The organism is Candidatus Nitrosopumilus sp. (assembly GCF_965263415.1).
GTDB lineage: Archaea > Thermoproteota > Nitrososphaeria > Nitrososphaerales > Nitrosopumilaceae > Nitrosopumilus.
In genome coordinates, this window is record NZ_OZ253671.1 from 1,248,161 (window position 1) to 1,469,534 (window position 221,374).

299 protein-coding genes and 3 tRNA genes (2 of these 302 cut by a window edge) are annotated in these 221,374 nt (G+C 33.4%); 178 read left to right on the forward strand and 124 right to left on the reverse strand.

The annotated features are described in order from the left end of the window. Positions 1–305: the final stretch of a helicase C-terminal domain-containing protein gene (locus ACQY22_RS07940; RefSeq protein WP_428325540.1), read on the forward strand. It extends 1,378 nt beyond the left edge of the window; 305 of the gene's 1,683 nt are visible here — the last part of the coding sequence; the start codon falls outside the window, past its left edge; the stop codon is at positions 303–305. Between the two features lie 156 nt (positions 306–461). After that, positions 462–1,016, forward strand: coding sequence for a hypothetical protein (locus ACQY22_RS07945; protein WP_428324159.1), 555 nt, complete (start codon positions 462–464; stop codon positions 1,014–1,016). On the opposite strand, the gene ilvD is transcribed toward ACQY22_RS07945, so the two are convergent. After that, complete coding sequence (gene ilvD / locus ACQY22_RS07950) at positions 1,006–2,682, reverse strand: dihydroxy-acid dehydratase (protein WP_428324160.1); 1,677 nt, start codon at positions 2,680–2,682, stop codon at positions 1,006–1,008. The two genes, ACQY22_RS07945 and ilvD, sit on opposite strands and share 11 nt — an antisense overlap. A gap of 96 nt (positions 2,683–2,778) precedes the next feature. Between ilvD and ACQY22_RS07955 the strand changes: the two genes are divergently transcribed. Then, complete coding sequence (locus ACQY22_RS07955; RefSeq protein WP_428324161.1) at positions 2,779–2,973, forward strand: hypothetical protein; 195 nt, start codon at positions 2,779–2,781, stop codon at positions 2,971–2,973. 4 nt (positions 2,974–2,977) lie between these two features. Here ACQY22_RS07955 and ACQY22_RS07960 read toward each other — a convergent pair whose 3' ends face one another. Beyond that, positions 2,978–3,577 (reverse strand): protein-disulfide isomerase, encoded by a 600-nt coding sequence (locus ACQY22_RS07960; RefSeq protein ID WP_428324162.1) that lies wholly within the window; start codon positions 3,575–3,577, stop codon positions 2,978–2,980. Between the two features lie 107 nt (positions 3,578–3,684). On the opposite strand from ACQY22_RS07960, the gene ACQY22_RS07965 reads away from it, so the two are divergent. Further along, positions 3,685–4,089, forward strand: a complete 405-nt coding sequence (locus ACQY22_RS07965) for an HIT family protein (RefSeq protein WP_428324163.1) — start codon at positions 3,685–3,687, stop codon at positions 4,087–4,089. Here the strand turns inward: ACQY22_RS07965 and prf1 are convergent. The 3 genes from prf1 to ACQY22_RS07980 are packed head-to-tail and all read right to left on the reverse strand — an operon-like array spanning position 4,082 to position 6,728. Next, complete coding sequence (gene prf1, locus ACQY22_RS07970) at positions 4,082–5,362, reverse strand: peptide chain release factor aRF-1 (protein ID WP_428324164.1); 1,281 nt, start codon at positions 5,360–5,362, stop codon at positions 4,082–4,084. The genes ACQY22_RS07965 and prf1 overlap by 8 nt on opposite strands. A gap of 56 nt (positions 5,363–5,418) precedes the next feature. After that, positions 5,419–6,063 carry a DsbA family protein gene (locus ACQY22_RS07975; RefSeq protein WP_428324165.1) on the reverse strand — a complete coding sequence of 215 codons (645 nt, stop codon included), beginning with the start codon at positions 6,061–6,063 and terminating at the stop codon, positions 5,419–5,421. Positions 6,064–6,098: 35 nt separating this feature from the next. Beyond that, complete coding sequence (locus ACQY22_RS07980) at positions 6,099–6,728, reverse strand: DUF4443 domain-containing protein (protein ID WP_428324166.1); 630 nt, start codon at positions 6,726–6,728, stop codon at positions 6,099–6,101. Positions 6,729–6,813: 85 nt separating this feature from the next. Between ACQY22_RS07980 and ACQY22_RS07985 the strand changes: the two genes are divergently transcribed. From ACQY22_RS07985 to phnE, 7 genes are all read left to right on the forward strand, one after another. Next, on the forward strand, positions 6,814–7,029 hold the full coding sequence (locus tag ACQY22_RS07985; protein WP_012215262.1) for a CbtB domain-containing protein: 216 nt from the start codon (positions 6,814–6,816) through the stop codon (positions 7,027–7,029). Positions 7,030–7,041: 12 nt separating this feature from the next. Beyond that, positions 7,042–7,770: a CbtA family protein gene (locus ACQY22_RS07990; RefSeq protein WP_428324167.1), complete on the forward strand. Its 729-nt coding sequence runs from the start codon at positions 7,042–7,044 to the stop codon at positions 7,768–7,770. Positions 7,771–7,835: 65 nt separating this feature from the next. After that, entirely contained in the window at positions 7,836–8,168 is a 333-nt protein-coding gene (locus tag ACQY22_RS07995) for an ArsR/SmtB family transcription factor (RefSeq protein WP_012215260.1), read from the forward strand. 5 nt (positions 8,169–8,173) lie between these two features. Then, on the forward strand, positions 8,174–8,524 hold the full coding sequence (locus tag ACQY22_RS08000; RefSeq protein ID WP_048069303.1) for a helix-turn-helix domain-containing protein: 351 nt from the start codon (positions 8,174–8,176) through the stop codon (positions 8,522–8,524). Positions 8,525–8,610: 86 nt separating this feature from the next. Then, positions 8,611–9,699, forward strand: a complete 1,089-nt coding sequence (locus tag ACQY22_RS08005; RefSeq protein WP_428324168.1) for a phosphate/phosphite/phosphonate ABC transporter substrate-binding protein — start codon at positions 8,611–8,613, stop codon at positions 9,697–9,699. Between the two features lie 18 nt (positions 9,700–9,717). Beyond that, positions 9,718–10,548, forward strand: a complete 831-nt coding sequence (locus ACQY22_RS08010) for a phosphonate ABC transporter ATP-binding protein (protein WP_428324169.1) — start codon at positions 9,718–9,720, stop codon at positions 10,546–10,548. Next, complete coding sequence (gene phnE / locus ACQY22_RS08015) at positions 10,532–11,323, forward strand: phosphonate ABC transporter, permease protein PhnE (protein WP_428324170.1); 792 nt, start codon at positions 10,532–10,534, stop codon at positions 11,321–11,323. The genes ACQY22_RS08010 and phnE overlap by 17 nt, the downstream gene beginning before the upstream one ends. 2 nt (positions 11,324–11,325) lie before the next feature. On the opposite strand, the gene ACQY22_RS08020 is transcribed toward phnE, so the two are convergent. Genes ACQY22_RS08020 through ACQY22_RS08030 form a run of 3 tightly spaced genes read right to left on the reverse strand, consistent with a single transcriptional unit; the run spans position 11,326 to position 12,843 of the window. Then, positions 11,326–12,351, reverse strand: a complete 1,026-nt coding sequence (locus tag ACQY22_RS08020; protein WP_428324171.1) for a DUF1297 domain-containing protein — start codon at positions 12,349–12,351, stop codon at positions 11,326–11,328. 27 nt (positions 12,352–12,378) lie between these two features. Then, entirely contained in the window at positions 12,379–12,588 is a 210-nt protein-coding gene (locus ACQY22_RS08025) for a hypothetical protein (protein WP_428324172.1), read from the reverse strand. 48 nt (positions 12,589–12,636) lie between these two features. After that, complete coding sequence (locus tag ACQY22_RS08030; RefSeq protein WP_428324173.1) at positions 12,637–12,843, reverse strand: hypothetical protein; 207 nt, start codon at positions 12,841–12,843, stop codon at positions 12,637–12,639. Between the two features lie 90 nt (positions 12,844–12,933). Between ACQY22_RS08030 and aspS the strand changes: the two genes are divergently transcribed. From aspS to ACQY22_RS08065, 7 genes are all read left to right on the forward strand, one after another. Continuing rightward, positions 12,934–14,244 (forward strand): aspartate--tRNA(Asn) ligase, encoded by a 1,311-nt coding sequence (gene aspS / locus ACQY22_RS08035; RefSeq protein WP_428324174.1) that lies wholly within the window; start codon positions 12,934–12,936, stop codon positions 14,242–14,244. Positions 14,245–14,254: 10 nt separating this feature from the next. Beyond that, the gene (locus tag ACQY22_RS08040) at positions 14,255–14,521 is read left to right on the forward strand and encodes an Asp-tRNA(Asn)/Glu-tRNA(Gln) amidotransferase subunit GatC (protein WP_012215253.1); all 267 of its coding nucleotides are present in this window, start codon (positions 14,255–14,257) and stop codon (positions 14,519–14,521) included. After that, positions 14,521–15,966 (forward strand): Asp-tRNA(Asn)/Glu-tRNA(Gln) amidotransferase subunit GatA, encoded by a 1,446-nt coding sequence (gene gatA / locus ACQY22_RS08045; RefSeq protein WP_428324175.1) that lies wholly within the window; start codon positions 14,521–14,523, stop codon positions 15,964–15,966. The genes ACQY22_RS08040 and gatA overlap by 1 nt, the downstream gene beginning before the upstream one ends. Then, positions 15,963–17,366: an Asp-tRNA(Asn)/Glu-tRNA(Gln) amidotransferase subunit GatB gene (gene gatB, locus ACQY22_RS08050; protein WP_428324176.1), complete on the forward strand. Its 1,404-nt coding sequence runs from the start codon at positions 15,963–15,965 to the stop codon at positions 17,364–17,366. Before gatA ends, gatB begins: the two co-directional genes overlap by 4 nt. Before the next feature lie 3 nt (positions 17,367–17,369). Then, on the forward strand, positions 17,370–17,633 hold the full coding sequence (locus ACQY22_RS08055) for a hypothetical protein (protein ID WP_428324177.1): 264 nt from the start codon (positions 17,370–17,372) through the stop codon (positions 17,631–17,633). A 43-nt stretch (positions 17,634–17,676) separates the two neighbouring features. Continuing rightward, positions 17,677–19,602: an AMP-binding protein gene (locus ACQY22_RS08060; protein WP_428324178.1), complete on the forward strand. Its 1,926-nt coding sequence runs from the start codon at positions 17,677–17,679 to the stop codon at positions 19,600–19,602. A gap of 69 nt (positions 19,603–19,671) precedes the next feature. Further along, a complete protein-coding gene (locus tag ACQY22_RS08065) occupies positions 19,672–21,030 on the forward strand; it encodes a pyridoxal phosphate-dependent aminotransferase (RefSeq protein WP_428324179.1) in 1,359 nt (452 codons plus the stop codon). Here the strand turns inward: ACQY22_RS08065 and ACQY22_RS08070 are convergent. The 3 genes from ACQY22_RS08070 to ACQY22_RS08080 form a co-directional block, all read right to left on the reverse strand. Further along, a complete protein-coding gene (locus ACQY22_RS08070) occupies positions 21,027–21,596 on the reverse strand; it encodes a hypothetical protein (protein ID WP_428324180.1) in 570 nt (189 codons plus the stop codon). The two genes, ACQY22_RS08065 and ACQY22_RS08070, sit on opposite strands and share 4 nt — an antisense overlap. Positions 21,597–21,694: 98 nt before the next feature. After that, on the reverse strand, positions 21,695–22,918 hold the full coding sequence (locus ACQY22_RS08075) for a TIGR00300 family protein (RefSeq protein ID WP_428324181.1): 1,224 nt from the start codon (positions 22,916–22,918) through the stop codon (positions 21,695–21,697). 55 nt (positions 22,919–22,973) lie between these two features. Then, positions 22,974–23,321 carry a hypothetical protein gene (locus ACQY22_RS08080; RefSeq protein WP_428324182.1) on the reverse strand — a complete coding sequence of 116 codons (348 nt, stop codon included), beginning with the start codon at positions 23,319–23,321 and terminating at the stop codon, positions 22,974–22,976. A 77-nt stretch (positions 23,322–23,398) separates the two neighbouring features. On the opposite strand from ACQY22_RS08080, the gene ACQY22_RS08085 reads away from it, so the two are divergent. Further along, complete coding sequence (locus tag ACQY22_RS08085) at positions 23,399–23,698, forward strand: hypothetical protein (protein ID WP_428324183.1); 300 nt, start codon at positions 23,399–23,401, stop codon at positions 23,696–23,698. On the opposite strand, the gene ACQY22_RS08090 is transcribed toward ACQY22_RS08085, so the two are convergent. Beyond that, positions 23,695–23,919, reverse strand: coding sequence for a hydrolase (locus ACQY22_RS08090; RefSeq protein ID WP_428324184.1), 225 nt, complete (start codon positions 23,917–23,919; stop codon positions 23,695–23,697). The two genes, ACQY22_RS08085 and ACQY22_RS08090, sit on opposite strands and share 4 nt — an antisense overlap. Then, positions 23,919–24,452, reverse strand: a complete 534-nt coding sequence (locus tag ACQY22_RS08095; protein WP_428324185.1) for an HD domain-containing protein — start codon at positions 24,450–24,452, stop codon at positions 23,919–23,921. Before ACQY22_RS08095 ends, ACQY22_RS08090 begins: the two co-directional genes overlap by 1 nt. Positions 24,453–24,532: 80 nt before the next feature. Between ACQY22_RS08095 and ACQY22_RS08100 the strand changes: the two genes are divergently transcribed. After that, the gene (locus tag ACQY22_RS08100) at positions 24,533–25,069 is read left to right on the forward strand and encodes a cob(I)yrinic acid a,c-diamide adenosyltransferase (RefSeq protein ID WP_428324186.1); all 537 of its coding nucleotides are present in this window, start codon (positions 24,533–24,535) and stop codon (positions 25,067–25,069) included. Positions 25,070–25,112: 43 nt separating this feature from the next. Continuing rightward, positions 25,113–25,186: transfer RNA gene (locus ACQY22_RS08105), tRNA-Phe, on the forward strand. Positions 25,187–25,239: 53 nt separating this feature from the next. Here the strand turns inward: ACQY22_RS08105 and ACQY22_RS08110 are convergent. Beyond that, the gene (locus ACQY22_RS08110; RefSeq protein WP_428324187.1) at positions 25,240–25,527 is read right to left on the reverse strand and encodes a hypothetical protein; all 288 of its coding nucleotides are present in this window, start codon (positions 25,525–25,527) and stop codon (positions 25,240–25,242) included. Between the two features lie 241 nt (positions 25,528–25,768). Between ACQY22_RS08110 and ACQY22_RS08115 the strand changes: the two genes are divergently transcribed. The 4 genes from ACQY22_RS08115 to ACQY22_RS08130 are packed head-to-tail and all read left to right on the forward strand — an operon-like array spanning position 25,769 to position 27,026. Further along, positions 25,769–26,095, forward strand: a complete 327-nt coding sequence (locus ACQY22_RS08115; RefSeq protein ID WP_428324188.1) for a hypothetical protein — start codon at positions 25,769–25,771, stop codon at positions 26,093–26,095. Between the two features lie 34 nt (positions 26,096–26,129). Further along, positions 26,130–26,369 (forward strand): hypothetical protein, encoded by a 240-nt coding sequence (locus tag ACQY22_RS08120; protein ID WP_428324189.1) that lies wholly within the window; start codon positions 26,130–26,132, stop codon positions 26,367–26,369. After that, complete coding sequence (locus tag ACQY22_RS08125) at positions 26,363–26,581, forward strand: Lrp/AsnC ligand binding domain-containing protein (RefSeq protein ID WP_428324190.1); 219 nt, start codon at positions 26,363–26,365, stop codon at positions 26,579–26,581. The genes ACQY22_RS08120 and ACQY22_RS08125 overlap by 7 nt, the downstream gene beginning before the upstream one ends. Before the next feature lie 34 nt (positions 26,582–26,615). Further along, complete coding sequence (locus tag ACQY22_RS08130; protein WP_428324191.1) at positions 26,616–27,026, forward strand: VOC family protein; 411 nt, start codon at positions 26,616–26,618, stop codon at positions 27,024–27,026. Here the strand turns inward: ACQY22_RS08130 and ACQY22_RS08135 are convergent. Continuing rightward, positions 27,023–27,409: a hypothetical protein gene (locus tag ACQY22_RS08135; RefSeq protein WP_428324192.1), complete on the reverse strand. Its 387-nt coding sequence runs from the start codon at positions 27,407–27,409 to the stop codon at positions 27,023–27,025. The two genes, ACQY22_RS08130 and ACQY22_RS08135, sit on opposite strands and share 4 nt — an antisense overlap. Positions 27,410–27,462: 53 nt before the next feature. Next, entirely contained in the window at positions 27,463–27,834 is a 372-nt protein-coding gene (locus ACQY22_RS08140) for a hypothetical protein (RefSeq protein ID WP_428324193.1), read from the reverse strand. Positions 27,835–27,971: 137 nt separating this feature from the next. On the opposite strand from ACQY22_RS08140, the gene ACQY22_RS08145 reads away from it, so the two are divergent. Continuing rightward, a complete protein-coding gene (locus ACQY22_RS08145; RefSeq protein ID WP_428324194.1) occupies positions 27,972–28,118 on the forward strand; it encodes a hypothetical protein in 147 nt (48 codons plus the stop codon). 14 nt (positions 28,119–28,132) lie between these two features. Here ACQY22_RS08145 and ACQY22_RS08150 read toward each other — a convergent pair whose 3' ends face one another. Both ACQY22_RS08150 and ACQY22_RS08155 read right to left on the reverse strand, forming a co-directional pair. Further along, positions 28,133–28,924, reverse strand: a complete 792-nt coding sequence (locus ACQY22_RS08150; protein ID WP_428324195.1) for an adenylate/guanylate cyclase domain-containing protein — start codon at positions 28,922–28,924, stop codon at positions 28,133–28,135. A 9-nt stretch (positions 28,925–28,933) separates the two neighbouring features. Further along, on the reverse strand, positions 28,934–29,056 hold the full coding sequence (locus tag ACQY22_RS08155; protein WP_428324196.1) for a hypothetical protein: 123 nt from the start codon (positions 29,054–29,056) through the stop codon (positions 28,934–28,936). A 71-nt stretch (positions 29,057–29,127) separates the two neighbouring features. On the opposite strand from ACQY22_RS08155, the gene ACQY22_RS08160 reads away from it, so the two are divergent. Both ACQY22_RS08160 and ilvA read left to right on the forward strand, forming a co-directional pair. After that, positions 29,128–29,964, forward strand: a complete 837-nt coding sequence (locus ACQY22_RS08160; RefSeq protein WP_428324197.1) for a hypothetical protein — start codon at positions 29,128–29,130, stop codon at positions 29,962–29,964. 179 nt (positions 29,965–30,143) lie between these two features. Then, a complete protein-coding gene (gene ilvA / locus ACQY22_RS08165; protein ID WP_428324198.1) occupies positions 30,144–31,352 on the forward strand; it encodes a threonine ammonia-lyase in 1,209 nt (402 codons plus the stop codon). Here ilvA and purE read toward each other — a convergent pair whose 3' ends face one another. Beyond that, positions 31,353–31,928 (reverse strand): 5-(carboxyamino)imidazole ribonucleotide mutase, encoded by a 576-nt coding sequence (purE, locus tag ACQY22_RS08170; protein WP_428324199.1) that lies wholly within the window; start codon positions 31,926–31,928, stop codon positions 31,353–31,355. Between the two features lie 98 nt (positions 31,929–32,026). Here purE and ACQY22_RS08175 point away from each other — a divergent pair, with 98 nt between their 5' ends. The 5 genes from ACQY22_RS08175 to ACQY22_RS08195 are packed head-to-tail and all read left to right on the forward strand — an operon-like array spanning position 32,027 to position 34,703. Further along, positions 32,027–33,169 (forward strand): 5-(carboxyamino)imidazole ribonucleotide synthase, encoded by a 1,143-nt coding sequence (locus ACQY22_RS08175; RefSeq protein ID WP_428324200.1) that lies wholly within the window; start codon positions 32,027–32,029, stop codon positions 33,167–33,169. 34 nt (positions 33,170–33,203) lie between these two features. Next, a complete protein-coding gene (locus ACQY22_RS08180; RefSeq protein WP_428324201.1) occupies positions 33,204–33,593 on the forward strand; it encodes a hypothetical protein in 390 nt (129 codons plus the stop codon). A gap of 11 nt (positions 33,594–33,604) precedes the next feature. Next, complete coding sequence (locus tag ACQY22_RS08185) at positions 33,605–33,742, forward strand: hypothetical protein (protein ID WP_428324202.1); 138 nt, start codon at positions 33,605–33,607, stop codon at positions 33,740–33,742. Next, positions 33,732–33,998, forward strand: coding sequence for a hypothetical protein (locus ACQY22_RS08190; protein ID WP_428324203.1), 267 nt, complete (start codon positions 33,732–33,734; stop codon positions 33,996–33,998). Before ACQY22_RS08185 ends, ACQY22_RS08190 begins: the two co-directional genes overlap by 11 nt. 36 nt (positions 33,999–34,034) lie before the next feature. Then, positions 34,035–34,703, forward strand: a complete 669-nt coding sequence (locus ACQY22_RS08195; protein ID WP_428324204.1) for a nucleotidyltransferase family protein — start codon at positions 34,035–34,037, stop codon at positions 34,701–34,703. A gap of 9 nt (positions 34,704–34,712) precedes the next feature. Here ACQY22_RS08195 and ACQY22_RS08200 read toward each other — a convergent pair whose 3' ends face one another. Continuing rightward, positions 34,713–34,859 carry a hypothetical protein gene (locus ACQY22_RS08200; RefSeq protein WP_428324205.1) on the reverse strand — a complete coding sequence of 49 codons (147 nt, stop codon included), beginning with the start codon at positions 34,857–34,859 and terminating at the stop codon, positions 34,713–34,715. A gap of 102 nt (positions 34,860–34,961) precedes the next feature. On the opposite strand from ACQY22_RS08200, the gene ACQY22_RS08205 reads away from it, so the two are divergent. Genes ACQY22_RS08205 through ACQY22_RS08215 form a run of 3 tightly spaced genes read left to right on the forward strand, consistent with a single transcriptional unit; the run spans position 34,962 to position 37,344 of the window. Then, positions 34,962–35,927 carry an LLM class flavin-dependent oxidoreductase gene (locus ACQY22_RS08205; RefSeq protein WP_428324206.1) on the forward strand — a complete coding sequence of 322 codons (966 nt, stop codon included), beginning with the start codon at positions 34,962–34,964 and terminating at the stop codon, positions 35,925–35,927. 2 nt (positions 35,928–35,929) lie between these two features. Further along, positions 35,930–37,039, forward strand: coding sequence for a thiolase family protein (locus tag ACQY22_RS08210; protein WP_428324207.1), 1,110 nt, complete (start codon positions 35,930–35,932; stop codon positions 37,037–37,039). Beyond that, entirely contained in the window at positions 37,036–37,344 is a 309-nt protein-coding gene (locus ACQY22_RS08215) for a hypothetical protein (protein ID WP_428324208.1), read from the forward strand. Before ACQY22_RS08210 ends, ACQY22_RS08215 begins: the two co-directional genes overlap by 4 nt. On the opposite strand, the gene ACQY22_RS08220 is transcribed toward ACQY22_RS08215, so the two are convergent. Beyond that, positions 37,337–38,164, reverse strand: coding sequence for a hypothetical protein (locus tag ACQY22_RS08220; protein WP_428324209.1), 828 nt, complete (start codon positions 38,162–38,164; stop codon positions 37,337–37,339). The two genes, ACQY22_RS08215 and ACQY22_RS08220, sit on opposite strands and share 8 nt — an antisense overlap. A gap of 45 nt (positions 38,165–38,209) precedes the next feature. Further along, positions 38,210–38,404: a hypothetical protein gene (locus ACQY22_RS08225; RefSeq protein WP_428324210.1), complete on the reverse strand. Its 195-nt coding sequence runs from the start codon at positions 38,402–38,404 to the stop codon at positions 38,210–38,212. Between the two features lie 316 nt (positions 38,405–38,720). Here ACQY22_RS08225 and ACQY22_RS08230 point away from each other — a divergent pair, with 316 nt between their 5' ends. From ACQY22_RS08230 to ACQY22_RS08240, 3 genes are read left to right on the forward strand one after another with little or no spacing between them, the layout of a single operon-like run. Beyond that, a complete protein-coding gene (locus ACQY22_RS08230) occupies positions 38,721–39,269 on the forward strand; it encodes a resolvase (RefSeq protein WP_428324211.1) in 549 nt (182 codons plus the stop codon). A 58-nt stretch (positions 39,270–39,327) separates the two neighbouring features. Then, the gene (locus ACQY22_RS08235) at positions 39,328–39,918 is read left to right on the forward strand and encodes a hypothetical protein (protein ID WP_428324212.1); all 591 of its coding nucleotides are present in this window, start codon (positions 39,328–39,330) and stop codon (positions 39,916–39,918) included. Positions 39,919–39,973: 55 nt separating this feature from the next. Then, positions 39,974–40,291, forward strand: a complete 318-nt coding sequence (locus ACQY22_RS08240) for a hypothetical protein (RefSeq protein ID WP_428324213.1) — start codon at positions 39,974–39,976, stop codon at positions 40,289–40,291. 296 nt (positions 40,292–40,587) lie between these two features. Here the strand turns inward: ACQY22_RS08240 and ACQY22_RS08245 are convergent, their stop codons facing one another. Continuing rightward, positions 40,588–40,974, reverse strand: coding sequence for a hypothetical protein (locus ACQY22_RS08245; protein ID WP_428324214.1), 387 nt, complete (start codon positions 40,972–40,974; stop codon positions 40,588–40,590). A gap of 90 nt (positions 40,975–41,064) precedes the next feature. Between ACQY22_RS08245 and thrC the strand changes: the two genes are divergently transcribed. Together thrC and ACQY22_RS08255 are read left to right on the forward strand one after the other, a co-directional pair. Further along, positions 41,065–42,402, forward strand: a complete 1,338-nt coding sequence (thrC, locus tag ACQY22_RS08250) for a threonine synthase (protein WP_428324215.1) — start codon at positions 41,065–41,067, stop codon at positions 42,400–42,402. A 153-nt stretch (positions 42,403–42,555) separates the two neighbouring features. Then, positions 42,556–43,809, forward strand: a complete 1,254-nt coding sequence (locus tag ACQY22_RS08255; protein ID WP_428324216.1) for a hemolysin family protein — start codon at positions 42,556–42,558, stop codon at positions 43,807–43,809. Here ACQY22_RS08255 and ACQY22_RS08260 read toward each other — a convergent pair. Further along, the gene (locus ACQY22_RS08260; protein ID WP_428324217.1) at positions 43,806–44,858 is read right to left on the reverse strand and encodes a type II glyceraldehyde-3-phosphate dehydrogenase; all 1,053 of its coding nucleotides are present in this window, start codon (positions 44,856–44,858) and stop codon (positions 43,806–43,808) included. The two genes, ACQY22_RS08255 and ACQY22_RS08260, sit on opposite strands and share 4 nt — an antisense overlap. A 218-nt stretch (positions 44,859–45,076) precedes the next feature. Here ACQY22_RS08260 and ACQY22_RS08265 point away from each other — a divergent pair, with 218 nt between their 5' ends. The 3 genes from ACQY22_RS08265 to ACQY22_RS08275 all read left to right on the forward strand — a co-directional run bounded on the left by ACQY22_RS08265 (position 45,077) and on the right by ACQY22_RS08275 (position 48,036). Then, positions 45,077–45,781 carry a hypothetical protein gene (locus ACQY22_RS08265; protein WP_428324218.1) on the forward strand — a complete coding sequence of 235 codons (705 nt, stop codon included), beginning with the start codon at positions 45,077–45,079 and terminating at the stop codon, positions 45,779–45,781. Positions 45,782–45,825: 44 nt separating this feature from the next. Next, positions 45,826–46,536: a DsbA family protein gene (locus ACQY22_RS08270; protein ID WP_428324219.1), complete on the forward strand. Its 711-nt coding sequence runs from the start codon at positions 45,826–45,828 to the stop codon at positions 46,534–46,536. A gap of 105 nt (positions 46,537–46,641) precedes the next feature. Continuing rightward, a complete protein-coding gene (locus ACQY22_RS08275; protein WP_428324220.1) occupies positions 46,642–48,036 on the forward strand; it encodes a hydroxymethylglutaryl-CoA synthase family protein in 1,395 nt (464 codons plus the stop codon). Here the strand turns inward: ACQY22_RS08275 and ACQY22_RS08280 are convergent, their stop codons facing one another. After that, positions 48,037–48,339 (reverse strand): hypothetical protein, encoded by a 303-nt coding sequence (locus tag ACQY22_RS08280; protein WP_428324221.1) that lies wholly within the window; start codon positions 48,337–48,339, stop codon positions 48,037–48,039. Between the two features lie 89 nt (positions 48,340–48,428). On the opposite strand from ACQY22_RS08280, the gene ACQY22_RS08285 reads away from it, so the two are divergent. Together ACQY22_RS08285 and ACQY22_RS08290 are read left to right on the forward strand one after the other, a co-directional pair. Further along, positions 48,429–48,977 carry a hypothetical protein gene (locus ACQY22_RS08285; RefSeq protein WP_428324222.1) on the forward strand — a complete coding sequence of 183 codons (549 nt, stop codon included), beginning with the start codon at positions 48,429–48,431 and terminating at the stop codon, positions 48,975–48,977. 41 nt (positions 48,978–49,018) lie between these two features. Then, positions 49,019–49,306: a hypothetical protein gene (locus ACQY22_RS08290; RefSeq protein ID WP_428324223.1), complete on the forward strand. Its 288-nt coding sequence runs from the start codon at positions 49,019–49,021 to the stop codon at positions 49,304–49,306. 64 nt (positions 49,307–49,370) lie between these two features. Here the strand turns inward: ACQY22_RS08290 and ACQY22_RS08295 are convergent, their stop codons facing one another. Next, on the reverse strand, positions 49,371–50,234 hold the full coding sequence (locus ACQY22_RS08295) for a prohibitin family protein (protein ID WP_428324224.1): 864 nt from the start codon (positions 50,232–50,234) through the stop codon (positions 49,371–49,373). A 106-nt stretch (positions 50,235–50,340) separates the two neighbouring features. On the opposite strand from ACQY22_RS08295, the gene ACQY22_RS08300 reads away from it, so the two are divergent. After that, the gene (locus ACQY22_RS08300) at positions 50,341–50,745 is read left to right on the forward strand and encodes a hypothetical protein (protein ID WP_428324225.1); all 405 of its coding nucleotides are present in this window, start codon (positions 50,341–50,343) and stop codon (positions 50,743–50,745) included. On the opposite strand, the gene bioD is transcribed toward ACQY22_RS08300, so the two are convergent. Further along, positions 50,746–51,432, reverse strand: coding sequence for a dethiobiotin synthase (bioD, locus tag ACQY22_RS08305; protein WP_428324226.1), 687 nt, complete (start codon positions 51,430–51,432; stop codon positions 50,746–50,748). Between the two features lie 80 nt (positions 51,433–51,512). Between bioD and ACQY22_RS08310 the strand changes: the two genes are divergently transcribed. The 3 genes from ACQY22_RS08310 to bioB all read left to right on the forward strand — a co-directional run bounded on the left by ACQY22_RS08310 (position 51,513) and on the right by bioB (position 54,117). After that, positions 51,513–51,698 carry a hypothetical protein gene (locus ACQY22_RS08310; RefSeq protein ID WP_428324227.1) on the forward strand — a complete coding sequence of 62 codons (186 nt, stop codon included), beginning with the start codon at positions 51,513–51,515 and terminating at the stop codon, positions 51,696–51,698. 51 nt (positions 51,699–51,749) lie between these two features. Continuing rightward, entirely contained in the window at positions 51,750–53,063 is a 1,314-nt protein-coding gene (gene bioA, locus ACQY22_RS08315) for an adenosylmethionine--8-amino-7-oxononanoate transaminase (RefSeq protein WP_428324228.1), read from the forward strand. Between the two features lie 73 nt (positions 53,064–53,136). Next, a complete protein-coding gene (gene bioB / locus ACQY22_RS08320) occupies positions 53,137–54,117 on the forward strand; it encodes a biotin synthase BioB (RefSeq protein WP_428324229.1) in 981 nt (326 codons plus the stop codon). A 53-nt stretch (positions 54,118–54,170) separates the two neighbouring features. Here the strand turns inward: bioB and ACQY22_RS08325 are convergent, their stop codons facing one another. Beyond that, on the reverse strand, positions 54,171–54,905 hold the full coding sequence (locus ACQY22_RS08325; protein WP_428324230.1) for a matrixin family metalloprotease: 735 nt from the start codon (positions 54,903–54,905) through the stop codon (positions 54,171–54,173). Between the two features lie 169 nt (positions 54,906–55,074). On the opposite strand from ACQY22_RS08325, the gene ACQY22_RS08330 reads away from it, so the two are divergent. The 5 genes from ACQY22_RS08330 (at position 55,075) to ACQY22_RS08350 (ending at position 59,568) form a co-directional block, all read left to right on the forward strand. Further along, positions 55,075–56,199: an aminotransferase class I/II-fold pyridoxal phosphate-dependent enzyme gene (locus ACQY22_RS08330; protein WP_428324231.1), complete on the forward strand. Its 1,125-nt coding sequence runs from the start codon at positions 55,075–55,077 to the stop codon at positions 56,197–56,199. Between the two features lie 201 nt (positions 56,200–56,400). After that, positions 56,401–57,135, forward strand: coding sequence for a cytochrome c biogenesis CcdA family protein (locus ACQY22_RS08335; protein WP_428324232.1), 735 nt, complete (start codon positions 56,401–56,403; stop codon positions 57,133–57,135). Between the two features lie 4 nt (positions 57,136–57,139). Then, positions 57,140–58,240: a redoxin family protein gene (locus tag ACQY22_RS08340; RefSeq protein WP_428324233.1), complete on the forward strand. Its 1,101-nt coding sequence runs from the start codon at positions 57,140–57,142 to the stop codon at positions 58,238–58,240. Between the two features lie 90 nt (positions 58,241–58,330). After that, positions 58,331–58,981, forward strand: coding sequence for a Snf7 family protein (locus tag ACQY22_RS08345; protein ID WP_428324234.1), 651 nt, complete (start codon positions 58,331–58,333; stop codon positions 58,979–58,981). A gap of 287 nt (positions 58,982–59,268) precedes the next feature. Further along, a complete protein-coding gene (locus ACQY22_RS08350) occupies positions 59,269–59,568 on the forward strand; it encodes a hypothetical protein (RefSeq protein WP_428324235.1) in 300 nt (99 codons plus the stop codon). A gap of 183 nt (positions 59,569–59,751) precedes the next feature. Here ACQY22_RS08350 and ACQY22_RS08355 read toward each other — a convergent pair whose 3' ends face one another. Next, complete coding sequence (locus ACQY22_RS08355; protein WP_428324236.1) at positions 59,752–60,030, reverse strand: hypothetical protein; 279 nt, start codon at positions 60,028–60,030, stop codon at positions 59,752–59,754. 374 nt (positions 60,031–60,404) lie between these two features. Here ACQY22_RS08355 and ACQY22_RS08360 point away from each other — a divergent pair, with 374 nt between their 5' ends. Next, positions 60,405–62,711 carry a cupredoxin domain-containing protein gene (locus ACQY22_RS08360; RefSeq protein WP_428324237.1) on the forward strand — a complete coding sequence of 769 codons (2,307 nt, stop codon included), beginning with the start codon at positions 60,405–60,407 and terminating at the stop codon, positions 62,709–62,711. 82 nt (positions 62,712–62,793) lie between these two features. Continuing rightward, positions 62,794–63,156, forward strand: a complete 363-nt coding sequence (locus ACQY22_RS08365; protein WP_428324238.1) for a hypothetical protein — start codon at positions 62,794–62,796, stop codon at positions 63,154–63,156. Positions 63,157–63,312: 156 nt separating this feature from the next. On the opposite strand, the gene ACQY22_RS08370 is transcribed toward ACQY22_RS08365, so the two are convergent. Both ACQY22_RS08370 and ACQY22_RS08375 read right to left on the reverse strand, forming a co-directional pair. Beyond that, the gene (locus ACQY22_RS08370) at positions 63,313–63,651 is read right to left on the reverse strand and encodes a hypothetical protein (RefSeq protein ID WP_428324239.1); all 339 of its coding nucleotides are present in this window, start codon (positions 63,649–63,651) and stop codon (positions 63,313–63,315) included. Positions 63,652–63,882: 231 nt separating this feature from the next. Next, positions 63,883–64,299: a DUF371 domain-containing protein gene (locus tag ACQY22_RS08375; protein WP_428324240.1), complete on the reverse strand. Its 417-nt coding sequence runs from the start codon at positions 64,297–64,299 to the stop codon at positions 63,883–63,885. Between the two features lie 52 nt (positions 64,300–64,351). On the opposite strand from ACQY22_RS08375, the gene ACQY22_RS08380 reads away from it, so the two are divergent. The 24 genes from ACQY22_RS08380 to ACQY22_RS08495 all read left to right on the forward strand — a co-directional run bounded on the left by ACQY22_RS08380 (position 64,352) and on the right by ACQY22_RS08495 (position 75,831). Continuing rightward, a complete protein-coding gene (locus ACQY22_RS08380; protein WP_428324241.1) occupies positions 64,352–65,089 on the forward strand; it encodes an archaeal proteasome endopeptidase complex subunit alpha in 738 nt (245 codons plus the stop codon). Positions 65,090–65,120: 31 nt separating this feature from the next. Then, positions 65,121–65,933 (forward strand): putative RNA uridine N3 methyltransferase, encoded by an 813-nt coding sequence (locus ACQY22_RS08385; RefSeq protein WP_428324242.1) that lies wholly within the window; start codon positions 65,121–65,123, stop codon positions 65,931–65,933. A 205-nt stretch (positions 65,934–66,138) separates the two neighbouring features. After that, positions 66,139–67,134, forward strand: coding sequence for a 50S ribosomal protein L3 (locus ACQY22_RS08390; protein ID WP_428324243.1), 996 nt, complete (start codon positions 66,139–66,141; stop codon positions 67,132–67,134). Further along, positions 67,131–67,946, forward strand: a complete 816-nt coding sequence (gene rpl4p, locus ACQY22_RS08395) for a 50S ribosomal protein L4 (RefSeq protein ID WP_428324244.1) — start codon at positions 67,131–67,133, stop codon at positions 67,944–67,946. Before ACQY22_RS08390 ends, rpl4p begins: the two co-directional genes overlap by 4 nt. Then, positions 67,943–68,209 carry a 50S ribosomal protein L23 gene (locus ACQY22_RS08400; protein ID WP_428324245.1) on the forward strand — a complete coding sequence of 89 codons (267 nt, stop codon included), beginning with the start codon at positions 67,943–67,945 and terminating at the stop codon, positions 68,207–68,209. The genes rpl4p and ACQY22_RS08400 overlap by 4 nt, the downstream gene beginning before the upstream one ends. 27 nt (positions 68,210–68,236) lie before the next feature. Continuing rightward, positions 68,237–68,632 (forward strand): 30S ribosomal protein S19, encoded by a 396-nt coding sequence (locus ACQY22_RS08405; protein WP_428324246.1) that lies wholly within the window; start codon positions 68,237–68,239, stop codon positions 68,630–68,632. A gap of 5 nt (positions 68,633–68,637) precedes the next feature. Then, positions 68,638–69,096: a 50S ribosomal protein L22 gene (locus ACQY22_RS08410; protein WP_428324247.1), complete on the forward strand. Its 459-nt coding sequence runs from the start codon at positions 68,638–68,640 to the stop codon at positions 69,094–69,096. A gap of 2 nt (positions 69,097–69,098) precedes the next feature. Next, on the forward strand, positions 69,099–69,854 hold the full coding sequence (locus ACQY22_RS08415; RefSeq protein ID WP_428324248.1) for a 30S ribosomal protein S3: 756 nt from the start codon (positions 69,099–69,101) through the stop codon (positions 69,852–69,854). Then, complete coding sequence (gene rpmC, locus ACQY22_RS08420; protein ID WP_428324249.1) at positions 69,851–70,054, forward strand: 50S ribosomal protein L29; 204 nt, start codon at positions 69,851–69,853, stop codon at positions 70,052–70,054. The genes ACQY22_RS08415 and rpmC overlap by 4 nt, the downstream gene beginning before the upstream one ends. Next, positions 70,051–70,317, forward strand: coding sequence for a ribonuclease P protein component 1 (locus ACQY22_RS08425; RefSeq protein WP_428324250.1), 267 nt, complete (start codon positions 70,051–70,053; stop codon positions 70,315–70,317). The genes rpmC and ACQY22_RS08425 overlap by 4 nt, the downstream gene beginning before the upstream one ends. After that, positions 70,314–70,637 carry a 30S ribosomal protein S17 gene (locus ACQY22_RS08430; protein WP_428324251.1) on the forward strand — a complete coding sequence of 108 codons (324 nt, stop codon included), beginning with the start codon at positions 70,314–70,316 and terminating at the stop codon, positions 70,635–70,637. Before ACQY22_RS08425 ends, ACQY22_RS08430 begins: the two co-directional genes overlap by 4 nt. Beyond that, entirely contained in the window at positions 70,637–71,059 is a 423-nt protein-coding gene (locus ACQY22_RS08435) for a 50S ribosomal protein L14 (protein ID WP_428324252.1), read from the forward strand. Before ACQY22_RS08430 ends, ACQY22_RS08435 begins: the two co-directional genes overlap by 1 nt. Before the next feature lie 4 nt (positions 71,060–71,063). Next, positions 71,064–71,552 carry a 50S ribosomal protein L24 gene (rplX, locus tag ACQY22_RS08440; protein ID WP_428324253.1) on the forward strand — a complete coding sequence of 163 codons (489 nt, stop codon included), beginning with the start codon at positions 71,064–71,066 and terminating at the stop codon, positions 71,550–71,552. Further along, a complete protein-coding gene (locus ACQY22_RS08445) occupies positions 71,552–72,268 on the forward strand; it encodes a 30S ribosomal protein S4e (protein WP_428324254.1) in 717 nt (238 codons plus the stop codon). Before rplX ends, ACQY22_RS08445 begins: the two co-directional genes overlap by 1 nt. 4 nt (positions 72,269–72,272) lie before the next feature. Continuing rightward, on the forward strand, positions 72,273–72,794 hold the full coding sequence (locus tag ACQY22_RS08450) for a 50S ribosomal protein L5 (protein ID WP_428324255.1): 522 nt from the start codon (positions 72,273–72,275) through the stop codon (positions 72,792–72,794). Then, on the forward strand, positions 72,794–72,973 hold the full coding sequence (locus tag ACQY22_RS08455) for a 30S ribosomal protein S14 (protein WP_012215179.1): 180 nt from the start codon (positions 72,794–72,796) through the stop codon (positions 72,971–72,973). The genes ACQY22_RS08450 and ACQY22_RS08455 overlap by 1 nt, the downstream gene beginning before the upstream one ends. Before the next feature lie 4 nt (positions 72,974–72,977). Further along, positions 72,978–73,370, forward strand: a complete 393-nt coding sequence (locus ACQY22_RS08460; RefSeq protein WP_012215178.1) for a 30S ribosomal protein S8 — start codon at positions 72,978–72,980, stop codon at positions 73,368–73,370. Then, complete coding sequence (locus tag ACQY22_RS08465) at positions 73,360–73,917, forward strand: 50S ribosomal protein L6 (RefSeq protein ID WP_428324256.1); 558 nt, start codon at positions 73,360–73,362, stop codon at positions 73,915–73,917. The genes ACQY22_RS08460 and ACQY22_RS08465 overlap by 11 nt, the downstream gene beginning before the upstream one ends. Positions 73,918–73,932: 15 nt before the next feature. Continuing rightward, the gene (locus ACQY22_RS08470) at positions 73,933–74,220 is read left to right on the forward strand and encodes a hypothetical protein (RefSeq protein WP_428324257.1); all 288 of its coding nucleotides are present in this window, start codon (positions 73,933–73,935) and stop codon (positions 74,218–74,220) included. Between the two features lie 72 nt (positions 74,221–74,292). Continuing rightward, positions 74,293–74,369, forward strand: a tRNA-Asn gene (locus tag ACQY22_RS08475). 188 nt (positions 74,370–74,557) lie between these two features. Further along, positions 74,558–74,806 (forward strand): hypothetical protein, encoded by a 249-nt coding sequence (locus tag ACQY22_RS08480; protein WP_428324258.1) that lies wholly within the window; start codon positions 74,558–74,560, stop codon positions 74,804–74,806. 10 nt (positions 74,807–74,816) lie between these two features. Beyond that, positions 74,817–75,044, forward strand: a complete 228-nt coding sequence (locus ACQY22_RS08485; protein WP_428324259.1) for a hypothetical protein — start codon at positions 74,817–74,819, stop codon at positions 75,042–75,044. A 124-nt stretch (positions 75,045–75,168) separates the two neighbouring features. Next, a complete protein-coding gene (locus tag ACQY22_RS08490) occupies positions 75,169–75,618 on the forward strand; it encodes a DUF2299 family protein (RefSeq protein WP_428324260.1) in 450 nt (149 codons plus the stop codon). 60 nt (positions 75,619–75,678) lie between these two features. Next, entirely contained in the window at positions 75,679–75,831 is a 153-nt protein-coding gene (locus ACQY22_RS08495; protein ID WP_428324261.1) for a hypothetical protein, read from the forward strand. 518 nt (positions 75,832–76,349) lie between these two features. Here the strand turns inward: ACQY22_RS08495 and ACQY22_RS08500 are convergent. Continuing rightward, positions 76,350–76,943, reverse strand: a complete 594-nt coding sequence (locus tag ACQY22_RS08500) for a hypothetical protein (protein ID WP_428324262.1) — start codon at positions 76,941–76,943, stop codon at positions 76,350–76,352. A 151-nt stretch (positions 76,944–77,094) separates the two neighbouring features. Between ACQY22_RS08500 and ACQY22_RS08505 the strand changes: the two genes are divergently transcribed. Both ACQY22_RS08505 and ACQY22_RS08510 read left to right on the forward strand, forming a co-directional pair. After that, the gene (locus tag ACQY22_RS08505) at positions 77,095–77,583 is read left to right on the forward strand and encodes a DUF4352 domain-containing protein (RefSeq protein ID WP_428324263.1); all 489 of its coding nucleotides are present in this window, start codon (positions 77,095–77,097) and stop codon (positions 77,581–77,583) included. A 101-nt stretch (positions 77,584–77,684) separates the two neighbouring features. Then, positions 77,685–78,089: a hypothetical protein gene (locus tag ACQY22_RS08510; RefSeq protein ID WP_428324264.1), complete on the forward strand. Its 405-nt coding sequence runs from the start codon at positions 77,685–77,687 to the stop codon at positions 78,087–78,089. A gap of 82 nt (positions 78,090–78,171) precedes the next feature. Here ACQY22_RS08510 and ACQY22_RS08515 read toward each other — a convergent pair whose 3' ends face one another. The 11 genes from ACQY22_RS08515 to ACQY22_RS08565 all read right to left on the reverse strand — a co-directional run bounded on the left by ACQY22_RS08515 (position 78,172) and on the right by ACQY22_RS08565 (position 86,722). After that, on the reverse strand, positions 78,172–78,576 hold the full coding sequence (locus ACQY22_RS08515) for a PPOX class F420-dependent oxidoreductase (RefSeq protein ID WP_428324265.1): 405 nt from the start codon (positions 78,574–78,576) through the stop codon (positions 78,172–78,174). Continuing rightward, complete coding sequence (locus ACQY22_RS08520; protein WP_428324266.1) at positions 78,569–78,889, reverse strand: hypothetical protein; 321 nt, start codon at positions 78,887–78,889, stop codon at positions 78,569–78,571. The genes ACQY22_RS08515 and ACQY22_RS08520 overlap by 8 nt, the downstream gene beginning before the upstream one ends. A gap of 37 nt (positions 78,890–78,926) precedes the next feature. Then, the gene (locus ACQY22_RS08525; protein WP_428324267.1) at positions 78,927–79,430 is read right to left on the reverse strand and encodes a helix-turn-helix domain-containing protein; all 504 of its coding nucleotides are present in this window, start codon (positions 79,428–79,430) and stop codon (positions 78,927–78,929) included. A gap of 348 nt (positions 79,431–79,778) precedes the next feature. Next, complete coding sequence (purC, locus tag ACQY22_RS08530; RefSeq protein WP_428324268.1) at positions 79,779–80,603, reverse strand: phosphoribosylaminoimidazolesuccinocarboxamide synthase; 825 nt, start codon at positions 80,601–80,603, stop codon at positions 79,779–79,781. A gap of 33 nt (positions 80,604–80,636) precedes the next feature. Next, the gene (locus ACQY22_RS08535) at positions 80,637–81,023 is read right to left on the reverse strand and encodes a hypothetical protein (RefSeq protein WP_428324269.1); all 387 of its coding nucleotides are present in this window, start codon (positions 81,021–81,023) and stop codon (positions 80,637–80,639) included. A 34-nt stretch (positions 81,024–81,057) separates the two neighbouring features. Further along, positions 81,058–81,336, reverse strand: coding sequence for a DUF427 domain-containing protein (locus ACQY22_RS08540; protein ID WP_428324270.1), 279 nt, complete (start codon positions 81,334–81,336; stop codon positions 81,058–81,060). A gap of 2 nt (positions 81,337–81,338) precedes the next feature. Further along, positions 81,339–82,808, reverse strand: a complete 1,470-nt coding sequence (locus tag ACQY22_RS08545) for an amidophosphoribosyltransferase (RefSeq protein ID WP_428324271.1) — start codon at positions 82,806–82,808, stop codon at positions 81,339–81,341. Then, entirely contained in the window at positions 82,801–84,966 is a 2,166-nt protein-coding gene (gene purL, locus ACQY22_RS08550) for a phosphoribosylformylglycinamidine synthase subunit PurL (protein WP_428324272.1), read from the reverse strand. The genes ACQY22_RS08545 and purL overlap by 8 nt, the downstream gene beginning before the upstream one ends. After that, positions 84,963–85,643, reverse strand: a complete 681-nt coding sequence (gene purQ, locus ACQY22_RS08555; RefSeq protein WP_428325541.1) for a phosphoribosylformylglycinamidine synthase subunit PurQ — start codon at positions 85,641–85,643, stop codon at positions 84,963–84,965. The genes purL and purQ overlap by 4 nt, the downstream gene beginning before the upstream one ends. 296 nt (positions 85,644–85,939) lie before the next feature. Continuing rightward, complete coding sequence (gene purS, locus ACQY22_RS08560; RefSeq protein ID WP_012215160.1) at positions 85,940–86,200, reverse strand: phosphoribosylformylglycinamidine synthase subunit PurS; 261 nt, start codon at positions 86,198–86,200, stop codon at positions 85,940–85,942. Between the two features lie 147 nt (positions 86,201–86,347). Next, the gene (locus tag ACQY22_RS08565; RefSeq protein WP_428324273.1) at positions 86,348–86,722 is read right to left on the reverse strand and encodes a hypothetical protein; all 375 of its coding nucleotides are present in this window, start codon (positions 86,720–86,722) and stop codon (positions 86,348–86,350) included. Positions 86,723–87,039: 317 nt separating this feature from the next. On the opposite strand from ACQY22_RS08565, the gene ACQY22_RS08570 reads away from it, so the two are divergent. From ACQY22_RS08570 to ACQY22_RS08580, 3 genes are read left to right on the forward strand one after another with little or no spacing between them, the layout of a single operon-like run. After that, on the forward strand, positions 87,040–87,504 hold the full coding sequence (locus ACQY22_RS08570) for a hypothetical protein (protein WP_428324274.1): 465 nt from the start codon (positions 87,040–87,042) through the stop codon (positions 87,502–87,504). Positions 87,505–87,531: 27 nt separating this feature from the next. Beyond that, complete coding sequence (gene tatC, locus ACQY22_RS08575; RefSeq protein ID WP_428324275.1) at positions 87,532–88,323, forward strand: twin-arginine translocase subunit TatC; 792 nt, start codon at positions 87,532–87,534, stop codon at positions 88,321–88,323. 28 nt (positions 88,324–88,351) lie between these two features. Next, positions 88,352–88,558, forward strand: a complete 207-nt coding sequence (locus tag ACQY22_RS08580) for a Sec-independent protein translocase subunit TatA/TatB (protein WP_012215156.1) — start codon at positions 88,352–88,354, stop codon at positions 88,556–88,558. Here the strand turns inward: ACQY22_RS08580 and ACQY22_RS08585 are convergent. The 3 genes from ACQY22_RS08585 to ACQY22_RS08595 are packed head-to-tail and all read right to left on the reverse strand — an operon-like array spanning position 88,555 to position 89,749. After that, entirely contained in the window at positions 88,555–88,983 is a 429-nt protein-coding gene (locus ACQY22_RS08585; protein WP_428324276.1) for an SRPBCC family protein, read from the reverse strand. The two genes, ACQY22_RS08580 and ACQY22_RS08585, sit on opposite strands and share 4 nt — an antisense overlap. A gap of 7 nt (positions 88,984–88,990) precedes the next feature. After that, entirely contained in the window at positions 88,991–89,548 is a 558-nt protein-coding gene (locus ACQY22_RS08590; RefSeq protein ID WP_428324277.1) for a UbiX family flavin prenyltransferase, read from the reverse strand. A gap of 57 nt (positions 89,549–89,605) precedes the next feature. Further along, positions 89,606–89,749 (reverse strand): hypothetical protein, encoded by a 144-nt coding sequence (locus tag ACQY22_RS08595; RefSeq protein WP_428325560.1) that lies wholly within the window; start codon positions 89,747–89,749, stop codon positions 89,606–89,608. A gap of 97 nt (positions 89,750–89,846) precedes the next feature. On the opposite strand from ACQY22_RS08595, the gene ACQY22_RS08600 reads away from it, so the two are divergent. Together ACQY22_RS08600 and ACQY22_RS08605 are read left to right on the forward strand one after the other, a co-directional pair. Then, a complete protein-coding gene (locus ACQY22_RS08600; protein WP_428324278.1) occupies positions 89,847–90,938 on the forward strand; it encodes a formate--phosphoribosylaminoimidazolecarboxamide ligase family protein in 1,092 nt (363 codons plus the stop codon). Positions 90,939–91,378: 440 nt separating this feature from the next. Further along, on the forward strand, positions 91,379–91,639 hold the full coding sequence (locus ACQY22_RS08605) for a hypothetical protein (RefSeq protein ID WP_428324279.1): 261 nt from the start codon (positions 91,379–91,381) through the stop codon (positions 91,637–91,639). On the opposite strand, the gene ACQY22_RS08610 is transcribed toward ACQY22_RS08605, so the two are convergent. Further along, a complete protein-coding gene (locus ACQY22_RS08610; RefSeq protein WP_428324280.1) occupies positions 91,636–91,884 on the reverse strand; it encodes a hypothetical protein in 249 nt (82 codons plus the stop codon). The genes ACQY22_RS08605 and ACQY22_RS08610 overlap by 4 nt on opposite strands. A gap of 152 nt (positions 91,885–92,036) precedes the next feature. Then, positions 92,037–92,429 (reverse strand): hypothetical protein, encoded by a 393-nt coding sequence (locus ACQY22_RS08615; RefSeq protein WP_428324281.1) that lies wholly within the window; start codon positions 92,427–92,429, stop codon positions 92,037–92,039. 35 nt (positions 92,430–92,464) lie between these two features. Here ACQY22_RS08615 and ACQY22_RS08620 point away from each other — a divergent pair, with 35 nt between their 5' ends. Then, entirely contained in the window at positions 92,465–92,650 is a 186-nt protein-coding gene (locus tag ACQY22_RS08620; protein WP_428324282.1) for a hypothetical protein, read from the forward strand. 7 nt (positions 92,651–92,657) lie between these two features. Here the strand turns inward: ACQY22_RS08620 and ACQY22_RS08625 are convergent, their stop codons facing one another. Then, a complete protein-coding gene (locus ACQY22_RS08625) occupies positions 92,658–92,876 on the reverse strand; it encodes a hypothetical protein (protein ID WP_428324283.1) in 219 nt (72 codons plus the stop codon). A 40-nt stretch (positions 92,877–92,916) separates the two neighbouring features. Continuing rightward, positions 92,917–93,351, reverse strand: a complete 435-nt coding sequence (locus tag ACQY22_RS08630; RefSeq protein ID WP_428325542.1) for a bifunctional nuclease family protein — start codon at positions 93,349–93,351, stop codon at positions 92,917–92,919. A 149-nt stretch (positions 93,352–93,500) separates the two neighbouring features. On the opposite strand from ACQY22_RS08630, the gene ACQY22_RS08635 reads away from it, so the two are divergent. Continuing rightward, positions 93,501–95,318, forward strand: a complete 1,818-nt coding sequence (locus ACQY22_RS08635; RefSeq protein ID WP_428324284.1) for a potassium transporter TrkG — start codon at positions 93,501–93,503, stop codon at positions 95,316–95,318. A gap of 36 nt (positions 95,319–95,354) precedes the next feature. Then, a complete protein-coding gene (locus ACQY22_RS08640; protein ID WP_428324285.1) occupies positions 95,355–96,167 on the forward strand; it encodes a hypothetical protein in 813 nt (270 codons plus the stop codon). A gap of 10 nt (positions 96,168–96,177) precedes the next feature. Here the strand turns inward: ACQY22_RS08640 and ACQY22_RS08645 are convergent, their stop codons facing one another. Continuing rightward, complete coding sequence (locus ACQY22_RS08645; protein ID WP_428324286.1) at positions 96,178–96,441, reverse strand: hypothetical protein; 264 nt, start codon at positions 96,439–96,441, stop codon at positions 96,178–96,180. Between the two features lie 74 nt (positions 96,442–96,515). Here ACQY22_RS08645 and ACQY22_RS08650 point away from each other — a divergent pair, with 74 nt between their 5' ends. Both ACQY22_RS08650 and ACQY22_RS08655 read left to right on the forward strand, forming a co-directional pair. Continuing rightward, entirely contained in the window at positions 96,516–96,749 is a 234-nt protein-coding gene (locus tag ACQY22_RS08650) for a hypothetical protein (RefSeq protein WP_428324287.1), read from the forward strand. Positions 96,750–96,758: 9 nt separating this feature from the next. Then, entirely contained in the window at positions 96,759–97,325 is a 567-nt protein-coding gene (locus ACQY22_RS08655; RefSeq protein ID WP_428324288.1) for a hypothetical protein, read from the forward strand. On the opposite strand, the gene ACQY22_RS08660 is transcribed toward ACQY22_RS08655, so the two are convergent. Then, positions 97,318–97,593, reverse strand: a complete 276-nt coding sequence (locus tag ACQY22_RS08660; protein ID WP_428324289.1) for a DUF5615 family PIN-like protein — start codon at positions 97,591–97,593, stop codon at positions 97,318–97,320. The genes ACQY22_RS08655 and ACQY22_RS08660 overlap by 8 nt on opposite strands. Positions 97,594–97,787: 194 nt before the next feature. Further along, positions 97,788–97,964 carry a DUF1059 domain-containing protein gene (locus ACQY22_RS08665; protein ID WP_428324290.1) on the reverse strand — a complete coding sequence of 59 codons (177 nt, stop codon included), beginning with the start codon at positions 97,962–97,964 and terminating at the stop codon, positions 97,788–97,790. Positions 97,965–98,047: 83 nt separating this feature from the next. Between ACQY22_RS08665 and ACQY22_RS08670 the strand changes: the two genes are divergently transcribed. Together ACQY22_RS08670 and ACQY22_RS08675 are read left to right on the forward strand one after the other, a co-directional pair. Further along, positions 98,048–98,320: a hypothetical protein gene (locus ACQY22_RS08670; protein WP_428324291.1), complete on the forward strand. Its 273-nt coding sequence runs from the start codon at positions 98,048–98,050 to the stop codon at positions 98,318–98,320. Between the two features lie 2 nt (positions 98,321–98,322). Further along, positions 98,323–98,529: a hypothetical protein gene (locus ACQY22_RS08675; protein ID WP_428324292.1), complete on the forward strand. Its 207-nt coding sequence runs from the start codon at positions 98,323–98,325 to the stop codon at positions 98,527–98,529. Here ACQY22_RS08675 and ACQY22_RS08680 read toward each other — a convergent pair. Further along, positions 98,515–98,871 (reverse strand): hypothetical protein, encoded by a 357-nt coding sequence (locus ACQY22_RS08680; RefSeq protein WP_428324293.1) that lies wholly within the window; start codon positions 98,869–98,871, stop codon positions 98,515–98,517. The genes ACQY22_RS08675 and ACQY22_RS08680 overlap by 15 nt on opposite strands. A 29-nt stretch (positions 98,872–98,900) precedes the next feature. Continuing rightward, positions 98,901–99,278, reverse strand: a complete 378-nt coding sequence (locus ACQY22_RS08685; RefSeq protein WP_428324294.1) for a DUF6659 family protein — start codon at positions 99,276–99,278, stop codon at positions 98,901–98,903. A 94-nt stretch (positions 99,279–99,372) separates the two neighbouring features. On the opposite strand from ACQY22_RS08685, the gene ACQY22_RS08690 reads away from it, so the two are divergent. After that, positions 99,373–99,990: an O-methyltransferase gene (locus tag ACQY22_RS08690; RefSeq protein ID WP_428324295.1), complete on the forward strand. Its 618-nt coding sequence runs from the start codon at positions 99,373–99,375 to the stop codon at positions 99,988–99,990. Here ACQY22_RS08690 and ACQY22_RS08695 read toward each other — a convergent pair. Next, positions 99,982–101,469, reverse strand: a complete 1,488-nt coding sequence (locus ACQY22_RS08695) for a hypothetical protein (protein WP_428324296.1) — start codon at positions 101,467–101,469, stop codon at positions 99,982–99,984. The two genes, ACQY22_RS08690 and ACQY22_RS08695, sit on opposite strands and share 9 nt — an antisense overlap. Positions 101,470–101,581: 112 nt before the next feature. Between ACQY22_RS08695 and ACQY22_RS08700 the strand changes: the two genes are divergently transcribed. Together ACQY22_RS08700 and ACQY22_RS08705 are read left to right on the forward strand one after the other, a co-directional pair. Next, complete coding sequence (locus ACQY22_RS08700; protein WP_428324297.1) at positions 101,582–101,812, forward strand: hypothetical protein; 231 nt, start codon at positions 101,582–101,584, stop codon at positions 101,810–101,812. A 76-nt stretch (positions 101,813–101,888) separates the two neighbouring features. Beyond that, on the forward strand, positions 101,889–102,314 hold the full coding sequence (locus tag ACQY22_RS08705; protein ID WP_428324298.1) for a hypothetical protein: 426 nt from the start codon (positions 101,889–101,891) through the stop codon (positions 102,312–102,314). A gap of 3 nt (positions 102,315–102,317) precedes the next feature. Here ACQY22_RS08705 and ACQY22_RS08710 read toward each other — a convergent pair whose 3' ends face one another. The 3 genes from ACQY22_RS08710 to ACQY22_RS08720 are packed head-to-tail and all read right to left on the reverse strand — an operon-like array spanning position 102,318 to position 103,435. Next, a complete protein-coding gene (locus ACQY22_RS08710; protein WP_428324299.1) occupies positions 102,318–102,548 on the reverse strand; it encodes a hypothetical protein in 231 nt (76 codons plus the stop codon). Between the two features lie 34 nt (positions 102,549–102,582). Next, positions 102,583–102,813 carry a hypothetical protein gene (locus ACQY22_RS08715; RefSeq protein WP_428324300.1) on the reverse strand — a complete coding sequence of 77 codons (231 nt, stop codon included), beginning with the start codon at positions 102,811–102,813 and terminating at the stop codon, positions 102,583–102,585. A 43-nt stretch (positions 102,814–102,856) separates the two neighbouring features. Continuing rightward, positions 102,857–103,435, reverse strand: a complete 579-nt coding sequence (locus tag ACQY22_RS08720; RefSeq protein WP_428324301.1) for a hypothetical protein — start codon at positions 103,433–103,435, stop codon at positions 102,857–102,859. 162 nt (positions 103,436–103,597) lie between these two features. On the opposite strand from ACQY22_RS08720, the gene ACQY22_RS08725 reads away from it, so the two are divergent. Next, the gene (locus ACQY22_RS08725; RefSeq protein WP_428324302.1) at positions 103,598–104,110 is read left to right on the forward strand and encodes a hypothetical protein; all 513 of its coding nucleotides are present in this window, start codon (positions 103,598–103,600) and stop codon (positions 104,108–104,110) included. Positions 104,111–104,186: 76 nt separating this feature from the next. Here the strand turns inward: ACQY22_RS08725 and ACQY22_RS08730 are convergent, their stop codons facing one another. Continuing rightward, complete coding sequence (locus ACQY22_RS08730; protein ID WP_428324303.1) at positions 104,187–106,379, reverse strand: elongation factor EF-2; 2,193 nt, start codon at positions 106,377–106,379, stop codon at positions 104,187–104,189. A gap of 49 nt (positions 106,380–106,428) precedes the next feature. Beyond that, positions 106,429–107,334, reverse strand: a complete 906-nt coding sequence (locus tag ACQY22_RS08735) for a sugar isomerase (protein ID WP_428324304.1) — start codon at positions 107,332–107,334, stop codon at positions 106,429–106,431. An 85-nt stretch (positions 107,335–107,419) separates the two neighbouring features. Between ACQY22_RS08735 and ACQY22_RS08740 the strand changes: the two genes are divergently transcribed. The 4 genes from ACQY22_RS08740 (at position 107,420) to ACQY22_RS08755 (ending at position 109,291) form a co-directional block, all read left to right on the forward strand. After that, entirely contained in the window at positions 107,420–108,247 is an 828-nt protein-coding gene (locus tag ACQY22_RS08740) for an MqnA/MqnD/SBP family protein (RefSeq protein WP_428324305.1), read from the forward strand. Between the two features lie 26 nt (positions 108,248–108,273). Continuing rightward, entirely contained in the window at positions 108,274–108,564 is a 291-nt protein-coding gene (locus ACQY22_RS08745) for a hypothetical protein (protein ID WP_428324306.1), read from the forward strand. 111 nt (positions 108,565–108,675) lie between these two features. After that, complete coding sequence (locus tag ACQY22_RS08750) at positions 108,676–108,948, forward strand: hypothetical protein (RefSeq protein ID WP_428325543.1); 273 nt, start codon at positions 108,676–108,678, stop codon at positions 108,946–108,948. 37 nt (positions 108,949–108,985) lie between these two features. After that, positions 108,986–109,291 carry an MTH1187 family thiamine-binding protein gene (locus ACQY22_RS08755; protein ID WP_428324307.1) on the forward strand — a complete coding sequence of 102 codons (306 nt, stop codon included), beginning with the start codon at positions 108,986–108,988 and terminating at the stop codon, positions 109,289–109,291. Here the strand turns inward: ACQY22_RS08755 and ACQY22_RS08760 are convergent. Then, the gene (locus ACQY22_RS08760; protein ID WP_428324308.1) at positions 109,288–110,385 is read right to left on the reverse strand and encodes a radical SAM protein; all 1,098 of its coding nucleotides are present in this window, start codon (positions 110,383–110,385) and stop codon (positions 109,288–109,290) included. The two genes, ACQY22_RS08755 and ACQY22_RS08760, sit on opposite strands and share 4 nt — an antisense overlap. A gap of 77 nt (positions 110,386–110,462) precedes the next feature. Between ACQY22_RS08760 and ACQY22_RS08765 the strand changes: the two genes are divergently transcribed. Then, a complete protein-coding gene (locus tag ACQY22_RS08765) occupies positions 110,463–110,636 on the forward strand; it encodes a hypothetical protein (protein WP_428324309.1) in 174 nt (57 codons plus the stop codon). On the opposite strand, the gene ACQY22_RS08770 is transcribed toward ACQY22_RS08765, so the two are convergent. Beyond that, positions 110,623–111,117, reverse strand: coding sequence for a tetratricopeptide repeat protein (locus ACQY22_RS08770; RefSeq protein ID WP_428324310.1), 495 nt, complete (start codon positions 111,115–111,117; stop codon positions 110,623–110,625). The two genes, ACQY22_RS08765 and ACQY22_RS08770, sit on opposite strands and share 14 nt — an antisense overlap. Positions 111,118–111,171: 54 nt before the next feature. Then, on the reverse strand, positions 111,172–111,399 hold the full coding sequence (locus tag ACQY22_RS08775) for a tetratricopeptide repeat protein (protein WP_428324311.1): 228 nt from the start codon (positions 111,397–111,399) through the stop codon (positions 111,172–111,174). Between the two features lie 123 nt (positions 111,400–111,522). Here ACQY22_RS08775 and ACQY22_RS08780 point away from each other — a divergent pair, with 123 nt between their 5' ends. After that, positions 111,523–111,966 carry an Lrp/AsnC family transcriptional regulator gene (locus ACQY22_RS08780; RefSeq protein WP_428324312.1) on the forward strand — a complete coding sequence of 148 codons (444 nt, stop codon included), beginning with the start codon at positions 111,523–111,525 and terminating at the stop codon, positions 111,964–111,966. Between the two features lie 9 nt (positions 111,967–111,975). Beyond that, entirely contained in the window at positions 111,976–112,524 is a 549-nt protein-coding gene (locus ACQY22_RS08785; RefSeq protein ID WP_428324313.1) for a DnaJ domain-containing protein, read from the forward strand. Here the strand turns inward: ACQY22_RS08785 and ACQY22_RS08790 are convergent. Beyond that, the gene (locus tag ACQY22_RS08790; RefSeq protein WP_428324314.1) at positions 112,521–112,925 is read right to left on the reverse strand and encodes a hypothetical protein; all 405 of its coding nucleotides are present in this window, start codon (positions 112,923–112,925) and stop codon (positions 112,521–112,523) included. The genes ACQY22_RS08785 and ACQY22_RS08790 overlap by 4 nt on opposite strands. A gap of 102 nt (positions 112,926–113,027) precedes the next feature. Between ACQY22_RS08790 and ACQY22_RS08795 the strand changes: the two genes are divergently transcribed. The 3 genes from ACQY22_RS08795 (at position 113,028) to ACQY22_RS08805 (ending at position 116,259) form a co-directional block, all read left to right on the forward strand. Then, on the forward strand, positions 113,028–114,341 hold the full coding sequence (locus ACQY22_RS08795; RefSeq protein WP_428324315.1) for an HD domain-containing protein: 1,314 nt from the start codon (positions 113,028–113,030) through the stop codon (positions 114,339–114,341). A gap of 9 nt (positions 114,342–114,350) precedes the next feature. Continuing rightward, positions 114,351–115,796: an FAD-binding oxidoreductase gene (locus ACQY22_RS08800; protein ID WP_428324316.1), complete on the forward strand. Its 1,446-nt coding sequence runs from the start codon at positions 114,351–114,353 to the stop codon at positions 115,794–115,796. 319 nt (positions 115,797–116,115) lie between these two features. Next, positions 116,116–116,259, forward strand: a complete 144-nt coding sequence (locus ACQY22_RS08805) for a DUF5679 domain-containing protein (RefSeq protein WP_012215116.1) — start codon at positions 116,116–116,118, stop codon at positions 116,257–116,259. Between the two features lie 17 nt (positions 116,260–116,276). Here ACQY22_RS08805 and ACQY22_RS08810 read toward each other — a convergent pair whose 3' ends face one another. The 4 genes from ACQY22_RS08810 to ACQY22_RS08825 form a co-directional block, all read right to left on the reverse strand. Further along, positions 116,277–116,528 carry a hypothetical protein gene (locus ACQY22_RS08810; protein ID WP_428324317.1) on the reverse strand — a complete coding sequence of 84 codons (252 nt, stop codon included), beginning with the start codon at positions 116,526–116,528 and terminating at the stop codon, positions 116,277–116,279. A 54-nt stretch (positions 116,529–116,582) separates the two neighbouring features. Further along, positions 116,583–116,957, reverse strand: a complete 375-nt coding sequence (locus ACQY22_RS08815) for a hypothetical protein (protein ID WP_428324318.1) — start codon at positions 116,955–116,957, stop codon at positions 116,583–116,585. Between the two features lie 108 nt (positions 116,958–117,065). Next, positions 117,066–118,364, reverse strand: a complete 1,299-nt coding sequence (locus ACQY22_RS08820) for a DUF7482 domain-containing protein (RefSeq protein ID WP_428324319.1) — start codon at positions 118,362–118,364, stop codon at positions 117,066–117,068. 49 nt (positions 118,365–118,413) lie between these two features. After that, on the reverse strand, positions 118,414–119,037 hold the full coding sequence (locus ACQY22_RS08825) for a superoxide dismutase (RefSeq protein WP_428324320.1): 624 nt from the start codon (positions 119,035–119,037) through the stop codon (positions 118,414–118,416). 76 nt (positions 119,038–119,113) lie between these two features. Between ACQY22_RS08825 and ACQY22_RS08830 the strand changes: the two genes are divergently transcribed. Then, entirely contained in the window at positions 119,114–119,677 is a 564-nt protein-coding gene (locus ACQY22_RS08830; RefSeq protein WP_428324321.1) for a hypothetical protein, read from the forward strand. A gap of 34 nt (positions 119,678–119,711) precedes the next feature. Further along, entirely contained in the window at positions 119,712–120,326 is a 615-nt protein-coding gene (locus ACQY22_RS08835; RefSeq protein ID WP_428324322.1) for a hypothetical protein, read from the forward strand. On the opposite strand, the gene ACQY22_RS08840 is transcribed toward ACQY22_RS08835, so the two are convergent. Further along, a complete protein-coding gene (locus ACQY22_RS08840) occupies positions 120,327–122,051 on the reverse strand; it encodes a DEAD/DEAH box helicase (protein ID WP_428324323.1) in 1,725 nt (574 codons plus the stop codon). Between the two features lie 254 nt (positions 122,052–122,305). Here ACQY22_RS08840 and ACQY22_RS08845 point away from each other — a divergent pair, with 254 nt between their 5' ends. After that, positions 122,306–122,986: a PAC2 family protein gene (locus tag ACQY22_RS08845; RefSeq protein WP_428324324.1), complete on the forward strand. Its 681-nt coding sequence runs from the start codon at positions 122,306–122,308 to the stop codon at positions 122,984–122,986. A 190-nt stretch (positions 122,987–123,176) separates the two neighbouring features. On the opposite strand, the gene ACQY22_RS08850 is transcribed toward ACQY22_RS08845, so the two are convergent. Next, positions 123,177–123,836, reverse strand: coding sequence for a hypothetical protein (locus tag ACQY22_RS08850; RefSeq protein WP_428324325.1), 660 nt, complete (start codon positions 123,834–123,836; stop codon positions 123,177–123,179). A gap of 155 nt (positions 123,837–123,991) precedes the next feature. On the opposite strand from ACQY22_RS08850, the gene ACQY22_RS08855 reads away from it, so the two are divergent. Next, positions 123,992–124,906: a carboxypeptidase regulatory-like domain-containing protein gene (locus ACQY22_RS08855; RefSeq protein WP_428324326.1), complete on the forward strand. Its 915-nt coding sequence runs from the start codon at positions 123,992–123,994 to the stop codon at positions 124,904–124,906. Between the two features lie 265 nt (positions 124,907–125,171). Continuing rightward, complete coding sequence (locus tag ACQY22_RS08860; RefSeq protein ID WP_428324327.1) at positions 125,172–125,507, forward strand: arsenate reductase family protein; 336 nt, start codon at positions 125,172–125,174, stop codon at positions 125,505–125,507. Positions 125,508–125,509: 2 nt separating this feature from the next. Here the strand turns inward: ACQY22_RS08860 and ACQY22_RS08865 are convergent, their stop codons facing one another. Then, the gene (locus ACQY22_RS08865) at positions 125,510–125,752 is read right to left on the reverse strand and encodes a hypothetical protein (RefSeq protein ID WP_428324328.1); all 243 of its coding nucleotides are present in this window, start codon (positions 125,750–125,752) and stop codon (positions 125,510–125,512) included. A gap of 18 nt (positions 125,753–125,770) precedes the next feature. Then, positions 125,771–126,079, reverse strand: a complete 309-nt coding sequence (locus ACQY22_RS08870) for a hypothetical protein (RefSeq protein ID WP_428324329.1) — start codon at positions 126,077–126,079, stop codon at positions 125,771–125,773. A 203-nt stretch (positions 126,080–126,282) separates the two neighbouring features. On the opposite strand from ACQY22_RS08870, the gene ACQY22_RS08875 reads away from it, so the two are divergent. Together ACQY22_RS08875 and ACQY22_RS08880 are read left to right on the forward strand one after the other, a co-directional pair. Beyond that, on the forward strand, positions 126,283–127,332 hold the full coding sequence (locus ACQY22_RS08875; RefSeq protein WP_428324330.1) for an ABC transporter permease: 1,050 nt from the start codon (positions 126,283–126,285) through the stop codon (positions 127,330–127,332). Continuing rightward, complete coding sequence (locus tag ACQY22_RS08880; RefSeq protein ID WP_428324331.1) at positions 127,329–128,696, forward strand: ABC transporter permease; 1,368 nt, start codon at positions 127,329–127,331, stop codon at positions 128,694–128,696. Before ACQY22_RS08875 ends, ACQY22_RS08880 begins: the two co-directional genes overlap by 4 nt. Here the strand turns inward: ACQY22_RS08880 and ACQY22_RS08885 are convergent, their stop codons facing one another. The 4 genes from ACQY22_RS08885 to ACQY22_RS08900 form a co-directional block, all read right to left on the reverse strand. After that, on the reverse strand, positions 128,697–129,008 hold the full coding sequence (locus ACQY22_RS08885) for a hypothetical protein (RefSeq protein WP_428324332.1): 312 nt from the start codon (positions 129,006–129,008) through the stop codon (positions 128,697–128,699). A gap of 2 nt (positions 129,009–129,010) precedes the next feature. Next, complete coding sequence (locus ACQY22_RS08890) at positions 129,011–129,340, reverse strand: hypothetical protein (protein WP_428324333.1); 330 nt, start codon at positions 129,338–129,340, stop codon at positions 129,011–129,013. Positions 129,341–129,414: 74 nt separating this feature from the next. Beyond that, a complete protein-coding gene (locus ACQY22_RS08895; protein ID WP_428324334.1) occupies positions 129,415–129,813 on the reverse strand; it encodes a Mov34/MPN/PAD-1 family protein in 399 nt (132 codons plus the stop codon). 31 nt (positions 129,814–129,844) lie between these two features. Then, positions 129,845–131,125 (reverse strand): exonuclease SbcC, encoded by a 1,281-nt coding sequence (locus ACQY22_RS08900; RefSeq protein WP_428324335.1) that lies wholly within the window; start codon positions 131,123–131,125, stop codon positions 129,845–129,847. A gap of 72 nt (positions 131,126–131,197) precedes the next feature. On the opposite strand from ACQY22_RS08900, the gene ACQY22_RS08905 reads away from it, so the two are divergent. Beyond that, complete coding sequence (locus ACQY22_RS08905; RefSeq protein WP_428324336.1) at positions 131,198–131,659, forward strand: SRPBCC family protein; 462 nt, start codon at positions 131,198–131,200, stop codon at positions 131,657–131,659. Positions 131,660–131,723: 64 nt separating this feature from the next. After that, a complete protein-coding gene (locus tag ACQY22_RS08910) occupies positions 131,724–132,050 on the forward strand; it encodes a hypothetical protein (protein WP_428325544.1) in 327 nt (108 codons plus the stop codon). A 158-nt stretch (positions 132,051–132,208) separates the two neighbouring features. On the opposite strand, the gene ACQY22_RS08915 is transcribed toward ACQY22_RS08910, so the two are convergent. The 9 genes from ACQY22_RS08915 to ACQY22_RS08955 all read right to left on the reverse strand — a co-directional run bounded on the left by ACQY22_RS08915 (position 132,209) and on the right by ACQY22_RS08955 (position 136,099). Next, positions 132,209–132,586 (reverse strand): hypothetical protein, encoded by a 378-nt coding sequence (locus ACQY22_RS08915; protein WP_428324337.1) that lies wholly within the window; start codon positions 132,584–132,586, stop codon positions 132,209–132,211. Positions 132,587–132,649: 63 nt separating this feature from the next. Next, complete coding sequence (locus ACQY22_RS08920) at positions 132,650–132,826, reverse strand: hypothetical protein (RefSeq protein ID WP_428324338.1); 177 nt, start codon at positions 132,824–132,826, stop codon at positions 132,650–132,652. A 21-nt stretch (positions 132,827–132,847) separates the two neighbouring features. Next, the gene (locus tag ACQY22_RS08925; RefSeq protein WP_428324339.1) at positions 132,848–133,081 is read right to left on the reverse strand and encodes an Lrp/AsnC ligand binding domain-containing protein; all 234 of its coding nucleotides are present in this window, start codon (positions 133,079–133,081) and stop codon (positions 132,848–132,850) included. A gap of 52 nt (positions 133,082–133,133) precedes the next feature. Beyond that, a complete protein-coding gene (locus ACQY22_RS08930; RefSeq protein ID WP_428324340.1) occupies positions 133,134–133,781 on the reverse strand; it encodes a nitroreductase family protein in 648 nt (215 codons plus the stop codon). A 38-nt stretch (positions 133,782–133,819) separates the two neighbouring features. Next, a complete protein-coding gene (locus ACQY22_RS08935) occupies positions 133,820–134,005 on the reverse strand; it encodes a hypothetical protein (RefSeq protein WP_428324341.1) in 186 nt (61 codons plus the stop codon). A 38-nt stretch (positions 134,006–134,043) separates the two neighbouring features. Then, positions 134,044–134,125 (reverse strand) — tRNA-Ser (locus ACQY22_RS08940). 40 nt (positions 134,126–134,165) lie between these two features. Then, the gene (locus tag ACQY22_RS08945; RefSeq protein WP_428324342.1) at positions 134,166–134,429 is read right to left on the reverse strand and encodes a hypothetical protein; all 264 of its coding nucleotides are present in this window, start codon (positions 134,427–134,429) and stop codon (positions 134,166–134,168) included. A gap of 12 nt (positions 134,430–134,441) precedes the next feature. Next, complete coding sequence (locus ACQY22_RS08950) at positions 134,442–135,092, reverse strand: response regulator transcription factor (RefSeq protein WP_428324343.1); 651 nt, start codon at positions 135,090–135,092, stop codon at positions 134,442–134,444. Continuing rightward, complete coding sequence (locus ACQY22_RS08955; RefSeq protein WP_428324344.1) at positions 135,089–136,099, reverse strand: matrixin family metalloprotease; 1,011 nt, start codon at positions 136,097–136,099, stop codon at positions 135,089–135,091. Before ACQY22_RS08955 ends, ACQY22_RS08950 begins: the two co-directional genes overlap by 4 nt. A 137-nt stretch (positions 136,100–136,236) precedes the next feature. Between ACQY22_RS08955 and ACQY22_RS08960 the strand changes: the two genes are divergently transcribed. Genes ACQY22_RS08960 through ACQY22_RS08975 form a run of 4 tightly spaced genes read left to right on the forward strand, consistent with a single transcriptional unit; the run spans position 136,237 to position 140,555 of the window. After that, complete coding sequence (locus ACQY22_RS08960; RefSeq protein WP_428324345.1) at positions 136,237–137,136, forward strand: TrmB family transcriptional regulator; 900 nt, start codon at positions 136,237–136,239, stop codon at positions 137,134–137,136. Beyond that, positions 137,106–137,936: a hypothetical protein gene (locus ACQY22_RS08965; protein WP_428324346.1), complete on the forward strand. Its 831-nt coding sequence runs from the start codon at positions 137,106–137,108 to the stop codon at positions 137,934–137,936. The genes ACQY22_RS08960 and ACQY22_RS08965 overlap by 31 nt, the downstream gene beginning before the upstream one ends. Before the next feature lie 39 nt (positions 137,937–137,975). Next, positions 137,976–138,998 carry a flap endonuclease-1 gene (gene fen / locus ACQY22_RS08970; RefSeq protein ID WP_428324347.1) on the forward strand — a complete coding sequence of 341 codons (1,023 nt, stop codon included), beginning with the start codon at positions 137,976–137,978 and terminating at the stop codon, positions 138,996–138,998. Between the two features lie 42 nt (positions 138,999–139,040). Then, on the forward strand, positions 139,041–140,555 hold the full coding sequence (locus ACQY22_RS08975; RefSeq protein WP_428324348.1) for a tyrosine-type recombinase/integrase: 1,515 nt from the start codon (positions 139,041–139,043) through the stop codon (positions 140,553–140,555). Between the two features lie 6 nt (positions 140,556–140,561). Here ACQY22_RS08975 and ACQY22_RS08980 read toward each other — a convergent pair whose 3' ends face one another. After that, entirely contained in the window at positions 140,562–141,824 is a 1,263-nt protein-coding gene (locus tag ACQY22_RS08980) for a hypothetical protein (RefSeq protein ID WP_428324349.1), read from the reverse strand. A 58-nt stretch (positions 141,825–141,882) separates the two neighbouring features. Here ACQY22_RS08980 and ACQY22_RS08985 point away from each other — a divergent pair, with 58 nt between their 5' ends. The 4 genes from ACQY22_RS08985 (at position 141,883) to ACQY22_RS09000 (ending at position 145,157) form a co-directional block, all read left to right on the forward strand. Then, positions 141,883–142,056 carry a hypothetical protein gene (locus ACQY22_RS08985; RefSeq protein ID WP_428324350.1) on the forward strand — a complete coding sequence of 58 codons (174 nt, stop codon included), beginning with the start codon at positions 141,883–141,885 and terminating at the stop codon, positions 142,054–142,056. Then, positions 142,053–143,030, forward strand: coding sequence for a hypothetical protein (locus ACQY22_RS08990; protein ID WP_428324351.1), 978 nt, complete (start codon positions 142,053–142,055; stop codon positions 143,028–143,030). Before ACQY22_RS08985 ends, ACQY22_RS08990 begins: the two co-directional genes overlap by 4 nt. A gap of 8 nt (positions 143,031–143,038) precedes the next feature. Then, on the forward strand, positions 143,039–143,320 hold the full coding sequence (locus ACQY22_RS08995) for a hypothetical protein (protein WP_428324352.1): 282 nt from the start codon (positions 143,039–143,041) through the stop codon (positions 143,318–143,320). 538 nt (positions 143,321–143,858) lie between these two features. Continuing rightward, positions 143,859–145,157, forward strand: a complete 1,299-nt coding sequence (locus ACQY22_RS09000; RefSeq protein ID WP_428324353.1) for a CFI-box-CTERM domain-containing protein — start codon at positions 143,859–143,861, stop codon at positions 145,155–145,157. Between the two features lie 83 nt (positions 145,158–145,240). On the opposite strand, the gene ACQY22_RS09005 is transcribed toward ACQY22_RS09000, so the two are convergent. Beyond that, positions 145,241–146,068, reverse strand: coding sequence for a hypothetical protein (locus ACQY22_RS09005; RefSeq protein ID WP_428324354.1), 828 nt, complete (start codon positions 146,066–146,068; stop codon positions 145,241–145,243). A gap of 6 nt (positions 146,069–146,074) precedes the next feature. Between ACQY22_RS09005 and ACQY22_RS09010 the strand changes: the two genes are divergently transcribed. Both ACQY22_RS09010 and ACQY22_RS09015 read left to right on the forward strand, forming a co-directional pair. Further along, positions 146,075–146,272 carry a hypothetical protein gene (locus ACQY22_RS09010; RefSeq protein ID WP_428324355.1) on the forward strand — a complete coding sequence of 66 codons (198 nt, stop codon included), beginning with the start codon at positions 146,075–146,077 and terminating at the stop codon, positions 146,270–146,272. A gap of 113 nt (positions 146,273–146,385) precedes the next feature. Continuing rightward, positions 146,386–146,574, forward strand: a complete 189-nt coding sequence (locus tag ACQY22_RS09015) for a hypothetical protein (RefSeq protein ID WP_428324356.1) — start codon at positions 146,386–146,388, stop codon at positions 146,572–146,574. A 27-nt stretch (positions 146,575–146,601) separates the two neighbouring features. On the opposite strand, the gene ACQY22_RS09020 is transcribed toward ACQY22_RS09015, so the two are convergent. Continuing rightward, positions 146,602–148,584: a DUF2254 family protein gene (locus ACQY22_RS09020; protein WP_428324357.1), complete on the reverse strand. Its 1,983-nt coding sequence runs from the start codon at positions 148,582–148,584 to the stop codon at positions 146,602–146,604. Positions 148,585–148,767: 183 nt separating this feature from the next. Here ACQY22_RS09020 and ACQY22_RS09025 point away from each other — a divergent pair, with 183 nt between their 5' ends. Both ACQY22_RS09025 and ACQY22_RS09030 read left to right on the forward strand, forming a co-directional pair. Beyond that, positions 148,768–149,022: a hypothetical protein gene (locus tag ACQY22_RS09025; RefSeq protein ID WP_428324358.1), complete on the forward strand. Its 255-nt coding sequence runs from the start codon at positions 148,768–148,770 to the stop codon at positions 149,020–149,022. A gap of 189 nt (positions 149,023–149,211) precedes the next feature. Then, complete coding sequence (locus ACQY22_RS09030) at positions 149,212–150,498, forward strand: hypothetical protein (protein ID WP_428324359.1); 1,287 nt, start codon at positions 149,212–149,214, stop codon at positions 150,496–150,498. A gap of 8 nt (positions 150,499–150,506) precedes the next feature. On the opposite strand, the gene ACQY22_RS09035 is transcribed toward ACQY22_RS09030, so the two are convergent. After that, complete coding sequence (locus tag ACQY22_RS09035) at positions 150,507–151,154, reverse strand: hypothetical protein (RefSeq protein WP_428324360.1); 648 nt, start codon at positions 151,152–151,154, stop codon at positions 150,507–150,509. 257 nt (positions 151,155–151,411) lie between these two features. On the opposite strand from ACQY22_RS09035, the gene ACQY22_RS09040 reads away from it, so the two are divergent. After that, entirely contained in the window at positions 151,412–152,110 is a 699-nt protein-coding gene (locus ACQY22_RS09040; RefSeq protein WP_428324361.1) for a hypothetical protein, read from the forward strand. Between the two features lie 44 nt (positions 152,111–152,154). Here the strand turns inward: ACQY22_RS09040 and ACQY22_RS09045 are convergent, their stop codons facing one another. After that, positions 152,155–152,559: a hypothetical protein gene (locus tag ACQY22_RS09045; protein WP_428324362.1), complete on the reverse strand. Its 405-nt coding sequence runs from the start codon at positions 152,557–152,559 to the stop codon at positions 152,155–152,157. Between the two features lie 139 nt (positions 152,560–152,698). Here ACQY22_RS09045 and ACQY22_RS09050 point away from each other — a divergent pair, with 139 nt between their 5' ends. The 9 genes from ACQY22_RS09050 (at position 152,699) to ACQY22_RS09090 (ending at position 160,694) form a co-directional block, all read left to right on the forward strand. After that, the gene (locus ACQY22_RS09050; RefSeq protein WP_428324363.1) at positions 152,699–153,625 is read left to right on the forward strand and encodes a hypothetical protein; all 927 of its coding nucleotides are present in this window, start codon (positions 152,699–152,701) and stop codon (positions 153,623–153,625) included. A gap of 126 nt (positions 153,626–153,751) precedes the next feature. Next, entirely contained in the window at positions 153,752–155,056 is a 1,305-nt protein-coding gene (locus tag ACQY22_RS09055; RefSeq protein WP_428324364.1) for a hypothetical protein, read from the forward strand. Position 155,057: 1 nt separating this feature from the next. After that, the gene (locus ACQY22_RS09060) at positions 155,058–156,653 is read left to right on the forward strand and encodes a cupredoxin domain-containing protein (RefSeq protein WP_428324365.1); all 1,596 of its coding nucleotides are present in this window, start codon (positions 155,058–155,060) and stop codon (positions 156,651–156,653) included. A 3-nt stretch (positions 156,654–156,656) separates the two neighbouring features. Further along, positions 156,657–157,397: a hypothetical protein gene (locus ACQY22_RS09065; RefSeq protein ID WP_428324366.1), complete on the forward strand. Its 741-nt coding sequence runs from the start codon at positions 156,657–156,659 to the stop codon at positions 157,395–157,397. Then, complete coding sequence (locus tag ACQY22_RS09070) at positions 157,387–158,679, forward strand: hypothetical protein (protein WP_428324367.1); 1,293 nt, start codon at positions 157,387–157,389, stop codon at positions 158,677–158,679. Before ACQY22_RS09065 ends, ACQY22_RS09070 begins: the two co-directional genes overlap by 11 nt. Before the next feature lie 3 nt (positions 158,680–158,682). Further along, positions 158,683–159,093, forward strand: a complete 411-nt coding sequence (locus ACQY22_RS09075) for a hypothetical protein (RefSeq protein WP_428324368.1) — start codon at positions 158,683–158,685, stop codon at positions 159,091–159,093. 2 nt (positions 159,094–159,095) lie between these two features. Then, positions 159,096–159,365, forward strand: coding sequence for a hypothetical protein (locus ACQY22_RS09080; protein WP_428324369.1), 270 nt, complete (start codon positions 159,096–159,098; stop codon positions 159,363–159,365). A 665-nt stretch (positions 159,366–160,030) separates the two neighbouring features. Then, entirely contained in the window at positions 160,031–160,249 is a 219-nt protein-coding gene (locus tag ACQY22_RS09085) for a hypothetical protein (RefSeq protein WP_428324370.1), read from the forward strand. A gap of 70 nt (positions 160,250–160,319) precedes the next feature. After that, positions 160,320–160,694, forward strand: coding sequence for a hypothetical protein (locus ACQY22_RS09090; RefSeq protein ID WP_428324371.1), 375 nt, complete (start codon positions 160,320–160,322; stop codon positions 160,692–160,694). 16 nt (positions 160,695–160,710) lie between these two features. Here the strand turns inward: ACQY22_RS09090 and ACQY22_RS09095 are convergent, their stop codons facing one another. After that, positions 160,711–161,073 carry a putative quinol monooxygenase gene (locus ACQY22_RS09095; RefSeq protein WP_428324372.1) on the reverse strand — a complete coding sequence of 121 codons (363 nt, stop codon included), beginning with the start codon at positions 161,071–161,073 and terminating at the stop codon, positions 160,711–160,713. An 85-nt stretch (positions 161,074–161,158) separates the two neighbouring features. Here ACQY22_RS09095 and hisI point away from each other — a divergent pair, with 85 nt between their 5' ends. Next, complete coding sequence (hisI, locus tag ACQY22_RS09100) at positions 161,159–161,482, forward strand: phosphoribosyl-AMP cyclohydrolase (RefSeq protein WP_428324373.1); 324 nt, start codon at positions 161,159–161,161, stop codon at positions 161,480–161,482. Positions 161,483–161,665: 183 nt separating this feature from the next. Beyond that, the gene (locus ACQY22_RS09105; RefSeq protein ID WP_428324374.1) at positions 161,666–162,190 is read left to right on the forward strand and encodes a PAS domain S-box protein; all 525 of its coding nucleotides are present in this window, start codon (positions 161,666–161,668) and stop codon (positions 162,188–162,190) included. Here the strand turns inward: ACQY22_RS09105 and acs are convergent. Together acs and ACQY22_RS09115 are read right to left on the reverse strand one after the other, a co-directional pair. Further along, entirely contained in the window at positions 162,187–164,103 is a 1,917-nt protein-coding gene (acs, locus tag ACQY22_RS09110) for an acetate--CoA ligase (RefSeq protein WP_428324375.1), read from the reverse strand. The genes ACQY22_RS09105 and acs overlap by 4 nt on opposite strands. A 55-nt stretch (positions 164,104–164,158) precedes the next feature. Continuing rightward, positions 164,159–165,037: a CdvA-like protein gene (locus tag ACQY22_RS09115; RefSeq protein WP_428324376.1), complete on the reverse strand. Its 879-nt coding sequence runs from the start codon at positions 165,035–165,037 to the stop codon at positions 164,159–164,161. Positions 165,038–165,170: 133 nt separating this feature from the next. On the opposite strand from ACQY22_RS09115, the gene ACQY22_RS09120 reads away from it, so the two are divergent. The 5 genes from ACQY22_RS09120 (at position 165,171) to ACQY22_RS09140 (ending at position 169,132) form a co-directional block, all read left to right on the forward strand. Beyond that, positions 165,171–165,464: a hypothetical protein gene (locus ACQY22_RS09120; RefSeq protein WP_428324377.1), complete on the forward strand. Its 294-nt coding sequence runs from the start codon at positions 165,171–165,173 to the stop codon at positions 165,462–165,464. Positions 165,465–165,496: 32 nt separating this feature from the next. After that, entirely contained in the window at positions 165,497–167,113 is a 1,617-nt protein-coding gene (locus ACQY22_RS09125) for an FAD-dependent thymidylate synthase (protein WP_428324378.1), read from the forward strand. 35 nt (positions 167,114–167,148) lie between these two features. Further along, positions 167,149–167,556, forward strand: coding sequence for a peptide-methionine (R)-S-oxide reductase MsrB (gene msrB / locus ACQY22_RS09130; protein ID WP_428324379.1), 408 nt, complete (start codon positions 167,149–167,151; stop codon positions 167,554–167,556). 92 nt (positions 167,557–167,648) lie between these two features. Beyond that, a complete protein-coding gene (locus ACQY22_RS09135) occupies positions 167,649–168,659 on the forward strand; it encodes a homoserine dehydrogenase (protein WP_428324380.1) in 1,011 nt (336 codons plus the stop codon). After that, positions 168,656–169,132: a PUA domain-containing protein gene (locus ACQY22_RS09140; RefSeq protein ID WP_428324381.1), complete on the forward strand. Its 477-nt coding sequence runs from the start codon at positions 168,656–168,658 to the stop codon at positions 169,130–169,132. The genes ACQY22_RS09135 and ACQY22_RS09140 overlap by 4 nt, the downstream gene beginning before the upstream one ends. A gap of 4 nt (positions 169,133–169,136) precedes the next feature. On the opposite strand, the gene ACQY22_RS09145 is transcribed toward ACQY22_RS09140, so the two are convergent. Next, positions 169,137–169,733 (reverse strand): proteasome subunit beta, encoded by a 597-nt coding sequence (locus ACQY22_RS09145; protein ID WP_237087638.1) that lies wholly within the window; start codon positions 169,731–169,733, stop codon positions 169,137–169,139. A gap of 94 nt (positions 169,734–169,827) precedes the next feature. Here ACQY22_RS09145 and ACQY22_RS09150 point away from each other — a divergent pair, with 94 nt between their 5' ends. Beyond that, on the forward strand, positions 169,828–170,244 hold the full coding sequence (locus ACQY22_RS09150; protein ID WP_428324382.1) for a DoxX family protein: 417 nt from the start codon (positions 169,828–169,830) through the stop codon (positions 170,242–170,244). On the opposite strand, the gene ACQY22_RS09155 is transcribed toward ACQY22_RS09150, so the two are convergent. The 3 genes from ACQY22_RS09155 to ACQY22_RS09165 are packed head-to-tail and all read right to left on the reverse strand — an operon-like array spanning position 170,241 to position 173,387. Next, positions 170,241–171,593: a M20/M25/M40 family metallo-hydrolase gene (locus tag ACQY22_RS09155; protein WP_428324383.1), complete on the reverse strand. Its 1,353-nt coding sequence runs from the start codon at positions 171,591–171,593 to the stop codon at positions 170,241–170,243. The two genes, ACQY22_RS09150 and ACQY22_RS09155, sit on opposite strands and share 4 nt — an antisense overlap. A gap of 4 nt (positions 171,594–171,597) precedes the next feature. Next, positions 171,598–172,461, reverse strand: coding sequence for an NAD(P)H-hydrate dehydratase (locus tag ACQY22_RS09160; protein ID WP_428324384.1), 864 nt, complete (start codon positions 172,459–172,461; stop codon positions 171,598–171,600). 44 nt (positions 172,462–172,505) lie between these two features. Then, positions 172,506–173,387, reverse strand: coding sequence for a tRNA (adenine-N1)-methyltransferase (locus tag ACQY22_RS09165; RefSeq protein WP_428324385.1), 882 nt, complete (start codon positions 173,385–173,387; stop codon positions 172,506–172,508). 202 nt (positions 173,388–173,589) lie between these two features. On the opposite strand from ACQY22_RS09165, the gene ACQY22_RS09170 reads away from it, so the two are divergent. The 4 genes from ACQY22_RS09170 (at position 173,590) to ACQY22_RS09185 (ending at position 175,102) form a co-directional block, all read left to right on the forward strand. Further along, the gene (locus tag ACQY22_RS09170; RefSeq protein WP_428324386.1) at positions 173,590–173,781 is read left to right on the forward strand and encodes a hypothetical protein; all 192 of its coding nucleotides are present in this window, start codon (positions 173,590–173,592) and stop codon (positions 173,779–173,781) included. A 226-nt stretch (positions 173,782–174,007) separates the two neighbouring features. Then, the gene (locus ACQY22_RS09175; RefSeq protein WP_428324387.1) at positions 174,008–174,349 is read left to right on the forward strand and encodes a hypothetical protein; all 342 of its coding nucleotides are present in this window, start codon (positions 174,008–174,010) and stop codon (positions 174,347–174,349) included. 57 nt (positions 174,350–174,406) lie between these two features. After that, positions 174,407–174,544 (forward strand): hypothetical protein, encoded by a 138-nt coding sequence (locus ACQY22_RS09180; protein ID WP_182126749.1) that lies wholly within the window; start codon positions 174,407–174,409, stop codon positions 174,542–174,544. Between the two features lie 48 nt (positions 174,545–174,592). Then, on the forward strand, positions 174,593–175,102 hold the full coding sequence (locus ACQY22_RS09185; protein ID WP_428324388.1) for a hypothetical protein: 510 nt from the start codon (positions 174,593–174,595) through the stop codon (positions 175,100–175,102). A gap of 111 nt (positions 175,103–175,213) precedes the next feature. Here ACQY22_RS09185 and ACQY22_RS09190 read toward each other — a convergent pair whose 3' ends face one another. Next, positions 175,214–177,100 carry an arginine--tRNA ligase gene (locus ACQY22_RS09190; RefSeq protein ID WP_428324389.1) on the reverse strand — a complete coding sequence of 629 codons (1,887 nt, stop codon included), beginning with the start codon at positions 177,098–177,100 and terminating at the stop codon, positions 175,214–175,216. A 1-nt stretch (position 177,101) separates the two neighbouring features. Continuing rightward, complete coding sequence (locus ACQY22_RS09195) at positions 177,102–177,797, reverse strand: phosphoglycolate phosphatase (protein WP_428324390.1); 696 nt, start codon at positions 177,795–177,797, stop codon at positions 177,102–177,104. A 92-nt stretch (positions 177,798–177,889) separates the two neighbouring features. Here ACQY22_RS09195 and ACQY22_RS09200 point away from each other — a divergent pair, with 92 nt between their 5' ends. The 4 genes from ACQY22_RS09200 to ACQY22_RS09215 all read left to right on the forward strand — a co-directional run bounded on the left by ACQY22_RS09200 (position 177,890) and on the right by ACQY22_RS09215 (position 179,882). Beyond that, the gene (locus tag ACQY22_RS09200) at positions 177,890–178,117 is read left to right on the forward strand and encodes a DUF504 domain-containing protein (protein ID WP_428324391.1); all 228 of its coding nucleotides are present in this window, start codon (positions 177,890–177,892) and stop codon (positions 178,115–178,117) included. Positions 178,118–178,119: 2 nt separating this feature from the next. After that, a complete protein-coding gene (locus ACQY22_RS09205) occupies positions 178,120–179,229 on the forward strand; it encodes an OBG GTPase family GTP-binding protein (RefSeq protein WP_428324392.1) in 1,110 nt (369 codons plus the stop codon). A gap of 55 nt (positions 179,230–179,284) precedes the next feature. Continuing rightward, entirely contained in the window at positions 179,285–179,422 is a 138-nt protein-coding gene (locus ACQY22_RS09210) for a hypothetical protein (protein WP_182126834.1), read from the forward strand. Positions 179,423–179,537: 115 nt separating this feature from the next. Then, positions 179,538–179,882: a hypothetical protein gene (locus ACQY22_RS09215; RefSeq protein ID WP_428324393.1), complete on the forward strand. Its 345-nt coding sequence runs from the start codon at positions 179,538–179,540 to the stop codon at positions 179,880–179,882. Between the two features lie 125 nt (positions 179,883–180,007). Here ACQY22_RS09215 and ACQY22_RS09220 read toward each other — a convergent pair whose 3' ends face one another. Next, positions 180,008–181,642 (reverse strand): collagen-like protein, encoded by a 1,635-nt coding sequence (locus ACQY22_RS09220; RefSeq protein WP_428325545.1) that lies wholly within the window; start codon positions 181,640–181,642, stop codon positions 180,008–180,010. 121 nt (positions 181,643–181,763) lie between these two features. Between ACQY22_RS09220 and ACQY22_RS09225 the strand changes: the two genes are divergently transcribed. Further along, positions 181,764–182,885: a tetratricopeptide repeat protein gene (locus ACQY22_RS09225; RefSeq protein ID WP_428324394.1), complete on the forward strand. Its 1,122-nt coding sequence runs from the start codon at positions 181,764–181,766 to the stop codon at positions 182,883–182,885. Here ACQY22_RS09225 and ACQY22_RS09230 read toward each other — a convergent pair whose 3' ends face one another. Beyond that, complete coding sequence (locus tag ACQY22_RS09230) at positions 182,886–183,683, reverse strand: sulfurtransferase (RefSeq protein ID WP_428324395.1); 798 nt, start codon at positions 183,681–183,683, stop codon at positions 182,886–182,888. Next, entirely contained in the window at positions 183,680–185,488 is a 1,809-nt protein-coding gene (locus ACQY22_RS09235) for a nitrite/sulfite reductase (protein ID WP_428324396.1), read from the reverse strand. The genes ACQY22_RS09230 and ACQY22_RS09235 overlap by 4 nt, the downstream gene beginning before the upstream one ends. Before the next feature lie 189 nt (positions 185,489–185,677). Between ACQY22_RS09235 and ACQY22_RS09240 the strand changes: the two genes are divergently transcribed. Beyond that, a complete protein-coding gene (locus ACQY22_RS09240) occupies positions 185,678–186,496 on the forward strand; it encodes a sulfide-dependent adenosine diphosphate thiazole synthase (RefSeq protein WP_428324397.1) in 819 nt (272 codons plus the stop codon). 23 nt (positions 186,497–186,519) lie between these two features. Beyond that, the gene (locus ACQY22_RS09245) at positions 186,520–187,290 is read left to right on the forward strand and encodes a DUF6775 family putative metallopeptidase (protein WP_428324398.1); all 771 of its coding nucleotides are present in this window, start codon (positions 186,520–186,522) and stop codon (positions 187,288–187,290) included. Here the strand turns inward: ACQY22_RS09245 and ACQY22_RS09250 are convergent. Together ACQY22_RS09250 and ACQY22_RS09255 are read right to left on the reverse strand one after the other, a co-directional pair. Next, positions 187,281–188,183, reverse strand: coding sequence for a malate dehydrogenase (locus tag ACQY22_RS09250; RefSeq protein ID WP_428324399.1), 903 nt, complete (start codon positions 188,181–188,183; stop codon positions 187,281–187,283). The genes ACQY22_RS09245 and ACQY22_RS09250 overlap by 10 nt on opposite strands. A 15-nt stretch (positions 188,184–188,198) precedes the next feature. Continuing rightward, positions 188,199–188,630 carry a universal stress protein gene (locus ACQY22_RS09255; protein WP_428324400.1) on the reverse strand — a complete coding sequence of 144 codons (432 nt, stop codon included), beginning with the start codon at positions 188,628–188,630 and terminating at the stop codon, positions 188,199–188,201. Positions 188,631–188,754: 124 nt separating this feature from the next. Between ACQY22_RS09255 and ACQY22_RS09260 the strand changes: the two genes are divergently transcribed. The 4 genes from ACQY22_RS09260 to ACQY22_RS09275 are packed head-to-tail and all read left to right on the forward strand — an operon-like array spanning position 188,755 to position 190,936. After that, complete coding sequence (locus ACQY22_RS09260) at positions 188,755–189,165, forward strand: CBS domain-containing protein (RefSeq protein ID WP_428324401.1); 411 nt, start codon at positions 188,755–188,757, stop codon at positions 189,163–189,165. 48 nt (positions 189,166–189,213) lie between these two features. Continuing rightward, positions 189,214–190,218, forward strand: a complete 1,005-nt coding sequence (trxB, locus tag ACQY22_RS09265; RefSeq protein ID WP_428324402.1) for a thioredoxin-disulfide reductase — start codon at positions 189,214–189,216, stop codon at positions 190,216–190,218. Next, complete coding sequence (locus ACQY22_RS09270; RefSeq protein ID WP_428324403.1) at positions 190,215–190,430, forward strand: hypothetical protein; 216 nt, start codon at positions 190,215–190,217, stop codon at positions 190,428–190,430. Before trxB ends, ACQY22_RS09270 begins: the two co-directional genes overlap by 4 nt. A 32-nt stretch (positions 190,431–190,462) precedes the next feature. Further along, a complete protein-coding gene (locus ACQY22_RS09275; RefSeq protein ID WP_428324404.1) occupies positions 190,463–190,936 on the forward strand; it encodes a hypothetical protein in 474 nt (157 codons plus the stop codon). On the opposite strand, the gene ACQY22_RS09280 is transcribed toward ACQY22_RS09275, so the two are convergent. The 5 genes from ACQY22_RS09280 to serB all read right to left on the reverse strand — a co-directional run bounded on the left by ACQY22_RS09280 (position 190,937) and on the right by serB (position 194,621). Continuing rightward, a complete protein-coding gene (locus ACQY22_RS09280) occupies positions 190,937–191,929 on the reverse strand; it encodes a cysteine synthase family protein (RefSeq protein WP_428324405.1) in 993 nt (330 codons plus the stop codon). Between the two features lie 8 nt (positions 191,930–191,937). Further along, complete coding sequence (locus ACQY22_RS09285) at positions 191,938–192,174, reverse strand: sulfurtransferase TusA family protein (RefSeq protein ID WP_048068830.1); 237 nt, start codon at positions 192,172–192,174, stop codon at positions 191,938–191,940. Between the two features lie 66 nt (positions 192,175–192,240). After that, complete coding sequence (locus ACQY22_RS09290) at positions 192,241–193,155, reverse strand: PHP-associated domain-containing protein (protein WP_428324406.1); 915 nt, start codon at positions 193,153–193,155, stop codon at positions 192,241–192,243. A 55-nt stretch (positions 193,156–193,210) separates the two neighbouring features. Then, positions 193,211–193,936: a coenzyme F420-0:L-glutamate ligase gene (gene cofE, locus ACQY22_RS09295; protein WP_428324407.1), complete on the reverse strand. Its 726-nt coding sequence runs from the start codon at positions 193,934–193,936 to the stop codon at positions 193,211–193,213. Positions 193,937–193,970: 34 nt separating this feature from the next. Further along, entirely contained in the window at positions 193,971–194,621 is a 651-nt protein-coding gene (gene serB, locus ACQY22_RS09300) for a phosphoserine phosphatase SerB (protein WP_428325546.1), read from the reverse strand. 102 nt (positions 194,622–194,723) lie between these two features. On the opposite strand from serB, the gene ACQY22_RS09305 reads away from it, so the two are divergent. The 3 genes from ACQY22_RS09305 to egtB are packed head-to-tail and all read left to right on the forward strand — an operon-like array spanning position 194,724 to position 197,856. Beyond that, positions 194,724–195,008, forward strand: coding sequence for a hypothetical protein (locus tag ACQY22_RS09305; RefSeq protein ID WP_428324408.1), 285 nt, complete (start codon positions 194,724–194,726; stop codon positions 195,006–195,008). A 53-nt stretch (positions 195,009–195,061) separates the two neighbouring features. Continuing rightward, positions 195,062–196,504 carry a proline--tRNA ligase gene (proS, locus tag ACQY22_RS09310; protein WP_428324409.1) on the forward strand — a complete coding sequence of 481 codons (1,443 nt, stop codon included), beginning with the start codon at positions 195,062–195,064 and terminating at the stop codon, positions 196,502–196,504. A 41-nt stretch (positions 196,505–196,545) separates the two neighbouring features. Then, positions 196,546–197,856 carry an ergothioneine biosynthesis protein EgtB gene (gene egtB, locus ACQY22_RS09315; protein WP_428324410.1) on the forward strand — a complete coding sequence of 437 codons (1,311 nt, stop codon included), beginning with the start codon at positions 196,546–196,548 and terminating at the stop codon, positions 197,854–197,856. Positions 197,857–197,863: 7 nt separating this feature from the next. Here egtB and ACQY22_RS09320 read toward each other — a convergent pair whose 3' ends face one another. Further along, positions 197,864–199,117, reverse strand: coding sequence for a two-component system sensor histidine kinase NtrB (locus ACQY22_RS09320; protein ID WP_428324411.1), 1,254 nt, complete (start codon positions 199,115–199,117; stop codon positions 197,864–197,866). Positions 199,118–199,180: 63 nt separating this feature from the next. Here ACQY22_RS09320 and ACQY22_RS09325 point away from each other — a divergent pair, with 63 nt between their 5' ends. After that, positions 199,181–199,840 carry a DsbA family protein gene (locus ACQY22_RS09325; protein WP_428325547.1) on the forward strand — a complete coding sequence of 220 codons (660 nt, stop codon included), beginning with the start codon at positions 199,181–199,183 and terminating at the stop codon, positions 199,838–199,840. A gap of 48 nt (positions 199,841–199,888) precedes the next feature. On the opposite strand, the gene ACQY22_RS09330 is transcribed toward ACQY22_RS09325, so the two are convergent. Continuing rightward, positions 199,889–202,585: a fibronectin type III domain-containing protein gene (locus tag ACQY22_RS09330; protein WP_428324412.1), complete on the reverse strand. Its 2,697-nt coding sequence runs from the start codon at positions 202,583–202,585 to the stop codon at positions 199,889–199,891. Positions 202,586–202,747: 162 nt separating this feature from the next. On the opposite strand from ACQY22_RS09330, the gene ACQY22_RS09335 reads away from it, so the two are divergent. Beyond that, positions 202,748–203,341: an NADPH-dependent FMN reductase gene (locus ACQY22_RS09335; protein WP_428324413.1), complete on the forward strand. Its 594-nt coding sequence runs from the start codon at positions 202,748–202,750 to the stop codon at positions 203,339–203,341. A 48-nt stretch (positions 203,342–203,389) separates the two neighbouring features. Here ACQY22_RS09335 and egtD read toward each other — a convergent pair whose 3' ends face one another. Further along, positions 203,390–204,412 (reverse strand): L-histidine N(alpha)-methyltransferase, encoded by a 1,023-nt coding sequence (egtD, locus tag ACQY22_RS09340; protein ID WP_428324414.1) that lies wholly within the window; start codon positions 204,410–204,412, stop codon positions 203,390–203,392. Positions 204,413–204,508: 96 nt separating this feature from the next. Between egtD and ACQY22_RS09345 the strand changes: the two genes are divergently transcribed. After that, on the forward strand, positions 204,509–205,474 hold the full coding sequence (locus tag ACQY22_RS09345) for an ABC transporter ATP-binding protein (protein ID WP_428324415.1): 966 nt from the start codon (positions 204,509–204,511) through the stop codon (positions 205,472–205,474). Here ACQY22_RS09345 and ACQY22_RS09350 read toward each other — a convergent pair. Further along, on the reverse strand, positions 205,471–208,995 hold the full coding sequence (locus ACQY22_RS09350) for an AAA family ATPase (protein ID WP_428324416.1): 3,525 nt from the start codon (positions 208,993–208,995) through the stop codon (positions 205,471–205,473). The two genes, ACQY22_RS09345 and ACQY22_RS09350, sit on opposite strands and share 4 nt — an antisense overlap. A gap of 170 nt (positions 208,996–209,165) precedes the next feature. On the opposite strand from ACQY22_RS09350, the gene ACQY22_RS09355 reads away from it, so the two are divergent. Continuing rightward, positions 209,166–209,903 (forward strand): carbon-nitrogen hydrolase family protein, encoded by a 738-nt coding sequence (locus tag ACQY22_RS09355; RefSeq protein ID WP_428324417.1) that lies wholly within the window; start codon positions 209,166–209,168, stop codon positions 209,901–209,903. On the opposite strand, the gene ACQY22_RS09360 is transcribed toward ACQY22_RS09355, so the two are convergent. After that, positions 209,904–210,998 (reverse strand): inositol-3-phosphate synthase, encoded by a 1,095-nt coding sequence (locus tag ACQY22_RS09360; protein ID WP_428324418.1) that lies wholly within the window; start codon positions 210,996–210,998, stop codon positions 209,904–209,906. A 102-nt stretch (positions 210,999–211,100) separates the two neighbouring features. Here ACQY22_RS09360 and ACQY22_RS09365 point away from each other — a divergent pair, with 102 nt between their 5' ends. The 3 genes from ACQY22_RS09365 to ACQY22_RS09375 are packed head-to-tail and all read left to right on the forward strand — an operon-like array spanning position 211,101 to position 213,465. Then, on the forward strand, positions 211,101–212,042 hold the full coding sequence (locus ACQY22_RS09365; RefSeq protein ID WP_428324419.1) for a deoxyhypusine synthase: 942 nt from the start codon (positions 211,101–211,103) through the stop codon (positions 212,040–212,042). 37 nt (positions 212,043–212,079) lie between these two features. Further along, on the forward strand, positions 212,080–212,793 hold the full coding sequence (locus tag ACQY22_RS09370) for a proteasome assembly chaperone family protein (RefSeq protein WP_428324420.1): 714 nt from the start codon (positions 212,080–212,082) through the stop codon (positions 212,791–212,793). A 51-nt stretch (positions 212,794–212,844) separates the two neighbouring features. Further along, entirely contained in the window at positions 212,845–213,465 is a 621-nt protein-coding gene (locus tag ACQY22_RS09375) for a LysE family transporter (RefSeq protein ID WP_428324421.1), read from the forward strand. Here ACQY22_RS09375 and ACQY22_RS09380 read toward each other — a convergent pair. The 3 genes from ACQY22_RS09380 to ACQY22_RS09390 all read right to left on the reverse strand — a co-directional run bounded on the left by ACQY22_RS09380 (position 213,462) and on the right by ACQY22_RS09390 (position 214,727). Further along, complete coding sequence (locus ACQY22_RS09380; RefSeq protein ID WP_428324422.1) at positions 213,462–213,593, reverse strand: hypothetical protein; 132 nt, start codon at positions 213,591–213,593, stop codon at positions 213,462–213,464. The genes ACQY22_RS09375 and ACQY22_RS09380 overlap by 4 nt on opposite strands. A gap of 88 nt (positions 213,594–213,681) precedes the next feature. Continuing rightward, complete coding sequence (locus ACQY22_RS09385) at positions 213,682–214,434, reverse strand: DNA-binding protein (RefSeq protein ID WP_428324423.1); 753 nt, start codon at positions 214,432–214,434, stop codon at positions 213,682–213,684. Positions 214,435–214,475: 41 nt separating this feature from the next. Next, positions 214,476–214,727 carry a hypothetical protein gene (locus ACQY22_RS09390; RefSeq protein ID WP_428324424.1) on the reverse strand — a complete coding sequence of 84 codons (252 nt, stop codon included), beginning with the start codon at positions 214,725–214,727 and terminating at the stop codon, positions 214,476–214,478. A gap of 72 nt (positions 214,728–214,799) precedes the next feature. On the opposite strand from ACQY22_RS09390, the gene dinB reads away from it, so the two are divergent. After that, a complete protein-coding gene (gene dinB / locus ACQY22_RS09395) occupies positions 214,800–215,894 on the forward strand; it encodes a DNA polymerase IV (RefSeq protein ID WP_428324425.1) in 1,095 nt (364 codons plus the stop codon). Here dinB and artG read toward each other — a convergent pair. From artG to ACQY22_RS09415, 4 genes are all read right to left on the reverse strand, one after another. Then, a complete protein-coding gene (gene artG / locus ACQY22_RS09400) occupies positions 215,878–216,822 on the reverse strand; it encodes a thaumarchaeosortase (protein ID WP_428324426.1) in 945 nt (314 codons plus the stop codon). The two genes, dinB and artG, sit on opposite strands and share 17 nt — an antisense overlap. A 244-nt stretch (positions 216,823–217,066) precedes the next feature. Continuing rightward, a complete protein-coding gene (locus tag ACQY22_RS09405; protein WP_428324427.1) occupies positions 217,067–217,546 on the reverse strand; it encodes a hypothetical protein in 480 nt (159 codons plus the stop codon). Then, on the reverse strand, positions 217,547–218,209 hold the full coding sequence (locus ACQY22_RS09410; RefSeq protein ID WP_428324428.1) for a DsbA family protein: 663 nt from the start codon (positions 218,207–218,209) through the stop codon (positions 217,547–217,549). 31 nt (positions 218,210–218,240) lie between these two features. Beyond that, a complete protein-coding gene (locus ACQY22_RS09415) occupies positions 218,241–218,438 on the reverse strand; it encodes a hypothetical protein (RefSeq protein WP_428324429.1) in 198 nt (65 codons plus the stop codon). Positions 218,439–218,488: 50 nt separating this feature from the next. Between ACQY22_RS09415 and ACQY22_RS09420 the strand changes: the two genes are divergently transcribed. Next, positions 218,489–218,791 (forward strand): hypothetical protein, encoded by a 303-nt coding sequence (locus tag ACQY22_RS09420; protein ID WP_428324430.1) that lies wholly within the window; start codon positions 218,489–218,491, stop codon positions 218,789–218,791. On the opposite strand, the gene ACQY22_RS09425 is transcribed toward ACQY22_RS09420, so the two are convergent. After that, entirely contained in the window at positions 218,782–219,150 is a 369-nt protein-coding gene (locus ACQY22_RS09425) for a C2H2-type zinc finger protein (RefSeq protein WP_428324431.1), read from the reverse strand. The two genes, ACQY22_RS09420 and ACQY22_RS09425, sit on opposite strands and share 10 nt — an antisense overlap. An 81-nt stretch (positions 219,151–219,231) precedes the next feature. Here ACQY22_RS09425 and ACQY22_RS09430 point away from each other — a divergent pair, with 81 nt between their 5' ends. From ACQY22_RS09430 to ACQY22_RS09440, 3 genes are read left to right on the forward strand one after another with little or no spacing between them, the layout of a single operon-like run. Next, a complete protein-coding gene (locus ACQY22_RS09430) occupies positions 219,232–219,618 on the forward strand; it encodes a hypothetical protein (RefSeq protein WP_428324432.1) in 387 nt (128 codons plus the stop codon). A gap of 3 nt (positions 219,619–219,621) precedes the next feature. Then, positions 219,622–220,500 carry an NAD(P)-dependent oxidoreductase gene (locus tag ACQY22_RS09435; RefSeq protein ID WP_428324433.1) on the forward strand — a complete coding sequence of 293 codons (879 nt, stop codon included), beginning with the start codon at positions 219,622–219,624 and terminating at the stop codon, positions 220,498–220,500. Between the two features lie 53 nt (positions 220,501–220,553). Beyond that, positions 220,554–221,315 carry an SDR family NAD(P)-dependent oxidoreductase gene (locus ACQY22_RS09440; protein WP_428324434.1) on the forward strand — a complete coding sequence of 254 codons (762 nt, stop codon included), beginning with the start codon at positions 220,554–220,556 and terminating at the stop codon, positions 221,313–221,315. Here the strand turns inward: ACQY22_RS09440 and ACQY22_RS09445 are convergent. Then, on the reverse strand, positions 221,304–221,374 hold the end of the coding sequence (locus tag ACQY22_RS09445; RefSeq protein WP_428324435.1) for a DUF99 family protein. It continues 511 nt past the right edge of the window; only the last 71 of its 582 coding nucleotides appear in the window; its start codon lies off the right edge, out of view; its stop codon occupies positions 221,304–221,306. The two genes, ACQY22_RS09440 and ACQY22_RS09445, sit on opposite strands and share 12 nt — an antisense overlap.

Here is a 221,374-nt window from a genome sequence, read left to right on the forward strand (position 1 = left end):
TCTCATCTTCTCTTTGGGAGGGTGTTGATCTAAAAGATGACCTTTCTCGTTTTCAGATTATTGCCAAAGTTCCCTATCCAAACTATAAGGAAAAACGAATCAAGGCCAAGATGGATAAATTCCCTCTTTGGTATACCTCTCAAACTTTGACAAAGTTACTTCAAGGATTTGGTCGTTCTATTCGAAGTGAAGATGATTGGGCTAGGACATATGTTCTTGATGCTGCTGCAAACAATGTCTTTTTCAAGGCACAACAAATGATTCCAAAGTCATACTATGATGTTTTAGGAATAGAAAACCTGTAGTAGATAACAGTAATTTGATAAGAATAATCTAATTTTCGTGCCTGTTATCTCTGACCTAACTTCTGATCGCTGATCTATAAAGATTGTGGACAAATTGATCATCTTCTCTTGAAAATCTGCCAAATCCTTAATTGATTGATGAGATTTTGTTGCCACATGAGTGTTTCAAAATTTCTGGCAAACATCAAAAAAAGTAAAAATATTTCTCCCAAAATTCGATTATATCTAATTGACAAAGACAAACATTACTTTATCAATGAAGGTTTAATCAAGAACGGATTCAACTCTAAACTAACTATCTCTAAAAACCGAGACAGTGTATTATCTGCATTCTCAAAAATGGCATTCTTGTTTGATGAAATTATTCGATTACGAATTGTAGAGTATTCAAATGAACGTGATAGTGCTGAACTACTTTATCTTCTTAATCTTGTTCCAATTAATAGAAAAATTCGAACATTTCTTGATTGGAAAGTTTTTGGTCCTGAATTCACCAGAGACATGTCAAGACTATTTGAAGTAAGAAATGATGCTGTTCACTGTATTTCAATAAGCGAAGTATCTTACAATCCAAAATCAAAAATTTCTTTATCCACTGTATCGGGATTTAAAAAATTTACAAATGATTTTCAAAAAGCATGGAAAGAATTACTAAAAATCTATGTTGCAGAACAAGAAAAACTAGATTTGAAAAAACTTTCTATAGATTAGGTTTTGTAATAGCACCTTCAGCTGCAGAGCCTACAAGTGTTGCAAATTTTGCCAAAGCACCTGATGTGTAATTTGGTTTTGGAGGGCTCCATTGTTTCCTTCTATCTTCTAACTCTTCAGATGATACATGAAGATCAATTATGTTAGTTTCAGTATCTATTGTAATTTCATCATCATCTTTTACCAGTGCTATTGGGCCTCCAACATATGCTTCTGGTGCAACATGTCCTACCATGAATCCCCTTGTTCCTCCTGAGAACCTTCCATCAGTAACCATGGCTACTTTTTTGCCTAATCCTTGACCCACAAGTGCGGCTGTGGTGGCAAGCATCTCTCTCATTCCTGGACCTCCTTTTGGTCCTTCATATCTAATTACTACAACATGTCCTTCATCGATATCTCCTCTTTTTACTGCCTCAAATGCTAGTTCTTCTCTATCAAAGACACGAGCCTTTCCTGTGAATTTTGTCATTTCTACTCCTGCAGTCTTTATCACAGCACCATCTGGTGCAAGTGAACCTTTGAGAATTACTGCTGTTCCAACGTTATGGATAGGGTTTTCAATAGGTCTGATTATTTGTTGTTCTGCTTGAGGCAAAACCATGGAATTCAAATTTTCTTTGATTGATTTACCAGTAATTGTAATACAATTTTCATTTAACAATCCCTTGTCAAGTAATTTCTTTAGTACATATGGAATTCCTCCTATCTTATCAAGTGAATTCATAACATAATTTCCACCTGGCTTCATGTCTGCTATGTGTGGTGTCTTTTTTCTTACTCTTTCAAAATCATCATATGTTAATTTGATATCTACCTCATTTGCAAGTGCTAACAAATGTAAAATTCCATTTGTTGAACCTCCAACAGAGTTTAGCATTGTAATTGCATTCTCAAATGCTTCAAAAGTGAGAACTTCTCGTGGTCTGATATCCATTTGTAGTGCTTTTGCACATGCTACTCCAGTATCATACACCATTTTTTCTCTTCTATCATCTTCTGCAGGTGGACTGGCACTACCTGGTAATGCAAGACCAATTGCTTCTGAAATTGATGCCATGGTATTTGCAGTAAACATTCCACCACAAGATCCTTCATTTGGGCATGCAGTGTTTTCGATATTTTTCAGGCCTTCTAATGATAACTGTCCTGCATCATATGCCCCTACTGCTTCATAAACATCTACAACTGTTAATTCGTCTCCGTCTAGCATTCCTGGCATAATGGTTCCTCCGTAAACAAATACTGATGGAACATTCAATCTTGCCATTGCCATCATTGTACCTGGAAGACTCTTGTCACATCCTGCAATTCCTACTAGTGCATCGTATTGATGTGCTCTTACCATTAATTCAATAGAATCTGCAATTACTTCACGAGAAATCAAGGATGATTTCATTCCTTCATGTCCCATTGCAATTCCATCACTTACTGCAATTGTTGAAAACTCTCTAGGTGTTGCACCCGTATCTGAAACTCCCTCTTTTGCTTTAAGAGCTAGTCTTGGAAGATGGATGTTACATGGAGTTGCTTCGTTTCCTGTATGACATACACCAATCATTTGTTTTGATAAATCAGTATCATCTAATCCCATAGCTTTGTACATTGCTCTTTGTGGAGCACGAGAAGTGCCTTCTACAACATTTCTACTAGAGATATCTTCCATGAAGAGAATTCTTGATTGCTATAATTTAGACTTTATTGAAAATATCGATTCCAAAACTTTCATTGAGTTTAAATTCTAACTATCTGTTTGAAAATCATGGAACAAAAAGCACTAGAATGTCCTGTTTGTAAAAGCAACAAAGCAGAAATTGCAGGGGAGAATGTCAAACTTAGTGGCAGGTTTGAAGACAAAGAATTTCTTACAACGGATTTGACTGTTCTAAGATGTGTTAAGTGTGGATATTACATGTTCTTTGATAAAATGGCACAATTTACAACAAAAGAATCTTGAAATTCTATTTGACTATTACTTGATTCTCTAATTCTATTAGTTGACCTTCAATCTCTTCAGGTGTTTCTCCACCATAGGATATCAGAATTCTATCATCTTCCATGATTTCAATATCTCTGATATCCTGTACTTGGTTTCCATTATAGAAGAACTTTAGAGCATAGTCTTCATTAGTACAAAACTCTCTACCATCTTGGAATACGAAACATTTGTCGTCAAGACCTAATGATAATGTCTCAAATAGGTATCCTAACGTAACACCTGTTGCGTGTTTGTGTATGGTGGAACCATCTCTTCCTTCAAAATGAATCCAAGCTGATTTGATTTGGTAAGCTGGTGCTGAAAAGTCAAAGTAATCACCAAATATTCTTACTGCAACTGCAGCGTGTGCGTGATCACTACCTAACGCTCCTGCATTTTCAGGGCCTCCAGGAGCAGTGCTTTGATCCATATTGACAAAGAGCCATGCAGCATATCCTACAATTACTGCAATCACTGCTAATACTCCAACAGCAATTAGTGTCTGTTTTCTTTGTGCAGCTGAATGTTTTGTAGCATAGTTTTCACGTTTTTGTTCACGTGCTCTTCTCTCTTTTCGGCCCATAGATTGCTCAAACTCTGAAATTTGCCCTAATTAACCATTCGATAAACTGATATCCTGTAGAATAATTTTCTAAAAAATAATAAATAAAATCACAAATTGTTGAATTTATGACTTGTATCTTTTGTGATATTTTGGAGGGTAAAAGAGAAGGTCATATTTTGTATGAAGATGATTCTCATGTTGCATTTTTAGATAAATATCCAATTGACGTGGGGCATAGTTTACTGATCCCACGTGAACATCATGAACGAATTACTGAGATGACTCCTGAAAACGTTGGGAAATTATTTTCACTAGTTCCAAAAATTGCCAAAGCTATCTTGATTGGTGCAAAAGCTGACGCATTTAGTATTGCTCAAAATAATGGTCGTGCTGCAAAACAGATAATCCCACATGTACATATTCACATAATCCCAAGATACAACAGTAAAGGAACTATTTGGACAAAACGAGAAATCTCAACTGATTCTGATCTTGAAGAATTGGCAAAAAAGATTCGTAGTGCTATTTAGTGTGACCTGGATTATATCTTAAAATCGCACCAATCTTTCCAAGACTTGCTAACATGTTTCCATGCTCTGCACTACCTGATACTACTTCTAACTTTGATCCTGTCTTTGATGATATTAATTCCAAGTAATCTACAATGTCTTGTTCGTTTGCTTCAACTTCCATAGCATTACATCCTGGACATGGCTTGGTGGTATATTCTCTTTTTTTAGGAATTACATCTGGTCTTTCGACAATATCTTCTTGAAGATGTTTGCATCTTTTACACATGCCTTCAACTCTGTTCAGATTTGTATTGTCTGTAATGATCAAAGTTTCTACTACATTGTTTTTTAGAAACTCAATCACTTCTTGTAATCCGTATGATCCTTTTCCTGTGTTTCCGTTAATTTCTCTAAATAATGCTTCAACAAGTTTCTTTTCTTCTACAAGTCTAAAGTTACCTAAAATATCTGAAGATTTTGCAAATGCTTCTCTGATTCCTTCTGAACCCGAATACGAAGAGTCAATTGTTGCAATAATGTTATTTTGTAATCTGTATTCAAGATAATTTCCGTTGATGAAATCTTCTTTTGTTGGTCCTGGACCTGAAATAACTAATCCCTTTACAGGATAAATGTCAATAAAATATTCCCTTGTTGTTTGAGCAACTCTGTTAAAATAATATGTCAACTCCATCTCTCTGAGTTTTTGGAATCTTTTTGCAGACTGTCCTCCTTGTCTGTGTTTTCCTGCAACACCTGAACCTGTTTGAGATAAAACCTCAATTTTATCTCCGTGCAATAATCCCCATCCTGCATCCTTTGAATCAATTGCCAAGAATCCAATCAAGTTGTCATCTTTGAGCATATCTTTTAGAATGTCTACATGAAAATGATCATCACATCTGTACAGATACTGATTCAAATCTTTTGGAGGATCAATCTCCCAAACCTTTACAACTTCACTTCCCAAAGGACCTCCTTCTTCTGGAGGCAATGCTCCACAAAACATGACCAATCCTCTTTCAGGAGTTTTTTTGTAGAGCTTTAATCTTTGAACAACTTTTCCTAATGAATCTACAACATGTGTTCTAGTTAGATCTGATTTGATGTTATCTGCAGTACCTTGTTCTTGTTGAAGTGTACCAATAATTTCGTGAAGTTGCTTTCCTTTTGGAATGTATACTGTGATTAACTCTGTACCTCGTCCAGATTTTTTTGATAACTCTTCTAGTGTTTTTCTAATTTTATAGACTTTAACAGAATCTTGTTTTTCTATGTCAATTTTACCCATTTGTGATTTCTCCAGACTGTGCAGTTATTAATTTTGATTGATTATTTTGCATGTGATCACAACTCTTCAATTGTTTTGAGAAATACTTCTAATGGCTGATTCCCTCTTATTTTGATAATTTCCTCATCGTTGAATATCAGAAATGATGGAGTGGCATCAATTCCAATCTCTCTTCCAAACTCATATAGTGCATTTACTTTGTTTTGATATTTGTGCTCATCAAGACATTCATTGAATGTCTGTAAGTCCAGTCCTACAGTTGATGCAAATTTGTCTAATGATTCTCGGGTAACCCAACCTGTTCTTTCTCCTCCCCAGTTTTTGTAAAGTTCATCATGGTATTCCCAATATTTTCCTTGGTCTCTAGCACAAAATGATGCTTCACCTGCTAATACTGAATCAGGACCATTGAGTGGAAAATCTTTGAAGACAAGTTTTACTTTGCCTGTTTTAATGAAATCTTCATTTATCACATTTAGTGTATTTTGATGAAATTTGTAACAAAATGTACATTGGTAATCTCCCCATTCTAAAATTGTAATTGGTGCATTACTGTCCCCCAGTATTGGTGAACCGTTTTCAATTAGTGTTGATGGTGTTAACTTTGTAGGGTTTTTTTCAGGTTCTGGATAAAATGCTAAAAACCCTCCTGCAATAATTCCTATTGTAATTGGAATGACTAGAAGATAATATTTTGTCATGTTGGATTTTTCCTCAATACTCCTAATAATCTTCTTTAATTTGTAGCAATAGTCCAAAGTGCAGAATTCTTTGCTGAAATTTCTGCTACAAATGAATCGTCTGATGATGAGATGATGATGATGTCTTCTTCAGAAGGTTCTAGTTTTTCTAAAAGAGTCTGTTTGGTTTTTTTGTCTTTGTTTAAACAATCTTTGTCTTCCCCTGGAAAAACAAATTTGTTATTTTTGAACGCTAATGTGGTGCATCCTGACGAACCATACATTATTGCATAATCTCTTTGCTCTAATCCTGTCTTTATTGCAGATGAATATTTTTTCAAGATTACTGCATGATTGTTTTTGTTTGGTGTTAGACTATTTTTCCCAATTTTACATTCTTTAGGAATAATTTTTTGTAGTTGAGATGTGAACTTTTTTCCTTTATCTGTTAAGAAATTCCCTGATCTTGTTGATTCTATCATTTTTGCTTCTTTTAGGTGTGAAATCAAGGTCTTTACTGCCCCTTCACCTAAATGAACTTCTTTTCCTAAAGTTGCTCTGCTTACAAATTTTTCATCAGATAATAACTGAAGAGCTTTGAACACATGTGGAATACTAAATGTCAGGATCTTACTAGATCCTTTTCTTGAAACTATGTTTTGCAAAGTTTGAATATTATTTTTCAACTTCTAATTTCTCCGATCTTTTCCTAACTTTATAAATTGGATAAATCATCCAAGAGCTTAAATACATTCAGCTGGTGCTAACCTCATGTCTGAAACAAGACAAATGAATGTGTCTAAATCACAAGTACCAAAATTAGCAATTATTGCATTAGGTATTATCTTTGCAGCCGGATTGTTTGTTGTAGGATTTGATCAAGGACATATTTTCAGTCTAGTTTATGGTGAACAAGCATTTACTGATTTGTACATCCATGAGCTTACTCATGATATGAGACATGCAGCTGGCTTTCCATGCCATTAGAGGTCCCTTATCATGAAAACGTCTCTTTTTATCATAATTGTATTAATTTCAGGTGCGTTTGCTGGATTAATTCATGGTACAGTTAATTTTGCAATTGTAGAACCTTATCTTGATCAAGCAATAGGAATTGAAAACCAAAACCTGTTTGCATCTGGTGAAGAAGAAGACACTCCTGAATTTTGGGTAGAGTATGAAGGATACAGAACTTGGCAGAAAGGTGGACAGATTCTTGCAGGGGTGATACTGGGAACTTCAGTTGGTGCATTGTTTGGTATTGTATTTGCCTTATCTAGAAATGCTTTACCTGGAAATAATGATGTCAAAAAATCATTGATGCTAGCTGGTATCATGTGGTTTACTCTTTACATTATTCCATTTTTGAAATACCCTGCAAATCCTCCAACTGTAGGAGATGGTGAAACTGTCGTGCTAAGGGCAATATTGTATTTGTCCTTTATTGCAATTTCAGGATTTGGCGCAGTTGGATTTTACCAATTATCAAAGAAACTAAAAAACAACAAAAAACTTGTTGCACTCATTGGATATGGTGTTTTCATTTCTGCAGTATTTTTTGCAATGCCCGAAAATCCTGATGAAGTAACTGCACCTATGGGTTTAGTTAATGAGTTTAGATTTATGTCTGTACTTGGCGTGACCTCATTTTGGGCATCTATTGGAATTATCCTTGGATTGTTTTGGAAAAAACTTTCACCAGAACAAGAAACTACTCACTATACCTAATTCTAAATCTATAGAATGAGAACAAGCTATCTAGTTTTAAATACATCAAATAATTCTCAAACAATGTGTCTCGAAAACTCACATTACCTCAATTAAAAAAATATGATATTACTCAAAAAGTAATAGAAGCACTAGCTGATTCTGAATCTAGAGCAATACTGTTTTCGATAATACGAAAAGGAAATACTGCTGCAGAACTTTCTGATAAACTCAAAATTCCTCTCAGTTCTGTATACAAAAAATTAGCAGACCTTGAAGAACTTACATTAATTGAAGTTGAGAAATGGATGTTATCTGACAAAGGTAGAAAATACAAGGTCTATAGAAGTAGAATTAGCAAAGCAGATATCTCTATCAAAAAACCTGAACCTGTACTTACGCTACTGCCAAACAAGTGATCTCTATGTCAAAACCAAACATTATTCAATTATCTGAATTTGATATAACTCAAAAAATTATCGAGTCATTAAGCAATGTTTGTACAAGAGCTGTCTTGTTTTCAGTGAAAAACGAATCAAAGGATGCAACACAAATTGCCGAAGAACTCAAAATCTCTCTTTCAACAGTTTACAAGACATTATCGAATCTTGAAGATCTTGCTTTAGCTGAAGTAGACAAGTATATCATTTCTCCAGAAGGAAAAAAAATCAAACAATATCGTAGTAGAATAGGTAAAGTTGAGATAACAGTAGACAATCTTGAGCCTAGTTTGAATTTGTATCCGAACACTGACAATCCCAAATCAAGCCTGTAGTTATTCTCGTTCTATAGATTTAGAATGATTCTTTGGAATGAATATTCAGTTTAAATAATTTAGCTCATCCTAATTTTTTAGAAATCATGAAACAACGAACTACCATGGCGATAATTGTTGCATTTGTAGCTATTGGCATAGCAACAATTCCTTTGGGCCAAACTGCACAAGCACAAAGTTCTATCCCTGAATGGATAAAGAACAATGCAGGTTGGTGGGCAGAAGGCGCTGTAGATGACGAAACTTTCCTAAATGGAATTAAGTTCCTCTTAGAAAGCGGAGTCATTGATGTTTCATCTGATTCAAAATCTGTTGATGTTGACACCCTAACTATCGGATTTATTCCAGTGGAAAAAGCTGAAGAGTTAACTCCAAAAGCTGAAGCACTAGAACAATTCCTTGAAAGTGAATTAGGTGTTGATGTTGAATTAGTTATTCCAACAAACTATGAGACCATTATTGAAGGAATGAGATTTGGTCACATTGATGCTGCCTTTATGGATACTGGACCTGCATGGATTACCCATGAAAGAACTGGTGCAGAAGCTGTATTGGCAGAACTTGTTAAAGGTAAAGTGAATTACCAAGCAACAGTTTGGACACTAGCAGAAAATGATTCTCTTCAATCAATTGAAGATACTGTTGGCAAAAAAGTTGCATTTACCAGCATGACTGGTTCTTCTGGTTTTGTTAGACCAATGGGAACTCTAGTCACTGAAGGACATGTAACAATCGAAGGTGATGATATCATTGCCTTGGAATCTGCATTGGCTGATAACTTTGAAAGTTATACATTTGCAGGTGGTTACAAAGCAGCATTAACCTTACTTCTAGAAGAAAAAGTTGATGTTGCATTTGGTTCTGATATTGCACCTGCAAAGTATCTTGAAATAGAGGATCAAAAGAAATTGCGTCCAATTACAACTATTGGACCAGTACCATCTCATGTGTTTATGGTAAGTGCTGACATGTCAGATTCTACCAAGAACGCTCTAGTTGATAGTCTTATCAAACTAAATTATGATGAGAATAATGCAATCTTAACAGACTTGTATGGTGCTGAAGCACTAGTTCCAACAACAACTACTATGCATATAGGCGAATTTGGTGAATTCATCAATGCATTGACAGGACTTGATCAGAAGATACTCGACAAATACGACAAGAGCAAATAAAAACAGGAATTCTGAAAAATGAAACAAATTCAGATGACTGCAAACCTTTCTTTTTCTTCAATCGCAACAAAGAAAATTATCCAAATGAATGACGTGTGGACATCATATGATTCCAAAAGTTTTGCACTAGATGGAATCAACCTCTCTATTGATAGAGGAACTAATTATGCTATAGTTGGCCAATCTGGCTCCGGAAAATCTACTTTACTAAAATTGATGAATGGGATGATGATTCCTAGTAAAGGAGCAATCAAAATTGATTATGTAACTCCAAACATGAATAATAAAAAATTCAAAAAAATGATGCATACTATTGGTTATATTCCTCAAAATCTTGGATTAGTAAAAAACAGCACTGTTCTTGAAAATATTCTCATTGGAGCTTTACCGAGGTTAGGCAAAATTCAATCTCTTTTCAAAAAATTTCCTGAAAATGAAATTACTGAAGCTAAAAAAATTATTTCCCAAGTTGGTCTGTCTGGAAAAGAAGACAGAAAGGCCTACATGTTAAGTGGTGGTGAAAAGCGAAGAGTTGCAATTGCTCGAGCATTGATGCAACATCCGACAATTTTGCTTGCAGATGAAATTGTTTCTGAACTAGATCATGTTACTGCTCGTGAGATTATGGATTTGATTGCAGATGCTCAAAAAAGAATGAATCTCACTGCAATTATGGTTCATCATGACATGCAACTTGCTTTAGAATATGCAAACCGTGTTGCAGTAATCAAAGAAGGACAAAAAATTCTTGAGATTGGGGTAGAAGGTGATACTATAGTTGACTTTCAAACTGGAGATATGACTACTGAAGAAATTATGGAGATGTATGCTGATGACGCCAAAAAATAACATCCTGATTGGAATTATTATTGCATTATTGGTTGTCGCATCATATAACGTGGAGGCAAACCCCATTGACTTTATTCAAGGATTACCAAATCTTGGAATTGTAGCTGAAGAGATGCTTTTAGTTGAACCAAAGTATATTCCAACTGCTCTATGGGCAATGTTAGAAACGATTCAGATGGCATTTATCGGAACAATAGTGGGGGTTGCAATTGCATTACCGCTTAGTATGTTTGCTGCAAGAAATCTCAACAGCAAGTATGTTTATGCCCCAATACGTGCATTATTAGCTGCAATTCGTACATTTCCCTCAATCCTTTGGGCAATCTTATTTGTGATCATGGTTGGATTAGGACCATTTGCAGGAGTTCTTGCAATTATCATGTATACCATAGGATTTGTTGCAAAATTACAATACGAGTCCATAGAGACAATTGATTCTGATCCTATGGATGCAGTTAGCTCAATTGGTGTGTCAAAATGGCAGTTAATCCGATATGTTGTAATTCCTGAATCCGCTTCTCATTTGTTAAGCCAGATGCTTTACATGTTTGATTACAATGTACGTCAAACAAGTATACTTGGATTAGTTGGTGCAGGTGGAATTGGATTTTACATTATCAATTACATCAAATTCTTTGAGTATGGAAAGGCTGCTGTCTTTATGTTGGTAGTATTGGCAGTAGTTTTGGTAATTGATTGGGTTAGCGTCAAAATTAGAGACAAATACATCATAAAGTCTCAACACGGAATGGAAGTTACTGCTAAAAACAATTGATTTTATGTTGTGACTTTATCTAATTGATTAGATTCTGTAGCCATTTTTACTTCTCTTGCAATTCTTTTACCCATACTCATGGTTTCATTGAATAATAGAGAATAATATGGAGAGCCATCCATGTAGATGTTAGAGCCTGCAACAATTCTTGCTGAAAATTCAAATGATGTGAATTTTGCATTCTCATCATAAACTCCTTCTATGCAAAATGGACCATTCATTCCAGGTGCTACTACTCTTTTAGCAGCTTCAACAAAATTCTCACCCATTGTGTATACTTCATCTAACAATGATTCTCGTAATACTAGTGGACTATTACCAATAACATTGAATGATGGAACTTTGTCTGATTTTAGTTGTTGTTCAGCTGGGATTCTTCCCAACCCCTCAATATCTGATTCGTGTCTTTGATCAACTCCATAGAATTCTAACTCTTCTTTTAGTGGAGAATAGAAAAATGTCAGATATGCTAAAACACCTGCTGCATACTCTTGAATGTACAATGTTTCATCTTTAGAAATTACTCCTTCAGCAATCAATTGATTTCTTTTTGTATTGTAATCTTCTTCATTTGCTGCCATAAAGTAACCTTTGCCTCCGGCTGCTCCTTGTCTTTTTACAATTGATAATTTTTCAATTTCACTTGGATTTGTGACAGGTTTTGGCATTGGAAGGGTTGCTTCTCTCATGAGTTTTTCTTTCATCTCTCTATCTGACTCCCATCTTAGAATCCATTTGTTACCAAAGATTGGAGTCTTGATTGACTCAATCTCTTCAGAACTCATTTGTGCAATCAGAGTTCCATGAGGAATCAACACTGCATCATTTTCTGCTAATTTGGATTGGCATTTCTCATCAAGAACTTCTTTGAATTTGTCTACTATGATTAATTCATCAATAAATGGAAACCTACGGTATAATTTTTCACGTTTTTTTTCACAAACTAGAATTGTTTTCAAACCCTCATCTTTGGCCCCTTTTAGAACTTGTAATGAACAGTGAGAACCTAATGTTGCAATAGAGGTCATGCTATGCTTATCCTAGAATTTTGTACTTTATGAACTATGTGCGGATGTGACATATTGGAATACCTCATCTATCAATTCAACACTGAGCTCTGATTTGAGATCTTCTGGAATTACCTTTAAAACAAAATCATACATTGTTGTATTTTTTGGAAGTTCTTCTCTTTCTTGTAATAAAGAAAATACTGCTATCCCATTTGAGATGATTGCCACAATCTTTTCTTTTTCTGAAAGAACCATGGAAATTGTCAAAATTACGGGTAAATTAATGTAAATTTTATCTTGATCTCAAGATATTGACTTTGTCATTACTTGATTAAATGATTGAGTGGTCTTGGTATCTGTATTGAGTATGTCTAATTCTAGTGAAATATCATGTCCACCAGCATCTGGTTCTTGTTGAGATGCATGAAATCCAACATATCCTGCTACTACGATGATAAATCCAATAACAATTGCCATCAATACGTCCATCTTGTTTTGGAATGAAATCACTACTGGCTATAAGCATTATGAAAATTGAGGGATTTTCAATTTTTGAATATAAAAATTAATTACACCATGAAATATGGAGTACAGTAAATTATGATAGAAACTGAATTAGGAACTTTACGTAGATCTCATTATTCTGATGAACTCAACTCTTCGATGGATGGCACACAAGTCACTGTTATGGGATGGGTTCTAACAATCAGAGGACATGGAAACATCAGTTTTGCTACAATCCGAGACAAAAATGGTGATATCTCTATTGTTGCAAAGAAAGGAGATTGTCCAGATGATGTTCGTGAAAAGATCTCTTCTCTCAAAGCACATTCTTCCATCGCAATTACAGGAAATGTGAAATCCTCTGAAAAAGCCCCTAGCGGATACGAAATAGTTCCTACTGAACTTAGAGTGTTTTCTGAAGTTGAAAAAATCCCTCCCTTTGAACCAATAGCTAAAACTGTCAAAAATATTGATACAAGATTAGAGGTAAGGCCTATTGATCTTAGACGAAAGGTACTACAACATATCTTTAACACAAGAAGTTTAGTTTTAAAATCAATTCGTAGTTACTTTAATGATCAAAATTTTGTTGAAATCAATACCCCAAAGATGATTGCTACTGCAACTGAAGGTGGTGCTGCATTGTTTCCAATATTTTACTATAACAAAGAAGCATTCTTAGCTCAGAGTCCTCAGTTGTACAAAGAACAACTGACAATGAGTTTTGAGAAAGTTTTTGAGATTGCTCCAATCTTTAGAGCAGAACCATCTAGAACAAATCGTCATCTTGCTGAAGCAATATCAATTGATTTGGAAGAAGCATTTGTTGATTACAATGATGTAATGAGTAGAATTGAAGAGATTATCAAAATTTCAATTAAAACTGTAAATGAGTATGCAAAAGATAATCCTGACACAGAATTTACAATTCCTGAAATACCTGATTCTATCCCCCAATACTCTTATGATGATTTAGTTGATAAAATGCAAAAGGCCGGTGCAAAAACTGAATGGGGCGATGATTTGTATCCATCAAATCTTAAAAAAATTGGTCTTGAAGGATTTTATTTCATCAAAGATTGGCCATTAGCACCAAAACCATTCTATGTTAAAGACAGCAAATCTAATCCAAAAATCTCTGAATCATTTGATTTGATGTTTGGTGATTTGGAGCTATCTTCTGGCAGTACAAGAATTGAAAAACGTGGAGAATTAGCAGAACGAATGAAAAACAAAGGCATGAACACGGATGCATTTGAGTACCATCTTGGTGCATTTGATTATGGAGTTCCTCCTCATGCTGGATGCGGTATTGGTCTTGAGAGGTTGATTATGGCCTTGACAGGCACCGAAAACATTCGTGATGTAACATTTTATCCAAGAGATGTTGATAGACTAACACCATAGGTGTGGTAAAATGGTTACAGAAGAAGAGATTGAGAAAGTAGCAAAATTAATGAAAATCGAAGTTGATGATCATAAAGAGTATGTAGATAAAGTACATGCCATGATTGATTATTTTGATATTTTAGACTCTGCTGGAGTAGAAGATGAAGAAATCTCTATGCAAGAAATTCCCATTACTGCTTTACGTGAAGACAAACACATCCCATTTGATGAAAAATTAATTGAAAAACTAAATCACTACAAAGGAACCTATGTTAGAGCACCAAAGATGTCATAATGAATCTAAAAATTTCTGCCCTAGACTATGTACAAGAAGTACAAAATGGAAATATCTCTGCTGAAGATTTCACTGCAGCAACTTTGGAACAAATTCACAGTGTAGATGAAAAACTACATGCATTATTGTCTGTAAATGATGACGCCGTTGATCAAGCAAGGGAAATTGATAAGAAGATAAAATTCGGTCAAAAAGTAGGTGCTTGTTTTGGAATGCCAATATCAATTAAAGACAACATGTGTATCAAGAACAGCAAGACTACCTGTGCTTCAAAGATGCTTGAGAATTTTATTGCTCCATATGATGCAACAGTAATTTCAAAACTCAAAGAACAAGATGCAATTTTCATTGGAAAAGCAAACATGGATGAATTTGCAATGGGGTTAACAACTGAATTTAGTGCATTTGGCCCAAGCAAAAATCCTTGGAATGTAGATTATATTCCTGGAGGTTCATCTGGTGGTAGTGCTGTTTCTGTAAGTGCATTTGAATGTGTAGCATCACTTGGTTCTGATACTGGGGGTTCTGTTAGAAATCCTGCCAGTTTTTGTTCTGCAGTAGGTTACAAACCAACATATGGTTTGATTAGTAGATATGGGTTAATCTCTTATGCAAACAGTATAGAGCAGATTGGCCCTGTAACTAGAACCGTAAAGGACACGGCATTTTTACTAAACATGATAACAGGACTGGATCCTAATGACAACACTACAGTTGATAACAAAAATGAAGACTATCTTTCAGGCATAGATTCAGGCGTGGAAGGCAAGAAAATCGGCATAATCAAAGAGATGATGGCCGAAGGTACAGATCTTGCAGTATTATCGGCTACAAAAGATGCCATATCAAAACTTGAAAGTCTTGGTGCAATATGTGAAGAAGTATCCCTGGATATGGTGAAATATTCTGTTGCTACATACTACACAATTACTGCAACAGAAGCTGGAAGTAATCTAGCAAGATATGATAATTTACGATATGGTTATGATTTTCCTGTTGAAGGATACGAGTTTAATTCTTACATCCAAAAAGCAAGAAAAAACTTTGGACCTGAAGTAACAAGAAGAATGATCATCGGAGGATTTGTTCCATCTGCAGGACATGCTGGAAAGTATTTCCTAAAAGCACTAAAAGTAAAAAATAAACTTACAAAAGAAATCAACGAAGCATTTCAAAAATATGATTTATTGATTGCTCCAACTGTACCAATATTGCCGTTTAAACTTGGAGAAAAAATTAATGATCCTGTTGCATTATTCTTAGTTGATATTAACACTGTTACTGCAAATCTTACAGGAAAACCTTCTATCTCAGTTCCATTTGCTGTATCCAATGGGTTACCAATTGGAATTCAATTATTGGCAAATTCTATGAATGATAAAATGTTACTTCAAGCAGCACATGCACTTGAACAAACTGTAAAATTACCGGAGATTCCATTATGACAAAAATTGGTTTAGAGATTCACTGTCAATTGACAAATCTTGAAAGTAAATTATTTTGTTCATGTAAAGCAAATTATCGTCAATTTGAAATTAATGAAAATATTTGTCCTGTGTGCATGGGATTACCTGGAAGTTTACCTAGATTAAACCAAGATGCTGTGAAAAAAGCAACCATGATTGCAATGGCATTAAACTGTTCAACTCCTGATAAAATTGCATTTTTTAGAAAAAATTATTTTTATCCAGATTTACCAAAAAACTTCCAAATTACTCAACTAAACATTTATGGTGATACTAGTGTTGGCGGTCCTGGTTCTATCGTGGTGGGGGATAAAAAAATTAGAATTACTAGAATCCAACTTGAAGAAGACCCAGGAAGGCTGATTTATGAGGGAAGTTCTTCTAAAAACCAAATCACTCTTGTTGACTATAACCGTGCAGGCACACCTCTAGTTGAGATTGTTACAGAGCCTGACTTTGAAAACCCCAAACAAGTAAGGGAATTTCTTAACATATTGTCTGATTTGTTAGAGAATCTAGGTGTGTCTGATCCTAGTCTGGAAGGTGCGATGAGAGCTGATGCAAACGTTTCCATTGAAGGTGGCAAAAAAGTTGAGATAAAAAACATTGGTTCATTCCATGATTTAGAAAAAGCAGTTCATTTTGAAATCACAAGACAAGAAAGTTTGCATTCTCGTGAAATTGAAATTGCACAAGAAACTCGTCACTGGGATGATAAAAGAAAGATAACAATTTCATCACGTTCTAAAGAAGAAGCACTAGACTATCGTTATTTCTTGGAAGGGGATATTCCTTGGGTTACAATTGATCCTGGGATTCAAGAGAAATTAAAATCTGAAATGCCTGAAAGTATTAGTTCCAAAAAAGAAAGATATGTTTCAAAATACAATATTCCTAATCAAGTTGCAGATGTTTTATCATCTGATAAATTTTATTCAGACTTGTTTGAAGATTCACATACTGAATCTAATGCAAAAGAGATTGCAAATATCATTACAACTGATTTAATGGGATTAGTTGACACTAGAGAAAAACGTGAAGAATCAAAAATCACTGCAACCCATTTACGGGATTTAGTTGATGCAATTCAAACTGGAAAGATTTCAAGAAACTCTGCAAAAAATGCATTATATGAAATTGTAAAAACTGGCAAAGTTCTATCTCAAGTGATGGATGATCTGGATTTAGGAAATGTTTCTGATGAATCAGAATTACTTACAGTTATCAAAGATGTGATTTCCGAGGAACCTCAAGCAGTAGAACAAGCAAAATCAAATCCTCAAACAATAAACTATCTTGTCGGCAAAGTTATGCAAAAAACAAAAGGTAAGGCAGATCCTAAACTGACATTGAATTTGTTAAAAAAACAGATTGAATAAGACATGTCTGAACTTTCCCTTGAGGATATAGAATTTATCAAAATCTTGGCAACATCTGATGCCACTGTACTTCAAGCAGGCATGAATGATGCCACTCGTAAGAGATTAGATGAACAAATAGGTGCGATATTGAGGGAATATTATCATGAAAATACAACATTTTCTGGAACTAAACGAATCAAAGAGTTTGAGAATGCAGGGATTACAGAAGATCATGGAAAAGCAGCAATTGCTTGTGCCAGACGTCTTGGAATCGATATATCATAATCTAAAATCTTTTTACCGTCTATCTGATTTTAAAAATTGAATATTGTCTAATTTTGAATTTGTTCCCGAACAAAACCAAGTTGAAGAATCCAATATTTTTCGTTTTATGCAAAAACATGGAATATCATCTCTATCTGAATTGTCCCTAAAGGCAAAAGATGAATTGGAATGGTTTTGGCAAGAAGTTGACAAGGATATTGGAGTGATTTGGGATTTTCCATATTCTAAGACATTAGATTCCTCAAATGGAATTGCACATTCTAAATGGTTTGTTAACGGTAAAACAAACATCTACAAATCCACTGTTGAAAAATTTGTAAAAATAATTCCAAATAAAACTGCATATCATTTTGTTTCTGAAGATGGAATAACATCAAATCTCTCTTATTTGGAATTAGACAATAAGGTCTCAAAACTTGCAAATGGTTTGAAATCATTGGGTGTAAAAAAAGGAGATGTTGTAGCGATTTATCTTCCAATGATTCAAGAAGCAATTTTGGCAATTTTAGCATCTGCAAAAATTGGGGCAATACAAACTGTAATTTTTTCAGGATATAGTACTGAATCACTTCACATCCGATTGCAAGATTGTAATGCAAAAGTTCTTTTTGTTTCAGATGGATTTTTTAGAAAAGGAAAAGCAATCTCTCAAAAAGAAACTATGCAAAAAGCAATTCAAGATACTCATGTAGAAAAAACAATTGTTGTAAAATACAAAGGAGTTGATCAATATGAAAAATCTCAAAATATTGTTTTTTATGATGAATTAACAGAATCTCTGGATCTTAACTGTTCCACTGAAATAATGGATTCAGAAGATCCACTCTTTATCTTGTATACCTCGGGCACCACGGGAAAACCAAAGGGAGTAGTGCATGTTCATGGGGGTTTTTCTGTATTTGCAGGGCATCAGGCAGCATATCTGATTGATTTACAGGCACAAGATGTTCTATTTTGGCCTGCAGATATTGGATGGATTACAGGTCTTGTTTGGAATGTATATGGGTTGTTGATAATGGGTGCCAGTTCTGTGATTTATGATGGAGCATTAGATTTTCCTCATTCGGATAGAGTTTGGAGGATTCTTTCTGATTATGATGCAACAATTTTTGGAATTTCTCCTACTGCTACAAGATTATTTAAGAAAAACAACGAAGAACCACTGAAAAAATTCTCACTTGATAAAATCAAAAACATCCCAACAACTGGTGAACCACTTGATGAAGACTCTTGGTGGTGGTTATTTGAAAAAGTTGGAAACAAAAAAATTCCAATTATGAACTTGTCTGGAGGTACTGAAATTGGTGGTGCAATGCTTTCGGTTTTTCCTGGTATGAAATTAAAGCCATCAACTGTAGGAATCCCAGTTCCTGGAATGAATCTTGATGTAGTTGATGATAACTGTAATTCTGTTCAAAACAAAAATGGATATCTAATAATAAAATCTCCTTGGCCCGGAATGACACGTGGATTATTAAATGACAATGAACGATTTATTGAAACTTATTGGTCTCATTTTGAAGATATTTGGTTTCATGGTGATTATGTCTTTGTAGATGAAGATGATCTTTGGTATATGAGAGGAAGAACTGATGATGTCATAAACGTTTCAGGACACCGAATGAGTACTGCTGAAATTGAACATATTGTAATTTCACATGAAAAAATTTCTGATGCTGCATCTATTGCAATTCCTGATGATTTGACCGGAGAGGCAATTGTAGTTTTCTTTGTTGCAGATAACAAAGAGGATTCTAATTTAGAAAATATTGTTACTAATTTTATCAGTGAAAAGATTGGTAAAGTTGCAAAACCAAAGCATGTATTTCAGTTGACAGATTTGCCAAAAACTAGAACAGGTAAAATTATGAGAAGATTACTAAAATCAAAACTATTGGGAAAAGAGTTGGGTGATTTGTCCTCTCTGGAGAACCCTCAAATTCTAGAAGAAGTTCCAAAAATTGGTTAACATTTACTAACTTTTTGATACTTTCTATTTCACGTTTTATGTAATAATCAAAATGCCTGATACTGAGTATTGAAATTTGTAGTTGATCAGCAAGTTGAAGATATTGAGATGCCTGAAAATCTCAAATTAAACACATTTTTGCAAGAATTTCACTCTGATTGCACTCATCCTGAATGTGGTTTTGGTTTCTATGGTTTTGCTTTTGGGCAATCCCCTTTTCCTGTACCTAGACTAATTCAAGAGGCTCTAATCAAAAATGTAAACAAGGGAGAATATGCAGCAGTACCAGGTATCCCTGAACTAAGGAATGCAATCTCCAAATACAATAAACATTATTTTGGAATGGATGTATCTCCTGATAGAATCTATGTTGGTCCTGGAACTAAAGAACTAATCTTTAATCTTTTAGAAATTTTACATGGAACAGTAATTTTACCTACTCCTGCATGGTTAGGTTACCTTCCTCAAATAAGATTCCTCAAGAAAAATTATCACATGTTGCCAACTCGCGCAAATAAGAAAATTGCACCAAATGATCTTAGACGATTAGCCTTAAGATTACAAGACCGACAGAAAATTTTGATACTAAACAATCCTCACAACCCTACAGGATTACTTTACAATCGTTCAGAACTTGAAGAGATTGCGGATATTTGTAGAGAACTAAACATAACTGTGATCTCAGATGAAATTTATGCTCAAACCACATATGATTTTTCAAAATTTGTTAGTATGGGTAAAATCTATCCTGAAGGAACATTTGTTACAAATGGTTTATCAAAATCTCATGCTGCAGGTGGATATAGACTAGGTTATGTTATCTTACCACAACATGCAACTGATCTTAGAGCCCAATTTAAAAAAATTCTTGCAACTGAATACACTGCAGTATCTACTCCAATTCAATATGCCGCAGTACCGGGATTTGAAATTAGTCATGAGATGGATGAATATTTTGAGATTACAAGAAACATTCACAAGATAATGGGTGAATACACATATCATAGATTAACATCCATTGACGGAATCAAAGCAACAAAACCTGAAGCAACATTCTATTTGTTGGCAGATTTTAATGCATATGCACCTGAATTACAAAAAGCAAAAATTAGAACTTCACAAAAATTATCTGAATCATTAATTGTACATCCATATCACACAGCAATAGTTGGCGGAGATAGTTTGGTACTTGAAAGAACTGATTTTAGCGCAAGAATCGCATATGTTGATTATGATGGTGTTGCAGTTTATCAGAATTATCAAGAAAATAGACCAAAAACCCACTCTGAGAGAACTGAATTTGTGACTAAAAATGCTCCAAAGATAGTTGCAGGGTTAGGTATGATTGAAAAATTCTTTGGTGCATTGAAAAAAGATGCAGTGAACGAATTAATGTTGATGAAAAATAACCTGAAAATTCCAAATTAAGATTGGAGTTTCTTTTCTAACGCCTCAAACTCTTCAAGTGATATTTCACCTTTTGCCAATCTTATTTGAAGAATATTCAATGGGTTTGTTCTTGTTATTGGTTTGATAATTTTGTTTTTGATTGTATCTTTGTTAATTGAAATTTGTCTTGTATTGTCATTGACGTTTCTTTTTATTCCATATACTGCACCAAATAATATTCCTAATCCTCCAATTGCTAAAATCATGTTTACTGTTTCAGAATTATTTGTTTGAACTGGTTCTTGATGAACTAGTGTTGCATCAGCTTCCTGAATCAATTCTTTTTTAAGAATTGAATCTATCACTGAACTCTCTCCATTACTACTCCCCACAGCTTCTTCAATGGTAATGTCTGGATAGTTTCTATCAAACCATGACTTGTATGTTATTTCATTGTAATATCTATCCAAATAGTATTGAGGATCTTTATTTGGATCTACAAAATCTGCTAGTTTTACAGTTTCTGCAAATACATCATTTTGTATTGGGATTAAAATCATTGAAAAAATCACAAACATGAATCCGATTTGTATTGTCTTTTTCAATAATGGTTATTTGTCATTTTTTCATTTAAAATGTGCGTACTATTCTTTCATATGAAAAAATAGCAAGTTTTATTAGAATTAGAAATTTTGTACGTAGATTATCTCTTTTTTCTAATCTGTTGTGCAATCATTGGCAAAAATGCCCCGACATCAGATACAATTCCTAATGCTTGCCATGTACCTCTATCCATCAGTTTTGTTACTGTTGGTTGATTGATATCTACAACAATTACTTTGACATTTGCAGGAAGCATGTTTCCTGTTGCAATTGAATGAAGCATGGTTGAAATCATGATAACCATTTTTGCATCTTTTAGAACTTTTTTGTATTCTCTTTGAGCTTGTGCTACATCCGTGATTACATCTGGTAGTGGGCCATCATCTCTGATAGAGCCTGCCAGTACAAATGGCACCTTGTTCTTTACACATTCATACATGATTCCTTTGGTAAGCTTCTTTGTTTTTACCATGTTTACAATAGAACCTGCCTTGAATACAGAATTGATTGCATCCATGTGATTTCTGTGACCATGATATGCCAAAGTGGCATCATGAACATTCATTCCTAATGATGTTCCTATGGTTGCATATTCTATATCGTGAACTGCTAATGCATTTCCTGCCAAGACCCCGTCAATGTAACCTGATCTTATTAGTTCAGATACTGCATCTGATGCTCCTGTATGTACAATAGCTGGACCTCCTACAATCACAATCTTTCCACCTTTCTTTTTTGTATTGTAAATATCATCAGCTACTTTTTTTGCAATGTGTTGAGTTGGTCTTTCACTAGAGCTAGAACTTCCCATAAATTCAAAGACATTGGAGCCTTCTCTTGGCCTTTCAGGAGGATTGATTTTAACGCCTCCTTCTCCTACAATAATCTGATCACCTTTTTTGACATCTCTAACAGGAACACAAAATGCTCTGTTTCCTTTTACCACGATACACTTGTCCATCATCATGTTTTCTACTTGAATCCATTTTCCTTTATGGAAAACTTGTGTATGGTTGTTAGTTGTACTGTAAAAATTATCTGGCATAACAAAGTTTTTTGGAGATTTTTTTAGAGCAATCTCCTTTTGAACTTTTGATACTGCACCTTCTCTGTAAATTGTTTGTAAAATCTCATCAAGATGTTTTTGGTTTTTACCATTAACTAATAGTCGTGCATACGATTGATCTTTTTTTCTTTTACCAATATTGATTTCTTGTACTTGAAATTCTCCTTGCAAATCCATTATTTTATCAAAGATTTTGGTTAGGATCAATGAATCGATTAAATGTCCACTAACTTCGATCTCTTGGGAAAATTTACTCATTTTACTATACTCCATACAATCATAACAAAAGCTTTACGTTTTATTTGAGGCTAAATCACACTGGGAGGATTACCTTGCCTTCAAATTTTGGTATATTGTCTGATTCAAATGCTTTTTCTAATTTTTCTTTTTGTTCTTTGGTTACGCCTTGAACAATTGTTTTAGATGCACCACTATTGTCTACTAAAGCTAGAATGTATCCGCTATTATCTGTCAAAACAAAACCAGCAGATTCATCAACAAATGCATAAAGATTTTCTTCTCCAACAGGTTTCCATACATTTGATTTTGTATCTGTTAATGCTAATGCAGGCATTGCTTTTCCATCCGTTAGTTTATTGAGATATTCTCTTGCATCTGCTACTCTTTTTTGACCTAGTTTTAGTGCTTGAAAATATTGCATAATTGACAAAATATCTGATTGTTATAAAAACAATATTGCCACAAAAGATAGTTATAGAATACCACGCAAAAAATTTCATGCCTCTTACAAACAACGTGATAATCAAATTAAATGAAATTACTACAATGGTAGAAGACAAATCAAAACTGTCTGAATCTGAAATAGATGAAATAAAATCAATTTTCAAGGAACTAGTAAAAAATGGAGAGAGATATGATGTGGATGAAATTGAATTTTGGTTTGAAAATGAAGGTAGTTGGAAAACGAGAGAACCTAGAGTAAGAATTGCAAATCTTTCAAATTATATCCAAGATAAACATCAACAAACAGCTCATTTGCGTATAATGTCTGATGATGATTGTAGTTGTGGTAACTAAACTTCTAACTGTTCTAGTAATCTAGCTACGATTTTTGCATTTTCTGTTCTTTCGTTAAGAATTTCATTTAATCTAGTTTCATTATTTTCTTTTTTTGTGATGATTTCAAAATATTCTTCATCCAAATCACTATTGGCTTGTAATCTTTTAATAACTTCAAACAATATTCCTATAACTTGTTTTTGTGCATCAATTAACTCATCTTTTTCTGTTTCAGACATTATCTCTCATTGACTATCTTTGTAAATAATTCTTTTAATTTTGGATGAGTTATACTTGATTTTGCAGATTCAAAAAAAGTTTCTAATTTTTCTTTAGAATAGCCTTTAGATTGGTAAATTTTTGCTTGAAGTGCCATCTCTAGTTTATCAATCTGGTGAACAATCTTACTTTCATCAGAATTATTTTCCTGAAATTCTTTCCAAATTGCTGCATAATTTTGCATTATTGATTCAGGTAATGTGTTAAGAATTTCGTTGAATGCAGAATTTTCTAATTTTTGTTTTTCTTCTATTGACATCTTATCTGGAACAATATCTCCTACCTTTGATTCTGCTAAATCGTGCAATAGAATCATTTTGAGAATTTTTTCTGAATTCAAATTTTCCAAATCTGAAATTACCATTCCAATAACTGCCATAGAAAAGGTATGATCTGCAACAGATTCAGGGTTGTCTATGGATAGTTTTTCAATCCATCCTTGCCGTGAAATATCTTTTAGATTTGCCGCAGTTTGAATGAAATCTTCAATCATTGTAAAAGAAAATAACTAGTCTCCTAAAGAGTTTTGAGATTTTAGAATAACATAATAGTTGAAACAAGCCATGTAATTTTATGAAAATATACACAAAAACAGGAGATGATGGAAATACTGGACTGCAAGGAAATTTACGTATATCAAAATCTCATCCAAGAATATTTGCATATGGTGCTGTAGATGAAGCAAACGCTGCTTTAGGTATTGTTTTAACAAATACTTTAGATGATGACATATTCAATGTACTTAGAAAAATTCAAAATGATTTGTTTGTTGTAGGTTCTGATTTATCCAACCCTAATCTTAATGATGTAAAAAACAGAGTATCTTTAGAAATGATTCAAGAACTAGAGCAAAATATAGATAAATTCGAATCAGAACTTCCACCATTAACCAATTTCATACTGCCTGGAGGCTCTATCTCTGCATCTCAATTGCATTTTGCCCGAACTATTGTACGTAGAGCTGAAACCCTAACTGTCCAACTTACAGAAAAAGATGAAATTAATTCAAACTGTATAATTTACCTAAATCGATTATCTGATCTATTTTTTATTATAGGTCGATTAATCAATAAAAGAAATGGCACAGAAGACATTCTTTGGAAGATCTAAAAAGACACACTTTAATTCCTCGATAAAATCATTTTTTTCAAGTGCCGTGGTAGCTCAGCCTGGGAGAGCACTCGGCTGAAGACCGGGCTGTCGCGCGTTCAAATCCCGCCCGCGGCACTTTATAATTTTAAAAAAAATAATGGGTGATTTTGAGTTTAATTTCTAACTCATCATGCATCTACTAAATTAAAGAAACTTTTTCCAGAGGCTGATTTTTCAGAGACACACTTTACTGGTCCTAATGAATTACCATTATTGACATCTGAACGTAATTTTTCATTACTGAATTTCTTTACAATTGCCACTCTTGTTGTGTGGAATTTATTCACAAAATTTCCTTCGATCTCAAAAGTTTCTTTAGTTGTAATTTTTACTCCTTTTGTAATTTGATCTCCTTGTGCGTAATCCGAATCTTCAATGAAGGTAATTGTAAATGCTTTATCGCCAATTTTTGCCAAGCTGACTGAATCGCCTATAGTTGCATAATCTGCTAATGTTGCTATCTTCTTTCACCTCCCAATAAATTACCAAAAACTTGTTTTTTGATAAATTCAACTTTGAGTAAATTCTTGACTCAGATGGCTACTTTGATCTATTGTCAAAAAAGAATTGTTTGATCGGATAATATGTAGTAAATTTGCGAAAAACAAATTCTACAAAATCTTTAAAAATAACGCAAACTCTTGATTTTCGACATTCATGGCTGAAAAAAAATCTACAAAGAAAGCAACCAAATCAAAAGACACTAAGGCTAAAACAACCAAATCCAAGGCCAAAACAACTAAAGAAGCAAAGACAAAAGCCACAAAATCCACGGCAAAAACCACAAAATCAAAGACAACCTCAAAGGCTAAAACAACCAAATCCAAGGCCAAAACTAGCAAATCCAAGAATAAGAAAGAAGAACCTGTTGGAGATATGGGAATAGTCATAGTAGATGATGATATTGAGATTGATCAAGAAAAAGTTAACGAAGAAAGACGTGCTTATCTTGAAGAAGCAAGGTCTCAGGAAGCATTTGACTAGGAATCTTTATCCGATTCAATAACGTAGTACTTGTATGCGTGCACTATGTCTAATTACTGTAAAACCTGGTAAAGTGGATTCAGTAGTTCAAATTTTAAAGAAAAAACGCAAGGTTGTAAAACAAATCATGGTAGTTACTGGTAGAGCAGACATTAGTGTTCTTTTGCAAGGAGGAATTGATGAAATCAATAACATGGTAATTGATTTTAAGAAAATTAAAGATATTGTAACTACTGAAACATTGATTGAAGTGGAGGTAAATCTAGGTTGGTAAGAGCCATTATTTTAGTAAAATCTCCAAAAAAACTGATTGCAGCAAGACTAAGAAAAGTTAATTCTGTATCTGACTCTTTTCCTACTAGTGGTCAGTTCGATGCTGTTGCCATCATTGATGTTGAGCAACTTGTTGAAATCAAAGAGGTGGCCAATCAAATTCAAAAAATCAACGGTGTTGAACGAACTGAAACCATGGTTGAAGTTCAATGACAATTAATTTAAACAACTACGAGGTAGATCTCCTGTGAATATCAAAAAAGTCGGAAATGTGATTTTGGCTGTAAAAGACCTAGACAAATCAATTCAGTTCTACAATGAAATTATTGGCTTACCAATAAAAAACCAAAGAAGAACATGGGTTGATTTGGGTACATCTGGAGCTTTATTGAGTCTCCACCCAGCTTCTCTAACAGAGCAACATGGAAATGCTCTAGAAAGTGGAATCACAGTCGGTTTTCTAGTCGGAGATGTAAAATCTGCAATCGAGGAATTAAAAGAAAAAGGAGTCAATATTCATCGAGACGTTGTTGAGAAAGATGCAGGCAAAAATGCTGTGATTTCAGATCCTGATGGTTATTTGATTTCTTTGTTCGAACCAAGTTTCTCAGATAAAGCTGAACAAACTGGTGGATACCACGGTTTTACACCTGCTTAGACAATCTTCTTTATTGAAGAAATAATTTTTTCTAAGCCTTTTTCTTTTCTATTGATAGAAACATAATATGTAATTTCATTTTTTTGTACAAGTACAATTGTTACTTTTTGATGTTGTAGTATGACATGTTCTAATTTTCCAACAGTGCTTGCAGTGTTTTTTCTTAAAGATATCAATGTGGAAATTATAAAAAATTCATTTTTTACCTGTTCAGATTTTAACAATGGTTTAAGATTTGGTTGAACAATTCCTGCTAAAGTTCTTCCATAAACATTAATCACACCTGCATATCTTACACTCTTTGAAGTATCAAGAATTTTCTGACATTGTTTTCTGTATTTTACAACAGTTTCTTTCCACTTGTCTGCAGGAGTTTTAACCATACTGAAAATTGGATTTGCAACTAATAAGGATTATTCTAAAGTTTGAATAATTTTTAATCTTGTTTTTTTGATTCTTTTTCTAATTTTTTCTTTAATTCTGTATTTTCTTTTAACAGTTTATCATTTTCAGCTTTAAGTGTTTGAACAGAATTTTGTCTAGTGTATAATGGATGACCTGGGGGAACTATTTGATTTCCAGTTAACAGTCCTGATGCATATTGCTGATACATGTGTTGAAATCCTTGAAGTTTTTGATTGAGTGTTTCAGCATTTTTTGAGAATTGTTCTTTTACAGGATTTTGATGAATGCCAAACATTGGATGTGTTAATCCTGGTGGCAATCTAGGAAATTGAAGTGCCATGTGCGGAGTATTTGGATTCAATCCATAGAGGTCTTGTAGGTGTTTTTGTACGTGTTCTTCCACAAATCTAGTCTAATTTTGCTATATTTCTGCCTTGCTTTACGCATTTGATATACCGTTTAGTAAAATCTGAGTCATTTTTGCTCAATTTGAGCTGATCGGAGATCCTTATAGATTCCCAGTTTAGATCGCTGGTACGCATGGCAGAAACAAAAAAGACATGTCTTAGATGTAAAAAAGACATTGCAGAACAGGATCTACACAAGATAGTAATCTATGTCGTTCAGGAAAAATTCACAGAACATCATTATGAACATGTAGAATGTCCTGACAAATTTACTGTGTAAACAAAACTTTTGATTTATCCTTTAAACTCGTAAACTTTGTAAATCTCACCAGTGACTCTGGAGCGATATTTCCATTCATCTTGTTTCCATAGAACTTCAACAAAATCTCTTTGAAAATTGGGGTGTAATCTTTGATAGACATCTTGTCCAATTAAAATTTGATTAGGTTTTGCCATGTTTTGGATTTTAGCTGCAATATTCATTGCAGGCCCCATCACATCTACATGAGATTGTTGCTCATCTGCTCCATATCTTACTACAATGTTTTTCCCAAAATCTACTCCAATTTTTACCATCAAATCCGGATAATCATATTGATTCAAAATTGGGTTAATCCCTTTTTGAATTACAGTAATCATGGATTTAGCACAGTTAACTGCATTATCTGATGCAAGTAATCCGTTACTTTGTGCATCAAAATATCCAATTACAGCATCTCCTACAAATTTGAGAACATATCCTTCGTATTGTCTAATAACAGCTGCCATTTCTTGTGCAAAAGAGCTGATGATAATTGCAATTTTTTCTTCAGGCATTTCCAAGGTCATGGTAGTTGAACCAACCAAATCAACATAAAGTACAACTAAATCTAATTTTGAAAATACATTTTTTCTCAAAAATGCATCAGATTCATCAGCAACTCCTGAATACTGATATCCTTTCTTTAATGCACCCCATACTCGTTTTTGAGTTTCTAAAATCATTGATTCAGAATCTAATGTCTTCTCAGATGCAGAACTAAGTAGCATATCTACTACTTTATCTTCACTAGAATCCGATTCTTTTTCTACACTGTTTTCAGCCATTTCTCTCTCCTATTCTAAAGGAAATTCCTGTCCACATTGGGCACATTTTCCTCTTTTACCCTTATATCCTTCATGATAGTATTCTTCAATTTCACCATCACATTCATCACAGGAAAAACGGGAACCTTCCATGCCTAAAATCCCTCAATTACATATTTAGACATTGATGAAGGTTTAATGCGAGCAATAATTTGGTTAATTTTGTGCGTTTAGGTACAAGATCCCCCAATGAATTCATTCAACTTTTGAACCAAAAAAATGATCTTATTCAAAAATCATTCCTTTCAAAAATTTTAGACATGACAAAAATGATCGATACCAAAGTTATGTTGGGCGATGCAACTGTTTCTGAACAAAAAACTTTTGATCCAAAACTAGTGATGGATTATTTTCAAAATATTGGTAGAAATCTCAAAGACTGGTCCATACAAGATGTAACCATATCAAACAACGAAGATCTTCGAAGAATTTTCATGAAGTTTGAAATCATGGAAGGAAATTATTTGATTTCAGGACATATCTCAATACAATTTCATGTTTTGTTGTATTACAAACCAGTTCAAAGAGTAATTGATTGTCAAAAAGAACTAGCTGAAATTATAGATATGACCAAAAACAAAGAAGAAGAATTATCAAATAATAGTGATCAGTATGTGTTAGACAAATTAAAAGAAATGGGATACAAGGATTTTGATCACCAGAAACTCTTTGAAGTTTTTTATGAAAACGACGAGTTTCGAGAAAAAGTATTTTCAGAAATTGAAGAACAATCAGGAGTTGATTTTCAAAAACTATCTGAAAAGAAAACTACATTGTTTAATGAATTGGATTCCCTTTTGGTTGAAACATATCAAACAACTCCCACATTAATTGATGATTCAAAACTTGTAACAGGTGAAGAGGGATGTTTATGTACATTTGATTTAGAGTTTGTAAAAAATAATACTAGAGAAGGGTTGTTTGATCCTAGAAAAATGTCTGAATCGGCAAAAGAAGGTATTGTAAAACGATTAGACGAGTTTGCTACCATAATTAACTAAAAGACCAAGGAATCAGATATGAGAAAACTTCTCACAGGGGAGTCTGATTCCCTGATATGCTTTTAACGCAATTTGTTTACTATTTAGGCATTCCTAGAAATTTACGCATAAAATTTGACTAAAAAAATAATTTTTGTATAGAAGAAGTCAAATACATCGTTTTCTTAGCAACATTTCCAATGAACCCAACATTTGATGAGATAAAAAAAGCAGATTCTATGCGAGGAGATGAAATAAAGAAAACTCCTTTAATTCATTCACCTACTTTTAGTGATCTTACAAAATCCGAAGTTTATCTTAAAGCAGAGTTTAGACAAAAAACTGGTTCATTTAAAATTCGAGGAGCTTATTACAAAATCAAATCATTATCTGATGAAGAAAAGAAACAAGGAGTGGTTGCAGCATCTGCGGGAAACCATGCACAAGGTGTTGCATTAGCTTCTGCTCTTGAAGAAATTCCATGTACCATAGTTATGCCAAAAAATGCATCCCCTGCAAAAGTGTCTGCAACAAAAGGATATGGTGCAAATGTTGTCTTAGAAGGAGTAAATTATGACGAATCTTCTACAAAAGCAAAGGACATTGCAAAAGAAACTGGTGCAACTATGATACATGCATTTGATGATCCGCAAATTATTGCTGCACAAGGAGTTATCGGTTTAGAAATACTAGATGATTTGCCTGATGTTGATGAAGTTTATCTTCCAATAGGAGGTGGCGGATTAGCAGCAGGTACATTAATTGCAATTAAAGAAAAAAACCCTAACGTTCAGGTTATTGGTGTACAATCAAAATCTTTTCCATCAATGTATGAATCCGTAAAACAAGGCGCAATTACTGCAAGTGGTGGCGCAAGAACAATCGCTGATGGTATATCCGTAAAAGTTCCAGGACAGTTAACGTTTAGTATAATTAATGAACTCATAGATGAAGTTGTTCTAGTAGATGATACTGAAATTACAAAAGCAATGTTTCTTTTAATGGAGCGAATGAAGTTTGTAGTAGAACCAGCTGGTGCTGCTAGTTTAGCTTATTTGATTTCAAAGAAGCCTGCTCCAGGCAAAAAAGTAGTTGCTGTATTGGCAGGTGGAAATGTAGACATGTATCTATTGGGTCAAATAGTAGACAAAGGTCTTGCTGCCATGGGCAGATTATTGAAATTATCTGTATTACTGCCTGATAGACCCGGTGCTTTCAAAGAAATTGTAGATGTAATTACTCTTGCAAATGCCAACATTGTGGAAGTTGTTCACGACAGATTGAGTTCAAATGTTAATGCAGGTTCTGCATCAGTTACTATGAATTTAGAAACTCAGGGGAAAGAGCAAGCAGATGCATTGATTGACACATTAAGAAAGAAAGATGTTCAATTCACATTATTAACATAACTATTTGAATTTCTTTTTAGCAAAAGAAGATAATCCTTGTTTCTTCATCATTTCTGATTCTTTAACAACCGATTCATGTTGATTAGATTTGTGTTGTTTTAGTTTATTTTTGAGTTCAGGGAATTTGTTTGCTAAAACTTTCATTGCATAAATTCCTGCATTACCTGCCTTGTTTACCCCTACTGCAACTACAGGAGATCCTGATGGCATTTCAGTAATAGACAACAATGAATCCAATCCCCCAAACGCCGAAAATTTTTCAGTGTCTGTTTTTTTGTGGTGTTTGTCATTGTAAACTAGTATGGGTACGCCAATTACTGGAATAACTGTGTGTGATGCAATCATACCTGGAAGATGTGCTGCACCTCCAGCACCTGCAATAATTATATCAAAACCCATTTTTTCTGCATGTTGAGCATATTCTGCTAATCTAGCTGGAGTTCTGTGTGCTGAAATGATTTGATCTTCATGTTTTACTTTAAACTCATCAAGAATTTCAGCGGCTCCTTTCATTATTCTAGAGTCGGAACTAGAACCCATTATGATTCCAACAAGAGGCTTTTTTGAATATGTCACAATATTAGAAAAAACTAGTTAGTAATTAATGATAACGATTTAGGTTTTTGATGAATCTATAGCATTAGCTATTTTTATTCCATAATATTTGATGTAGTATGGCAAAAATTCTAGGGATCATAGGCGGAGGACAGCTTGGAATGATGATAGCAGAAGCTGCCAAAAAGATGCCTGAAAATGTTTCAAAAATCATAGTATTGGATCCTACGGAAAATTGTCCTGCAGTACAAGTAGGTGCAGAACAAATTGTTGCAGATTTCAAAGATAAAAATGCCATAATTGAACTCTCAGAAAAATCAGACATCATAACATACGAAATTGAGTCTGGAGATAGTGATGTGTTAAAATCTGTTGAAAAAAATGCAGAAATTAACCCCTCTCCTGAAACACTACATACAATTCAAGACAAATTTTTACAAAAAACATTTCTAAAAGAACATGAAATTCCTGTTCCTGAATTTATAGCGATTTCAAACATCGAAGATGTAAAAGAAGGTCTGAAAAAATTTGGATATCCTGTTCTACTCAAAGCAAGACGTGATGCTTATGATGGAAGAGGTAATTTTAAGGTGGATTCAGAAGATATGATTCAAACTGCATATGATTATTTCAAAGGTCAAAAATTGATGTTAGAGAAATTCGTCCCATTTAAAATGGAGGTATCTGTAATTGCTGCAAGAAACACCAAAGGTCAAATCAAAACATTCCCCCTAGTAGAAAACATTCATGAAGAAAATATTTTGCGTGAAACAATTGCACCTGCTAGAGTTTCTTTAGAAGTAACTGAGAAAGCTGAAAAAATTGCCAGTCAAACTATGGATGTACTAAAAGGTGCAGGAGTGTTTGGGATTGAAATGTTTGTAACGCAAGATGATCAAATTGTAATTAATGAAATTGCACCTAGGGTTCACAATTCAGGACACCATACTTTGGAATCAAGTGAAACTTCTCAATTTGAACAACATTTACGTGCAATTCTAGGATTAGAACTTGGCAGTACCAAACTTTTACGTCCTACAATAATGTACAACATCTTGGGGACAAAAACTTTTGAAGGTGAATACAAACCTTTGGAGATTCCTGATGAAAACCTATTTCTCAAAATGTATGGAAAGAAGGTTTCCAAACCTATGCGAAAATTAGGTCATTTTAATCTCATATCAACAAACGATGAATCTATTGATGATTTGTTGAAAAAATTAGAATCGATAAAACCTAGGGCAGTAGTTCAATCTATCTGATTAAGTTTATTAATTGTGATAGAAAAAAATCATCATGGCACTAACTGCAGGATTGATCATTACTGGAATCGCAATAGGGTTGCTTTTGATTTATGCTGCAGATGTTGGTGTTGCAATGTCTTCAGACAGTGACTATGGCTTTTTGCCCCTTGATCATATGCAAAGAGGTATGGGATTAGGCGCACCTGCATTAATTTTGCCAATTATTGCATTCTTCATATCTCTAAAAGAACCATCCAAAGGGTTGGGAGTCATGATAATCATTACAGGTATTTTGATCATACTTGGAGGAATTGTAGTAATGGTAAATCCAGCACCAGCAGCTGAAACTTCTGATAGAGATCCTATGGCTTCAATGGCCATGATGTTAATTCCAGCCATAATCCAATTGGCATTGGGCGGAATAAAGATCGCAAAATCATAATTGAGAAGATCATGCCAATTTGTGCAAAATGTAGTAATGATGTAAAAAAAGTCTATGATTGTGATCATACTGATTTTGAAGAATATTGTGTAGAATGTTATACTGAACTCCACTACTACATGACAGAAAGTGAGAATAATGCTAACTGAACGTGAGATAGCCATCTATGCATTAGGAAAAACAGAAGGGGTTCATTCCATAGCTGAAACTCTAGGAAAAGGTCTTGATGATGAAAAATACATTGAGTCTTGGAATAAAACTATGAAATTGTTAGGTATTGAATTACAATTAAAAGAACTAGAGAAAATTTACAAGGAATTTGCTGAGAAGATGGAGCAAATAGTTGATGAATCGGAATCAAAAGATAATGATAGTATGGGTAAGAAAACACAAAAATCAAAATAGAAAATTTTGATATACTCTAAAAATTAGACAAATTCATTGAAAGCAATTATTTTGGCTGGAGGTCGTGGAAAGCGACTAAAACCTGTAACTGATTATGTGCCAAAGCCCCTTGTTCCAATAAAGAACATACCAATAATAGAATGGCAGATTAGATATCTCAAAAAATTTGGAATTAAGGAGGTCATTATTTGTACAGGTTACAAAACAGAGATGATTGAAAACCATTTGAACATGAAAGATATTGGAATCAAAATAAAATTCTCTATTGAAAAAACACCATTAGGTACTGGAGGAGCGATAAAAAAAGCAGGGAAACTGATCAATGAAAAATCATTTTTTGTGTTAAATGGAGACACAATCACAAATATTGATTTGAAAAAATTGCAAAAAAAGAAAAATGCAATTGCTGCAATTGAATTAAGAACAAAATATGGTATTTTAGAAACTAATAATGACCAGATTTTAAATTTTAGAGAGAAAAAAGAAATCTCAGATACATGGATGAATGCAGGGATTTATCATTTAGAAAAAACAGTTCTAAGAGAACTTCCAGATAAAGGAGATATTGAAAAAACAGTTTTCCCAAAATATGCAAAAAAAGGTACTCTAAATACTGTTAAATTTAAAAATACAAAATGGTATTCTGTAGATTCATTCAAAGATATGGAAGAATGTGCAATAGAAATAGAGAAAATAATAAAATAGATTTTTGATTTATGCACCGGTTCTGTGCAAGGTTACCATCATGTATGCTACTTCTTCTACAAAGGATTCATCTTTGCTGGTTGAAGCATATTTTGTGGCGTCATTCCAAAAAGTTGATTCTTGGGACGATGTTTGTGCAAATATTTGTTCGCTCAACTATGTTCAGTGTACAGATTTTCGAATAATACGGCACCTCAATCAAAATTAACCCAATGCTAAAACAGAACACTAGAATATCCAATCAGTCATAGGTATTTCATGCGTATTGCATGTAGTTTAGGCTCGATGTTGTCCGTAAATGAGGTTCTAAATTGCACTGAAATCATATCTAAAACCCACACAGATGCAATTTGGGTGCCTGAAACATGGGGTATGGAGAATTTTTCAATGCTAAGTGCAGTGTCAAGCAGGACTTCTGATCAAAAAATAGGCTCATCAATTATCAATATCTATTCTCGCAGTCCTGCAGCAATTGCAATGGGAGCAGTCACAGTAGATACAATATCAAAAGGAAGAATGGTTTTAGGTCTGGGGACAAGTAGTTTGCCTATTGTAGAAACCTTTCATGGATATAATTTTGAAAAGCCTTTACAGAGAATGAAAGAATATGTAGAAATAATCAAATTAATAACATCTGGAAAACCAATTAATTATTCAGGAAAAATTTTCAATTTGAAAAATTTTACATTATTGATCAAACCACAAAGAGAATCAATCCCAATATACATTGCAGCAGTTAATGAAAAAATGGTAAATCTAACATGGGATATTGGAGATGGTGTGATTTTTTATCTTAGACCTAAAAATGAAATGAAAGAAACGATTCAAAAAATGCAATCAAAAAAGAAAATAGATGTTACATGTCAAATAATTACATGTGTATCAAATAATGCTGAAGAAGCAATAGAACGTGCAAAAAAAACATTGGCATTTTACATATCAGTTGGTAAAATCTATAGAGAATTTTTAGCAAAAAATGGATTTGAAAAAGAAACATCAAATATATTTGAAGAGTTTAAAAAATCAGGATTTTCATCAAATCATGAATTAGTTCCAGATTCAATGCTAAAAGAACTTACAATATCTGGCACTTCTGAAGAGTGTAAGAAACAACTAGATGCATTTAGACAAACAGGTATTGATTTGCCAATAATACAATTCAATCCAGTAGGCAATACAATGGAATCATTTGGTTTATTACAAAAAACATTTTTGGATGAATAAACATGAACAAAGTAGGTATTGCAGCATATGGAATTACACCATTTACCAAAGATGATAAAAAAATAGAATCTGCACTTTTTGAATCTACTAAAAATCTTATTGAAAAAAATCCTAAAATAGAAAAAAAAGAAATTGATGCAGTCTTGATTTCAACAAACAATAACTCAAAATATCTTGCCCCAATATTGTCTGAAAGCATTGGAATTCAACCAAAAACATCCCATTCCATAGAAAATTTGTGTAACTCAGGCACAAATTCTATTGTTTCAGCCTATTCATACATTGCATCAGGTCTTGCAGATATGGTTCTAGTTAGTGGGGCTGAAAGATATGATAGTCCAGGTCAAATTTTAGAGTGGGATAATTCCCGAGGAGAGTTCAAACATCCAATATTTTGGGCATCAATTTTTACGAGTTCTTACAAACGAAAATTCTCAATAACAGAGGAACAATTGGCAATGGTTTCTGTGAAAAATCACAGTCAAGCTCAAAATAATCCAAATGCATTTTCTAAAAAAACATACTCTGTTCAAGATGTAATGAATTCTAAAAAAATCACAGAAGATCTTAGATTGCTTGATTGTTCAAGATCTTGTACAGGAAGCGCATCAATTATTTTAGCATCAGAAAAGATGATGAAAAAAATTACTGATCAACCAGTATGGATTACTGGTGTAGGTCAAAAAACAATTTCAGCAGGATTTACAAAAAATGAATCATTTAATTCAATGGAATCAACAAAACATGCAGTTAAAACAGCATTAAACATGGCAGATAAAAAAATTAAAGACATTGATGTAGCAGAAGTTCATGATGCATTTTCAGTATGTGAACCAATGGCATTAGAAGCAATCGGTATGACAAATCCTGGAGAAGGAACCACGTTTGTAAAAGAACTCTATGAAACAAAAAATCTCAAAATTAACCCAAGAGGAGGACTGATTGGTTGTGGACATCCATTAGGTGCAACAGGTATTGCACAAACAATAGAGATTGTACAGCAACTACAAAATAATGCAGAAAAAAGACAAGTTGAAAACACAGATGTAGGTCTAGTTCACAACATGTCGGCAGCAGCAACATCTTCAACTATTTTGGTGTTAGAAAAATGAGTTTTGAAGAAGAGATTTCTAAAGGGAATTTTCTAATTCCAGAATGTACCGTTTGCAAAAAACTAGTATGGCCTCCAGCAGAGTTTTGCAATACATGTATGGGTAAAACTACCCTCAAAAAAGGGGATTTTCAAGGTAAAATTATTGAATTTTCAAAACAAAATGAAGATTACTTTTGTATTGTAGATGTGGAAAACTCTTTTAAAATTATGGCAAAAATGTCTAAAGAGCCAGACATTGAACAAATTGTTAAAATTTCAAAATGCGGAATTAATGAAGGGAATTATTTTTTTGAAGTTAGTTAAATTTTGTATAGATATAAGGTGTTTCAGCAGTTTGATCAAATGTCCAAACAGTAGGAAGTGAAACTGTTTCAATCACTTGTAAATTATGATTTTGAATTAAGGAACTCCACCCCCCATTTCCTAAATTTCCAGATAGTTGTCGTTTAGAGTGTGTTCCAGCAAAAACTATTCCTGTAGAATTTTTGAGTTGATCAATAGAATTTATTTTATCAATGATACTTGTTGCCAACATATCTCCACCCATTTGTGGTAGTCCCCCAATGAAAAATATAGGGTTTGTTAGTTGAAATTTAGAATAATCAAATTCTAGTGCATCATCACAGATTGGATCAAAGTTTTGTTTTGTATCATCACAGATCAATTTTTGTAACTCCACTAATCCATCATCAATTTCAATACTGTGTGTTGTAAAACCTAAAACTTTTCCACAAAATGCAATGCGTCCATCACCTGAACCGATGTCAATTAGTTCATGGTATCCCAAATTTTTTGCAATTAATGTCATCAAATATGCGGAAATCATCCATGTTGGATAAAATGGCTGACAACTTGTACCATGTTTGATACTATTTAGCCAATAATCATTAATGTCTCCTTCATAAATTACACAATCAATACCAAGAATTTTTTCTTCAAAAGAATTATGATAAATTGGATTTTTTTCTGCAAAGTTATGAATGGATTGTAAATGTTCTTCATCAAATGGGAATTTTTCAGAGTTTGAGGCAGGAAGAACCTCTTGAATGTGGGCATTGCCTGAATAATTTTTGGCAAAATCTTGTTTTATTGAAACTAAATTTTGAACTATTTCATCAAACATGAATTTTGTAAAAATAAGGGTTTGATAAACTCATTGTAGTTTGTGTCATTTTTTAGAAGTAAAGTAAGCAATTTCTTGTTCTACTTTTTTTAATTGGTCAACAGTAGTTGTTTGTAATTTTTCAATCTCTTTTAATTCATTTTCTGAAGGATCCATTACTCGTTGAAATTCTAATTGTTTGAGGGTATTTAGATAAAAATCTCGTTGTTCAAGTAATTTTTCAATTATAATTTCAGACACAGATTGTTTGAAACACAGTCATATTTAGACAAAGTGTTAATTGACTTCAAAAGTAAAACTATCGAATTTAGTAAGATTCACCATTATTTCTACAATCGTCACAAGGGCAATGCCAATGACATTGAAGATTTTGGTGTTGTTTTAGTTCCTTTTTCTTTTTAGCCACAAATTATATTTTTTCTCAAGAGTATTATTGTTTTACCAATTTACTCAAGGTTTTATTTCTATCACAAATAAGAAACGAACAACTCAATGAAATTTAACGGGTATTATGTAATTACCTACCTTACTATATCTAAAAAAGATGAAAAAAAGTATGCGTTCAAGAACAATAACAATATCAAAATTATCTAAAAAAACTAAAACAAATAATCAAAAAGCTGCAAAAACTCGCAGACAACGTGGATATCAATGGGAAGATACACTGGTTAAAAGATTCAATGCCACACCAGAGTGGAAGGCATTTAGACTAGGTTCTCCCAGCATCGCACTACCTGATGTTCTGGCAGTAAATACTGGGGACAGTGCCATTTTTACTATTGAGGCAAAATCTGGAACGAGTACTTCCCTCCCAGTACCATATGATCAAATTGAAAGATGTTTAGAATGGGTAAAGACGTTTGATATTTACAAAAAAAGAAAGGTGTTATTGGCATTCAAATTTTTGTCAAAGAAAAGATTAGGAATAGGAAAATACGAAAGTAGAGAATTAAGAGAATTTTACAAGATTTGGGATGAAAAATTAGACATTACTGATTGTGTCTGCACATATGATGGAAAAATATATGCAAAAGTAGATGGATCCCGAAAAGAGATCCCTCTTAAAGAATGCAAAATGCCATTTAAAACAAAACAACCCAAATAGTGCCCAACTTTACAGAATCTTCAAATCGTTTTTAAAGAATAAACAAGAATCAAAGGTATTGTCTGAAGTAAACAGGGATGAAGAAGCCCAATCACAATGGGAAATGGAAGAAAAAAGAATTCAACAAATTAAAAATCCTACTGAACCAGTTGTAGAACCAACTCCAGAACCTGAAGAATCACAATTACCTGAGATTAATATTAAAACAAGTTATGATGAGGCCCCTTCAACCGAATTTAATTCTGCTGCATTATTAGAAACAGCATCGGATGCAGAAGTAAATTCCCGTATTAGATTTGAAGAATTTACAGATGAAAAAACTCTGATCAGCCATGACGCATTTGGAAATAAACAGATGAAAATCAAAGTGTTAGAAGTATCTGATGAAAATCCGCCACAAAGATGGAAATTTGGAGATAGAGTAAAAGTAACTAAAATCCTTGTAACCATAAAACATCTAGCAACACAAGAGGTAGAAGAAGGAGAATTTGATGTAGAGGAAATTGAAAGAGAATTGCAAGAAAAAAGACACTATACATCCACAAATAGATGGATCCCTGCAGAAGATATCAAAAATGGGTATGTGGTAGGTTCAAAACATACCAGACTAATCAGTGATGCTTCGGCATTAGATTACATAGTATTCTAATAGTTCATCATTTTCCTCTGAAAAACATTATAAAGATAAGATTTCGAAAAATGTTATGAGTTCAAAAGAATTTGACGTTAATGGAACTGATTACAAAATTGTCATAACAGATCAAATAGTAGGTCATGTGAATAATCTCAAAAATCTCTACAATTCAACATATGAAGATCCTGAAAGTTTTGAAGACGTTAGTGCCGAAATTTCAAACACGATAAATGAAATTGCCGCCACTGTGGAGCCAGAAGTAGAAGATAGTGATCTAGATGGATTGATTCAAGAAGTAATCAAAGCAGTAGACACTAAAGCTGAGGAAATTGAGAAGGAATTAGAAGGAAAAGAACCTTCTAAAAAAAAATCAAAATCTAAGAAATAATCTCATTTGACCTTAAACTCATAAAAATTTGGAGGATAAATTATATTCCAATTAATTCAACATATGACATGGCTAGAAGTTGCGAATGTGGCATATGTGGCCACCATTCTGAATCAGAATGTCTTGAAAAAGAATGCAAATGTTGCATAAATTTTCATGAAAGATCTGGGCCTAAACAAAAATAATTTCTAAAAATTAATTTTCTTCTTTAAAACAACTACACTTTTTTGACATGTGTCTATTACATCCAAATAATTTATGATCCTTACAACCACATAATACGCACTTTTTATCAGTCAAATCTTATCCATAAACTCCTTGATTTCAGTCATAATTTTGTTCTCATCAAAAGATTCTAAAATTTTCAATCTCATATTCTTTATTCTGTGTCCATCATCTTGATAGAGTGGAGTCATCGTCTCAATTTCTTGTTCAAAGGAATAATTTTCCAAATAATTTTTGAATTTTGATTTTAGTGGTTTAAAATCTGAATGAGGTATTTTGTTATCCTCAACTTTATTTGAGATAACCTTCAAAAATCCATTTATTTTGAGCGATTCTTTTTTTATTGCATCTAGATCCCCGGGTTTATCTTGAATCTCTTTTAGATTCTCATAAGATTCAAGAATTTGCAATAGTATACTTTTTAGATATTCAATGTATGTAACCACAACCAATTTCAAAATACATCCAATCTAAAGTTTAGGAAAAATAGCTTGAACTGTGTAAAATTGCACCTTTGCTTTAAATTATCATAATTTTTTGTAAGGATTATGCAGGGAGACGCATATCTCAAATGTATTGATCCCCAATGTGGTATGGAGTACCCTATAGAGAGTACAAATGTTCAATGTGAAAAAGGACATTTGCTTGATGTTAAATACAAACAGACTCCTTCAGAAAATCTAAAAGAAGTATTTTACAAAAGAAGAAACTCCCAAGGTAACATCTTCAATGAAAGTGGAGTTTGGAGGTTTAGAGAATTACTAAACTTTTGTCAGATAGATACCGAAAACATTGAAGAGTGTTCAAAATATTTGGTCTCACTTGACGGGGCAGAAGGAAGACTATCAAAGCCTTACCACATGGCAAAAGCTTCAGAACTAGTAGGAATTTCAAATGATAATTTATGGCTACAGCCTGAAGGATACAACCCAAGTGGTTCTTTCAAAGATAACGGTATGGCAACTGCGGTAACTCATGCAAAGATGGTGGATGCAAAAAAGATTGTTTGTGCATCTACTGGAAACACTTCAGCTTCTGCAGGTATGTTTGCAGCTAATGAAGGGATTAATTGTGACGTGTACATTCCTGCAGGACAAATTGCTCCAGGAAAATTAAGTCAAGCATATCAATTTGGAGCTCAGATTTTAGAAATTGACGGAAACTTTGATGATGCTCTAAAACAATCATTAGATGATGCACAGAATCATGACGGATATACTGTAAATTCAGTTAATCCATTTAGAATCGAAGGACAGAAAACAATTCCATTTAGAGCATTAGAATATTTGAATTGGGAAGTTCCAGATTGGATTGTTTATCCTGGTGGTGCATTAGGTAACACATCTAGTTGTGGAAAAGCATTGATGGAACTCTATGAATGGGGTTGGATTAAAAAAATTCCAAGAATTGCAGTAATCAATTCTGAAGGTGCAAGTACATTATCTGATTTGTATAATGGTAAATTTGAGGGAGAAGAATTAAGATGGAATAAAGGGAAACCAAACACTGAATTAATTACAAGATATTACGATGATTTAGATTCCAAAGGAATAAGACCAAAAACCAAAGCTACTGCAATACAAATTGGAAGACCTGCAAATATTTTGAAAGGTTTACGTGCACTTGAATTTACAAATGGTGTTGCAACAACTGTTTCAGATGCGGAAATGCTTGATGGAATGTCCGTAGTGGGTCTCAATGGTTTTGATTGTGAGATGGCATCAGGTGCATCAGTAGTTGGAGTTAAGAAATTGATAAATGAAGGAATCATACAAAAAGACGACACAGTAGTTGGAATCCTTACAGGTAGGCAAAAAGATGCAATGCTTCCAGTAGACTATCACAATAATCCTCAAAACAAATTTGCAAAACCTCCAAGAAATTAGCCTCGATTTATAGGCTCAGAAAAGTTTTGAGTAATTTTGTCATCTTAAAAGTTAAATCCCTGTTTTGTGAATTGAGTATACCAAAGAGATGGTGCAAAAATACTAAATGAAAAAACAACGTAGTTGTTCTGAGAAAATTTTCTGGAGGATATCATGGTAGATTTATGGGTTGAAATTGGAGCGTTAGCTGTACTTATTGGATTATCTGGATTCTTCAGCGGATTAGAGGTTGCACTAGTAGGAGTAAGAAAATCCAAAGTTGTTCAGTTATTTAATGAAGGTAAGAAAGGTTCCAAGGCACTTTACAAATTAAAAACAAATCCTGGTTGGATGATGTCTAGTGTCAATCTGGGCAATAATTTAGTAAATGTTGGCGCATCTGCATTAGCAACAAGTGTTGCAATCAGAATGTTTGGTGATGAAGGATTAGGAATTGCTGTAGGTATTATGACATTTTTGATTTTAATTTTTGGGGAGATTACTCCAAAAACATATTGTAATGCAAACTCTACCAAAATTGCATTAAGATATGCTCCAGTATTATTAGGATTTAGTTATGCATTATATCCAGTTGTAAAATTCTTTGAAACCATCACAAAAGGTGTAGTAAAGATGACTGGTAGTAGTTATGCTCCGCCACCGATTACTGAAGAGGAAATTAAAGGAGTTATTGATCAAGGCTTGGAAGAAAAAGCACTTGAGAAAGATGAGATGGAGTTAGTTCATGGGGCTTTGAAATTTGATGATACTGTAATTCGTTCAGTAATGACCCCGAGAACAAAGATGTTTACACTAAATTCAAAAATGTTACTATTTGAAGCATTACCACAAATTAATCAAAGCGGTCATTCTAGAATTCCAATTTATGGTGACACTCAGGATGATATTGTAGGTTTTATTCACGCTAGAGATGTGTTAAAAGAATTAGAAAAAGACAATGAAGTTGTTAGTTTAGAGCAAATTGCAAGAAAACCAGTATTTGCATCTCAAGAAAAGATGGTCAGTTCATTACTAAAAGAAATGAAAGGAAGGAAGACTCACATGGCAATTGTAGTTGATGAACATGGAGGAGTTGAAGGATTAGTTACACTAGAAGATTTGTTAGAAGAGATTGTAGGGGAAATCGAAGATGAAACAGATCTTACTAGAAGTAGAGGTTATGAAAGAATTGATCAAGACACAATTGTTACAAATGGAGACATTGAAATTGATGTTGTAAATGAGATTTTCAAAACAAATGTACCTGAAGGAGATGATTATGCATCATTGAGTGGTTTGCTACATGAAAGACTGCAGGACATTCCACAGGAAGGCGACAAAGTGGAGGTAGAGGATCTTCGAATAGTTGTAGAAAAAGTATCAAAAAATATCCCTCAAAAAATTAGAATAGAAAAAATAAGAACCTAGTCAGTCTTTGCAAAGTGTTCTTGTAGTTTTTGTTTCTTTTCAACCATGTGGAAGATAGATTCAGTATGGGCAAATGCATCCGCATATGATTTTTCAAACAACATGGCTTGCATCAACATATGGTTTTCAGGGATAACAATTCCTGTTTGATCATCAGAGTACATTATTTGTACAGTATCACCAATAGATGTAGTCATATTTGCATGAATGTGAATCATGTTGGTATCTGTAAAATTAAATCCCATATTTTGGGCATAATCCCGTACATCTTTTGTTCCCTTTGCAGTCCAGAGTGTTGCAACACCAAATTCATTTGCAAATAATTCATGAATCTCTGATGGTTTTGGAGCAGCATTTTTGAACCGAATATCCATGATGTGCAAGTGCATCTGTCTTGTTGGAACTTTAATTGCTCTAACGTAAAGTGGTGCGTCTTTTCCAAAGTATAACTTTACATCATCTCCATGATGAGGTTTTTCAGTCATTTCAATTGTATCTGAAAGTTTTTTGTCAGTTTGTTCAATGTCTGCCCATCTCCTAACAAGTGTAACATCAAATCGAATCAAACTATCTCCAAACTTGTCCCTTAATGGTTCAAGGATTCTGCCCATTCCAGTAACATTGCAACTGCCTTGCATGACATGATGTTTTCCTATTGCAAGATCAAAATTTGCTCTAGAGTTAAACAACAAATCTGAAACTGCATCATCGCCCATTGTTGATTCACCACCTTGATAAATAGCAGGAAGGTTACGTGGTTCATACAAATTTTTCTTATTTTTGTATCCATGACCTCCAGGAGCTGCATCAATTACAAGATCAGATTGGTCTAATGCAGATTCAATAGAGCCAGATATTTTGAAATCTTTGAAATCTTCAAGTTTCTTTTCAGGAACATAAACATTCAGTCCTCTAGAGAGTGCAACATTTACATCGTCATCTGGAGAGTATTTTCCAATTCCTATAACTGAAATTTCAGGATCATCTTTGAGAAAGGCAGTGATTCTACTACCTATTGAGCCATAACCATTAACAAAAACTTTCTTCATACCAGTTTACAAAATATCCTATTTTTTTAGTTATTGATGTTGCACATTTGCCAAAATAACTTCTAGTCATAAATTTTGAAACTTTTTGAGAAACAATCGTAAACAAACCAATATGAAGAAGAAGTGAGGCTAATTTTTGTTCTAGAAAATAAAAACAAGAATAATCATAGAATCATTTGATAAGAATTCTTTAAAGCAAGATTTTGAATAGAAACATTATGAAAAATGAGATAGCGGTAGGGATTTTTGTTTTAGTTTTTGGATTGTTTTTTAGCATACCTACACATGCAGAAGTAGACTCATTTTCAGAGATTTCATTTTTACAAACAGGTGTGATAAATACAAGTGAAAATCAATTTCAAATAAGTAATGAAATTCAGACAAGGGAATTTTCTAATGGAAATATAATCAGAGTGTCTGGGCAAACAATTGAAGGATTTCCCTATATCACATATTCAAAAATTTTAGAAGATAGTATACACACACATGGGATAATCTATGTAGGGGGCAAATTCATCACATTATCATTTGAAGAAAAACCAACACAAAAAACAATAATAGAAAAAAAAGATGATTTACAAATTCTAGTGCAATATACACAAAGAGTTTACTCAAAACAAACTGCAATATTGGATATTAAAGTATATGATCCAGAGCAAAACAAATTGAATGATTATAATCTAAATTATGGATTTCTTGCCAATACTAACATAGAGGTAATTGTGTTAAACGAAAACAATGAAGAATTTTATTCTACAACAGGAATTACAAATGATGAGGGGTTGTTTGGAGTAAATTTTTCAATTCCTGAAAAATATCCTCAAGAAACAATGATTATAACTATTAAAGCTGATGATGAAGATTCAGAATCATCAAGAATTTTACAAATGTTTACTTTAGGCGATACATCTCCTAAAGGATAATTTTCATCATAAAGACTAAATGAGATAAAAAAATTTCAAAACCATTGATACATGGTCCATCATTAGCAATAGGTGCAGTAATTTCTGCAGCAGTTTTAGTTATTGTTTTTTGGAGTTTTGATGGAATTTCTAATGAATCAGAACTAGTAATGCAACCAACTCCAACAATTCAACCAGAAGGGCCTGCAAAAGTAACAATGGAGACATTTTTGGCCAATGGGTCTCCCATATTAGGAGATTCTAATGCTCCAATCACATTAGTTGAATTTGGAGATTATCAATGTCATTTTTGTAATGTTTTTTTCCATTCAACTGAGGACGATATTTTGAAAAATTATGTGGATACAGGTAAAGTAAGAATGATCTTCAAAGATTACAACATTATTGGTCCAGATTCCATTAATGCATCACATGGGGCACATTGTGCAAATGATCAGGGAATGTTTTGGGAGTATCATGATATTTTGTATAATAATTGGACAGGAGAGAATAACGGATGGGCCTCATCAGAAAACTTACTACGATTTGCACAAGAAATTGGATTAGATGTAGATGTATGGTCTGAATGTATGATTAATGGTGTTCATTCAAAGACTATTGTTGCAAGTAATGATGATGCAAAAGCACTAGAACTTACGGGAACCCCTGCATTTTTTGTGATAGGGCCTGACGGTAAAGTTACAAGATTGTTTGGAGCACAGCCATATGAGACATTTGAGAATACTTTTGAGACAGAATTAGAAAAACAAAGTTAAGCGATCAGATTACGCATGACAAGTCAAAATAATTACCAAAATTTCCTTCCTAGTTATCTAGAATTTACCCGCTAACCTTATTAGTGAATTCCCGGAGCCAAGCTTATGGCAGCTGGAATTGATGACATTTCGATATACATCCCTAGATTATACATTGATGCAGCAGATTTCGCTGAAGCTAGGGGATTAGACCCAGTAAAATTGCAAAAAGGTCTAGGAGTTTCTCAAATGGCAATAGTCGATGCCAATCAAGACCCAGCAATACTAGCTGCTAATGCTTGTTTGAAAATTATGCAAAAAAACAAGTTATCACCAGAAGATATTGGCAGATTATACGTTTCAACAGAATCATCATTTGATGAATCTAAAGCAATGAACTCTTACGTTATTGGAATGCTGGAACAGGTTTACGGTCAAGGTGCATTTGAGCACTGTGGAGGTGTTGAAACTAAATTTGCATGTGTTAGTGGCTCTTATGCCCTATATGACAACACAAATTGGATTAGAGCAGGTGAAGCTGAAGGAAAGCATGCCCTTGTAGTAGTATCAGACATTGCAAAATACGATATGGGTTCTAGTGGTGAGATGACACAAGGTGCAGGAGCAGTAGTGATGCTTCTCAATGATGAACCAAGATTATTGGCATTTGACCCAAAAGTAACATCTACATCAATTAAAGACGAATATGACTTTTACAGACCATTTGGAAAAGAGACCCCAATTGTTCATGGTCAATATTCTAACATGTTATACATGATTCAAGTAAGAAAAGCACTTGAAGCATACAAGAAAAAAGTAATTTCCTCAAAACTAATCAACATAGAACCAGGGGAGACAATTCTTGATCATATGGATTACATCAACATGCACTTACCATACAGCAACATGGGAAAAAAGGCACTAGCATATTTGGTAAGACATGAGTGGCGTCAACTTCCAAGATGGAAAAAAGTCTTACAAGAAATTGGATTGGATGAACCAATTCCAAAAGATCCTCGTGGAACTATAGAATCGGTATTAGGAGATGAAGAGTTTATGGCAAAAGATCACGAGTTTACTAAACTATTTACAAAAACTCCGGAATATCAAGAAGTGTACGAATCAAAACTTGCAAGCTCATTAATTGCATCTAGCATGATTGGTAATTTGTATACTGCATCATTGTATCTTGGTTTTAGAAGTAGTTTAGAATTTGAATATCAAAAAGGAATTCATCTAGAAGGAAAAAGAATTGGGTTTGGTTCCTATGGTAGTGGCAGTAGTGCAATGGTGTTTAGCGGTGTTGTTCAACCAGAGTTTGAAGAGATTGTGAAGAACATGAATTTAGAATCTGAGATTGGTGAAAGACGAAGACTAACTTGGGAAGAATATGAAGAATTACACGAGAATAAACTATCTCCTGAAGAACCAATGCTTCACTCAAAGAAAGAATTTAGTTTGGTAAATGTAAAAACCGAAACTGAATCTAGAGGCGAAAGACGTTACGTCTATAACGAATAATCATCTAGATTTACGTTTGTATCCTTGTTCTATTTTGCAATGCGACAATGATGCATTTTGAGCTTTACTTGATGCCTTTTTCTTTTTTGACGTACCAATATTGTCTTTAATTTTAAAAATTTTCTGAGTCTCAGATTGAGTCTTTGTGTCTTTAGTTGGGATGATGTTTGTTGGAGAAATTTGTTTTTTCTTTTTCTTTTTTGGTTTGTTAGGATCTGAAGTATTCTTTTTTGTCCATTTGATATTTTTGATATCGGCAGATGAAGACCGTTCAATGTTGTAATCCATCAAAGATTTGCCCATGCCAATCATACAGAACAGAGAGTTTAAGCGTATTGAATGAAAAACACCATGAATTATTCATATAAGGTATGGTAAAAGTTTGAACAAGAATGGATGAAGAAGCAAATCCAATTAAGGATTACTTGTTTGAATATATCAAAAATTCACAAACAATATCAGAGTTAATTTCTCAGAAAAAATTTGATGTAGTAATTGATGAGATTATTACAAATTGTTATGATAAAGTAATTTTAATGGATCAAAAAGATGTGGCATTAGGAATATTTGCTACAGGTATACTGCATTATTTACTAACTAATGCATTATTGAACAGTCAGAGAAAAATAGAACATAATGGGATGGAGGTAGATATTGTAGTACCTGACATAAAGACTTTGGAAAACGATTCCAAGATGAGCCTAGTAATTTGTATTCCAAAATCTTCAGACAAACAAGTTATAGAAGAGAAAATTGCACAACTCGAAAAAATTCAACCAACAAAAGAGAACATATGGGTAATTTTATCTGAAAATATATCATTAGACAAAAAGACGTTTGTATTATCAAAAGAAAACTCATCTTTTTCAAAAATTATCTTTGAGATAGCACAGTTTAGCAATGTTGGAGGAGCAAACAAGTTCAAAATTTTGCGAATATGACACAAAAAGAGAATAAATATCAAAAAAATCATACCTAAACCATGGCATCAATTATTGTAATTCCAATAGTCATAGTAGCGATAGTGGGATTAACAGGGTATTTGGTTTACAAATATGGTATGTATGACTATATGTGTAAAAGATCAGTGAATCAAACACTGCAAAAATACAACATACAAAAGACTCCTTCTCAAATAATCAAAGAATATTTTGAAGATAGAGGTGAGAAGAAATCTCCCAAAGAAATTCAAAATTTAGAGAAACACTATAGACAAAAAGAACCTGATCAATTCCTAGCAATGTATGATGCAATTAGAGAGAGAGAATAACAGAGTTTACAAACTTAATTGTATTTTGATATCAATTATTTTTAGAGAAAACTTTGTGAATTAATTATGGAGATACAGGAATTTGAATAAATGGAGTTCCTCCCTCACCAACTACCAAAGGTAATTTTCCATCCCATGCTTGAGTCTTTAACCATTCCAAATAGTTTGGATTCTCCGCAAGGGCTTTGTTGATAATTGCAATTGCTTCAGCTTCACCTTTTGCCTCTGCAATGTTTGCATTAGCAAGACCAATTGCATTTGCTTCACGCTGTCGTGCTTCAACTTCAATTCTTCTCAAATCGTTTTCTGCTTTGAGTGCCTTTTGTTCTGCTTCTACTTTGGATTCAATTGCTTGAGCAAATAATGGTGAAAACTCAAAGTCAGTAATGGAAATTACTTCAGTAACTACATCAAACTGATTTAATCTATCTCTAATTGATGATTCAATGTCTGCTTTAACTAGTGGTCTTTTTGTGATTAGTTCCTCAGCATTGTAATTTGCAGTTACTTGTTTTACTGTTTCCTCAATTGCTGGTTGAATGACTCTGTTCTCATAGTCTAATCCCAAATTCTTGTACAGTCTATGTACTCCTTCTTTGTCAGGATGATAGTTTACAGTAACAGTAGTCTCTACTGTTTGCAAGTCTTTAGATGCACTTCGGGCATCATTTGCATATTTTAGCGTACGAACTTCAATATTAACAACTTCATCTTGAAAAGGAACTACAAAATGCAGGCCTTCTTCAAGTGGAGGTTGTGTTAAATCAACTGCATTCCAGTGGAGTAATACGCCTCTGTGACCAGAATCTACAATTTTTACTGAAGCAGTTGCTACAACTCCAACTATAATTAAAATTACAATTGCCACTGCAACTCCTTTTGCGGCACTCATATTCACATTCATGCTAGGAGATTGGTATTTTGACATCTATTCCAGTATGCATTTACTACTATTATACCATCTGTAAAATCCAATTCCATGTACAGATCACATCTAAAATGAACAAATTTATCCCAGAATACCAAGTAATTACATGGCAGACCCAAACTTTTCTTGGATTTATCTAATAATTTTCTTGGCCATTCCATTATCGCGAATCATCCCAAGAATTATTGCAAAAAGAAGACAAGCAAATGGCAGTTATTCAACTTTTGAAAAACCAAATCAAGAAAACATAGATGTAGTTAGACTAGAACAAAAACAGTCACCATCAAGCCCTCAAACAAAAGATATGCAAGTTTTAGGAATAATGCATCAAGGGGCAAATACATTTGAAAAAATCAAAAGAGCAACAAAAATGGAAAATAAAGAACTTGATTCAATTTTGCAAGATTTAGAAAAAAGAAACCTCATCAAAGTAGTACAAAAACAAGGAATGTTTGGACCAAAAGTCGAACTTTATTCTACAGATAAAGGATTCAAAGAATATTATTCATAATCATTTAAGCAGTGTTTTCAAATCAATGTTCTTTTTGAAGATTCTATTTAGGGATGCATCACTCATATCTTTGATAAATGGGATAGAGCCTAGAACCTTGACTCCTGTGAGATTCTGCAAATCTCGTTTCAAGTTTTTGATTGGGTAACCACAATCATCAAAATCATTAATGATTATTCCTTTGACTGGGATTTTGTATTTTTCACACATCTTAATTGTCATTATTGTGTGATTTACAGTTCCAACCTTACTTCGAGTTACAATTACGGTGGGAATTTTCATTTCTTTAATCAGGTTTGTAATGTAATAGTCTTTGAGAATAGGAGTCATTATTCCACCCATTCCTTCTACAAGAATCATTTCATGAAGTTTAGATAATTTTTTGAAACTAGATAGAATGGTAGAAATTTTTGGTTTTGTTTTTAGATTCTTCCAAGCAGTGTAAGGTGATGCAGGAATTGGAAAGAACTGGGGGTTTATCAAATTTTCAGGATCAGATGTTTGTGCAGCTCTTGCTAAAATTTCAATATCTTCAGATTTGTAACCTTTTTTCTGTGCAGCACCTGCTGCAAAAGGTTTCATTACACCAACATCTACATTCATTTTTCGTAATGCAACTGCCAATCCTGATGTGATGTATGTTTTACCAACATCAGTATCAGTTCCAGCAACAAAAATGGATTTCATCAGAGATATTTTTAGAATATTCCATTGATTAACTCATCGGTTGGACTATATTGTTAAAAATATCCATGAGAAAGTGAATCATGACAGAAAATTTTCAAGATTCTAAAAAATACGAGACAGTAACAATAGAATCCAAAGTCAGAGAAGGTGTTTTTCATAAAGTCATTAAAGACTTGGAAAGTGGAAAAGCAGTATCTTGTTCATGTAAGTGTTGGAGTAAAGGTAGAAAAGCCTGTGCTGCTATGAGAAGTATAGGGGTTGAATAATTTTCAACAATAATCGGATAATTATTAAGATCTGATATCCGAGTAAATCAGTTGAAAAGTTCTGTTTGGCATCCAAATACCCAAATGAAGGAATGGGATTCATTTGATAAAATTACCAAGGCCAAAGGTGTGTGGCTTGTAGACTCTAAAGGTCACAAAATGATTGATGCTGTTGCCTCTATGTGGTGTAATGTTTGGGGACATTCTAATCCTCAATTGGTGAGATCAATTACAAATCAAAGTAAAAAACTGCAACATTCTTCCATGTTCAACATTACAAACGAGCCTGCAGAACAACTTGCAGATAATCTTGTGAAAATATCTCCAGGAATGCATAAGGTGTTCTATTCAGATAATGGTTCATCGGCAATGGAGATTGCAATCAAGATTGCATTACAATATTGGAAAAACATTGGAGATAGAAAAACAGAGATTGCAACTGTAGAAAATGGATATCATGGAGACACATTTGGGGCCATGTCAGTAGGGTACGTTCCGGAATTTTTTGGCAAGTTCAAAAAACAATTATTCAAAACAATACAATTTCCAGTTCCAAACAAATACAGATTACCAAAAGGATACGCAATATTGGATTATCAAAATCAATGCCTTGAAAAAATAGAGAATGAGTTTTCAAAAAATGACAGTATTGCCGCGTTTGTGATGGAAAGCGGTGCACAGATGGCAGGCGGTGTTATTATTTATCCAAAAGGATTTCAAAAAAAGATTAGTCAATTATGTAAAAAGTATAACGTATTGTTTGTACTAGATGAGATTGCAACAGGATTTGGAAGATTAGGATCAATGATACAATATCAAGAACAAAAATCCATTCCAGATATTGTAGCATATGGAAAAATGTTGACTGGAGGATATCTTACAATGGCAGCTACTCTTGTAAATAAAAAAATCTATGATTCATTTTTAGGAGAATTTAATGATTGGAGGCATCTTTTCCATGGACATACATACACTGGAAACCCTCTTGCAGCATCAGTTGCAAATGAGAACATCAAAATGTACAAGAAAAACAATCTAATTAAAAAAATTCAAAAAACATCCAAAGTGTTTGAAGAATATTACAATGAAATCTCGGAAATTGACATCGTAGGAGATATCAGACACAAAGGAATGTTAATGGGAATTGAACTAGTCACAGACAGAAAGAAAAAGACCCCAATTCACCCTAAAAAATCAATCAACAAAATATTCTATGAGACAGGAAAGAAAAACGGAATTTATCTTAGAACTTTAGGAAACATAATCATGCTAGTGCCCCCTTTGGTAATATCAGAAAAGGAGTTAAATTTACTCCTAAAGAACACCATCAAGACCATTCAAGATGCAAAATCACAAGTAATCTAACTGTTAACCCCCTATAGGCTCAAAGGTTAACCTTTCCATTATTGTTATAAATGGAAAATATCTGTGTTAGATTGTGAGCACACTAGAGTTCATCAAAGAATGTCAAGAAAAAGTATTTTCAGGAAATCATATTACTGCAGAAGATGCTGAAAAACTGTTAAACATTCCTGAAGAAAATCTCAAAGATTTAGCAAGATGTGCAAATGAAATAACTCGAGATTTTAATGGAGAAAAGGTAGATGTTGAACAACTAAACAATATTAAGAAAAATGCATGTAGTGAAGACTGTACATTTTGTGGTCAGTCTGCATTCTTTGACACAGGTATAGATACATATCAATTACCATCACCAGAAGAAGTTGTATCAAAAGCTCAAAAAGCAAAAGAAGAAGGTGCAGAATCATATTGTCTTGTTGCAGCATGGAGAGAGCCATCAAAAACGGATTTTGAAAAAGTTTGCAAGATTATAACTGAAATTAATGACAAAGTAGGAATCAGTGTTGAATGTAGTTTAGGATTTCTCACACAAGAACAAGCAAACAAACTCAAAGATCTCAAAGTAAAAAGATACAATCATAATTTAGAGACAGCAAAATCAAAATTCCCAGAAATATGTACCACCCACACATATGAAGACAGATTAAAGACATTAGGAATTGCAAGAGATGCCGGTTTAGAATTATGTACAGGTGGAATTATCGGGTTGGGAGAAACTAGAGAGCAAAGACTAGAATTAACATTGGAATTAGCAAGATTATACCCTGAAGAAGTAACAATCAATATTTTGGTACCCGTTCCAGGTACTCCTTTGGAATTACAAACAGACTTGGCAAATTCTGAAATTGTCAGAATGTTTTCAGTGATTAGATTTTTACTTCCAGAGTCAGTGATTAAAATCTCCGGCGGAAGAGAAACCAACCTGGATGATTCAGGCGAGGAATTACTTCAAAGTGGGGCAAATGGAATCATTACCTCAGGATACCTTACCATGGGAGGTAATGAAGCTCAAAAAGACCTGCAAATGATTGAAAAAATAGGTCTTAAATCACAATAAAAAATCAACAGTAACAGTTGTTGAAATAGACATTCAAAAAATTTTATTTTAAACTAATTACACACGGTAAAGTTATCGTCATTATCATCATACAGATGTTGAATAGCATCTATATGACATTCAGATATGTATGGAATTTCAGTAAGAATCATACTTGACATCAAATCATCTGAATCAATAGAATGGCCTAGACCAAGAGCATGTCCAAATTCATGTCTTATGATAGTTGTTAAATCATCAGCAGATAATTTTTCTACATCATAAATTACAATATGAGATTGTAAAATTTCACGATCATGAGTCATGATTCTAGCATATCCAGAATATCCATCAGACTCTTTATAATTTGAAAATTGAATTACAATGTTATTTTCATTACTTAATGTAGAAACAATGTTGAATTTTGCAGGAATATTGTTTTTAGTATCAATATTTTTAGCAGCAGTTAATGCACCTTCCCAACCCAAATAATAGGTGGATTTTGAATTTACCAAGTTATCATTGGATGGATTATCTAATTCAATTGTGTCATGAGATGTTAACGCATAAACAACTGCATCAAGTTGTTCATCAGTTAACAGATGACTACCTAAAAAGACAACATCTAGTTCTTCATGGGGTAAAACATTCCAAAATGCAGAAGTGATGATTCCGTTTTTTTCAAGAGAAAGGAATTTGGATGTTAATGGTGCAACTGCATCAGTATCTTGGATAAAACCAGATAATGAGATCATCAAAAATCCTGCCAACATACAAGAGAAGACTTTGGAATTTAGTCTGATTTTCATATTTTTGACCTATTTCCCAAAGTTGGGAATAAGGTATAAAGTTACCTATTTCCCAAAGTTGGGAACTACATTTAGGCGTAAAACAGCGTGCCTGAAATGGATGTAAACAGAAAATAGAAGAGATCGCCTTCCTATAGGCATATAAGATTTCAGCAATCAAAATTAGACCTTGAAGAAAAAATTGAAATTTGTGGATGCAGAATTGCTTGAAATTAAACAAAACAACCTGTATAGAAAATTAAAGTTTGGGAAAATACAAAAGGAATCCATTACAATTAACGGTAAAAAATTATTAAATTTGTGTTCAAATGATTATCTTGGATTACCAGTAACTAAACTACAAACAAACCAACTTCAATCAAGTTCAAGATTAGTTTCAGGAAATGATGAATCATACTTAAAACTAGAAAAAGAGCTTGCAAAACACAAATCCCAACAAAACAGTTTGATTTATCCTACAGGATACATGGCAAATCTTGGTTCAATTTCTGCAATTGCAAAAAAAGGAGATTTAATTCTAAGTGACGAATTAAATCATGCAAGTATTATAGAGTCATGCAAATTAACAGATGCCAAAGTTTCAGTGTACAGACATAATGATATGCAAGATTTACAATCTAAATCAAAACAAAAAGCACAAAACAAGTTTATCATAACTGAAGGAATATTTAGCATGGATGGAGATGTATCACACTTAAAACAAATTACAGAGATTGCAGAGAAAACCAATGCGATAACAATTGTAGATGATGCACATGGCGATTTCGTAGTAGGAAAAGACGGAAAAGGAACACCAAATTATTTTAACGTTGGGAAAAAAATTGATTTGTATGTTAGTAGCTTAAGTAAGGGATTAGGATCATTTGGAGGATACATTGCAGCACAAAATAATGTGGTTGATTTGTGTATAAACAAATCAAAGTCATTCATTTACACATCAGCACTGCCATCACTTTTAGTAAAACATTCTCTAAAGCGATTCAAATCAAATAGAGAAAAACAAAGAAAAAAACTAGAAAAAAATACAAAATCATTAGCAAAAGGCCTCAGAGAGATAGGTTTTGAGATAAACTCAGAATCTCAGATAATTCCAATAATTATAGGAAAAGAAAAGTTAGCCATGGACTTTGGTAAATTCTTATTTGAAAATGGAGTATTTGCACAGCCCATAAGATATCCTACAGTACCAAAGAATCAAGCCAGATTGAGGATTTCAGTCACAGCATGGCTAAATGACAAGGATGTTGAGAGAGCCTTTGAGATATTTGAAAAAGCATACGTAAAATTCTGCTAATTATCTCATAGCGTCAAAGCCACCAAACATTGGAGATCCAATCAAAACAGCAGCCACAACTACGATACCCAAAACAATACCGACTATCACAAATCGCTTATTCATACCAAAATTAGTCAAACCCCAGTTAAAAACGGATTGTATGGATATTTGGTAAAAATCTGGAAGAATGCTTTAAAGTAAAAATTACAACTTTAGTACATGGCAGAGATAAGTCTAGCAGTTGCAGCATTGGCAGGACTAGGTTCATTTGTTGCACCATGTATCTTGCCCATGATTCCTGCATTTCTTGCATATCTTTCAGGAACTACACTTTCAGAATTAAACCAAAAAGATGGAACAAAGACAGTTTCAATTAACAGAGCAAACATTATCCTAAACTCTGTATTCTTTGTACTTGGATTTTCTGTAGTTTTTTCAACATTAGGAGTAATAATCAACAGTACACTTTCATCAACGTCAGGAGAGATAGTAGATGGATTTAACCAGATAGGGGGAATAATCATTATCGGATTTGGGATATTCTTACTTCTTTCAATGAAGATAAACAAATTAAATTTAGAAAAGAAATTTTTCCCAAAAAGATCAAAGGCAAGTTATCCAATGTCATTTGTTTTTGGTTTGGCATTTGCAGCAGGTTGGACTCCATGTGTTGGACCAATATTAGGAACAATACTTACGCTTGCAGCAACAACACCATCAGTTGCATTCAATTTACTTTTAGTATATTCATTGGGATTAGGAATTCCATTTATCTTAATTGGAGTGTTTTATTCTAGAGCAAGTAAAATAATTCGTTCAATGAATAAACATCTAAAATATTACAACATAGTTCTTGGCGGATTCATTATAGCATTAGGAGTTCTAGTATACACGAATCAACTAGCATATATTGCAAACTTTCCACTTCTCAATGAACTGTTACTACTAGGGTGATGAAATGAAATCAGAAATTAAAACAGCAATTATTCTTGCAGCAGTAATAGGAATAGGAATCACGGCCCTAAGTTTGTCATTTTCAACACTTGATCAGCCTAGTGTTTCACACATGTCAAATGATGACTCAAGTACTATAGACAAGTCTGGATTCAAAAAAGCACCTGACTTGGTAGGAATTGCTCACTATCTGAATACAACTCCTGAAGAATTAACACAAGAAATTGAAGGCAAAGTAGTGCTGTATGACATTTGGACATATAGCTGCATTAATTGTATCAGAACTCTACCATACATCACAGCTTGGGATGACAAATATGCTGATCAGGGATTGTTAATTGTTGGAGTACATTCTCCAGAATTTGAATTTGAAAAAGTTCCTGAAAATGTACAAATGTCAATTGAAAAACACGGAATCAATTATCCAGTTGTCATGGATAATGACATGGAGACTTGGAAAGCATTTGAAAACAGATACTGGCCAAGAAAGTACATTGCAGATCATGAAGGGTACATCAGATATGATCATATTGGAGAGGGAGGATATCAAGAAACTGAAAAAATCATTCAACAATTAATCAAAGAAAGATCTGATGCATTAGGAATTCAAATGGCATCTGCCTCATCACTAGTAGATATTGAAGAGTTTGAGCATTCGTTGTTTAGAACGCCAGAATTGTATTTCGGGTATTACTTTGCACAAAACAGAAATCAGTTAGGAAGTGAAGAGGGATTCCAACCAGAAAAAACAGTTGTGTATGAAGAGTCAGATAAAATAGAATTGCACAAGTTCTATCCAATTGGAACGTGGCAAAACCACGAAGACAGTATGGAGTTAATTTCTGAAGAAGGAGAGATAAAGTTACTGTACAATGCAAAAGAAGTAAACATTGTTACTGCAAACAATGCTGAACTTGAGATTTATCTTGATGAGGAATCATTACCAGCACAATACTCTGGTAATGACATTACATCTGGAAATATTCTAAGTGTGTCTGAACCAGGATTATACAACATCATTACCAGTGAAGAGAGTGCGTCTCATGTATTGGAGATAAAAGTCAAGGGTAAAGGATTTCAAATATTCACATTTACCTTTGGATAGTGTAACTACAACTATCTGTCACTCCAGTTACACTAGGCAGAGTGACAAATCTCTTTAAAACAAAATTTTTGACCAATATCGATAATCATCATGCTAAGTAACTCTTGGAACAACACAGGGGGAGAAAGTATTTCCCAAAAAGTCATGGGAAAAGTAAAGCCTGATGAGCCACTAAAGAACAAAATCGACTTTGCGCAAAAAAAATTACAGTTTCAAATTACAAAATTAGATGGAATTAATGAAAAATTACGAGTAAAACATGATCAGATTTTTGAAAAAATAGTTTCTGCTCATAAAAGTAACAAAGGTGCTTATGCTCAAGCATATGCAAACGAACTAGCTCAAGTAAGAAAGATGAAAAACATGGTAAGTGGTGCCAAACTTTCAATGGAGCAAGTCAAACTTAGACTAGATACAGTATCAGAATTAGGAGATGTAGTAGTCACACTCAGTCCATGCATGTCAATAATTAAGGGATTAGCCCCATCACTTAACGGAATTATGCCAGAGGCAAACGCATCAATGCAAGACTTGTCATCAGTACTTGGTGATGTAATGTCAGGCTCATCAGTAGAGTTAGGAGATTCTATGAGTGTCGGTCCAGAAACCAACGCAGATACATTGGCAATCTTAGAAGAAGCACAAGGTGTCATTGCCGGTCAAACAAAAGCATCAATTCCAGATGTTCCAGATTCTCTCAAACAACAAATTGTTGAGAAGAAAACAGACATCTTTATCTAAAAAATTATTTGAAAAAAAAATAAACCATTGGAAAATTGGATGTGGACGCTATGCCAATAGTAATACATCCATAGACGTCAAGTCAGGGCTAATGTAATATCCAATTTTTCCAATGATTGATCTTGAATGACCTGTAAAGGAACGTCAGACATTGATTTCAAGATCATAGGTATTTACGAAATCAGATTATTAAGAAGGAGGGAAGTTTTATTTTGATAGTTTACAGATATAGAACAAAAATGCATATTCGTCAAATGATTTAATTAAAAAAATCATCAAGACATAACATGAGTGATGAGAAAAGTCCTTGGGTGCTTGTAAGTAATGTTTCAAAAGATACCAATCCACAAGATCTAGAAAGAATTGCTCCACAAATCTCAACACTTGTTGATGAATGGCAATCTCAAGGAAGAATTATGTGGTCAGGTGCGTTTGATAACCAAGTATCATCAATGGCCGTGTTTGAAGCAACAGAAGAAGAAGCAAAAGAGTTTTTCAAAAAATATGAAAGTATTTGTTCTGGTGTTTTGGGTTATTATCTCTATAAATGGGATGCAATGCCAATTCTTTCAGTTCTAGCAAAGTAACTGAAAGAAATTTTTTATTTTTTTGATTTAAAATGAAAGATGAATTATGTAGATTTTGTGGTTGTGAGATAAAAGAAAACACAAAATGTGATAAATGCAGGTTAGTGATTTCGACAATTTGTAAATGTTGTAAGAAGATTACAGAAATTCAAACACATATTCATTGAAAATATCTCTAAAACATCATGTTTGTAATTTTTCTAGATAGTCTTTTCCATGTAAAAATAAGATTCCTTGAATTTCTCGTTTATCCTCCAAAGTAGGATTTTTGTGAAATAATCTAAAGAATTGATTAATACAAAAATCTTCTACTTTTGCCATATGCCATCCATACAAAAAATCAACTTCACTCTTACAATTCCAAATTGATGAAATGTTTGAGTTTTTTTCATTATGAATTTCGTTTAAGGTTTTTTCTAATTCTACTTCCAATAATTTTCTAAATTCAATGTCTAATGCCATAATTAGATCAAAAACTTTGGGTTAATGACAATAATCATGATTCTATGATTTTAGAATATAGAATATCATTATAGTATAATTTGAAAAAATTTACGATGTGGGGTGCAGAGGTATTTGTGAAAGGTATAGATCAGAAAGAAAAAGATACCAAATAGGTGTAAAACGATGTACATCATGTGATGCATACATACAAACAGACAATGCACAATGTCCATGCTGTGGCACAGCATTAAGAACAAAACGTAAATCAAAATTAAAAAAATAAAAAAATTTTTTCGAGAACCGATAATTGAGATAATTCTCATTACATAGAGTTAGAATAATTTCGAAGAATGTACCGATCGTTTAAATGAAAAATTTCAAGTCAAGTTACAATGACAAAAACTAGCCTAGTAATATTTATGGCAGCAATCATGGTTGTCGGTACAGTTGGAATGAATCTAATTCCAAATGCTGAAGCACTAAAATCTCAAGGTACTGTTTCATCAAGTACAGATATCTGTGGATTAATGCTATGTTCTGAATACCCAGGCGGAAAAACAGCATACGAAGATGAATGGGCAAAAATGTTCATACCATCAATTTATGGAGTTACAGCAGAAACTAAAACTGTTGAAATAAAACAAGTTTATGTTTCAGATCACAATGCTGATAAAGAATTCCCAGCCAAGCTAGATGTTTTTATCCACAAATTTGAGTTGGACAAAATATCATCTGATGAAGCATTAGATGGTATAATGGAGACGCATCAACAATACAAATCTGCTAGAATATCTAATGATATTATTGATGGCGTAGGTGAAAAACTTAATCACTACAATAGAGGAACATTGAATGTCGAAGAAGCTATCGAATCAATCCATTTGACAGCTGAACCACAAAATGTCAATCCTGAGTATCAGGGTGCATTAGATGAAGTGATTCACATGTTCGAGAAAGATGCAATATCAGCTGATGAAGCTATTGATGGAATCAAAGAGACACATGCAGGCTTTGTTGATTTGTACATCACATCTGATCTTATTGAAGCAGTAGATGTAATCATTGGTCACATCGATTCAGGTAAACTATCTGGAGCAGATGCAGTTGAAGCAGTTCACTTGACAGCTGAACCACAAAATGTCAATCCTGAGTATCAGGGTGCATTAGATGAAGTGATTCACATGTTCGAGAAAGATGCAATATCAGCTGATGAAGCTATTGATGGAATCAAAGAGACACATGCAGGCTTTGTTGATTTGTACATCACATCTGATCTTATTGAAGCAGTAGATGTAATCATTGGTCACATCGATTCAGGTAAACTATCTGGAGCAGATGCAGTTGAAGCAGTTCACTTGACAGCTGAACCACAAAATGTCAATCCTGAGTATCAGGGTGCATTAGATGAAGTGATTCACATGTTCGAGAAAGATGCAATATCAGCTGATGAAGCTATTGATGGAATCAAAGAGACACATGCAGGCTTTGTTGATTTGTACATCACATCTGATCTTATTGAAGCAGTAGATGTAATCATTGGTCACATCGATTCAGGTAAACTATCTGGAGCAGATGCAGTTGAAGCAGTTCACTTGACAGCTGAACCACAAAATGTCAATCCTGAGTATCAGGGTGCATTAGATGAAGTGATTCACATGTTCGAGAAAGATGCAATATCAGCTGATGAAGCTATTGATGGAATCAAAGAGACACATGCAGGCTTTGTTGATTTGTACATCACATCTGATCTTATTGAAGCAGTAGATGTAATCATTGGTCACATCGATTCAGGTAAACTATCTGGAGCAGATGCAGTTGAAGCAGTTCACTTGACAGCTGAACCACAAAATGTCAATCCTGAGTATCAGGGTGCATTAGATGAAGTGATTCACATGTTCGAGAAAGATGCAATATCAGCTGATGAAGCTATTGATGGAATCAAAGAGACACATGCAGGCTTTGTTGATTTGTACATCACATCTGATCTTATTGAAGCAGTAGATGTAATCATTGGTCACATCGATTCAGGTAAACTATCTGGAGCAGATGCAGTTGAAGCAGTTCACTTGACAGCTGAACCACAAAATGTCAATCCTGAATACATGGGAGCTTTAGACGAAGTTCTACACGAGTATGAGTTAGATGGCACATCAGCAGATGATGCATTAGCAGAAATCATCGAAATTCATGAGGGATTTACAGGATTATACATTACCTCTGAAGTCATTGAAGATGCAGGTATACAACTTAACATCTACGATACTGGTAATGTTTCTGTAGAACATGTAATTCATGAAATTCATGAAGTGATTGAAGATGCAGAACTTGCTGCAGCAGCTGCAATGTCTGATACGGGTATTCCAGTAATGAAAGAATTGCCACCAAATCATGTCGATATACCAGTAGGTTCTGGTGTACCAGGATGTGAGGTAGATGATTGGTGTTACATGCCAGCTGATCTACATGTTCATGTTGGAGACACAGTAACATGGGTTAATTCTGATTCACTGCCACATACAGTAACTTCAGTTAGTTCTACAGGAGCAGAAAAACCTACACCTGAGGATGAAGATGGATTGTTTGATAGTGGTTTCATGTCTGGCGGCGATGAATGGTCTTATACATTCGACGTTGAAGGAGAATACTACTACTATTGCCAATTGCATCCATGGATGGAAGGCGAAGTAACCGTTCAGTAGAAATTATTTCCACTCTTTTTCTTTTTATTTTTACAAACAATTCTTTCGTAAAGCTAATTAACAATCATAATTTCATAAATTCATGCCAGCCAAAGGCCCTGTTAGTATGACATGGCAAACAATTTTCTGTTTTATTCCAATAGCAGACATTGTTGCATCATACAGAGTCAAAAGATTTCGATGGTACATGGCAATAATGCTTGCATGGGCAGCAGTCTCAACAGGAATACAAATGGTAGTGTATCCATTTGAAGAAAATTCTATTTATTCAGCAAAAGTATTCTCAGAAGAAACAGGATTCAGTTGGGGATATGCACTTTTAGGACAAAATCCAGAATTAGGAATTGTTATGATAATAGTGCATAGTGTAGTCACATATGCAATTGCAGTCTATCTAATTAGAAGATACTCAAAGAAATGGAATCTTCAATTCAATAACCAATAGGGACAAAAATGGGAATATTTGATCAGTTAAGAAATATGAAAACGCGTACATATTTTCTAATTTTTACGCCTCCTGCAATTATTGGATTTGTGTTGTTGTTTACTTATTGTCTTAATGTGTATGGAGATATTTGTTTTAGAACACCAATGATTTGAATTACTTTTTCTTTTTACTTTTTTGAATTAAAATTTTTTTTATTCTAGAAATTGTAGGGTAACTGTATCCTCTCCTTCTATAGTTTGCAATCATCATCTTCCAGTTTTTTAATCTCCATTGAGCTTGTTCAGTAGTTACAGAATGAACTTCTTTTTGGATAATGCTCTTTCTTCCAACCTTTAGAGTTCCTGCATCTTTGGCAGACCACCTATTTTTAGCAAATTTGAGTCCAGTAAGTATTTCATCAACAGGCATCTCTTTGAAATAATCTTTGAGTTTTTTTAGTTCAGCATCTGTTGGTTTTTTAGAAATAGGTAACTCAATAGTAGGTTTTACCATGAATAACCTAGTTTGTTATGTCTTAAGAAAATCATGATAAATCAGAATTAACTAAAGATGGAAATTATTGAGTCAACATGGAAGTGGAACAAGAGCATTTTTGCACAATGTCATATACATTCCTGAACCAAGAATTATTGCGGCAAATGCTGCTAACGGCATTAAAATAAACAGATTAGTTTTCTTGCCCATGATCAAAATACAATTAATCACTATAAAATTGTCACAGTTTTAATCAACTGTAATAGTAAAGGTTCCTTTAGTTTTAGGATCTTGTAACAAAGAAACCATTTCTCGTGGCAACAAATCAGAGGCCTTGTCGCATTTTACAGCCAAAGTTCTAGGACATACAAAATCACTTTTTCGAATTACAATATCCTCATCATGGGTAAGAATTAGATCAGGGTGGCCTTTTCCTTCCACAGTGAAATTGTGCTTGCCCACATCAATTGAGAATGTAATTTTTGAATCAGAATTTTTTAATTTCTCTTTTAGATCTTGTGGTAAATCAGCACATGCGTAATTTGCGTTTATACCAACGATACAATCACCTTGAGGTGTCAAAGTAGACTCTTTTGTAATCTCGATAGTTTTTTGGTGATTTGATCTAATATTTTCATGTCCTGAAAATTCAATTTCGAATCTCACGGCAAATTAGATAGGCTAGACTTAAATTAAACTTTCAGAGCATTGGAATCAAATGCTTCCTGCACAACAAGGTTATGATAGAGCAATCACAGTATTCTCACCAGATGGCAGATTGTACCAAGTCGAATATGCAATCGAGACTGTAAGAAGAGGAACAATTGCAGTGGGTGTAAAATGTAAAGATGGTATCGTAATTGCAGTTGAAGAAAAACCAAGAAAATTACAAATTTCCAAAACAGCACAAAAGATTTTCCAAATTGATGATCATGTTGGAGTGGCTGCAGCAGGATATATTCCAGATGCTAGAAGTCAAGTTGACAATGCAAGATTCTTTTCTCAAAGTAACAAAATGATTTATGATGAACCAGTAGAAGTTGAAACAATTGCTAAACACTTAGCTGATCAATCTCAACAATATACCCAATATGCAGGTGTAAGACCATTTGGTGTTGCATTAATTCTTGGCGGAGTTGTCGGAGGTAAGCCACAATTGTATTTGACTGACCCAAGTGGAACATACATCTCATATGATGCAATTGCAATTGGTTCAGGTTCTGATGAAGTAACTGACTTTTTAGAAAAAACATACAAGAATGATCTTTCATTAGATGATGCATCTGCATTAGCAGCTGCAGGAATTTATCTATCAAGTGAAGACAAAGATGGGACAGGCCACATCAGAATGGCACATATCAAAACAGATACTGGTTTATACGAAATAGTTTCAGATGAGCAAATTGCAAATTATGCAAATGCTGCAAAACAAAACTATCCACACGACAAGAACTAATTATTTTATCTGTTTGTGAGACTCGATTATATTGAAATTATCCGTTGCAATTCCTGAATCTTCTCTATCAGATGAATCCCTAAAGATAGACAAGACTAGAAAAATTTCAGTTCTAGCAAGAGCATGTGCAATTTTTAAAATTGAGACAATCTATGTCTATCAAGAAGGTAACAATAAACAAGATGGAAATTTAATGGTAATGATTCTAAAATATTTAGAAACACCACAGTTTTTGAGACGAAGGCTGTTTTCAAAAGTAAATGATTTAAAATTTGCAGGAGTTTTACAACCACTAAGAATACCAAGTCATGTTACACTAGCAAATCCAAAGAAAGTAAGTAAAGGAGATGTTAGAGAAGGAATAGTAGTAAGTGTCAAAGGAAAAAGGTTTGTAGATGTAGGAATTAACCAATTGATTCCATTTTTTGGTAAAACATCAATGGGAAAAAGAGTAACAGTGCAATTCAAAGAAGGGTATCCAAATTTTTCAATTAAAGAAATCAATAGAAATGAAACGCCAGATTATTGGGGATATACAGTCAAAGAACGAGCAAATCTGTTTTCGTTATTATCAGAATGGAAAGGGAACATAATTCTTACATCAAGAAAAGGTAAAACAGCAACAAAAGAACAAATTGCAAAATATACAAAGTCAGATCAACCAACACTCGTAGTGTTTGGTTCACCTGAGAAAGGAATTCATGAAATTCTGGGAGGGAAGATGAAAAATGTGCAAAATGCAAAGTCGCTAAACTTTTTCCCAAACCAAGCCACACAGACAGTACGCTTAGAAGAAGCATTACTTGGAACATTATCAATAATTAATGCACAAAATGTATCATGATCATGGCAGAAAGAAAAAATTTTTTGTTGTTGGCAATTGGTGTTGGAGCAGCAGGAATTGTTATTGGTACAATTACAATTTGGAACATGTTAAATGAAATTCTAAATATTTGATTTTTAGGCACAGTTGGTTAACTAGTATTTTTTTAGTGGTTAACCATGTCTCACAGGGTTTAATAGAGGGCAATCGATGATGCGTTTTAGTCATGGGTGCTAGAAAAAGACATTCACCACGTAGAGGAAGCCTTGCGTATTCACCTAGAGTACGTGCTAAAAGCATGGAGGCAAGAATCCGAGCATGGCCAAAATTAGATTCAGAAGAGCCAAAAATTTTAGCTCATTGTGGTTTCAAAGCAGGGTGTGTTCAGATTGTCAGTATTGATGATCGTGAGAAAGTACCTAATGCAGGAAAACAACTAGTAAGTCTTGGAACAGTTTTAGTTACACCACCAGTATTGATTTTAGGAATTAGAGGTTACTCAAAAGATCATGACGGCCGACATGCAGAGTTTGATGTTTATGCAGAAGATATTCCAAAAAGCATTGCTAAAGAAATTTCATTAAAGAACAAACAAGAAAATGCATTAGAGAATGCAGAAAAAAGTTTGAAAAAGATTAAAGAGATTTTTGCAATTGTTGCAATATCTCCTAGTGCTGCAGGACTTGAGCAAAAGAAACCATACATCTTTGAAGCTTCAGTAAGTGGAGGAGACATTCCAAAACAATTTTCACATGTCAAAGAATTACTTGGAAAAGAAATTAAGATTGATCAGATTTTTGAAACAGGAGCAAGTGTTGACGTTGCAGCTATTACAAAAGGTAAAGGATGGCAAGGTGTTTTGAAAAGATGGAACGTAAAAAAGAAACAACACAAATCAAGAAAGACAGTTAGAGAAGTTGGGTCACTAGGTCCAATCTCACCACAAAGTGTCATGTACACAGTTCCAAGAGCAGGACAATTCGGATTCCATCAAAGAGTAGAATACGACAAAAGAATTATGATTATGGGTAACACTGATGATGATAAATTAAAAATTAATCCAGATGGAGGTTTCAAACATTTTGGTTTAGTTAAAGGAGACTTTATTATTCTAAAAGGTTCAGTTCCTGGAGCATATAGAAGATTAATCAAACTAAGAAGTCAAATCAGAAATGTTCCAGACAAAGTCAACAAACCAAATATCTTGGAGGTAGTAGTATGACCAAGACAGCAGTATACACAACAACTGGAACAAAAGATGGAGAAGTAGAATTACCACCAGTATTTTCTACACCATTTAGAAGAGAATTGATTCACAAAGCTTTCACTAATCTTACATCACACAAATTCCAACCACAAGGAAGGCATCCAACTGCAGGACAAGATGTAGTAGCAGATTCCAATGATCCACCAACAGGTCAAGGTGTTTCTCGTGTTGCCAGAGCACAAGGCGGAGGTGGTGGAAGACAAGGCCAAGGTGCGGAAGTTGCATCAACTAGAGGAGGAAGACAAGCACATCCACCTATTGTTGAAAAAGTAATTTACAAAAAATTAAACAAAAAAGAAAAGAAACTAGCATTGTGTTCTGCAATTGCTGCAACTGCATCAAAAGACAGAGTTGAATCAAGAGGACATAAAGTAGAAGGAATAGAGTCATTCCCAATTGTAGTTTCAGATGATATCGAATCAGTATCTAAAACAAGTGAAGTATCCAAAATACTTGATTCATTAAAACTAACACAAGATGTACAAAGATTAGAAACAAGAAAAGTACGTTCTGGACAATCAAGACTTAGAGGAAGAAGTAAGAAAGTTGGAAAGAGTGTATTATTTGTAACTAAAGATGCATCAAACATTTCAAAAGCAATTGGTGCACTACCAGGTGTAGAAGCAACAAGTGTTAAAGATTTGAGTGTATTAGATTTAGCACCAGGTTCTGATCCAATTAGATTAACCGTTTATTCCAAATCTGCAATTGAAGAAATTGGAAAAATAAAATCAACACATCTAGAGGTAATGGCGAAAGTACAATGAATGTAGATCAAGCAAGTAAAATCATACTCAAACCATACATTACTGAAAAGACATTTGCAATGGTAGAAAATGAAAGTAAAATTTGTTTCATAGTAGAGAGATCAGCAAGCAAACCAGAGATTGTTGATGCAGTTAACACACTATACAAAGAAAAAGTCACTAACGTCAACACAGCAAGAACCATTTACGGTAAGAAAGCATTTGTTCAATTCGAAAATACAGAAAAAGCAAGAGACCTCGCAACAAGGATAGGAATGCTATAATAGGGAGCTAGAAGGTGAAGAACAAAAATGGTTAAAGAATTTTCATACAGAGGCATTCCAAAAGAAGAACTTGATAACATGTCATTAGAAAAATTATTCCAGTTATTCAATGCAAGACAAAGAAGATCTCTTACCAGAGGAATTAATGATGGTAAAAGAAAATTAATTGAAGAGATCAAAGCAGCAAAAGCAGGAAAATTAAAGAATCCAATCAAGACTCATGTTAGAGATTTGATTATCCTACCATACATGGTAGATGTTACAGTAAATGTTTTCTCAGGAAAAGAATTCCGACCAGTTACAATCAAAACTGAAATGATTGGTCACTACTTGGGAGAATATGTCATAACAAACAAGAAGGTTTCACACGGTGCACCAGGTGTTGGTGCATCAAGATCCAGCCTTTATGTGCCATTGAAGTGATTATTATGGGTAGATTCGGTTACGCTTTCCAAAATTATGATGCAACAAGACATGTACGCTCTTCAGTTAGAGAAAAAGACATGTCACACAAACATGCAAGAGAAGTTGCAGTTGCAATCAAAGGACTATCAATTGAGAAAGCAAGAGATTACTTGCAAGCAGTAATACACAAAGAAAGAGCAGTTGCATTTAGAAGATACAAAAACCAAGTAGGACACAAAGGAGATCCTGGTATGATGGCAGGACGTTATCCACAAAAAACAGCAAAAGAATTCATCAAAGTTTTAGATAATTTAGAATCAAATGCAGAATACAAAGGAATGGATTTAGATAGATTAAAGATTGTAAACGCAACTGTTCACAAAGGAGTTATTGTAAAGAGATTCATCCCAAGAGCAATGGGAAGAGCAACTCCAAAGAACAACGTATTGACACATGTAGAGTTGGTGGCTCAGGAGATTTAGAAATGTCATCTGTGAAAAACGTAATCAAAGACAACTACAACATGATGCTACTCAAAGATTATCTTAGAGCTGCAATCAAAGAAGCAGGGTTTTCACATGCAGAAATCTCAAAGACACCAACAGGAACTAGAGTTGCATTACATGTTACAAGACCAGGAATAGTTATTGGAAGAAAAGGTTCAGGAATCAGAGACCTTACTGACAAACTAGCAACAGATTTTGGATTAAAGAACCCACAAATTTCAGTAGTAGAAATCGAGAAACCAGAACTATCACCAAGTGTAATGTGTAACAGAATGGCTTCACATCTTGAAAGAGGAACTGCATTTAGAAGAGCAACTATGTGGACCTTAAAACAAATCATGGAAAATGGTGCCATGGGTGTACAAATTACAATTTCAGGTAAACTAAGGGGTGATCGTTCCGCATTTGAGAAACACACAGCAGGAATTTTACCAAGAGCAGGTCATCATGCAGAAGTAATTGTTGCAGAAGACATTGCACATGTAGGAACTGCAATGGGATTAATTGGAATTAGAATTAGAATTGCAAGAAAAGAAAAATTTGTTCCAGAGTTTGAAATGAAAGTAGAGAAGCCAAAGAAAGCAAAACAAGTCAAAGACGCAGAAACAGGTAAGATGAGAGATGAAACTGCAGCAGAAAAGAAAGCAAGAACTGAATCTGAACAAATTGCAATAGAAGAAGAAAAAATGAAAGAACTTGAAACATTAGAAGAAGAGGAGGCCAAACTCAAATGACCAGAATCAGTATGAAGACAATTAAACAATTAAACGAAAAGGATCTAAAAAGCAAGATTCAAGAATCACGAAGTGAGCTTTCAAAACTTAGAGTAGATGCAGCTAAAGGTACACTAAGAAAAGAAAGTGGAAAACTCAGACCATTGAGACATGATATTGCAAGAATGCTAACTAGACTAAACGAGATGAAAGAGAAATGATCACAGTAGATAACATAACATCACATGAATTTATCGGATTGAACACCGAAATTGTACAATCAACTAATCCACAAGTAATAGGATTAAATGGAAGAATCGAAAATGAAACAAAATCAATGTTTACAATTAACACAGAAAATGGTAAAAGATCAATTGCAAAATCAACAAGTAATTGGAAATTTTCAATTGACAGTAATGATGTTGTTGTCGAAGGTTCCAAAATTGCAAAAAGACCATTTGATAGAATTGGAGGAAAGGCATGACTAGAAATATTGGATTAAAAGTCAAAGAGCCAAAAAGAGAGTGTACAGACAAACATTGTCCATTCCATGGAGAATTAGCAATTAGAGGAAAACTCTTTGATGGCAAAGTTACAGGAAGTAAAGCCAGACAAACAATTACTTTACAAAAAGATGCACCAGTTTACTTTAACAAATTCAAAAGATATGCAAGAGGAAAAAGCAGTATTCATGCTCATGTGCCTGGATGTATCGATGTTGAATCAGGAGACAGTGTATTGACTGCAGAATGCAGACCAATATCAAAATCAGTCTCATATGTTGTTGTGGAGGTTAGATCATAATGGCAAAACAAGCAGGTAAAGGGGTAGAAGAATTCCGTCCATATGTAACTAAAGTAATTCCGGTTGGTGCAAACATTGTTTGTGCAGATAATTCGGGTGCAAAAATTTTAGAAGTAATTAATGTTCCAAGACATAAAACAAGAGCATCAAGACTTCCATCAGCATCAGTTGGAGACTTTTGTAATGTTGTTGTAAAGAAAGGACCAGCTGAATTAAGAAAACAAGTGTATGGCGCAGTTATAATTAGACAAAAGTATGCAGTTAGAAGATTAAACGGTGTAAGAGTTTGTTTTGAAGACAACGCAGCAGTGTTGATTACTCCAGAGGGAGAAACAAAAGGAACAGACATCAAAGGACCAGTTGCAGCAGAAGCTTCAGAGAAATGGCCAAGAGTAGCTAACTTGGCATCAATGGTGGTATAAGAAGATGAAACCAACTAAAATGCGTAACAAGATGATTTATCGTGCATCTTACCAAACAAAAAGTAAACAACTTGGAAGTGCACTATCAAAAGACCTTCATAAAAAATACGGAAAGAGAAGTGTCAGAGTAGTTGAAGGTGACAGTGTAACTATTGTAAGAGGAGAATTCAAAGGAGTTGATGGTAAAGTTTCAGAAGTATCTACAGAAAAAAGCAGTGTTGCAATTGAAGGGATTAAAAAAGAGAAAACAAAAGGCGATAAATTCGATGTTTTCATTCATACTTCAAATCTATTAGTCACATCACTTAACACAGAAGACAAATGGAGAATTGCAAAACTAGAAGGTAAAGATCCAAGAAAACAGCCTAAAGTAGCACCAAAAGCAGAAGAAAAACCAGCTAAAGAAGCACCAAAGAAGGAAAAAACTCCAGAAGAAGAGCCTAAAGAAACAAAAGTGGAGAAAAAATCCGAAAAAAAGGAAGATGAGAATTAATGGTAAGTATTTCAGGTAGTAAAAAACTCAAACGTCAAATGGCACCTCAATTCTGGGGAATTACCAGAAAAGACAAGAGGTTTGTAATCACAACAAGACCAGGACCACACAAGAAACATCATGCCGTTCCAACAGCAGTATTTCTTAGAGACATGTTAAAGATTGTTACAAGTCTCAGAGAAGCAAAGACTTCAATCTATTCTGGAAAAGTAAAGATTGACGGAGTAGTTAGAAAATCACTTCATCATGCAATTGGATTAATGGACGTAGTTGAACTAGAAAATGTTTCAGATGTTTATCGCCTTGTTCCAACAGATGGCAAATTACTAAAACCAATTAAAATTAATGAATCAGAAAAAACAAAAAAGCTTGTAAGAGTTACAAGTAAAACTACAATTAACAAAGGAAAAACACAAATCGGATTTCATGATGGTCGTTCGAAACTTTCAGATACCAAAGTAAATGTTGGCGATGTATGTTTAATTCAAGTTCCAGATCAAAAAATTCTTGAAGTAATTAAATTAGAAGCAGGTAATAACGGACTAGTAACACGTGGAATTAACGCAGGACAAATTGGAAAGATTGAAAGTATTGAAGAAGGTACATTCATTCTTCCAAAAAGAGTTATTCTATCTTTAGGGGATAGAAAAATCGAAATTCCAGCAGACATCATTATGCCAATCGGAAAAGAGGAACCAGTAATTCAATTAAAGTGATAATATGTCTCAAACAACAGAATCTCCAATGAAAAAAATCTCCTTAGAGAAAGTAGTACTCAACATGGGATTGGGCAAATCAGGAGATGTAATTGAGATTGCAAGTAGAGCATTAGAACAAATTTCAGGTAAAAAACCATCAGCACGTAATGCAAAAGAAACTCAAAGAGATTGGGGAATACGAAAAGGCGAACCAATAGGTGTGGCAGTAACAATTCGCGGTGATGACGCAAAAGCACTATTGAAAAGATTGTTTGAAGCAAAAGGAAATACTCTAAACGGTAGATCCTTTGATAATTTTGGAAACTATTCGTTTGGAATTAACGAACACATAGACATTCCAGGTGTAAAGTATGAACCATCAATTGGAATTTTAGGTCTGGGAATTTCAGTTACACTAACTAGACCAGGTTATGGAATTAGAAGACGAAGCAAACACAAAGCAAGTGTTGGTAAATCTCACATTATTACAAATCAAGAAGCAAAGGATTATCTAACAAAAGAATTCGGAGTGACAGTAGCATAATGGCAAAAGATAGATCATACGAATTTACTGGAAGAAAAAAACACGACTTTGGCAGAGGTTCAAGATGGTGTAAAAGATGTGGGGATTACACAGCAGTTATTCAAAAATATGATTTAATGATATGCAGACGATGCTTCAGAGAAGTAGCAACATCTTTAGGATTCAGGAAAAATCGGTGATATCATGCCAGCAACGAACATTTTAGCAAATCTATTTGTCACATTATACAATAATGAAACAAGAAGAAAGGGTGAATGTACAATTCTTCCAACTTCAAAATTAGGAATTGAAGTTCTCAAAACACTTCAAAAAGATGGATACATTGGAGAGTTTGAACACATTGATGATAAAAGAGGTGGAAAATTCAAAATCAAATTATTGGCAAAAATTACAAAGTGTGGAGCAATATCACCAAGATTCAAAGTAAAGACAGATGAGTTTAACAACTGGGAACAACAGTATTTGCCAGCATATGATAGAGGAATGCTTCTAGTTACTACTAACCAAGGAGTAATGTCTCATCATGAAGCAACACAAAAAGGAATTGGAGGATTTTTGATAGGATATGTCTACTAGTCAACTCGAAAAAATGCAAGACCAGGTGACAATTCCTGAAGGAGTAACAGTTACACAAAACAAAAACATGTTACTGTTTGAAGGCCCATTAGGTAAAACACATAAAAATTTCAGAAAAATTCCAGTAAAAATTGAAATCGCAGATGGTAAAATAAATCTCAAAACAATTGGTGAGAGAAAAAGAGATTATGCAATCTTACATACTGCAAGATCAATTATTAGAAATATTTGTGAAGGTCTTATTGAAGGATATACAATAAAAATGAAAGTAGTCTTTGCACACTTTCCAATTACAGTAAAAGTGGAAGGTAAGAAAGTTCTAATTGAAAACTATCAAGGTGAAAGAGCACCAAGAAGTACACACATCATGGGAAACACAAAAGTTATTCCAAAAGGAGAAGACGTACTTCTTACTGGAGAAGTTTGGACAGATATTACACAAACTGCAGCAAATATTGAACTAAAAACTAAAGTAAAGAACAAAGATCACAGAGTTTTCCTAGACGGCATCTACGTCTATGAAAAGAAAAAAGGCATAGAAAAATAGATTCTAGTTTTTCTAATGACCCTAGACCCAGAGTTTGCTAAACAAACAACAGATTTGATCCTACAGACTTTGGAATTATACAAAAAATCAGGAGCTTCTCCAAGAGTGGGAGAGATTTGGAATTGTGAAAAAATTGGAGATTTCTTGTGTGGTTTTTTTGTTGGGGAAATGGTAGGTTCAGCACTTAGTGCATTTCAAGTTGTACATCAAAGAGAACCTACGGCAGATGAACACTTGGAGATAATCGAATTAGTAGAAAGTCATTCAAAAGAAATCAAAGAATTTTTTGCCAAATTTAACTAAACTACCAACAACTTTGGTCTAAATTGCATAGTCGCAAGGATTAAATCACTTTTGCCAAGGTACAAACATGTTGCCGCCCTAGCTCAGCGTGGTAGAGCATCCGACTGTTAATCGGACGGTCGTCAGTTCAAGTCTGATGGGCGGCGCCACTTATTTCTAAACTCGAGTTTTGAAATATTTTATTTTGATACTAGTAACATAATTACTGGTGTAGAAAAATAATATTTCTAAATTCGAATTTAGAAATATTGATCGGTTGACAGCAATTGGTTTACACTATTAGACAATATAGATCTAATAGATGATCGCATATTTAGAATAATGCAGGAGGTTTACATTGGTCAGAACTAGAAGGGCCAACAGATATTGTGTTGATTGTGGCGCAAGACTGGTGTATTACCCAAGATTATCAAATCCAAAAGCACCAAACGAACACAGAGTGTTAGTTTATGCATGTCCAGATTGTACAGATGATTTTGAAAAACCAAAAATGTTCTCAATTAAACGAAATCAAGTAGAAGATCCACTAGAAACTGTAGAAATTGAGATTACACAGTTACAGAAAAAAGCAGCTACTACAAAATAATTTTAAGAAAATGACATATCCAGAAAGACCAAGAAGTAATCTTTGGTTTTTGTTACCAATATTTTTTGGAATAATAGGAGGGATTATTGCGTATTTCATTTTACGGAAGGATGATCCAAAAAAAGCAAAAAATTGTTTATGGGTAGGAATTGCATTGATGGTTGCAGGGTTAGTTTTCAATGCAATTATTGCATCACTCATACCCGAGTTTGGTCCTGGTTTTAGAGTAAACGTTTAGAAAAATTCGGTGTTTTACAGGTAAAGATTTGTAATATTTCTAAATTCGAATTTAGAAATATTATAAATTTAGTACTGTAATCATTGGATTTAGAATCATATAGAAGCACTTTCAATGATTTGTGATGAGTGCATCAAGAATGAGAGATAATGTAGAAAGATGGTTAATTCATGAGGGGTTAAAGTTTGAAGATGTTAAAAATCCAGAAAATACGTTTCAAATTCTTGTAAAACATGCAGGTCCTGCAGGAGTTCCAGTAGAAGTTTTTGAACCAAAAGCGCAACAAGGGATCTTAGTAGTTGGTTCCAAAGTAAATATGAAAAACAATCAGATTGCAAGATATCTAGGGTTTAGTGAAGAGGAGAAAGAGAAATTTGAGAAAAAAGTAGCAGATTATTGTTATACGCTACAAGCAATTAATAAAAATACTACAGAAGATGGAAAACGAAAGATTGGCGTATATGTGGTGTTAGACAAGGAAGAAAATATCAATCAACAAGGATTGTTTGATGCCATGGATAGAGTCTCAGAAATGCATGAAAAAACTGCCAGATTCCTTTTGAAGACATTCTAAGAAATAGACGATTTATCAATTATACGCGGGCCTTATATCAAAAATTACCTTATTCTAATCATGAAAAGAAAAACAACAAAATCAAAACCAAGAGAACTTACAATTTCTACAACAGAATTGTCAAGATTTGGCATGGGGGTTATGAATAAAGCCCTCAAAGTAGTTAATACTGCAAAAAAAGGCAAGATTACAATCAGAGTAGAACAACAATAAACTCAAGTTTTGTAATTTCAGCAAGGGGCATATGCCCCTTTTTTGTACATTTTCAAGATGAGTTTTTCCAAGATGTAACATGTTGATGCAATAATCGACAGTATTTTCATCCAAAAACCCCCCCTATTTTGACAGAAAATATGACCAATCATAAGAAATAATCATTCAAGTTTTAGAGTAGGTTATGTAAAGTCTCAAAAGTTCTAAAATGAGTAATTTTTCATAATTATGCCTAGGCGTTAAACCCCCCTCTATTTTTACCCTAATTAGGCACAATACCATTTTTTCAAAATTAGGCGTTTTGATGGGGGGTTGAACACTTGTGCCTAGATATGAAATGCAACCCTCAAACCACCAAGATGTCCCAGCTAAACATGTATGATCTTTTTTTGTTAGGCGTAAAAGCTAAACCCCTTGTTTTTTGGTAAAAAATAGAGAAAAAGAACCCAAATTATTGTCGATTTTATGTCACAAAATATCACAACGATGAATTAAGACTTTGATAAAATATCAAATGATTATTGTATTGGATATAATCCATTAACGTCTACACAGACGTTTGTAAGTTCACCATCATTAAAGACAGGAGTAAGGTCAAATGATATTATTGCAACAATGTTTTCACCGCCATGGAAAGTATTGCTTTCTCCAGTCATAGGATTAACACTGTCTAGTGTTTTTACTCCATCAAATACAATATTTTCACCGTAAATTTTTACATCGCCAGGAGCATCATATGAAATATCTGCAATTTCTAAACCAGTACATACGTTATCCACATCACCGTCATCTGTAAGAGTCAGATAATGACTATGCCATTTTGGATCCTCAGGTCCATGTTGTACTGCACTTTCTAAAAATCCACCATGGGTAGCAGTCACCAGAATTGTATCAAAGAAGTATTCTTCAGTAACAACACCATAACCATAAGAGACACCAGTGCCATCTTGTGGAATTTCAGCGGTTGCAGTAATTCTGACTTTGAATTCATCACTAAAAGACAATGCGATTGCAGTAAATTCATGGACAGATGCAGCTACTGCAGGAGACATCATCAAACTAGACACAACAAATACTGCTAGTATTGATCCTAATACTACAGTCTTATCCATGATGTAATTGCCACTTTTGGGAATTTAACCTTTGCTAATTCCCAATTTTGGGCATTACATTGGAATTACATATTTTGACGCAATATAGGCACAAAATACACACGACTTTGAGAAACTATGCAACTATATATCAAAAAAACCACTGGCTTTTGTGGCAGGATTAGGCGTAGTAATAGTAATTGGAGCAATACTTGTCTCAATGGGAGCTGCAATGTACACGTACACACAATATCAGACTAATTTTATTGAGACTTATGCAGGGGAAATAGTCACAGTAGGTCCAGTTGAGTATGTAATAACATTTGAAGGAACACATGAAGGCGATAAAGAAAAACAACCAGAAAATACATTTGTGATGATCGGAATTACTGCAAAAAACATAGGAAGTGAAGAAAGAACATTACTGTCAGGCGGACAATTTTACATAGTTGATGAGAAAGAACAAAAACATGAAGCAGTTTATGGGGAATTTTCTTCAAAAGATCTTCTTTTAGAGTGGTTAGAACCTAACAAACCAGTAGAAAAGACAACACAATTTGATATTCCATTTGATGAAGATAAAACGTACAAGATAATCATCAGACCACAAAAAGAACAATCAACAGTGGACACTGCATTAATTTGCATAACAAATTGTTGATCGGAAAAATAAAAATCAAAAATAATTGTCAAGTTTTTCTATAGTTTACGTAATATTGTGTGACTTTTACCATATAACACACATCATTTTTGAAAAAAATCATGGCAATATCTAAAGCCAAAAGAGCTGAAGCAGCAAAGAAAGCAGCAAGAACTCGTAAGAGAAATGCCGCAAAGAAAGCAGCTGAAGCAGCAAAGAAAGCAGCAGCTCGTAAGAGAAAGGCAGCACGTGCAAGAAATGCAGCTAAGAAAGCAGCACCAAAGAGACGTACTGCAGCTAAACGTAAAGCAGCTCCAAAAAGGAAAACTGCAGCTAAACGTAAAGCAGCTCCAAAGAGAAAAACTGCAGCTAAAAGAAAAGCAGCTCCAAAGAGAAAGGCAGCTACTAAACGTAGAGCCGCTCCAAAGAGAAAAACTGCAGCTAAAAGAAAAGCAGCTCCAAAGAGAAAGGCAGCTACTAAACGTAGAGCCGCTCCAAAGAGAAAGGCAGCTAAACGTCGACGTTAAGCTGTCTATGCTAACTTTTTTATGATTAACATTTCTTGAGTAATTATATTTCTAAATTCGAATTTAGAAACAATCTAAATTGTCACTCTGACATTTTTAATTCTGGCAAAACAAAAATTTTGTTTGGTTTTATTTTTAGAATAATTCTTTTCTCATCATCACGTTTGAAAGGATAATGTTCACGGTCCATGTATTGTTGTGTTAATTTGTCTGCATGTTTATAGTCATAATCAGGAATTAATTCTTCAACCACCCCACGAATTGTTGTCATGTCAAGTGGGTTATCTTTTGAAACTACAGAAACTGCAACTCTAGGATCACGTAAAACATTTTTGTGTTTTATTCGTCCTTCAGCAGTGTTTACCAAAACAAACCCATCTTCAAAGTTTGCCCAAACAGGTGAAACTTGTGGAGAACCATCTTTCATGATAGTTGCAATATATACAAGATTTTTTTCAGAAAATAATTTTACAGCTTTTTCATCCATGAATTTCATTTCTCCATATTGTTGAAAGTTGTTCAATTTTTGTAATAATTTCAAGTGCTTTTTGATTATCTTTTTCTTGCATTGCAACTGAAAACTCATATCCAAGTCGGATCGCTTCAGGAGAAAGATCTTTTATTGATTCAAGATCTTTACCTTCAATCTTTATCCTCTCACCAATTGCACACATTTTCCAGTTATCAGACATATCTTGATGTTCTTGATCAAGTTCATCTTGAACATGATGACGCCAATTTGTAAGCGTCATCTTTTCTACGAGGTCTTCAGTTTTCTGGCTGTAAAACACACGTACCATACAAGAATTTCTTGCAAGAAATACTTAGGTGTAACGATTATTTTTTACCAGAATTTTCAAGCACATTTGTCATGGCACGATTCATGATCTCCATAACCAAATACTGAGAATATTCTTCAGATTTTTTGCCTTTTGATTTTCCGGTTTTTGGAGTTAGTCCTTTAAGGACTTTTTCAATTTTTGCAGATGTGTTATCTATGATTTTTGAATATTTTGATTCAAAATCTTCAGGAGTTTCAAAATCAAGTAGTTTTGTAGATGTACTGTAAAATTTTGTTATGGCTCCACGAGATTCTTCAATCTTTACAATTTCAATCAGTCCAGATTCTTTTAGAATTTCTAAATGATGACGAATTGTGGTTAATGCTTTTTTGACTCCAGATTTTTTCAAGGCAGTTGTAATCTGATCAGCTGAGAGAGCTTGACGATATAATATCTCAACAATTTTTGCACGGGCAGGGTCTTCAATTGCTCGAGCGTGTTCAATACTTGTCGTAACAATACGATTAACTTTGATTTGCTTTTCTAATAACGTAGACATACTGAGTTTACGTTTGTTTCTGATCTAAAAGATCCTTGTATCATATTTTTTTGTCTAATCGCATCAATTTTTTTTTACTTTTAAAAAAATCATAGTGGTACTAAATTCATCAGTATTACTATGATAATTATTGTAATGCAATCAACAAAAGTTAAACCACTATAATGTATATTGTATCGGATAAAGAATTATTGTAACGGTCTTAAATTTTTTGTAAAATACCAAAAAACAGGGGATCAGGGAAGATATGTTGGAAAATACGTTTTTGGGACGTAATTTTAGATATTTGCAAAAATAGAATTCGAGTTGAAAGTTAACTAATAGTCAACATTGAATACAAAGATGCACTTACAGTGATTTACCAGAGATTTTTTCATATGCAGTGACATAACGTTCGGTCATTTTAGAAATAATCTCAGTTGGTATTTCAGGAGGCATTGGCTCTTGCCCATTATCTCTAGCATCATCAAACTGCTTTTGATATCCATTTGCAGTCAACCAATCACGCAAAAGTTGTTTATCATATGCTTCTTGGATTTTACCAACCTCAAAGGAATCTTTTGGCCATAAACGATACTCATCAGGGCCAATAGAGTCACCCAAAGTAATCTTACCATCTAAAACTCCAAATTCTAATTTCAAATCAGCCAAAATAAAATCAACATCATCAGCAGTTTTGGCCATCTTTTTGTAAATTTCAATTGAAGTTTTTTCTAACCAATTGTATTGTTCTTCAGAAACTAGTTTCATTTCAATTGCCTTTGTTTTGTCAATAGGGATATCGTGTTCAGATTTTGTTGTAGGATCAAATATAGGCTCAGGAAGTTTTGCAGCTAGTGCAGTATCAGTTCCCTCAGGAATTTTGACTTCACCTTTTTTCCATCTACTTACCAAACTACCATAAAAATAGCCACGAACTACACATTCTATTGGAAGCATATTCATTTTCTTTACAAGAATTTCAGTTTCAGATTCACGTTTTATGAAATGATTTGGAACATCTAGTTCATTGAACCAAAATTCAGCAAATTTACACAAGACCTCTCCTTTTCTAGGTATGTCTTGTTTGAATTTTACATCATATGCTGAAACTCTATCAGAGAATTTGAAGAGAAGTGTAGTGTCATCAACGTCATAAAGATCCTTTACTTTTCCACTAGTAAGAAATTCCAAGCAAAAATACTGAAATTTTAGAGAATTTAACTGCTAAGACCCCATCATACCTACCATTTTTGGCATTTCTCGATAGGCCTTGTTTACAAATATGTCATTATCCGCACTAATCATCACAAATTCCATGGAATTTTCAGGAGGAGGGGAGACGATAATCTTTTGCCCCACAGAAAGAGTTTGGATATCCAAGATATCACCATCTCCAAAATTGATGTGAAGATTTGTTATTGGTTTTGCACCAAGATTTTGTATGGTGACTCTTCCCATGGTAAACATTCCTTGTTCATCTAAAAGTGGATCTACAAAAATTTCATAATCTTGAGTGGTTACAGAAAACTTGAAAAAATCTGCACCAAAAACCATGCCAATTGTTACAATCACCCCAACACCAATACAAAGTAATGCTGTGTACTGTTTCACAAAATCTCTATAGGAATTCTAATAATTAAATTGGTTACTTTACTTCAACGCCATTCCAAAATGCAACCATGCCTTTGATTTTCATAGCAGCGTCATTTGGTTCTGCATAATACCATGCACAATCTTTGTTGGTTTTACCATTGACTGTTACAGAATAATAGTTTGCCATTCCCTTCCAACCACAAAAACTAGTCATGTCAGTTTTCTCAAAGTATTCTTTTTTGATTGAATTAATTGGAAAATAATGATTACCTTCAACAACAACAGTGGCATCACTTTCAGCAATTACAATATCATTCCAAATTGCTTGCATAATTAACTTGCTTCTCCTTTGATTTCTTCTCTACTCTTAAACTCTGGAGTAATGCCAAGAGAATCGTAATTTCCAGATGCACAAGTAAAACACATAGAATCAGCAGGAATGCCTACTGCTGCTGCAAGATTTTCAGCATCATTGTATCCTAAAAAGTCAGCACCAATATCCTTTCTTACCATGTCAATGGTTTCTTCATCATTCAGGTCTTTTCCATTAGAAAATGTTGCAAGTTCTTCTTGAGATGGGAAATCAATTCCAGCATAACATGGAAATTTGATTGGAGGATATGTAATTACCATACTAATTTTTCTTGCACCAGCTCGTCGTAGTGCTTTAATGATAGCTTTGGAGCTTGTACCTCTAACTAGGCTGTCATCAATTACAACAACATGTTGTCCATCAATGATTTCTTTAATTGGAATAATCCAACGATTAATCTCTACTCTGTCTGTCTGATGAGGTTCAATGAAGCTTCGTAGTGGTCCTTTCTTACTATATCGGTCTTTGAGTAATCCTTCATCAAAAGATACACCAAGTTCTTGTGCATATCCTAATGCAGCAGGTCTTGCCGAATCAGGTACAGGAATAACCAAATCAGCATCTTTGATTGGGAATTTTTTTGCAAGGTATCGACCAATATTTTTTCTTGCAACATAGATGTTAGTTCCTTCCATGTTGCTAGTTGGATGAGCAAAGTAAGTAAATTCAAAAGAACAATGTGCACGTTTAGGCTCATCAGAAAACATTTCAGTGGCAATGCCATCTTTGCTCATTCGGATGAGTTCGCCAGGAGTTACATTTCGTTGCATCTTAGCTCCAACTGCAGAAACTGCAGAAGATTCTGAAGCAACAATGTAGGTATCATCAGATTCTTTGTGACCCAAAACCATTGGACGAAATCCTTTAGGATCACGTGCAGCAAAGACAGAATTATCATCAGAGATAAAAGTAAAACAATACGAGCCAACCATCTCATTTTTGAGAACTGACAGTGCTTTTCCCATTTGGCCATTTTCAGAAATTAATGAAACAAGTCTTTGAGCAGCAACCAAAGTATCACTGGCATTTTGAGGAGTAAATGAACATCCACCCACCAAGTTTGATAATTCTTGGACATTAGCAATTGTTCCGTTATGAGCAACACAAAGATCCTTTACTTTGAGAGGCTGTGCATTTTCTAAGGAACTTCTACCCATAGTAGAATATCTTACGTGCCCAATCACACATGGCGAAGAGTATTCTTCTGCAATTGATTTGAATTCAGATGATGCAGCAGACACAAGACCTAATCTTTTGAGAGGAGGTTTGTTTGGAATCGCAAGACCCCATGCTTCTTGACCTCGATGTTGTAAAGCACGTAATGCATCAATTGCCATCGGGATTACATTCGCACCACTTAGACTATAGATACCAATAACACCACAATTTTCTTTTGGCTTGTCATCAAGAATATGCTGAGGTTTATCCATGTAGTACCAAATCCTTTAACGAATTTAACCAAGTTTTTTGCGCTTTATCAACTCTTAGATCAATGATTGATTTTTTGCCCTTTGTAAATTGAATTTTTTCTCCTCCAAATTTACCTATAATGCTAAATGTTGTCTTGTTCTTTTTGAGGATTTTTTCAACTTGTGAGAGATTTTTCTTATCAAATGTCAAAAGATAACGAGAGTGACTTTCTGAAAACAAGATTCTGTCTGCATCTAATTTTTTGGCAGGAACATTATTCAAATCAACTTTACATCCAATCTGATTATTCATAGATAATTCAGATACTGCAACTGCCAATCCTCCTTTAGAGCAATCATGTACAGATTTCAAAAGTTTCTTTGGAATTATTTCTAAAACAGATTTCATATTCTTTTTTGATTCTATAAAATCAACTGCAGGGCATCTTCCTCCAATGAATTTGAGAACATATTCAAAGTATTCTGAACCTCCAAGTTCATCTTTAGTTTCTCCAACAATTATCAGGTAATCGTCATTATTGATTCTTTGAGGAATTTGTGGAGTTTTGTCAATTAGACCAATGACACCAATTAAGGGAGTAGGCTTGATAGGACCATTTGGAGTTTCATTATATAGGCTCACTTTTCCTCCAACACATGGAATTTTGAAGTCTTTTGCAAAGTCAGTTAATCCTTTTAGAGATTCTAAAAATGTCCAAAATATTTCGGGGTCTTTTGGATTACCAAATTGAAGATGGTCTAACATTCCAATTGGTTTTGCACCAGTACAGACAACATTTCTGCATGCTTCCTCAAAACATCCAATTGCACCTTCTCTTGGATTAATGTAACATTGTTTTGGATTACCATCTATTTTGATTGAAAGGAATTTTCCATTATCTAATCTCAGCACCGATGCATCTCTACCAGGTTTTACTACAGTTCTAATTCCAACCTCATGATCATATTGTCCATATACCCAAATCTTGCTTGCAATGTTTGGTGATGAAAGTAGTTTCATCATAGTTTTAGAATAGTCTGAAATTGGTTTGAGTTTCTTTTCTTTTTCAAGATTCTTTAGATATGCAGGCTCTTTTGAAGGCAAATCAAGCAATGTTGCATTTGCAACAACATCAGTTGGAAGATGTGCAAATGTTTTTTTGCCTTTTTTGACATGCATTTGATTATCAGATTTAACAGTACCAATAACAGAACAGCCAATTCTGAATTTCTTGCAGATTTCTTGTAGTTTTTTAAATTTAATTTTACTAGTTACAATTAACATTCTTTCTTGAGATTCTGAAACCATAATCTCATCAGGATGCATGTCAGACTCTCTTGTGTGTACCTTGTCTACATCCATCTCAATTCCTATCTCCAATGCATCAGCAGTTTCAGAAATTGCACAGGACAATCCACCACCACCCAAGTCTTTCATTGCATGGATGAGTTTTTCATTTCTTGCCTCCAAGATTGCTTCAATAATTAATTTTTCAATAAATGGATCAGGAATTTGAACAGCAGAGCGGTCTTCAGATTCTAGTGAATCAGATGCAAATTGAGAACCTCCAATTCCATCTCTGCCTGTAGAGCCACCCATCAATACAACAATGTCACCTTTTTTGGCATGGTTTTTGATCAAATTCTCTTTTTTACCAAAGCCAACAGCAGCAACATCGACTAGTGCATAATTTTCATAACATTCATCAAATTCAACCTCACCACCAATTGTTGGAATTCCCAAACAGTTTCCATAATCAGCAATTCCAGTAACAGCATTTTTGAACAACCATCTTGCTTGTTGGTCCTTTTCAATATCTCCAAATCTCAACCCATCAAAGATTGCAATGGGTCTTGTTCCAGCAGATAAGATGTCACGAATTACACCACCAACACCAGTTGCAGCTCCACCATATGGTTCTACAGCTGAAGGATGATTGTGACTTTCAATGTGAGCAGTAACAACATAGCCACCGCCAACATCCAAAACACCAGAATCATATCCTTTCTCAGTAATAACAAGAGGGCCTTTCATTGGCAGCATTTTGAGGTGTCTTTTTGATGATTTGTAAGAACAGTGTTCAGACCATTCTGCTGCAATAATTTGTAATTCAGTAGAAGTGGGTTCTCTTCCAATTTTAGATTTTAATTCAGTTAGTTCTTGAGGTTCCAAACTCAATTGCTTACACCCATTTTAGATAATAGAGATTCGAAAATTAAAGAAGATGGTTTGTTATCAATTGGATTAATTTCTGATTCAACTGCTCGTTCAGGATGAGGCATCATGCCAACAACATTTCCATCTTCATTGCAAACGCCTGCTATTCTGTTTGAAGACCCATTTACCACTTCATCATATCTAAACACAATTTGATTTTTCTTCTTTAGTTCTTTTAGAGTGTCATCATCAACATAGTATCTTCCTTCACCATTTGCGATAGGAATTGGAATTTTTTGTCGTAGTTTGAACTGATTTGTAAACGGAGTCTTGTTGTTCTCTACAACGAGATTTGTCCATTCACACATAAAGTTAAGAGATTCATTTTTGAGCAAAACACCTGGCAAGAGACCAGATTCAACTAGAATTTGAAATCCATTACAAACGCCTAAAACAGGGATTCCTTTTTTTGCCATTTTTTGAACATCTTTGATAATAGGACTATGGGCAGCAATTACTCCAGCGCGAAGTCTATCACCATAAGAAAATCCACCTGGAAGAATTACAGCATCTATGTTTTTTGGTAGAGACTTTTCATGCCAATAGTATTGAGCATCAAGATTAAAGACGTCAGTTAAAACATGGTACATGTCACGATCACAATTACTACCAGGAAAAACTACAACTCCAACTTTCACAATTACAATTAGATCTCGCAATATTTAATTTGAGTCTAGTCAGAAAAAATTATTAGTAGAAATACAATCGTGATCGCATGACTCATGTACGAGACATTATGCAAAAAATGTCATTACTATCAACCACAACAAAATCGCGTACGATGCAGTAATAATTCTAAAATAAAAAGAGATCAGTTTTTTGGCAATGGTTGAAAATGAAAAATTAGGAGCCATCAATTAAACAAACTTGGCAGAATTTTTCGCAGTAAATTTTTGATTAATGGAATGTCAGATAACATAGATTCTGAAAAATCCTAGGCATCAAAAACATCAATTGTGACTTTACTTACCATTGGATTATAGATACGCAAGTCATCACAAATTTCTTGAACTTTAGATTGAGCAGTTTTTTTGTCCTTTTCCTTGATTGTGAATTTTAGCATTTTGGCAGTTTTGATTTTTGATACAGTTTTGTGAGTTCCTTTTAGAACTAGATCATTTAGTATAGTATCACCTTCAGGATCACTAATTCCAGGCTTGTTTTCAATGGTTACATGAACATTGTATGTTGCCATAATAATTTGCAGAATTGAGTGGAGGTTAATCTATCTTCCGAATAATTTTGTGCTTTTATACTTATTTTGAAATAATCAGTAAAGTTTCCGATTCTGAGGACTTGTGTTGTGCAGATATTACCCAGCCCAGAATCGGTTACTTTGAATTCAATTGTTTTTTACAAATTCAGTATATTTTCGATATAATCCAGATACATAATGAGGATTTTCAATGATGAGTTGTTGTTTTTTCAAATCTTCTTTTGATTGAAACATCTCCTTTTCAATTATTCCTTGGTTGTCTAGAGTAATGCATAGATCTTGCCATGCAAAAACTTCAGATATGTTTCGATTAGCAGTTGCATGATAGACGTACAACAAACGAAGTTTGTTGCATTCATCTTGAGTCATGGTTTTTCCCAAAACACAATCTCTTTTCAAAGACTGAAAGTATACCAATCCATTAGCAGTCAAAACATAATCAAAGAGTTTTGGATAATCATCAATAACTATTGGATAAAGAGGATTTTTTTGTTCTGCCATACTTAATCAAGATTAGGAATAGTAAATGAACAATTACATTGTTGCAACTATGCCTTGTATTTTTTTAATCCTTCACTTAGAACCAAATTCAAAACATGTGAAAAACTGACTGAGTTTGATGATGTTCTGATCATCTTTGCTTGAATATTGCGTAGTTTTTCAGAATACTCAGTTTTCAGTACAACAGTGATTCGATCTCCCAACGTACACTATGCTTGTTTTTCATATAAAAGAGGGGCGATGAATTGCCATAATTAGAAATTAGTCATAGTCAGGCAATATTGGAATTTATATCAGATGAATTTTGATAAATCAATATGCCAAGATCAAGATATTGGAAAATTACAGCAGATGAAATGGAAGGTTTTAGCTATAATGAAAAGAATTTGTTAAATTGGGAGATAAAATGTATCAGAGAACCAGAAGATGAAGCACATTTTATCGGAGTTTTCATGTATAGAAATGGAACAGCATTTGACTATGAGTCAGTTAAAGGAGTTTGTTATTTTCACAATAATATAGATAGAAAAGAACTTCCTGAAATTACCAGTTTCCTTCAAGGAAAGTTTGGAGGTAAAGAGATGGAGAAAGGAGAAAGGATTTTCTTAAAGGATTCACAGGAAATCTATTCAAGTAAAGATCTTACAAATCTAGCAAAAGAGATGGAATCTAAATTCAACACAAAGGCCATAATTTCATTAGAATTTGAGGGGGTCTCCATAGAACAACTCAAAGAAGAGGGATTGCCTGAAGCAAAACTATTGCCAATTCCCGGCAAATAGATATAGCTTAATGCGCAATGAGAACCGATGTCAGAGTTGGATGGTATCAACCAACATTTTGAAGAATTAAGAAAAAGACTACTTAGAATTGTCTTAGTAATTGGTATCATTACAGGATTCATTCTGACATTTCATGCTGAACCAATTCAAGTTGGCCAAACCACATTATACTATCCAACACCTGAGCCGTTAAACAACATTGCAGCACAAATTACCAACCACATGAAAGAGAATCTCGTACCAGAGGATGTTCAATTAATTCAAACAGCTCCAGGTCAAGCATTCTTTGCACAAGTCTACATTGCAGCACTTGTTGGAATTGTAGTTGGCATGCCAGTAATTGTCAAGGAATTAGTAGGATTCATCAAACCAGCTCTTAAAGAAAATGAAATTAATGTTAGTCGAAGCATTACAATTCCTTCATTAGGATTGTTTATTGCAGGATGTGCATTTTCGTATAATCTAGTAATTCCATACATCTTAGAATTTTTGTACAGATATGGTGAATCTGCAGGATTGGTCACATTTCTTAATGTAATAGAATTTGTTACATTTGTGCTACAATTTTTGTTAGCATTTGGGTTTTCATTTCAACTTCCTCTTGTAATGTATGCAATATCTGCATCAGGCATGGTTGATGCGGATTTTTGGCGAAAAAATATCAGATATGCAATTGTCATAATTGTGATCTTTGGTGCAGTTATTACTCCTGATGGCAGTGGTGTTACTATGTGGTTTATTGCAGGACCAATGATTGCATTGTACGTTACAGGCATGACGCTCATTGAGCGTAAAGAACGTAAAAAGTTGAACACTTAAATCCGAATTTAGTTAAAGACACACAGAAATGTTTGGAATGAATTTAGCCAATTTCATTGCAGGTCAAGAATGGATTTTCATTATTGTTATTGCAGTAGTGTTGATTTTTGGCGCGAAAAAAATTCCAGAACTTGCAAAGACCTTTGGTAAAGCAAAAGGCGAATTTGAGAAAGGCAAAATTGAAGGCGAAAAAGAACTAAAAGACTTCAAAGATAAAGAAGCAAAATCAGATTAATTTTCAGTGATTTTAATAAAATTATCTAGTATTTCTTCGTAATTTTCTTGGTATCGATTTTTAGAAAACATACCACCAAATTTCATCTTTCCTTTTAGTTTCAAATCCACATCAACTAGGATTTTCGTGCCTTGAGGAGTTTCAATGAATTGTTCTTGAATGTGAGAGCCCTTTGCATCACCTCCAATGATAAAGACATCATGAAGTACAGGTTCATCAGTAACATGTTTTGCCATTACCACCAATTCGTCATCTCCCAAAATCAAATGCTCTTCAACTACTGCAATATTATCTCGGATAGAACGTATTCGTATTGATGGAAAAAATTTAGGAGATATTTTTTGATAGTTTTCAAAATCTGAAAAAACTTTGTAAACAGTATCTCTATTAGCAGTACTAATTTTTTCAAAAGAGAATTGTGGCAATTGTAATTTAAGAAGAACCCCATCTAGGGTATAAATTATGTTCAATGTCGAATTGGTCCAAGCATTTTCCAACACCGTGATTCACAATATCATCAATGGATTGAGGTTTGGTGTAAAATTCAGTTACAGGAGGTAAAATGACAATACCCAATCTTGAAAGTTTCAACATGTTTTCCAAATGAATTGCAGACAATGGAGTTTCTCTTACCATTAGAATTAATTTTCTAGATTCTTTGATTGTAACTCCAGCTGCACGTGCAACCAAAGTATCATCATATCCATTTGCAATTGCAGCCAATGTTTTCATACTACAGGGTGCAACAATCATTCCGTCAATTCTATGAGTACCACTAGAAACACTTGCAGCCATGTTCTGTTCATCAGAGATTTCAGTTGCAAGAGATTTTACATAATCAACAGTAAATTCAGTCTCCATTGGAATGCATTTTGCACCCCATTCAGACATTATCAAATGAGTCTCAATGTTTAATTTTTTTAGAGTCTCAAGCATTCGGATTCCATAAATTACTCCAGTACTGCCTGTAATTCCAATAATTAGTTTCAATAAAGATCATTACAATACAGAGTATTTTATGTATTAGATGAAATGGTATCCTTAGCACTAGATAGAAGACTCGTCATTTTTGAAAGATGCCTCAAACTCTTTTCTCTCTCGTCTTCGTTTTATCCAAAGACTGATTCCTCCAACAGCCATAGCAGTTAGTAGTATTACCCCTGCCATCTGTAATTCAAAATGATACAGCACAACCATGTTCAAACGACAATTCAGAAAAATCTTGTGATTCTAGTCGATCCTAAAAAATGAAAATTAGCTATATTAGATCCTAGTTTCAAGGAATCATGTGATTAAGAGTTCTGAGATCAAGAAAATTGTTAATGAGTACTCAGATGTAAAAATAGGCGTTCTTGGAAGTCATTCTGCACTTGAGATTATGGATGGTGCAAAAGATGAGGATTTTCAAACCAGAGTATTTTGTCAAAAAGGCAGAGAAGGTCCATATCAGAGATTCAACAGAATAGCCGATGAGATTACAGTATTAGATAAATTCAAAGAGATGGCTTCAGCCAAAATCCAAAAGGAGTTAAGAGATTCAAATACGATTATTGTCCCACACCGTTCCCTTACAGTTTATCTAGGATACAAGACAATTGAGAATTCTTTCAAAGTGCCTATTTTTGGAAATAGGAAATTATTCCAAGCTGAAGAGAGAACTGCAAAGAAAGGACAATATTATTTGTTAGAAAAAGCCAGAATCAAATATCCAAAATTATTCAAAGATCCTAAAAGAATCAACAAACCTTGTATTGTTAAAGTACAAGAAAAGAACAGACCACTAGAGAGAGCATTTTTTACAGTATCATCTTACAAAGATTATGTTGTAAAATCTGAAGAGAAAATCAAACAAGGAGTAATTGCAAGAAAAGACCTAGAAAAAGCAAGTATTGAAGAGTTGGCAATTGGCACATACATGAATTTTAATTTCTTCCACACCCCAATTTCAGACCAAGTTGACTTTATTGGAATTGAGAGGAGACTACAAACAAACCTCATGGACTTTAATGCTCTACCTGCAAAACAACAACTCGACATTGATGTAGATTTACAAAATATTGAAGTTGGTCACACCCCTGCAAGCATCAGAGAATCATTATTAGAAAAGGTCCTCAAAATGGGAGACAAATTTGTAAAAGCAGTCAAGAAAGAATATGCTCCAGGAATTATCGGACCATTTTCACTTCAAAGTGTTATTACAAAAGATTTGGAGCTGATTGTGTATGACGTATCATTACGTGTTCCAGGAAATCCAATTGTTGCAACAACTAGTCCTTATACAAAATACCAGTACGGACAAACATTTGGTGTTGGTAGAAGAATTGCAATGGAGATTAAACGTGCACAAGAAGAAGATAGACTAGATGAAATAGTCACATAGAAAAATTTTCGAGCAACAAACAATTTTTAGAAATTAAAAAGGCGCACCCCCTAATTGCAGAACTATGAGAGATTCCCTCTCGTGGTCAAACATCATAATGTTTGAGTGCCTTTATCGTTCTGCGGGGCTACGCAGTTTATTCGTTAGATTTTGTAACTAACGACATCAATTCATATAGGAATTTTTAGTATTTAACATTTAGTATGAAAAATTATAAGAATGATCTAAAAATATTGTAAAATTTTAGAAACATAGATCAATAAACAAAAACATATTTTCAAAACATTCCATTTGATTTTGTTAATTGGTTAGATTGGAAATACATTGAATACCATTCATTCTAACTTTGGGTGATTAAAACGGTTTGACACTCAAAATGGAATTGCTGATGCCAATTAACAATACAAACTCTTTATTCATCAAATCAAAATCATCACAATATGGGAAAAACAATCTTTGTCAAAGAGATAATCACGATTCTAAAAGAGCCTAAACTGTGCCCCACATGTGAGAAAGAAGACAGGTTAGAAAAAGACATCATCAGAGAAGAAAGATCAGATGGGAAAACAATTCTCTGTACTCGTTGTGAGGCACTAGTTGTTGTAACAAATTTGAATCTCAGAAATGTTGAACTATCCTCAAGAAAAGATGATACCATTATGCTCAAAGAGCCTCATTTGATTAGAAAAGTAGCATACTAGTCATCAGGTTTTGATAGTAGTTCTTCAATTATATATCTTCGAACATTTGCAATCTCCCAATCTCTAAGATTAGCAAGTTTGCATTCTTCTTTAATTACCAATCCTACCAATCCATCACTCCACATGTGGCGTTTTGGATCATAAACTTGAATAATTCTTCCATGTTTTTTTATCCGTATTCCACCATGACATCTCTCAATTACTTGTAATGCAACTTTTTTGTAGAGTTTTTCAAAATTGGCCATGTTTTCAAAAAGATTGCTTGTATCAAAAAGGTTCTGATGCATGAATGATAATATACTATTAGAAATCATTACAATTTGCTGATGATTAACCGACAACTAAGCTAATCACTGAATGATGATGAGTTTGCCGAATTATGAAGCAGAAACTATAATCATGTACTTCTATTTTCAACATTTACAATCATAGAAAGTGGAGGAGACAAAGCTTCAGGGTTGTCAATGCTTTCCCAAACAAAAACTTGGATATGGAAAGTTCCAGTCTCAGTTGGAATCCATGACTGGGCAGGAGAAAATGACTGACGAGGAGACAAAGAACCAGTCAACCAAGATAATGAAATTACAACTTCTTGATCATTTCTGACTTGGGTCAAATATGCAAAGTTTTGAGAGACGTCTTGATTATTGGAAATATCGGCCATAATCATTATTTGTTCATCAACATAGTGGATTTTTTCTCCAGATGGAATTGTAGTAGAGATGGGTTCAGCAAAAGCAAACCCGCTAGTCATAGTAAGTAAAAGTGCAAAAAATACTGCAATCTTCATAACGAGTATTAGTAGGCACAATATTTAATCTAGCTATGGGAGAACTTCCTGAAAAATTTCCAGAGTATTCTATAATGTATAAAACAATTTCAAATCAAATCAACGTTTTACAAAAACAAAAAGAAAAGTCACAAGACAATACAGAATTAGATTCAAAAATTAAAAAATATCAAGAAGAGTTAGAAAAGATAAAGAAAATGTTTCCAGATAATTTTTTTTAAAAATTAGTTATTCATGATGATGATCATGACCACAATCACATTGATGTTCTCCACCATTTGCAGCCATTAATTTTTGAACCATCTCATCTCGGATTTTTAACAAATCACCAACTTGTTGTTTGTGAGAGTCAGATTCCCAATTTCCTTGTTGTAATTCTCTTACAACATCAATAATTTCAAGATCTACATTTAGCAGATTATCCATTAATTGCTCCTGTTCATTCATGATAAACCACAATCATACTAGGAGAAAAACTGTTCTAATTTCAGGTTTCAGCTTCCATACTTTCCTTTAACAAGGACTTTCGTACAAGAATTGGAATATTATAGTATGCAGCAAGTGCCATGGCATCAGACGCACGATAGTTTCTCAAAACAAGGTCTTTTTTACCTGTAAAGTACAAATTTGCTCGCAAAACCTCGCCACTTTCATAGATTTTGACTTTGACAAGAACTAATTCATTTTCTTCACAAATGTCTTCAATCATTTTGTAAATAGAAGGAGCAGATTCACCGCTGGGATCATCACCAAAACTTGAGATGTGTTTTGCAACTTCGCCAGAAAAGGCTCTCATGTGAAACTCTTTCCCATTATCAGACTTTAGAATGACCATGCCTTCAACAGCATAAGGATCGACAAATCCAACATAATCAATTTTTACCGATTCATAATCAGGCTCTTGTGCTTGATTGATATCCATTGTACGCATAAACTTCATGCCCAGTGCTTATAAAGATAGCAAAATTTTGAGATCAATACGGATTATTTCATCAAGGTTAATTTTTTTTAGACGATCAATGCTACAGCGTAACCCCAAATTATTTAAAATCCTTAACTAAGGGTAGCTTAATGTCAACAAACCCAGAACGTGCGGTATCATATGTGTTAAACAAATCCGTAACAGAATACATGGACAAAGATGTTTTGATTCTAAGTCAGAACACACTAACAAGAGAGGCAACTAGAATGCTACAACATTATGAAACAGACGACATCATAGTTACAAATGAAGACAGGGTACCAGTAGGGATTGTTACGGATGAAGATATTCTAAGTAAAGTAAGTGATGTTACAGTGTATGCTGAAGCTACAAAACTAAAAGACATCATGTCTACACCACTTGTTACAATTAATGAAAAATCGACATTACAAGATGCATTGCACAAAATGAGAGACAACAGTATTAGAAAATTACCAGTTTTATCAAAAAAGAATCAAGTTATTGGAATGATTTTCCAAACAACTATTGCAAATGTAATCAGAGATGCAACTGCTTCTGAACCCCGATTATTAAGTCCGCCAGTAAAAGCAGTACTTGGTAATCTAGGATTTGTTTTACAATTTGCAGGAGTCTTGTTGCTTGTTCCAGCAATCGTATCTACAATTTTAGAAGATACACTTACTGCTACAGGAATTTACCTTACAACAGTTCTGTTACTAGTCACAGGATTCTTTTTGAATTCTTATGGTGAAAAGTCTAGTCTGAATCTGCAGCAGGCGTCGATATTGGTGTTTTCTAGCCTGTTTTTGCTGTCGCTGTTTGGAACTGTGCCGTATCTGTATGTCTTCCCAAGTGAGGAAACCAATGTAGATGTGTTTGGAAATGCATTCTTTTCAAGTGCAGCAGGATTTACCACAGGAGGAATCTCTCTATTTGATACACCTGAAGAAGAATTAACTCAAAGTTTCACATTCTACCGTAGTTATACACAACTGGTAGGGGGAATGAGTTTCATTTACCTGGTAATTACTGCATTTTATCCAGAATCAAAACTACAATCAATGCGTGGTTTTATTTCTGGAAGAACATTACACATGAAAGAACTCTTTTCAACAATCACTGTAATTTTTGCAGTGTATATTGTCATTGTTGCAATGTTGTTGTATTTCTTTGGACAAGAAAATCTGCTTGATGATTTTTCATTGGCAATGAGTACACTTGCAACAGGAGGATTTGTCCCGTCATCAACTATTATCGATAACTTGGGATGGCAAGAAGAAGTAATTTTGATGGGAGCGATGATACTGGGGGCATTACCGTTTACATTCCACTATGCATTTGTAAGAAAAAAATTCCTTGCACCAAAATTAGGAAAAGAAGTTCTCACATACTTTGCAATTTTAGGTGGCGCCACAGTATTGTTTATTTCAATTAGTGGATTAGAACCATTAGAAAGTGCATTTTATTCAGTTTCTGCAAGTACTACTGCAGGACTACAACTGCAAAGTTTAGCAGGACTAGGGGGATTTGCACACGCAATTTTGATAGCACTGATGTTTATTGGCGGATGTGGATTCTCAACTGCAGGAGGACTAAAGATTTTCAGATTATTCCATCTTAAAAATTGCAGATCATTTTTTAGCAGTGTTAAAAGAAAAGAACTCTCAACTCAGACAAAAAAAGAGATCACATCAACACTAATCATCATAGCATTATTCCCAGTAATTTCAGCAATAACTGGATTACATCTTGCTGAAACTGAAGATGTATCATACCAAGACGCATTCTTTGAAGCTGCAGGCGTGATTACCACAGGGGGGTTATCAGCAGGAGTAATTGATTCAGACACGGATCCTGCAACAAAGATTGTCTTGGGATTTTTGATGATATTTGGCAGACTAGAGATAATTGCAATCATCTACATCTTTGTGCCCAGATTAAGTTAAGATAGAATTTAATCACATGGCAAAAAAAGAATCATCATGGAGCAATCAAATTCAGTTAGCAAAGGCAAGAAACTGATTGTTTTAGGATTTGTTGCAATAGCATTACTATTCATCATTTATGCAAGATACCAGGATTCAGAATTACTCACACCAAGTGCAATTGAAGCAATTCAAAGAATTGCATACATCTTTTACATTGCATTGATTGCATCATTTGGAGCAATTGCTCTTGGAATGTACAGATACCATAAAGGAAAAATAGAAAAAAACGAAAAAGATCTTTCAACAATAATTGCATTAATCACTTGGAACCAAAAATCAAGAAAAATTTTTGTTGCAACTTTTGTAGGGTATGGAATATTCTTTGCACTAGTATCAGGAACACTGGTGTATCAACCGGAAGTAACTTTCTCAATACACTATGGTGCAGAGATTCCTTCAGGATTTGTTGCACCATGTTGTGGAGAGTTGGGATATATGCCAAAAGTAATCATTTACCTTACAGAACATATTGGATTACAAGTAATTCCAATAAATCTAGTACTACAAATCATTGTATCATATCTAGTTGCATTAAACACATCAATTGCAATTAGCGCATACACATTTTCTAAACAAGGGAGTGGAATGAGTGGAGTTGGTGCAATTGTTGGTGCATTTATTGCATGTCCAACTTGTGCAGGCACATTTTTTTCATTGTTTATCGGGACTGCAAGCGGAATCGCCCTATCTCTTGCACTAGCACAATTACAGACATTACTAATTGCAGTATCAATACCAATACTACTAGCAACACCATACATTATGGCGAAAAAATTACGTAATCCAGATGGAAGTTGTAAAATCTAATTCAAAATTTTCAAGTAAACCAGTGATTGAATTTTCGTACATGGGGACGTTTATGGTTACCGATATCGTATCCGTCTCTTCTCAAAAATTTAAGAGTGAATTTGTAAAGTAATTCGTCATGATCAACTTGCTCTAAAATTTGAGACCATAGAATTCGTCCATTTTGTTCAATTTGATCTTTAAAATTTGGATTCAAAGACTCAGCAATTTCTTTACATTGTTCAAGAGTTTTGCCGTTTTTGTATGCACGAACACGTCGATCACATGAATCCATGAGATATAGTAATCTTGAAATTATTTTAATCTAATTCAGAATGCAAACAAATACCAGATAAAGAATCATCTAGCATGGGCATTGGAAGTGCTGAAGAATATGTGGATTTTTTCGTCAATCTAAACATGGGGGAAAATGTTCCTTTGATCAGTTTTGTAAATAATGAAAAAATGGTCCTAAAACAAAAATTAGAAAACAAAAACATTCCAAAAGAACCACTCAAGAAAGGAATAGAAATTCTAGAACAACTGACAAAAGAGATTAGTGAGATGGGTCAAGACAAAGTCATAGAAAAATATCAAAAATAGGAGAAAATATTGGACAAAAACTCAGAGATTATCAGAATAGAAATTATTAGAATTCTAAATGAAAATGGGAAAATCAGAGGCACCGAATTAGCAAAAAGAGTGATGGAGAAAGTTGGAAATGAAAAAACAGTGTACAGAGAAATTAGTGCCCTTGTAGAATCAGGAGATATTGAAAAAAGAGTCCACAGTAGAGCCCACATCGAATATGAATTAGTTAATTTGTATGAATCAGTAAATAATCAATTAAAGAATCTGCATAGTGAAGTCAAAACAATTTTTGAAGAAATAGAAAATTTTGACAATATCAGTAAAGCAGAAAAATTTTCATTTCATGAAAGATTGAGATCAATTATTCATTTAATTCAAATTGTTCAATCAACGGATGGCATTATGAAGTTGTTATCATTTTATCCAACATTTAGAAAAGACAAAATGTTTTCACAAATTAATAGAAAAATTGATGATTGTTGGCAAGCAATCATGACAAACATTTCACATCAGCCGGAAGACGTGTTTCTTAATGAGATTTTAGCAAATTTGAGAATATCTCATATGGATACAAAAAATGTCAACTAAAATTTTTTAGTTTTTCAATAATTACTTTGAGTATCTCTTCATCATCTAAAAGAACCAAAGGGAAGTCATTTTCTTCACTTGCTTTTCGGAATTCTTTGTCTTTTGTAACGATGATCAAATTATTTTTTTGAGCGTATTGAATTATTGAAAAATCTGAACCAAGTTTTTCTCCAGCCATGTTGAGTTTTCTTACACTTAATGCATCAAAACCATGTTCTTTAAGACGTTCATCCATACCATCCAGATTTTCATCTACAAGAATTTTCATAATATGACTAAATTTGATTTCAATATTAGTGTAAAACTATCAAGGCAAATCATGACCACATGCAGGACAAACTTTGAGTTTACAATATTCACAACCGCATTTGGGGCAGGACTTTACAGAATCCAGTGGAAATGTCATAATATTCATTACAAAATTTATTTTTAAGCTTGATTATGCTTTTCAGGCCAATTTTTCTAAGAAGGGATTACTGGAATTTTCTTTTTGACATACCTGCCCAATGTCTCAGGAGAGTATTCTATTCCATGTTCTTTTGCCATATGATTCCAATATGCAAAAACAACCTGCTCCATTTCACCCTCTACAAAATAATCACAGTCAAAACCACATTCGTCGCATCTAACATGGACCATAAAAAATTATCAAAATTGGGAAATAAAAGCAAGGGCAGTAAAAATCTGTAAATTTGTTTAAAATTTAGAAGGTTTTTGGATAATTGTTAGTAAGAAAAAATCTAGAACATCAAATACATATTTTACAAAAATCTAACCACTTTGTGGATGTAAAAGAAGAAGACAAATCAGAAGAATCAAAAAGAAATCATATCAAATACTATAGATCACTAACAAAAACAATTTCTAATATCAAAGAGGAAGAAAAACAAGAACAAGATCCGGTTATCAAGAACCATCTTGAAAAAAGAATAGATGCTATGGAAAAAGACAAGATACGAATTAAAGAAATGTTTCCAGATATAGAAGATGAGTAAAAATGCCAACGCCTACAGAAGAAAACCACAACAAACATTTGGATTTGTTACATGATTACAAAATTCACCTCGTAAAATACATTCAAGAATTAGAGAAATTAGACCAGAAATCAGAATTTGCAAAAAAATGGAATGAAACAACAATTAAAGAAAGAAAGAAAGAACTCAAAGTCATAGACAAGATATTAAAAAATTTAATCAGATTCTGAATTCTGAGTCAAATCATAAAGTAAATTACAAAAAGAATCAAGATTTTTTGGAGATACTCCGTCAAACCACGCAAGTTCAGAAGTAATACTAAATCCTTGTAATTCATGCTTTGAATTTGATTTTAGAAAGTCATTTTCATTGTGAACCATTTTTTCTAATTGTTTTTCATCATGTTTTGAGAATTTGTAATTACAAGGCATCAAATCTATTTGTACAAAATAATTTCCATGATGAGGATTAATTTTTGCCTTAATGAATGGTTTATCAAACTGTTGACAATTTCTATAATGTTTGTCATATTCAAACATCTTTGAGTCACCAAGATATTTTTGAAAAGTCATTAGGATAAAAAATCCAAGTTTGAATCGATTTAAAGACCTATAGTGAGTTTTTTAATTTTTGTAATTAATCTAATTTTGGTGTTAATTGGCATCTCAGGTTCCATTGTAAAGTAGATAATGTTTCTTTTTGCATAAACTACCATTTGAGATACTTTTTCTCTTTCAACATGGACATATCTGACTTTACCTAATGATCTATCAAATTCCTTTCTCATAGAACGTCTTTGAGCAACTTGTTTGCAGAAATGCTCTTCTTCTTTTTGAGATTTAAGATTTGTTTTTCCTGTTTTCATAATTGCTTCTCGGATGTTTCCTTTAGAGTCAATTATGGCTGCAAATCTCATTTTAGAATCTAAATTAATGATTTTTTGAACAATTTCAAGCAGATCGACTTTCTTTGCTGCCATATATACAAGAAAAATTAGGGGCAAATATAATCTAATAAAAACAATGTAAGATCTTAGAATACTAATACATGAATGGGTATCATGAATACATAAAATGTTTAAAGAAATTTTTGAGATTCTAGAAAAATTAGAAAAACAATCATCATTAGAAAAATCAAGACAGATCACTGTTCCATCTGATGAAAGAATGTTGGCAATAACAAAAGAAACAGGCGAATTACTCAATATGATAATACGCCTAAAAAATGCAAAAAATATGCTTGAAGTTGGAATGTCAGTTGGATATTCCACAATATGGTGTGCTGAAGCAATTAGCGAGAATGGGGGCAAAATAATCACCATAGAACAAAATCAAAAAAAGATCAAAAGAGCAAAAGAGAATTTTCAGGATGCAAACGTTTCAGAACACATAACAATTCAAGAAGGATTAGCAATGCAAATTTTACGAGATTTTAGTTTGAAAGAAGAATACAAAGAGTATTTTGATTTTGTGTTAATTGATGCAGATAAAGAAAATGTTATTGAATATTTTGATATGATACTACCCATGGTATCATTAGGAGGAGTAATTATTACCGACAACATGTTGTATCCCGAAAAATATAGAGAAGATATGAAAAAATACTCATCACACATACAAGCAAATCAAAAAGTTAGAACTATAACTTCACCAATAGGAAATGGGGAAGAAATTACAATAAAATTAAGATGATTTTTTCTTTGCAGGGGTTTTTGCAGTCTTAGTTGCTGCTGCTTTTTTTATAGTTTTTTTAATAGATTTTTTGGCAGAAGTCTTTTTTGTACTCAAAGACTTGAGTTTTTTGTCTTTTTCAGAGATCTGTTTTTTTAGTTTCTGTTGTTTTTCTTTTAATTTTTGATTCTTTAGTTTGATTTGTTGTTCTGTTTTTTCACGTTTCTTTTTGAGTGATTCATAAACTTTTTCTTCTTTTTTGAGTTGTTTTGCTAAGTTTCCTTGAGATTTTAATCGTTCTTTTTCTTCTTTTGTCTTTTTGGTGATTGCTTCTTTTTCTTTAGAGATTGTGTTTATCAAAGTAAGGCGTTCTTCTTTTGCTTTTATCAAATCTACTTCTTGTGATTTTATCAGATTCTTGAGTTTTTCAGATTCTGCAAATTTTGCCTTTTCTTCATTTACTTGTGAAACGATAAACTCATAGTCTTTCTTAGTTTTTTCCAAGTCACTTTGTTTTGATTTAATTTCATTTGCAATAGAGGCTTGTTCAAGTAAGCGTGATTTTTGTTCTTCAATCATCTTTGTAAGTAAGGTTTGCTCAGTTTCAACTTGTTTTTCTATTTTCTCTTGTTCCAATTGTGCTTGAATTAGTTGACGTTTTTGTTGTGCAAGTTCTTTTGAAATTTTTGTTTTTTCTGAATCAATATTTTTAATAATGTTAGATCGTTCTTTTTTTACTTTGGCCAATTCTTCTTTCTGAGTAATAATTTCTTCAGAAAGTTTTGTTTGAAATTTAATTTTTAGACGCTCTTCTTGAATTTGTGCTTCAAGTGTTGCTTTTTCTTGAGTCACTTTTTGCTCATATTCTTTTCGATGAGATACTAGTTGTGTTAATTTTGAACGATGTGAATCAATTTCACTTGAAATCAATTTTTGTTTTTGAATCTCTTCTTCTTCTTTTTGAATATCTTTAGAAATTTTTTCAATCTCTGCAGAATCAAGGGATGTATTCCAGCCTTTTGGCATGCTTCCTCTAGATATCGGTTTTGGTTCAGGGGCAGGTTTTATTTCTGGTTGAGGTTCTGGAGGAGGCGTATTTTCTAAAGATTTTGGTTCAGAAATTGTTGCATACTCTATAGATTTTGGAGTAATGGATTCGTTTAGTTTTGATTCCAAATATGCAGCATCAGAATGATACAGAGTTTTGTTATTTGAAATCATATCAAAGATATGTTGCAGTCTTCCTGGATCACCATTTCCAGAATTGATTAGTTCTTGTATTTTTGGCAAAACATCACTGCCAGTAACAGGTTCTGACTCATCTTCAAGACTAAAAGAAGATTCTAGTTTTTGCTCAAGATAATTTTGGTCTGAATGATACAGTGGGCGATTATTTTTTAAACATTCTAAGATATGATACAGTCTTCCTGGATCACCATTTCCAGAATCAATTAGAGATTGTACATTTTCGATTGTTTGTGAAAGAGTCAATTGCGACATATCCCAGACCTTGGTTAATTTTCTCATAGTCTAGTAAAAATAACTTTTTAAAAAAAATTCACCCACGCATAAATTTTAGGTGATTTATTAATTAGAAATTCTACGCTAAATTATGAAAGCTGGAATCCTGATGTTCATCATAGGAGGAACGATGTTTTTAGTAGGATTAGTTATGTTTTATTCAATAGAGTTAGATCCAACTGAGCCCATATGGAATCATATCAAAAATATGGGCACATTTGTAGGTCTTAGTGGGATTGGAGTGACAGTAGCAGGAATCTTACTATATCTTATTAGTAGAAATCAACCACCGATTCAAGAAAATTTCGAGTATAAAGAATAATTTTCAAATATGAAAAATAATTCAAAAACAATCTGTAAGATAACTAAATTATACTACGTCAATTATGATTTTGTAAATGACTGAAAAAATATGGTTAGGAGCAATTTTTCTAAAAGATGAAGGCGGGTATGAAATTGTATTAAAATCACTAGAGCATTATCGAAAAAGATTGAGAACAATTGCACAAAGTCCAGAATTAAAAGATTCAGCTGCAATGTTTGCATCAGTTTTGAATCAACAAGCAATGAAAACAGTTCCAAAAATTGATGAAGTAGTTGAAAAAATCAAAAACAGTATTAACGATATACAAGCAGTGCGAAGTCTTAGTGATGAAATTCCGTTCTTTGAAAAAGCACTAATGTGTTATGAATCAGATATTGACAAAGCACAAAACACAGGACACGAATATTTTGTAAATCTGGTGGGAGATTTGGCAGTGGCAAAAAATGATGTCGAAATCATAAAAACGGCATTAAAGAAAATAAAAGAATTCTCAGAATAAACTCTATAATCCTTGCAAATACCAATCCAGGTATGGAGTTAATGCTTTGCATTGTTTCTTTTTTTCAGATTCATCTCCAATATCTACAATTTTCTGAATTTTTCCAGCAAGATATTCAGATGTCAAATTACTCTGAAACTGAGGCTGAATTTGCTTTAAAACATCAATGATTTCATTTGAAGATGCGTTATCAAAGTTTTCTAAGATTTTAGAAACTTGTTCGTTCAAAGACATAGACATAATTTAAACAAAGCCCATTATAATTTTTCTAGTCTAAAATATCTTCATCATCCCAAGTTAATCGGAATCTTCCAGTAACCCGGAGCATGTGAATTTTTCCACCTTTTTTGAAATGAAGTTTGTAAAATTTATGAGATGCGTCATCGATTTCTAAAGTAATATTTTCTTTTTTAGTCTGAAATATTATAGGATCATTTGAGATTTGATTCCAATCATCATCATCAAAATCCATATAGAATTTTGTGTATAGCAATCCCATGAAATAGTCTAAAATGAACCTGAATAAATAACTAAAGAATATACTATTTATCTGATGAATTTTTTGGCACAATAATTCCCAGAAAACTAATGATTGTAGGAATCAATAATTCAGAATATTTGTCATTTTGAATTATTTCATAAACTTGAAAAATTAATTGTTGAATTGTCAAATGTTCATCTCGATACAGTGTTTTCTTTGGGTTTTTGATAGAATCTAAAATTGTAAAGCCATTATCAGTTTGCAATAATCGTCTCAAAAGAGAATTTGAAGTGTTTATCTTTTCATCAACATCCTTATGAGGAAAATCTGTCTCTAATCGTTTGATTTGAATTTTTAGATCATGAAAAGAGTTGTTTGTAGTTTGTTCAATATGTTGCGCTGCTTTGTGAGTATAATTTTCAGTGATATGATAAAATTTCATATTACTTTTAGAATGAACAAAAATGATCTCTTTTTCAATAAGAGAATCACGGGTTTTCTCAAAAGTTGTTTTTGCCATAAATTTTGGAACGACTAATTTTAGTAGAGCGTTATGATGTAATTCTGGGTTTTTCTGAATATGTTCTAAAATTATTCTTTCACGCTCATGCATCATTAAGACAGGCTCAGATTGACTCATTTTATCTAGGTCAACCTATTATTAGCAGGTCAGCTATTAAAAAATTGTGATGAAAAAAATTAATTTAAATCAAGAAAGTTTGAAAAGAGAATTAAAGTTAATTTTTACTCTGAAACTGAAAAAGTTACCTCACTTTTAATATCAAAATAAACATTAATTCATATGCAAAAGATATTTTCAATTTTTCTGTTTATTGGTATTTTTTTTATTCAAATGGTTCCAGAGGCAGTATCTGAATCCGATGAATATTTAGAGCTACAAAAAATCTATAACGAACAAAGATGGAATCTTGAAAAAGAATTCAAGGTAAAATTTACAGATTCCAGTGACAAATTCCAAAAAGATAAACAAGCAGTGTATGACAAACAAAAATCAGATCCTACATTAACTACACAACAAATTAATCAAATGTTACAAAATGTATTTACAGGTTTTGTAGAACGTCAAGATGATATCAAGACAGAATATGAAACAGAAGTAAATGCATTGAATCAAATGTTTGAGATAAAATTTGAACAGTTTGGAAACTCGATGCCTTTATGGGTTGAAAAGGTAATGGAACTCTGGAGTAATGGACAAATCTCTGACTCGGAATTTGTCAATTTTTTGTCCTATGTAATTAACAATGACATTATCAAACTGGAGCAATGGGTGTTTTCAAAATATAACGATTAGTTATACCAAATAATCTATTCTGAAAAACTTTCTAGTGTACCGTCTAAAATCATTCCCAAAAGGGGGCATTCTATTTTTACTCTTTATCGATGAATTCGTTTGCACCTGGAGGATCTGGTGCAAGTCCTTTTCTCTTTCTAATATCAGCAACAGCTGTTGCCAACATTGACTTTGGAACTTCGGTCCATTCTTTGAATGAAGTATTCCATGTTGCACGTCCTGCTGTTTGACCTCTCATCTCTTCAGACAAGGTAAAGGTTTCAGAAGCTGGAATTTCACCAGTAACAATGCTTGATGCGCCTTTTTGAGACATGTCCAAAACTTTACCACGTTTTCCAGAAAGAACTGTTGCAACATTTCCAACTAGATCAGTTGGAACACGTACTTCAATAGCTAAAGTTGGTTCCAAGACAGCTGTTCCTGCAGTTAGTAATGCACCCATGCATGCTCTACGAGATGCAGGACCTAATTGAGACAAACCTCTGTGTGCAGTATCCTCGTGAGGAACAAAGTGAGTAAATATGAACTTACAATCCCTCATCTGTTCTTTACAAAGAGGGCCTTCTTTCATTACTTCATCAAATCCAGAATTAATAGAATCAGTTGATTCTTGTACAAATTGAACACCTTTTGTTCCGTTAATCAAAACATTACCACGAGAATCAAATTTCATAACTCTCTTAATTGTATCAGTATCCCATCCTGCACCTTTGAGTAAATCAGAAACTACTTTCTTGTCTTTCATATCACTGATTTCACCAGTTCTAAGCATATGTGCAATTTCTGGCTCTAAAGGTTCAACTTTCATGAAAATTTTGTTGTGTCTGTTTGGGGATTTTGCCATGATTGGCTCACATCCAGCTTTTACAGTTTCTCTATAGTTAATCAAAGGTTCTGAGGTGACAATTTCACATTTTGCATCCTGAATTCTATGTGTTGCAACATCCAAGTGTAAAACACCCATTCCTGCAACAATAGTTTCACCACTTTCCTCATCTATTTTTACAATAAGGTTTGGGTCTTCAATTGTAAGTTGTCTTAAAATTTCAACGAGTTTAGGTAAATCTTTAGGATGTTTTGGTTCAATTGCAACTTGAACTACGGGTTCTGAAACATATTTGACACCTTCAAACATTGGAATGTCTTTAACAGTAGATAATGTGTTACCTGCTCTAGCTTCAGTTAATCCTAATAGTGCAGGAATGTTTCCAGCTCCAAGTTCTCCAACTTGTTCTCTTTGGTTTCCCATGAAAAAGTTTACAGATTGAACTCTTCCTTCACGTTTTTCATCTATGATTTGAATGGATTGGCCATCTTTGATAGTTCCAGAGAACAGCCTTCCAATTGCAACAGGGCCTGCTGCAGGATCTAATACCATGTTTACAATCATCATAATTGTTGGGCCACTGTCATCACAAGCAAGTAATGCCTTTCCAACATCTGAATCCAAATCACCTTTCCAAATTTGTGGAATTCTGTATTTTACGGCTTCAGCAGGTGCAGGATGATGTTTTACAACCATTCCAAGTACTGCATCAGCTAGTGGTGCTTTCTCAACAAGGTCAGCGACCTTTTCATTTTCATATGCGTCAATAACATCTTTGAATGTAATTCCTCTCTCTTTCATCAAATCAACATTGATTGCCCACCTGTCTTTTGCAGAGCCAAATGTTACACTAGCATCTTGAATTGAAACTTTCCATTTTTCTTTGTATTCAGGTTCAGCATAAGTGTCAATTAATTGGTTAAAGTTTGAAACAACTTCTGCAAGTTGTGCTTGCATTTTTTCAGGGGTTAAACGTAATTCTTTGATGAGTCTATCTACTTTATTGATAAACAATACAGGTTTTACTCTCTCTTCAAGTGCCATTCTAGTTACAGTTTCAGTCTGAGTCATGATACCTTCAACTGCATCACATACAACTACTGCACCATCAATTGCTCTAAGACTACGAATTACCCTTCCACTAAAGTCAACGTGTCCAGGGGTATCAATCATGTTAATGACATATTCTTTGTCTTTTTGTTGGAAAAGTAAAGTAACATTTGCTTGATAAATTGTGATTCCTCTTTGTTGTTCTTCTTTATCAAAGTCCATGGCAAGTGCTTTACCAGCGGCTGATGGAGCAATGATTCCAGAATAAGCTAAAAGGCTGTCACTCATGGTAGTTTTTCCATGGTCAACATGTGCAATTACACCAAAGTTTCGGATCTGATCCTTATTTTTGATAATTTTCATAACATCGCTTGTTGACTTGAATTTTACCATATTCGCAAACCCTAGGATTCAGCTATTAAATCTTAGCCTTACAAAAAGATCAATAGATCATTTGATTACTTACATCACGAATCTTTTTTGAAGTAACAAAATGGCAGTCTTTCTTGTGTTTCTTTTTTGCCTCATTTAGTGCAAGAAATTCGGAGAAAAATGTACAATACAATATCTGAGAAATCTTTCCAGATGGCATATTAGGATGAATTACATTAATGCCAACTTTGGCAAGGTTTTTGGCAAGTTGCCTGTTGTGAGTGTTTTTTTCTTCAAATATTATCACAGTATCATCTCTATTTGCAGAAAATAACTCCATGTGAGAGAATTGTTCTATTCTACAATAATGAACATCATAGCCCAGCACCTCATAGAATTTTGCTGCACAAAACATGGCAAGAGGAAATGTCAAGAGGTTGCCTAGAACATAGATCTTTTTTGAGATTTTGGCTTTTTTAGCATCAAGCTTTGCTTTTTTGAATATTCCATCAGGTTTTGGAATAGAAAGGAGTTTGACAAGCGAGATGCAAGTAAGGGCACTTTCCAAAAATGTGATGCTTCCTGCGGTAAATACATGGTTGGTTGGAGCATCTAGTAAAATTACATCATCAGATGCTTTTGCCAGTCTGCTATCTAATTTTGAAGTAATCGCGATGGATTTTTTTGCTGTTTTTGCAACTTTGATGTTTGTAATGGTATTTCCTGAGATTGAAACAAAGTAGACTCGTTTTGATTTTACCAAATGTTTGGTTTTGTACAAATCTAAAGGATCCATTGCACGTATTGCCCCTTCTGAAAAAGATTCAGCAAGCATTGAGGAGATCAGTGAATCACCACTGCCAGTAAAAAGAGTATTTTTTTGAAGAGGTTTTGTAATTGGTTTTTGTTTTTTAAAGGATTTTAAAAAATCAACTTGCAGATGAATGTCTTTCTCAAATGCATTAATGGTATTCATGAGTTTGAATGTATTTTTGGCATATATTAGAAAATCTGTTCAAAACATGTTTTGATTTTTATTACGATTGTCTTAGGAGAAAAACATGGAAATTTCAGTAGGCCATACTCCTGATTCAGATGATGCATTCATGTTTTATGGAATGTTTACAGGAAAAGTTCCATCACCAGATTTCAAAGTAAACCACATTATTGAAGATATTGAGAAATTAAATCGTAAAGCTACTGATCCAGAATTAGACGTAACAGCAGTTTCAGTTCATGCATGTGCATACATTCCAGGATATACAATATTGCGTAGTGGGGGAAGTTTTGGAATCGGATATGGTCCAATTGTTACTGCAAAAGAGCAGATGAGTATCGATGAGATAAAAAAATCTAAAATTGCAATTCCAGGAAAAATGACTTCAGCATTTTTGTTGCTTCAATTAATGATTGGAAAGTTTGATTATGTTGAAATGAATTTTAGTGATATTCCAGAGGCAGTAAAATCAGGCAAAGTTGATGCAGGACTAGTTATTCACGAGACACAGTTATCCTATGAACAAGAAGGAAATGTCAAAATCCTAGATGTTGGAGAATGGTGGGATAAAACAACAAACGGATTACCAGTCCCACTTGGAATTAATGTTATGAAAACTGATTTGGGGATGGAGACAATCCACAAATTTGACAAATATCTTCAAACATCAATAGAATACGGACTAGACAATCTAGAAGATGCAATAGAGTATGCAATGCAATACTCAAGAGGAAAGCCAAGAGACTTGATTGAAAAATTTGTCAAAATGTATGTGAATAAAGTAACTGTCAACATGGGAGACCCTGGAGAAGAATCAATTAGAAAATTATTTGAGATGGCAAAAGAAAAAGAACTTGTACCAGACTTTGAGTTAAGTATAGCCATCAAGTAATTATAGAACAAAAATAGAAAATAATCATGGGAGATGGTATTGGTGGTGCAGTGATCAATATTCTTACAAACAATGCATTTGAATTATTGATTAGTCATACTAGAAAAGACAATCAAGAAGAGTATGGGAAAGTTGAAAAAATCATTATGAGTAAGATTGACGATCCTGATCAACCACAATATGAAGAAAAAACAAAAGAAGACTTGGAAAGAGCTCTAAAAGGAAAATTTGTTTCGTGTAACGTACAATACAGAGATAAAAAAACAGATGCACTCATTTGTAATGTATTTGTGCAAAAGCCACCAGAAGGATTTTAGAAATTTTCAGATAACAATACAATATATCGTTAAAACATGCCTACAAGAATAAAATTAAGAGTTCAGTATCCAATTCCTAAATATATGATAGATTCAAAATAATATTAGTTGGTGCTAATAGATAAGAAAATTTTTGCAGGAGGCATTGCCATGATTGTGGTAGGCGTGATAATTGGCGTCACAACAGGTGAAGGACCGACAGGCCATGCAAATATGACTGAAGAGGAGATTATCGATTTAATGGTGGCTGAAGATGAAAATCAAGCATTACAATTATTGTATGGATTGTTAATTGGTGTAGGGTTTTTACTAGTTTTGATAAGCTTTGGAGCAAGACGTAGAAAAGGCAGCACTAAAAAAACACAAAAAAAACCTGCGGAATAGTTCAAGATTTTTTTAGATCAAAAAATAAAGAAAAGAAATGATTCATGCAGAAATTAGCATTTATCCAATGGCAACAAAAACTACCAGTGCAAGTTTTTACATTGCAAAAACAATAGAGTCAATTCAAAAAATTGAGAATCTAAAATATGAAATTAATCCAATGGGGACCATTCTAGAATCAAATGACATGGATGTAATCAATAAGGCTACAAAGCGAATGACTGAAACTGTGCATAATCTAGGAATTGACAGAGTGGAAGTAATAATAAAAATTGATTCAAGAAAAGACAAACAACAAAGTGGAAAAGAAAAACTAGAGTCTATTAAAAAACATCTAAATTAAAAATTCTTTAAAATTCCAAAATGAGTATTTCGTTGTGCAGGTGCACGTCCTATTTCTTTTACCATAGTTGCAAGTTCATCTACTGAAGAACTAGTTGCTTTTCCTGCAGCACGGTAAATTTCTTCAGAAAAGGCAGTACCAACCAAGTCACTACCTCCATTAGATAATGCAACTTGAGCTAGTTTCTTGCCATATGCAACCCAATAAACAGAGATGTTGTTCAAATAATTTGCAAGCATTAAACGAGACAATGCAATAACTCTCAAGTCATACACAGAAGAACATTCATTGTTTACCAAATGTTCTTGTTCTAGTTCAGTATTATCAAGGCTGAATTTAAGAGGAATAAGTGTGATGAAGCCATTTGTTTTCTTTTGTAAATCGCGAATTTTGATAAGATGATCAACAATGTGTTCAGGTTTTTCTATATGGCCATAAAGCATAGTTACATTGCTTTTAATATCCATGTTGTGTGCCTCTTCAATTACATCTAACCATTCTTGTCCAGTACATTTTCCTCGAACAATTTGTTTTCTAATTTCTGGATGAAACAATTCCGCGCCACCACCAGGCATAGAATCAAGTCCTGCATCTTTGAGACGAGATAAAATTTCCTTTGTAGAATTTTTTGTAAGTTTTGACAAATAGAAAATTTCTGCAGCTGTTAATGCTTTGATGTTTAATTGAGGGTGATTCTTTTTGATTGTTCTCATCATGTCTTCATAATATTCTAGAGGTAGTTTTGGATGAAACCCTCCAACAATATGGACTTCAGTGGCACCCATTTGTTTTGCAATTCCAACTCTTTGCTCAATTTCTTGAGGAGTTAGTGTGTAAGCATCATCGGCACCATCTTTTCTGTAAAATGCACACATTTGACAACTTGCAGCACAGACATTAGTGTAATTCATGTAATAAGATGCTGCAAAAGTAACAGTATCTCCAACTAACTCTTTTCTTCGAGCATCAGCTACTGCACCAAGTAAATGCAAATTATCATAATTCATTAACTCTAAACCATCTTTGTAAGACAAATCTTCGCCTGCAATTGCCCGATCTAATGCCTGAGAATCACCTGCTAATTGCTCTAACATGCAATAAAACAACATCATCATGATATATTCCTTAGTTAGGCTCAAGAAATAAGTAGGCAAATAAAAATATCAGAATAATGGTACTTCCTCTAGTAGACGAACACAAGCCAAAATGTTATCTGTGTCACGAAGGATTTGAAAATTTGGATGATCTTAGAGAACATCAAAATTCAAAACACAAGGAGTTTTTTGAATCACATGAAAAGGAGACAAACAGAGACCCTGCACCAGGCGATGTTACTGTGTTTTAATTTTAGTTTCATTAATTGATTTTAGTAAATCTTGAGCAATGTCTTTTGAAATACTTGCCAGATCAAATTCTTTGTCAATAGATAATGCTTTTTTAAAATGTTTTAATGCATCTTGAAGTTTTCCAGTTTCGCCCAAAGATAATCCCTTGTAGGCCAATGCCATTGCACATTTTTTATCAACTTTTAAAACTGCATCATAACAGTCCATTGCTTCATCATATTTTTGAGCAGAATGTAATGCAGTTCCTTTGTTTAGTAATGCATCAATGTTTTGAGGGGAAATCAGTAATGCTTTGTTGTATGTTTTGATTGCAAGTTTTATTCTACCCATGTTTTGGAGAGTTACGCCCTTGTCAATGAGCGCCCCAATGTTTGAGGGTTCATGTTTTAACACAAGATCATAAAGACTAAGAGCATCATGAAAGTCACCTTCTTCAATACATTCATAGGCTTCTGCCAACATACGATCTACATCATTCAATATACCAGATAATATTTTGTTAATAATATAGATTCACTATTTGTCAACACTAGATCAAGAAGAATATCTATCTCGAGGATCAATTTTCAGAGATTTGTTAAAGCAATCCATTGCTTCTTCATATCGACCAAGACTTCGTAATGTGATACCCTTGTAATTCCACAAATCAGGATCATCTTGATTCAAAAGAAGGGCTTGCTCAAAAAATCCAAGTGCGTCATCAAATTTTCCATCCTCTAAGAGAATTTTACCTTGAGATACAAGTTCTTGAATTTTTTCCATAAATGATGTGATTTTGTATTTGTATTAAATTTGAAAAATCAGAGAATTGGGTGAGCCTGACAAATTAAACAAATTTACAGTAAATTAATGAAAATTTAAATAAATTTTTCCAGTACAAAGTATGTGAATTTAGATAAAACAGATGAAAAAATTCTCAGAAACTTGATGGTAGATGCACGACTATCAGCAAGGCAACTTGCACTAAAACTAGGAATGTCCACAGTTACAGTTCTATCAAGAATCAAAAAAATGGAAAAAGAGAAGATCATTAACGGTTATTCTGCAATAATTGATCATGAAAAGTTGGGATACTCACTTACTGCAATAATTGAAATCATTGCAAAGAACGATAAAGTTGTAGATGTTGAAGAAGAAATATCAAAATTTGAAAATGTTTGTGGAGTGTACGATATTACGGGTTCGACAGATACAATAATCATTGCAAAATTTAAAGAAAGAAACGAGTTAAGCAAATTTGTCAAAGAATTAGCATCCATCCCCAATGTTGAAAACACCATTACACATGTAGTATTAAATACTGCAAAAGAAGATTTCAGATTATCATAGTGAAAAACATTGAAGATTACTAGTATTTTTCTAATTTCATTAGTTTTACTTTTGGTTCAAACATCATATGGACAAGAAAAAGAATTAGATATGGAATTAGAAGTATCAGATGAAGAAAAAATTATCATATTTGGAGGATTCTCCATAGCAGTAATTGGATTGTTTCTATTTTTGGCAAGAGACATCATTCTTAGAAGAAAAACAGCATATGATAAAGAAGAATTAGAATCAAAAAAAGACAAAACAAACGAAAAATATCACTCAGATTGGGGGGATGATTACGAAGAAATTGGAACCCGAAAAAACACTGCCAAAGATAAAGAATTCAGAGAAGCTGCACGAAATGATGAACTACCAAATTATTATGAGATTTTAAAAGTTCCAAGAGATGCGACACAAGAAGAAATAAAGAAAAGTTTCAGGGAACTTGCAAAAAAGACACATCCAGATAAAACAAAGAAAGATTCAGAAGAAGAGATGTCAAAATTAAACAAAGCATATGAGATTCTGTCTGAGGAAGAGAGTAGAGAAAGATACGACAAGTATTTTGTGGATTAGACAGATTCCAGCCTTACAATAATCATACTAAGTTCTATAGAATCAGGAGTTTGTACACTGTTTGTAAGATTTGTATGGATTTCTAGATTTTTTACACCATTTTCAAGAGTAATAGAAGAGGTTATCTTCAGTTCGCCAAATTCAGTATTTGGCCCAAGCATTTTCTTTGTAAGCAGAGGAACAATTGAAAGATCGTCAACAGTTCCTTTCATTTTGTATGCAAATTTATCTGAAAAATATACTCCTCCACGAGTTGTGGGCTCATTTACAGGAATAGAAGAATGTGAAATTTGAACATGGGTCAAAGTATACAAATTATCTTTTAGATGGAGTGCAAATTCTAATGAGTCTGATTCAGAAAAATCAATTAATGATTTTAAGAGATTATTATCTACAGTCATTTAAAAACAAAAAAATTACAATTCTATTGAATCTTTCTACATAAGGAAACAACTGTTTGAATTTCAGATCAACTTTAAAAAGAAGAAAAAGATCGTTTGGATATGCAGTTATTTGCAAATACCCAAGTTATGAGAAACAATATTTTGGATTTGCTAATAGAAAATCAATTAGAAGATGATTGCTATGTTGAAATGTTAGATTACACTATTGATTTGTTTGAGAGTAGAGGATTAGGGAGAGATTATTATGGATATCATAACATCAATCATGAATTAGAAGTAACATATTTTTCATTGTTAGCTTCAAAACAAGAAAAAATAAAATTCACACATGAAGATGTCAAATATCTATATGTTGCAGCGTTGTTTCATGATTTTGATCCAGAAAAAAGTGTAGACAAACCACATGAAGAAAGTGTTTTAAAATTTATTGCAACTGATAGAAAGCTTAGTCAATTAATTAAAACAGCAAATATAGATTTAGAAATTATCAAAGTATTGATTTTAAGAACAACATATCCATGGATGGGAGAATTAAAAAAAAATGCAGAAGAGCAAATTAAACAATGTTTTCACAATTCAGAGTTAACAAGAAACAATGTAGAGTATCAAAAACACATCATGGATATTGGATGGTATCTTACTGTAGTAGACAGAGTTAGCGGATATGCATTAGGGGATTTTGCAAAAGCCATGGAAATGGCCAAGATGAACGCACATGCTCTTGCATGGAGACCATCATTAATTGTTAGAAGCGCAGTAGCATATTTTGAAGAATTATTAAACAAGGAAACAGAAATGGTCAAACCAGTTCTCAAAGTACTCTCAAATGAAATGAGAAAAAACTTTTTTGATACAGTTTTGTCATTTATGAGAATCAGACAACAGGAAATAACAATTCAAGCAGATTGTGCATATAAAAATCTGAAATTAGTTCCAACTATAGAATGCATGTCAACTAGAAACGAACCAGAATTCATCAACACATTACACGATATTTTGTTAGAATTACCAAGACCTCTGCAATTCTTAGACAATTTTGAGGAGTCAGTTAAAGATTCAGACACAATCATTACGACATTAAGACTAAATGATAAAAATGGAGAAATTGTAGGATACGCAAAAGGCGGATTACTAGAAAATTATAACTTGAGAGAAGAAATTAGAGATGAAAATTATGGTTTGGGCAATACGGTATTTTTGGAACCAATTGCAGTAAAAATGGGGTATTGGGGATTAAAAGGAGGAAGTGAAATGCGACACATGTTTGTAATGCAAGCACATTCTAAAAAATTCAAGTATCTTACAAGTTTTGCATTAAGAGATGTGATCAATGCAAGAATTGAAAAAGAACAAGCAGAATTTGTGGCAAAATTTGACCCAGAGCGATGGGATTATTATCGAATTAGAATTTAGATTTATTAAATGAATCCAGTTCAAACACAATTGAAAAAAATCATCAAAGGAGAAGTTCATTCAGAAAATGAATTTAGAGAGTTTTATTCAGTTGATGCAAGTTCATATCAAATTTTTCCAAAAACAATAGTTATTCCAAAAAATGAAAAGGACGTAATAAACACAATAAAAATTGCAAAAAAATGTAAAACAAGTGTAACTGTACGTGGAGCAGGCACAGGTTTAGTTGGTGGGGCATTAAATGACGGAATTATTTTAGATATGAAGAATTTTGATTCAATAAAAATAAGAAAAAATTATGCAGTAGTTGGAACAGGGGTAGTAAAAGGAAAATTAGATAGAAAATTAGCAAGTAGCAAAAAATTTTTTCCACCAAATCCTTCAGTCGGATCATTTTGTTCAATTGGAGGAATGCTTGGAAACAATTCGAGTGGAAGTAGGAGTTTAAAATATGGAAGTGTAATTGATAATGTATTAGAAATAACGTTCATTGACGGTAATGGTAATAAAATTATTCTTCCAAAAGACAAAAAAATATCAAACAAAATTGAAAAGAAAATAAAAATTAATGAAAAAAAGATTCCAAATGTTTCTAAAAATTCTTCAGGATATAGAATAGACAAAATTAATTCAAAAAAAGATAGTCATAAAATTATTGTTGGTTCTGAAGGGACATTAGGAATTATTACATCAGCAAAATTAAAAATAAAAAACATACCAAAAAAAAGAATTCTTTTTGTAATAGAATATGATGCAATTAAAAATGCAATTGATGATTGTATGTTAATCAACAAAACAAATCCTTCTGCAATGGAGTTTGTTGATAAAGTAGTATTACAGCAAATTAATCATAAATTTCAAAAAAATACAAAATGTTTACTTTTTGTGGAATATGATGAAAAAATTGTTCAAAACGAGAAAAAATTCAAAACAATAATTTCAGGAAATATAGTCAAAAAATTAACAAAAAAACGATATATCTTCCAATGGTGGAAATATAGAGATTCATCGCTCTATTACAGCCTCAAAAACATAAAAAAAGAGAGCAGAATCCCCCATGTGATTGAAGATGCAGCAGTGCCAATAGAAAAGTTACCAGAATTATTCAACATATTAAAAAAGATCAATAAAAAATTCAAAACAAAATCAGTAATGTATGGCCATATTGGAAATGGAAATCTTCATGTAAGATTAATTGGAGAAAGAAAAAAAACTACATTGATCAAAAATATTGCAAAACAATATTTTGATGAAATCATCAAGATTGGAGGAACAATAACTGCTGAACATGGTGATGGGTTAGCACGTTCAGAGTTTATCAAAAAACAATATGGAAAAATAAACTATGAAACATTTCAAAAAATAAAAAAACAGTTTGATCCCTACAATACACTAAACCCGGGAAAAATAACAAGTGAGAAAAGTACGATAATCAAAAATTTTGAAAAACTATGATTCAAGTATACAATATAGACAACATTACAAAATTAATGAATAATTCAAACTAAATTTTGTGTAGACAAAACATTTTTGTTAAAAACAAAACATCACGAACTGATCAAATTTAGAAATACTGATCAAAAATGAAAAGAAAAGATGGAACAAAAATAATAATTATTTAAGAAATACGTATAATTTGTTCCTAAATTGATCAAAATAACACCCAATACGAAAAAAATAGTTCTAAAACACAATAGTTAAGATCGGAGGTTTGCCTATTTGTGAAAAAAGTTCAACAAGTTCTTGCTAATAGAACCTTGAGCCTAGTGAACGTATGACAATAGGATATTGCGTAAAGTGTCGAGACAAACGAGAAATCGGCGGCGCTAAACCATACACAATGAAAAATGGCAAACCTGCAATCAAAGGCACATGCCCAACATGTAGTACAGCCATTTTCAGAATCGGTAGAGGATAAATTTCTAATTTAGGAATTTAGTACTGCCATTCGTCAGTTAAGCCATTCCATAGCGAACGCATAGGGGATGGATCTTTTTCTATTTCTTCAGTAATTCTATTTTTCAATACAAAAAAGAAATTTTCCAATGCATCAACACCACCATCATCATACAATTCGCGGCCAATTTCAGAAATTCGTTTATGCTTTTCAGAAATTTCAGTTGAGTCGGGATTTTGCAGACAAAAGGTCATCAAATCGATCAGTTCTTCTTCGAGCATGAAATCCATATAGAATTATGAAAAAATTGTTCAAATTAAGGTTTATGAAAAAAAGAAAAGGGGTTATTTGAGACGCTTGTAAATCTCTTTGAATTCTAAAGACATGCTGTACGACAGATTAAGTAAATGAACAAGTTGATTCATGGATGTTTTATCATGTCCAAGCTGTCTCAGAATGGTTAATGCTTTTTGGGGAGAACTAGACAGTAATTGATTTTGTCCAGACCAAGTCTTGAATGCCTCTTCAACATCTAAACTAAAGTTCAAAACAAATTCTTTCCAGTTAGGCATGGCTTTGAGAGCTTTTTCAGTTAACAAAACTTGAGACAGTTCTCTAAATTCATTTTTTCTATCAATGTATAACATGTCTAAAGCTTGTTGGATTTTTTCTTCTTGATATTCAGGTACATTTAACATGTACATTCCTGCGATACTCATACAATACTATTCACATAATTCAAAATAAACAGTATAGTTAATTCTCTAAAAATTTGTTAGAATTTTCTAAATAAATTAAACAGATGTAAGAAAATAAAAAAGAAGATCTTATTGGAATGGGTCAATGAATGGACAGTTGACAATATGATCACTATCCATTGGACGTGCAATACCAATATCGATCAAGCCAGCTTCTCTGTATGCATTCAAATCATCAATGGTTTCTAACAGTTGTGCATTTTCTGGACTAGTCCAACTTGTCATGAAAATTCTCCACATAGGAGAGTAATTTTCATCACCAGGAGCTCCGGCAGCAATTCCGGGTTGGAATCCTAATGGGCCAGTACCAGTTAAACCATTTTTGAATTGAAATAGATCAACGGCTGCTGAATTTGCAATCAAACTTGCAGATGTTGGAGAACTAACAACACCCATCATTCCGGCAGGGCCGCTAGGGGTAGCATCTGTTACAATGTAATAGATTGTTCTACCATCAGGACCCCATCCACGATGGGCAATGAAAGTTACATTCATCTCTTCTGTATCGATATCAAGAATCTGTCCACCACCATAAGGTGTAGTGTCGGTTAGTGTTTTGTCCTCTTTTACCATCATCTGACCATCAGGCCAAATGATTTGAGGCATATTCAAAACCACATCAATTTCAGTTAATGTAAGTTCATCATTCTCAGCTGCTTTCATGATCATTGCTTCTGAATCAAGCACTCTTGGTGAAACACCGTCATTCCACATTACATGAATGTGAGAAGTTAATGCACTGTATACATCTGCTTGTGCAGGAGTACTAGTGAATACTTGTCCTTGATATCCATGTATACCATCGCCTTCAATGCCGTTGGTAAACAAGTATACTTTGGAGAGTACTTCTTCAGGAGTGTTTTTCAATAAAGGGGCAAGTTCGACTTGCCATCCTTGTTGTTCAGTAATTATGTCTGCATGTGTTGGGTCACTAGAATCGGTGATGATGTAGTATACATCTCCACCATCATAGTAACCCTGATGCAGAGGAATTGTTGCTGGAACGTTTGCTCTTGATAATCTAAGTACAGAACCCAAGTCTGCTTCAGTTAAATCTTCAGAATCTTCCATCATGGTTTCTTCCATGTGTTCTTTTTCATGAGATTCTTCCATGACATCCATCTTTTCTTTTTCAACTGGAGCTACAGGTGTGGTAGTACTACCTTGATCTGCTTCCCAGCCAGCTCTGCCACCAGGATAGTTAGAGCATAGGTCTAGTCCACAAATACCAGTACTAGAACCATATTGAGAGGTTGCAGTACCTTGGCTTTTTTTAGCATCGGCATCTGAGAAATAGTCAGTTCCCAAACCTGTTGTTAACAAGGGTAGAATTGCAAGTAATGCAATATATTTTAGACTCTTGTTCATTGTATGGAAAATTGAATTTTTGTTTAAAAGAATTTGTCCAAATCAAGCATTACCCGGAAAGTTCTGAAAAACGATTTTCAACATAATCCCAATTTACAACATTCCACCATTCTTTAACATAATCAGGTCTGCGGTTTTGGTGTTTTAGATAGTAAGCATGTTCCCAGATATCTAATCCCAATAGGGGTATTTTCTGCAAGGTCCAAGGACTAGTTTGATTTTCAGTAGAAATGATTTCAATTTTGTTGTATGTTGAATTAAAAACTAACCAACACCAACCACTTCCCTGAATTCCAATCGCAGTGTTAGAAAAAATTTGTTTGAAATTATCAAAATTATCAAAATAAACATCAATTGCATCTTCAATTTTTCCTCCAGGAGAACCATCACCATCAGGAGTCATAATCTCCCAAAATAACCTATGATTTTCAAAACCTCCACCAAAAAAATTGATTTTATTTCGGCCAGAATCAGGAATTGATTTTAGATCAGACAGTATGGATGTGATGTATTGAGGATGAGATGCACCTCCTATTTCTTCAAGAGATTTGTTTAATCCATCAACATAAGACTGATGATGTTTTTGATGATGAATTTTCATTGTTTCAGTGTCAATGTAAGGTTCCAATTCATCATATCCATAAGGTAATCTTGGAAGTTCGTATTGAACCATGAAACAGATCATTATAATCCACATATAATCTTCAAGAAAGAATCAGTTTTTATTCAAAATTATATTGCTTAAAGTATTGGTTCACCCAGTCATTACAAAGGTTTTTTCAAATGAAGAACAAGTAATTTTGTTTTTTGAATGGGCATTAAATCATATAAAACAAAAAGAAAAACTACAACAATTTTTCAAGTGGCATTTAGAAGTTATTTCAGAAGTAATTGAAGAGATAGACAAAACTTCAAAAATTAATTTTTCAGAAAAAAAAGAAATAGAATATTGGGCAAGGGAATTTTTGAGAAATTATGATGAAAAAATAAGAAAAATGAGAAAAAATAGTAATCAAGTATTTGAAAGATTTCATGAATTGAAAACAGAATTTGGAAAAGTTATTCCAAAGGGACACGAATATGAAAAAGAATCAGATGAGATAATGCAAGTATTTCTCAACAAACAAGAATTACTTGTTGGAAAAGTTATTTTTGCATATAGAGAATTATGGTTTGTGGCCAAAAAGATTAATGATTCTAATTTTAAAATAGGTTCGATTAACGATTATCAAAAATGGGTTAAAATTAATTATTCAAATCTTAAAAGTGTGAAAAGTATGCTACAACAAATTCAAAATAAAATTTCAGAGTAGAAAAGATGATAAGAGTTGAAAAAAACAAAAAAACATGAGAAAATTAGGAACAATTGATTTAGAAATTTTGCATTTAGCAGTGAAAGAAAATGGAATATTTGATGAAACAAATCTTGAAAATTCGGAATTAAAAAGATTAGGAGTAGGAAAAATTTTAGATTCTTTAGGTTCATTAAAAGACAGAAAATTTATTTCACTAAACAGCAATGGTTCGTTTTCAATTACTCCAATTGCAAGAGAAATTCTATGGGGGAAAAGTATTCCAGTTTGGGCCAAAGTGTTACGATTACTTCAGATAAAATCATGCAACATGGAACAGATTGTAGACATACTAAGAATATCAGAAACAGAAATTAGAGAAGAATTGGAAAAATTGAGACAAAATCAATTTGTTCTTATGTCGCCACAAAGACAAGATGAAAAAATTATCAAAGTGTATGAAATATTGCCTGAAGGAACAGAAGAGATTGATAAAACAGAGACTGAAGGATTTGATAAAATAAAATTTGGGGAAATAAAACCAGAGATCGAAATTCTTAGTTTAATTGATGAAATAGTAAAAAATGTGCAAGATTCTCAAATTGAACTAGAAAAAAAGACAAACATCATTGAAAAATTATCAAAACTCAAAACAAAATTGAATGTCTAGTTATTTTGAACGTATTTTGTCTTGAATTTGTGCAAGAATAAGTTGCGCTTTATCTTTATTTTCAAAGTTTTCAACACTTTCGTCCATGATTTCATCAATTTCATAACTTTTGTCTACCAAGACGTTTGCAACATGATCATCAAGAGTGCCATTGCCAATCAAATAGTATGCAAATACAGTATTCTTTTGTCCAATTCTGTGCAGTCTATCTTCAGCTTGTCTATGAATTGCAGGACTCCAGTCAAGTTCTGCAAAAATAACATATTTTGCTCTAGTCAAATTGATTCCGACATTTCCTGCACGAATTCCCGCAATCATTAATTTTGATTCACCTTTTTGGAATTTGTCAATCTGATCTTGTCTTATTGTATCAGATTGGCCTCCAATTATTGATACGGGTGAAAATTCTTGAAGACTTTCATGTAGTAATTTGTGAATTACTTTATGATGACAAAAGACTACAACACTTTCTTCAATTTCCATGATGTTTTTTACAAAATTGATAGTATGTGGAAGTTTTGCCAAACCTGCAATTTGTCTTTCGCTTTGTATGGCTCTATGATATGAAGCAGATTTTGAAAATTCAGATTCAGCATCTTTTTGTTCTTCTTCCAAGCGTTTCCAAATTTTATCCAGTTCTTCAACATAGTAGTCAGTGTCTGCTGCAATAACTTCCTTGTAACGTACCTTATCTTTGAGTTCTTTTAGCACATCAGATTTTTTCCGTCTAAGCATAACGTGTTTTTGTAATTCATTCCTAAGTGAAGCACGTTTATTTTCCAATACAATTGCTTTACCCTTTTCATTAACATAACAAAAGTATTCACAAAATTCTTTGAAACTACCAAGAAGCCCAGGTTTTAAGATATCAATAATTGGCCATATTTCAGAACCACGGTTGTAAATAGGAGTTCCGGAAAGACCTATTCTGTAAGATACTGAAGGTAATGCAGCTAATTTTTTTATTGATTTGTATTTTTGAGTTGTTTTAGATCTCAAATTATGTACTTCATCACATACAACAGTTTTGATTCCAACTTTTGCTAAATCGTCATATCTCTTAAAGAGTAATTCATAATTTATTACATAAATGTCAGTTTTAGGAAGTTCTTTTTTCTTTCCAGTTCTAATTAGAGTGACACTAGGGGATTCAGATTCAAGTAATCTTCCATTACGGCTTTTTTTCTTAAGAAACTTTGCAATTTCTCTTTCCCAGTTGTTTAACGTAACCAAAGGAGCAACAACTAGAACTGGAAATGTTTGTTTTTCAGTTGCAACATAAGACAGTGTTTGTACTGTTTTTCCAAGACCCATTTCATCAGCTAATAATGCATTACCAGAAGATTTCATTAAGAAATCTAATCCTTCTTTTTGGAAGTTTAGTAATTTTCCTCTAAATTGGTCTCCTGATTTTGCTCGCTTTAGTTTATGTTTAACCGGTGGCAAAGTAGGTTTAGGAGCATATGTCTTGATGATTTTTCTTTGCCAAGTAGTTTTGGATAAAATGTCAAGGGGATATCTATCAAGGATCAATTTGATTTGTTTTACACTCTCAGTACTATCAGGAATGATTACTTCGTTAACATTTTCACCATACCACGCCTCAGGCACCAGCCTAGAGATCATGCTTACGGCACGCTCACCAGTTATCTTCCAGCACCAGATTTTGGAGTATTTGTCAAGAACATACTCTAATGTTCCGATATTTTCCATGGATGTTTCCATAATTTGTCGATAGAATGTTTTTTTGCCTTATGAATCTTCATGTTTTTCTCGATCACTAAAAAAAGAAACAAAAATCTCCAAGAGTTAAAATATGATAATGTTTTTACCTATTAGAAAAAATACATTTTCTAATTTAGGCTCAAAATAAAAAATTAGAAATTTGAGAGTAACCATTAATTGTGATACGTCAAATTGAAAACATTTCCAAAATGAAATCAGCATATGTTTAAAGTTGATAAAATTTGTAACAAAACATGGACTTTAAACAAGAGTTAGAACCAGATGTTCAAAAACCCATCATTATTGCGGCGATGCAAGATATGGGAAATGTTGGAAGTATTGTAATTAATTTCATCAACGAATCATTAAGAACTAAAACATTTAGAGTTTCGAAAACTCCATTTCCAACATATGTAGTAGATAGAGGAGGGCATATTGATCTTCCAGATGAAAGTTGGGAGTATAGATACACTGAGGATTTAATTATTTTTGGAGGAGGAAAAGGACAGCCACAAAGTACTAGCGAATTAAACGCATTATGTCAGGATGTTATTGATGTTGCAAAAAAATATTCTGCAAAATTTATCTACACACTTGGAGGTTTTCATACAAATAGATCATACAAAAACAATCCAAAAACATACATCACTACAACATCTAAAGAATTAACTAAACAAATGGAAGAATTAGGAGTTGACATGACTCCACAAAAATCAATCATTACAGGTTTTAATGGATTAATTTTAGGATTTGCAAAGAAGAATGAAATTCATGGAATTGGAATGTATGGAGAATTAAATGAGCCTGAAATACCTCAATATCGTGCAGCAATCAGCATAATTAAGACTCTTGAAAAACTCACATATAGAAAACTTGGAAACACAGACAAGTTAGAAGTTATGGCTCAAGAAATTGAAAGAAAATTCAAAAAATAATTTTTAATGAGATTTTCCTATAGGATGAGGTTCAGTATTTTCATCATGACAATCACATGAACAGAGATAGGTTTTATGATTATTCATACAATCAATGCATTCAAAATGCTTCCTAGTTTCACAAGCAGCACAGATCATCTTATTATAGTTATTTCAGTAGATGAATTTGAATTTTTTCTTAATTTTGCACCTAATACTCTATTTCACTTCTGTTAAGTAGATCATTTGTTAAATCAACATATCCTTGTGGATCTAATTCAGTTACAAATCCACCATCAATGTTAATCAAATAAACAGAGTGTAGATGTGCATTCAAAATATCATCATATTCTATTGGAGGATTTTTGTAATATCTATCACATAGATTTTTGACTTTTTGAATATCTTCTTTTTTGCGAGCATTAGGAGGAAGTAAGAAAATTTTAGGGATAGGTAGAATTCCAGTTGCAGGAGTAGCCAATGAAAATTTGGAACAATGTTGACTATATCTTGCAATTTTACTCATTATTCTTGCAGTAAAATAATCTACAGTATCCATTGCATGTTCAGGAGGAGTAAAACCTGTTTCAATTTCAAGAATGGTATTACCATCACCTTTTTTAGCAAAAATATCACAAACTAAAATTTCAGAAATATCTTTTTCAACATCTACAGCATAGCCTCTAGAAATTAAATTACTTGCACAAATTAACTCCAAAACAGAATGATTGATTTTTACCAAGTTTTTTTGGTACATTTCGATTAATTGTTGTCCTACATAGTTTAATTTTGACATGTCTTTTTCTTGTAGATTCACAGATAATTTCTCAGTCATATTATACACGTCATTTCGAAATTTCTCTAAATCCATAATTCAAGATTAAATAAATTTGGGGGTTTAAGAACAATCTGAAATCAAACTATTTGCTCAAGCATAGAAATTGTCAAAATTAATCAAATAAAATTGAAAATTAGCGAATTTTTCTTCATACTTTGTCTTAACAACAAAAATCAATACAACTTCAGGTGTACAAAAAAGCAGGAATAGTAGGGCTATTTTCAATTTTAATGATATTTTCCACCATTCAAACATCTGAAGCCGAATTATCAGAGTTAGTTATAGATCTTCAGGTAGAGAAAGGAGCAATAGTTTCAGGTGAAACATTATCAGTCACAGGAAAAGTTGTAGACCATGCATACAAACCCATTCGAGGCGCAGAAGTACTAGTTAGAACAGGCTCTGAGACAACAAAAACGTTTACTGACCCATGGGGCGTGTTCAAAGCAGATTTTGAAAACTTTGAAAGAGTTCCAGGAATGTATACAATTAATGTAATTGCAACTTGGTATGAAATGACAGGATTAGAAACTAGTCAAATTCAAGTAAAAGGTGATGCATCCCCTGTTTCATTATTACAACAAAAATTAGATACAAATGAAGCAAAAAAATATCTTAGTGCAAATGAAAGCGATTTTGAAAAAGATCCAATAGGACAAATGCTTTTTAAATATTATCACGGATTACTGCAAGAATTAATTTTAGAAAATAGAGAAGCATTGCAGCCAAATGAAGAAGAATTGTATGTTGAAGAGCAAAGAAGTGTTGCAGAAGGACTTACAGAACAAGCAATTGAAGAATATAATCCAAGGTATGGAATTTTTGAAGGGTTAAGATATGAAAGTTATATTAGTAATTTAGATTCTGAAATACAAGACATAATAGTCATGCAACTAAATTTTACAAAAAACATTTTTGAAAATGCCCAAATAGTCAAAGCACAAATTATTGCAAATGGAGGAACGTATGATGAAGCTCAACAAGCATATCTTGAAATGCTTTCAGTACCAAAAGAAAAATTAGAAGAGTTTAACGATCAAAAATTAAAAGAGTTAGAAGGTTCTGAAGAAACAGAAGAAAGTTCTGAAGAAAAGAACGATTGATAAATTCTACGTGTATCTTATATTCAAAATTCACCTAAATTACTTATGAAAATAGATATTCCAATACCTTGTCCAAATTGTAGCGGAAAAATGTATTCAGTTTGTTATGAATCATCATTTTCTCTTTTGAAGAAAAGAAGCTGGCAAGTATGTAAAGAATGCAACTTTGAAAGAAATTCAGAAGACTTTAAAAAATCAATTTGCTGTGCCTGACAGCACATTTTTTCTAAACAATTTTTAACCATATCAAGGTACAAATCATAAATTGAAAGTATTTCACAAGCCTACTTGCATCACTTGTAAAAAAACAATATCTGAAATTGAAAGAATGCGTGCAGATATTGAAAAACGGGATTTCTTTAAAGAACCATTTTCAGAATCGGAGTTAAAAAAAATCATAAAAATGACTGGAAAAAAACCACCAGAGTTATTGAGAAAAAGAGACAAGATGTACAAAGAACTTGATTTAGAAAATAACAAAAAAACAGATGCTCAAATAATTAAACTGATGATAAAATATCCAGGATTAATTTTAAGACCAATAATTATATCAAAAAATAAAGTATATGTTGGGAAAATTGACACATCTAAAATAAAATAATTTCAAGAATTTTCTTTTTTAAATATTTTAATCGCTTCTAAATGAGAACAATTTGCTTTGATACCTTTTCCATGATGGAATTTGTAGAAATTTTTGAATCCAGGACATTCACAGGTATCAGATGTTACAATGTACGATTGGTCTGGAGTAGATGAAGACTTTACTTGAAAAAGATCATCTTCTAATTTAACAACACCTCCCGCTTCAACTAATTTTTTTGCTTTACGAATAGTATTTGCACTCATAATAATACAAAGTATAGGTTATTTTTTATTCTTTAATTTTTTTAACATATTTGCCCATTCTTCATCTTGTGCCATTGCATTCTCATAAAGAAGTTCAAAGGTCCATGCAATAATTTCACGCCATATTGCTTTTAGAGATTCATCATCAGTCCACATAACACTAGTTTTAACAGCATTCATCGCAAGAATATTTTTTGTGTTTTTTGAAGGATTTTTATTCCATTTTTTTATTACTCGGTCACAAAATTCCAAGATCTCAGTTTTTGTTAACATTAATTCATCAGGATCAAACAAATTTTTAGTATTGGTTTTACCATTTTTTACCATATTATACCAATATAAAATGGAATTATAATTTTTTGGAAGAATATTTTCATAAATTCTTAAATAATTTTCATACTATAATATATTGACGAGAGGCCTGCTTTTCTGCCCAGATTATGCCTAGAGTTCGTTTCACTCTCGTCAAATTCTTTTGAACCTATTTTCAAATGATTATAAACTGATTTTCATATTTGTGATTAGTGAGTATGAAAAAATATGTTGCAACAAGGGCTGCAACAATGTTTGGAGTTTTGATGATTACACTGCTAATCACAATTTCATTGGTAGGTTCAAACATGGATACCATACTAAAACAAGGAATGATGTTTCAAGTTCGTTCAGAAATCACAGAAAATCCTGCAATTGCAGAAAGTTTTTCATCAGTCGAAGAATTTGAAAAATTCATTCAAAGTCAGATTGATCAAAGGATGGAAATAATGGGCCTAGATGAACCATGGTATTCGCCTCAAAGAATAGGGCTTACAATGTACAAAATTTTATTATTAGATTTTGGCCATGCGACTTTTCTTACTAGTGATTCAGGATCATCAGATGTAAAAGACATCATATTTGAAAAACTTCCAAGAACAATTCTTCTATTTACAACAGCTACAGTGATTATTTCAATTATTGGTATTTTCTTAGGGGCATTATCAGCAAGTAAAGTTGGTTCTATTGTAGATAGAATCACATCAAGTTTTGCAATCATCAGTTCAAGTTTTCCAGTTTGGTGGATAGGCATGTTAATGATATTTTTATTTGCATTCACATATCAGATATTTCCTGCAAGAGCAACACCAGACATTCCTTCATCAGATCCAGGGTATATTGGTTCATTATTGTATCACATGGCATTACCACTAATCACAATTGTAATGATTGGGTTTGGATCATGGGCATATTTGGTAAGAAATTTCATGGTAGGGATTATGCAAGAAGATTTCATCATGGCAAAAAAGACAATAGGGATTAAACAAAAAAAAATAATCTACACTCACGCATTAAAAAATGCAGCACCCCCAATTGTCACCATTTTAGCATTGAGTTTATCGGGATCTCTTGGCGGAGCAATCATCACAGAGGCGGTATTTGATTGGCCAGGAATGGGAAGACTGTATTTTGAGGCAATCACAGTCATGGATTTACCAGTAATAATTGGAGCCACATACATCTTGACGGTGTTTTTCCTAGTCAGCATATTCATTGCAGATTTGCTTTATGGGTATTTTGACCCAAGGGTGAGAACAGGTCAATGAGCAGTATAACACCTCAGGAAATTAAACAAGAATTTCTCAAAAGTAAAATAGGAATTGCAGGAATTACAATTCTAGGTATCCTTATCACAACATCAATCATTGCAATTATTGCAATTCCAGTAGAAACATTTCAGGAATGGAATAATCCCGGAAATTGGATTTCATATCCCAAAGTAGCTGTTCCAATTTGGGTAAATATTTTCATGAGTGAAAAAATACCAGAACATAAAATTCTAGAAAACCCCAATATTCAAACAAATTCAGAAGGAGAGATTATGTTATCATCTCACAAATTTGGCGTAAATTTTGATTATGAATTTTTTCCAAATGATTTTATTTATGTTTTTTCATCAGAATATTCTGAATCAGCATTATTGCAAATGTCTGTGACAAGACCAGATGGAATAAAATTAAAGTTGTTATCCACATCATTGCCATATTCAAACACCAAAACAATTCATAGTGAAAGAATTTTTTCAACTGATGAAACAATTAAAAAGAATTTGTTGTTACAATCAGAAGAATTTGATTTCAATTTAGCAAGACTATCAGCAGAAGACATTGTATTTTCAAATACAAAAACAAATGAGCCATTAAAAGGAAACTATGTTTTCTCAATTGACACATATACTATTGATTCAGAAATCAAAAGTCATGAATCAAAATTGATCATAGGAGGAAAAGCATTTGGGATGATGGGAACAGATGAGTTAAGACGAGATCTTGCAATAGGATTGTTATGGGGAACGCCACTTGCTTTGTTTATAGGATTAGTAGTTTCCATTGCATCCGTGATAATGGGGTTATTGTACGGAGTGTATGCAGGATTCAAAGGCAAAAAAACAGATGAAATGATGATGAGATTCAATGATGTAATCTATGCATTACCAGCACTTCCATTTTTAATTATTTTATCAGTTACAATTAGTAACAGTATATTCGTTCTAGTAGGATTTTTGATGGTTTTTGGATGGGTAGGTATTGCAAAGGTTGCAAGAAGTATGTCCTTACAAATCAAGACTAAGGGATATGTTGACGCAGCAAACATGATGGGGCAAAAAAATTCTAAAATTGTCCTCAAGCACATCTTACCACAATTGCTCCCATATGCATTTGCAAGCATTGCAATATCAGTTCCAGCAGCAATTACTACAGAAGCAGGTTTGAGTTTTCTAGGGTTAGGTGACCCCTCATTTCCAACTTGGGGCCATATACTTCATGATGCAAATACATTTGGGGCAGCTGCAAGAGGACTGTGGTGGTGGATTATGCCACCAGGAATAATGATTGCCATTGCAGGACTTGCATTTGTGTTTATAGGAAACGCACTTGATGCAATTGTTAATCCAAAGTTGAAACGATGATTAAAAATAACTTCGAATTGTGTTTATTGCAGAATCGTTTAGTTTGATGGTATAAGTTTGAGAGTTTGGATCAGTTTCTTTTGTTTGAGCTAAAACTTCAGTAAATTTTGTTTTTTCTTCTTCAGTAGCTCCTGCCTCATGAGTGCAAAGATTGAATGCTTTAAGATTAAGATTATTCTTTAACAAATGCGCTATGAATTGTTTATAATCTTCAGGATTTGTCCAATCTTTATTTTTTTCACCACATGCAGAAATCCATACATCGACGGAGTTATGAAAAATTACTTTTTGGCGAATTTCATCAAGAGACATTTTTAGAAGTCAGCACGTTGCATTTTGGAACCACATCGAGGACAAGAGCCACCTTTGTGTTTGTTGTTACATACAAGACATACGTAACGTACACCACCAGAACCACTTTGTGAACCCATTCCAAAGAATCCACCACCCCCAGAGCCAGAGTCACTACCACCATAACCGCCCCTCATACGATTCATGTATCGTCTTCTCAGAATTAATGGAAATGCGATAAAGATTGCAAGTGCAGCCCCCAACCCATACGGAAATGGCAACACCATTTGTAATCCTATGCTGATAGCTAGTGAAGCAAATAAGAAAATCAAATAGGTTTTGTAATTAAACAATTCATAGAAAGTACCTCCAAAAAGGTTATAAAGTTTTGTTAGATTTTTTAAAATTTCACTAGAATTTTGAAGTGTTATTTTATTGAAAGAGGAATAGCATTTCCACCACTATCCCAAGCAAAAACGGATTCATCGGAATAAGGAGATTTTACAATCAAAGAAACCAATCCAAAAAAATTATTCAAATCAGTAACAGAGGGTTCAGCAGACCCACTAGGATGAGAATGTACAATTCCAACATAACTCATATCAAAAGGTAAGAAAGAGTGAGGAAATCCTGCAAATGTAGGTCCAGTATAATTAAACGGTGGAATCACCAGTCCATCGATGTTAATTTCACCATTTTTTGATTTTCCTTTAAGAATTAAGATTCCTTCATTAGGATGTTTCATTTGACAATAAGATAGAATGCTGTCAAGAACTTCTTTTTGAAGTATAACTTTGCGTTCAAATTTTTTCTTTTTGAACAACATGAAAATCATCAAATTTTGAACTAATTTAATTTTAAGACATTAAAACAGTGTATTTTGTATTAGAAAATGACCTTAGTTTTTTCTCTATTTCAGACACAAGTTGAGGGATACTAGTATCAATTTCATCAATTTCACCTTGGAATGTTTCAGATTTTAATTCTAAATCATCCTTAGCATCAGAAGTTTTGGTAAATTCAGATTCCAGTGAGACCAATTTTTCAGAACGAAGGGAATCCAAATCATTAGACATTTTTTGATATGTGTCAAAATATTCTAAAACCTGAGAAATGAATCCATCCAGTGTTTCTTCAGTTTCAGTAATTTGTGATTGAGTCTTATCAACATCTTTTACAGATATAGAACCAGAAGTGATACCTTTTCGAACATTTTCCAAGATCACAATTATGGGATCTTTGTTTTGAGGAGTCAACACGTCAAAAGGGTTTTCTACTAATTTGCCAAGGATACTTTTTTGTTCTTTATCTAAAGATGATGCATACTCATATCGTCCAAGAGGTCTAGAAATTTTTGTAAATTGAGAGTTAATTTCATTTTTGATTTTTGTTTTTTCATTTTCAAAGGATTCTAGAGATTTTTTTGATTCAAGATATTTTTTGTAATCGTCAGAGGATTTGATTTCATCAATGTTTTTTTCTAAAGATAAAAGATGTTGTTTTGTTGATTCTAATTCATTATTGGTGTTAACAATTTTTTGAGTTTTTTCTATTTTTTTAGATTTGAGGATTTCAATTTTTTTTAATGCTTTAAGAATGTCATCAGAATTAGATTTTGTGTTTTCAAAATTTTGAAGAATACCATGAATGTCAGAATGGTTTTGATTCATAACTTCCAAATTATCTTTTAATTGATTAGCGTATTTTTTTGCAAAAATATGAATGACTCTAGTTTGACGTCCTAACACATCTCCTACTTTTTTTAGAATTTGATTCAAAGAAGTATCTAGTTTTTTTGCATTATCAATTGAAGATACTTCAGGAAGAGAAACAACTCCTTTCTTAATTACATCAATTACTTGTTTTTTTCCTCTAACAACAATGACTGCAAGATGTTTATCAATATCATCTACATTGAGTGTGTCTTTTTCAAGCATATCTCCGATTTTGATCAAATCTTCAATAAGGGGAGCAGTACTATTTCGAAGATGTTTTACTTCAGAAACGGTTTGTGATTCACGTAATTTTTTAAGATCGTCCACAATTTTCTCTACATCGTTTAAAGAGACGTCTTTTGTTTGAGGAACCTGTTCTACAGATTTTTCTTCTTGTTTCTTTTTTCCCCATCCAAAGACCATTTGATAGTATTTACTAAAGGGGATTAAAAATGGTTGTACAAAATTTAAAACTCACAAGATTTGAAGTCTTATATGGTAAAATCTGTGAAAAAATCATTCCATACAGGCACAGTCAAAAAAACAATAAAGATCAAGACATCAAAAGATAAAGTTTGGAGAAAAGTTAGCAATATTGTAGGACTTCCAACATGGTTAGTCGATGTAAAAAAGACGGTTTATCTTTCTCAAAAGAAAAAAGATGTTGGTGCAGTAAGACTAATCACATTTGCAGATGGTAACCAAATAGAAGAGCATGTAGTAGCATGGAAGACTGGAGAATATTTCACATATGTTGCAACTGAAGGACTACCATTAAGAGCATATGTGGCAACAATATCTATCAAACCAAAATCAAGAAATCTTGTAGAACTAACATGGCAATCATATATCAACAGCAAAAAAATGTCCGAAAAACAATTTACCGATTTTCTTGTGTTCATGGGCTCATTTTATGAAGCATCGCTTGAAAATCTAAAAACATTGTTAGAAAAATAACACTAGAGTGTTTTTTGGGTTAAAATGTAAATACTGTGAATCGACAAAATACGTTATGAGTGATATGAGATTTATCCTAATTGGGATAGGTCTAACTTTTGTAGGATTTATTGTGTTAGGAGTTATGGGAAGCCAATATCAAGCTGCTACATTTGAGGAAAATGAATTTGGAACATGTTACGAATATTTTGAAGATAAACCTCCACAGCAGGTTAATTGTTCATTTAAGATAATGGATCAGACAGTATTTTTTGCACTCGTGATAGGATTGCTAGGAGCAGGAGTAATTGCATTAGTTAAAGGTGCAAGAGGAGATTGGGACAGTAAAGTAAAACCAGAAGATGTTGTAGGTCCTGGAAATTCACAAAATGAAGATTCTGAAGGAAAATAAGACTAGCAAGTTTTTTTAGATTTTATTTTTGCATATACTTCAGGTTCATCTTCTTCCAATCTTTGAAAATATACTTCTTCATAGGGCATTTTTATCAATACATAATCACCAAATTTGCTTTTAAGCTTAAAGAACAATTTCTACGTAACTAGGCTCAGTTAGGAGGATTCAATAATTTGTTTCATGTTGTTGACCAGTTCTCCAATCTCTTCTACTCGTTTATTGAATTGTTCATCAGTTAATTCATCTGGTTTGTTTAGAGTAAGCAAAATTTCAGAATATTCCCCATTAGAAACAACCCTCATAGGAACATCCCATATAGATTCTTCATCAATATATTGATGGTCTAAAATTCCAAGGGATTTATTTTCGTTGAATTTTAGTTTTGACTTACCATGAGGTCCAGTAAAAGACCACCATCCATCATCATGGAATTTAGCATCAGGCATCATTTTAGGGGGTAATTGTAAAATTGCATCAAAAGCATCACCTGTTTTTTTCTTTACAGTAATAGTGATTGTTCTAGATCTTGGCACGGTTTTAAAATCAATTAATGATTAAAAAGGATATAGTAGTAATGACACGAGTCTATTTGAAATCTATTTGTTAAGAAACTCTTTGATTTTTTTTAAATTTTCAACATTTGATTCATGAAACATGACCATGGATTCAGCAAGAGAATTAGGTAATACTGTTTTGAGATTATCGACTAATTCATCCCCACTAGTTATCATATTATCAATGAGTTTATCTATCTCATTTTTCTCGTCAGCCATCTAAATTAGATTAACGTTAATCTAATTATCTTTTTTTATGAGAGTTGCAGTAGAGCGAACTTTGGGCAATTTTTGAATATTCCATGAAACGATTTCTCGGATCTTCTCAAAATTCTCGGCTTGTAATTTGACTAGCATATCATGAGTTCCAATAGTTTCAAAGACATCTACAACTTGTTCAAGTTCTTTGAGTTTTTCAATAATTTCAGCCTCTGCGCCTAATTCACAATTTAGCATAACGTATGCATCAGTCATGAATCTAACAAATAGTATTCGTTATTTAAAGATGGATGATTTTAGGTATAGCTTACCATGTTACATGAACCAAGTCTTTGAGATTTCGTCTTGGTTTTGGGAATTTTGTTTGTTTAGGATATCCAATACACAATACAGAAGAAGGTACCAAATCAGTTCCAATGACATCCATTACTTTTTGTTCATCAAACATTCCAATCCAAATTGAACTCAATCCCAAAGCCTGTGCAGCCAATTGAGAGTATCCAGCAGCCAAAGTAGCATCTTGAATAGCAAATTTCTTTAAAACGTATTCAGGAAAATCAAATTTCACTCTAGAAGGATTTTTGCAGAAAACCAATACAACTGGAGCATTAACATACGGTTGGTTGTTACATGCTTCAATTAGTTGTTTTTTCTTTTCAGGGCTTTTTATGTAAAAAATTTCAAACCCCTGATAGTTTCCAGCAGTAGGAGCAGTATCAGCTGCTGCAATAATTTTATCAATTTTTGCAGTTTCAACAGGTTTGTCTAAAAATTTTCTTGTAGAACGTCTCTTTGCCATAACTGCAAACAAATCGGTATCAACAACTTCAGTTGGTCCAGATTTCAAAATGAAGTCAATTAGTTGGTTTCTTACATTTGGATCAGTTGATTCAGGAGTTGTTTCAGGCTGATAACCTAATGGATAAATTTTTTCTTCTTTTATGTCAGGACCCATGAAAGAATTAGAGAAAATAAGTATTAAAGAATTTGAAATTATTCTGCTTCAAATTTATCGCAGCCAGAAGTACAAGGTTTATTCATTACACCTTCACACTTTCCCGTTGCATCATGCATGATTCTGTGATGACCACAAATTTTGCATTTTTCTCTAAAATGTAAAATCAGTTCGTCAGTTGAAACGTCTGATTGTTGGATCTGTGATTCAGTTTCTTTAGTCATATGAATTCTCTTTGAATCGACTTTAAAAATTATAAATACGCCGGAAGAGAGATTTGAACTCCCGCACGCTTGCGCGTAGCCGTTTTCGAGACGGCCGCCTTACCGCTTGGCTATTCCGGCAATTAATCTAAAATTTTCTCCATAATAAAGCAAATCAGAACTAAGACTTTTTATCAATATCAAATAATTCATCATTAAATCTTTTTTTGATTTGATCTTTAGTTTGATTCCATTCCTCATCAGAAACAGTATCAGTGAAAATAGAATAAAATCCAGAAAAATCCACGTTTAGAATTGATTTTATCTCTTGCTTTTCAGATTCTGAAAAAGGAAAATAAGAGACTATTTTAGAAACAATATCAGAATCGTACTTTATTTCAAATATTTTATCTTGTAGATGTATAGGGAAACTAATTTTTGACATTTTTTCAAAGGATCATTCATGTAAATTTGAAATAAAGTTTTTAGTTGAATTATGCGAGGATATTTCTTTCATGTTAGATCGAAGTGAGTGTAGAATATTATCGTATGATTCACCAAACAAATCTTGTAAAACATGTTTGAGATCTTCAGGATTGTCATAACAATCATCTAATGTTAGGTTATAGTCTTTTTGAAGAATAGAAATTACTTTGTCCAGTTCATCATGGCCCAATTCAAGTAGAGTATTTTTTAATGCCAAAGTAGTCATAGTTTTTTGCATGTTTTCTAATTCATCTTTAGGAGGCAAACAAAAGCGATGTGTGTTTTGAATTATTTCATCAACATCAAGAGGTTCGCGAAATACAAAAGAAGGATTCAATCGATTCATCTTCATCTCAGATTTCAAGGACATTTTTTCAACAATTAAAAAAACTATCGCATTAGGGTTAATTTCTCTAATTTTTTCTAATGCATACAATCCATCATAAACTGGCATTGAGACATCAAGGTATACAACGTCAGGTTTTAATTTTTGAAATAGAAATAATGCTTCTTGGCCATTATGGCCCTTACCTACAATTTGGATATTATGAGTGGTCAAAAGTTCACAAAATAGGTCAAGTGTCTCTTTTTCATCATCTACAACTAATGCACGTATGCTCATTTCTTACATACCGCCAATCCTGATTCGTGCCCATTATACAATACACGCATAGCATCCACATTGCATTCTGAAATATAAGGAAATTCAGTCGATATTGTAGGGGCCATCAGATCTTCTGGATCGGTAGAATGTCCTAGTCCTAAAGCATGTCCAAATTCATGTCTTACGATTGTTGCCAATTCAGAAGCATCCAAGTTATCAACATCATAAATTGTGATATATGATTTTAATATTTCACCATCCTGTATGACAGATCGAGTATATCCAGTAAAGCCATCAGTATCAATCAGATTTGAAAAATTGATTATGATGTGACCTTCACCGTTTACGGATTGGAAAATATTAAAGATTGTAGGAACCGTGTAAGCTGTGTCAGTTTTTGCAGCTTCTTTCATTGCACCAGCCCAACCTAGAAAATATACAGATTCAGAGCCAGGAGGCCCTCGATTAATAATATGATCATCTAACAATATAGAATCTGTAGAGTTAATGACTTTAAGTACCGCATTATGTTGTTGAGGTGTTAAAACATCACCATTAATTAAATTAACATTTAATGCATCATCATCTAATATTCTCCAGGACTTTACAGTATCTATTGTATCACCACGTAAATTTTCAATTAAAAATTTTGTTTTCATAGGAGAATCAACTACAACAGCGTCAGCTAAAACATTATCGACTAGAAAATAATTATCAATCAAAAAAGGAATCATCATTGAGAAAAATATCAATGAGGAAAAGAGCATCAAATGTTTAATTGAAAGTATTTTACTATCAAAACTAAATTTTAAAGAATTTTGATTATGTTTTTTATTATTTTCAAAGTGAGATTCATGGGTTGAATCATTTAATGAATTAATTTCAAAGTCATCAATTTGTGAACTAGTTTTTGTTAATTCATGTTGTAAAAATTTAGCCTTTCTTCGAAGTAACAGAAATTGTTGATTTTCAATTTCATCTAAGGCACGAATATAGTCCTTTTTAGCAAGGCTTTTCTCAACCATGTAGTTTGAAGAACAATATCAATTAAGAGCAGTTGTATGTAATTTTTCGAACAGACAAAAATGGGCAAAAGAGCATAATCGAATCAAATATCAAAGTATGAGCCTAAGGGTTTAGTAAATTATCAAAGTAATGCCAAATGCGATCAAAATTATCAACAATTCTTCACATGCAGATGATAAATCAAAGTAATGCCCAGAAATGGGAAATGGTCACAGGCACGAAGAGTGTAATACTAGATGAAAGTCAGGATTTATCACTAGAGAATATTGAAAAATCCTTTGAAAAAATCCAAGTAGAATTAGAGAAATTTGGGCTTTCTACAAATCAATCCAAAGTATACATGTTCTTAGGAAAATATGGAACTAAAACAGCATCAGAGATCAATCAGGCATTAAAAATTCCTAGAACAGAGACATATCATATTTTGTCAACTTTACAAAGTAAAGGAATTGTATCTGCAATGTTTGGGCATCCCGTAAAGTTTACAGCGATAGAAATTACAAACGCAATGACGCAAATAATTAATTCTGAAAAACAAAAAATTAGAAAATTAGAGAATCAAAAAACATCATTGATCAAACTATGGAAAACAGTTCCAGTTGGAAACAATGAAGAAAATATTGAAGAGAAGTTCCAAATGCTTCAAGGAGAAAATCAAATTAATTCAAAAATTAATGAAATGACAAATACGCAAAAAGAGATACTAATAATCGGAAATGAAAAAGACTTTGCTGATTTTTATCATACAAATATCTTAGACAATATAGAAAAGTTAAAAAAATTCAGAATACTAACAACATCTACAAAAATAAATTATGTGTATGAAAATATAAACAAGGAGAATGTCAAAGTTCTACCAGAACAAATCACAGACAATTTATGTTATATCATAAAAGATAATGAGGTGTTATTTTATTTAAAAAATAATTCAAAAAAAGAATCAACTGCAATGTGGACAAATTCTAGCGCCATGAATTATTCAAAGAAACTACTTTTTGAAGAATTATGGGAAAAATCAAAGGAGATGAAAAAATGACACATAATTTGAAAAAACAAGATACAGTGGGAATCATAGCTGCAATTGCAATCACAATAGTTTCAGTTGGATTTGCAATGGTCGGAAACACACCAGTAGATATGCCTCAAAAACAAGCAGAAAATATAGAGATAATAGGATTTGGAGGCATTACAGATGCTAAAGAAAGTATCAAAATTTTACTTGAAAGCAAATCAATTGATCTAGATACATCAAACGGATTCATTAGAGGAAATGTAGTGTATGAAGGATTTCAACCACAGATGGGATTAGTCATTCTACAAGTATTTTCACCTACAGGCGATAAAGTCAATGAATCAGAGTTACAACTTAGACAAAGAGGAAATGATGTGTATGAAGCAGACTTTACTCAGTATTTTGACAAAAGTGACTTTTTAAACAATAATGAAAAAACAGGCCAGTACATGATGCGAATTAGCACAGAACATGGAATGTTAGCAAAACAAACACCATTTAGTGTAATCATGTCAAGTCAGGAACAGCCAAAAATAAACAAAGTCTTGATGGAATCAAGTGAAGAAATAGGATTAGGAGGCATTTTGCCTGAGAAAAATGCCAGGACAGGATTCGATGTAGGAATTATGGAAAAGGATCTAGAAAATACAATACTAAAAAAATACCTTACCAAAGTTCTCAAAGGATATCATAGTGGAGAAATTTCAAAAGATGATGTAGAAAAATTAGCAGAATTTAAGAGCATTGATTGTAATTTTACTGATCAGACATCTCAAAATAAAGATGTCTTACAGTTATCATGTGAAATAATACCTGAAAACTAATCTTAACATCAAAATACCATTAAAGAATAACAATAACTCATGGGATTAAATCTAAAAGATTTAGTTGTCAGAGAGAAAACAACATTAGAAGCATTTTCAAACAAAATAATTGCAATTGATGCATACAATGCCATCTATCAATTTTTAGCAAGTATAAGAGGACCTGATGGATTACAATTATCCGACTCAGAAGGCAGAATTACTAGTCATCTTAGTGGGCTACTATACAGAAATGTGAATTTTCTATCTCTAGGGATAAAACCAGTTTACGTATTTGATGGAAAACCACCATCTCTAAAAACAGCGGAAATTGAGCGTAGAAAACAAATCAAAATGGATGCCACAATAAAATACGAAAAAGCAATTGCAGATGGAAACATGGAAGATGCCAGAAAATATGCTCAACAAACCACAAGTATGAAAGACGGGATGGTAAAAGAATCAAAACAACTTTTAACATATTTTGGAATACCATACATCGAAGCTCCCTCAGAAGGAGAGGCAACTGCAGCTCATCTTACAAACACAGGTCAAGCATATGCTTCAGCAAGTCAAGACTTTGACTCTATTTTATGTGGAGCAAAAAGATTGATAAGAAATTTCACAAACAGTGGTAGAAGAAAAATTCCAAACAAAAATACATACATTGACATTGTTCCAGAAATTATTGAGACACAAAAAACATTAGATTCATTAGAATTAACCCGTGAGGAATTAATTGATGTTGGAATTTTAATTGGTACAGACTTTAATCCAAATGGATTTGAAAGGGTCGGTCCAAAAACTGCACTAAAAATGATCAAACAACATTCAAAGTTAGAAGATATTCCACAAATTCAAGAACAGTTAGGAGAGATTGATTATCAAGAAATCAGAAAAATATTTTTGAATCCTGAAGTTGCAGATGTTAAAGAAATTATTTTTGAGAATGTAGACTATGAAGGAATGACCAATTACCTTGTAAAAGAAAGAAGTTTTTCTGAGGACAGAGTAAATTCAACATTAAACAGATTAAAAAAAGCACTAGAAAAGAAAAGTCAAAACTTGGATCAATGGTTTTAGTTAACAAATTCATCTTTTATACTTTGCAATTTGACTATTTTCATGGTCAAGCAATACTACAAGGTTCTCAAAAAATTCAAGAAAGAAAATGACTATGGTATCAAAATCAGACCGCAGTATGCCAGTTGCCTATCAATGCTAAAGGTAGGTCAAAGGATTAACCAAAAGGACTTTGCAACAGAGTTTGGGCATAAATTTACAAAGAAAAATACGCAAAAGGCGCGAGAAGAGGCAGTCTATCACGCATTTGCAGTGGGCAAAAAGATAGGAGTTTTGCGAGTAATGTCAGTTACGGAGTTGGGCTATTCCATGCCATATGACGAGTTTGTCAAGCTAGAGACAGTAGCCTATTTTATGAAACAGCATAGAGGTAGCAGGCTCAAAAATATTGATTCAAAGAGCCATCAGGGAACAAGAGGAACATATGCATACAGACTATGGAAGTTCAACAACTGGATAGATGGAAGAGAGGCAGAGTTTACAAAGATATTTCCATCAGGCAAGGATACATTCAAACAAAAAATTCAAAAAGTAAAACTAAAGGGAGTCGAAGACTTGTTGCACCACTATACGCAACCCCTAAGCCAAGAACGAGAGTTTGTAAAAATAATCAAAGAGTATCTGCTTGATTCAGAGAATGCAGACCAAAGCGACAAATCAATGAAGGTAATTGCAAATGCAATCAAATCATACTTTGAAAAAAATGACATGTCAATTAACTTCAAGTACAATGCAAAAGCAGGACATACAACACCAGAAGACAGGGAGGATTCAGCAAGTCTAAACCTTGATGAGTTGATGCAGTTGTTTACGGTAGGAAATCCAACACTAGTTCAAAAGACGGCATTGCTTTGCAAATTTCACAGAGGACTAGACACATCAACCCTAATTGACAGGTTTAACTTTGAAGCTTGGTCGCAACTAGCAGAATGCTTTGGAACAGAGAACTACAAAAAGTGGGATACAAAGTTGTGTCCAGTTCCAGTAAAGCTAACAAGAATAAAGACAACATATCCGCATACAGGATTTTTGGACAAGGACGCAATTGATTCGCTTGTAAAGTATCTAGATTACAGAAAAAAGCAGACAGGAAAAGAGATGAGCGAGGATCAAGCATTGTTCCTTACAGAAAAAAAGAAACCAATTACAAAAGAATGGGTAATTACCACGCTAAAGAAACTGCGAAAGAACGCGGGATTAGATGAAAAGTTATCCGGTTACATGTCTACAAGATACAGGATTAATTCTCACGAGTTTCGAGATTTGCTCAAATCCATATTAATGGATAGCGAGGTTCGTCCAGATGTATGTGAGCACCTGATTGGTCACAAACCTAGGGACTCCTATGAAAAACAGGCAGAGTTGTTCTCAAGAACGCTTAGAAAAGAATACTCCAAAGCCAGCCGACGAATCAACATATTCTCAAACTTTTCAAGCATGGCAAAAGGTGAAAGCAACGCAGATGTCATGAATGAGAAGGTTAGAAAACTAGAAGAGAACATGGCAAAGATGCAAAAAAGGATAGAAAGAACAAACAGCCTCAGGCGTAAAAAATAGTATTTTCTAGTCGTATTTTGATGACTCGTTTGGAAATAATAGATCTAATGATTCCCTTCCTTCTTTTGGATCAATCCATTCTTTTGATTTGAAAATTTCTTCATCATGTTTCAAATCATATTCTATGATCTGTTGTTCTCTCTTGGTGAAAATACCTAATGACAAAAATAATTTTGTATAGTAAATTTTAATGTGTAATGCATCATCCACATCTTCTTCATCATTTGAAAATGTTTTGACAAGGTTTATTGCAAGAGAGTTGTCAAAGCCATATTCATTTTTAATCTCATTTTCTTTATCTCGGGTTGTAACAAAATTATCGTTTAATCGAAGTATTCTTTCAATATCTTGTGTATCCAATACATCCTCGTAATCATCTTCATCATCATCACAATAAAAATCTCTTATGACTTGGGAGATTATTTTTTGCTCTCTACATGAGTCTAATTCCATGTTTTTTGTAAATCGTTTGCTTATGGTATAGTAATACCTACCAAGAATTTTCAAAAATTCTACTTCAACTTGGGGCATTGTTGGTGCCCTCACCAAACCAATGAATACTGCTGAATCTATAGGAGCTGTTGTCTGAATTGTTTTTTTAAGTTCTTTTGAAACAGTAGTTGTATTTACATATCCCTCACTTAAAATGTTCAATGCTTGCAAAAAAGTGGGCGTTAAAATTTTAATGCACTTTTCTTTAATTTGTTTTGAGTGTTTCCTTTTTGGCGAATTTAGATAGTGAGTCAAAAATATCCCAAGTTCTTTTAGAAGATCATGTCTTGCCATGTGTGATCTTAATATGATGTACGAATTAGATTCCCCAAAAGATGTCTTTTCTGAATGAATTATATCTGAATACAAAGAAGTGTTTTGTCCATATCCTGTCATGGGGGGAATTTTTTCGCTATTGTGGATTTTTTTTAAATTTGGAAGCGGAATAAAACAATCTCCCAGCTCAGGGTATTTTTTGATCAAATTCAATAGATTTCTAATTGATTTGAATTTCTCCTTTAATCTTACAAGTGATTGATTTTCAGGAGTTGGAAAACAAATAGGGTTAATTTTGCCTTTGGGTGTTATCATTTGTATGATATTTGCTTTCTTTGGGTCTGCCATCTCATCAAAATACTCGTAAAAAGTTACTCGTGAGGCAATTCCCGCTTCTTGCAGTATTCTAACTAGTTCGTTTTTTGTGATTCCCGTCAACTCGTATTCCGATAAGACATCGCTTATCTTTTCAAATATGGCTTGTTTTTTTGATGCCGTCATTATGTATAGGTGTATATATACTTCATGCATTATAAATGATTTTTCTTAAAAATCCAACATGAGAAAAAATGTCTCAAACACAATGGAATACGAATGCGAATGTGCTAAAGAAAAAAAGTACAAAGTGGTATTTGATGGAGGAGATACAGGAAAGTACATTGTAGAGTATTGTCAAAAATGCTATGATTCTGATGATATGAAATTCATGGTTATAACTGAGGTGATTCTATGAAAGTAACAGATCAATGTAACAACCATAGTATTAACAGCCTTTCACCAACACTAAAAGAATTTGCAAAGAAGATACAAAGAAAGAACAGACTGGGGCATGACGTTTGTGTTAGAGATTTTCCAGAATTAAAAGCAGGTACGTTTAGACAGAGAATTGGAAGGTTAAAAGAAAAAGGATTGATCATAAATACCTCTAAAGGAACGTTTTGTTATTACAAAATTAGAGGAGAATACACAGGTAAAACAAAAAGAAGTGTAACAAAGGAGGGTATGGTGGTCGGAACCAACATGCAAGAGATCATTAATGAAGCAAGCAAACAAATTCCTACAATTCATGATATCAAAATAAAATTCCCTTCAAAACAACTTTACAAAAATTTGCTAGAGAAAGGAATGCATCCAAATCCTTCAAACAAGGGCATATTTCTTGAAAAACAAACTCTTGTAAAAGATATCTATGCAAAGATTGCAGTTTATCCCGAAATTGTTGCTATTGACTTGTCTTGCACATGGAATCCAATCATCTATGACATCCGTGGCGCACAAGAATTTCTAGGGCACATGGAAATTCTTCGAGCTTTTCTATTTCACAACTACAAAACTTACGACATGCCAAACAGTCTTGATTGGATTGTAACTTATTATCATCTTAACCAAGACGGACAAACAGAATTTTCAGGTGAATCATTTCATAGAACTATCTCTGATATGGTTGGCGGATTTATCAGAATTTATGCCAAGAAATTCCCAGATGGGACAACTAGGATGCGTTTGGAGCGCATAATCACGCCTGAATGTAGTGTAAAAACCCAAGTAAATGACATGCAAAATGTGGGAAAGTATCTTGAGTCAGACAAGAGAGATATTTCAAATATTATGTCTTCAGAAATTCTCAGTTTTAATCAATTTGCCAAAACCGTTGAAAGACTGTCTTTAATGTACAATCCATCCCAAGGAGGATTTTTCTCACTTTAGGTGGCAATATGGTGTACAGGCGTTTTCATCATGAAAAATATGACCAATGTGAAGATGAAGAGTGTACTGCACTAACTGCACATGTGAGAATTGATGGAAAGTGGACTAGAATAGGGTATTACGGTTCAGAGTGCAAACAATTTTCCACATTAAATTTAGAACAAGAAAGAGAAGATAGGAGAATAAAACGACAAGCAAGAATGTTGACAGATTTAGTGAAAAAATCAAAGAAAATGTCCCTTGATGAAGTCAAAGACTCCATAAAACGTTTGAATGAACATGATGAATAATGGAATTTTTGTTATAATCCCTACATATTTTTAGATAAAATATTTTTTCCATACAAGATGTAACATCTTGTAATATCTTATTTTCTATGCTGATCTAAAAAAATACGTATATGTAATTAGTGATTAACTAATGTGTGATTCCCGTACACCAAATCTTTGGTTGCAATAATTGCGGAAATATTTTCCATGTTCGTAATAACCGATTACAACGTTGCCCTCAATGTGGCTCTGGTCTTAATCGTGCACAAAAACTTGAATGGGTAATATGATGACAATAGGACTAATCTAGATAAATTTTCAAGTAATCTTTCTATCTTTAACTAATCGAGCGCATTGTTCAAAACCATGACTTCTGTTTCTGAATCTCCCCGTCTTGGATTCTGAATCAATCCAATTTACTATGTCTGATTCTACTGTCAGAGTTATCTTGTGCTTCATAAGATAAAATAAGATTTTATATGATTTAATAAAGACAAGATAACATCAGATATTATAAGATGTTTTTAGGCATAATACAGACGAGGTTTGTTTAAAGTCCATGACTTTGGTTTTATCATTATGGGTAATCACAGTAGTTGCTTTGCTAATTCCAAATACGGTTTTTGGACAATATTCCTCAGAGGGTTTAATTGAAATAATTGGTCTTTCAAACCATTATTCTGTTTCTGAACCAGTAGAAATTCAAGTCAAAGTAACAGATGTTTCCTTTGATTGTGGGGATCTTTATGTAACAATTTACTCATCAGACAAAATGGATGTTATTAATCAAGATGGGTTTTTTGATCAATGTTTTGAACAAGATAGAATATTACCAATCAAAGAGCATTTCTCCAAAATCATTGATACATCTGGTTCCTATGTAATAAATGCAGAAATGATTTCAAAAGAATTAAAGCGAATATCAATAGAAGAAACTTTCACTGTTGGAACAACATATGAAACAATAACGCCAGAACCAACGTGTGGAGAGGGAACAATAAAAGTTGACGGAATATGTCAAGTATATTCAAAGTCTAAACAAGAAATAAAGTCTTCAAAATTCATTGATCTAAAAACTCTTCTACCTGACGACTATCAACATAAAGAAGTAAGTCATCATGAGGATGATGATTACAAATACATCAAAATGTATTCTGGTAAAGATGAAAAATGGTACACGGTATATCTATGGCAATCATCAAATCCCAAAGATCTGCCAGATCGTATGAACTATCAAATTAGTCAATTCTATGGAAATACATTTACTGAAAAATATCCTGGAATATCGGGAAACTGTTGGATAGTTCATACAGGAAGTTATCCTAGTCCCGAAAGTTTGAGATTAGCTGGAACAAAATCTATTGGTTGTATTTCAAATGATTTTGCCTTTCTAGTATTTGGAGAACAAGGACAGCATGCATGGGAAGAACCCATTGAAATTTCAAAATCAATTCTGAATAAAATGAACAGTTTTATGCTATCTTCCTCAGGTGGAGGTTGTCTAATTGCCACCGCCACATATGGTACGGAACTTGCACCCCAAGTACAACAACTACGAGAAATCAGGGATACCAAATTACTCAAATCAGAATCAGGAATACTATTTATGAAAAGTTTCAATGAATTTTACTACTCGTTCTCTCCGTTCATTGCAGATATTGAAAGAGAAAACTCTGTTTTCAAAGAGATAATAAGAATTGGAATAACTCCCATGCTGTATTCACTATCTATAATATCCCTCGCAGATTCTGATGAGGAGATCTTAGGTTTTGGAATAAGTGTTATTTTATTAAATATCGGAATGTATTTTGGATTTCCCATAACCCTTGTGATGATTTTAAGATATAGGTTGTATTGATTCTGTTTGTGTTATGTTTCCAACAAAATTATCTATATTATTTTTTTAAAACACACTCTAAAAAATCAGCGACATGCAGATTATCATGATTCGCAACCAATCCCATCATTGTCCCTGTCAAACCCGTGAGGATCAGAGCCAATGACTCTAAAGTTAGTGTATCGGATATCTCCACAGTTCAAGTCTGGAGGATAAGGTGCAATACATACATCAGGATATGATGGATCACAGTTTAGAGTACTTGTACTTCTACTGGATAATTCAATTTTTACACTTGCACTGTTTTCATCGCTACCATAACTTGCTGTAATCGTATAAGTGCCATCATATTTCCACATTGAACCTGATGTGTTTATGTTAGTTTCAAAACTACCATCACGTGCTACTGTTAATTGGTCTTGAGTTGCTCTGGAATTTAATGGGTTGATAACTGTAATTGTAATTGGAAATCCAGATACTTTTTCAACTTTTCCCGTAATGACAATCCTTTCATCATGACCATAGTCTGTTCTATCTGTCCAGATAGATACACGGTTAGAGTTGGCTTGATTTGCTACTTCTCTTGCTTCTTCCATGCTACATCCCACACATGCTGGATCTTGTTCTCCTCGGTCTGGTTCATGTGTTGGTTCTACTGAATTTAATTTAGAACGTAATTCTGAATTTTCTGCTTTTAATTTAACGATTTCATTTTCTAATTCTTGGATTTTGGGAACTTTGATTATTTCATTATTGACCAGAAATGAAATACTTTCTCCAAACTCATCATCATCAATATTTCCCTCTGCCCAAAAGTTTGCAACTCCTTTAAACCAAGAGGGGATTTCATAGTTTGATTGTGCAGAAATGGATGTAACTGAAATTCCAACAAAAATAATGAGAATTAACGGTAAAGCGTTATTCTTTTTCATAATAGAATGATTTTCTTCTTTGTTCTAAAGTCTTACGACAAACCGTCATATTTTCACGTACCAATTGGAAATATCACAACTGATGCCGATTGTGATCTAGATGTAATTCCCATTGGCAACGTAGAAGATACTGTAACAATGGAACCAGATAATTTGGAAAAAACAGAGTCAGTTACAGTCACTATTGAAACATGTGGACCATGAACAGTGTTTAATCCAGAATACAATGCATGTGTTCTAGAATAATTTTTTCTAATTTGTATAATTTACAATACATATGTCAAAACACCTTTAAACAATTAACATGTAATCCGCTTATGGAACTAACTCTAACTCAATTGGAAATGATTCGAGCATATGAAGAAATAAGTAAAGCACAAGAGGATTTTTTAACAATTTTACCCCATGATTCCATAGATGCTGAAATTCGTAGAAAATTAAAAATTAGATGTGAAAAACAAATTCAAAATTTTATGAAATATCCGGGATTGACAGTTCCTTTCTAAACAATTTCTCATTTGTATTGCCTAAGTCTACTCAATCTTTCTTTTAGCATCTTTTCTAATTTTTCTTATTTTGGATATGATGTCCTCAAACTCTTTTCCGTTCTCTGGATTTACTATTTGAGACAAATCATCATATGTTTTGTATTTTGATCTGAATTGATCATATTCCCCAATCTCATACCTTCCATAATCTGATGATGGATCAGTCATTTCTCTCCCAAATTTCTCTCCCAATAATTCTTCAAAATCCAGATACTTGTCTGCAATTTGAATTGAAATTTCGTCATGTTTAGAAGCAATTCCATAACATCCTACAGTATCTAATGATCTCAATATTCTTAATGCTGAATATTTACTATCATCATCTTTCAGAATGTTTTGTGACATGATTGACATCAAATCTATACCATTTTCTGCCACTTCATCATATCCATTATCGTAACAATTCACAATCACTTCTGAAATTCTGTGTTTCACACTACTCAACACTGTCCTATTTTCTTTATCTTGTAATGAGGCTAGTATCGAAATGATTCCTCTTAATTCTTCTGTATGTTTTTGTTCAATTGTTTTGTATTCTTGTGGAGCTATAAATCCTGCTATGACGGTTAGACAATCTGCACAGGTACTTGCCATAACCACTTGACCGCTTTCTTTTGCAGCTCTACCTAATCTTCCTACTAATCCGATTAAATTTGAAATTGTTTTTTTTGTAAATTCTTCCCTATACCGTGTCTCGAATCTCTCGTAATCTCCATTCTTGACTTGCAAACATTCGATTACACATGGAATTACACCATTATCTGTAATATCTGTAAATCCTCCCATCAAACTCATATCATTAATTCTATGTTTCTCAAATTCTTCTAACATTTTTGCAAGCAATTCAATACTTTCTTTTATTGTATATTTTTCTCCAAGATTTTTAATTAAAGTTCTAATAATTTTGAATGATTCATGCATTACGATATTAGGAATAAAAAAATCTCTTCTTTGAATAGACACCATTGCAAGTTTAGTTATACTGTCTATTACCAGATGTTCATGGCGAAAATTTTTAGCTGATAAATTACCTAATTCTCCCATTGCTCTAATTGCGTTAGCACTTAAATCATATTCTTCTTTAATGAGCAGTTTTTTAGCAAATTCGTTTAAGTGATAAATGCATAAATGTAATGGCTGATTTGTGGCAAATTGAGTTTCAAATGCACGTATGTTATTTGTAAAAATTTCTCCTGATTTTTTGTATGTTGTAAACAAATCTTCTAGTAATATTTTCTCGTTTTTTTGCAAACCTTCATTTGAATATGATTTTAAATCCTCGAGTATTTTTTCTATAAATTTATCACTTGGCCATTCATAATCAGGAATAATTTTTAAATAATTTTCAAAGATTGTAGGATATACATACAAACTAGCTCTACTAGTATCAAAATCTCCTTTTCTCTCTGATTGTAAAATTATTTGTCTAAGGGTTAATTCATACATGTGGATTTTTGAAACTAAGTTTGGATCATTTGCCAAGATTGAATGTAAAGCAACTGTGGGTACAGCTTTTGCAGCAAATTCATATCTTCCAGAAGTTTCTAACTTTGAATTTTCTTCCATTTTTTCTTTTAATTTTTTTGGAATTTTTCTACATTCACTAATTATATCATTTTCAATGTCTTTGACAATTGAAATTGGATTTATTTTTTCGAATGTATACAAAAAGAATATTGCAAGTAGTCCTAACGTATTTCCAAAATAAAATAAATTCAGCAATGATGTTTTCCAACTGAATACTAAACTTATGCTTAGAAAAAATATTATGAAAATACTATATGTCAAAGTAAACCAAAATTTTTTATCATTTTTGAAATTGCTAAGAACTGTTGGAGTATAACTTGATGCAGCATGTTGCACAACTAGAATAGATATTGCAAAAACAATTGCCACTATTGCAGCAGTTGCTTCTATTGATGATGACAGAAATGTATTTTGTTGTTCTAAATCACTTTGTTGATCCAAAAACCATACTATTGGAGTAAAAATAAGATTGAATGTTATGAAACTGACATAAAATTTAGGAAAACTAAGTATTTTCATATTCATATTATATGAAATTAGAACTAAAAATATACTTTGAATATCACCTAAACTAACATTTTAGATCTAAAATCCTCTTAAATAACACAATTATTTACTAGTATTGTGAATTATGATGAATTAATTACCGCCATTGATTCTGTTGTGAAAAATGTGAATACTGCTTATCACCAATGGACTATTGGAATAACCGATAGGCCAACTGAACGTAAATCTGAACATGATGATCCTAGAACTTGGCAAATCTGGGAAACTGATTCTGAAAAAATTGGAAGAGATGTTGAAGAATACTTCAAATCATTAGGAATGAATGGTGATGTGGGCGGTTCAGGTAATGCGGGTTTTATCTATATTTTTTAATAATTATAATTCAGTAAATTGGGATCTAAAATTACAACAAAACATGAAACTTGTGTCTAGTTAGAAGATAATGATAACTTCTTTTATTACTTTAACACAGTATTAAAATCCATTACTAATCTAATTATTTTATTCTGATATACAATACTTTGTCGCAATGCTTAAGAAAACATAACTTGATGAGGGATTGTGGTTGATACTGTACCTAAATGGTTAATTCAGGCAGCTGTTGTATCTATCAGCGCATTGACATTTATTTTTATCATATCTGTGGAATCATTATCTCCCAAATCTGATTTAGAACTTACAATTTTAGAATGGAAAAATTATGATAATGATAGATCAAAAATAGATTTAATAATAAAAAATGTAGGAACGTTATCTGCAAATAACATAATTGTCGTACTTGAACCTGACTCTAATTATATCTTAAAAAATTTCAATTCTACAGAATCAATTCCTCTAGAAAATAAAACCCCAAAAAATTTTAGAATTGAAATTGATAGATTATCTCCTTCATCTTTTTCAATAATTAATTTAGAGGGAGATTATAATGTAAATCCAAAAAAAATTTCTCTTTTTTCAGATGGTGATCCAAAATTCTTAAACATCTTAGATTCTGAGAGAAGTTTTGGTGCAACTACTATAGATATTGTTGAAAATATAAGTGGTGTAGTACAAGTGTTAATTGTAATAGGTATTTTCTCAATAGTATCGACACATTATTTTTTAACATATTACAAAGAATCATTTAGAAAACATTATCTTGATTCGTATGATATAGAACATGTATCCTACGATGTTTATCGAGTTATTTGGGGGTTAATTGTTTTAAGTGCATTTGTAGGACTTTCAGTTGGACTTGGGTATTATACATCAACTACATATTACATGAATTATGGAATTGACAAACTTAATCATTTTGTTTTAAATGAACAAATAAAACCGGATGTATTTTTTGTTGTACCTCCATCTTCCACGGTTATTGTTCTGATGATGTTTGTTGGAATAATCATTTCTATTGTGGTGTCTTCGCCGAGAATGTATCTACCACGTTTTTATTGGTTCTTAAAACCCAAAACTGTAGATCATGTAACTTTATTACAAATCCACAATTCGTGGTTAAAACCAAATGAGTATAATTTATTTGCAAATGTAAAATATGATGGGAAGAAGAAAGAAATCTTTACAGTAACTAATGGTACAAAAATAATAGGATTGCTTTCAACTAAAGAAATTAAAATTGTAACCGAGTCAGGCAAGCAAACATTCCAGGAAATATTTTTGGACTCATCGATTGAAAAACCACCATTTGTTAAGGAGAAGATCAAACGGGAAAATTTTTGTGAAATTTTACAAGATGAAACATTATCTAATTTAAAAGATAAAATGGAAAATTCAAGATGTAGATTTGCAGTAATAAGAAACAACGATAATAAAATTGTCGGTATTGCAGATTATGATTTGATATTTTGAATCTAAATTCATGATGATTTTGGATAATAGTATGTCAATCTTGAAAAAATCTTTGATTTTATCATTATTGTGTCGTTGTTATCTGTATGTAAATCATGTTCTCGTTCATATTCTTCATCGCGCCAACTTTTGATGTCTAAAAATGTGTTTGAGTATCGATAATAATCTGGCAAATCAATAGACATGTCTGTTGCAATCTCCCTAGTCCAAGCTAGATTATTTAGCACATAAAGTCCTGCAAGTGACTCAAGAATATGCCTTAATCTTATGGTTTCAATTCCAAATGGTAATTCGTGTTTAGCTTTATTGTATTTATTCCACCATTCTGGAGAGGGTTCTTTGAATGGTTGAATTGTGGAATGATCAAGTTTACATTTTACTTTTTGATACGCTAACATTCCGTCACAATTAAGAGCATTATAATATTCTGGAAAGTTTTTTGTTTTTGGTTTAATGCCCAGATCTTTTAATAAAATTTGTAACATTGTATCAACTTGTGCACCTAATGTGTGAATCATATTGAAAAATCGTGGAGAGTAAATTTCATCTATGGGGTTCTTTCCAACAGGTATTATTTCATTAAATTCTAAAAATTGTCTTTCTACATCTTGATAGAATGGTTCCATTTCGGGTAATGGATGTTTTTCTATTATCATCACCAAAGTAAAAAATAGAATAATCCTATTTAAAATGAAAACTTTGTCAGTACATTTCTTCGTAATCTAACCTATATTTGCTAAAAAATCGAAGAATTAGATTCAGATTACATTAAAGAGATTATGGATGAATCTTTAATCGCTTTGGATATGGAAATCATCATTTTGACAAGAATGGAGATTTATTTTAAGAAAAATCACTACTAGTCTACATATTTAGTGTAAACAATTTAAGATTCGTACTACACATAACAAGTATGTTAAGAAATCGTGTTTCAAGATCTACAATCATATTTTCTGCATTAATCGTTGGAGTTTCTTTGATTCTTGTACCTTATCCTCATGAATATACTCAATTAGCAGTTTGTTCTATTGAAGGAGTTTCTGGAGAGTTGTATTATAATCAAGGCCATATCACTGCAGCATGTAGTACAGAAAGAACATGGGATGAGTTGTTCGAGATTTCTGGAGGGTTGATGTTAGGATCTATATTTTTGGGTTTTTTTGCTCTAAGCCTATCTCAGAAATGGAGAATAGGAATTCTTTCTAGTATGCCCATAGCATCATTTCAATTCACGGAAACATACATAGCAACTTCAAAAGGATTCATGTATTCTCACTTTCCTCACTTCGTACCGATAGTGTGGATAATAATTGCAACACTAGCATTCATGGTAATGTTGTATTTGCTACCAAGACTTACAACCACTATTTTTTCGAAAATCATGAAACCATCTGCAATTTTTTTGTTAGTTTTGGGTACTATTAATTTAGGATTTATCATGCACAACATATTCGAATCTAATGAAGTTAATCTATGGAAAGTTGTAGCAATAGATGCAGCAATTTCTGGGGTTTTGATCATTGCTAGACATAAAAAGACGTCTTTACCAGTTAATTTCAATTCTGAAATTTACAAAAAACCTTCTAGAGATTATTCTCATATGTATTCATAATAAATCCAACATTCTTCTCAAAACACTAATACGAAAAAACATACTCAATTTGAAGTATTGTTGTTCCTGAAATTTTGAATTGCCAAGAATATGTTACCCATTAGAATGATCGTTATTGCAATGCCTCCCCAAAGAAACAAATCAAGTCTAAGATCATTTCCTTTAGTGACGCAATCCAAAGCTTTGGTTTGGTTTACTATGTCTTGAGATAGTTCTGCAACCATACATAGATCTGTTTGTGTATCGAACATGAAAAGACCTGCATAAGAAATCAAATAGATAGCAGTACCAATCATGGTGGCATTGAATCCAATAAGGTTGTATGCTCTAACAAGCGTAGTTGATGTAACCCTTTCTCGCAGAAAATTATCACTGAGAATTCTTCCTAAAACTGCAAATTCTAAAATGTAAATCAACACCCAAAATTCCACAGTTTCTGTAATTGTCAACTCGTTCAGATTAGATTATTTTTGTATTAAAATCATATACAATGAGGTTGCCCTAAAAGATGTCATCTGACATGTTCTAATTGTCAAAAATAATCTCATCTTTCGGTTTTCTTAAATAATGAATATGAATGAAAAGATTATGACACAAGTAGATTCTGGCATTACATCAGTAAGACTAGAGCAAGGTAATGCATTTCAACCACATTTACGGGTAGTGTTAGATGTAAGATACAACAATTATGGAGGTAGTCTTCCAGATAATATTGAATTAACAGGTCTTAAGGGAAAATTATATGTAAGAACACAGAAACCTGACTGGTTTGAACTTTGTGTAGTTGAACAAGACAACGACAGTAACAGTGTGCATTTAGGGGGCAATACTTTAATTCACATGACTGGAACCTTATCGCCTTATTTGATGTCAAAATTAGAAGAATTACGTAATGGTAATGATTTATGGTTTAGAATCAACCAACCAATTGGATGGTGTGTTCCACGTCAAAACACAGGGAACTCGTTTGAAACTCTCAACATCCAATCCAGAGGTTCAGAAGAGTGTAAGTATCCTCGTTCTGAATGGATTGAGCATCTTAACACAACTGAATTCAATAAATTCGAATTAATAGAATTACCAAAAATTGAGTTTCCCAAACTCCCACTTACCGAACACATTGTCAAGTTTACCGATAATGCAAGACGTGCATTCAGTGAAGGAAGATATGGTGATGTGCTAAAAGAGAGCAGAAATGCGTTGGATGCTTTGGATGCAGGGTTGGAAGAATGGGCAAATTCCAAACCTGAATTAAAAATTGAAAATGATACAAAACAAAATGGGAAAAATGATAAACGAAGGAATTATCTTTCAATCCTACTTAATGACAAGGAAAAGGCAAGTCGTCTTAGTAAAATCATTGGAGATCTTCATTATTATCTGAGTCTCAATCCTCACGAAGCAGAATACAAGGGAATGATTTTCACAGACTATGATGCAAAATTTGTCATTCATGCGGTTACGGGTTTTGTAAATAGTATTTTGAAACATATTGAAAATAATACCAAAATATGACAATAGATTTCAATCATCAATATTACTTACAGTCCATTACAAATGATGAGTAATTAATCACTTCATGAATACAAGAACACTAGTGTAGAAGCACTTTTCAATGACTAGAATCGATTTTCATACATTATGAAATATCCGATTATTCTTTTGATATTAGTGGGGTTTTTTGCAACTCCTTCCTTTGGATTGTCATATGATTCTGCAGAATACAGATTCATTGACTTTTCATACCACAACTATTTTGGAGAGTCAATTACGTTTATTCTAGAAAAGACGGCACTAGACCAATGCAACTCGTATGTTGCAGAGATAACAAATGAGAATGGCAAGGTTGTCTGGACGCAAAAGAGAGGTTCTTTATGCGTTATTAGTAATGACACAGAACTCAAAACATCCCAAATCAAACTTGGATTTGAACCTCATAACAAAATCAATTTAATTGCGGATTATGGCAAATATTTTCTAAAAATACAGATTGATGGCAAAACAATAGAAACGGAATTTCTATTACAAGCAAGATCTTCTGGCATTTCATTTGATCGTACCGTTTCTTCTGCTCCATTGAATATGGGCTCTCCACTAAAACAATTCAAAGATAAAATTCCCTATCACGAAATCAAGTGCAAGCCACACCTCCAGTTGACACAAAGATATGATGGCAGTCCTGCATGTATAAAATCCAAAACAGTTTTCGAGTTAATTAAAAGAGGATGGGTAAGTGACATTATTGTTGCAGTCCAGTCACGGGATGTTTTCTTGGAACAAGATGTAACGTCATCATACATGGAAAAAATAGTTCCAACGCTTGATGATTTCAAATATACATTATCTGAATCACATGACATCAACAACATATTCTCAAAATTTGGTGAACCACACAAGGACATTGGGAGTGGAATCCACATCTATGTCTACGAGTTGAATGATTCCACCGAAGTCTGGATTGGGTACGGTGATGATATTTGGTATGTAAAACACGTAGATCATGATGGAAGTTTTTTGGAGGAACTAACACAAAATGAAAACACGTTAAGACCTGATGATAGATTAGAAGTTAAACATTCGGCAGGATATACTACGGTATTCATAACTTTGTCAAGCTGGGATGAATATTATGAGTGGGAGAAGCAAAGAGGTTCAGAGCATGATGCTATGCCTCCAATACCGGTTGACGAGAATAGCATAAACCCAATCGTATTTGATTTGTTAATTGAAATGTGGAAATTTGAAGACTATGAAGTGTCCAAATACAATAAAAATTTGTTTGTAAAAACTATCCAGAAAGACTATGGAGTGTCCAACCATCACGGCATTCACGATTGGCTTGAAAAAGAATACGACAAAGCATTTGGTAAATCTAATGATGGTTTTAGTAGTTACTTTGAGTTTGAAGACAGAGTTTACCATGTTACAATGTTGGCAGTGGATTAAAATGAAAACTAGATTTTTGATTCTATTTGTAACTGGAACAATCGGATTTGTTATGATCATGTCTGATGACGCATTTGCGGTATGCTGTTTTCCATATGACATGATTCACCATATTGATCCAATTACGGGAAACTTGGTAGTGAATGGGGAATTGTGGAATGATTCTTACAAAGTTGAACCGTTTGGAAATGCCAAATACGAATTTGTATTTTACAATTCTACTGGAGGTGTATTGTTTGAAAGAGAACTTTTGGTTACAGAGGGGCATCCCATACACGGCGGTTTTGTGATTAATCCACTTGGATCACATCCATTGCCATTTCAAATGGTAATAGAAGACATTGATTCTAAAATCTTAAATCAAGTTGCACATGTGGGCACTGGAAGAACCCATGTGGATTATTTCTCGTGGAAGCCTGTTGATCTTAATGCAACACTAACAGAATTTAAAAAAATTGAAACAATACAAGGACAAACGCATGATGCTTTATTTGATAAATGGCAAGTAAGTGGAACAATCACCAACACGCATTATGATGCAACCCAAAATGTCTATGTTCTTGCAAGTTTGTACGAATCAGAGCATCGTCTTGTAGGTGTTGCTGGATATTCAAATGATGATGTACAACCCAAAACATTGGATGGTTATGAAACAAAAGAGTTTAGAATTCATGCTTTGGTTCCACAAGAAAAATCAGTTAAACAAGTACGTCTTTATGCAGAATCAGATAACTCTTCAATGAAATATCCAACCACAAAACCAATCATTCTAAAACCAGATGCTCCAATAAAACATGGCACAAAAGGAACTCCAATTCCAATAAGCGTAAACATTACAAATATCTCTCGAGAAAATGTTGATTTTGACTGGATTCTTCAAATAAAAAAATCTCCAAAGAGTCTTGATGAAGGAGACATTACAAAATATCCTGAAAGTAAGGTAGAGTTTATTGATGTAATCCCAGTGGATATGGTAGCACAAGAAAATAAGAGGTTAGAGTATCTGTGGACGCCAAAGAGCGGCGGAATTTATTTCTATGAAATGTATATGTGGAATAATGGCAAACCTGTATCACCAGCATTTGCAGGAAGTTTTTTGTACTCTGATCAAATACTGGTGACGTCAAGTTCCCTTAAAGACCAATTGGCATCTGGAATTTCTTTTGAGAATTTACAATGTATTGACAGTCTAGTTTTGATTCAAAAGTATGATGGCTCTGTAGCATGTGTGTCTGAAAAAACAAAACAAGAACTGATTGAGCGAGAATGGACTAGTGAAAAATACTGGACTGCATCACATGGTAAATCAAATCCAACTGTGATGATTCTACAAGGAGCAGTACTTGTAGAAAATCAGAGTTTGGATCCTGAAATAATCTCAGTTGTGTTGGGCAAAAACAACACCATCGTCTGGGTTAATGGGGATAATACTCCACATGGAATTGTAAGTGTTAGTGGTGGCGATAGTTTTTGGGGAATTGGAACTATTTTGCCAGGTGAATCAGCATCTGTAATTTTTAACCAAACAGGTGTTTTCGAGTATTATGGAATGCCTCATCCTTGGATAAAGGGTAAAGTCATTGTATTGGAGAATTAGAAAATGAAGGCTAGGTTATTGACAATCATTGTTGGCATGATCATCGTATCCTCAATCATTTTTGTTGCAATATGGTACAGCATTCCAGAAGAGTGTGACGAGGAATGTGAAATAGAGAGAAGAATATTGGCAGGCATTAGTGGAACTAGAACTTTTGATCCATTTGAGAGACCTTCTGAGATTAAACCTGAGTTCCCTCCAATTAAAGAAGAACATTACTCCATTGAAATAACTGGGATGAAAGACATCTATCGCCTAGGTGAGCAATATGATTTTTCATACATTATTTCTGGATACGGATATTCATGCGGTAGTAAAACTGTCTCTTTTCCGGATCAAACTGGGGAAATGATTGGAATTCATTCATTTGGATTGTGTGAACCAGAGACTATGATGAAAGAATTTGTTTTTGATGTGAGAAAAGAACAAGGAACCACATTTGGTCATATTGCATTACAAAATTCCGGAACCTATAATGTTACTGTGACTTTTGACAAACCTTCTGAGGATTCGCCTACCACTGTTACCAAAGAATTCCGTGTACCGCCACCAAATTCTTGGTATAACAACCAACTCAGTGATGTTGATCTTCAAACGGTAATGGACAGCTGTGCAAATGACTCTTCCAAAGAAAGAATGACAAACACATTAAGATACACAAATGGAACTCATGTTTTTTTGAATCTGGGATGTGAATGGCAAACAATTGGAAAGTTTGTAGGAGAGATAGAAAATGAAGAGTAGACTTTTGATAATGCTTGTCATGTGCTTGTCATTACTTGCATTAATTCCAACTGCTGACGCACTACGTGAGGTTCTGACTGTTGATGAAATGAGCAAAAGATCTGATGCGATTGTCATTGGCACCGTCCAAAGCACTTGGATTGACATTAGATTGTTTGAAGACTATCTGGTTGTAGATACTGCTAAAATCAAGGTAGATGACTGGCTCAAAAATAACAAAAATTCAGACATGTTGGAAATCCGATATTATGGATACTGGGCAAAAACAATAGATGACTTGCGAGGAAAACACATTTTTGATAATCCTCAATTTATCTTTGAATCAGGACAAAAAGTATTGGTTATTACAACCCATGAAGAACTAGACATGGTTATGGGGGAAGGATACTATCCGTTCTTTGAAGGCAGTTATGTCATAACCGGAGATAATGCAGTGTCTCAGTCAGGCAAAACAATATTGTTGCAAGATCTAAAAGACACAATTAATTCCAGTATTGATTTTAAACCCGATTCGATTCAGACAGAAATGAAAGACAATACGGCTTCTGAAGTTGGAGAGCATTTTTGTGCATATATCGGGTTTGAAAAGTATCCTGAAAACTTGTTTGCAGAGTTTCTACAAAACCCGTACAACAAGGATGTAACGTTCTTGAACTTTACGGACGCTGACCTCGAACAGATTCCAGAGTTTTATGAGATGATCTTAGAATCAAATGAAATGGATTATCCATTAAATGACCGTGTCATGTTTTTCGTTTCTCCAGAAGAACATGGCATCATAAAAAATCATTTGGAACAAAGAGATTATCTAGAATTTACCAGACATGAAGAAACCATTTTGCGTCAAATCACGGATGATGATCAGAATTACCGCATTCCGAGGATCCTGATGGATGACAAATTGTATAGCATTAATGGATTAAAAGAACAGGTATTTTCAGACAGGGATGTAGACATGAACATACAATTCAGCGGAACAACAGAAGAAGTCAAAACAAGATTTGTTGAAAATACAAATCCAAACAAATCCAATCTAATTTACTTTGAGATTAACAAGGAAGACAAGATTCCTCTTGCCAAGATACTTGATGCAATAAGCCAAATCCAAAAGTCTCAGGACAAGATCAGAATGTCTGAGGATGTGGGAGGAAAAATTCAAGGCAAGGTTCAGGATTTCTTTTTGGAGCAAAACAACGTGCAGTTTGACAATGACAAATCAAAACACACCCGATACTTTATCCTGAATGGAATTATGTACGAAACAAGCTTTGTGATATGTTAGAAAATGAGGATTGGTTTTCTGATAATCATTGTTGGAATTATTATTGCAGTTGCAGTTTTTGGCATGATATTTTACCTGTTTGCAGATAGCCCAAACCCTGCATTTCCTTCTGGATATCCACGCATCGCTCAAAACGATATGTATTGTTGGACACAGTGGTGGTATGTGCAAAACAATACGATTGATGAAGTCAAACTAACATCCGCACTAAGAGCCACGATATCAGAATTTGGTCAAGACTTTGACATTCCAAATAGGGAAATCATGATTGAGTATCATAATGAGCAAACAGTAATTTCAGTTGGCGGTTCATGGACAAAAGATGTGACGAACCATAAAAAATTGACATCAGTAATCAAGGGTCATGTTGGAGATTCCGAACTAATCAGAGATGATGTCGTAATGTGTGCATGAAAATGAAAACAAAATCAATTACAACACATATTGCAATACTACATTGGATATTTTATGGATTTTGGATCATTCCAATAATCATAAATCCCGAAACTTGGTTTTTTGGGGAAAAGTTTAGCGGATATGATGCCATTACGATTCATTTTGCCATAGGAATTGCAGGATTTATCTTGGGATGGCTAGTCTACAAAAAGAAAAAACTAGGATATTTGGCAGGAATTGTATTGTTTGTAATTGTATTGTCAAGTGTTTTGGTAAATCACTTTTTGTGAATTTGATCTTTATTGGTAGATTTTTTTATAGGTTCATGAACGATTTGTTCATTAGTGTTTTAAGCAAATTTTACAATAATACATTATGTCAAAAGACAACGCTGAATCTTGGGAACAACTAATGGGATTGTCTTGGGCAATAATTGATGAAGAACAATACCAGAGATGAGAGCATCATTGGTAGCATGGAAATTCTAAAACTAGAGATTAATGATTGTCTTTATATTTTATAATTTAACTCATACCTTATGAATTATTGCTCCTGTGGAAAAAAATACTCTGACCTTGAAAAATTATTGAAACATGTGATTGACTCAGGAGCTAATCATTGGAGAGTATCCAAAAATAAAAAATAGAATATTCACATACGTAAACCCAAATCAAGTTTGGTAAAATTTATGAATTAATCTATTTTTATTCCATATGTATGTGGAAACAGAATTTATGATTTTGTTATTTTTGTCATTAGGGTTTTCTCCAATAATTGCAGGGTTGCCCGTATTGTTTTATCTCAAAAAAAGACAATCGCAAAACATGTTCAAAATACCAAAGGGAACGTTTCAGGAAATTTTTGGATTATAATAAAAACGGGATTCAAATCTGTTGGGATTTGAAATAAAAATTCAAAGTACTTATGAATACCAGAATTGAAATTTTAACAAATCATGACAACCTCTGTTTCAGATAATACCGTTATAATAGGAATTATTGCAATTGGTGTATTTTTTGGGATAAATTATGCATATGATATATTCAACGTCAATGTTGACTTTGATTCAATAATTTTTGATATCTTGATATGGATTTGGTATATTGGTTTGTTATTGTTGATATCGGGGGTAGTATACAAAATTGTAAAATGGAGATATGCGCATAAAGGTTAGAACATGAAGACTGGGATTCAAGATAAACACAAATGGAAAACATTAATTCAAAATATCACAACCCAAAATAATGTCAAATAACAAACGGGTTCTGCTAATTGGCTTTGAGCCAACAACGCTGGACTTTGGTTCCTTTCCAGATTTTAACGCAGAAAAAGTAATGGAGGGTTTGAAGAAAGGACAGGAGAAAGGATTGGAGTTGGGCTATGAAATTGAGATTTGCTTGATCAATCCAGACGGGTCTGATATTGACATAATCTCCCAGAAACTATCAAAAGGCAAGTTTAACTGTGTACTGATTGGTGCAGGGGTTCGTGTATCGCCAGAGTATTTCTTATTGTTTGAAAAGGCAATCAATCTGGTACATCAAAACGCGCCATCATCAATAATCTGCTTTAACACAAATCCAAATGACAGTCTTGAGGCAATACAAAGATGGATTTGAACCCCGCATACAACAATTAACGAGCAAATCCCGTGACAAAACGATAGATTTTGGCATCAAAGGTTCCTAGTAATTTTTTCAACTCTTTGCTTGGTTTTCCATAAACCTCAAGTCGGTTTAATTTTGATATTTTGAAGATTTGTGGAAGTATTGTTTGGGATGCTATTCCGTTATGATGTGCAAGTGTTGCCTTTGAATCTGTATATTTTTCATAGACTATGCATCGTGAATCATTTTCATCAAGATAAAAGTGGTAATGTAGTGTGTCAGGTTCATTAATCTGAACAGACTTGCTCATCTTTTTAATCAGTTTTTTGAACTCACCAGATTTTCCTTTTTTGATGATAAATTCTCCTTGAATGTGTATTTGACCAGACATCATCCGACATCTACATCCAGTTCATTATAATCATGTCCCAAACTTGACTGCAAGAGTTATAGGGTAGTTTTTTCACCACAACCAAATGAAACAATCAATAAAATCAATTGATTTTTCAAAAGGAGACGGACTTGTTCCCGTAATAGTTCAGGATGCTGATACAAAAAACATCCTTACTTTGGCATACTCTAACCAAGAATCATTAGAGTTGACAAAGAAAACAGGCAAGTCGTGGTTTTGGAGTAGATCCCACAAAAAACTATGGATGAAAGGTGAAGAATCTGGAAATGTGCAGGTTGTCAAGAACATCCTAGTTGACTGTGATTCTGATGCTCTAATCTACCAAGTAGAACCAAAAGGCGCTCCGTGCCACACTGGCGATTCCACATGTTTTCACCATAGCCTTTGATGGCTAGATTTTTCTGAAAACAAAAGCAATCTAATTTTCCCATTATTTTTTTTCGTAATGGATATTATCGATAATTTTTTTTAAAAAAAGTCAAATCATGAAAAAGTTAGTTTGTGTTTTCAACCCCAATCAATGGTTTTGAAAATATTTCAATTTAATAACTAGTTCTTACAATTTTAAAAAATGCCACAAACAGAAGCACGAAAAACTCTCAAAGATGCACCAGTAATGTGGAGAAGAATTAATTCCATAGGGGCAATACTTGATTGCAATTCAACATATGCAGTGAATCTAGGATATGCAAAATCTGAGATTTTGGGAAAGACAATCTTTGAACATGTGCCTAAAGATGAGTGGCAAGACATGAATAATTCACTCAAAACATGGTTTGAGACAGGAAAAGTAACAGACAGAAAAATCATCTTTAAGAGACAAGATGGAAGCACATTTCCAGGAGTATTACATGCAACTAGTCTATATGATGAAAATAGAAATCTTCTTGGAAGCAATACAGTAATTTTTGATTTGAGTCAAATGAGCGATGAAAAAATAAAAGAATATGAACAGTTTTTTAAAGATGCAAACGATAGACTAGATGAAATCAAAGAAAAGGAATACAACGAATTAGATGAAGAGTCAAAATCAGAATATGATGGACTAAAAGATATGTTTGAGATGTTGGCCACAGTTAATTTAAAAAAGATCTAGTTTGATTCTTTAATTGATTTTTGAATTTCATCAAAAGCAGTTTGTACTTCAGTAACAGCAGCACCATCTTCCAAAGTACTCACATCACCAATTTTTTCATTATTTCCAATTGCTTTTAGTAATCGTCGCATAATTTTTCCACTCCTAGTCTTTGGCAATTTAGTTACAAAGTAGATTTGTTTTGGAGTAGCAATAGCACCAATATCTGTTCTGATTTTTTCAACGAGTTCTTTTTCTAAAACTTTTGTCTCAGTATTTACACCTTCTTTGAGTACAACAAATGCAATAATTACTTCACCTTTTACTTCATCAGGAATACCACATACAGCTGATTCAGCAACATCATCATGAGAAACAATACAACTTTCAAGTTCTGCAGTTCCAATTCTATGTCCTGCAACTTTGAGAACATCATCAGCACGTCCAAGTAACCAAAGATATCCATCAGAATCCTTTAGAGCATAATCACCAGGATAGTAACAATTTTCGTATTTTGACCAGTATACTGTCTTGTATTTTTCATCATCACCCCACAAAGTCAAAAGCATTCCAGGCCAAGGATTCTTGACTACAAGATATCCTTTGGTATTGGGGGCAACATCTTCTCCATTTTCATCTACAACAGTAATATTTACGCCTGGGATTGGACGGGTTCCAGAACCAGGCTTTAGAGGAATAGTCTCCAAACCAGGAAGAGGAGAAATCAACATCCCTCCAGTTTCTGTTTGCCACCAAGTATCAATGATAGGGCATTTCTCTTTACCAATTGTTTTGTAATACCATTTCCAAACTTCAGGATTGATAGGTTCTCCAACAGTTCCAAGTAATCTCAGTGATGAAAGATTAAATGAATTTGGAATGTCATCACCAAATTTCATGAACATTCGAAGTGCAGTAGGGGTTGTATAGAAAATTGTTGCTTTGTATTTTTGTAAAATATCCCACATTCTTGAGGCATCAGGAAAATCAGGAGCACCTTCATACATGATTTCAGTAGCACCATGTAACAAAGGTGCATAAACTACATAGCTGTGACCTGTGACCCATCCAATATCAGCAGTACAAAAGAATACATCAGTATCTTTAATGTCAAATGCCCATTTGAAAGTTGAATGTAAATGAGTTAGATACCCACCAGTTCCATGTAAAACACCTTTTGGTTTTCCAGTGGTTCCAGAAGTATACAAAATGTAAAGTGGGTGTGCACTATCTAATTTTTCTGCAGGACAATTATCAGATGCATCATTCATCAAGTCATTCCAAAATTTATCTTTGGCAGTCATTGAGATTTCATTTTTTGTTCTCTCTACAACAACTACATTTTTAACAAAATCAAAACCTTTGATTGCCTCATCAACTACCTCTTTGAGTTTTACAACTTTTCCACGACGATAACCACCATCAGCAGTTACTATGACTTTGGATTTTGAATCATCAACTCTATCTCTAATGGATGTTGCACTAAACCCTGAAAATATAACAGTATGAGTTGCTCCAATTCTAGCACAAGATAGCATTGCGATTGGTAGTTCTGGAATCATTGGAAGATACAAAGTTACACGATCTCCTTTTTCAACACCTAGAGATTTGAGAATATTTGAGAATTTTTGGACTTGGGACAAGATTTCAGAATATGTAAGTGTCCTAGAATCACCATTCTCACCCTCCCATAAAATAGCGGGTTTTTCAGATTTTGTCTCCTGATGAACATCTAAGGCGTTGTATGATGCGTTAATAGTGCCTCCAACAAACCATTTTGCGAATGGAGGCTGCCAATCGAGGGTTTTACTCCAAGGAGAAAACCATGATAGATTTTTTGCCTGATCATCCCAAAAAGAGACAAAATCAGAATCAGCCTTTATTCGGGTACTAGTATCATTATTTCCAAGCCCGACATCATAGGTCTCAGACATCAAAAAGTGTATGAACTAAGATCTTTCTAAATGTTAAAAAAATAATTTAAAAAAATTATTGTGCTTCCATTCTAGCAAGCCAATCATTATCGTTGTCGTCTTTTGGAGTTTCTGCTGTCACCTGTTGGGGTGGTTCTGGAAATGCAAATGTTACTTCAGACTCTGTTGGAGGTTCTGGCATAGGGGCTGCACTTGCCTCAATTGGTTCTGAAGGTGTTGTAACGGGTTCTGTTGGTGCTTCCGGAAGACTTGTTTGAACTACTTGTTGTGGTTCATTTGTCTCCAGATATGAAACGGCTGATTCTTGGATGTCTGGTGTAGGAGGGGCTGTTATCTCTTGTACTTCCAATTCTAAGTCTGCAATTCTACTCTTAACATTTTCAATTTCTGATACTTCGTGAGTTACATGCTCAATTACCTCAGTCGTGCATGATTTCACGGTTTCAAATGTTTCTTCAGAGATTTCATTGCTCTTGAATTGTACTTTTGCATCAAATGATAACATTTTTGCAGACTTCATTTGTTCATCTAGCTCAGTCAATCTTGCCTCAAGTTTGGCTTTGATTTCACTTTCTGTTTCATCTAATGATACAAGTTTTGACTTGTATTTTTCATGAATGATTTCTGCATCTTCTTTCATGTCATCATTTTCTGAAACAATATCAATCAAGGCCTTTAGACGACGTAGAGTTAGTTGTTTTTCACGAATGAGTCTTTGAGAGTCAAGTCTCCATTTTGGAATGTAAATAACTACATCGCCTTGAACTACTAGTTGCTCATATTGGATTTGCTGTAATCCTTGAGAACCGCAGTCAACGCCAACGGATTGAATACTTCCGTCAATGTCAGTTATTGTTCCTGCGACTTTACCCATGAATGTTCCGTACATGTCTTTGACGTTTTTACCGATTATCTCGATATCGTCTTGGGTCATGTGAATAACTTTAGAGATTTGTATAACCAACAAAGTGTAAGTATTCTTTTTAGTTTTAGTAAGATTATTTTTACTAACTCAAAATCCTGTATTTTGTAGAAATTTTAAAATTTAGAGGCTAAGTAGTAGGCGTATGATTCAAAGAGAAGAACTTGAACAAATTTTGAATTTTGTCTCAAATAGATGGTCAGAAGTTGCTAAAGAAAAAGACAGTAAAGTGATGGAGAATTTACCAAGTGATTTTTGGATGAATTCTGTTGGAGGAAAAACTGCCAACAATGGTTTTTGGGTGACCACATTGATGTACACGGAAAATGAAGCTGATGCAGCTGCATTCAAAGAAGTATTACTCAGATGGCAAGCAAAAGGTCAAGAAGGCGATAAAGACAAATCCCCCGATCTAATTCAAATTGGAAAAAAGAAATAGACTATTAATAATTGAAATGCCTGACATCAATATTGTCAGAATTTTCAGTTAAAGAAAAAAAGATTCTATCAGATCATTTTTCAAATACTGATGGCAATGTGTTTGCCATAATCACACCACAACAAGTTGATCGTGGTGCATTGATGTCAAGATATAGTAGAACGGACAAAAGCATGAGACGAATTTTTCTTGATGAATTTTTGAAAAATAAAAACAGAGGAGAGGAATTTTACAACAGAGTACTTTTAGAATATGGTGATGATTCAGTTGCAGAACTTGGAGAAGCACAAATTGCAATTGAAGGATTATCAAATATTGCAGTAAAAAAAATCGAAGATAGAAGAATTGGTTTATCATATTTAGAAAAATCATCAAGATATGTTGCATGGAATAAAAAAGAAAACGGAAAATACAGATTTTACAGAGATTCTGAAATTATGAAATCAAAATTTGTAGACATGTATGAAGAGACATGTAATTTTTCATTTGATGTTTATTCAAGAAACATAGAACCCATGATAAACTATGTAAGAGAAAAATATCCAATTGAAAAATATAACTTTAAAGATTCTAAAGATGGAAAAGAAAAATCATTTTCCAAATTAAAAAGTGAAAGTGACATAAAATCTGCAAACATGATTTACAAAGGTTCAACAAAAGCTAAAGCACTAGATATTTTGAGAGGACTGTTACCTGCATCAACTTTAACAAATGTAGGAATTACAGGCAATGGACGAGCATTTGAATATCTCCTAACAGTTCTAGGCTCATCTGACCTCAAAGAAGAGCAAGAATTAGCCTCAAAAATCAAAAAAGAGCTTGATAAAATCATCAAATCATTTGTTAGAAGAGCAGATGACAAACATGGAAAAGCATTTCAAAAATATCTCAGAAGTATAAAAAATAAATCAAAAAAAATCGCTGTCAAAGAAATCAAGTCAAACCCAAGAAAAGGAACAAGAACAAAACTAGTAGATTATGAATCAGAAAAAACTGCAATAGATAAAATCATTACAAGTATAATGTACGAACAATCTCCAAGTACATCATACCAAGACATTTTACAACAAGTCAAAAAAATGTCAATGAAAAATAAAACAAAAATCATTGATGAATTTGCAAAACTAAGAACAAATAGAAGACATAGACCATCACGAGCATTTGAAAATATATACTATACATTTGATTTGTACAATAATTTTGGAATGTTTAGAGACTTTCATAGACATAGAGCATTAACGCTAGAAAGACAGTTACTTACAACAGATCATGGATACAATATTCCAAATGAGATAAAAGTTCTTGGAATTGAAAAGGACTTTAAAGATTGTATGAACAAAACAAAAGAAACATTTGATAAAATCAGAAAAAAATATCCCGAACAAGGACAATACGTAGTAAATTTTGCATATAATTATCCATACTTTATGAAATTCAATTTAAGAGAAGCATGTCATTTAATAGAATTAAGAACTGTTCCTCAAGGACATGTAGATTACAGAAGAGTAGCACAACAAATGTTCCAACAAATAAACAAAGTACATCCAAATCTGAGTAAAATTATGAAATTTGTTGATATGAAAGAATATGATCTAGAACGATTCGAGTCAGAAAAAAGAACAGAAGAAAAAAGAAAGAAACTAAAATAGAAAATATTCAAATAATTTCAGAGATAGGACAAGACATGTCAGATAAAATTAGAAAAACTCCTGAAGAATGGAAAGAGGAATTGACTCCTAATCAATACGAAATTTGCATAAATCATGGGACAGAGCCGCCATTTTCTGGCAAATACAACAATTCAAAACTTGAAGGCAAATTCAAATGCACGTGTTGTGGAGAGGAATTGTTCTCATCAGATGCAAAATTTGATTCAGGTTCTGGATGGCCAAGTTTCTGGGAACCAATTGAAGAAGACAAAATAGAGTATATTTCAGACACATCATATGGCATGGTAAGAACTGAAGTCAACTGCAACAAATGTGGTGCGCACTTGGGACATGTGTTTGATGACGGACCCAAGCCTACAAATCAAAGATATTGTATTAATTCAATTTCATTACAACATGAAAAAGATGACGAAGGTCAATAATTTCAAAAATTATTAATAAAACACAATTAATGATAAGAAAATCAAATGAAAAAGAAAATGAGTAATAATCATGAGAATAGGAATGATGTAATTTGAGAATAATATTATGTGGATTTGGTGTTGTTGGTCAAAGTTTAGTGAAATTATTTGAATCTAGATCAGAAGACCTGTATGCAAAATATGGCCTAAAACCCAGAGTAGTAGGAGTCTTTGATAGTAAAGGAAGTGCTGTCAATCCATCAGGACTAGAATTAAACAAGCTCATTGAAGTTAAGAAAAAATTTGGAACTGTAAAGAATTATGCAAATACAAAAAATACAATGTCAGGTATCGATATGCTCAAAAACGTTGAAGCTGATGTTCTCATTGAAACTACTGCAAGTAATTACAAAGATGCAGAGCCGGGAATGACACACATTATAACTGCAATGAAGAAAGGAATGCATGTAATCTCAGTGAATAAAGGTCCACTTGCACTTGCATTTCCATCATTATTGGAACTTGCAACGTATAATCGAGTCATGTTCAAATTTAGTGGAACCGTAGGTGGAGGAACCCCAATTCTAGATTATGCAAAAAATAGTCTCAGTGGAGAGAGAATCACATCATTTGCAGGCATCCTTAATGGAACTACAAATTATATTCTAACAAACATGGCAACAGGAACATCATATGAAGATGCACTCAAAGATGCTCAAGACAAAGGGTACGTTGAAGCTGATGAGGCTTTAGATTTAGACGGTCTTGATGCTGCAGCAAAATTAGTAATTCTTGCAAATTGGATTATGGGAATGAAAGTAACATTACCAGACATCAATTGTACAGGAATTCGTAAAGTAACTACAGAAGACATCAAAAAAGCAGCCAAAAAAAATTGTGCAATAAAATTAATCGCATCATGCAATAAAGAATTGATAGTTTCACCAAAAGAAGTTTCAAATGACGACCCACTTTGTGTAAATGGAACGCTTAATGCAATTGCATTTACATCAGAACATTCAGGCACACAAACAATAATTGGACGAGGTGCAGGAGGCATGGAAACTGCCAGCTCAATTCTAAGAGATTTGCTAGACATTAGACAAGAGATTGCTAGAACTTGAAATCAAATCTAATTTCAAAGAGTGAGACATCTGCACTCATAAAAACAGTTTCAGAAGAATGGGGAATAGAGTTTCCCAAAATTAAAAATCTCAAAGTACATCAAATCTTAGATGATGCACAAATTATTACAGGTAAGGGAATAAAAATTCTAAAAATCAACGATGATTATTTACCATTTTTATCAGAAACAGAGACTCTAGAAAAATTTCCTAGTGTTACAGTAGACATGGGAGCAGTTAAATTCATGTGTAAAGGTGCGAACTTGATGCGACCGGGAATCAGATCATTTACAGAATTTGAAAAAGATAAACTAGTATGTATTGTTGAAGAGTCACAACACAAGTTTTTGGCAATAGGAAAATCCGTAGTTTCAAGTTCAGAAGTAGAAGAAATGGGAAAAGGAGAAGTTCTAAAAAATCTGCATTACATTTCAGATAAATTTTGGGAAACTGGAAAAACTATTTACGATTAAAAATTTATTTTATTTCTTCTGTAAATTCTTCAGTACCGTCTTTGGTAATGACAAGAACATCCAAACCATCACCACTTGCTGAATCTCTAAGTGATGCCGCACGAACTGCACGTTTTGCCAAATCAATTGCCTCATCTTTAGTCATGTTTGGTTTGAATTGAGGATCAAGTACACCTAATGCCATTTCAGCACCAGTTCCAACTGCAGCATATTCATCAGGAAGAACAGAACCTAATGGGTCAAGAGTATACATAATTGGTTTATCTACAACACCTCCAACGATTACCTGAGTCAGTAATGGGAAGTATCTTCGCTCATACATCATATTTGACATCATTTTAGCAACAGTGTTTGGGGGAACATCTCTTTTGAGTTCCATTTTTCTAATTTTAGCAAGAGCTGCAATTTGTAATGATAAAATCTGCATATCGGCTACAAGACCAGCACAGGTTGCTCCAACTTTAGGAGTGATAGGAAATGTCTTCTTTGTGGTTTTGCTTACAAGAAAGTTTCCAAATGCGATCCTTTTTTCACTGGCAAAAACTACGCCACCATCAAAAGTAATTCCAACAGCAGTTGCTCCTGGCATATACATTGACATATTTCAAATAATTTTGCCGCATAATAAAGGGCTTTCTACATTCTACGAATAAACTATGGGCAAAATAATTATACTAAAAAAATCGTGTGACAGTATGACTACAAGTGAGATTAAAGGAAGTATTCTCAATGATGTAGTCTTTATGGGTTTAAGATCTGCAATAGGAGTAATTTTCATCCTTCATGGAATGATGAAGTTTAATCCAGGCTTTGCAAATGCCTTGCCAAACATGGGATTACCTCCAGAGATGCAAATTCCAATTGCACTTGCAGAAGTTGTGCCAGGAATTTTGTTAATAATTGGAGTTCTCAGTAGATTTTCAGGAGCACTACTTTCAATTGTTATGTTAGGTGCAATATTCCACATCAAAGGAGCACAAAGTATGACAGGAGATGGAGGAGTAGAAATTGATGTGATTTTACTTGCAGCATCCCTAGTGATTATGATTGCAGGGCCAGGAAGAATATCATTATCACAAGTAATTAAAAAACTTCCAAGATGTATTCATTAGGATTTTGCAAAATTCTCCATTATTAGACATGCACATTTTGTCATTTTCTTGAGCAAATCAATTCGTGCAAATTCATTTGGAGAATGAATTCTTGAAAACATGTAGGTACTACCAATGGAAATACAAGGTGCTTTTAGAATATCAACAAAAGGATACATCGGGCCAGTACCGGCATTAGATACATTTAGAATTGATTTTCCAAATGACTTGTCAGCTGCATCTTTTACTTGAGAGACAAAAGGGTTAGAAGAGTTTGTTCGTGCAGCTGCCTCTCCATGAAAAACCTTGATATCAATATCAGAGAATCCTTTTGATTTTAGATGTTTTTTCAAACGCATAATTTGTTTTTTTGGGTCCATTTTAGGAATCAACCTAAAATCGATTTTCACAATAGACTCAGAAGGAAGTACCGTTTTAGCTCCATCACCAGTATATCCAGATACAAATCCTGCAATATTACACGTAGCCCCTCCAACTAGAGCCTTTTTTGCATCAATTCCTTTCTTATTTCCAACAAAAGATTTGATGCCAAATTCTTTTTTGAAATCATTTTCATCAAAAGGTTCACTTTTGATTAATTTCAAATCTTGTTTTGAGAAAGGAGTTACTTCTTTGTACCAATCTTTGATGAGTATTTTTCCATTAGAATCACGTAAAGTGTGAACTGCTTCAATCAATCTCCATGCAGGGTTTTTGATCAAAACTGCTAAACTAGAATGTGCATCTCTAAGAGATTCTTTTACAGATAATTCGACAAAAAGTAATCCCTTCATTCCAAGTCCAATGATAGGTCTATTTTTTGCATCAACGTATCCAAATTCCCAAATTACACCATCACACAAAAATTTTTTTTTGTATTTTTTTAGATAGTCTTCAATGTGAGCACTACCAGTTTCCTCTTCTCCTTCAATTACAAATTTTATGTTACAAGGAACATCGCCAGTTGTTTTAAGACAAGCCTCAACTGCTTTGATTCTAGTAATTAGTTCACCTTTATCATCAGTCGCCCCACGTCCAAAGATTTTGTTTCCTTTACGAGTTCCACTAAATGGAGGAGAATCCCACAAATCAAATGGTTCAGCTGGTTGTACATCATAATGATTGTAAAACATTAGAGATTTGTTTGGATTTTGTTTTGATTTTACTTCACCATAAACAATAGGGGCTATACCTTTTTTCAGTCGCAGAATTTCAGATTTTACGCCAGATTTTTTTAATAATTTTTGCACTAATTTGGCACATTCTTCAATTCCCTCATTTTTTGCAGAAACACTAGGCTGCCTAATCAGTGTTTGAAGATCTGAAATCAAATCTTCCATGTGGGTGTCAACATGTTTTAGAGCATTCATTGTCTTACACTATTTTGTCAAAGGGTTTCATTACTGCAGGAATCTCAGTTAAAAGATCCATCGAAGTCATATGCAAACCTAATTTCTTTTGAACAGCCTTTCCGGCTAATCCATTGATAAATGCTGCAGCAGCTGCAGATTCCAATGGTTTTCTATTTTTTGATAGCAATCCTGCAACCAATCCAGATAAGACATCACCAGTACCACCAACAGTCATTGCAGGGATTTTTTTCTCGTAAAGATAGGTAATGTTACCATTAGAGATAACGTCAGTTGCTCCTTTTAGCAAAACTGTAATTCCAAACTTTTTTGCTTTTTCTTCTACTAATTTTATTCTCTCGTTTTTTGAATTAGATGGAGATTGTCCAAATAATCTCTTAAACTCACCAGCATGAGGAGTAACGACTACATTCTTGTTTGCTAAAAGTGACAAGACTTCAGGAATTAATGCACTTGCATCAAGAGACAATCTAATGTCTCTATCCAAAAGGGATTTAACAAGATGTAAAAGTGAATTTTTTTCTTGAATTGCCAGCCCCATACCAATTGTTGCAGAATCTAATTTTCTTGGTAATGCACCTAAGAGTTTGTTTACAGCACCACGGGTTAATTTTTGATCAACTAAAGGAATTACAATCAAGTTAGGAGATACAGAACGTGTAGATGAGACATTGATTTTGGGGACAGAAGTATAAACTAAATCAGTACCAGATCTTAATGCTGCAATTGAAGAGAGTATTGGAGCACCATGGTAAATGTAACTTCCACCTACAACTAGAACAATACCATTTTCTCCTTTTCTAGATTTGGTTTTTCTAGTTGGAATAAATTTTTTCACAAGTGCAGTTGTGAGAGTTTTTCGTACCATTATGATATCTCTAAAGAATAGACGAATAAATCTTGTTTTAAGAATTAGGAGGTTTTCTTGGTTGTTTTCTTTGTTGTTTTCTTGACTGTTTTCTTTGTTGTTTTAGAAGGAGATTTTGTAGTTTTTGAGGATGTTTTCTTTGAATCTCTTCCAAAAAATGCCTTTCTTGCAAAACATAGGTATGTGGTATGACCTATGCCTTGAAATGAATGTCTTGTCTTTCCTTCACGAGCTTCAATTGTTCTCAAAATATGTTCAGTTGATTCAATATCAGTAAATTCATTCTCAACTAGAGCCATTGTTAGTTTCTCTAATTGATTCATTGTAGGACATATTGCAAAAATTGAACCACTGCCTTTGAGCATCTTTCGAACTTGCGGAATTACTACCCAGGGATCACCAAGATCAATTAGTGCCACATCCATATCTTCAAGAGGCATTTTCTTTGCTGTTTTCAAATCCTGATTATGTTGTGTGACATATTTTGAAACACCGGCTTTTGCAATATTTTTTTCAGCAATTTTCATAAACTTTTCATCAACATCAAAAGTGTAAACATGCCCACGTGGTTTTACGATACTGGCAACACAAGAAGTAAGTGAGCCACTACCAGTTCCAATTTCTAAAATTTTTTGACCACTTTCAATTCCTGCTCTAGCAATAATGTATCCAATATCTTTTGGATATACAATCTGAGTACCATGTTGTATTTTCATTACATAATCATACATTGTGGGTTTGAGTAGATAGACATACTTGTCCTTGTTTGTAACAAGTCTAGAGCCATATTCTTTTCCAATAGCGTCAGAATGTTTGATAACTCCAATATGAGTATGAAGGGAATCTTTTTTTGATATTTTAACAAGCCATTTTTTTGAATGATTAAAGTAGAATAACACAGGAGAATTTTGCTTTACTTTGTCCATAAATTTTGCTGAGAAATTTTAGATAAGAATCTATGGTTTTAGAAATCAAGCACTACGCTTAAGTTTACAATTTGTTCATGGAAATCATGGATCTGAATGAACTACATCAAAAAGAGATAGATTCACTTCGAGATGAAAATATAGAATTACGTAAAAAAGTACAAGAACTTGAGGCTAAAATCAAAGAATTAGAGAGTAAAAATTGAATTTTAACTGCGTATTTTCAGATTGCAATTACAAACAAAACAACATCAAAGAGGAAGAATTTCTAAAACATTTGAGAGAAGAACATCATAATGAATTAGAATCTATTGCAAAAAAAGAAGAGATTCCAATAAACATGGCAGAAATGATAACAGTATCAAATTCAAAAGTATTCATTAATTCACCATAACACAAGTTAGCATTAGTTGATAATTATGATCATTGTTAAATATCATTTTGACGTATACTATGTAACGAGAAAACCATTGTTCTGCGTCGTAGATTGATGGTATGGGAAGCGTTTCATGTTAGGTCAACGTCCTAGAAAAAATACGCTTTCCGTGGGTCTCGTTGTTTTAGAAATTATTCATTTAACACAAATAGTATTTTAATGACCAAAAAAAGAACAATGTGAAATGGCAGAATTAAAAGTTCAAGGTTCTGGGGGATATGTTATTGCAGACCTTACTGACGAACAAGCTAAAAAAGCAGATTTGGGAGTAGGAAAATTGTTTCTAGCTCCAATAGGAAAAATTGAAACTGAAAAAATGCACAAACATTATTGTAATAATTGTGAAACAGAATTTGATAATCCGCCAAAAATCCAGTTAGAAGAAAGTCCTAACGAAGAGGTTGCAGATAATCTGATCTTAATTGAAAGAGGACAATATGTCTGTGAAAAATGCAATGGAGTCATAGGAGAATACAGAGAATTCCAAAAGAAAGGCGAAGTTGGTAACGCAAGGCCAACAGAATAAGGTATAGGCATACCAATAACCCGTATTCAATAAATACAGTAGTTTTTGATGAGTATCATGGCAAATCAAAAATGCGTTTCTTGTGGCATAGGATTTTTTTCACCAACAGGTTCAGACAAATGTTCTAGATGTGCAGGAAAAGAAACAGAAGGTCATGGAGGACATGATTCCTGTGGTTGTGGACACAGCCATTAACTCTTTTTTCTATAACATGCATATATTACAGATATTCTGAGTGGTTTTATGACAAAGACATCTGATGAAATGAAAAATCTTGTAGAAGAATTTATCAAAGTAACTAACATTAATTATGAAGATCAAACAGAAAAAGTCAAAGAGAAAAGCAATCTAATTGAATGGCAATTTCGAGTAGGAACAAATGTCATCGTAAGTAAAAACACAAACAGAACAGACAGAATTCATTTGAATGTAAATATGAGATTTCCACCTGAAGATGCAAAATTGTTGGTAATGAAAAATCCATCATTTTCAAAAGCTGTTATGGATATTAGTGAAATATGTACAGTTTGCAATGTCGGACATCAATGGGTTAAAGACAAAGAAAACATTGCAGGTCTAGCAATATTTTCACATGTTGATGAACAAGTTTTGGACAGAATTTCATTTCACAATACATGGGACAATGTTGCAAGAGTAACTGCACATATTCAGAAAATTCTTCGTTCTAATTTTAGTGGATTTTCAGGACAGGCAAATTCTGATGAAACCACTGAGAAATCAATGTACGGATAATAGCAAAAAGTAAGGTTTATTGACTTGGAATTATCAAATTTTCTTAATTGGTTTGCACGCCAACAACCCAGTGAGAACAGCCAGCATTCGTGTAGTGCACTCACTGGGACATTACATCTTATCAGGAGCAGTAATTCCCAAGAGATTTAGTGCTTTTTCGATAGTTATTTTGAATGAATGAACCAAACACAAACGAGAATTTTCTAATTGTTCATCACCTAAATCAAGTACCTTTGATTTTTCATAAAAAGAATTGAAGGTAACTGCCAAATCATGACAATATCTTGAAATTACTTTTGGAGACAAGTTATTTGCAGCATCACGAACTTGCAAATTGAAAAGACCAATTATTTTTACCAAATCAATTTCAGGTTGTTCTTTTAGTAAAGAGAAATCAACATCAATGGAAGGAGTTCTGCCAGATTTTTCTAAAATTCTAGATGCTCTAGCATGAGTGTATTGAATATATGGTGCAGTATCACCTTCCAAGCTAAGAGATTTTGTTAAATCAAATGCAATAATTTTGTCTAAATCTTGTTTAATCATCTCATAACGTAATGTTGCAACAGATACAGAATGAGATATTTTTTCAATCTCAGAATCATTCATCTCAGGATGTCTCTTCTTTGTCTCTTCAGTTGTTTTCTCTTTTAGTAAATCATAAACAGAATCAGCATTGACATACAGTCCCTTTCTACCAGACATTTGGGCTTGTTTACCATCAGTTTCCAATCCAAGAACTTTTGCAGTATCCGAACTTAGTGTAACTGATTCATATCCCAAATGAACATATGCATCTGGAATGGATTTGAATTTCCCCATCAAAGAAGTAATAATTTTTTGTAATCTTGCTTGACGAGAATCTATTACAGTGATTACTTTATCACCTGAAAAATTTTGAGAATCAGAATCACCATCATTTAGTGTAGTTTGCCACAAAACACGTGAGTTTGGTTGTTCTTTTTCATATTTTTGATAATGGAATGGATCATCAAGTAATCCTAATTTCCAAGCAGCATATGGAATATCTTTTGCAATATATGTAGCAGTACCGTTACTTCTGACAATTACTTTATCCTCTTCTTTTCCATCACCACGAATAACCCAACAACCTGCATTTTTGTCATCATTTTCAAATTCTACAAGATTCATTTCTTTGAGTTTTTCAAAAATTCCATCCCACAAACCTGAACGGATAATTTGAGATTCAAAATTTAGACAATCATAAGAAACTGCCAAATTCCAGCATGTTTCAAGTTGATTAGATAATACACGACGAGTAATTTTATCAGCAAACTGCGCAGTTTCTGAAGTACCATCTTCCAATTCTTTTAGAACATTTTTTCGAATTTCCTCCAAACTAGAATCTTGTTCATATTTCTCAGTGGTTTTGACATAAACATCATCACCACAATAATGATCAAATTTCTTTCCTTGAGGAGGTTCAATTTCATATCCAAAATGTTTGAAACCAACAATAATGTCTGCAACCTGTAATCCAGAGTCATCAACATAGTTCAAGACATTAACTTTGTAGTTTGCTTTTTGTAAAATTCTAGAAATTGTATCACCAATGATGATGTTACGTATATGCCCTATGTGAAGAGCTTTGTTTGGATTTACACTAGTATGTTCAACTACAATAGTAGAATTTTTTCCAATATCCACATCTCCAAACTCAGGCAAATTAGATTCAGATAAAATTAATTGATTGAGTTTTGTCCAATCAGCATAAAAATTTAGATATCCTGATGAGTGTGATTCAGATTTTGAAACCAATGTACTAACACATTGTAAATATTTTTCAGACAACATTTCTGAAATTTCTTTAGGACTCTTCTTGAGTTGTTTTGCAAGTAAGAAAGAGACATTGGAACTAACATCACCAAACCCAGGCTTTGCAGGTTCAACAGAGAACTTTACATCAGAAATAGAAAGTTCATCTAAGATTTTGCTAAGATTATTTTCAATTTCATCAAGAATAGATTTGAAGGTCATGTTATATCTCAGATAATCTAGGTGCTAATTTATCTAATGCTTCAAGTACTCCATCACCTGCATGTGCAGATACAGTCATTGTGGCCTCAGATCTTACATCATCAAATGCATTACCCAAAGCAATACTTGTTTTTGCCACTTTAAATAATGGGATATCAGTAGCACTATCACCAATTGCAATAACATCATCTTTTGAGATAGAAAATCTATTCATAACTTCAGTAAAGCCAGTTCCTTTGTCAATTCCTGGAGAGTTTATGTGGTATGCATATTGGCTATCAGACAATACCACATCAACATTATTTTCAGATAGGATTTTCCTAGCCTGATCGAGATCAAATGTTCTTTGTAAAACAACTTCAGTCATTCGAGGAAAAACATACTTTTCTTCGACATTTTCGAGGTTATTTTTTAAAATATTAAGAGCATTTTTGCAATCATCAAGATTGCCTAACAAAATATGATCGTTTGAATCAAGTGTGATGCACCCTCCATTTTCACCTACAGCAACTTTTGTTGTACCACCAAATACTGAAAGTAAAAATCCTTCAACAGAAGATCGGCCAGTTACAAAAATTACATCGTGACCCATGTTAACAAGACGTCTTAATGCTTCTAGAGCATCCAAATGAATTCGTCCACCACCATTTTCAGTAATGGTTCCATCAATATCTACAGCAAAAGTTCTTTTTTTCACATCAGATGTTTTTTGTACTGAATAATATTTGCTACGTATGAAACAAAAAAGAAATACGTATTGTTCATTAATGCAGTGATTTTACTCAAAATATGGCAAAAAAAGGAATTATTGAAGAGATTTTCAGTAAAGCAAAATTTGCAGACAAATCTCAAACATACAAAATTTTCTACAGAAATTTTGAAAGAATAGTTGAAACTACTTTGCCAGAATTTTTGGTTCAATCAAACAATCTGCAAACCATACCAATAAGCAGAATAAAGAAAATTAAAAAAAATAATACGATTTTATTTGAAAAGAAAATGACAGGTAGTGAATAGTATTGGGAATTCCTGAAAAAATCAAAGCCATTCAAGATGAAATGGCAAGAACTCAAATCAACAAAGCAACAGAACATCATCTTGGATTACTAAAAGCAAAGATTGCAAAACTCAAAAGAGAACAAGAAGACAACGCTGTAAAAAAATCTGGAATGAAACAAGATGGGTTTGATGTTAGAAGAACAGGAGATGCAACAGTAGTGTTTATCGGATTGCCAAGTGTTGGAAAATCAACATTACTAAACAAATTAACGGGTGCAAAATCAGCAGTAGGAGCATTTCAATTTACAACATTAACAGTAGTACCAGGAATGATGGAGTACAGAGGAGCAAAAATTCAGGTGTTGGATTTGCCAGGAATTATCAAAGGCGCATCGACAGGTAAGGGATTAGGAAAGAGAATTCTATCAGTGGCAAGAACAGCAGATCTTGTACTATTGGTTTTAGACGTATTTCAGCCATATCACGAAGATGTGCTAGTTAATGAACTAGGAAATATTGGAATTAGATTAAACCAACTTCCTCCAAACATAACAATTGAAAAAGCATCAATGGGAGGAATTGCAATTGCCCAACAAGTCAAACTCACAAAAATTACAGAAAAACATTTGAAAGATATTTTACATCTTTATGGAATTGTCAGTGCACGTGTTGTTGTTAGAGAAGACATAACGTCAGAGCAAATATCAGATCATATTGCAGGGAACATTAGTTATTCAAAAGCACTTACTATTTTAAACAAAATTGATTTAGTTGATGAAAAGTTTTTGAAAGATTTGAAAACAAAAATCAAATCAGATGTAATTGAAGTGTCAGCAAATTCAGATATCAATATAGAAGTATTACAAGAAAAAATTTACGAGAAATTAAAATTCATCAGAATATACATGCGTCCAAAAGGTGGAGAGACCGACTTTAAAGAACCATTAATTGCAAGAGAAGGGGATTCCGTAGAAGATATTTGTAACAAGTTACATCGAAGAATGAAAAGAGAGTTCAGATATGGATTGGTATGGGGGAAAAGTGTAAAATTCGGAGGACAAAGAGTAGGTCTAAGTCATATTTTACAAGATGAAGATGTGTTAACAATCATCAAAAAACGTGGAACATAATTAAAAAAAGTTGAACATGGATCAAGAATTTGAACATCGTTGGTGTAAGTTTTGCATGACAAAAACAAAACAAGAATTAGTTTTTCTTCCAGAAATGGCAACATACAAGCGTAGAAGGAAATACAAATGCACAATTTGTGGAAAAACAAGTTGGTTGCAAGGTAGAAGACCATCTGCTGAAGGTGTTTATTGAAAATTTTACGATCAAAAATATTTTTTGAAAAAAAAATTACTTGAGAAATTGTAATCACTTTGTGTAAATTTCTTTAGTTTAACCACTGAAAAACAATGAAAAACTCGATCAAAACATGGCAGCTAAACGAAAAGCCGCTCCAAAGAGAAAAGCAGCTCCAAAGAGAAAAGCCGCAAAAAGAAAGGCAGCTCCAAAGAGAAAAGCAGCTCCAAAGAGAAAGGCAGCTAAAAGAAAGACTGCAGCTAAAAAAGCAGCTCCAAAGAGAAAAGCCGCAAAAAGAAAGGCAGCTCCAAAGAGAAAGACTGCAGCTAAAAAAGCAGCTCCAAAGAGAAAAGCCGCAAAAAGAAAGGCAGCTCCAAAGAGAAAGACTGCAGCTAAAAAAGCAGCTCCAAAGAGAAAAGCAGCTCCAAAGAGAAAAGCAGCTCCAAAGAGAAAAGCAGCAGCAAAAAGACGAAGATAAACTCGTCAACAAATTAACAATCGTCACAAGACGAATTGTTTTCCATTTTTCTAAAACAAATTAGTGAAAACTGTACAAGAGTATTCTGGATGAAAAAAATTTGTAAGAAAAATTATTTTCAAAAATTAGTAAAGATAACTCATTAGTTTGATTTGTTCTTCAGTACTAATGACATTTTTCTCAGTTAGTATTTCTAACAATTCTTTGAATAACGCTTTTTGTTCAGAAGACATTCCACCTGATGGACCTTTTTCTCCGGGTGGACCGGGTGGACCTCTTGGACCTGCGGGACCTAATGGACCTTGTTCGCCACGAGGACCTGCTTCACCAATAGAACCTATTGGTCCTGTTGGACCACGTTCTCCTTGTGGACCTTGAATTCCTTGTGGACCTTGTGGACCTTTTTCTCCGGCAGAACCTGTTGGACCACGTTCTCCTTGTGAGCCTTGTGGACCAACTGTACCTATTTCTCCGGGCGGGCCTGTTGGACCTGTTAAGCCTTTTTCTCCCGATGGACCTGGAGGACCTTTGTCGCCTTTTTCTCCTTGCGGACCAGGAACACCTGTTAAGCCTTTAGCACCAGCTGGACCTTGTGGACCTTGTGGACCTTTTTCTCCAATTGGACCTTCAATTCCTTTAGGACCTTTGTCGCCGAGAGGACCAGGTGGACCGATTGGACCTTTGTCGCCGGGAGATCCAGTTGGACCTGTTAAGCCTTTGTCGCCGAGAGGACCAGGTGGACCGATTGGACCTTTTTCTCCAATTGGACCTACTGGACCTTTTTCTCCAATTGGACCAGGGCCACCTTGAATTCCTTTTTCTCCTTGAACACCTGCTTGTCCGGTTGGACCTTTTTCTCCAGGAGTTCCAACAGGACCTGTTAAGCCTTTATCACCAGGAGGACCTGCGGGACCTTTTTCTCCTTTTTCTCCAGGAGAACCTCTCAATCCAGTTAAGCCTTTATCACCAGGAGGGCCGGTTGGACCTTTTTCTCCTTTTTCTCCTCCAGGACCTTTTAATCCAGTAGGACCTTTGTCGCCAATTGGACCAGTTGCACCTTTGTCACCTTTGTCACCAACGGGACCAGGTATTCCTTTGTCACCTTTGTCACCTTTATCTCCAGTAATTCCTTTATCTCCAGTTAGTCCTTTGTCACCTGCAATTCCTTTGTCACCTGCGGGACCTTTGTCACCAGTAGGACCTTTGTCGCCGGGAGATCCTTGTGGACCGTCAGGACCTTTGTCGCCGGCGGGACCTACTTGTCCAGGAGGACCTTGTGGACCTTTGTCGCCGGGAGATCCTTGTGGACCAGGAGCACCTTTTGCACCTGGAGATCCTTGAATAGTAGGAACACGAGGACTTGATTTAGTAGAACGTTTTTGTGTTGTAGGTTCAGAACTTGATTTAGTTTTAGTTTCAGTTTCAGTAGAAGGTTGAGGGGCTGGTTTGGTTTTTGGTTTTGATAATGGAACATCAAATACAGAATGAAGTGATGAAAATAGATCAGTTACAACTATCCAAATTGTTTCTAATTCTAATACAGATGATGGAATTGGATTTTCAGGAGAACCGATTGTTTCAGAAAAGACTCCATCTTTAACTCGTAGATGAAAATTTCCACGCCAAAGAGACGTGAATTGTTTAGATTTAATTTGTTCATCAGAAGGTCTACTGCCAACAATTGCAATTTGAGCCTCATACACGCCAGATTGTTTGAATGGTGCCTGACCTTGGATTTCTAATCTAGATTGAGATGACACATACGATTGTTTATACTTCAAGTATTTCTGTATTTAGATCGCATGATTAGATTCTGAATTAAATTGGTTTTCAGGCTCAGGGAGGATAGTATTTATCTAGATAAAACCGCATTTTGGGCTAGTGAAGAAACCTTTCGGGAAAAAATCAGAGGAAAAAGAAGAAGAGTCTAAAGTAGAGAAAAAGTCTAAAGAGACTGCACTAGTAGATATTGATTACAATCGCAAGAGACTCTTTAAGAAAGGAGTCAATCTAATGGCAGATGAAAAACTAGAAGAGGCCATTACAGTTTTTGAACAAGCACTAAGAATAGATCCAGATAACGTTGAAACATTATTGAAATTAGGATATGCAAGATTCCACCTTGATGATTACCATGAAGCACTAAGAGTTTACGATAAAATTTTAGACATTGACGTTACAAATCCAGAAGCTTGGAATCTAAAAGGATTGGTGCATTATGAACAGAAAAATTATTCCAAGGCTCTTGATTCAGTTGAAAAAGCAATTGAAACTGATCCAACATATGGAATGGCTTGGTACAACAAAGCATGTTTCTTGTCATTACTAAATCAAGTTCCAGAATCATTGGAATCATTGAAACGTTCAATTGAAATTGATGTAAAAAATGCTAGAAAATCAATTAGAGATAAAGATTTTGTCAATGTTAGAGTTGAAGAAGGGTTCAAAAGAATTCAAGAAGTTGTTGTTTTGGAATCAGTTAGACAAGGTTATCACACAATTGGTTCAATAGTATGGACAACATTTCTAGATAAAAAAGATGCAGAAGATGCATTAAGAAAATTATTAGAGAAAGGGTTGATTGTTCAAAATGAAAAGAGAGACGGCCTAAGTAGAATTCCAGTTTATGATCTTGCTCCAAATGTTGCAGAAAAAATGGGCAAAGAGAAGAAAGGCTTGTTTGGAATTACAAGAAAGAAGTTACCAAAACCAGTAAAGAATTTAAAAGAATTAAGTCAAGCAATTCAAGTTGCAAAAGAAGCAATTGAAGAAGAAAATGCAGAAAAAGCAATTGAAATATTTGACGAGTTTATTGATCCTAAAAAATCAGGAGAACATATGATTGAAAACTTCTTTGATCAACATAGAGAAATAAGATTATGGAAAATCAGATTAAAAGATAGAGGTAACGACTACATTGCAGAAAATAAAGAAAAGATGTTGATACTATTTGATAATGTAGAAGTTACAATTACTAAAAAACTCAGAAACGAAATTTCTTAACTATTCAGCAGACAGATCCCAATAGTTTGCATCTTCTTGTTTAACAGTAGGTTTTTGAAGATTTTTCCACTCTTTGAAAGAGCGAACGTATAGTTTTGCGTTTGGCAAGCCTGCGGTTTTGAGTGCATAATATGCCAATCCAGAAAGTGTGCCTACACTTCCACAATAAGTTATGATTTCAGTATTTCCAGTAACGCCACGATTATCAAGTAAGCGTTTCATGTCCTCTTTTGGACGTAAAATTTTGTCATTTGATGCAAGTGTTCTGTATGGAAGACTAATTGCACCAGGAATGTGTTGTTCAAGGAAGTTCAACCTCTCTCTATTATCAATTAAAATCACATCATCACGTTCTTTTGCAGATTCCAAATAATCAGAAGTGGCCAAAATATCAGATTGTAACTTCATAGAGTGATCCTTACTTTGAATATCAGGGGTTTGAGAATCGCTTTCCAATCCAAGGGATTTCCAGTTACTATAAGTAGTTTCAAGTAAACTTACGTCTGAATGTCCAAGGTATTCTAAAGTCCATGCAACTCTAGATGCTAATGCGCCAAATGTATCATCATAAACTACAACACGAGTTTCATCATCAATTCCCATGGAGTTTACTAATTTTACAACTCGTTCAGGACTATCATCAGACAAGAGGTTTGCTAAAGGTAGGTTCACAGCAGTTGATATGTGATCTTTTTTGTAATCATCTTCTCGTCTTACATCAATTACTCTAACACTTTTGTCCCTTATTTCTGAACGTAAAGAGTCTACATCAGTTGTAATGGTACCAGATTCGGTCAAGCAGCACACTCACCTTTTCCAGTTTTAGTATGATAACTAGTATCACTACCATAATCAAGATAGAAATCAGGGTCATCTTCTTTTGTTGGAGGAATTGTTAATGGGTCAATTGCTTTTTTGATATCATTGAGTGTTTTGATTTCAGAATCCTCAGTATTTGTTGCAACTCTATGAATCCAAGATTTTAGAGTGTCATCTGATTTCTTGTGTTTTTTAAACAACTCTATAATTTTCAAGATTACAGGAATTACTCTTTTTGCAGGAACTCTATGACAGATTTGTCCCAACATTGCATCACCATCAGAACGTCCACCTAAAGACATCTGATAATTTGCATACATGTCTTTTCCAACGCGTGCACCTCCTCCAAAAAATCCAATGGTTGCAATTCCATGCTGACCACAAGAGTTTGGACATCCACTAATTTTGATAGATGCGTCACGTAGATCATCATCTTCATCAAGTTTTAGTTCCAAAAATTTTCTTTGAATTTCTTTAGCTAGTCTATGTGAATTTGTTAATGCCAAATTACAGGAAGTTGTGCCAGAACATCCAATAGGAGCAGTCATGGTGAGGGCGCCTGATTTTGCAAGACCAATTTCAAGTAGTTTAGAATACAAACGTGGTAAATCATCTTCATGAACATAACGTAATGCAATATTTTGAACAAAACCAGCACGAGCCTTACCTTCTGCAGAAAAGTCACGAATGATTTCTGCTAATGTAAGTAATTGGCTTGAAGTAATATCACCTGCTTCAAGAGTGATGTATGCAGTTCTGTAATCAGATTGTTTTTGTGTTTCAGTGTTAGTTTTTAGCCATCGTGCATAACCATCAGGTGCTCCACTTCCACTTTCATCACTTACTCTAATTGGGCGTTTAATTTCATCAGGAGTGTGATCAACATCAAGTTGCGTAATTACAGATTGAGTAGCTCTTACTACTGCTCTTTCTTTTAATACAAGATTTTGGAATTTTTCCCAACCCATGTCATTTACAAGATAGCGCATTCTATTTCTCGCAAGATTTTTTCTATCTCCTAATCTATCAAAGATTTTCACTACAGCAATTGAAGTGTAAAGTAAATCTTCTTCAGGAGTAAAGTCTTCTAATTGATGTCCAACAAACGATCTATTGCCCAATCCACCACCAAGGAATATTTTGAATCCTCTTTGAATAGTTCCATCCACTTCTCTTATCTGGGGAATCAATCCAACATCAACAATTCTTACCATTCCATGTTTCTCACAACATGTAAAAGTGAATTTGAATTTACGAGGTAGATTTTGACTCATAGGATTTCTCAAAAAGAATTTTGCAGTAGCACGTGCGTATGGAGTTGAATCAAATTCTTCATTAGGACAAACACCAGTCATTGGACTACACATTACATTTCTTACACTATTTCCACATGCTTCTCTTGATGTCATTCCCACATCAGCAAGACCACGAAGAATTTCTGAGACATCTTCAAGAATTACCCAGTGTAATTGAACGCTTTCTCTAGTTGTGATATGGGCACTTCCAATAGAATATTGTTCACTTAGTTGAGATAATTTTTCAATTTGATGAGGGTAAATTTCACCTGCAGGCAGTTTAATTCTAACCATAGCATAATCGTTAGTCATTCTAGTACCATATGCACCGTGTTGAAGTCTGAATCGTCTGAAACTAGCTTCGTCGTATTTTCCCTGACGGAATAATTTTACAGTCTTTGCAAAATTATCAGCCTCTTCAATTCTTGCCCAATTGATTTTAGGTTTAGGAGAATCAGGTGCAGATTGTTTAAGATCAGATACTGTCAATATAATGAAATTTCTTTTTGTTGTGATATAAATTTTTGAGAAATGGAGGTTTTAGGACTCAAACTTTCAAGGCTGACAGGATATTTCCTGTATTTTTAGGAATAATCGTTTTACAGATATGGAATAATTAGTATCTCCTAATTTTTGAAGGTGGCAAAGTATTAATGGGTTCTAGACAAGAATTTTTTCATGCAAGAAGCAACTGTAGCAGAACAATCAACAAAAATATTTACTGACGTACGTGAAGTTGAAATCACACAAGCAATTGCAAATGAATTTCACAAAGTTCTAATTGATAGAGCAGAGTCAGATGTAATCATTATTGGTGCAGGTCCAGCAGGACTCACTGCAAGTAGAGAACTTTCAAACTTGGGTTTCAAAGTTTTAGTTATTGAACAAAACAACTACCTAGGTGGAGGATATTGGTTAGGAGGTTATATGATGAATCCAGTTACAGTTAGAGAACCTGCACAAAAAATTTGGGATGAATTAGGTGTTCCATACAAAAAAGTACAAGACGGATTGTATCTGACACCAGGACCACATGCAGTATCAAAATTAATTGCTGGTGCATGTGATGCAGGAGTAAAATTCTTACAACTAACAAAGTTTGATGATTTGGTTCTAAAGAACGGAAGAGTTTCAGGAATTGTTGTTAATTGGATGCCAGTATCAGCATTGCCACGTAACATTACATGTGTTGATCCAGTTGCATTTGAAGCTAAAATAATCATCGATGCATCAGGACATGATTCTGTTGCAGTAAAAAGACTAGTTGACAGAGGTTTAGCTGAATGGAAAGGAATGGAGCCAATGTTTGTAAATGACGGTGAAGAGCACGTCGTTCACAAAACAGGTGAAGTATACCCAGGACTTATCGCAGCAGGAATGTCAGTCACAGAAACTCACGGACTAGCAAGAATGGGACCAACTTTTGGTTCAATGTTATACTCTGGAAAGAGAGCAGCAGAGATTGCAGCTGAGAAAATCAAAGAGTTAGAAAGATAAGCAATCAAACCCATGTTTTCTTATTGAAAACAAGTAAAATTATCATTTATGATGAACCTACAGTTCCAGAAATTCAGATTAAAAAACTTGAAAAATTTCTTCATGACACATTTCATGCAGATACAGAAATAAGGAAAAATTTTTTTGAAAATAGAGAAGATGAAATATTTCAAGAGATTGCCACTACAAGAGTTTTTGAATTAAAAAAACCATTTTCAAAACATATCCCAACAAAATTAGAAATACAAATAGAAAAAGAAAATATAGATAATTCACAAAATGAAGAAAAAATTCTTTATGATGGATTTGAATTTCAAAAAATAATTTCAAAATTCATTCCTTCAAATGAAAATGACCAAGAGATTTTGAATATAATTTTCACAAACAAATTAACATGTACATTTGATGAAAGTGATTTTAGATATCATGCAAGAGCATTAATTGGAACAAATCCTGCAATAATTTCAACAACAGGAATAATTGAAGCACCTGCAAAACCTAAAGAATACTATCTTGATTTAATGGTAAATTTTACTAAAGAAAGTGCAGAAAAAATCAAAGAAAAGTACAAAGGAGAATTTTTAGAGTATAATGATTCGAGGATAACAGAGGTTGTAGAAGGTTATCTGCTTCAAGCCGTTATGTATTACGAAACAGGGGAAGCATTTTGTGAAGATAGGGAATGTAGATTGTATAATGCACATTGGCAAAAAGAATTACTGTACACACAATCAAACAAGAAATTGTGTAAGAATCATGAAGAGAGTCTCAGAAAAATAATCAATCATTCATGAATAGATTTTATGTCATTACGGATTTTTTCAGATGATTTTTTTAGAGAAGATGATTCTGTATCATCAAGTTTAATTTTTTGTATTTCAGACACTCCATTTTGATTAATTATCACAGGTACACCCATTGCGACATCATGTTCATCATATTCACCATCAAGAACAATAGAAGCAGGTACTAGGATTTCTTTTTTATTTCTAATAGCATCAATGACATCAAAGGTATTTTTGGCAATACCAAATTGTGATCTACTCTTATAATTTCTCAAAAGTTTCCAATAATTTCGAACATTTTCAGTAATGATATCCCTACTATCAATCATAGAAAATAAGGGATTACCCCCAACAGTTACACCTGAAAAGATAGGAACCATAGAATCACCGTGTTCTCCCAAAACAATTGCATTAGAAATCGAAGATTGAGGAACAGACAAAGTTTCAGAAATATAATAACGAAATCTACTTGTATCAAGACTAGAAGCAATTCCAATTACTTTGAATCTAGAAAAACCACTGTATTTTTGAAAAAAATAAGTCATTACGTCAAGAGGATTTGAAACTATCAAAACTATTGCAGAAGGGCAATATTGTTTTATTTTTTCTGAGATATCTTTTATCATTTTAACTTGTAAATCCATATTTTCAGATCTATCCTTAGTGTAAACACCAACACTTGCAGCAATAACAACAATATCAGACCCAACTAATTCAGAATAATCATCAGTTCCACGAATAGAAAATTTAGATGTTGCAGGAATTGAATTTGCAACATCTAATGCTTCACCAATTGCTTTTTCTTTTGTTGTATTTACAAGTAAAACATCATCTAATCCATTTGAAACACAAAGAAATGCAATAGATGTGCCAACTCTTCCAGTACCTACGATTGAAATCAATTAAACCACATTCAACTATTTGACAATTAGAACTGGTTTTTTAGATTTATGTAAAACATAATTTGAAACACTTCCAAGGAAAATTTCCTTTGCAGAACTTCTACCACGAGCGCCAATCACAACTAAATCAATTTTGTTTTTAGAGTTATTCAAAAACCGAGATATGTCATAACCAGGATCACCAGTAAGCGATTTCCCAATTAATTTAATGCCTTTTTTTGCAGCACGTATTTTAGCATCTTCAAGAGTTTTTTTTACTTCTTTCATAGAATTGAAATCCAAAAATCCTAACGGATGAATTGCATATATTCCAGGCACAGATTTTACAGTCAATGCAGTAATTGTTCCATGAGATTGCCTTGCAAGGTGTATAGCCATATCTAAACCACGAATAGAATTGTTAGAGCCATCTAATGGAACAAGAATTTTTTTGGTTTTTATGACCATATCGTTAATAGAACAATAATTAATTTAAAAGACCTTTTGATTTTCAAGAATGATAATTTAAAATCTATATCAAATAGTTGGGAATTTTAAAAAAAATATGGAAAATACGTTTGTAAATCAAATAATGAGTAAGAATGTTCTAACAGTAAATATTTCAGAAACATTAGAAGAAGTAGCAAAAAAAATGAGAGAGAAAAATATAGGATGTGTTATTGTGATAGATAAAATTGCAACATTAGGAATAGTTACAGAAAGAGATTTTGTTACAAAAATTGTTGCAGAAAGAAAAGCACCGCATGCAAAAATTTTTGAAGTAATGTCATCACCACTAATTACAATAAAATCAGATGAAACAATTTGGGAAGCTGCAGAAATCATGAAAGAAAAATCCATACATAAGCTACCAGTTTTGGAGGATGAAGAAATTGTCGGGATCATTACAACTACAGATATTGTAAAAATTTCAAGCCTTGGATCTGATTCTCAAATGCGTAAAATATGTGATCAGATTCTTATGAGAATGAAAGACAATTAATCAAAAAAGATATTCACTTAAATTATTGAAATTAAAAGATGAATTATCATGATGGCGGCAGATGAGGGAGCGACAGTCCTTGAATCAAAAGACGAAGGCCCAAAGATGCCAGATAAGAAAAAAACAAAGTTTGATGTTGTGATTATCGGTGCCGGTCCTTCTGGATATACAGCTGGAATTTATTGTTCCAGAGCAGGATATGACACTTTAATTTTATCAGGAATATTACCTGGAGGGCAACTAGTCAATACAACTGAAGTTGAAAATTATCCAGGATTTGAGAAAGGAATCATGGGCCCAGATTTAATGATAGAAATGAGAAAACAATGCCAAAGAATGGGAACAACTATTGTAGATGATGAGGCTGTAGATGTAGATTTTAGACGGAGTCCCCTCAAAGTATTGACAGCATCAGAAGAATATGAAGGTCGTGCAATTATCATTGCAACAGGTGCAAATCCTAGAAAGCTGGGATTAGAGGGTGAAGAAACTTTTGGAGGAAAGGGCGTGTCTTATTGTGCAACGTGTGATGGACCATTCTTTAGAAATCAAGAATTAGTGGTAGTTGGAGGAGGAGATTCTGCAATAGAAGAAGCAACATTTCTTACGAAATTTGCAACCACTGTTCATTTAGTTCACAGAAGAAATGAATTACGCGCAAGCAAAGTAATGCAAGAAAGGGCACTAAGTAATGAAAAAATAAAATTCCATTGGGATTCAGCTGTAGTAGACATTAAAGGAGATCAAAAAATGCAACAGGCAGTTTTGAAAAATCTAAAAACAAATGAAGAGTCAACATTAGATGTCGGAGGTCTTTTTGTTGCAATTGGACATGAACCAAATACAAAATTATTCAAAAATCAAATTGATTTAGATGATGAAGGATATGTGGTACTAAAAAATAAAACATACACAAACGTTGAAGGAGTTTTTGCAGCAGGAGATGTACATGATAGAAGTTATAGACAAGCAATTACAGCTGCAGGTTATGGTTGTATGGCAGCAATTGATGTAGATAAATATCTAACAGAAAGTTCAGATAAACAAGAATGAAAAATGCACAATGCAAAAAATGCTTAAACAAGTTTTTTGAAAAAGAAATCTATACAATTCAACAATTTCAATACAGAGAAGAACCACCATACAAATGGTCATTAGATTATTTCAAAAAAAATGGGGTTGGAGAATGGGATTCATTTTGTGAAATATGTCTGTTAGAATATTCCAAAGAATCTTTTGAGTTTTGGAAAAAATTACAAATCTAAACTCTTTATTGGAACAAAACACACTGATTTTCATGCCTGAAGATACAGAAAATAAGCAAAAAAGCATGAAAGAACACAGTGACAAACTAGCAAAATTAGGCATGGATTTGAGTAAAATTCAATTTAGTTACAAAGTAGAAGAAAAAACATCAAAGGGGTACTGGCAGAAAAGAATTGAAAATTTTAAAGAATATAACAAAAAAGCTTTAGAATATTACAATCAAGTATTTTCATTAATTAAAGTTGCAGATAAAGAAGAATCAGAAAAATTCCTTTTACAAATTAGCAAGTTTCGACAATTGTCATTATCATTGATAGAAATCATGGAAAAAATTCAAGAAAATCCATCAATAATTAATTCAAAAGATAGACAACAAAGTCAATGGAGTAGAGAGATCAAAAATAACATTACAGAACAAAGTAACAAATGTTTACAACATGAAAGAGATATGAATTCATACTTTAGGGATTTTTATGAAAAACATTTGAAAGATGTTTTGGAATAACTAGTATGCTAATTCAGACATGTATTTTGCATCTTTAAGACAATTTTCAAAATTTTCTTCAGACATTACATTTTGTTTTGCATATACACTCTTGAATTTTCGTCCATCATCAGCAAAAATTCCAACTACACATGCATCACTTTCGATAGGGTATTTTTTCATACAAGCATAAACTGCAGCAGATGAAGGACTGATCAACAATTGATCTTTTTCAAAAACAGCTTTTACAACAGAAAATGCTTCTTCATTATCAACAGAAACCCAATCATCAACAACATTTTCTCGTTTTAGAAACAAATCAGGTTTTGCAGATTCTTCAAAATTTCTCCATCCTTGAATGAGGTGATTTTGTTGAGGTTGGCATCCAATGATTTTCACATCAGGGTTTTTTTCTTTAAGAAATGCACCAATACCAGTAATTGTTCCACCAGTACCCACACCAGTAAAGAAATGAGTTACCTTACCCTCAGTTTGTCGCCAAATTTCAGGTCCTGTTCCAATGTAATGGCCTTTGAAATTTGCTTCATTAACATATTGATTTGGGGAATAATACGTATCAGGTCTTGAAGATGCAATAGAAGTTGCAAGGGCAATACTTTGATCAGTTCCTGCACCAACTTTAGGACACAAATCATCACTTGTTTCAAAGACTTTGGCACCCAAATTTCGAATAATATCTTTAGTTTCATTACTTGCCTTTTCAGGAATAACAATCTCGACTTTATATCCCAACAAATTTGCAATTCCAGTTAAAGCAATTCCAGTATTTCCAGAAGTGGGTTCAATGATAATGCTCTTACCTTTTGTTAGAATCCCTTTTTCTTCACCATCTTTTATCATCCAGTATGCTGCTCTGTCTTTTACAGAACCAAATGGATTATGACCTTCTAACTTTGCAAAATAATCTACATCATCATGTGAAAGAGAATCTAATTTTACAAGAGGGGTATTACCTACACGATTCAAAACATCTGTGTCAGTTACAGTAGTCATGATTTTGGTTATTTCACCTTTTTAATTTGGAAAGTAATTACATCTCCATCTTTAGACATGTCAAGTAATTCATGACCTTGTCTTGTTACCCATCTAGAAATATCATCTTCAGCTGCAGGATCATCAGCAGAAACTGTTAATGTTTCACCTACTTGCATTCTTTCAATTTCAATTTTGGTTCTAAATACAGGTTCTGGACAAAATAATCCAGTTGCATCTAATTTTTTTTCAGTTGATTCGGACATTTACTAATTGAAAAAGGGCGTTTTGTTATATTAAAAGCTATTTGAGTTTTTCAGATTAATTATTGCTTACAATGCCATTTTAAACATAGTTGTAAGATTCCTATCTTTCATAAAACTTGGATCTTGATTCTGAAAGTTGATTTTTTGGGAAATTCTTTTCATCAAGTAAATTGCAATTTTGTAAAAAAGTGTCCACATGTGGCTGTTCTGATTGGAATCATAAATTCTCAATAACAGAGTCAAAAGCCATTTTGCATTTGGGTAATGTTCAGAAATATAATCAATCAAATATTCTTTTGAATTGTTAATTTTGTATCTTAAATGATCAAGCGTTTCAGCCTGATATGCATAACCTGTTTGAGAAATCTCGATTCTTCCATGTTTCATAGCAAATAAAATATCATCTAGATTGTTTTCAGAATCAATTACATTAACGCATCGTCCAAGAGTAGACAAAACATGAGAGTCACTTCCAGCAACTTGAATCATGTTGTTATCTAAAGCAAATTCTGTTGCACGCGCATTAGATAAAATATCAACATTATTGCTGTTAAAGACCTCAACCATATCACATTTTTTTGCACTGTCACGTAATGCATCAAGTAAACTAAACGGATGAGGAGCAGATGAAACGCCACCTTGTTTTCTAACCTCATCAATGACTTCTTCAAGGGAAAGGCCAGGAGAGATTACATCATGAATTCCATAAGCTAGAACATGTGCACCGGTATCAGTAGTGATTTCTTCTGCAGGGAAAACATCGATATTTTTGAATTTTGAATGATTATTTTTGTATTCTAATAATTGATGATATCCATCCAATGTATTGTGATTTGTAACAAAAATTGCATCCAATCCTAAACTATATGATCGCTCAAGTTGATCTAGTATAGAGACATTACAATCATAAGGTGGTTCATCATCGCCTACATGAAAATTTGAAAAAGAGTTATGACAATGTAATTCAGCATTTATTGGCATTTTCAAATGAAATTTTTCGTCTTAGGTAATAATCTTATGGAATCAAAACAAAAAATTATCTAAAAAGATCTTCATGTTCAGGCCGGATTAATTCACCAGTTCCATGTTCATTCTTTGAGAACGAATAGTCTCGAATTATTGCTACAGGAGTTTTTAGTGTTTTTCCCATGACTAATTCAGATGCTGCTGAAAGTTCATCAGCAATTGCAATTGCAGTAACACGTAAAGTTTTCCCAAATGTATCTTGAGTTCCCTCATAGTCAACTATAGGAGACAATCCTGAAATTCCTATAGCGCAGTTTGTTTGTCCTAATCTAAATGGCCGACCAAATGTGTCAGATATTATTACAGCAACATCTTTGTTCGTATGTTTGAGAATTTTTTCACGTATGTTTTTAGCAGATTTGTCTGAATTCAATGGTAACAAAGTTGCATATCCAGATTTTACATTACTTTCATCAATTCCTGCATTAGCACAAATTGTGCCATCATTAGTTTCAACAATTAAAATTCCATTTTTCATACGAATGATTCGCTTTGATTCAGACAAAATTAATTCAGTAATTCGAGGATCCTTTTGATATTGTGAACTAATTCCTTCAGAAAGCAGGGAAGGTTTTACAGTAGACAATTCAATCATACGTCTTTCTTGCTTTGAAATTATTTTTTGAGCAATTACTATAATATCGCCATCCTGGATTTGATTTGAAGAGATAATTAATTCTGAAAGATCATCTGAAGGTTCAATCTCTTTTTCTATATGGACAGGTAAGATTTCCAAGCACAGTATCTGAGAGTATGGACTAAAAAATTGTTTATGCAGGAGTTGGAGTTTCTAATTCTAATTTGTAATGTTTGTTAATAATATCCAAAATTTTTGAAAGATCCTTTTCTTCCAAAGTTGTGGTTGCCAAATCTTTTACCAAATCTTGTGCACGATATGCAATTCCCAATCCACAAATATCAAATAATTTTACATCATTTGCGCCATCTACAACACAGACAATATTCTCTTTCTTTTCACCCCATTCTTCAATTTTAATTCGTGCAGATTTTGATTTATCAGAATCAACGTTAATTTTTACACCATCTAACTTTCCATCTTTGAAAATTAATTCATTAGAATAAACATAATCTAATCCTAATTCTTCTTTTAATCTGCCCATCATCAAGGTAAATCCACCTGAGACAGCCATCAGTTTCCAACCAGCAGCTTTTAGTGCTCTACAGGCTTCTTTTGCACCAGTCATAATAGGTAGTGCATCAGAAACTTCTTGACATATTTTTTCATCAAGACCCTTTAGAGCAGCAACTCTTGTTCGAAGTCCTTCTTCCCAGTTAATTTTTCCTTGAATTCCTTGTTTTGTAATTGCCCAAATCTCATCTTGTTTGTTGAGTTTTTCTGCAAGAATTGGGAGATATTCTTCATCATACAATACACCTTCAACGTCAAAAATTACTAGCAATTGATTTCTGTTTTGCAAAAATTTGCTAATTATATTAAAGTTTAAACTTTTTTGGGATCCAAAAAACGCTAGTAATAAATCACCGAAGTTAATTGTATAGTTATGGGCGAATTAGAACACAAATACGAAGTAGATATCAAAGAAAGAGAAGGAAGACAAAAACTACCTGATGATGTCAAGGCAGAACTAAAAACATCAGGAATGATGGATGATAAAGGGAAATTAAAGCTTAAAGGAGTCAGTCCAAAAATGCTCAAAAGGATGAAACAGGAATTTGTGGAATGTCCAGTTTTAAAGGACGATATACATTTTATCCAATGTTTTGTATGTCCAAATTTCCAAAGTAGAGTCACAGGACAAGTACTTTGTAAAGGCGATAAATTATAATCAAAAATTTCTCACGAAAAGCTCATTAGTTAATTTATTCTTGGAATTTTAGTTTGAGTAAAGAAGACGTTGGGATCACAGTTTCAAAAAAAGATGACTTTAGTGAGTGGTATACTCAAGTTGTACTAAAGGCCAAATTAGCAGATTATGCACCAGTGAAAGGATTAATCGTGCTCAGACCAGATGGAAATTCCATTTGGGAGTCATTGAAAACAACATTTGATAGAAAATTTGCAAAGAATGGAATTAGAAATGGATTTCTTCCAGTATTAATCCCAGAATCATTGCTAGGAAAAGAACAAAAACATTTTGCAGGATTTAATCCAGAGGTATTTTGGGTAACCCATTCAGGAACAAATGAGGTTGGCGACAGATTGGCATTAAGACCAACATCTGAAACATTAGCATATACATTATACTCAAAATGGATCCAAAGTTGGAGAGATTTACCACTAAAGATTAATTTTTGGAACACAGCATTACGTGCAGAAATTAAAGCAACAAAACCGTTTCTTAGAACATCAGAATTTTTATGGCAAGAAGGACATACAGTACACGTAACACAAGAAGAAGCAGAAAAAGAAGTAATGAAAATTTTAGATATTTACAAAAATACTGTTGAAGAAGAGTTAGCAATTCCAGTTATAACAGGAAAAAAAAGTGAGAAGGAAAAATTTGTCGGTGCAGTGTACACAACTACAATGGAATCAATTATGCCAGATGGAAAAGCACTACAAATGGGCACTTCACATTTCTTAGGACAAAATTTTTCCAAACCATTTGAAGTAAAATTTGCAGATAAAGATAATGTAGAACATTTTGCATGGCAAACATCATGGGGAGTTTCATGGAGATTAATTGGCGCAATGATAATGGCACATGGAGATGATCAAGGTCTTGTTTTACCACCTAAAGTTGCACCAACACAAGTAGTAATTGTTCCAATTTACAGAAACGATGAAGGAAAAGACAAAGTATTGCCAAAAGTAAAAGAAATTCAAGAAGAATTAGAATCAAAAAATATTAGAGTTCAAGTAGATGAACGAGAAGGACTTTCACCAGGATACAAATTCAACGATTGGGAGATGAAAGGAGTTCCAATACGCATAGAAATTGGGCCAAAAGATATCGAAAAACAAAGTATTGTCGTTGCAAAAAGATACAATCGTGAAAAAATAAATTTGCAATTTAATGAAATAGAAAAGATCATTTCAATTCTAGATGAAATACAAAAAAACATGCTTGAAAATGCAAAAACACAGTCAAAAGAAAATACAAAAAATGTTTCAGATTATGGAGAGTTCAAATCACAAATTGAGGAAGGTGGTTTCTTCAATGCACCATGGTGTGGCAAACTAGAATGCGAAGAGAAGATTAAAGAAGAAACAGGTGCAGATATACGAGTAATTCCATTTGATAGTGAAAATTCAGATATGAAATGCATGTATTGTGGAGAACAAAGCACGTCAGTTCCAATTTTTGCAAGAGGGTATTGATACATCAAATATAATAATACAAAAAAATCAAATTTTGAGTAATGACCACAAACCCAGAATTAACAAAGAGACAACCATTACTTGAACAATTTAGAGAAACTAGAAAAAGAACTTTAGAACTAGTGAAAACTCTAGAAAAAGATGACTTTGTGGTACAAACTGCATTTTTTATGAGTCCTCCAAAATGGCACGTAGGACATGTTAGTTGGATTTATGAAGCAATTATGAGTAAATTAGACAAGAATTACGAATTTTATTCAAAAGAATTTTCAGAATATCTTAATTCCTATTATCAACAATTTGGAGTTCCACATGATAAAGGGTTACGAGGAGTAATTTCTAGACCTACTGTTGATCAGATTTTTCAGTATTTCAATACAATTAATCAAAGAGTAGAGAAATTTATTGAAACTCAGTCTTTAGATGAAAATGCTGTCAGATTAATTACGATGGGATTTCATCATGAATGCCAACATCAAGAACTGCTAGTCTATGATTTACAACATCTTCTTGCTGAACAGTACAGACCAGTAAAGAAAAATCAAATTCAAAAACAAAACGATGTTGAACAAAACTCTGTTCAGATAAAGAGAGGATTATACACAATGGGTTTCAATGGAAAAGAATTCTGTTATGATATTGAACTTCCAGAACACAAAGTGTACTTAAATGATTACAAAATTGATGTATTTCCAGTTACAAACAAGCAATATCTAGAATTCATTGAAGAGGGGGGATATGAGACATACAAGTATTGGTTATCAGATGGATGGGAAAAAGTTAAAGCTAACAAATGGAATGCTCCAATGTATTGGGAAAAGATTGATGACAAATGGAATGTTAGAGACTTTTTAGGGATTAGAGAGATTAATCCAAATGAACCAGTATGCCATGTTAGTTTCTATGAAGCTGATGCATATTGCAAGTGGGCAGGGAAAAGATTACCAACAGAATCTGAATGGGAAAAAGCAGCTTGTTGGAATGAAGTCAAACAAGAAAAAACAGTTTTCCCATGGGGAAATGAACAACCTACGGAGGATAGATGCAATCTTCTTGAATCATATCATTGGGGATGTACTGAAATTGGAACGTATCCAGAAGGAATAAGCCCATCAGGATGTCAACAAATGATCGGAGACGTATGGGAATGGACATCATCAGAATTTACAGGATATCCAGGCTTCAAAACAGGATTTGATGAATACAATGACAAATGGTTTACAAATCAAAAGGTTTTGAGAGGAGGATCATTTGGAACACCAAAAATGTCAATACGAGGAAGTTATAGGAATTTCTTTAGATTAGATGAAAGATGGTTATTTTCAGGTTTTAGATGTGCTGAAGATATTTAGACCACAGTTAGAGATTTGAAGGAATCATAATCGTGAATGTTGTTGGATTGTTAGAAACTTTGATTGACCCTTCATGTTGTTCGATAATATTTTTACAGCTAGCCAAGCCAAGACCTGTACCTTTTTGTTTTAGAGTGAAAAGAGGCTCAAATATCTCTGATAAAGATTCTGAATTAATTCCGGGCCCAGAGTCTTCAACTTGAATCTCAATAAAATTATCAACGTTTTTCATTCTAACTGCAATTTTACCGTCTCTATGCACAGCATCAACTGCATTTAATAACAAATTTACAAATACAATCTCCATTTTGAGTTTATCACATTTTATGGAATAGTCTTTTTCAGGGTATGAAATATCAACAGAATCAGGAATAGAAACACGTTTTGCAGCTTGATTAATTATTTCATGCAAAGATGCTTTTTCTAATGAAATTTTGTTTGTTCTAACATAGTCAAGTACATCTTCTACTTGATGATTTATTTGAGTAACAGATTTTTTTATCAATTCTAAACGTTGAATGTCTTTCTCATCAGTTACGGTAGATTTTTGAGAGGTTAACAAATCAACTACTCCTTTGATTGTGGTCAACGGGTTACGTATGTCATGTGAAACTCGTGATGCAAGTTCTCCAATTGAAGCTAATTTCTCTAATCGTTTTTCTTTTTCAGATTGTTTCCTCAAAAGATCTAAAATAATTAATAACACCATTACATGTACTCCAACATTTAGGATTGCAAGACCAATTTGTAAAATTAGAAGATTTTTACTATAAATTTCATTTTCTTCCAACATTAGAGATAGTAAATAATCTAAAGCACCATTAGTGTCAAATTTTGCAGTATCAAGATTTGTAAATGCTAAATTATTAAAATTGAGTTTTGGATTTTCTTCTTTTAGAATTTCTTCTACATGATTAGTGTAAATAATTAATTTGGTTTGAGCTATATCATGTGCATTTAAAAATTTAGTTGGAAGGGGATTTATGGTTAAATCATGCGATATTCCGCCATTCCTTAATATGTCAAATTCCTTTTCCATGTGAATTACCAAGTTTTTAGGATCCGCGTATGTAACTCCATTAACATATTTGTGCAAATCAAAAATCAGTACATCTGAATGTTGTTTGAGTTCAGATACAAGAATTACAGAATTTTCAAAAACTGTATGTTCGTTCACAAAGTATGATAATGATAAAAAACTAGCAATAATTAAAATAATTTGTAGTGAAACAAGGATAGGAATAAGATGTCTTATGTTCATATTTGATTTTATCATTCCTAAACATTAATTATCAATTGCGATTTACCAACATTATTGACTAATATGCCAACTAAAATTGCAATTGCATCAGCAGTAATTGTAGTTGGAATTGTCATGAGTGTTTATGCAGTAGCTGGCATGGATATGGAGACCAAAGTTGCAGAAGCAACTAAAATAGATCTAGATAACATTAGGCAATATAGTCATTCTTTGGGAAGTCCAACTGCACCAATTACAATTATAGAGTTTGGTGATTTTCAATGCCCATTTTGTAGTGAGTGGTATAAAGAAACTGGAATGCCTTTGAATGAGAAATATGTAGAATCAGGCCAAGTGGAATTACTTTTTGTGGATTATCCATTTTTAGGAGATGACTCTTACCCAACTGCACATGCAAGTTATTGTGCAGAACAACAAGGTATGTACTGGGAATTTCATGAGACATTATATCTAAATCAAGGAGATACCAATGATGGATGGGCAAGTGCAGAAAAAATTAGAGATTTTGCAAATCAAGTTAATTTAGATATTGAAAGATATGACGAATGCATGGCATCATCAGAATTTAATCAGAAAATTGATCAAAGCCTAGAATTAGGAGAAAGACATGAAGTAAACCAAACTCCAACATTTATTGTTGTAAGTGGCGATGGAGCATACCAAAAAATTGAAGGCAAACAGCCATTAGTTGTATTTGAAGAACTAATGGAAAAAATGAGTTAATTTTACAAGTGTTTAAGGCATAACATTATCAAAGAATTCATTAGAAGGTTATTCTTTAGTTTTGATAACAGTACACACACCATCAATTAGTGTAGTACCAGTACCACAAAAACCATAAACTTTTTGGGGTTTTCCAGAATCATGAAAATCAACTGCTTGTTCTATTGAAGAATATTGCACATATTTTTCATCGAACCATTGTTTGTATTTCGGATCAATGTTGTAACGAGCCACATAGTAATATGGATCCATTGTTTCATCAACAAAGTCAGCAGGTACTTGTGGAGGCTCATCTATTCCAACTGCATGATAAATTGAATCATATTCTGAATAATTGTCATCAAACCATTTTTTGTAACTTTCCTCATCATTGTATCTATCTACATAGCTTTGAGGATCTTTTGTTTCATCAACAAAGGATGCAGGAATCTGTAATTCCTGTGGTTCTGTATTTACAGGTTCAGAAATGGGTTCGGATATAGATTCAGAACTAGTAAGAGAGTCATTTACCTTAATTTCCAATGTCTGAGAATCAAATAACTCGTTTTTCCTAACTTCAACTACAATATTGTATGTCTTACCACCATCAGAAGATGATGGAGTCCAGGCAAATGCTCCAGTGTTTGAGATTATTTTTGCACCAGAAGGAGCATCCTTCAGACTAAATACAGGATCTTTGATTGTATTATCAGTTAGTTTAACTGTAAATGACAATAGTTGTCCTTCATTAATTGTTAATTTGCCTAGAGGGCTAAGTTCAAGACCAGTAATCTTTGCAGTTGCAGAGGATTCATTTGAAGGTCCACTAACGCCAACTGAATTTATTGCTGAAACTCTATAGGCATATTTTGAATTCTCTACAAGTCCAGAGTGAGTATATGTCTTAGAAGAGTTTTGTGTGTCTTCAACTACAGTGCTAAAAGAGCCGTTGTCTTTTTTCGCTTCAATTTTGTATCCAGTGATTTCAGAATTGCCATCATCACTAGGCGCATCCCATGTAAGAGTTATAGAAGTGGGGGTTTTGGTGGATGCAGTTAATTTGATTGGGGATGAAGGAACAGTCACATCTACAGACGTTGAAACTAGTGGCTCTTCAGTTGTATCAGTAGAATCAGTTCGAGGTGTTGCAGATGCGGTGTTTGATTCTCCTGTTTGACCAAATCCAATGTTTGCAGAAACTGTATATGTGTAAGTTTTGTCAGTTGCTAAATTGGAAACAATAAATGTTCTAGTCTGTCCATTAGTACTTCCAACATCATCATAAACACCAGGAGTAAGTACGCGCTTTATGTTATAACCACTAATTGATTGTTGGAAGGTTTCAGATGGAGCCAACCATGAAAGTTTTATCTGATTAGGGGAAATTGCAGATGCAGTTAATGCTACAGGAGTAGTTGTAGATTCAGGTTTAACAGTAGTAATTGATGATACACTGCTAGTACCCACAGAGTTTATAGAATAAACACGATAACTGTAAGTTTCATCTTCAGATAATCCATTATGCACAAATGAAGTTACAGTGCTAGAGGTATCAGGAGTTATCGCAATATAGTTTTCAGAACCTACCCTATACTCAATCTTGTATCCAGTAATTTTTGGGATAGTTTCATGTTGTTCAGGTTCATCCCAGGTCAAAATAATAGATGTGGGAGATACAGGAGACGCATCAACATTTACCGGTTTTTCAGGAGTTTGTACAGCAGGTTCAGAATTTAAGTCAAAGACTTGAATTCGATCGTTTTTTGAATCTGCCACATATAACAAGTCATTAGAAGTATCAATGGCAATTCCTTGTGGAGAATCAAATTGACCATCAGCAGTTCCTAGAGAACCAAATTCATCAACATAACACACACCATCTACAACTTCTTCGGTATCACTAGGACATGTAGTGTCATCAACAATTTCAAAGATTTGAATTCTATCATTATCAGAATCTGCAACATACAATAAATTATTTTCAGAGTCAAATGCCAGTCCAGATGGATCATCAAATTCGCCCTCATCATCTCCAGAAGAACCAAATTCTTTAACAAAACATATTCCATCTACAGATTCAATTGTGTCACTAGGACATGTAGTGCCATCAACAATTTCAAAAATAACAATTCGATCATTTCCAGAATCTGCAACATACAAAAGTTCATCGGAATTGTCGATTATCATTTCACTAGGGTTTGTAAAATCATCATTACCATCAAATAAATCAAAATCAAAAAGAAAATTACCTGTAGAACCAAAAACAGAGATAGAGTCATTTTCAGCGTTTGAAACAAATATCTTTCTTGAAGAGTCTTGAATAACTATTCCTTGTGCACCACCAAGATAATCATCATTACCACTGTTAGACGAACCAAGCTTGAATTGAAACTCTCCATCATCATCAAAAATTTGAACTCGTTCATTTTCAGAATCTACAATAAAGAATTTCCCTAATGCATCCATTGCAATGTAAAGTGGGGCGTTAAACTGTCCATCTCCATCTTCTTCTGCACCATCAGCATCATCATTACAATCTTGGATTTGTGCAACATTACAAAACGTACCATACATAAAATCAGCATCACCATCATCATCAAATACATTAATTCTATTATTGTCATTATCTACAACATAGATTTCTCTACCGTTACTTTTTATCACAACATCAGTAGGATTATCTAATTCATCATCATCAGACCCAAGTGTTCCAAATTTGAAGGAAAACTCTACATCAGCATATGCAGTTGGTATTATTGCAATCATACCAATCAACAGTATGCCTAAAACAAAATTCGTGGTCAATATACCATGAATTTACACATATTTTTAATAAATAAAAAGAAAAAAAACGTCGCCCTTTTGATCAATTAGATTAACCCAAAAAGCACCTTCGTGGGAAATTTACGCAGTTTTGGAGAAAACTTTATGACATCACTTGAAAGTTTTTTGGGTATGAATGTAGCAGTAATCTTAGGTTCAGTAAGAAGTGACAGGAATGGTGCAAAAGTTGGCCAATATGTCACAAAAAAAATTCAAGATAGAGGGCATAAAGTATCATTAGTTGACCCAATGGAATTGGATTTACCAATTGTAGATAGAATGTATAAAGAAATGAAAAATCCTGAACCTAAATTTCAAAAATTACACGACATGATAATTTCTGCTGATGGGTATGTGCCAATTACACCAGAATACAATCGCACAATATCAGCTGCTTTGAAAAATACATTAGATTACTGTCTTGAAGAGTATTTTTTTAAGCCCTCTGCCATAGTGTCTTATTCAGTAGGCTCCTTTGGAGGAGTTAATGCAGCACAGCATCTACGACAAATTTTTGCAGAATTAGGCTCACCGTCAATCCCATCTTCGCTTCAAATTTCTAAAGTGCATGAAGCATTTGATGAATCGGGGAATCTTTTGCATCAAGAATATGAAAAAAGAATTGAACGTTTTCTAGATGAGTTTGAGTGGTATCTAAAATCATTAAAGAATCAAAGAGAGCAAGGAACACCCTACTAAATTCCATAGAAATTTGATTGTTTTTAGGCACAAGTTTTGAAGATTTTTTTAAATTTTTGATACCAAAGTTAATGAAAAATATTTTTTATCATCAAACCATGTGTGTTTTAATTCAAAACCAACATCATCAAGAAGATCATGAATTTGAGATATACGATATTTATGAGAATATTCAGTATGAATCAATTCATCTTTTTGCAATTTTAATTCCAAATCAGATTTTGAAACAATTACTGACTGATCAACTAGAGACTTCAAATACATTTCAATTCTCTGATCTTTTTCATTGTAAATTGCATGATGTGAAAAGTTTTTGAGATTAAAATCAGCATCAAGTTCGTCATTAATTCTAGATAGAACATTAAGATTGAATTTAGCAGTTATACCTTTAGAATCATTATAGGCAGATTCTAGAATTGTTTTGTCTTTTACAAGATCAAGTCCAATCAAAAATAGATCACCGGGTTTCATAGTAGCGTAAACTTTTTCCAAAAACTTGTAACCATCAATTGGTGAAAAATTACCAAAACTAGAGCCCAGAAATAGGATGAGATTGTTTTTATCATCATATGTCTTCAAAAACTCTAGGCCACCTTCATAGGTATCAATGATGCCAGTAATTGTGAGATTTTTGTAATGATCAAGTAATTCTTCAGAACTTTCTGTAAGAATTTCAGAGATATCTATTGGGAAATATTCTGTAAATTTTTGAGAAGATGTCAAAAAATCCAGGATTAATCGCGTCTTGGTCGAAGAACCACTGCCTAATTCTACCAATCTATAGTCTTCATCTAAAAATGAAGATAATTCATTCTGGAGTTTTTTCAGAATAGAAATTTCTGTTCGGGTAGGATAGTATTCAGAAACAGAACAAATTTTTTCAAATAAATCAGAGCCTTTTTTGTCATAGAAAAATTTGGGATGAATGGATTTAGAGTTTGTTCCAAGGCTAGAAGAGATTTCTTCGGCAAATGTCTTTTCAATTTTTGTAGCATGAGGTTTGAAATATTGTAATCTAGAATCAACAGTGAATTTCTTGTATTCTTTGTTTTTCTGTACAGTATTATTCAAGTATTAAAATCACCATTATAGGGCATAAAAGCCTTAACCCAATTCTTTACGCATAAACTATATCTCTTGATATACTTCTAAATTCAATAATATTTGTTGGATGAAATTCTCAAAATAGAACATTTGAAAAAATATTTTACCAAAAAAGGAATATTTGGAAAAGAATCTGACACAGTAAGAGCAACTGATGACATTTCTTTTTCTGTAAAAAAAGGAGAAGTGTTTGTGTTGGCAGGTGAATCAGGTTCAGGCAAATCAACTATTGCAAAACTAATTTTAAGATCAATACAACCAGACTCGGGGAAAATATTTTTTGAAAATCAAGAGATTGACAATCATTCTGAAAATTTGCAAAAAATTAGAATGGGGTGTCAGATGATTCATCAGGATCCATATGATTCGATAAACCCAAGAATGAAAATTGGAGATATTGTTTCAGAGCCACTAGAGATTCACAATATTGGAGACAAGGATGAAAGAAGAAAAAGAGTAATTGAGGTACTACACGAAGTTAAACTAGAACCAGCTGAAGAAGTAATTAAAAAATATCCACACATGTTATCTGGGGGTCAAAGACAAAGAGTTGTTTTGGCAAGAGCATTATCACTAAAACCAAAAGTGATTTTAGCTGATGAGCCAGTTTCAATGCTTGATGTATCAATAAGAGCTGAAATGCTAGAATTGATGCAGGAATTACAAAAAAAATACAATATTTCATTTATCTACATCACACATGATTTGGCAACTGCAAGGTATTTTGGTCAAAGGATAGGAATTTTGTATTTAGGTAAAATTGTAGAGATAGGACCCATTGATCAGGTTCTTCTTAGTCCAAAACACCCATACACACAGGCATTAATTGATGCAATATCAGAGCCAAATCCAGACAACCTACACAAAGAAAAACAAATCAGAATCAATGAGCCATCAGATACAGACATCCTTCAAGGTTGTAGATTCAGAAATAGATGTCCATATGTAATTGACAAATGTGAGACAGAGCCAGAGTTTGAAAAAATTGATGATGAGCACTTTTCAGCGTGTCATGTAGAAATTAACTAAGATGTTCTAACTGAAGGCATGCGTTTGTCTTTGTAAGTAACAACATTAGACACACCATTTTTTGGGAAAACACCATAGATCAGTTTTGCTTTTTGAACTACAGAGTCTTTTAGAGAAACCATAATGAATTGACTTTCTTTTGCACGTTCTTCTAAAATGTTTGATAATCTCTCAGAGTTTGGGGCATCAAGATGTGCGTCTACTTCATCAAACAAATAAAATGGAGAGGGTTTTAGTTTTTGTAAAGCAAGTACAAATACAATTGCAGCTAATGTTTTCTCACCACCACTAATGGAAGTAGATTCTCTTTTTGGTTTGTTTGGAAATTGTATCAAGTAAGAAATTCCAGAATTAAATATATCATCTTCATTTTGTAATTCTAACCAAGCATTTCCGCCAGTCATCTTGTTGAAAATTAATTTGATTTCTTTATCGACCTTGTCAAATGCATCCAAGAATGTCTGACGTTTGTCTTTTTCAATATCTTCAATGAATTTTACTATAGAGTTTCTTTCTTCTTCAAGAGAATTCTTTCTAGTGGACATTGAACGATAGCCATAAGAAACTTCAAGATATGTTTCAGGAGCTTTTGCATTTAGTGCATTAAGTGAAGCTAGTTCTGCAGATAATCCTTGAACAATTGATTCTACATCAAATGTCTCCATGTCCTTATCAAAGCCAAATGCAGAGAGAATTTGTTGTAATTTAGTCTCATTTTCTATCAAATCATGCAGATCTCTATTCAAAGAATCAGATTGTCTTTCCAAAGTGTTGATTTGTTTAGTTAATTCACGGTCTTTTTCAGACAAAACTTTTAGTTTATCATCAAATTCTTTGAGTTGACCAATTGAGGAACCAGATGTCTCAATAAGTTCTTGCTCTTTTTCTCTTAATTTAACAAGAACTTCATTCTTTGATTCTTTTTGGGTTTCTAATTCATTGATTTTTGTTTGTAATTCTTCTTTTTCTAAATTCAATGAACGCTCTTCATCGTGAAGACGGTTAGATTGTGATTTTTCACGGTTATCTTGAGTTTCTAATGTTGTTAGTTGTGAAGATTTGTCACGATATTCATTTGTAATGGTGGTGTATAATTTCTCAACTTCTGCTTTTTTTACATTGATTCTAGATAATTCGTTTGCAATACGTGCTTGCTCGCCACTTGCATAATTGTCTTCTACAATAGAAATACGTTCTAGTAATGATTCAACATGTGATTCGTTTGTAAGAACTTCAGATTCAATATTTTGATCACGTGAAGTCAAATCAGCAATTCTGTCAGTGAGTTGTTTTTTCATATTCACTGAAGATTCAATTCTAGGTGTAAGAGTAGAATAATGTTCATTAGTAGATGCTAAAGACTGCTCAGAAATTGAAAGTCGTTCAGAATTTGATTGAATAGAGTCATCTAATTTTTTAATAGAGTTCTTTTTCAGCTGAAGATATTTCTTTACAGCGTTAATTGATTGGAATAATCCATCAACATCACTGCTCATAGAAATTAATTTGGTAAGTTTTGATATCTTGGAATTAATATCAATAACAACAGTTCCGCCCTTTGCCTCAAAGTATTCACCATCCATGGTAACTGCCTTGTAGCCAGATTGAGAAACATTGTATGCAGATTCTCTAGTTTTTGTGAGAACGATATTGCCAAACAGGAAGGTTTTGAGTTCAGAATAGGCAGGTTTACAGCGAACAAAGTCTGAAAGTACGCCTATTACTCCTGATTCAGTTGGTAATTTTAGTTTGAATTTAGGAATTGCATCCATAGGAATAATCTTGAGTTTTGGTAATTTTCTAGAGCGTGCAAACTCTGCAATTCCAAGAAGTGTTGCAAAGTCTTTTACAACTATTGCTTTAATCCAATCAGAGCTTACAGCCATTATGGAACGCTCGTATTCTTTATCCCAAGAAATCATTTCATAAACTAGTCCTTCAATGCCGAGTTGTTCTGCATCTTCTTTTAATTTTGCAACAGTGTAATCTTCATGCATGAATCCTTTCACAGTTTTAATTTTTGATTCATAGCGCGTTGCAGCTTTGTTAGATTTTTCTAAAATCTCACCCCACTCATCCATTTCAGAAATAATTTTAGATTTTTTTAGTTGTAGTTTTTTTATTCTGGATTTTAATTCAGTGATTGTTGCGTTATGATTCTTAATCATTGATTCTAATTTTGATTTCGAAGAAGTTAATTCTTCAATTCCATGTTCAAGATCTTGAAGTTTTACAGTATTTGATTCAACTTTAATTTTTGATTCTTTTTTTTCATGTTGAAGTTTAGAGAGTTTGAGTTTTGCATCATTTAGTTGAGCAGTTAATGTTTTAATTTTTTCATCAATTTCAGATTTTTTAGCAGCAGCTTTGGATTGTTCATCCAATATTTTGTTTCTTTGAGAGTCAACAATTTCTAAATCAGAATTGATTTTATTTTTCTTAACATTAGTTTCTTCAATTGATTCTTTAATTTTTAAAATCTGTGTGTCGATATCACTTCGTGCACTATCAACATCTTCAAGTTCTTTTTGTATTTCAGGAATTCTAGATTCGATTTGTTCAATTCTTTTCTTTGATGCAGATATTGCGCTGTTATCAATTTCATATTGTTCCATTGCAGTTGCAATTTCAATATCAAGGGCAGATTTTGCTTGAGTGTAATCATTAGCTTCTGCCATCAGTTTTGATTTTTCAGATTCCAAAGTTCCGATTTCAGTTCTCAAACCACTTCTTTCATCATCAAAAGTGGTGATTTCAGCAGTAATGGAGTGTAAAGTAGAGTCTTTTGTTTCTTTTTGACCAGAAATGACCTTGAGTTTATTTGCAGCAGCTATTGCCTTGTATCGGTTTAGTTCACGTTCAAGAATATCATGACGTAATTTCTGATTACGTTCTTCTTCAAGTTCATCAATACGTTTCTTAATTTCACCCATTTTTGCCAAAGCAATCTCCAACCTCCTGTCTGCCTCATCAAGTTGTTTTACTGATTCTGCTTTTTTCTCATCAAAATATGACAGCCCAATCAAATCTTCAATTGTTTTTCTCTTTTCTTCAGATGTGAATTCAGAAATTCTTGTGACAGTTCCTTGTTGTACAGCGTTAAGTTGGCCCAATCCAGCATTTGCCATATCAAGTAAATCAAGGATGTGACTTCGATTAGTTTTCTTTTTGTTTAGATAGTAGGTGTTTTCACCATTGGCATCCATTTCTCTTGTAATCTCAACAGTGTCAGTGTCAACAGGAATCTTTCGATCAGAATTATCAAAGTGTACACTAGAACGTGCCATTTTTGGTCCACGTCTATTTCCTTCAATATCATGAATTAGTGATCGTAATTTATCAACTCTCATAACTTTTGGTTTATTCTCACCCATTGCAAAAATGATTGCATCTAAGATGTTACTTTTACCAGAACCATTAGGACCTGAGATCGATACAAGTCCTGGTTCAAACTGAACAGTAGTATTCTTAAAACCAAATGACTTGAAGCCGAAGATCTCAACTTTTTTTACATGAACCAATAACAATATTGTCTCAAATGGTGAGATAATCGATGTTTAACAAGTTTAGTTGACACTATTGCATAATTTTTCTTGTTTTAGTATGATATTTTTCGTAACGGTAAAGAAAAAATATTTTACAATAACCCTCTTGTGCCTACTTATAATTACCAAGTAAGGAGTTTACAAGTATGACAAAATTAGGATTGATTCAAACTAGATCATATGATACGGATCAAAAAGCCATTTCAGATGTTGCAAAAATTTTAAAAAAATTAGGCAGAAATGAGACTGAGATCGTATGCTTGCCTGAGCAATGGTTAAAAAATAATCACATTTCAAACTGGGATTTACAATTTGATGAATTCAAGGTAATTGCCAAAGATTTTGGGATGACCATAATTCCAGGCGCATTTTATGAAACGATAAGAGGCAAGTCATCAATTGTATCACCAATTATCGGACCCAAAGGAGAATTCATAGGAAAACAAGAGAAAATACATCCATTTGATTATGAGCGAGATAACATCAAGCCTGGAAAAGAGGCTAAAATTTTCAAAACCGCATGCAAATTTGGCATAGTTATCTGCTATGACATGGTATTTCCCAAAGTAGCAAACACTCTAGCAAAAAAAGGGGCCCAAGCATTACTATCTCCAAGCAGAATTGTACGAAGAGGTATTGAACCATGGGAGATGTATGTTCAAGTAAGAGCATTAGAGAACAGAATCCCAATTATTGCAGCCAATGTAGAGAATCATAAATTTGGAGGTAATAGTTTGATAGTAGATTTGAGTCAAAATAACAAAATAGTCACTACAAAAATCACTAAATTAAACGGAGAACAAGGTGCATCACGTGAGTTTGATCTTAAAAAATATGAAACAATAAGAAAGAGTAGATTTTCAGATTCTAATAAATTTCAGTGATTAGTCACCTGCAACAAACTTTTCACAAGCAGTTTTTGCTTTAACATCAGATGTTTGTTCAATTGGATGTTTCATGAGATAAGCACTTGCAGGTTTAATTGGCCCGCCAACACCTCTATCAAGTGCAATTTTTGCTAATCTAATTGCATCAATTACAATTCCAGCAGAATTTGCTTTATCATCTACTTCTAAACGAACCTCCATGTTGTAAGGAATGTTTGCCCATTGGCGTCCTTCAATTCTCATAAACATGAGTTTTGTATTACCTAAAAATGGGATAAAGTCAGAAGGACCAACATAGATTTGATCATCATCTAATCGTTCATCAAGTTGACTTTGAACACTTTCAGTTTTTGAAATTTTCTTTGAGACAAGTCTATCTTGTTCTTTCATATTTAGAAAATCAGTATTACCCCCAACATTGATTTGGTATGTCTTTTCAATTTTAGTTCCCCTATCATTACATAGTTTAGCTAGTGTTCTGTGAACAATAGTTGCGCCAACTTGTCCTTTGATATCATCACCAATACAAGGAATATTTTTTTCAGCAAATTTCTTTGCCCAATTCTCATCAGATGCGATAAACGAAGGAATACAATTTACAAATGCAGTGTTTGTGTCAAGGCAAATTTGTGCCCAATATTCAGTTACTTTATCAGAACCTACAGGCAAATAAGACACAATTATTTCAACACCAGTATCTTTGATTACTTGTTTTACTTCTTCAGTGATTTCTTCAACAGACTTTGGATTATCAATAGGTTTGATTCTGTTTTCCACCCATAGTCCAACACCATCTAGAATTGGACTTTCATAAATTTTAGCATCTGTTTTTGGCAATTCATCTTTTGGAATCCAGTCAACCATGTTTGGAAATGCATAGATTGCTTCATGGAGAGGTTTTCCAACTTTATTTTCACCAACATCAAAACCACAAACAAAATCAATATCATGAATACCATAACCAGCTAATTTATCGTGAATAATTCCAGTAACTTCTTGATCAGGATTTTTTCTGTAATATTCAATACCCTGAATTAAACCTGAAAAACAATTACCAATCCCTACTAATCCTACCTTAATTCTATCTGCCATTCGAAAATTGGTGTAATTGGGCGGGTTTAAAGTTTTCTTAGAGAAATTAAAAAACAACAAGATTAAGGCAGAATTTTATACTTGACATCGACGATTAAGATCATGTTAGAACCAGGCCGTCCTGTAAAAGACATAGAAATTGATTCTAATACATCTATTGAAAAAATATTTGAAGAGTTATCTCAATCAGGAGGATTTGAATCAGTCAACCTATCAGCAGGAGTAGAAATTTTATCAGAAATGATTTCAGACAAACAATGTCTTAGATTCATCTCATTTGTAGGAGCAGTAGTATCCACAGGATTGAGAGGAATTCTAAAAGATATGATCAAAAACAAATGGTTTGATGTAGCAATAACAACTTGTGGTGCATTAGATCATGATATTGCAAGACACTTTTCACATTACAAAGAAGGATCATTTACAATGGATGACAATGAACTTGCAGACCAAGACATTCACAGATTAGGCAATGTACTTGTGCCTATGGACAGTTATGGACCACTAATTGAAGAAAAAATGCAGGCATTCTTAGAGGAAGAATATCAAAATGGAGTCAAAGAAATGACTACAGCCGAAATTTGTAAAATGATTGGAAAACATCTAGGAGAAGATTCATTTCTTTATTGGGCATACAAAAATGACATCAGTGTTGTAGTTCCAGGAATTATGGATGGTGCAGTAGGAAGTCAAATTTGGTTATTTACACAAAAACATAATGACTTTAAGTTAAACATGGCAGGCGATGCAGATTTACTTTCAGGGTTTATTTTCAAAGCTGAAAAATCAGGAGCATTCATGATTGGGGGAGGAATTTCAAAACATCATACATTATGGTGGAATCAATACAGAGAAGGATTAGATTATGCATTTTACATTACAACTGCACAAGAATTTGATGGTAGTCTCAGTGGAGCATTAGTTAGAGAAGCAATTTCATGGGGCAAAGTCACACAAAAGGCAAAACAATCAACATTGCATGCAGAAGTTACAACAATCTTGCCATTTATCTATGCAGCACTAGTATCAAAACTACAAAATTAGACAAAACCTATTACCTAATAAAAGAAAAAATCAAAATATGTATCCAAAAATAAGAATCAAAGAATTCAAACCACTTAATCTAGAAGGAGGGTATCTTATTGATGGATTTCCATCAGCAGGTTTTAGCAGTGCAATTGCAACAGAATCAATGGTACACACATCAAAATTTGAATTAGCAGGAATTATTGATTCAGATACATTTCCACCAATTAGCGTAATTAAAGATGGTAAACCAAACTATCCATCAAGAATTTTTGTAAATGAGGAATTGAAAGTCAGTGTGTTTTTGTCATACCTTACACTTGATCAATCACTACACAAGATTACAGCTAAAACAATGCTAAAGTGGGCACAAAAACACAAAATTGGATTAGTGGTAAGTAGTATCGCAGTAAAGTCTCCTAATGAAGATGAAGAGTTGATTGGAATTGGAAGTACAGATTCTGCACGAGAAAAAATAAAAAATGCAGGACTAAAGGTTTTAGAACATGGAACAATTCCAGGAATTCCTGGAACGTTGCTGAATGAGGCAAGTGTTACAGGACAAGATGTTATCGTGATTATATTTCACACAAACGGAGAAGGGCCTGATTTTAAATCAAGTGCACAATTATGTGTGGCAATGTCAAAACTAATTCCTGGTACATCATGTGACATTCCAGCTTTACAACAAGAAGCAGAAAAAGCTGAAACTGTTATCAAAGAAGCTGAAGAAGAGTCAAAACACATGAAAGATTCTATGTACATGTAAGATTTATTGACTATGTTTATTTCATTATTAAAATAATAAAAATTGAATTAGATGGAACAGTTCTTTGAATTTGCAGTACTAGTGATAGTCATATCAGCATCAGGAGTCATGGCACCAGGGCCGCTTTTTGCAGCAAACATATCATATGGGTTAAGAGAAGGTGCAAAATCAGGCATCAAAATGGCTACAGGTCATGCAATTGTAGAGCTGCCATTAGTCATATTGTTAGGAGTAGGAATTTTTTCATTAGAAAGTTTTCCAGAATTTAGAGCAATCATTTCAATTTTAGGAGCAATAACACTTTTTGTCTTTGCAGCATTACAAATCAAAACAGTTCTTAAAGAAAAAGAATTTTCAATTACAAATCCAAAACAAGGCGCGTTAATTACAGGTGTTTTGCTAAGTGGACTAAACCCATTTTTTATTATTTGGTGGTTAACCATAGGATTCAAATTAATTTCAGATGCCATGATGATTTGGGCATTTTCAGGCATGTTAATCATGTTTGGATTACATATTTGGATGGATTTTGCATGGTTGGGAGGAGTTTCATTTTTGGCATCAAAGAGTCTCAAAATTCTTTCAAGCAAAAATTACAAGATATTGATGATAGGATTGAGTGTAATGTTGATTTATTTTGGGATTACATTTTTACAAGAAATACAATATTAGCCACAATCAAGAATTTCTATTTGAGGCTCACATGAATCATTAAACAAATCAATTTTTTCAACAATTACTTCACAAAATTCTGGATCAAGTGTGTCTTGATATGAATTAATTTCATTTAAAATTGTCATATGTTGAATCCCGCAAGAAGAATTAGAAAAAAATATTACAAGTATTGAAACTAAAATTCCACTTAGAACTATCAGAGGGATTTTGAATTTATTCTTTTGAGATATCAATTTCCATGGTAGAGACATTTCGTTGCTTACCATCTTGAGAAGTTAGTGAATCAGATGAAATTCTTACGTCACTAATCACATATCCTACAGAGTCCATTCTTTTTACAATCATTTGAGATACATCAACTGCTTGAGTAATTCTTTTTCCTCTAGCTTTTATGGTAACAGTTTGTCTTGTTGAAAGTTGTGTTAAAGTTGCAGAAACATAAGTCATGATAGGTTTTGTGCCAACAAAAATCACATCACGTTCTTCAGTAGGTTTCGGGATTTCTGTTTTGTCAGAAGGAGTTTCTGGTGTTGGTTCAGGTTCTGGTGTTGGTTCAGGTTCTGGTGTTGGTTCAGGTTCTGGTGTTGGTTCAGGTTCTGGTGTTGGTTCAGGTTCTGGTGTTGGTTCAGGTTCTGGTGTTGGTTCAGGTTCTGGTGTTGGTTCAGGTTCTGGTGTTGGTTCAGGTTCTGGTGTTGGTTCAGGTTCTGGTGTTGGTTCAGGTTCTGGTGTTGGTTCAGGTTCTGGTGTTGGTTCAGGTTCTGGTGTTGGTTCAGGTTCTGGTGTTGGTTCAGGTTCTGGTGTTGGTTCAGGTTCTGGTGTTGGTTCAGGTTCTGGTGTTGGTTCAGGTTCTGGTGTTGGTTCAGGTTCTGGTGTTGGTTCAGGTTCTGGTGTTGGTTCAGGTTTATTTCTAGAGTCAAATTCTGATAAAATATCTTCTGCATCTTTTGATTTTTTGTTGTTACTCAATTCGTTATTCCTTTAATAAGAAAATTCTCTCTCGCTTTTATTTAATTATTCAGGTTTTGACCTTTAAGATATTCATCAAATAATTTTTCCAGATCGTTATCATTGTTAATTTCCTTGATTTTTTCAACAAGATTTTTTTCTTCAATTTCATAACAGTTCATCACATCTTGAGAATCTTTGAAAACCAACATTGCTTTTTCTTTGAAAATACAATGATAGAGTTTTTCTGTTTCCATTTTTTCAGGTTTTATCTTCACACCATTTTCATCAACAGACACAGGATAATCATCCATGAAAGTAGTATCTAGACTGAGTATTTAGATGAATACACAATATTGTAATAATCTAAAGTTCTTCTTACATTATTGGAAACAAGAATCGTTTTCCACATAGATTTTGACTATTTTTATGCCCAGTGTGAAGAGATCAGATCACCAGAATTAAAATCAAAACCAGTTTGCGTATGTGTTTTTTCAGATAGAGGAGGGGACAGTGGAGCAATTGCAACTGCAAACTATACTGCAAGAAAATATGGGGCAAAATCTGGAATACCAATAGCATTTGCCAAAAAAAGATTAGAGGAAAGAAAAGATGCCATATTTCTGCCTGTAGATTTTGATTATTACTCTGAAATATCTGAAAAAGCAATGAAAATCATGGAGGAGTTTGCAGATGTTTTTGAATATGTAGGAAGAGATGAGGCATACTTGGATGTAACAAAAAGAACAGAAGAGGATTTTCACAAAGCAAGTCATTTAGCTCAACAAATTAAAAATTCCATAAGAGAAAAAACAAAACTAAGTTGTTCAATTGGAATCTCTCCAAATAAATTAATTTCAAAAATTGCATCAGACTTTCAAAAACCTGATGGATTAACTGTTGTATCACCAGAAAAAATTGATAAATTCTTAGACTCATTAAAAATACGAGACATTCCAGGAATTGGAAAGAAAACAGAACAAAGATTTACAGAAATGAGTTTAGAAACAATTGGAGATGTGAAGAGACTTGATGTTTTTACTTTGAATAAAGAGTTTGGTAGAAAAAGTGGAACTTACATCTACAATGCAGTAAGAGGAATTGATAATGAATCAGTAAAAGAAAGAGAGCCCAGTATCCAACATGGGAAAATTGTAACTCTAAAAAAAGATTCAAAAGATTACAAATTTCTTTTAGAGAACACATTAGAATTATGTAAAGAAGTTCATGAAATAATTCAAAAGAAAAACCAGATGTTCAAATCAGTTGGAATAAGCTTTGTTCAGTCAGATTTATCCAACAAAACAAAATCAAAAATGCTGAGAAACCCAACTATGAGTTTAGAGGAATTAGAAAAAACTGCTGAACAATTACTAAAAGATGCACTAGAAAATCAAACAATTACTATTAGACGATTAGGAGTCAAAGTTTCAGAACTTTCAGAAAGTCAAGGACAAAGAGACATTACGAGTTATTTTTAGACATTCCATTTTGTTCTTCTTGTTTTTTGAGGCGCCGAGATTCAATTAAGATAACTACCAAAATAAATGCAAATAACCACGGCAGGAACATGATTTCACCTGCAATTTTATGATATTCCTCCCAAGCCACAGGATCAGTTGTAACTTTGAGGGCATACCAAGACAGAGAAAATATTCGAATCAAGTTTACAATGATGGTTCCAATGATTCCTAAAACAAAGTACATAGATTTTCTTGCTCGAGGAATATTCATCTTTAGCATGAATGCGCCAATGACTAATGAGAAGATGATAATGCTGTGAACGCCAGCAGATGGCCAAAATACTTGAAGTGCCATTGAACCATGATCACCACGTAAGAACATGACATTGTCTCTTGCAACAGCAGTACCAAGTTCAAGTGCTGTGATTACCCAAACATTTGCTTGTACAAAGTATGGTACAATGTATTGTAAAGGACCTAACGTATCATAAGGAAAGAATGCATCAAGTGACAAAATAATTGCAGTACCAGTTAAGAAGATAGGTCCTGCAGGTGCAATTCTAATCCATCTTTTTCCAAAGAAGATAGACAGTGCAACAACAATGAATATTGCCATAACAACAAAGTCCCACATCCATGTCCATGAATAGATTAATTGAACATTGAATTGTTCTGCAGATTCAACAATATAATCTCGTAAACCATATTCTAATGATATAAGATAAGAGATTGTTAGCAGAGAAATTGGAATTACTGCAAGTAATCGTTTTTTTGAAATTACAATCTTTAGACCAATAAGTTCTGCTACAACAAAAACAAGTGCAAAGAGATATCCACCTCGACCTTCATTCCAACTCCAAGCTACAGAATCAGGATATGCGATCATTGAAAATAGAATTGGACTGGCAATTATCAGAATTCCAGCAATCAAATTCAAATTTTGCATTACGTTAAACTTGAAAAAGGCAAATAAATAGCTCGACCTTGAAAATTCTCTAAATTCATTTGTTCATAATCAAAGTGGGAAAAAGATGCTAATCTTCAGCATCTTCGATTTCATCGGCGTCTGGATCTCTCCTACTTGGCCTAATTGGAACATAGATGAATGTCACATAGATAGTGTATCAGACTTTAAGATACATTCAAAGGTCGAAAACGTTTGCCTAAATGGTAATTTCTAGTGAATCAATTCAAGATTTGATCTTACATTCAATCTTGAGTGACTTGACAGTCGTGAAATAAGTCAGTATCAATATTCCAATAGCAACAAGACGGATGGGGATTTCATAATTTGTCAGAAATGCAGTTGCCGTTGCCCCAACTGAGCCAAATGTAGAGATTACTGCAAATCCTATTGGGCCACAACTACAGGCCCCAGCTGCTGCACCAATTATAGAACCGGCAATTCCACCCCCCATCTTCTTTTTGGAGTTATGAAGTAGTGTTATTCTAAATACATTCATTGGAATTACTATTGCAGATAATGCAGATAAAATTACAATTAGTGCAAAACCAAATTCAGTTCCAGATGGAAGATGACTTACAACATAGGGTTCAAGAAAAACATATTCAGACATTATTAGCAATCCAATTAACATTGGAACAAATATTGCAATTGAAAGCCCAATGTATTTGAAATTTGAAAAAACAAGTTTTAAGATATTTGTCATCTATACCATTGGATCCAGAACTTGTTTAAAGACGGAAAATGGTTGTGCACCACCAATCTGTTGTTGACCGTCAGGGCCCACGATAAAGAATCCAGGAGTTCCTCTTACATTGTGGTCTCTTGCTTGTTGAGTATTGTATTGAACTCGTTTAGAATATTTTCCAGAATCAAGACAGCTTTCAAACAATTCCATATCTAATCCCATTGAAAATGCAAATGCCTTTAGTCTTTCAGTGTCAGCCCAACCACCATCAATTTTGGATTCTTGTGCATTATACAACATGTCATGATACTCCCAATACATTCCTTGATCTTCAGCACAGTAAGTTGCTTGAGCTGCAGGACCTGAATCACGTCCCAAGAATGCCATGTCAACAAAAACCAAATTTGCTTTTCCAGTGTCAATATAATCACGAGTTATAGCAGGTTTTGTATTATGGAACCAGTTGTAACATTGATGGCATTGATAATCACCAAATTCAACAATAGTTACAGGAGCTGAAGGATCACCTAAGATTGGAGACCCCATAGCAGTGGAGATGGTTCCATGAGTTCTAGTCATGTCTAGATTTACAGTTTCAGTAGGAGTGGCAGACAAGGATGCAGCCACACCAGCAATTATTGCAATAGCAACGACACCTATAATCACGCCTTTCTTATTCATGTACAGAAGAAATGAGATGAGTTAAAAAAACTTATTCCAAATTTTGAGAGGATTTTCGTTTAAACAAACTGGCAAATTTTGCAATTGCAGTATCAATTGGACAAACCTCACATTGAACACCATATGAATGGCTGTCAAGATGTTTTTCAAATCGTTCTCTAGAGTCAAAAACTAGATCACATTTTTCACAATAAACCTTGGAGACATTGTTTTTTGAAGGTTCATCCATGATAAATTACAGGAATTAGTGCTTATAAAGATCCTGTTGAAAATCAACATATGATAAAAATTCTGGACAGATTTGTGACAGGGTTTTTTGTAGTAATATTAGGAATTGCATGGTATTGTAGTACAAAATTCTACATCAAACCAGACAAGCATTCAATCATAGTTTATGATGTTTTTGGCAAAGAAATCAAACTAGAAGGAGTTAGAGTCAATTTTAAAACACATAATGTTGCACAAAGTTACATTTCTGAATACAAGAAAATATTTCCTCATTACAATTTTGCAATGGCAATAGAAATTCCAGAAATTAAAAGAAATACAATACCAAGAATTTTTAAAAAAATTCAGAGATAATGGATTTTCATATGAGTTTCTAGTTCAACTTGATATTGAGTTACAAAACCACAATGGAAACATGAAAACATTTCTTGTGGATGAGTTGGTTCTCTTTCAATTACTTTTCCAGATACAGAAGTAATGCTAATCATGTTATTATTTCCAATAACAGCAAAGTTTCGGCCCTCCCCAATTGAATCCAAAAATTCTTTGATTGCAGTAATTACAGTATTTGTATCAATTACCTCATCATCCTCTAATGTTGACAGAGTGAATTGGTTATTTTTTAGAGTCGGAATAGCCGCTACTTGATCAGACACATAAACTACAAGTTCATGTTTAATGGATAATACATCCGTACAGTCAATTGTAAGCATGAATTTTTTGAGCCAAATCAATATTTTAGTTTAACAATTGTCGAAAATGATTATTATGGTTCAATATTGTGGTTTTTGTATATGAGTGATTCAGAAACTTTTGGAGTAGAGAAAGGCCATGGTGATGAAGTAGTTGCATGGTTAAATGAACATGCAAAATCTCAGAAAATAAAACTTGAAGCTAGACTGTATGGATATACTGTATCTACAACAAATTTTGGAGATTTTGAGATGTTTTCATGGATTGGAGACGTTCAAGTTGCTAGAAAAATGATAATCAAGGCAAGTAAAAGATTCAAGGTAAAGGTTATCGAAGGAGGATACAAGCCAAAAGACAAAGTATTCAGTATGAAAAAATTTGATTTTGCCAAAGTCAAAAAAGGAGACAAAACAGTAGGGCAATTAAAATTTGCAACAACAAGATTTGGGAACGGTCATTGGGAAATTGAAGATGAGGAGCGTCATTAGAATATGAAAAAGATAGGAATTGTAGGGTTAGGTATGCTAGGAAATGCAGTGGCACTACATTTGTTAGATTCAGGTTTTGAAGTTACAGTATTCAACAGAAACAAAGACAAAACAATTCAAGCAAAAGAAAAAGGTGCAATAGTTGTAGATTCTCCAAAAGAGGTTGCAAAAAAATCAGATATACTAATCATTGTAGTAAAAGACGCAGATGCAGTAAAGCAAGTATCCTTTGGAGAAGATGGAATTGTCAATGGAGAAAATGAAAAACTGATTGTTGCAGATATGAGCACCATAGACCCTTCAGAATCAAAAAATATTTCAGAAAAATTTCAAGAATTCAACATTAACAAATTAGACATTCCAGTTATGGGTGGACCTAATGTTGCAATTACAGGAGATTTAGTCATGATGGTATCAGGAAACAAAGAAAGTTTTGAAGAATGTAAGAATATTTTTGAGAAAATTGCAAACAAAGTCTTTTTCTTAGGGGACAAAGGAGTTGCACACTCTGTAAAATTAGCCATGAATCTACAAATCACAATGTTGGCACTTGCATTATCAGAAGGAATCACACTGGTCAAAAAAGCAGATGTAGATCCTAAGATTTTTCTTGAAATTCTAAACTCTACTTATTTTAAAACGGGAATGAGTAAAAACAAGGCATTTAAGATGATAGAGGGGAAATACGAACCAACATTTACACTTGAAAATCTCAAAAAAGATATCACTACAATGACTCATGCAGCAAAATCTCTTGGAATCAAATTACCTATGATAGAAAAAGCAGAAGAAGTTTATGAAAATGCAGTGAATGAAGGACTGGGAGGTATTGATTACACTGGAATTATTGAATATATTAAAAGAATTAACAAATCTAAATAATCAAGAACGAAATTCAACAAAAATTCTATAAGCTATTACGAGTACACTATACTGTGAAATTAAGCGATAAAGTAGCGATTGTTACAGGAGCATCAAGTGACATTGGAAAAGGCATTGCCAAGAAATTTGTTGAGGAGGGGGCAAAAGTTGTTCTTGTTGCAAGGAATCTAGAAGGATTAGAAAAAGCAAGAAAAGATATAGGAAATGAAGATTCCACAGTACCCATTACTTGTGATTTAACAGATGAATCTCAAGCATTACAAGCTATAAATCAAATCATGGACACATATGGAAAAATAGATGTTCTTGTAAATAATGCAGGTGCAATTAATGATCCAGTTCATTTTCATGAAATGGCAAATTCAGAAATTCAAAAACTAATTGATGTAAACCTGTTAGGAGTATTCAATATGACAAAAGCTGTTTTGGCAAAAATGTCAGATGTCAAAAGTGGTTCAATTGTAAACATTGGTTCTATCTCAAGTGAAAGAGCAATTCCACGGGTACACTTAGCAGTTTATTCTGCTACAAAAGCTGCAATTCCAATGTTTACAAAAGCAATTGCAGTAGAATATGCAAGAAGAAACATAAGATGTAATTGTGTTAATCCTGGAATAATCAATTCAGGTTCAATCAAGCCATATCTTGATGATCCACAAGCAAGAAAAGTACTAGAAGAGAGATTGCCACTTGCAAGAGTTGGAGAGCCAGAAGATGTTGCAAACGCAGTAGCATACTTGGCTTCAGATGAAGCAAGTTGGGTTACTGGAACAATTCTAAATGTTGATGGTGGAAAGACAGCATCAGAAGGATAATCCTTTCTCAAGTAATGTTTTTGCCAGAAGTTGAGATACTCTAATTGGTTCAGGAACAG

Bases quoted from the DNA above. Each gene is read 5' to 3' on its own strand.
- ACQY22_RS08850 (WP_428324325.1), bottom strand. From the start codon at position 123,836: ATGGATTTAGAGAAATTTCGAAATGACGTGTATAATATGACTGAGAAA.
- ACQY22_RS08580 (WP_012215156.1), top strand. From the start codon at position 88,352: ATGTTTGGAATGAATTTAGCCAATTTCATTGCAGGTCAAGAATGGATT.
- ACQY22_RS08335 (WP_428324232.1), top strand. From the start codon at position 56,401: ATGGCAGAGATAAGTCTAGCAGTTGCAGCATTGGCAGGACTAGGTTCA.
- ACQY22_RS08835 (WP_428324322.1), top strand. From the start codon at position 119,712: ATGAGAAAATTAGGAACAATTGATTTAGAAATTTTGCATTTAGCAGTG.
- ACQY22_RS08075 (WP_428324181.1), bottom strand. From the start codon at position 22,918: ATGAGTAAATTTTCCCAAGAGATCGAAGTTAGTGGACATTTAATCGAT.
- ACQY22_RS08265 (WP_428324218.1), top strand. From the start codon at position 45,077: ATGAAAAATGAGATAGCGGTAGGGATTTTTGTTTTAGTTTTTGGATTG.
- ACQY22_RS08510 (WP_428324264.1), top strand. From the start codon at position 77,685: ATGGCAATATCTAAAGCCAAAAGAGCTGAAGCAGCAAAGAAAGCAGCA.
- ACQY22_RS09065 (WP_428324366.1), top strand. From the start codon at position 156,657: ATGAAGGCTAGGTTATTGACAATCATTGTTGGCATGATCATCGTATCC.
- ACQY22_RS09370 (WP_428324420.1), top strand. From the start codon at position 212,080: ATGTATCCAAAAATAAGAATCAAAGAATTCAAACCACTTAATCTAGAA.
- ACQY22_RS07955 (WP_428324161.1), top strand. From the start codon at position 2,779: ATGGAACAAAAAGCACTAGAATGTCCTGTTTGTAAAAGCAACAAAGCA.
- ACQY22_RS08960 (WP_428324345.1), top strand. From the start codon at position 136,237: ATGCGATCAAAATTATCAACAATTCTTCACATGCAGATGATAAATCAA.
- ACQY22_RS08090 (WP_428324184.1), bottom strand. From the start codon at position 23,919: ATGTCTGAAACAGAAAAAGATGAGTTAATTGATGCACAAAAACAAGTT.
- ACQY22_RS08675 (WP_428324292.1), top strand. From the start codon at position 98,323: ATGCCAACGCCTACAGAAGAAAACCACAACAAACATTTGGATTTGTTA.
- aspS (WP_428324174.1), top strand. From the start codon at position 12,934: ATGATAGAAACTGAATTAGGAACTTTACGTAGATCTCATTATTCTGAT.
- ACQY22_RS08720 (WP_428324301.1), bottom strand. From the start codon at position 103,435: ATGAGTCAATCTGAGCCTGTCTTAATGATGCATGAGCGTGAAAGAATA.
- ACQY22_RS08870 (WP_428324329.1), bottom strand. From the start codon at position 126,079: ATGGTAAAAAATGGTAAAACCAATACTAAAAATTTGTTTGATCCTGAT.
- ACQY22_RS08465 (WP_428324256.1), top strand. From the start codon at position 73,360: ATGTCTACTAGTCAACTCGAAAAAATGCAAGACCAGGTGACAATTCCT.
- ACQY22_RS08920 (WP_428324338.1), bottom strand. From the start codon at position 132,826: ATGGCTGACGAGAAAAATGAGATAGATAAACTCATTGATAATATGATA.
- ACQY22_RS08980 (WP_428324349.1), bottom strand. From the start codon at position 141,824: ATGACGGCATCAAAAAAACAAGCCATATTTGAAAAGATAAGCGATGTC.
- ACQY22_RS08820 (WP_428324319.1), bottom strand. From the start codon at position 118,364: ATGAACAAGAGTCTAAAATATATTGCATTACTTGCAATTCTACCCTTG.
- ACQY22_RS08950 (WP_428324343.1), bottom strand. From the start codon at position 135,092: ATGAGCATACGTGCATTAGTTGTAGATGATGAAAAAGAGACACTTGAC.
- ACQY22_RS09185 (WP_428324388.1), top strand. From the start codon at position 174,593: ATGACAAAGACATCTGATGAAATGAAAAATCTTGTAGAAGAATTTATC.
- ACQY22_RS08795 (WP_428324315.1), top strand. From the start codon at position 113,028: ATGCAGTTATTTGCAAATACCCAAGTTATGAGAAACAATATTTTGGAT.
- ACQY22_RS08990 (WP_428324351.1), top strand. From the start codon at position 142,053: ATGAAAGTAACAGATCAATGTAACAACCATAGTATTAACAGCCTTTCA.
- ACQY22_RS08740 (WP_428324305.1), top strand. From the start codon at position 107,420: ATGGAAATTTCAGTAGGCCATACTCCTGATTCAGATGATGCATTCATG.
- ACQY22_RS08765 (WP_428324309.1), top strand. From the start codon at position 110,463: ATGGTACTTCCTCTAGTAGACGAACACAAGCCAAAATGTTATCTGTGT.
- ilvA (WP_428324198.1), top strand. From the start codon at position 30,144: ATGAACCCAACATTTGATGAGATAAAAAAAGCAGATTCTATGCGAGGA.
- ACQY22_RS09095 (WP_428324372.1), bottom strand. From the start codon at position 161,073: ATGTCTGGTCAAATACACATTCAAGGAGAATTTATCATCAAAAAAGGA.
- ACQY22_RS09320 (WP_428324411.1), bottom strand. From the start codon at position 199,117: ATGAACATAAGACATCTTATTCCTATCCTTGTTTCACTACAAATTATT.
- ACQY22_RS08715 (WP_428324300.1), bottom strand. From the start codon at position 102,813: ATGGGATTGCTATACACAAAATTCTATATGGATTTTGATGATGATGAT.
- ACQY22_RS08845 (WP_428324324.1), top strand. From the start codon at position 122,306: ATGGACTTTAAACAAGAGTTAGAACCAGATGTTCAAAAACCCATCATT.
- ACQY22_RS09145 (WP_237087638.1), bottom strand. From the start codon at position 169,733: ATGTCAATGTATATGCCAGGAGCAACTGCTGTTGGAATTACTTTTGAT.
- ACQY22_RS08665 (WP_428324290.1), bottom strand. From the start codon at position 97,964: ATGGTCCATGTTAGATGCGACGAATGTGGTTTTGACTGTGATTATTTT.
- ACQY22_RS08220 (WP_428324209.1), bottom strand. From the start codon at position 38,164: ATGTTTGATGAAATAGTTCAAAATTTAGTTTCAATAAAACAAGATTTT.
- ACQY22_RS08445 (WP_428324254.1), top strand. From the start codon at position 71,552: ATGGTAAGTATTTCAGGTAGTAAAAAACTCAAACGTCAAATGGCACCT.
- msrB (WP_428324379.1), top strand. From the start codon at position 167,149: ATGTCAGATAAAATTAGAAAAACTCCTGAAGAATGGAAAGAGGAATTG.
- ACQY22_RS08205 (WP_428324206.1), top strand. From the start codon at position 34,962: ATGCGTATTGCATGTAGTTTAGGCTCGATGTTGTCCGTAAATGAGGTT.
- ACQY22_RS08425 (WP_428324250.1), top strand. From the start codon at position 70,051: ATGATCACAGTAGATAACATAACATCACATGAATTTATCGGATTGAAC.
- ACQY22_RS08905 (WP_428324336.1), top strand. From the start codon at position 131,198: ATGGTAAAATCTGTGAAAAAATCATTCCATACAGGCACAGTCAAAAAA.
- ACQY22_RS09325 (WP_428325547.1), top strand. From the start codon at position 199,181: ATGCCAACTAAAATTGCAATTGCATCAGCAGTAATTGTAGTTGGAATT.
- ACQY22_RS09375 (WP_428324421.1), top strand. From the start codon at position 212,845: ATGGAACAGTTCTTTGAATTTGCAGTACTAGTGATAGTCATATCAGCA.
- ACQY22_RS08215 (WP_428324208.1), top strand. From the start codon at position 37,036: ATGAGTTTTGAAGAAGAGATTTCTAAAGGGAATTTTCTAATTCCAGAA.
- ACQY22_RS08115 (WP_428324188.1), top strand. From the start codon at position 25,769: ATGGCTGAAAAAAAATCTACAAAGAAAGCAACCAAATCAAAAGACACT.
- ACQY22_RS08660 (WP_428324289.1), bottom strand. From the start codon at position 97,593: ATGAAAATTCTTGTAGATGAAAATCTGGATGGTATGGATGAACGTCTT.
- trxB (WP_428324402.1), top strand. From the start codon at position 189,214: ATGATGGCGGCAGATGAGGGAGCGACAGTCCTTGAATCAAAAGACGAA.
- ACQY22_RS09415 (WP_428324429.1), bottom strand. From the start codon at position 218,438: ATGGATGAACCTTCAAAAAACAATGTCTCCAAGGTTTATTGTGAAAAA.
- ACQY22_RS08495 (WP_428324261.1), top strand. From the start codon at position 75,679: ATGAAAAGAAAAACAACAAAATCAAAACCAAGAGAACTTACAATTTCT.
- ACQY22_RS08815 (WP_428324318.1), bottom strand. From the start codon at position 116,957: ATGAGTATCGCAGGAATGTACATGTTAAATGTACCTGAATATCAAGAA.
- ACQY22_RS08985 (WP_428324350.1), top strand. From the start codon at position 141,883: ATGAGAAAAAATGTCTCAAACACAATGGAATACGAATGCGAATGTGCT.
- ACQY22_RS08865 (WP_428324328.1), bottom strand. From the start codon at position 125,752: ATGAGTGCAAATACTATTCGTAAAGCAAAAAAATTAGTTGAAGCGGGA.
- ACQY22_RS08695 (WP_428324296.1), bottom strand. From the start codon at position 101,469: ATGTCGCAATTGACTCTTTCACAAACAATCGAAAATGTACAATCTCTA.
- ACQY22_RS08380 (WP_428324241.1), top strand. From the start codon at position 64,352: ATGCTTCCTGCACAACAAGGTTATGATAGAGCAATCACAGTATTCTCA.
- ACQY22_RS09160 (WP_428324384.1), bottom strand. From the start codon at position 172,461: ATGGTACGAAAAACTCTCACAACTGCACTTGTGAAAAAATTTATTCCA.
- egtB (WP_428324410.1), top strand. From the start codon at position 196,546: ATGACCACAAACCCAGAATTAACAAAGAGACAACCATTACTTGAACAA.
- ACQY22_RS09200 (WP_428324391.1), top strand. From the start codon at position 177,890: ATGGCAAAAAAAGGAATTATTGAAGAGATTTTCAGTAAAGCAAAATTT.
- ACQY22_RS09080 (WP_428324369.1), top strand. From the start codon at position 159,096: ATGAAAACAAAATCAATTACAACACATATTGCAATACTACATTGGATA.
- acs (WP_428324375.1), bottom strand. From the start codon at position 164,103: ATGTCTGAGACCTATGATGTCGGGCTTGGAAATAATGATACTAGTACC.
- ACQY22_RS09090 (WP_428324371.1), top strand. From the start codon at position 160,320: ATGTCAAATAACAAACGGGTTCTGCTAATTGGCTTTGAGCCAACAACG.
- ACQY22_RS08690 (WP_428324295.1), top strand. From the start codon at position 99,373: ATGTTTAAAGAAATTTTTGAGATTCTAGAAAAATTAGAAAAACAATCA.
- ACQY22_RS08640 (WP_428324285.1), top strand. From the start codon at position 95,355: ATGGAGCAATCAAATTCAGTTAGCAAAGGCAAGAAACTGATTGTTTTA.
- ACQY22_RS09000 (WP_428324353.1), top strand. From the start codon at position 143,859: ATGACTTTGGTTTTATCATTATGGGTAATCACAGTAGTTGCTTTGCTA.
- ACQY22_RS09005 (WP_428324354.1), bottom strand. From the start codon at position 146,068: ATGAAAAAGAATAACGCTTTACCGTTAATTCTCATTATTTTTGTTGGA.
- ACQY22_RS08610 (WP_428324280.1), bottom strand. From the start codon at position 91,884: ATGGCCAATTTTGAAAAACTCTACAAAAAAGTTGCATTACAAGTAATT.
- ACQY22_RS08825 (WP_428324320.1), bottom strand. From the start codon at position 119,037: ATGGTTCAATACGAACTTCCAAGATTACCTTATGGATATGATGAATTG.
- ACQY22_RS08435 (WP_428324252.1), top strand. From the start codon at position 70,637: ATGGCAAAACAAGCAGGTAAAGGGGTAGAAGAATTCCGTCCATATGTA.
- ACQY22_RS08135 (WP_428324192.1), bottom strand. From the start codon at position 27,409: ATGGTTAAAACTCCTGCAGACAAGTGGAAAGAAACTGTTGTAAAATAC.
- ACQY22_RS08620 (WP_428324282.1), top strand. From the start codon at position 92,465: ATGGGAGAACTTCCTGAAAAATTTCCAGAGTATTCTATAATGTATAAA.
- ACQY22_RS08175 (WP_428324200.1), top strand. From the start codon at position 32,027: ATGGCAAAAATTCTAGGGATCATAGGCGGAGGACAGCTTGGAATGATG.
- ACQY22_RS08040 (WP_012215253.1), top strand. From the start codon at position 14,255: ATGGTTACAGAAGAAGAGATTGAGAAAGTAGCAAAATTAATGAAAATC.
- ACQY22_RS08910 (WP_428325544.1), top strand. From the start codon at position 131,724: ATGAGATTTATCCTAATTGGGATAGGTCTAACTTTTGTAGGATTTATT.
- ACQY22_RS09070 (WP_428324367.1), top strand. From the start codon at position 157,387: ATGAAGAGTAGACTTTTGATAATGCTTGTCATGTGCTTGTCATTACTT.
- thrC (WP_428324215.1), top strand. From the start codon at position 41,065: ATGCAGGGAGACGCATATCTCAAATGTATTGATCCCCAATGTGGTATG.
- rplX (WP_428324253.1), top strand. From the start codon at position 71,064: ATGAAACCAACTAAAATGCGTAACAAGATGATTTATCGTGCATCTTAC.
- artG (WP_428324426.1), bottom strand. From the start codon at position 216,822: ATGCAAAATTTGAATTTGATTGCTGGAATTCTGATAATTGCCAGTCCA.
- ACQY22_RS08570 (WP_428324274.1), top strand. From the start codon at position 87,040: ATGCCAAGATCAAGATATTGGAAAATTACAGCAGATGAAATGGAAGGT.
- ACQY22_RS08185 (WP_428324202.1), top strand. From the start codon at position 33,605: ATGCCAATTTGTGCAAAATGTAGTAATGATGTAAAAAAAGTCTATGAT.
- ACQY22_RS08805 (WP_012215116.1), top strand. From the start codon at position 116,116: ATGACAATAGGATATTGCGTAAAGTGTCGAGACAAACGAGAAATCGGC.
- ACQY22_RS09435 (WP_428324433.1), top strand. From the start codon at position 219,622: ATGAAAAAGATAGGAATTGTAGGGTTAGGTATGCTAGGAAATGCAGTG.
- ACQY22_RS09055 (WP_428324364.1), top strand. From the start codon at position 153,752: ATGAAATATCCGATTATTCTTTTGATATTAGTGGGGTTTTTTGCAACT.
- ACQY22_RS08005 (WP_428324168.1), top strand. From the start codon at position 8,611: ATGAAACAACGAACTACCATGGCGATAATTGTTGCATTTGTAGCTATT.
- ACQY22_RS07945 (WP_428324159.1), top strand. From the start codon at position 462: ATGAGTGTTTCAAAATTTCTGGCAAACATCAAAAAAAGTAAAAATATT.
- ACQY22_RS08650 (WP_428324287.1), top strand. From the start codon at position 96,516: ATGGGCATTGGAAGTGCTGAAGAATATGTGGATTTTTTCGTCAATCTA.
- ACQY22_RS08100 (WP_428324186.1), top strand. From the start codon at position 24,533: ATGAAAATATACACAAAAACAGGAGATGATGGAAATACTGGACTGCAA.
- rpl4p (WP_428324244.1), top strand. From the start codon at position 67,131: ATGACCAAGACAGCAGTATACACAACAACTGGAACAAAAGATGGAGAA.
- ACQY22_RS08470 (WP_428324257.1), top strand. From the start codon at position 73,933: ATGACCCTAGACCCAGAGTTTGCTAAACAAACAACAGATTTGATCCTA.
- ACQY22_RS09420 (WP_428324430.1), top strand. From the start codon at position 218,489: ATGATAAAAATTCTGGACAGATTTGTGACAGGGTTTTTTGTAGTAATA.
- ACQY22_RS09355 (WP_428324417.1), top strand. From the start codon at position 209,166: ATGACAAAATTAGGATTGATTCAAACTAGATCATATGATACGGATCAA.
- ACQY22_RS08430 (WP_428324251.1), top strand. From the start codon at position 70,314: ATGACTAGAAATATTGGATTAAAAGTCAAAGAGCCAAAAAGAGAGTGT.
- ACQY22_RS08800 (WP_428324316.1), top strand. From the start codon at position 114,351: ATGAATCCAGTTCAAACACAATTGAAAAAAATCATCAAAGGAGAAGTT.
- ACQY22_RS08230 (WP_428324211.1), top strand. From the start codon at position 38,721: ATGCGTTCAAGAACAATAACAATATCAAAATTATCTAAAAAAACTAAA.
- gatA (WP_428324175.1), top strand. From the start codon at position 14,521: ATGAATCTAAAAATTTCTGCCCTAGACTATGTACAAGAAGTACAAAAT.
- hisI (WP_428324373.1), top strand. From the start codon at position 161,159: ATGAAACAATCAATAAAATCAATTGATTTTTCAAAAGGAGACGGACTT.
- ACQY22_RS09285 (WP_048068830.1), bottom strand. From the start codon at position 192,174: ATGTCCGAATCAACTGAAAAAAAATTAGATGCAACTGGATTATTTTGT.
- ACQY22_RS08545 (WP_428324271.1), bottom strand. From the start codon at position 82,808: ATGGATAAACCTCAGCATATTCTTGATGACAAGCCAAAAGAAAATTGT.
- ACQY22_RS08300 (WP_428324225.1), top strand. From the start codon at position 50,341: ATGGCAGACCCAAACTTTTCTTGGATTTATCTAATAATTTTCTTGGCC.
- ACQY22_RS08295 (WP_428324224.1), bottom strand. From the start codon at position 50,234: ATGTCAAAATACCAATCTCCTAGCATGAATGTGAATATGAGTGCCGCA.
- ACQY22_RS09180 (WP_182126749.1), top strand. From the start codon at position 174,407: ATGGCAAATCAAAAATGCGTTTCTTGTGGCATAGGATTTTTTTCACCA.
- ACQY22_RS08895 (WP_428324334.1), bottom strand. From the start codon at position 129,813: ATGTTGTTCAAAAAGAAAAAATTTGAACGCAAAGTTATACTTCAAAAA.
- ACQY22_RS08625 (WP_428324283.1), bottom strand. From the start codon at position 92,876: ATGAATGAACAGGAGCAATTAATGGATAATCTGCTAAATGTAGATCTT.
- ACQY22_RS08775 (WP_428324311.1), bottom strand. From the start codon at position 111,399: ATGGAAAAAATTCAAGAACTTGTATCTCAAGGTAAAATTCTCTTAGAG.
- ACQY22_RS08155 (WP_428324196.1), bottom strand. From the start codon at position 29,056: ATGGAAGGTTCCCGTTTTTCCTGTGATGAATGTGATGGTGAAATTGAA.
- ACQY22_RS08945 (WP_428324342.1), bottom strand. From the start codon at position 134,429: ATGTCAAAAATTAGTTTCCCTATACATCTACAAGATAAAATATTTGAA.
- ACQY22_RS08930 (WP_428324340.1), bottom strand. From the start codon at position 133,781: ATGGGTCCTGACATAAAAGAAGAAAAAATTTATCCATTAGGTTATCAG.
- phnE (WP_428324170.1), top strand. From the start codon at position 10,532: ATGACGCCAAAAAATAACATCCTGATTGGAATTATTATTGCATTATTG.
- ACQY22_RS08700 (WP_428324297.1), top strand. From the start codon at position 101,582: ATGAAAGCTGGAATCCTGATGTTCATCATAGGAGGAACGATGTTTTTA.
- ACQY22_RS08085 (WP_428324183.1), top strand. From the start codon at position 23,399: ATGCCTCTTACAAACAACGTGATAATCAAATTAAATGAAATTACTACA.
- ACQY22_RS08365 (WP_428324238.1), top strand. From the start codon at position 62,794: ATGCCAGCCAAAGGCCCTGTTAGTATGACATGGCAAACAATTTTCTGT.
- ACQY22_RS09335 (WP_428324413.1), top strand. From the start codon at position 202,748: ATGACATCACTTGAAAGTTTTTTGGGTATGAATGTAGCAGTAATCTTA.
- ACQY22_RS08745 (WP_428324306.1), top strand. From the start codon at position 108,274: ATGGGAGATGGTATTGGTGGTGCAGTGATCAATATTCTTACAAACAAT.
- ACQY22_RS08095 (WP_428324185.1), bottom strand. From the start codon at position 24,452: ATGATTGAAGATTTCATTCAAACTGCGGCAAATCTAAAAGATATTTCA.
- ACQY22_RS09050 (WP_428324363.1), top strand. From the start codon at position 152,699: ATGACACAAGTAGATTCTGGCATTACATCAGTAAGACTAGAGCAAGGT.
- ACQY22_RS09035 (WP_428324360.1), bottom strand. From the start codon at position 151,154: ATGATAATAGAAAAACATCCATTACCCGAAATGGAACCATTCTATCAA.
- ACQY22_RS08925 (WP_428324339.1), bottom strand. From the start codon at position 133,081: ATGACTGATGCATACGTTATGCTAAATTGTGAATTAGGCGCAGAGGCT.
- ACQY22_RS08490 (WP_428324260.1), top strand. From the start codon at position 75,169: ATGAGTGCATCAAGAATGAGAGATAATGTAGAAAGATGGTTAATTCAT.
- ACQY22_RS08885 (WP_428324332.1), bottom strand. From the start codon at position 129,008: ATGTCTCTTGATGAAATTCGCCAAAAAGTAATTTTTCATAACTCCGTC.
- ACQY22_RS09390 (WP_428324424.1), bottom strand. From the start codon at position 214,727: ATGGATGATTATCCTGTGTCTGTTGATGAAAATGGTGTGAAGATAAAA.
- ACQY22_RS08310 (WP_428324227.1), top strand. From the start codon at position 51,513: ATGACAGAAAATTTTCAAGATTCTAAAAAATACGAGACAGTAACAATA.
- ACQY22_RS07990 (WP_428324167.1), top strand. From the start codon at position 7,042: ATGAAAACGTCTCTTTTTATCATAATTGTATTAATTTCAGGTGCGTTT.
- ACQY22_RS09255 (WP_428324400.1), bottom strand. From the start codon at position 188,630: ATGGTCATAAAAACCAAAAAAATTCTTGTTCCATTAGATGGCTCTAAC.
- ACQY22_RS08120 (WP_428324189.1), top strand. From the start codon at position 26,130: ATGCGTGCACTATGTCTAATTACTGTAAAACCTGGTAAAGTGGATTCA.
- purS (WP_012215160.1), bottom strand. From the start codon at position 86,200: ATGGCAACATACAATGTTCATGTAACCATTGAAAACAAGCCTGGAATT.
- ACQY22_RS08355 (WP_428324236.1), bottom strand. From the start codon at position 60,030: ATGGCATTAGACATTGAATTTAGAAAATTATTGGAAGTAGAATTAGAA.
- ACQY22_RS07965 (WP_428324163.1), top strand. From the start codon at position 3,685: ATGACTTGTATCTTTTGTGATATTTTGGAGGGTAAAAGAGAAGGTCAT.
- fen (WP_428324347.1), top strand. From the start codon at position 137,976: ATGGGATTAAATCTAAAAGATTTAGTTGTCAGAGAGAAAACAACATTA.
- ACQY22_RS08180 (WP_428324201.1), top strand. From the start codon at position 33,204: ATGGCACTAACTGCAGGATTGATCATTACTGGAATCGCAATAGGGTTG.
- ACQY22_RS08975 (WP_428324348.1), top strand. From the start codon at position 139,041: ATGGTCAAGCAATACTACAAGGTTCTCAAAAAATTCAAGAAAGAAAAT.
- ACQY22_RS08345 (WP_428324234.1), top strand. From the start codon at position 58,331: ATGCTAAGTAACTCTTGGAACAACACAGGGGGAGAAAGTATTTCCCAA.
- prf1 (WP_428324164.1), bottom strand. From the start codon at position 5,362: ATGGGTAAAATTGACATAGAAAAACAAGATTCTGTTAAAGTCTATAAA.
- ACQY22_RS09275 (WP_428324404.1), top strand. From the start codon at position 190,463: ATGCCTGAAGATACAGAAAATAAGCAAAAAAGCATGAAAGAACACAGT.
- ACQY22_RS09410 (WP_428324428.1), bottom strand. From the start codon at position 218,209: ATGAATAAGAAAGGCGTGATTATAGGTGTCGTTGCTATTGCAATAATT.
- ACQY22_RS08260 (WP_428324217.1), bottom strand. From the start codon at position 44,858: ATGAAGAAAGTTTTTGTTAATGGTTATGGCTCAATAGGTAGTAGAATC.
- ACQY22_RS08525 (WP_428324267.1), bottom strand. From the start codon at position 79,430: ATGTCTACGTTATTAGAAAAGCAAATCAAAGTTAATCGTATTGTTACG.
- ACQY22_RS09060 (WP_428324365.1), top strand. From the start codon at position 155,058: ATGAAAACTAGATTTTTGATTCTATTTGTAACTGGAACAATCGGATTT.
- ACQY22_RS08145 (WP_428324194.1), top strand. From the start codon at position 27,972: ATGGCAGAAACAAAAAAGACATGTCTTAGATGTAAAAAAGACATTGCA.
- ACQY22_RS09425 (WP_428324431.1), bottom strand. From the start codon at position 219,150: ATGCTTACAATTGACTGTACGGATGTATTATCCATTAAACATGAACTT.
- ACQY22_RS08405 (WP_428324246.1), top strand. From the start codon at position 68,237: ATGGTTAAAGAATTTTCATACAGAGGCATTCCAAAAGAAGAACTTGAT.
- ACQY22_RS09280 (WP_428324405.1), bottom strand. From the start codon at position 191,929: ATGACTACTGTAACTGACACAGATGTTTTGAATCGTGTAGGTAATACC.
- ACQY22_RS08840 (WP_428324323.1), bottom strand. From the start codon at position 122,051: ATGGAAACATCCATGGAAAATATCGGAACATTAGAGTATGTTCTTGAC.
- ACQY22_RS09240 (WP_428324397.1), top strand. From the start codon at position 185,678: ATGCAAGAAGCAACTGTAGCAGAACAATCAACAAAAATATTTACTGAC.
- ACQY22_RS08515 (WP_428324265.1), bottom strand. From the start codon at position 78,576: ATGGATGAAAAAGCTGTAAAATTATTTTCTGAAAAAAATCTTGTATAT.
- ACQY22_RS09075 (WP_428324368.1), top strand. From the start codon at position 158,683: ATGAGGATTGGTTTTCTGATAATCATTGTTGGAATTATTATTGCAGTT.
- tatC (WP_428324275.1), top strand. From the start codon at position 87,532: ATGTCAGAGTTGGATGGTATCAACCAACATTTTGAAGAATTAAGAAAA.
- ACQY22_RS08455 (WP_012215179.1), top strand. From the start codon at position 72,794: ATGGCAAAAGATAGATCATACGAATTTACTGGAAGAAAAAAACACGAC.
- ACQY22_RS09085 (WP_428324370.1), top strand. From the start codon at position 160,031: ATGACAACCTCTGTTTCAGATAATACCGTTATAATAGGAATTATTGCA.
- ACQY22_RS09120 (WP_428324377.1), top strand. From the start codon at position 165,171: ATGATTCAAAGAGAAGAACTTGAACAAATTTTGAATTTTGTCTCAAAT.
- ACQY22_RS08010 (WP_428324169.1), top strand. From the start codon at position 9,718: ATGAAACAAATTCAGATGACTGCAAACCTTTCTTTTTCTTCAATCGCA.
- ACQY22_RS08080 (WP_428324182.1), bottom strand. From the start codon at position 23,321: ATGCAATATTTTCAAGCACTAAAACTAGGTCAAAAAAGAGTAGCAGAT.
- ACQY22_RS08410 (WP_428324247.1), top strand. From the start codon at position 68,638: ATGGGTAGATTCGGTTACGCTTTCCAAAATTATGATGCAACAAGACAT.
- ACQY22_RS08955 (WP_428324344.1), bottom strand. From the start codon at position 136,099: ATGGTTGAGAAAAGCCTTGCTAAAAAGGACTATATTCGTGCCTTAGAT.
- ACQY22_RS08995 (WP_428324352.1), top strand. From the start codon at position 143,039: ATGGTGTACAGGCGTTTTCATCATGAAAAATATGACCAATGTGAAGAT.
- ACQY22_RS08735 (WP_428324304.1), bottom strand. From the start codon at position 107,334: ATGAATACCATTAATGCATTTGAGAAAGACATTCATCTGCAAGTTGAT.
- ACQY22_RS08645 (WP_428324286.1), bottom strand. From the start codon at position 96,441: ATGGATTCATGTGATCGACGTGTTCGTGCATACAAAAACGGCAAAACT.
- ACQY22_RS08370 (WP_428324239.1), bottom strand. From the start codon at position 63,651: ATGGTAAAACCTACTATTGAGTTACCTATTTCTAAAAAACCAACAGAT.
- ACQY22_RS09270 (WP_428324403.1), top strand. From the start codon at position 190,215: ATGAAAAATGCACAATGCAAAAAATGCTTAAACAAGTTTTTTGAAAAA.
- ACQY22_RS08540 (WP_428324270.1), bottom strand. From the start codon at position 81,336: ATGCAAGCAATTTGGAATGATATTGTAATTGCTGAAAGTGATGCCACT.
- ACQY22_RS08685 (WP_428324294.1), bottom strand. From the start codon at position 99,278: ATGGCAGCAAAGAAAGTCGATCTGCTTGAAATTGTTCAAAAAATCATT.
- ACQY22_RS08285 (WP_428324222.1), top strand. From the start codon at position 48,429: ATGGATGAAGAAGCAAATCCAATTAAGGATTACTTGTTTGAATATATC.
- ACQY22_RS08055 (WP_428324177.1), top strand. From the start codon at position 17,370: ATGTCTGAACTTTCCCTTGAGGATATAGAATTTATCAAAATCTTGGCA.
- ACQY22_RS08705 (WP_428324298.1), top strand. From the start codon at position 101,889: ATGACTGAAAAAATATGGTTAGGAGCAATTTTTCTAAAAGATGAAGGC.
- ACQY22_RS08450 (WP_428324255.1), top strand. From the start codon at position 72,273: ATGTCTCAAACAACAGAATCTCCAATGAAAAAAATCTCCTTAGAGAAA.
- ACQY22_RS09360 (WP_428324418.1), bottom strand. From the start codon at position 210,998: ATGGCAGATAGAATTAAGGTAGGATTAGTAGGGATTGGTAATTGTTTT.
- ACQY22_RS08725 (WP_428324302.1), top strand. From the start codon at position 103,598: ATGCAAAAGATATTTTCAATTTTTCTGTTTATTGGTATTTTTTTTATT.
- ACQY22_RS09430 (WP_428324432.1), top strand. From the start codon at position 219,232: ATGAGTGATTCAGAAACTTTTGGAGTAGAGAAAGGCCATGGTGATGAA.
- ACQY22_RS08935 (WP_428324341.1), bottom strand. From the start codon at position 134,005: ATGACTAAAGAAACTGAATCACAGATCCAACAATCAGACGTTTCAACT.
- bioD (WP_428324226.1), bottom strand. From the start codon at position 51,432: ATGAAATCCATTTTTGTTGCTGGAACTGATACTGATGTTGGTAAAACA.
- ACQY22_RS08755 (WP_428324307.1), top strand. From the start codon at position 108,986: ATGATTCATGCAGAAATTAGCATTTATCCAATGGCAACAAAAACTACC.
- ACQY22_RS09290 (WP_428324406.1), bottom strand. From the start codon at position 193,155: ATGCCAATAAATGCTGAATTACATTGTCATAACTCTTTTTCAAATTTT.
- ACQY22_RS09105 (WP_428324374.1), top strand. From the start codon at position 161,666: ATGCCACAAACAGAAGCACGAAAAACTCTCAAAGATGCACCAGTAATG.
- ACQY22_RS09115 (WP_428324376.1), bottom strand. From the start codon at position 165,037: ATGACCCAAGACGATATCGAGATAATCGGTAAAAACGTCAAAGACATG.
- ACQY22_RS08630 (WP_428325542.1), bottom strand. From the start codon at position 93,351: ATGGATATCAATCAAGCACAAGAGCCTGATTATGAATCGGTAAAAATT.
- ACQY22_RS08340 (WP_428324233.1), top strand. From the start codon at position 57,140: ATGAAATCAGAAATTAAAACAGCAATTATTCTTGCAGCAGTAATAGGA.
- ACQY22_RS08210 (WP_428324207.1), top strand. From the start codon at position 35,930: ATGAACAAAGTAGGTATTGCAGCATATGGAATTACACCATTTACCAAA.
- ACQY22_RS08255 (WP_428324216.1), top strand. From the start codon at position 42,556: ATGGTAGATTTATGGGTTGAAATTGGAGCGTTAGCTGTACTTATTGGA.
- ACQY22_RS08615 (WP_428324281.1), bottom strand. From the start codon at position 92,429: ATGAAGATTGCAGTATTTTTTGCACTTTTACTTACTATGACTAGCGGG.
- ACQY22_RS09015 (WP_428324356.1), top strand. From the start codon at position 146,386: ATGGAACTAACTCTAACTCAATTGGAAATGATTCGAGCATATGAAGAA.
- ACQY22_RS08275 (WP_428324220.1), top strand. From the start codon at position 46,642: ATGGCAGCTGGAATTGATGACATTTCGATATACATCCCTAGATTATAC.
- ACQY22_RS09175 (WP_428324387.1), top strand. From the start codon at position 174,008: ATGGCAGAATTAAAAGTTCAAGGTTCTGGGGGATATGTTATTGCAGAC.
- ACQY22_RS09150 (WP_428324382.1), top strand. From the start codon at position 169,828: ATGACTACAAGTGAGATTAAAGGAAGTATTCTCAATGATGTAGTCTTT.
- ACQY22_RS09305 (WP_428324408.1), top strand. From the start codon at position 194,724: ATGGGCGAATTAGAACACAAATACGAAGTAGATATCAAAGAAAGAGAA.
- ACQY22_RS08400 (WP_428324245.1), top strand. From the start codon at position 67,943: ATGAATGTAGATCAAGCAAGTAAAATCATACTCAAACCATACATTACT.
- ACQY22_RS09405 (WP_428324427.1), bottom strand. From the start codon at position 217,546: ATGACAAATATCTTAAAACTTGTTTTTTCAAATTTCAAATACATTGGG.
- ACQY22_RS08500 (WP_428324262.1), bottom strand. From the start codon at position 76,943: ATGGATAAGACTGTAGTATTAGGATCAATACTAGCAGTATTTGTTGTG.
- ACQY22_RS08710 (WP_428324299.1), bottom strand. From the start codon at position 102,548: ATGTCTTTGAACGAACAAGTTTCTAAAATCTTAGAAAACTTTGATAAC.
- ACQY22_RS09190 (WP_428324389.1), bottom strand. From the start codon at position 177,100: ATGACCTTCAAATCTATTCTTGATGAAATTGAAAATAATCTTAGCAAA.
- rpmC (WP_428324249.1), top strand. From the start codon at position 69,851: ATGACCAGAATCAGTATGAAGACAATTAAACAATTAAACGAAAAGGAT.
- ACQY22_RS08240 (WP_428324213.1), top strand. From the start codon at position 39,974: ATGAGTTCAAAAGAATTTGACGTTAATGGAACTGATTACAAAATTGTC.
- ACQY22_RS09040 (WP_428324361.1), top strand. From the start codon at position 151,412: ATGTTAAGAAATCGTGTTTCAAGATCTACAATCATATTTTCTGCATTA.
- ACQY22_RS08900 (WP_428324335.1), bottom strand. From the start codon at position 131,125: ATGGTCTTTGGATGGGGAAAAAAGAAACAAGAAGAAAAATCTGTAGAA.
- ACQY22_RS09010 (WP_428324355.1), top strand. From the start codon at position 146,075: ATGATTTTCTTCTTTGTTCTAAAGTCTTACGACAAACCGTCATATTTT.
- ACQY22_RS08565 (WP_428324273.1), bottom strand. From the start codon at position 86,722: ATGGCAGAACAAAAAAATCCTCTTTATCCAATAGTTATTGATGATTAT.
- ACQY22_RS08965 (WP_428324346.1), top strand. From the start codon at position 137,106: ATGGGAAAAATCAAAGGAGATGAAAAAATGACACATAATTTGAAAAAA.
- ACQY22_RS09155 (WP_428324383.1), bottom strand. From the start codon at position 171,593: ATGAATGCTCTAAAACATGTTGACACCCACATGGAAGATTTGATTTCA.
- ACQY22_RS08000 (WP_048069303.1), top strand. From the start codon at position 8,174: ATGTCAAAACCAAACATTATTCAATTATCTGAATTTGATATAACTCAA.
- ACQY22_RS09165 (WP_428324385.1), bottom strand. From the start codon at position 173,387: ATGGACAAAGTAAAGCAAAATTCTCCTGTGTTATTCTACTTTAATCAT.
- ACQY22_RS07975 (WP_428324165.1), bottom strand. From the start codon at position 6,063: ATGACAAAATATTATCTTCTAGTCATTCCAATTACAATAGGAATTATT.
- ACQY22_RS09330 (WP_428324412.1), bottom strand. From the start codon at position 202,585: ATGATTGCAATAATACCAACTGCATATGCTGATGTAGAGTTTTCCTTC.
- ACQY22_RS07985 (WP_012215262.1), top strand. From the start codon at position 6,814: ATGTCTGAAACAAGACAAATGAATGTGTCTAAATCACAAGTACCAAAA.
- ilvD (WP_428324160.1), bottom strand. From the start codon at position 2,682: ATGGAAGATATCTCTAGTAGAAATGTTGTAGAAGGCACTTCTCGTGCT.
- gatB (WP_428324176.1), top strand. From the start codon at position 15,963: ATGACAAAAATTGGTTTAGAGATTCACTGTCAATTGACAAATCTTGAA.
- ACQY22_RS08460 (WP_012215178.1), top strand. From the start codon at position 72,978: ATGCCAGCAACGAACATTTTAGCAAATCTATTTGTCACATTATACAAT.
- ACQY22_RS08020 (WP_428324171.1), bottom strand. From the start codon at position 12,351: ATGACCTCTATTGCAACATTAGGTTCTCACTGTTCATTACAAGTTCTA.
- ACQY22_RS08150 (WP_428324195.1), bottom strand. From the start codon at position 28,924: ATGGCTGAAAACAGTGTAGAAAAAGAATCGGATTCTAGTGAAGATAAA.
- ACQY22_RS08635 (WP_428324284.1), top strand. From the start codon at position 93,501: ATGTCAACAAACCCAGAACGTGCGGTATCATATGTGTTAAACAAATCC.
- ACQY22_RS09215 (WP_428324393.1), top strand. From the start codon at position 179,538: ATGGCAGCTAAACGAAAAGCCGCTCCAAAGAGAAAAGCAGCTCCAAAG.
- ACQY22_RS08280 (WP_428324221.1), bottom strand. From the start codon at position 48,339: ATGGGCAAATCTTTGATGGATTACAACATTGAACGGTCTTCATCTGCC.
- ACQY22_RS08360 (WP_428324237.1), top strand. From the start codon at position 60,405: ATGACAAAAACTAGCCTAGTAATATTTATGGCAGCAATCATGGTTGTC.
- ACQY22_RS08810 (WP_428324317.1), bottom strand. From the start codon at position 116,528: ATGGATTTCATGCTCGAAGAAGAACTGATCGATTTGATGACCTTTTGT.
- ACQY22_RS08190 (WP_428324203.1), top strand. From the start codon at position 33,732: ATGCTAACTGAACGTGAGATAGCCATCTATGCATTAGGAAAAACAGAA.
- ACQY22_RS08730 (WP_428324303.1), bottom strand. From the start codon at position 106,379: ATGGTAAAATTCAAGTCAACAAGCGATGTTATGAAAATTATCAAAAAT.
- ACQY22_RS08485 (WP_428324259.1), top strand. From the start codon at position 74,817: ATGACATATCCAGAAAGACCAAGAAGTAATCTTTGGTTTTTGTTACCA.
- ACQY22_RS09210 (WP_182126834.1), top strand. From the start codon at position 179,285: ATGACAAAAACAAAACAAGAATTAGTTTTTCTTCCAGAAATGGCAACA.
- ACQY22_RS08290 (WP_428324223.1), top strand. From the start codon at position 49,019: ATGGCATCAATTATTGTAATTCCAATAGTCATAGTAGCGATAGTGGGA.
- ACQY22_RS08760 (WP_428324308.1), bottom strand. From the start codon at position 110,385: ATGTTAGAGCAATTAGCAGGTGATTCTCAGGCATTAGATCGGGCAATT.
- ACQY22_RS09380 (WP_428324422.1), bottom strand. From the start codon at position 213,593: ATGACAATTTTAAATGAAATTAATTCATATCAAGACACACTTGATCCA.
- ACQY22_RS08415 (WP_428324248.1), top strand. From the start codon at position 69,099: ATGTCATCTGTGAAAAACGTAATCAAAGACAACTACAACATGATGCTA.
- ACQY22_RS08520 (WP_428324266.1), bottom strand. From the start codon at position 78,889: ATGGTACGTGTGTTTTACAGCCAGAAAACTGAAGACCTCGTAGAAAAG.
- ACQY22_RS08605 (WP_428324279.1), top strand. From the start codon at position 91,379: ATGGGAAAAACAATCTTTGTCAAAGAGATAATCACGATTCTAAAAGAG.
- ACQY22_RS09365 (WP_428324419.1), top strand. From the start codon at position 211,101: ATGTTAGAACCAGGCCGTCCTGTAAAAGACATAGAAATTGATTCTAAT.
- ACQY22_RS09260 (WP_428324401.1), top strand. From the start codon at position 188,755: ATGAGTAAGAATGTTCTAACAGTAAATATTTCAGAAACATTAGAAGAA.
- ACQY22_RS08875 (WP_428324330.1), top strand. From the start codon at position 126,283: ATGAAAAAATATGTTGCAACAAGGGCTGCAACAATGTTTGGAGTTTTG.
- ACQY22_RS07960 (WP_428324162.1), bottom strand. From the start codon at position 3,577: ATGGGCCGAAAAGAGAGAAGAGCACGTGAACAAAAACGTGAAAACTAT.
- ACQY22_RS08880 (WP_428324331.1), top strand. From the start codon at position 127,329: ATGAGCAGTATAACACCTCAGGAAATTAAACAAGAATTTCTCAAAAGT.
- ACQY22_RS08390 (WP_428324243.1), top strand. From the start codon at position 66,139: ATGGGTGCTAGAAAAAGACATTCACCACGTAGAGGAAGCCTTGCGTAT.
- ACQY22_RS08025 (WP_428324172.1), bottom strand. From the start codon at position 12,588: ATGGTTCTTTCAGAAAAAGAAAAGATTGTGGCAATCATCTCAAATGGG.
- ACQY22_RS08350 (WP_428324235.1), top strand. From the start codon at position 59,269: ATGAGTGATGAGAAAAGTCCTTGGGTGCTTGTAAGTAATGTTTCAAAA.
- ACQY22_RS08790 (WP_428324314.1), bottom strand. From the start codon at position 112,925: ATGACTGTAGATAATAATCTCTTAAAATCATTAATTGATTTTTCTGAA.
- ACQY22_RS08325 (WP_428324230.1), bottom strand. From the start codon at position 54,905: ATGAAAATCAGACTAAATTCCAAAGTCTTCTCTTGTATGTTGGCAGGA.
- ACQY22_RS08680 (WP_428324293.1), bottom strand. From the start codon at position 98,871: ATGACTTTTCAAAAATATCTTGGTGACTCAAAGATGTTTGAATATGAC.